The 227,044-nt window shown below is 70.1% G+C and carries 203 protein-coding genes, 5 tRNA genes, 3 pseudogenes and 1 riboswitch (2 of these 212 only partly in view); of the genes and pseudogenes, 105 read left to right on the forward strand and 106 right to left on the reverse strand.

Annotated features, from left to right (window positions below; translation table 11 throughout):
• The 24 genes from PQS31_RS06170 to PQS31_RS06285 all read left to right on the forward strand — a co-directional run.
• On the forward strand, positions 1-104 hold the 3' portion of the coding sequence (locus PQS31_RS06170; RefSeq protein WP_272761790.1) for a hypothetical protein. The gene continues 199 nt to the left of window position 1, outside the view; 104 of the gene's 303 nt are visible here — the last part of the coding sequence; the start codon falls outside the window, past its left edge; its stop codon occupies positions 102-104.
• A 122-nt stretch (positions 105-226) separates the two neighbouring features.
• Positions 227-439, forward strand: a complete 213-nt coding sequence (locus tag PQS31_RS06175; protein WP_272761791.1) for a primosomal replication protein PriB/PriC domain protein — start codon at positions 227-229, stop codon at positions 437-439.
• Positions 436-1,983, forward strand: a complete 1,548-nt coding sequence (locus PQS31_RS06180; RefSeq protein ID WP_272761792.1) for a phage portal protein — start codon at positions 436-438, stop codon at positions 1,981-1,983. Before PQS31_RS06175 ends, PQS31_RS06180 begins: the two co-directional genes overlap by 4 nt.
• 3 nt (positions 1,984-1,986) lie before the next feature.
• Positions 1,987-4,230: a ClpP-like prohead protease/major capsid protein fusion protein gene (locus PQS31_RS06185; RefSeq protein ID WP_272761793.1), complete on the forward strand. Its 2,244-nt coding sequence runs from the start codon at positions 1,987-1,989 to the stop codon at positions 4,228-4,230.
• 89 nt (positions 4,231-4,319) lie between these two features.
• Positions 4,320-4,676 carry a DUF2190 family protein gene (locus tag PQS31_RS06190; RefSeq protein WP_272761794.1) on the forward strand — a complete coding sequence of 119 codons (357 nt, stop codon included), beginning with the start codon at positions 4,320-4,322 and terminating at the stop codon, positions 4,674-4,676.
• A gap of 91 nt (positions 4,677-4,767) precedes the next feature.
• Positions 4,768-5,055, forward strand: coding sequence for a hypothetical protein (locus PQS31_RS06195; RefSeq protein ID WP_272761795.1), 288 nt, complete (start codon positions 4,768-4,770; stop codon positions 5,053-5,055).
• Complete coding sequence (locus PQS31_RS06200) at positions 5,052-5,441, forward strand: hypothetical protein (RefSeq protein ID WP_272761796.1); 390 nt, start codon at positions 5,052-5,054, stop codon at positions 5,439-5,441. Before PQS31_RS06195 ends, PQS31_RS06200 begins: the two co-directional genes overlap by 4 nt.
• A gap of 34 nt (positions 5,442-5,475) precedes the next feature.
• On the forward strand, positions 5,476-5,841 hold the full coding sequence (locus tag PQS31_RS06205) for a Gp49 family protein (RefSeq protein WP_272761797.1): 366 nt from the start codon (positions 5,476-5,478) through the stop codon (positions 5,839-5,841).
• Positions 5,841-6,677, forward strand: coding sequence for a hypothetical protein (locus tag PQS31_RS06210; RefSeq protein WP_272761798.1), 837 nt, complete (start codon positions 5,841-5,843; stop codon positions 6,675-6,677). The genes PQS31_RS06205 and PQS31_RS06210 overlap by 1 nt, the downstream gene beginning before the upstream one ends.
• Positions 6,674-7,120, forward strand: a complete 447-nt coding sequence (locus PQS31_RS06215; protein WP_272761799.1) for a hypothetical protein — start codon at positions 6,674-6,676, stop codon at positions 7,118-7,120. The genes PQS31_RS06210 and PQS31_RS06215 overlap by 4 nt, the downstream gene beginning before the upstream one ends.
• Positions 7,120-7,419, forward strand: a complete 300-nt coding sequence (locus PQS31_RS06220) for a hypothetical protein (protein ID WP_272761800.1) — start codon at positions 7,120-7,122, stop codon at positions 7,417-7,419. Before PQS31_RS06215 ends, PQS31_RS06220 begins: the two co-directional genes overlap by 1 nt.
• Positions 7,416-7,754 (forward strand): hypothetical protein, encoded by a 339-nt coding sequence (locus tag PQS31_RS06225; protein WP_272761801.1) that lies wholly within the window; start codon positions 7,416-7,418, stop codon positions 7,752-7,754. The genes PQS31_RS06220 and PQS31_RS06225 overlap by 4 nt, the downstream gene beginning before the upstream one ends.
• Positions 7,741-8,232 (forward strand): hypothetical protein, encoded by a 492-nt coding sequence (locus PQS31_RS06230; RefSeq protein ID WP_272761802.1) that lies wholly within the window; start codon positions 7,741-7,743, stop codon positions 8,230-8,232. The genes PQS31_RS06225 and PQS31_RS06230 overlap by 14 nt, the downstream gene beginning before the upstream one ends.
• A 19-nt stretch (positions 8,233-8,251) precedes the next feature.
• Positions 8,252-9,040 carry a hypothetical protein gene (locus PQS31_RS06235; protein WP_272761803.1) on the forward strand — a complete coding sequence of 263 codons (789 nt, stop codon included), beginning with the start codon at positions 8,252-8,254 and terminating at the stop codon, positions 9,038-9,040.
• 1 nt (position 9,041) lies between these two features.
• Positions 9,042-9,242, forward strand: coding sequence for a hypothetical protein (locus PQS31_RS06240; RefSeq protein WP_272761804.1), 201 nt, complete (start codon positions 9,042-9,044; stop codon positions 9,240-9,242).
• 1 nt (position 9,243) lies between these two features.
• Positions 9,244-9,903, forward strand: a complete 660-nt coding sequence (locus PQS31_RS06245; RefSeq protein ID WP_272761805.1) for a hypothetical protein — start codon at positions 9,244-9,246, stop codon at positions 9,901-9,903.
• Positions 9,904-9,906: 3 nt separating this feature from the next.
• Positions 9,907-13,647, forward strand: a complete 3,741-nt coding sequence (locus tag PQS31_RS06250; protein WP_272761807.1) for a phage tail length tape measure family protein — start codon at positions 9,907-9,909, stop codon at positions 13,645-13,647.
• Entirely contained in the window at positions 13,647-14,048 is a 402-nt protein-coding gene (locus tag PQS31_RS06255) for a hypothetical protein (protein WP_272761808.1), read from the forward strand. The genes PQS31_RS06250 and PQS31_RS06255 overlap by 1 nt, the downstream gene beginning before the upstream one ends.
• A gap of 3 nt (positions 14,049-14,051) precedes the next feature.
• Positions 14,052-17,633: a hypothetical protein gene (locus tag PQS31_RS06260; RefSeq protein WP_272761809.1), complete on the forward strand. Its 3,582-nt coding sequence runs from the start codon at positions 14,052-14,054 to the stop codon at positions 17,631-17,633.
• Positions 17,634-17,636: 3 nt separating this feature from the next.
• Positions 17,637-18,200, forward strand: coding sequence for a hypothetical protein (locus PQS31_RS06265; RefSeq protein WP_272761810.1), 564 nt, complete (start codon positions 17,637-17,639; stop codon positions 18,198-18,200).
• On the forward strand, positions 18,200-18,832 hold the full coding sequence (locus PQS31_RS06270) for a hypothetical protein (RefSeq protein ID WP_272761811.1): 633 nt from the start codon (positions 18,200-18,202) through the stop codon (positions 18,830-18,832). Before PQS31_RS06265 ends, PQS31_RS06270 begins: the two co-directional genes overlap by 1 nt.
• 611 nt (positions 18,833-19,443) lie before the next feature.
• Positions 19,444-20,553 (forward strand): hypothetical protein, encoded by a 1,110-nt coding sequence (locus tag PQS31_RS06275; RefSeq protein WP_272761812.1) that lies wholly within the window; start codon positions 19,444-19,446, stop codon positions 20,551-20,553.
• Positions 20,550-20,771, forward strand: coding sequence for a hypothetical protein (locus tag PQS31_RS06280; RefSeq protein ID WP_272761813.1), 222 nt, complete (start codon positions 20,550-20,552; stop codon positions 20,769-20,771). Before PQS31_RS06275 ends, PQS31_RS06280 begins: the two co-directional genes overlap by 4 nt.
• A 148-nt stretch (positions 20,772-20,919) precedes the next feature.
• The gene (locus PQS31_RS06285; protein ID WP_272761814.1) at positions 20,920-21,711 is read left to right on the forward strand and encodes a DNA adenine methylase; all 792 of its coding nucleotides are present in this window, start codon (positions 20,920-20,922) and stop codon (positions 21,709-21,711) included.
• Between the two features lie 201 nt (positions 21,712-21,912).
• On the opposite strand, the gene PQS31_RS06290 is transcribed toward PQS31_RS06285, so the two are convergent.
• From PQS31_RS06290 to PQS31_RS06315, 6 genes are all read right to left on the reverse strand, one after another.
• The gene (locus PQS31_RS06290; protein WP_272761815.1) at positions 21,913-22,164 is read right to left on the reverse strand and encodes a hypothetical protein; all 252 of its coding nucleotides are present in this window, start codon (positions 22,162-22,164) and stop codon (positions 21,913-21,915) included.
• Positions 22,165-22,298: 134 nt separating this feature from the next.
• A complete protein-coding gene (locus PQS31_RS06295; protein ID WP_272761816.1) occupies positions 22,299-22,463 on the reverse strand; it encodes a hypothetical protein in 165 nt (54 codons plus the stop codon).
• A 38-nt stretch (positions 22,464-22,501) separates the two neighbouring features.
• A complete protein-coding gene (locus tag PQS31_RS06300; protein ID WP_272761817.1) occupies positions 22,502-22,801 on the reverse strand; it encodes a hypothetical protein in 300 nt (99 codons plus the stop codon).
• A gap of 50 nt (positions 22,802-22,851) precedes the next feature.
• On the reverse strand, positions 22,852-23,781 hold the full coding sequence (locus PQS31_RS06305) for an SOS response-associated peptidase family protein (protein WP_272761818.1): 930 nt from the start codon (positions 23,779-23,781) through the stop codon (positions 22,852-22,854).
• Between the two features lie 512 nt (positions 23,782-24,293).
• Positions 24,294-24,370 (reverse strand) — tRNA-Asn (locus PQS31_RS06310).
• Positions 24,371-24,518: 148 nt separating this feature from the next.
• Positions 24,519-25,043 (reverse strand): Tfp pilus assembly protein FimT/FimU, encoded by a 525-nt coding sequence (locus tag PQS31_RS06315; protein WP_272761819.1) that lies wholly within the window; start codon positions 25,041-25,043, stop codon positions 24,519-24,521.
• 182 nt (positions 25,044-25,225) lie between these two features.
• Between PQS31_RS06315 and uvrB the strand changes: the two genes are divergently transcribed.
• Positions 25,226-27,259, forward strand: coding sequence for an excinuclease ABC subunit UvrB (gene uvrB, locus PQS31_RS06320; RefSeq protein WP_272761820.1), 2,034 nt, complete (start codon positions 25,226-25,228; stop codon positions 27,257-27,259).
• 58 nt (positions 27,260-27,317) lie between these two features.
• Positions 27,318-27,392 (forward strand) — tRNA-Val (locus tag PQS31_RS06325).
• A gap of 889 nt (positions 27,393-28,281) precedes the next feature.
• Here PQS31_RS06325 and PQS31_RS06330 read toward each other — a convergent pair.
• Entirely contained in the window at positions 28,282-31,032 is a 2,751-nt protein-coding gene (locus PQS31_RS06330) for a TonB-dependent receptor (RefSeq protein WP_272761821.1), read from the reverse strand.
• A 236-nt stretch (positions 31,033-31,268) separates the two neighbouring features.
• On the opposite strand from PQS31_RS06330, the gene PQS31_RS06335 reads away from it, so the two are divergent.
• Positions 31,269-32,207, forward strand: a complete 939-nt coding sequence (locus tag PQS31_RS06335) for an oxygenase MpaB family protein (RefSeq protein WP_272761822.1) — start codon at positions 31,269-31,271, stop codon at positions 32,205-32,207.
• Here PQS31_RS06335 and PQS31_RS06340 read toward each other — a convergent pair whose 3' ends face one another.
• Both PQS31_RS06340 and PQS31_RS06345 read right to left on the reverse strand, forming a co-directional pair.
• Positions 32,208-34,805: an alpha-1,6-glucosidase domain-containing protein gene (locus PQS31_RS06340; RefSeq protein WP_272761823.1), complete on the reverse strand. Its 2,598-nt coding sequence runs from the start codon at positions 34,803-34,805 to the stop codon at positions 32,208-32,210. It abuts the gene before it with no gap.
• A 157-nt stretch (positions 34,806-34,962) separates the two neighbouring features.
• Positions 34,963-36,582, reverse strand: coding sequence for an alpha-glucosidase (locus PQS31_RS06345; RefSeq protein ID WP_272761824.1), 1,620 nt, complete (start codon positions 36,580-36,582; stop codon positions 34,963-34,965).
• A 200-nt stretch (positions 36,583-36,782) separates the two neighbouring features.
• Here PQS31_RS06345 and PQS31_RS06350 point away from each other — a divergent pair, with 200 nt between their 5' ends.
• Positions 36,783-38,279: an MFS transporter gene (locus tag PQS31_RS06350; RefSeq protein WP_272761825.1), complete on the forward strand. Its 1,497-nt coding sequence runs from the start codon at positions 36,783-36,785 to the stop codon at positions 38,277-38,279.
• A gap of 23 nt (positions 38,280-38,302) precedes the next feature.
• On the forward strand, positions 38,303-40,036 hold the full coding sequence (locus tag PQS31_RS06355) for an alpha-amylase family glycosyl hydrolase (RefSeq protein WP_272761826.1): 1,734 nt from the start codon (positions 38,303-38,305) through the stop codon (positions 40,034-40,036).
• A gap of 315 nt (positions 40,037-40,351) precedes the next feature.
• Here the strand turns inward: PQS31_RS06355 and PQS31_RS06360 are convergent, their stop codons facing one another.
• Complete coding sequence (locus tag PQS31_RS06360) at positions 40,352-41,389, reverse strand: LacI family DNA-binding transcriptional regulator (protein WP_272761827.1); 1,038 nt, start codon at positions 41,387-41,389, stop codon at positions 40,352-40,354.
• 404 nt (positions 41,390-41,793) lie between these two features.
• On the opposite strand from PQS31_RS06360, the gene thrS reads away from it, so the two are divergent.
• From thrS to PQS31_RS06410, 10 genes are all read left to right on the forward strand, one after another.
• A complete protein-coding gene (gene thrS, locus PQS31_RS06365; RefSeq protein WP_272761828.1) occupies positions 41,794-43,701 on the forward strand; it encodes a threonine--tRNA ligase in 1,908 nt (635 codons plus the stop codon).
• Between the two features lie 85 nt (positions 43,702-43,786).
• The gene (gene infC / locus PQS31_RS06370) at positions 43,787-44,317 is read left to right on the forward strand and encodes a translation initiation factor IF-3 (protein ID WP_336314341.1); all 531 of its coding nucleotides are present in this window, start codon (positions 43,787-43,789) and stop codon (positions 44,315-44,317) included.
• 371 nt (positions 44,318-44,688) lie between these two features.
• Positions 44,689-44,886 carry a 50S ribosomal protein L35 gene (gene rpmI / locus PQS31_RS06375; protein ID WP_055249161.1) on the forward strand — a complete coding sequence of 66 codons (198 nt, stop codon included), beginning with the start codon at positions 44,689-44,691 and terminating at the stop codon, positions 44,884-44,886.
• Positions 44,887-44,899: 13 nt separating this feature from the next.
• On the forward strand, positions 44,900-45,259 hold the full coding sequence (gene rplT, locus PQS31_RS06380; protein ID WP_272761829.1) for a 50S ribosomal protein L20: 360 nt from the start codon (positions 44,900-44,902) through the stop codon (positions 45,257-45,259).
• Positions 45,260-45,432: 173 nt separating this feature from the next.
• Positions 45,433-46,443, forward strand: coding sequence for a phenylalanine--tRNA ligase subunit alpha (pheS, locus tag PQS31_RS06385; protein ID WP_272761830.1), 1,011 nt, complete (start codon positions 45,433-45,435; stop codon positions 46,441-46,443).
• A 123-nt stretch (positions 46,444-46,566) separates the two neighbouring features.
• The gene (gene pheT, locus PQS31_RS06390; RefSeq protein ID WP_272761831.1) at positions 46,567-48,942 is read left to right on the forward strand and encodes a phenylalanine--tRNA ligase subunit beta; all 2,376 of its coding nucleotides are present in this window, start codon (positions 46,567-46,569) and stop codon (positions 48,940-48,942) included.
• Between the two features lie 21 nt (positions 48,943-48,963).
• Complete coding sequence (locus tag PQS31_RS06395) at positions 48,964-49,275, forward strand: integration host factor subunit alpha (RefSeq protein ID WP_272761832.1); 312 nt, start codon at positions 48,964-48,966, stop codon at positions 49,273-49,275.
• Positions 49,268-49,624 carry a MerR family transcriptional regulator gene (locus PQS31_RS06400; RefSeq protein WP_096209477.1) on the forward strand — a complete coding sequence of 119 codons (357 nt, stop codon included), beginning with the start codon at positions 49,268-49,270 and terminating at the stop codon, positions 49,622-49,624. The genes PQS31_RS06395 and PQS31_RS06400 overlap by 8 nt, the downstream gene beginning before the upstream one ends.
• Positions 49,625-49,674: 50 nt before the next feature.
• Positions 49,675-49,751 (forward strand) — tRNA-Pro (locus PQS31_RS06405).
• 222 nt (positions 49,752-49,973) lie between these two features.
• Positions 49,974-51,032: a TraB/GumN family protein gene (locus tag PQS31_RS06410; protein WP_272761833.1), complete on the forward strand. Its 1,059-nt coding sequence runs from the start codon at positions 49,974-49,976 to the stop codon at positions 51,030-51,032.
• Between the two features lie 15 nt (positions 51,033-51,047).
• Here PQS31_RS06410 and dxs read toward each other — a convergent pair whose 3' ends face one another.
• From dxs to PQS31_RS06435, 5 genes and pseudogenes are all read right to left on the reverse strand, one after another.
• Positions 51,048-52,964 carry a 1-deoxy-D-xylulose-5-phosphate synthase gene (gene dxs, locus PQS31_RS06415; protein ID WP_272761834.1) on the reverse strand — a complete coding sequence of 639 codons (1,917 nt, stop codon included), beginning with the start codon at positions 52,962-52,964 and terminating at the stop codon, positions 51,048-51,050.
• Positions 52,965-53,024: 60 nt separating this feature from the next.
• Positions 53,025-54,146 carry a hypothetical protein gene (locus PQS31_RS06420; protein WP_272761835.1) on the reverse strand — a complete coding sequence of 374 codons (1,122 nt, stop codon included), beginning with the start codon at positions 54,144-54,146 and terminating at the stop codon, positions 53,025-53,027.
• Between the two features lie 195 nt (positions 54,147-54,341).
• Positions 54,342-54,902 (reverse strand): annotated as a pseudogene (locus PQS31_RS06425) (HNH endonuclease); the annotation flags it as partial.
• A 247-nt stretch (positions 54,903-55,149) separates the two neighbouring features.
• Positions 55,150-56,940 (reverse strand): acyl-CoA dehydrogenase C-terminal domain-containing protein, encoded by a 1,791-nt coding sequence (locus tag PQS31_RS06430; protein ID WP_272761836.1) that lies wholly within the window; start codon positions 56,938-56,940, stop codon positions 55,150-55,152.
• A gap of 74 nt (positions 56,941-57,014) precedes the next feature.
• The gene (locus PQS31_RS06435) at positions 57,015-57,488 is read right to left on the reverse strand and encodes an LEA type 2 family protein (protein WP_272761837.1); all 474 of its coding nucleotides are present in this window, start codon (positions 57,486-57,488) and stop codon (positions 57,015-57,017) included.
• 144 nt (positions 57,489-57,632) lie between these two features.
• Between PQS31_RS06435 and PQS31_RS06440 the strand changes: the two genes are divergently transcribed.
• From PQS31_RS06440 to PQS31_RS06450, 3 genes are all read left to right on the forward strand, one after another.
• Positions 57,633-57,708 (forward strand) — tRNA-Phe (locus tag PQS31_RS06440).
• A gap of 123 nt (positions 57,709-57,831) precedes the next feature.
• A complete protein-coding gene (locus tag PQS31_RS06445) occupies positions 57,832-59,097 on the forward strand; it encodes a cation:proton antiporter (RefSeq protein ID WP_272761838.1) in 1,266 nt (421 codons plus the stop codon).
• An 87-nt stretch (positions 59,098-59,184) separates the two neighbouring features.
• A complete protein-coding gene (locus PQS31_RS06450; protein ID WP_272761839.1) occupies positions 59,185-59,685 on the forward strand; it encodes a DUF6491 family protein in 501 nt (166 codons plus the stop codon).
• On the opposite strand, the gene PQS31_RS06455 is transcribed toward PQS31_RS06450, so the two are convergent.
• Genes PQS31_RS06455 through ftsY form a run of 4 tightly spaced genes read right to left on the reverse strand, consistent with a single transcriptional unit; the run spans position 59,661 to position 63,502 of the window.
• Positions 59,661-59,936 (reverse strand): oxidative damage protection protein, encoded by a 276-nt coding sequence (locus tag PQS31_RS06455; RefSeq protein WP_272761840.1) that lies wholly within the window; start codon positions 59,934-59,936, stop codon positions 59,661-59,663. The two genes, PQS31_RS06450 and PQS31_RS06455, sit on opposite strands and share 25 nt — an antisense overlap.
• A gap of 1 nt (position 59,937) precedes the next feature.
• Complete coding sequence (gene mutY, locus PQS31_RS06460; protein ID WP_272761841.1) at positions 59,938-61,008, reverse strand: A/G-specific adenine glycosylase; 1,071 nt, start codon at positions 61,006-61,008, stop codon at positions 59,938-59,940.
• Positions 61,005-62,282 (reverse strand): hypothetical protein, encoded by a 1,278-nt coding sequence (locus PQS31_RS06465; protein WP_272761842.1) that lies wholly within the window; start codon positions 62,280-62,282, stop codon positions 61,005-61,007. Before PQS31_RS06465 ends, mutY begins: the two co-directional genes overlap by 4 nt.
• On the reverse strand, positions 62,279-63,502 hold the full coding sequence (gene ftsY / locus PQS31_RS06470) for a signal recognition particle-docking protein FtsY (RefSeq protein WP_272762128.1): 1,224 nt from the start codon (positions 63,500-63,502) through the stop codon (positions 62,279-62,281). Before ftsY ends, PQS31_RS06465 begins: the two co-directional genes overlap by 4 nt.
• 81 nt (positions 63,503-63,583) lie before the next feature.
• On the opposite strand from ftsY, the gene rsmD reads away from it, so the two are divergent.
• From rsmD to PQS31_RS06505, 7 genes are all read left to right on the forward strand, one after another.
• The gene (gene rsmD, locus PQS31_RS06475; protein ID WP_272761843.1) at positions 63,584-64,180 is read left to right on the forward strand and encodes a 16S rRNA (guanine(966)-N(2))-methyltransferase RsmD; all 597 of its coding nucleotides are present in this window, start codon (positions 63,584-63,586) and stop codon (positions 64,178-64,180) included.
• A 63-nt stretch (positions 64,181-64,243) separates the two neighbouring features.
• Positions 64,244-64,738, forward strand: a complete 495-nt coding sequence (gene coaD / locus PQS31_RS06480) for a pantetheine-phosphate adenylyltransferase (RefSeq protein WP_096209465.1) — start codon at positions 64,244-64,246, stop codon at positions 64,736-64,738.
• A gap of 46 nt (positions 64,739-64,784) precedes the next feature.
• Entirely contained in the window at positions 64,785-65,357 is a 573-nt protein-coding gene (locus tag PQS31_RS06485) for a hypothetical protein (protein WP_272761845.1), read from the forward strand.
• Between the two features lie 151 nt (positions 65,358-65,508).
• Positions 65,509-65,763, forward strand: coding sequence for a YfhL family 4Fe-4S dicluster ferredoxin (locus PQS31_RS06490; protein WP_272761846.1), 255 nt, complete (start codon positions 65,509-65,511; stop codon positions 65,761-65,763).
• Positions 65,760-67,538 (forward strand): gamma-glutamyltransferase, encoded by a 1,779-nt coding sequence (ggt, locus tag PQS31_RS06495; protein WP_272761847.1) that lies wholly within the window; start codon positions 65,760-65,762, stop codon positions 67,536-67,538. The genes PQS31_RS06490 and ggt overlap by 4 nt, the downstream gene beginning before the upstream one ends.
• Positions 67,539-67,603: 65 nt before the next feature.
• Positions 67,604-68,506: an MBL fold metallo-hydrolase gene (locus PQS31_RS06500; RefSeq protein ID WP_272761848.1), complete on the forward strand. Its 903-nt coding sequence runs from the start codon at positions 67,604-67,606 to the stop codon at positions 68,504-68,506.
• The gene (locus tag PQS31_RS06505; protein WP_272761849.1) at positions 68,503-68,910 is read left to right on the forward strand and encodes an MAPEG family protein; all 408 of its coding nucleotides are present in this window, start codon (positions 68,503-68,505) and stop codon (positions 68,908-68,910) included. The genes PQS31_RS06500 and PQS31_RS06505 overlap by 4 nt, the downstream gene beginning before the upstream one ends.
• 100 nt (positions 68,911-69,010) lie before the next feature.
• Here the strand turns inward: PQS31_RS06505 and upp are convergent, their stop codons facing one another.
• Entirely contained in the window at positions 69,011-69,643 is a 633-nt protein-coding gene (gene upp / locus PQS31_RS06510; RefSeq protein WP_272761850.1) for a uracil phosphoribosyltransferase, read from the reverse strand.
• Between the two features lie 139 nt (positions 69,644-69,782).
• The gene (locus PQS31_RS06515) at positions 69,783-72,593 is read right to left on the reverse strand and encodes a TonB-dependent receptor (protein WP_272761851.1); all 2,811 of its coding nucleotides are present in this window, start codon (positions 72,591-72,593) and stop codon (positions 69,783-69,785) included.
• A gap of 325 nt (positions 72,594-72,918) precedes the next feature.
• On the opposite strand from PQS31_RS06515, the gene PQS31_RS06520 reads away from it, so the two are divergent.
• Positions 72,919-74,316, forward strand: coding sequence for a metallophosphoesterase family protein (locus PQS31_RS06520; RefSeq protein ID WP_336314329.1), 1,398 nt, complete (start codon positions 72,919-72,921; stop codon positions 74,314-74,316).
• A 138-nt stretch (positions 74,317-74,454) separates the two neighbouring features.
• Here PQS31_RS06520 and PQS31_RS06525 read toward each other — a convergent pair whose 3' ends face one another.
• The 3 genes from PQS31_RS06525 to PQS31_RS06535 form a co-directional block, all read right to left on the reverse strand.
• Positions 74,455-75,129, reverse strand: coding sequence for a hypothetical protein (locus tag PQS31_RS06525; RefSeq protein ID WP_272761852.1), 675 nt, complete (start codon positions 75,127-75,129; stop codon positions 74,455-74,457).
• 148 nt (positions 75,130-75,277) lie between these two features.
• Positions 75,278-76,735 carry an amidohydrolase family protein gene (locus PQS31_RS06530; protein WP_272761854.1) on the reverse strand — a complete coding sequence of 486 codons (1,458 nt, stop codon included), beginning with the start codon at positions 76,733-76,735 and terminating at the stop codon, positions 75,278-75,280.
• Positions 76,736-76,871: 136 nt separating this feature from the next.
• On the reverse strand, positions 76,872-78,371 hold the full coding sequence (locus tag PQS31_RS06535) for an aminotransferase class III-fold pyridoxal phosphate-dependent enzyme (RefSeq protein WP_272761855.1): 1,500 nt from the start codon (positions 78,369-78,371) through the stop codon (positions 76,872-76,874).
• A 179-nt stretch (positions 78,372-78,550) separates the two neighbouring features.
• Between PQS31_RS06535 and PQS31_RS06540 the strand changes: the two genes are divergently transcribed.
• The 6 genes from PQS31_RS06540 to secF all read left to right on the forward strand — a co-directional run bounded on the left by PQS31_RS06540 (position 78,551) and on the right by secF (position 84,795).
• The gene (locus PQS31_RS06540; protein ID WP_272761856.1) at positions 78,551-78,982 is read left to right on the forward strand and encodes an Lrp/AsnC family transcriptional regulator; all 432 of its coding nucleotides are present in this window, start codon (positions 78,551-78,553) and stop codon (positions 78,980-78,982) included.
• A 166-nt stretch (positions 78,983-79,148) separates the two neighbouring features.
• Positions 79,149-80,180 (forward strand): tRNA preQ1(34) S-adenosylmethionine ribosyltransferase-isomerase QueA, encoded by a 1,032-nt coding sequence (gene queA / locus PQS31_RS06545; protein ID WP_272761857.1) that lies wholly within the window; start codon positions 79,149-79,151, stop codon positions 80,178-80,180.
• Between the two features lie 87 nt (positions 80,181-80,267).
• On the forward strand, positions 80,268-81,404 hold the full coding sequence (tgt, locus tag PQS31_RS06550; protein ID WP_272761858.1) for a tRNA guanosine(34) transglycosylase Tgt: 1,137 nt from the start codon (positions 80,268-80,270) through the stop codon (positions 81,402-81,404).
• A gap of 119 nt (positions 81,405-81,523) precedes the next feature.
• Entirely contained in the window at positions 81,524-81,865 is a 342-nt protein-coding gene (yajC, locus tag PQS31_RS06555) for a preprotein translocase subunit YajC (protein ID WP_096209499.1), read from the forward strand.
• Between the two features lie 67 nt (positions 81,866-81,932).
• The gene (gene secD / locus PQS31_RS06560; protein WP_272761859.1) at positions 81,933-83,816 is read left to right on the forward strand and encodes a protein translocase subunit SecD; all 1,884 of its coding nucleotides are present in this window, start codon (positions 81,933-81,935) and stop codon (positions 83,814-83,816) included.
• 13 nt (positions 83,817-83,829) lie between these two features.
• Positions 83,830-84,795 (forward strand): protein translocase subunit SecF, encoded by a 966-nt coding sequence (gene secF, locus PQS31_RS06565; RefSeq protein ID WP_272761860.1) that lies wholly within the window; start codon positions 83,830-83,832, stop codon positions 84,793-84,795.
• Positions 84,796-85,055: 260 nt separating this feature from the next.
• Here secF and PQS31_RS06570 read toward each other — a convergent pair whose 3' ends face one another.
• Positions 85,056-85,886, reverse strand: a complete 831-nt coding sequence (locus PQS31_RS06570; protein WP_272761861.1) for an inositol monophosphatase family protein — start codon at positions 85,884-85,886, stop codon at positions 85,056-85,058.
• 86 nt (positions 85,887-85,972) lie between these two features.
• Between PQS31_RS06570 and PQS31_RS06575 the strand changes: the two genes are divergently transcribed.
• From PQS31_RS06575 to PQS31_RS06585, 3 genes are all read left to right on the forward strand, one after another.
• Positions 85,973-86,773, forward strand: coding sequence for an RNA methyltransferase (locus PQS31_RS06575; protein ID WP_272761862.1), 801 nt, complete (start codon positions 85,973-85,975; stop codon positions 86,771-86,773).
• A 122-nt stretch (positions 86,774-86,895) separates the two neighbouring features.
• On the forward strand, positions 86,896-87,777 hold the full coding sequence (locus PQS31_RS06580) for a phosphate/phosphite/phosphonate ABC transporter substrate-binding protein (RefSeq protein ID WP_272762129.1): 882 nt from the start codon (positions 86,896-86,898) through the stop codon (positions 87,775-87,777).
• A 35-nt stretch (positions 87,778-87,812) separates the two neighbouring features.
• Entirely contained in the window at positions 87,813-89,936 is a 2,124-nt protein-coding gene (locus tag PQS31_RS06585) for an EAL domain-containing protein (protein ID WP_272762130.1), read from the forward strand.
• A gap of 15 nt (positions 89,937-89,951) precedes the next feature.
• Here PQS31_RS06585 and PQS31_RS06590 read toward each other — a convergent pair whose 3' ends face one another.
• Together PQS31_RS06590 and PQS31_RS06595 are read right to left on the reverse strand one after the other, a co-directional pair.
• Positions 89,952-90,590 carry an exopolysaccharide biosynthesis protein gene (locus tag PQS31_RS06590; protein ID WP_272761863.1) on the reverse strand — a complete coding sequence of 213 codons (639 nt, stop codon included), beginning with the start codon at positions 90,588-90,590 and terminating at the stop codon, positions 89,952-89,954.
• Positions 90,580-91,917 (reverse strand): hemolysin family protein, encoded by a 1,338-nt coding sequence (locus PQS31_RS06595; RefSeq protein ID WP_272761864.1) that lies wholly within the window; start codon positions 91,915-91,917, stop codon positions 90,580-90,582. The genes PQS31_RS06590 and PQS31_RS06595 overlap by 11 nt, the downstream gene beginning before the upstream one ends.
• A gap of 298 nt (positions 91,918-92,215) precedes the next feature.
• On the opposite strand from PQS31_RS06595, the gene PQS31_RS06600 reads away from it, so the two are divergent.
• The 4 genes from PQS31_RS06600 to PQS31_RS06615 all read left to right on the forward strand — a co-directional run bounded on the left by PQS31_RS06600 (position 92,216) and on the right by PQS31_RS06615 (position 95,106).
• Positions 92,216-92,842: a DUF47 family protein gene (locus PQS31_RS06600; RefSeq protein WP_272761865.1), complete on the forward strand. Its 627-nt coding sequence runs from the start codon at positions 92,216-92,218 to the stop codon at positions 92,840-92,842.
• A 13-nt stretch (positions 92,843-92,855) separates the two neighbouring features.
• Positions 92,856-93,983: an inorganic phosphate transporter gene (locus tag PQS31_RS06605; RefSeq protein WP_272761866.1), complete on the forward strand. Its 1,128-nt coding sequence runs from the start codon at positions 92,856-92,858 to the stop codon at positions 93,981-93,983.
• Between the two features lie 48 nt (positions 93,984-94,031).
• Complete coding sequence (locus PQS31_RS06610) at positions 94,032-94,391, forward strand: MGMT family protein (RefSeq protein ID WP_272761867.1); 360 nt, start codon at positions 94,032-94,034, stop codon at positions 94,389-94,391.
• A gap of 64 nt (positions 94,392-94,455) precedes the next feature.
• On the forward strand, positions 94,456-95,106 hold the full coding sequence (locus tag PQS31_RS06615; RefSeq protein ID WP_272761868.1) for a rhomboid family intramembrane serine protease: 651 nt from the start codon (positions 94,456-94,458) through the stop codon (positions 95,104-95,106).
• 187 nt (positions 95,107-95,293) lie between these two features.
• Here PQS31_RS06615 and PQS31_RS06620 read toward each other — a convergent pair whose 3' ends face one another.
• The 4 genes from PQS31_RS06620 to PQS31_RS06635 all read right to left on the reverse strand — a co-directional run bounded on the left by PQS31_RS06620 (position 95,294) and on the right by PQS31_RS06635 (position 102,119).
• Positions 95,294-97,312, reverse strand: coding sequence for a M13 family metallopeptidase (locus PQS31_RS06620; protein ID WP_272761869.1), 2,019 nt, complete (start codon positions 97,310-97,312; stop codon positions 95,294-95,296).
• A 308-nt stretch (positions 97,313-97,620) separates the two neighbouring features.
• Positions 97,621-99,675, reverse strand: a complete 2,055-nt coding sequence (locus tag PQS31_RS06625) for a M13-type metalloendopeptidase (protein WP_272762131.1) — start codon at positions 99,673-99,675, stop codon at positions 97,621-97,623.
• Between the two features lie 208 nt (positions 99,676-99,883).
• On the reverse strand, positions 99,884-101,752 hold the full coding sequence (locus PQS31_RS06630; RefSeq protein ID WP_272761870.1) for a monovalent cation:proton antiporter-2 (CPA2) family protein: 1,869 nt from the start codon (positions 101,750-101,752) through the stop codon (positions 99,884-99,886).
• Positions 101,753-101,756: 4 nt separating this feature from the next.
• Positions 101,757-102,119, reverse strand: a complete 363-nt coding sequence (locus tag PQS31_RS06635) for a hypothetical protein (RefSeq protein WP_272761871.1) — start codon at positions 102,117-102,119, stop codon at positions 101,757-101,759.
• Between the two features lie 424 nt (positions 102,120-102,543).
• On the opposite strand from PQS31_RS06635, the gene PQS31_RS06640 reads away from it, so the two are divergent.
• Positions 102,544-103,929 (forward strand): DEAD/DEAH box helicase, encoded by a 1,386-nt coding sequence (locus PQS31_RS06640; protein WP_272761872.1) that lies wholly within the window; start codon positions 102,544-102,546, stop codon positions 103,927-103,929.
• A gap of 112 nt (positions 103,930-104,041) precedes the next feature.
• On the opposite strand, the gene phaZ is transcribed toward PQS31_RS06640, so the two are convergent.
• Both phaZ and PQS31_RS06650 read right to left on the reverse strand, forming a co-directional pair.
• Positions 104,042-105,385: a polyhydroxyalkanoate depolymerase gene (phaZ, locus tag PQS31_RS06645; RefSeq protein WP_272762132.1), complete on the reverse strand. Its 1,344-nt coding sequence runs from the start codon at positions 105,383-105,385 to the stop codon at positions 104,042-104,044.
• A 102-nt stretch (positions 105,386-105,487) separates the two neighbouring features.
• Positions 105,488-106,078 (reverse strand): class I SAM-dependent methyltransferase, encoded by a 591-nt coding sequence (locus tag PQS31_RS06650; protein WP_272761873.1) that lies wholly within the window; start codon positions 106,076-106,078, stop codon positions 105,488-105,490.
• A gap of 144 nt (positions 106,079-106,222) precedes the next feature.
• On the opposite strand from PQS31_RS06650, the gene PQS31_RS06655 reads away from it, so the two are divergent.
• The gene (locus tag PQS31_RS06655; protein WP_272761874.1) at positions 106,223-106,681 is read left to right on the forward strand and encodes a CopD family protein; all 459 of its coding nucleotides are present in this window, start codon (positions 106,223-106,225) and stop codon (positions 106,679-106,681) included.
• A 24-nt stretch (positions 106,682-106,705) separates the two neighbouring features.
• Here PQS31_RS06655 and PQS31_RS06660 read toward each other — a convergent pair whose 3' ends face one another.
• The 6 genes from PQS31_RS06660 to PQS31_RS06685 all read right to left on the reverse strand — a co-directional run bounded on the left by PQS31_RS06660 (position 106,706) and on the right by PQS31_RS06685 (position 114,452).
• Positions 106,706-106,852: a hypothetical protein gene (locus PQS31_RS06660; RefSeq protein ID WP_272761875.1), complete on the reverse strand. Its 147-nt coding sequence runs from the start codon at positions 106,850-106,852 to the stop codon at positions 106,706-106,708.
• A gap of 178 nt (positions 106,853-107,030) precedes the next feature.
• The gene (locus tag PQS31_RS06665; protein ID WP_272761876.1) at positions 107,031-108,710 is read right to left on the reverse strand and encodes a LysM peptidoglycan-binding domain-containing protein; all 1,680 of its coding nucleotides are present in this window, start codon (positions 108,708-108,710) and stop codon (positions 107,031-107,033) included.
• A 93-nt stretch (positions 108,711-108,803) separates the two neighbouring features.
• Positions 108,804-110,474 (reverse strand): diguanylate cyclase, encoded by a 1,671-nt coding sequence (locus PQS31_RS06670; protein ID WP_272761877.1) that lies wholly within the window; start codon positions 110,472-110,474, stop codon positions 108,804-108,806.
• Positions 110,475-110,613: 139 nt separating this feature from the next.
• Positions 110,614-111,819, reverse strand: a complete 1,206-nt coding sequence (locus tag PQS31_RS06675; RefSeq protein WP_272761878.1) for a patatin-like phospholipase family protein — start codon at positions 111,817-111,819, stop codon at positions 110,614-110,616.
• On the reverse strand, positions 111,816-112,601 hold the full coding sequence (locus PQS31_RS06680) for a 3-hydroxybutyrate dehydrogenase (protein WP_272761879.1): 786 nt from the start codon (positions 112,599-112,601) through the stop codon (positions 111,816-111,818). The genes PQS31_RS06675 and PQS31_RS06680 overlap by 4 nt, the downstream gene beginning before the upstream one ends.
• A gap of 150 nt (positions 112,602-112,751) precedes the next feature.
• Positions 112,752-114,452: an alkaline phosphatase gene (locus tag PQS31_RS06685; protein WP_272761880.1), complete on the reverse strand. Its 1,701-nt coding sequence runs from the start codon at positions 114,450-114,452 to the stop codon at positions 112,752-112,754.
• A gap of 363 nt (positions 114,453-114,815) precedes the next feature.
• On the opposite strand from PQS31_RS06685, the gene PQS31_RS06690 reads away from it, so the two are divergent.
• From PQS31_RS06690 to PQS31_RS06700, 3 genes are all read left to right on the forward strand, one after another.
• The gene (locus tag PQS31_RS06690; protein ID WP_272761881.1) at positions 114,816-116,108 is read left to right on the forward strand and encodes a dicarboxylate/amino acid:cation symporter; all 1,293 of its coding nucleotides are present in this window, start codon (positions 114,816-114,818) and stop codon (positions 116,106-116,108) included.
• Positions 116,109-116,228: 120 nt separating this feature from the next.
• The gene (locus PQS31_RS06695; protein WP_272761883.1) at positions 116,229-117,638 is read left to right on the forward strand and encodes a pitrilysin family protein; all 1,410 of its coding nucleotides are present in this window, start codon (positions 116,229-116,231) and stop codon (positions 117,636-117,638) included.
• A gap of 10 nt (positions 117,639-117,648) precedes the next feature.
• Positions 117,649-119,115, forward strand: coding sequence for a pitrilysin family protein (locus PQS31_RS06700; protein WP_272761884.1), 1,467 nt, complete (start codon positions 117,649-117,651; stop codon positions 119,113-119,115).
• 294 nt (positions 119,116-119,409) lie between these two features.
• Here the strand turns inward: PQS31_RS06700 and PQS31_RS06705 are convergent, their stop codons facing one another.
• The 7 genes and pseudogenes from PQS31_RS06705 to trxA all read right to left on the reverse strand — a co-directional run bounded on the left by PQS31_RS06705 (position 119,410) and on the right by trxA (position 127,855).
• A complete protein-coding gene (locus PQS31_RS06705) occupies positions 119,410-120,279 on the reverse strand; it encodes a bile acid:sodium symporter family protein (RefSeq protein ID WP_272761885.1) in 870 nt (289 codons plus the stop codon).
• 21 nt (positions 120,280-120,300) lie between these two features.
• Positions 120,301-120,864, reverse strand: a complete 564-nt coding sequence (locus PQS31_RS06710; protein ID WP_272761886.1) for a hypothetical protein — start codon at positions 120,862-120,864, stop codon at positions 120,301-120,303.
• A 292-nt stretch (positions 120,865-121,156) separates the two neighbouring features.
• Positions 121,157-123,025, reverse strand: coding sequence for a DUF885 family protein (locus PQS31_RS06715; RefSeq protein WP_272761887.1), 1,869 nt, complete (start codon positions 123,023-123,025; stop codon positions 121,157-121,159).
• 58 nt (positions 123,026-123,083) lie between these two features.
• Positions 123,084-123,758, reverse strand: coding sequence for a DUF502 domain-containing protein (locus PQS31_RS06720; protein WP_272761888.1), 675 nt, complete (start codon positions 123,756-123,758; stop codon positions 123,084-123,086).
• A gap of 111 nt (positions 123,759-123,869) precedes the next feature.
• Entirely contained in the window at positions 123,870-125,924 is a 2,055-nt protein-coding gene (locus PQS31_RS06725; protein WP_272761889.1) for a bifunctional serine/threonine-protein kinase/formylglycine-generating enzyme family protein, read from the reverse strand.
• Between the two features lie 467 nt (positions 125,925-126,391).
• Positions 126,392-126,874 carry a DUF4442 domain-containing protein gene (locus PQS31_RS06730; RefSeq protein WP_272761890.1) on the reverse strand — a complete coding sequence of 161 codons (483 nt, stop codon included), beginning with the start codon at positions 126,872-126,874 and terminating at the stop codon, positions 126,392-126,394.
• A 94-nt stretch (positions 126,875-126,968) separates the two neighbouring features.
• Positions 126,969-127,855, reverse strand: a pseudogene (trxA, locus tag PQS31_RS06735) (thioredoxin).
• Between the two features lie 309 nt (positions 127,856-128,164).
• Between trxA and PQS31_RS06740 the strand changes: the two are divergent.
• Genes PQS31_RS06740 through PQS31_RS06750 form a run of 3 tightly spaced genes read left to right on the forward strand, consistent with a single transcriptional unit; the run spans position 128,165 to position 129,446 of the window.
• Positions 128,165-128,668, forward strand: coding sequence for a hypothetical protein (locus PQS31_RS06740; RefSeq protein WP_272761891.1), 504 nt, complete (start codon positions 128,165-128,167; stop codon positions 128,666-128,668).
• A gap of 11 nt (positions 128,669-128,679) precedes the next feature.
• A complete protein-coding gene (locus PQS31_RS06745) occupies positions 128,680-128,877 on the forward strand; it encodes a helix-turn-helix transcriptional regulator (RefSeq protein ID WP_272762133.1) in 198 nt (65 codons plus the stop codon).
• On the forward strand, positions 128,874-129,446 hold the full coding sequence (locus PQS31_RS06750; RefSeq protein ID WP_272761892.1) for a DUF998 domain-containing protein: 573 nt from the start codon (positions 128,874-128,876) through the stop codon (positions 129,444-129,446). Before PQS31_RS06745 ends, PQS31_RS06750 begins: the two co-directional genes overlap by 4 nt.
• 6 nt (positions 129,447-129,452) lie before the next feature.
• Here PQS31_RS06750 and PQS31_RS06755 read toward each other — a convergent pair whose 3' ends face one another.
• Both PQS31_RS06755 and PQS31_RS06760 read right to left on the reverse strand, forming a co-directional pair.
• Entirely contained in the window at positions 129,453-130,766 is a 1,314-nt protein-coding gene (locus tag PQS31_RS06755) for an amidohydrolase family protein (RefSeq protein WP_272761893.1), read from the reverse strand.
• A 110-nt stretch (positions 130,767-130,876) separates the two neighbouring features.
• A complete protein-coding gene (locus PQS31_RS06760) occupies positions 130,877-132,595 on the reverse strand; it encodes a diguanylate cyclase (RefSeq protein ID WP_272761894.1) in 1,719 nt (572 codons plus the stop codon).
• 136 nt (positions 132,596-132,731) lie between these two features.
• Between PQS31_RS06760 and leuS the strand changes: the two genes are divergently transcribed.
• The 6 genes from leuS to rlmH all read left to right on the forward strand — a co-directional run bounded on the left by leuS (position 132,732) and on the right by rlmH (position 138,808).
• A complete protein-coding gene (gene leuS, locus PQS31_RS06765) occupies positions 132,732-135,494 on the forward strand; it encodes a leucine--tRNA ligase (RefSeq protein ID WP_272761895.1) in 2,763 nt (920 codons plus the stop codon).
• A 78-nt stretch (positions 135,495-135,572) separates the two neighbouring features.
• On the forward strand, positions 135,573-136,109 hold the full coding sequence (lptE, locus tag PQS31_RS06770) for an LPS assembly lipoprotein LptE (protein ID WP_272761896.1): 537 nt from the start codon (positions 135,573-135,575) through the stop codon (positions 136,107-136,109).
• A gap of 31 nt (positions 136,110-136,140) precedes the next feature.
• Positions 136,141-137,187 (forward strand): DNA polymerase III subunit delta, encoded by a 1,047-nt coding sequence (gene holA / locus PQS31_RS06775; protein ID WP_272761897.1) that lies wholly within the window; start codon positions 136,141-136,143, stop codon positions 137,185-137,187.
• Complete coding sequence (nadD, locus tag PQS31_RS06780; RefSeq protein ID WP_272762134.1) at positions 137,184-137,855, forward strand: nicotinate-nucleotide adenylyltransferase; 672 nt, start codon at positions 137,184-137,186, stop codon at positions 137,853-137,855. Before holA ends, nadD begins: the two co-directional genes overlap by 4 nt.
• A 29-nt stretch (positions 137,856-137,884) precedes the next feature.
• Positions 137,885-138,298: a ribosome silencing factor gene (gene rsfS, locus PQS31_RS06785; RefSeq protein WP_272761898.1), complete on the forward strand. Its 414-nt coding sequence runs from the start codon at positions 137,885-137,887 to the stop codon at positions 138,296-138,298.
• A 39-nt stretch (positions 138,299-138,337) separates the two neighbouring features.
• Complete coding sequence (rlmH, locus tag PQS31_RS06790; RefSeq protein ID WP_272761899.1) at positions 138,338-138,808, forward strand: 23S rRNA (pseudouridine(1915)-N(3))-methyltransferase RlmH; 471 nt, start codon at positions 138,338-138,340, stop codon at positions 138,806-138,808.
• Between the two features lie 569 nt (positions 138,809-139,377).
• On the opposite strand, the gene PQS31_RS06795 is transcribed toward rlmH, so the two are convergent.
• From PQS31_RS06795 to PQS31_RS06805, 3 genes are all read right to left on the reverse strand, one after another.
• Entirely contained in the window at positions 139,378-140,070 is a 693-nt protein-coding gene (locus PQS31_RS06795) for a TonB family protein (RefSeq protein ID WP_272761900.1), read from the reverse strand.
• 367 nt (positions 140,071-140,437) lie between these two features.
• On the reverse strand, positions 140,438-140,611 hold the full coding sequence (locus PQS31_RS06800) for a hypothetical protein (protein WP_272761901.1): 174 nt from the start codon (positions 140,609-140,611) through the stop codon (positions 140,438-140,440).
• A 1-nt stretch (position 140,612) separates the two neighbouring features.
• Positions 140,613-141,347, reverse strand: a complete 735-nt coding sequence (locus PQS31_RS06805) for an SIMPL domain-containing protein (protein ID WP_272761902.1) — start codon at positions 141,345-141,347, stop codon at positions 140,613-140,615.
• A 119-nt stretch (positions 141,348-141,466) separates the two neighbouring features.
• Here PQS31_RS06805 and PQS31_RS06810 point away from each other — a divergent pair, with 119 nt between their 5' ends.
• The 4 genes from PQS31_RS06810 (at position 141,467) to tldD (ending at position 149,273) form a co-directional block, all read left to right on the forward strand.
• Positions 141,467-142,063 (forward strand): Maf family protein, encoded by a 597-nt coding sequence (locus tag PQS31_RS06810; protein WP_272761903.1) that lies wholly within the window; start codon positions 141,467-141,469, stop codon positions 142,061-142,063.
• Positions 142,064-142,069: 6 nt separating this feature from the next.
• On the forward strand, positions 142,070-143,584 hold the full coding sequence (gene rng / locus PQS31_RS06815) for a ribonuclease G (protein WP_272761904.1): 1,515 nt from the start codon (positions 142,070-142,072) through the stop codon (positions 143,582-143,584).
• 21 nt (positions 143,585-143,605) lie between these two features.
• Positions 143,606-147,469 (forward strand): YhdP family protein, encoded by a 3,864-nt coding sequence (locus tag PQS31_RS06820; RefSeq protein WP_272761905.1) that lies wholly within the window; start codon positions 143,606-143,608, stop codon positions 147,467-147,469.
• A gap of 340 nt (positions 147,470-147,809) precedes the next feature.
• A complete protein-coding gene (gene tldD / locus PQS31_RS06825; RefSeq protein WP_272761906.1) occupies positions 147,810-149,273 on the forward strand; it encodes a metalloprotease TldD in 1,464 nt (487 codons plus the stop codon).
• Between the two features lie 106 nt (positions 149,274-149,379).
• On the opposite strand, the gene yjgA is transcribed toward tldD, so the two are convergent.
• The gene (yjgA, locus tag PQS31_RS06830; RefSeq protein ID WP_272762135.1) at positions 149,380-149,979 is read right to left on the reverse strand and encodes a ribosome biogenesis factor YjgA; all 600 of its coding nucleotides are present in this window, start codon (positions 149,977-149,979) and stop codon (positions 149,380-149,382) included.
• A gap of 23 nt (positions 149,980-150,002) precedes the next feature.
• On the opposite strand from yjgA, the gene pmbA reads away from it, so the two are divergent.
• The 3 genes from pmbA to PQS31_RS06845 all read left to right on the forward strand — a co-directional run bounded on the left by pmbA (position 150,003) and on the right by PQS31_RS06845 (position 152,413).
• Positions 150,003-151,385 (forward strand): metalloprotease PmbA, encoded by a 1,383-nt coding sequence (gene pmbA, locus PQS31_RS06835; RefSeq protein WP_272761907.1) that lies wholly within the window; start codon positions 150,003-150,005, stop codon positions 151,383-151,385.
• Between the two features lie 66 nt (positions 151,386-151,451).
• Positions 151,452-151,811, forward strand: coding sequence for a DUF4870 domain-containing protein (locus tag PQS31_RS06840; protein ID WP_272761908.1), 360 nt, complete (start codon positions 151,452-151,454; stop codon positions 151,809-151,811).
• Positions 151,812-151,972: 161 nt separating this feature from the next.
• Positions 151,973-152,413, forward strand: coding sequence for a DUF4870 domain-containing protein (locus tag PQS31_RS06845; protein ID WP_272761909.1), 441 nt, complete (start codon positions 151,973-151,975; stop codon positions 152,411-152,413).
• 191 nt (positions 152,414-152,604) lie between these two features.
• Here PQS31_RS06845 and PQS31_RS06850 read toward each other — a convergent pair whose 3' ends face one another.
• The 3 genes from PQS31_RS06850 to tilS are packed head-to-tail and all read right to left on the reverse strand — an operon-like array spanning position 152,605 to position 155,104.
• Positions 152,605-153,507, reverse strand: a complete 903-nt coding sequence (locus tag PQS31_RS06850; protein ID WP_336314330.1) for a farnesyl diphosphate synthase — start codon at positions 153,505-153,507, stop codon at positions 152,605-152,607.
• Entirely contained in the window at positions 153,500-153,769 is a 270-nt protein-coding gene (locus tag PQS31_RS06855) for an exodeoxyribonuclease VII small subunit (protein WP_272761910.1), read from the reverse strand. The genes PQS31_RS06850 and PQS31_RS06855 overlap by 8 nt, the downstream gene beginning before the upstream one ends.
• A 9-nt stretch (positions 153,770-153,778) precedes the next feature.
• Positions 153,779-155,104, reverse strand: a complete 1,326-nt coding sequence (gene tilS / locus PQS31_RS06860; protein WP_272761911.1) for a tRNA lysidine(34) synthetase TilS — start codon at positions 155,102-155,104, stop codon at positions 153,779-153,781.
• 105 nt (positions 155,105-155,209) lie between these two features.
• On the opposite strand from tilS, the gene PQS31_RS06865 reads away from it, so the two are divergent.
• Positions 155,210-156,271, forward strand: coding sequence for an NADH:flavin oxidoreductase/NADH oxidase (locus tag PQS31_RS06865; protein WP_272761912.1), 1,062 nt, complete (start codon positions 155,210-155,212; stop codon positions 156,269-156,271).
• Between the two features lie 3 nt (positions 156,272-156,274).
• On the opposite strand, the gene PQS31_RS06870 is transcribed toward PQS31_RS06865, so the two are convergent.
• The 18 genes from PQS31_RS06870 to PQS31_RS06955 all read right to left on the reverse strand — a co-directional run bounded on the left by PQS31_RS06870 (position 156,275) and on the right by PQS31_RS06955 (position 178,058).
• Complete coding sequence (locus tag PQS31_RS06870; RefSeq protein WP_272761913.1) at positions 156,275-156,940, reverse strand: hypothetical protein; 666 nt, start codon at positions 156,938-156,940, stop codon at positions 156,275-156,277.
• Positions 156,941-157,067: 127 nt separating this feature from the next.
• A complete protein-coding gene (locus tag PQS31_RS06875; RefSeq protein ID WP_272761914.1) occupies positions 157,068-157,808 on the reverse strand; it encodes a tetratricopeptide repeat protein in 741 nt (246 codons plus the stop codon).
• A gap of 11 nt (positions 157,809-157,819) precedes the next feature.
• Positions 157,820-158,779, reverse strand: coding sequence for an acetyl-CoA carboxylase carboxyltransferase subunit alpha (locus tag PQS31_RS06880; protein WP_272761915.1), 960 nt, complete (start codon positions 158,777-158,779; stop codon positions 157,820-157,822).
• A 182-nt stretch (positions 158,780-158,961) separates the two neighbouring features.
• On the reverse strand, positions 158,962-162,492 hold the full coding sequence (gene dnaE, locus PQS31_RS06885; RefSeq protein ID WP_272761916.1) for a DNA polymerase III subunit alpha: 3,531 nt from the start codon (positions 162,490-162,492) through the stop codon (positions 158,962-158,964).
• A 118-nt stretch (positions 162,493-162,610) separates the two neighbouring features.
• Positions 162,611-163,249: a ribonuclease HII gene (gene rnhB / locus PQS31_RS06890; RefSeq protein ID WP_272761917.1), complete on the reverse strand. Its 639-nt coding sequence runs from the start codon at positions 163,247-163,249 to the stop codon at positions 162,611-162,613.
• Complete coding sequence (gene lpxB / locus PQS31_RS06895; protein ID WP_272761918.1) at positions 163,246-164,505, reverse strand: lipid-A-disaccharide synthase; 1,260 nt, start codon at positions 164,503-164,505, stop codon at positions 163,246-163,248. Before lpxB ends, rnhB begins: the two co-directional genes overlap by 4 nt.
• Positions 164,506-164,548: 43 nt before the next feature.
• Positions 164,549-165,334, reverse strand: coding sequence for an acyl-ACP--UDP-N-acetylglucosamine O-acyltransferase (gene lpxA / locus PQS31_RS06900; RefSeq protein ID WP_272761919.1), 786 nt, complete (start codon positions 165,332-165,334; stop codon positions 164,549-164,551).
• 1 nt (position 165,335) lies between these two features.
• Positions 165,336-165,791: a 3-hydroxyacyl-ACP dehydratase FabZ gene (fabZ, locus tag PQS31_RS06905; protein ID WP_272761920.1), complete on the reverse strand. Its 456-nt coding sequence runs from the start codon at positions 165,789-165,791 to the stop codon at positions 165,336-165,338.
• The gene (gene lpxD / locus PQS31_RS06910) at positions 165,788-166,816 is read right to left on the reverse strand and encodes a UDP-3-O-(3-hydroxymyristoyl)glucosamine N-acyltransferase (protein ID WP_272761921.1); all 1,029 of its coding nucleotides are present in this window, start codon (positions 166,814-166,816) and stop codon (positions 165,788-165,790) included. Before lpxD ends, fabZ begins: the two co-directional genes overlap by 4 nt.
• Before the next feature lie 20 nt (positions 166,817-166,836).
• Positions 166,837-169,386, reverse strand: a complete 2,550-nt coding sequence (gene bamA, locus PQS31_RS06915; protein WP_272761922.1) for an outer membrane protein assembly factor BamA — start codon at positions 169,384-169,386, stop codon at positions 166,837-166,839.
• A gap of 67 nt (positions 169,387-169,453) precedes the next feature.
• Complete coding sequence (gene rseP / locus PQS31_RS06920; RefSeq protein ID WP_272761923.1) at positions 169,454-170,818, reverse strand: RIP metalloprotease RseP; 1,365 nt, start codon at positions 170,816-170,818, stop codon at positions 169,454-169,456.
• Positions 170,819-170,827: 9 nt separating this feature from the next.
• Positions 170,828-172,003, reverse strand: a complete 1,176-nt coding sequence (dxr, locus tag PQS31_RS06925) for a 1-deoxy-D-xylulose-5-phosphate reductoisomerase (RefSeq protein ID WP_272761924.1) — start codon at positions 172,001-172,003, stop codon at positions 170,828-170,830.
• A gap of 40 nt (positions 172,004-172,043) precedes the next feature.
• Entirely contained in the window at positions 172,044-172,883 is an 840-nt protein-coding gene (locus PQS31_RS06930) for a phosphatidate cytidylyltransferase (RefSeq protein WP_272761925.1), read from the reverse strand.
• Entirely contained in the window at positions 172,880-173,620 is a 741-nt protein-coding gene (gene uppS / locus PQS31_RS06935) for a polyprenyl diphosphate synthase (RefSeq protein WP_272761926.1), read from the reverse strand. Before uppS ends, PQS31_RS06930 begins: the two co-directional genes overlap by 4 nt.
• A gap of 138 nt (positions 173,621-173,758) precedes the next feature.
• Complete coding sequence (frr, locus tag PQS31_RS06940; protein ID WP_096209386.1) at positions 173,759-174,316, reverse strand: ribosome recycling factor; 558 nt, start codon at positions 174,314-174,316, stop codon at positions 173,759-173,761.
• 104 nt (positions 174,317-174,420) lie between these two features.
• Entirely contained in the window at positions 174,421-175,146 is a 726-nt protein-coding gene (gene pyrH / locus PQS31_RS06945; protein ID WP_272761927.1) for a UMP kinase, read from the reverse strand.
• A gap of 320 nt (positions 175,147-175,466) precedes the next feature.
• Complete coding sequence (locus PQS31_RS06950; protein WP_336314342.1) at positions 175,467-177,458, reverse strand: catalase; 1,992 nt, start codon at positions 177,456-177,458, stop codon at positions 175,467-175,469.
• A 309-nt stretch (positions 177,459-177,767) separates the two neighbouring features.
• Positions 177,768-178,058: a hypothetical protein gene (locus tag PQS31_RS06955; RefSeq protein ID WP_272761930.1), complete on the reverse strand. Its 291-nt coding sequence runs from the start codon at positions 178,056-178,058 to the stop codon at positions 177,768-177,770.
• A gap of 249 nt (positions 178,059-178,307) precedes the next feature.
• On the opposite strand from PQS31_RS06955, the gene PQS31_RS06960 reads away from it, so the two are divergent.
• Both PQS31_RS06960 and PQS31_RS06965 read left to right on the forward strand, forming a co-directional pair.
• On the forward strand, positions 178,308-181,223 hold the full coding sequence (locus PQS31_RS06960) for an EAL domain-containing protein (protein WP_272761931.1): 2,916 nt from the start codon (positions 178,308-178,310) through the stop codon (positions 181,221-181,223).
• A 249-nt stretch (positions 181,224-181,472) separates the two neighbouring features.
• On the forward strand, positions 181,473-181,736 hold the full coding sequence (locus PQS31_RS06965) for a hypothetical protein (RefSeq protein ID WP_272761932.1): 264 nt from the start codon (positions 181,473-181,475) through the stop codon (positions 181,734-181,736).
• A 13-nt stretch (positions 181,737-181,749) separates the two neighbouring features.
• On the opposite strand, the gene PQS31_RS06970 is transcribed toward PQS31_RS06965, so the two are convergent.
• Positions 181,750-183,816 (reverse strand): EAL domain-containing protein, encoded by a 2,067-nt coding sequence (locus PQS31_RS06970; RefSeq protein ID WP_272761933.1) that lies wholly within the window; start codon positions 183,814-183,816, stop codon positions 181,750-181,752.
• Between the two features lie 207 nt (positions 183,817-184,023).
• Positions 184,024-186,912 carry an aminomethyl-transferring glycine dehydrogenase gene (gene gcvP / locus PQS31_RS06975; protein ID WP_272761934.1) on the reverse strand — a complete coding sequence of 963 codons (2,889 nt, stop codon included), beginning with the start codon at positions 186,910-186,912 and terminating at the stop codon, positions 184,024-184,026.
• Between the two features lie 84 nt (positions 186,913-186,996).
• A riboswitch (glycine riboswitch) is annotated at positions 186,997-187,109 on the reverse strand.
• A gap of 354 nt (positions 187,110-187,463) precedes the next feature.
• On the opposite strand from gcvP, the gene PQS31_RS06980 reads away from it, so the two are divergent.
• On the forward strand, positions 187,464-188,696 hold the full coding sequence (locus tag PQS31_RS06980) for a multidrug effflux MFS transporter (protein WP_336314331.1): 1,233 nt from the start codon (positions 187,464-187,466) through the stop codon (positions 188,694-188,696).
• Between the two features lie 75 nt (positions 188,697-188,771).
• Here the strand turns inward: PQS31_RS06980 and PQS31_RS06985 are convergent, their stop codons facing one another.
• The 7 genes from PQS31_RS06985 to PQS31_RS07015 form a co-directional block, all read right to left on the reverse strand.
• Positions 188,772-190,769 (reverse strand): M2 family metallopeptidase, encoded by a 1,998-nt coding sequence (locus tag PQS31_RS06985; RefSeq protein WP_272761936.1) that lies wholly within the window; start codon positions 190,767-190,769, stop codon positions 188,772-188,774.
• 191 nt (positions 190,770-190,960) lie between these two features.
• A complete protein-coding gene (locus tag PQS31_RS06990) occupies positions 190,961-191,536 on the reverse strand; it encodes a DUF1629 domain-containing protein (RefSeq protein ID WP_272761937.1) in 576 nt (191 codons plus the stop codon).
• Between the two features lie 135 nt (positions 191,537-191,671).
• The gene (locus PQS31_RS06995) at positions 191,672-192,172 is read right to left on the reverse strand and encodes a hypothetical protein (protein ID WP_272761938.1); all 501 of its coding nucleotides are present in this window, start codon (positions 192,170-192,172) and stop codon (positions 191,672-191,674) included.
• A gap of 9 nt (positions 192,173-192,181) precedes the next feature.
• Entirely contained in the window at positions 192,182-192,445 is a 264-nt protein-coding gene (minE, locus tag PQS31_RS07000) for a cell division topological specificity factor MinE (RefSeq protein ID WP_272761939.1), read from the reverse strand.
• Between the two features lie 2 nt (positions 192,446-192,447).
• Positions 192,448-193,257, reverse strand: coding sequence for a septum site-determining protein MinD (gene minD, locus PQS31_RS07005; RefSeq protein WP_272761940.1), 810 nt, complete (start codon positions 193,255-193,257; stop codon positions 192,448-192,450).
• A 24-nt stretch (positions 193,258-193,281) separates the two neighbouring features.
• A complete protein-coding gene (gene minC / locus PQS31_RS07010) occupies positions 193,282-194,058 on the reverse strand; it encodes a septum site-determining protein MinC (RefSeq protein WP_272761941.1) in 777 nt (258 codons plus the stop codon).
• Entirely contained in the window at positions 194,058-194,648 is a 591-nt protein-coding gene (locus PQS31_RS07015; RefSeq protein ID WP_272761942.1) for a GNAT family N-acetyltransferase, read from the reverse strand. The genes minC and PQS31_RS07015 overlap by 1 nt, the downstream gene beginning before the upstream one ends.
• 155 nt (positions 194,649-194,803) lie before the next feature.
• Here PQS31_RS07015 and PQS31_RS07020 point away from each other — a divergent pair, with 155 nt between their 5' ends.
• The 6 genes and pseudogenes from PQS31_RS07020 to PQS31_RS07045 all read left to right on the forward strand — a co-directional run bounded on the left by PQS31_RS07020 (position 194,804) and on the right by PQS31_RS07045 (position 199,461).
• Positions 194,804-196,033 carry a sensor histidine kinase gene (locus PQS31_RS07020; RefSeq protein WP_272761943.1) on the forward strand — a complete coding sequence of 410 codons (1,230 nt, stop codon included), beginning with the start codon at positions 194,804-194,806 and terminating at the stop codon, positions 196,031-196,033.
• A gap of 26 nt (positions 196,034-196,059) precedes the next feature.
• Positions 196,060-196,701, forward strand: a complete 642-nt coding sequence (locus tag PQS31_RS07025; protein WP_096209367.1) for a response regulator transcription factor — start codon at positions 196,060-196,062, stop codon at positions 196,699-196,701.
• A gap of 83 nt (positions 196,702-196,784) precedes the next feature.
• Positions 196,785-196,853, forward strand: a pseudogene (locus PQS31_RS07030) (DNA-binding response regulator); the annotation flags it as partial.
• A gap of 314 nt (positions 196,854-197,167) precedes the next feature.
• Positions 197,168-198,319 (forward strand): polyketide cyclase, encoded by a 1,152-nt coding sequence (locus tag PQS31_RS07035; RefSeq protein ID WP_272761944.1) that lies wholly within the window; start codon positions 197,168-197,170, stop codon positions 198,317-198,319.
• A gap of 107 nt (positions 198,320-198,426) precedes the next feature.
• Positions 198,427-198,786 carry a DUF423 domain-containing protein gene (locus PQS31_RS07040; RefSeq protein WP_272761945.1) on the forward strand — a complete coding sequence of 120 codons (360 nt, stop codon included), beginning with the start codon at positions 198,427-198,429 and terminating at the stop codon, positions 198,784-198,786.
• A gap of 3 nt (positions 198,787-198,789) precedes the next feature.
• The gene (locus PQS31_RS07045; protein WP_272761946.1) at positions 198,790-199,461 is read left to right on the forward strand and encodes a DNA-3-methyladenine glycosylase 2 family protein; all 672 of its coding nucleotides are present in this window, start codon (positions 198,790-198,792) and stop codon (positions 199,459-199,461) included.
• A 49-nt stretch (positions 199,462-199,510) separates the two neighbouring features.
• Here PQS31_RS07045 and PQS31_RS07050 read toward each other — a convergent pair whose 3' ends face one another.
• From PQS31_RS07050 to PQS31_RS07080, 7 genes are read right to left on the reverse strand one after another with little or no spacing between them, the layout of a single operon-like run.
• On the reverse strand, positions 199,511-200,311 hold the full coding sequence (locus tag PQS31_RS07050) for a M15 family metallopeptidase (RefSeq protein ID WP_272761948.1): 801 nt from the start codon (positions 200,309-200,311) through the stop codon (positions 199,511-199,513).
• A gap of 28 nt (positions 200,312-200,339) precedes the next feature.
• Positions 200,340-201,167, reverse strand: coding sequence for a CPBP family intramembrane glutamic endopeptidase (locus PQS31_RS07055; protein WP_272761949.1), 828 nt, complete (start codon positions 201,165-201,167; stop codon positions 200,340-200,342).
• Positions 201,164-201,343 (reverse strand): DUF4177 domain-containing protein, encoded by a 180-nt coding sequence (locus PQS31_RS07060; RefSeq protein WP_272761950.1) that lies wholly within the window; start codon positions 201,341-201,343, stop codon positions 201,164-201,166. The genes PQS31_RS07055 and PQS31_RS07060 overlap by 4 nt, the downstream gene beginning before the upstream one ends.
• Positions 201,340-202,128 carry an alpha/beta fold hydrolase gene (locus PQS31_RS07065; RefSeq protein ID WP_272761951.1) on the reverse strand — a complete coding sequence of 263 codons (789 nt, stop codon included), beginning with the start codon at positions 202,126-202,128 and terminating at the stop codon, positions 201,340-201,342. The genes PQS31_RS07060 and PQS31_RS07065 overlap by 4 nt, the downstream gene beginning before the upstream one ends.
• Entirely contained in the window at positions 202,125-202,310 is a 186-nt protein-coding gene (locus PQS31_RS07070) for an Arc family DNA binding domain-containing protein (RefSeq protein ID WP_272761952.1), read from the reverse strand. The genes PQS31_RS07065 and PQS31_RS07070 overlap by 4 nt, the downstream gene beginning before the upstream one ends.
• Entirely contained in the window at positions 202,307-202,645 is a 339-nt protein-coding gene (locus PQS31_RS07075) for a hypothetical protein (protein WP_272761954.1), read from the reverse strand. Before PQS31_RS07075 ends, PQS31_RS07070 begins: the two co-directional genes overlap by 4 nt.
• Positions 202,645-203,496: an SPFH domain-containing protein gene (locus PQS31_RS07080; RefSeq protein WP_272761955.1), complete on the reverse strand. Its 852-nt coding sequence runs from the start codon at positions 203,494-203,496 to the stop codon at positions 202,645-202,647. Before PQS31_RS07080 ends, PQS31_RS07075 begins: the two co-directional genes overlap by 1 nt.
• Positions 203,497-203,616: 120 nt before the next feature.
• Here PQS31_RS07080 and PQS31_RS07085 point away from each other — a divergent pair, with 120 nt between their 5' ends.
• The 6 genes from PQS31_RS07085 (at position 203,617) to PQS31_RS07110 (ending at position 208,439) form a co-directional block, all read left to right on the forward strand.
• The gene (locus PQS31_RS07085; protein ID WP_272761956.1) at positions 203,617-204,237 is read left to right on the forward strand and encodes a CDP-alcohol phosphatidyltransferase family protein; all 621 of its coding nucleotides are present in this window, start codon (positions 203,617-203,619) and stop codon (positions 204,235-204,237) included.
• A 58-nt stretch (positions 204,238-204,295) separates the two neighbouring features.
• Positions 204,296-206,044, forward strand: coding sequence for a poly(R)-hydroxyalkanoic acid synthase subunit PhaE (locus tag PQS31_RS07090; protein ID WP_272761957.1), 1,749 nt, complete (start codon positions 204,296-204,298; stop codon positions 206,042-206,044).
• A gap of 1 nt (position 206,045) precedes the next feature.
• Entirely contained in the window at positions 206,046-207,110 is a 1,065-nt protein-coding gene (gene phaC / locus PQS31_RS07095; RefSeq protein ID WP_272761958.1) for a class III poly(R)-hydroxyalkanoic acid synthase subunit PhaC, read from the forward strand.
• Between the two features lie 18 nt (positions 207,111-207,128).
• Positions 207,129-207,332 carry a PspC domain-containing protein gene (locus tag PQS31_RS07100; RefSeq protein ID WP_272761959.1) on the forward strand — a complete coding sequence of 68 codons (204 nt, stop codon included), beginning with the start codon at positions 207,129-207,131 and terminating at the stop codon, positions 207,330-207,332.
• 7 nt (positions 207,333-207,339) lie between these two features.
• Complete coding sequence (locus PQS31_RS07105) at positions 207,340-207,777, forward strand: hypothetical protein (protein ID WP_272761960.1); 438 nt, start codon at positions 207,340-207,342, stop codon at positions 207,775-207,777.
• 149 nt (positions 207,778-207,926) lie between these two features.
• The gene (locus PQS31_RS07110) at positions 207,927-208,439 is read left to right on the forward strand and encodes a hypothetical protein (RefSeq protein WP_272761961.1); all 513 of its coding nucleotides are present in this window, start codon (positions 207,927-207,929) and stop codon (positions 208,437-208,439) included.
• Between the two features lie 6 nt (positions 208,440-208,445).
• On the opposite strand, the gene PQS31_RS07115 is transcribed toward PQS31_RS07110, so the two are convergent.
• Both PQS31_RS07115 and PQS31_RS07120 read right to left on the reverse strand, forming a co-directional pair.
• A complete protein-coding gene (locus PQS31_RS07115) occupies positions 208,446-209,261 on the reverse strand; it encodes an NRDE family protein (RefSeq protein WP_272761962.1) in 816 nt (271 codons plus the stop codon).
• Between the two features lie 85 nt (positions 209,262-209,346).
• Positions 209,347-209,432, reverse strand: a tRNA-Leu gene (locus PQS31_RS07120).
• A 115-nt stretch (positions 209,433-209,547) separates the two neighbouring features.
• On the opposite strand from PQS31_RS07120, the gene PQS31_RS07125 reads away from it, so the two are divergent.
• Positions 209,548-210,045, forward strand: coding sequence for a hypothetical protein (locus tag PQS31_RS07125; protein ID WP_272761963.1), 498 nt, complete (start codon positions 209,548-209,550; stop codon positions 210,043-210,045).
• A gap of 43 nt (positions 210,046-210,088) precedes the next feature.
• Here the strand turns inward: PQS31_RS07125 and PQS31_RS07130 are convergent, their stop codons facing one another.
• From PQS31_RS07130 to PQS31_RS07185, 12 genes are all read right to left on the reverse strand, one after another.
• Complete coding sequence (locus PQS31_RS07130) at positions 210,089-210,691, reverse strand: cysteine dioxygenase family protein (RefSeq protein ID WP_272761964.1); 603 nt, start codon at positions 210,689-210,691, stop codon at positions 210,089-210,091.
• Positions 210,692-210,735: 44 nt separating this feature from the next.
• Entirely contained in the window at positions 210,736-211,851 is a 1,116-nt protein-coding gene (locus PQS31_RS07135) for a homoserine O-acetyltransferase (RefSeq protein WP_272761965.1), read from the reverse strand.
• 49 nt (positions 211,852-211,900) lie between these two features.
• Complete coding sequence (locus PQS31_RS07140) at positions 211,901-212,911, reverse strand: tetratricopeptide repeat protein (RefSeq protein ID WP_272761966.1); 1,011 nt, start codon at positions 212,909-212,911, stop codon at positions 211,901-211,903.
• The gene (locus PQS31_RS07145) at positions 212,911-213,351 is read right to left on the reverse strand and encodes a cytochrome c-type biogenesis protein (protein WP_272761967.1); all 441 of its coding nucleotides are present in this window, start codon (positions 213,349-213,351) and stop codon (positions 212,911-212,913) included. Before PQS31_RS07145 ends, PQS31_RS07140 begins: the two co-directional genes overlap by 1 nt.
• Positions 213,351-213,908, reverse strand: a complete 558-nt coding sequence (locus tag PQS31_RS07150) for a DsbE family thiol:disulfide interchange protein (protein WP_272761968.1) — start codon at positions 213,906-213,908, stop codon at positions 213,351-213,353. Before PQS31_RS07150 ends, PQS31_RS07145 begins: the two co-directional genes overlap by 1 nt.
• Positions 213,909-213,910: 2 nt before the next feature.
• Positions 213,911-215,851 (reverse strand): heme lyase CcmF/NrfE family subunit, encoded by a 1,941-nt coding sequence (locus tag PQS31_RS07155; protein ID WP_272761969.1) that lies wholly within the window; start codon positions 215,849-215,851, stop codon positions 213,911-213,913.
• A 46-nt stretch (positions 215,852-215,897) separates the two neighbouring features.
• Positions 215,898-216,380, reverse strand: coding sequence for a cytochrome c maturation protein CcmE (gene ccmE / locus PQS31_RS07160; RefSeq protein ID WP_272761970.1), 483 nt, complete (start codon positions 216,378-216,380; stop codon positions 215,898-215,900).
• Positions 216,377-216,550, reverse strand: coding sequence for a heme exporter protein CcmD (ccmD, locus tag PQS31_RS07165; RefSeq protein WP_272761971.1), 174 nt, complete (start codon positions 216,548-216,550; stop codon positions 216,377-216,379). Before ccmD ends, ccmE begins: the two co-directional genes overlap by 4 nt.
• Positions 216,547-217,308: a heme ABC transporter permease CcmC gene (gene ccmC / locus PQS31_RS07170; protein WP_272761973.1), complete on the reverse strand. Its 762-nt coding sequence runs from the start codon at positions 217,306-217,308 to the stop codon at positions 216,547-216,549. Before ccmC ends, ccmD begins: the two co-directional genes overlap by 4 nt.
• A gap of 117 nt (positions 217,309-217,425) precedes the next feature.
• Complete coding sequence (ccmB, locus tag PQS31_RS07175) at positions 217,426-218,115, reverse strand: heme exporter protein CcmB (RefSeq protein ID WP_272761974.1); 690 nt, start codon at positions 218,113-218,115, stop codon at positions 217,426-217,428.
• The gene (ccmA, locus tag PQS31_RS07180; protein ID WP_272761975.1) at positions 218,112-218,750 is read right to left on the reverse strand and encodes a heme ABC exporter ATP-binding protein CcmA; all 639 of its coding nucleotides are present in this window, start codon (positions 218,748-218,750) and stop codon (positions 218,112-218,114) included. Before ccmA ends, ccmB begins: the two co-directional genes overlap by 4 nt.
• Positions 218,751-218,822: 72 nt before the next feature.
• Positions 218,823-219,305: a DUF3293 domain-containing protein gene (locus tag PQS31_RS07185; RefSeq protein ID WP_272761977.1), complete on the reverse strand. Its 483-nt coding sequence runs from the start codon at positions 219,303-219,305 to the stop codon at positions 218,823-218,825.
• 62 nt (positions 219,306-219,367) lie between these two features.
• Between PQS31_RS07185 and PQS31_RS07190 the strand changes: the two genes are divergently transcribed.
• The 3 genes from PQS31_RS07190 (at position 219,368) to PQS31_RS07200 (ending at position 221,948) form a co-directional block, all read left to right on the forward strand.
• Entirely contained in the window at positions 219,368-220,522 is a 1,155-nt protein-coding gene (locus PQS31_RS07190) for a pyridoxal phosphate-dependent aminotransferase (protein WP_272761978.1), read from the forward strand.
• Between the two features lie 98 nt (positions 220,523-220,620).
• Positions 220,621-221,205, forward strand: a complete 585-nt coding sequence (locus PQS31_RS07195; RefSeq protein WP_272761979.1) for an SCO family protein — start codon at positions 220,621-220,623, stop codon at positions 221,203-221,205.
• Positions 221,206-221,300: 95 nt separating this feature from the next.
• Positions 221,301-221,948, forward strand: a complete 648-nt coding sequence (locus PQS31_RS07200) for a response regulator (RefSeq protein ID WP_272761980.1) — start codon at positions 221,301-221,303, stop codon at positions 221,946-221,948.
• A gap of 133 nt (positions 221,949-222,081) precedes the next feature.
• Here the strand turns inward: PQS31_RS07200 and PQS31_RS07205 are convergent, their stop codons facing one another.
• Positions 222,082-225,276, reverse strand: a complete 3,195-nt coding sequence (locus PQS31_RS07205; protein ID WP_272761981.1) for an Rne/Rng family ribonuclease — start codon at positions 225,274-225,276, stop codon at positions 222,082-222,084.
• A gap of 401 nt (positions 225,277-225,677) precedes the next feature.
• Here PQS31_RS07205 and PQS31_RS07210 point away from each other — a divergent pair, with 401 nt between their 5' ends.
• The gene (locus PQS31_RS07210; protein ID WP_272761982.1) at positions 225,678-226,637 is read left to right on the forward strand and encodes an RluA family pseudouridine synthase; all 960 of its coding nucleotides are present in this window, start codon (positions 225,678-225,680) and stop codon (positions 226,635-226,637) included.
• A gap of 9 nt (positions 226,638-226,646) precedes the next feature.
• Here the strand turns inward: PQS31_RS07210 and PQS31_RS07215 are convergent, their stop codons facing one another.
• Both PQS31_RS07215 and PQS31_RS07220 read right to left on the reverse strand, forming a co-directional pair.
• Entirely contained in the window at positions 226,647-227,024 is a 378-nt protein-coding gene (locus PQS31_RS07215) for an energy transducer TonB (RefSeq protein WP_272761983.1), read from the reverse strand.
• Positions 227,021-227,044, reverse strand: partial view of a 4a-hydroxytetrahydrobiopterin dehydratase gene (locus PQS31_RS07220; protein ID WP_272761984.1) — the final stretch only. 318 nt of this gene lie beyond the right edge of the window; the window shows 24 of its 342 coding nt (coding positions 319-342); its start codon lies beyond the right edge, outside the window; its stop codon occupies positions 227,021-227,023. Before PQS31_RS07220 ends, PQS31_RS07215 begins: the two co-directional genes overlap by 4 nt.

Raw genomic sequence — 227,044 nt, forward strand, 5'->3', positions numbered from 1 at the left:
GGGTTCCCGTCAAACAGGTCATGCAGGAGTTCGACGTCTCGCGCTCCAAGCTGCATGAGCTTTTCCCCGGCGGACTGCCCCGAAAGGTGCTGAAAACGGCCTGATTCCACGATTTTTTGTAAACGTGGACAAATTAGTTTTTCGGGTCTTACGGATCAATCACTTGCAAGCGCGTTGTCCACGTTTTTTTTAGATCGTGGACAAACAAGTCCGGACCATATGCATCATGGCAACCGCGCAGCAGATGCTGGATCTCTACACCGACGCGGAAGCGAAGGTGCTGGCTGGCCAGCGCATCCGCTTCGGCGATCGTGAGCTGACGCGCGCCAACCTCGAAGAGATCCGGGCCGGTCGCCGCGAATGGCAAGCGCGCGCGGATGCCGAAGCCCGCCGGGGCCGGCCCGGGTGGGCAGTCGCCGACTTCGGTGGCACCACGTGAGCGCATCGCTCGCCAAGTCGCGTCTGACCTCGGCGATCGCCATCGATCGCGCAGCGCGTGAAGCGCAGGCCGTCATCGACCGCGCCAAGGTGCAGGCCCGCGCGCACGAAGTCACGCGCCCGTCGCGCCACCGCAAGCTGGCCCGCGACTGGGGCAGCGCCAACAGCATCGTCGGCATGGACGCGCGTCAGCTGCGCGACCAGGCGCGCCACCTCGAGCGCGATCTCGACATCGCCGACAATGCGCTCAACGTGCTGGTGCAGAACACCGTCGGCAGCGGCATCGATGTGCTGGCGGCGCCGCGTCTGCCCGGCCAGCCGATCAATCGCGGCCTGGCCGAACAGATCGACGACCTGTGGGACAGCTGGTGGGACGCGCCTGAAGTCACCGCCATGCACGACTACGGCGCCTGCCAGCAGCTGCTTGCGCGCACCTGGTTCCGTGATGGCGAGAGCTACTACCAGGACCTGATCGGCACGGTGCCCGGTCTCGTGCACGGCACGCCGGTGCCTTACAGCATCGAGATGATCGAGCCGGACCTGATCCCGCTCGACATGACCGACCCCGCACGCAACATCCTGCAGGGCGTCGAGAAAAACGCATGGGGGCGAGCGGTCGCGTACCACGTGTACAAGACGCACCCCGGCGACGTCTACGGCGCCATGCTGGAAACCAAGCGCGTCAGCGCGGACATCCTGCACGGCATTCGCAACACGAAGCGCCTGCACCAGGTGCGGGGCCTGAGTGTGTTCGCCAGCGCCATGTCGCGCTTCGAGGACGTCAAGGACTACGAAGAATCCGAGCGCATCGCGGCGAAGGTCGCGGCGTCGATGTGCGCCTACATCAAGAAGGGCAACCCGGACCGCTACGGCGAGAACGCCAGCACCGTCGCCGGCCAGATGGTCACGCCCGAAGCGGGCGATCGCGAACTGCGCTTCGTGCCCGGTGTCGTCTTCGACGACCTGCTGCAGGGCGAAGACATCGGCATGATCGACAGCAACCGGCCGAACCCGAACGCCGGCAGCTGGCGCATGGACCAGCTGCGCGCGGCAGCCGGCGGTATCGGCGTCAGCTACAGCAGCCTGACGCGCAACTACGACGGCACGTACTCGGCGCAGCGTCAGGAACTGGTCGAGCAGTGGGGCGGTTATCTGATGCTGGCCGAGCGCTTCATCGCGCTCGCCGTGCGCAAGCATCGCCTGCGTTTCATCGAGGCCGCCGTACTCGCCGGCAAGCTGCGCCTGCCGCGCGGCTGGGAACTGCGCCACTTGGCGGCCAGCACCTACGTGCGTCCGGTCATGCCGTGGATCGACCCGCTGAAGGAAGCCTACGGGCGTGGCGAGGCCGAGGACCGCGGCTGGACCAGCCCGCAGCAGAACACGCTGCTCTACGGCAACAACCCCAACGACGTCGAGCGCGAGCGCGCCGACTGGGCCGCGCGTCGCGCCGAACTGGGCGATGCGCCGCCGCCCGCGCCTGCCACCGCGCAGGCAGATCGCAGCGCCATCCGCGCCGCGTCCATCACCGCCGCACTGAGGGACTGACCGATGCGCACCCGCACGCTCACCACTGCCATCCACCATTTCATTCGCGCCGACGGCGGCGAAGGCACGCAGCGCCGCAGCTTCCTGCGCGTAAACGCCCGGGCCGATGGCGCTGCCGAGGTCATGGTCTACGGCGCCATCGGCGAATCGCTGTGGCCCGGCACCGTGTCCGCGCGTGACCTGGTCGAGCAGATCGGCGAGATCACCGCCGAGACCATCCACGTGCGCATCAACAGCGAGGGCGGCGTGGTGCCGGACGGCATCGCCATCTACAACGCCCTGCGCGCGCACGGGGCGCGCAAGGTCGGATTCGTCGACGGGCAGGCCGCCTCCATCGCCGGCGTCGTGCTGATGGCCTGCGACGAAGTCGTGGTCTATCCGACCTCGCTCTTCATGCTGCATGCGCCGAGCACCATCGCGGCCGGTAATGCCTCTGACTTCCGCGAGTTCGCCGACACGCTCGACGTGCATTCGCGCGCGATGGCCGAGGCCTACGCCGCGAAGACCGGCAAGGCCGACGAAGTCGCCCAGCTGCTCGCAAGTGGACGCGACCACTGGTACACGGGCCGCGAAGCCGTCGAGTTCGGCTTCGCCGATCGCGTCGAGGAAACCGCCGCGGCGACCACGGCCAGCAACGACGGCGCCCGCATCGTCGCCGTCCACTCCTGTCTCGCGGCCACGCGCAACGCGCCCGCACCCATCACCGCCTGCCTCGGCAGGCACATCACCGCGGCCTTGTCGCCGACCGTCTTCGCCTCGCTGTCCGAGGCGTCACAGCAGGCCGCCATCGGCCATATCGAGGATCCCTCCATGCGCGATCAGTACCTCCGAATCGTCGCCGAGGCCGGTGCCAACAACGCCGCGCCGGCCGCAACGACCGCTACCACCACCCAGACGCCGCCGGCCGCCGCGCCCGTCACCGCCGTTGCCCCGGCACCGGTCGACCCGACGGCAGCCGCTACCGCCGCCATCACCGCGCTGCGCACCCGCAATACGGAAATCCGTGCGATCGCCGCGCCGCACATGGCGAACCCGCAGGTGGCCGAGTACATCAATGGCGTCATCGACAACGCCGACCCGGCCGTCACCGCAGACATCGCCGGCCGCCACGTGCTGGCGCTTCTGGGCCAGTCGGGTGCGCCGCTGGCGGGCAACATCACCGCCGTCGCCGGCGGCGACCAGCGCGACCTGACCCGCGCCGCGATGCTCAACGCGATCGAGGCCCGCGCCATGCGCGCGGAGGCGCAGGGCGACAACCCGTACCGCGGTCACACGCTGGCGGACCTCGCGCGAGAGTGCGTGACCGCCACCGGTACCAACACGCGCGGCATGGACCGCATGCAGATCGTCGGCCTGGCGTTCACCCATTCCACCAGCGATTTCCCGTCGCTGCTGGGCGACGCCGCCAACCGTGCCGTGCTGCGCGGCTACGAAGAGGCCGAAGAGCAGATCGCCCAGTTCACCCGCGCGGTCAGCGTGCCGGACTTCAAGCCGACCAACCTCGTCGGCCTGGGCGCGTTCTCCGACCTGCTCAAGGTGCCGGAGGGTGGCGAGTTCAAGTACGGCACCTTCAGCGACCAGTCGCAGTCCATGCAGATCGTCACCTACGGCCGCCTGTTCTCGATCACGCGCCAGGCCATCATCAATGACGACCTCGGCCTGTTCGACGACGTGCCGCGCAAGATGGGCCAGGCCGCGCGCCGCACGATCGCCAAGGCGGTGTTCGACCTGCTCAACAGCAACCCGGTTCTCGCCGATGGCGAACAGCTGTTCTCTGCCGCGCACGGCAACCTGCTGACCGGCGCCGCGATCAGCACCGCCAGTGTGGACGCCATGCGCGTGGCGATGGCGCGCCAGAAGGACAACGACGGCAACACCATCCGTGTGCCGATGCGTTCTCTGCTCACGCCGATCGCGCTGGGTGGCCTGGCGCGCACCGTGCGTGCCAGCCAGTACGAGGTGGGCGCGGCCGGTCAGCGCAACAACACCACGCCGAACATCGTGCAAAACACGTTCGAGGTGATCGACGACGGTCGCCTGGACGATGCCGATCCGGCGGCGTGGTACGGCATCGCCAACCCGACCTACGTGGACGGCATCGTCATCGGCTACCTCAACGGCAACCAGACGCCCTACCTCGAGCAGCAGCAGGGCTTCACCGTCGACGGCGTGGCCTGGAAGGTCCGCCTGGATGCGGCACCGGCCATCGCCGACTACCGCGGTCTCTACAAGAACCCCGGCGCGTGACGGGAAGGGGGTGACAGCGCGCACCCGCGCGTCGTCACCTCGCTCTCGCAGCACTTGCCCCCAACCCCTCGCACTCCCGGAGAACCATCATGAAAAACGGATACCAGGACGCCCGCGTGCTGGATGTCACCCTCGGCGCCGCCGTGACCAGCGGCAGCGTCGTCTCGCAGGGGCGCCTGCTGGGCATTGCGGTGACCAACGGCGCCGTCGGCGACACCATTGCTGTCCACGTGGAAGGCGTGTTCCGGCTGCCCAAGCTGGGCACCGCCGTCATCGCCACCGGCGATCCCGTGCATTGGGACGTCAGCCCGGGCCGCGTGATCGTGGCCAGCACCACCACCGGCGACGTCGAGAACTTCGGCTATGCCGTCGAGTCGGCCGGCAACGGCACCACCGAAGTGCTGGTGCGTCTGTGCCCCGGCCAGGGCGTGCCCAAGCCCGCGTAACGCCACCTCCCACCCGCACGCGTGCGCCCTCGTCAGTGGCGCGTGCGGGCTGGGCCCTGCACCGAATCCCGGACGAAGCATGCCGAAGACCATGGATCTGGAAACCGCAACCGAAAGCACGTTCGCGAAGGCCGTCACGCGCTTCGTCGTGCCCGTGCTGCTGGTTGTCATCGGCTCGCTGATCACCTGGCTGATCACCGACGTCCGCGGCAACCAGGTGCAGCAACAGCAGGAAATGCAGGCGCTCACGCTGAAGGTCGAGCGCGTCGACAGCAAGGTCGAGCTGATGAACAGCAAGGTCGACAACGGCCTGATCTGGCGCATCAGCGAACTCGAGCGTCGCCTGCAAACCGTGGAATCCGCAGCGAGGACGCCATGAGCGAGCCGTCGAAGTTGAATCTGATGCAGCGCCTGCGCGGGTGGGTGTCCCAGTGGCAGGAGTTCGTCGTGTGGCTGCCGGTGCTGTTCGTGATTGCCATCGTCGCCTACGTGCTGCTGGGCGCCGTGGTGCGCATCGGCGCCGATCCGCTGGCGTGGCTGGCGGAGATCCCGGTGATGTGCGCCTGGGCCGCCGTGGCCTGTGCCACCGCGTGGCTGATCAAGCGCACCTACTGGATGGACCTGGACGACGTCATGGAGCGCGAGCTCTACGAGCGTGTGCTCAACGAGGCCGATCCGGAGGCGTGGCGTCTGCTCATCAAGGACCGGGTGGAGTGGCTGGCGCTGCTGCTGCTCGCGTTCGCCTTCTTCTGGCCTGCCCGCTGACGCGGGGGGTCTCCTGACCAAAAGGAACACTGTCGTGACTTCTGAATGCATCGAGCAGGAAATCCAAGCGAAGGGCCTGACCGCGCCGCGCGTGACGCCGGCAGATATCGAAGCCGCGATCGCCGGCGAGCACTACTTCACCGCAGGCGATGGATTCGCCGGTGCGGCCGCGCTGACCGTTGAAGAGGGCGGGACGATCGCGCCGCCTGCGCCGCTCGACCTGCTGACCTTCTGCGTGCTGGTGCTGGACAACGGCTTCACCGTCACGGGTGAGTCTGCCTGCGCCAGCCCCGAGAACTTCGACGCCGAGCTGGGCCGGAAGATCGCGCGCCAGAACGCCGTCGCGAAGATCTGGCCGCTGCTCGGCTTTCGTCTGCGCGATTCACTCGCGGGCATCTGATGCGCGCGTGCCTGCTCCCGCTGCTGTGTCTGCTGGCCGCGTGCACCGGCGCGCCGGCGCCCGCGCCCGTCATCGTTGCCGTGGAGGCAGCGCAGAATGAGGCGGCCGTCGCCGCCGCGCCTGCCGTCGCAACGGTGGAAACCGCCGTCGCCGAAACCGTGGTGCCGGCCATCGTCGCCGTGCAGGACGCGGTGCAGGCTGTGCTGCCGGCGCCGTCTGCTACGCCGGCCGTGCCGGTGGTGTCGCCCGCGGCCGCAGCGCTGATCGTCCGGTGGGAGGTCAGCAGCCCGGCGCACTACAGCCGGGTGCTCGACCGGCCCATCTGGCCGCAGGGCGCCAGCGGCATCACCTGGGGCATCGGCTACGACGGCGGGCACGCGACCGCGCGCGACATCCGCACGGCGTGGCACGCGCACGCCGAGGTGGAGCGGCTGGCCACCACCGCCGGCATCGTGGGCACCCGCGCGCGTGATGCGCTTCCCGCGTACCGCGACATCGTCACGCCCTATGGTTACGCCGCGCAGGTGTTCGCGGACGTGTCGCTGCCGGTGTATCACGCCAGCACGCGCCGGTCCTTCGGTGGCGGGCTGGATGCGCTGCCGCCCGATGCGGCCGGTGCGCTGGTGTCGATGGTCTACAACCGCGGCGGCAGCATGGCGGGCGATCGCAACCGCGAGAAGCGGGTGATCCGCGATACCTGCATCCCGGCCGGTGATCTCGCGTGCATCGCGCAGCAGCTGCGCGGCATGTGCCGGCTGTGGGTGGGCACCGTGAACGAGCGCGGCCTGTGCAACCGGCGCGACGACGAAGCGCGCCTCGCGGAGCGTGCGGCATGAACGCCCTCACCGTGAAGCCGCTGCTGTATCTGATCGGGCTGCTGCTCGTGGCCCTGGTGGCGCTCGGCACGCGCGGCTGCGTGCAGTCCGCGAACGCGCGCACCGCCGCCGCGAAGCTGGAGACCGCCGACGAGCTGGTGGGGCGGGTGCGCACCGAGCGCGATGCCTGGAAGCGCCAGGCCGAAACCAATGCGGCCAACGCCAACACCTGCGCCACGTCGCTGGAGACGATGACCAGCGAATACGAGCGGCAGCAGCGCGACCACGCCACGCTCGACGCACAGCGACAGGCCGCCATCACCGCCGCCCAAGCGGCCGAGCAGGACGCCAGCCGCACGCTCGCGCGTTTCACCGCGCAGTTCCAGGCCGAGTCCCGCAAGCCGGACTGCGGCGCCGCGCTGGCGGCCGTGGGCCGCTCCTGTCCCGCCCTGGAGGGCTACTGATGCGCTGCCTGTTGATCCTCGCCATCGCCACGCTGCTGGCGGCCTGTGGCCGCGACCGCGGTGATCTCAAGGCGGACCTTCCGCCCTCGTGCCCGGCCGGCGCGGCGGCCGAGGTGCGCATTGTCGAGCGGAAGATCTACGTGCCCATCGACAGCGTGCTCACCCGGCGCGAGCCGATCGCCGAGGGCCCGCTGGCCGAGTGTCCGCAGGTGGCCCGCGAGCGCCGCGCCGCGCTCGAGCGGGCGAACAGCCGCCTGCAGCAGATCGAATCGGTGCAGGGCACCGAGGTGAAGCCGTGAGCCAGCGTGCCGCGCTCGCGGAGATGGACGCGGACCTGCACGCGGCGTTCGCCGATGCCGGCATGGCCGACAGCGGCCTGTACTGGTCTCCGAATGCAGCGCCGGATGCCATGCCGGTGCCGGTGGACGTCTACGTGGACCGCGACATCCAGACGCTGGGCGACGTGCGCCAGACGGTCGCCGGCCGCGTCGAGGTGGCCTATGTGCTGAGCGCGCTGTACCGCCCGGAGCAGGGCGGCGTGCTCGACGTCGACGGCGACCGCTACGAGAACGCCAGCGCGATCTCGGACGACGGATCGATCAGCCGCTGGATGGTGCGCCGTGCCCGCGCCTGAGCTGGAGCCCATCACCTGGCGCGCGCTCGTGGCGTTGGCCGACGTGGTGCGCGGCATCACGACCGCCGCCGGTTATCGCACGGATCTCGGTGCGGGCAAGGTCGTGCTGGACGACGAGGAGGTGGACGGCGACGAAACCGACGACGCCTGCACCTTCATCGACGCCGGCGACATCGATCCGGCCGCTGGAGGAAAGCGATTCGACAGCCCCAGCGTCGACATCACCATCGAGTTCGTCGTGCCGCGCCGCACCGGCGTCCAGGCCAAGTTGCTCGCGCACCGCGGCTGCGCCGACCTGATCCGCGCGCTCAACTTCAAGACCACCGGCCGCGATACCAACCTGCCGCAGGGATTCACCTCGTTCGAGCTCACCGGCGCGCGTCTGCGCGGCTACACCGATGAGGAACAGGCCGCCTCGTTCGTCATCGCTCAGGTCACCGCGCGGGCGGGCCTGACGGAACTGCATTCGCCCGCTTAACCGCCCACGGAGAACACCCATGGCACAACCCAAAGTCCGACAGTTCGCCGGCGACTTCCGCATGTGGCGGTTGGCACCGGATCGCAGCCTGATCCCGGTGATTCCGGAACCCACCGACCCCTACGGCAATCAGCCGATCGAAACCAACCTGTTCCAGTTCGGCTATGAGCCGGGCGACGAGGTGACGATCAACTCCAAGCGCCGCGGCGGGCGTTACAACCAGCCGATCCACAGCGACCAGCTGCCTGGCGCCACCAGCCTGTCGATCCAGCTGCAGGAGCTGCCCACGGCCATCTTGGCGCGCATTCTGCGTGGCCAGGCGGCAGATGCCGCGGTGTCGGCCGGTACCGTCACCGACGAAGCGTTCACCGTGGCCAGCGCCAGCCATCCGATCCAGCTGGAGCACGTGTACGTCAGCAGCGTGGTGGTGACCAAGGGCGGCACGCCGCTCGTGGCCGGCACCGACTACACCGCGGACCTGCGTCGCGGGCAGGTGTTGCCGAAGGCCGGCGGCAGTATCGAGGCCGGTGATGCGTTGAGTATCAGCTACAGCTACGCCGCGGTAAACGGCACGCTGATCCAGGGCGGTGCAACGCCGCTCGAATCGTTCTACATCAGCGGCGACCTCGAGGACCGCATCAGCGGTGAGGACGGTGAGCTGACGGTGTACGAAGCCCGCCTCGGCGTCGAGGACGACATCGACTGGCTGGCCACCGAGCCGCTGTCGCCCACGCTGACCGGCAATCTGCTGGTGCCGGCCGGTGCGCCCGCGCCGTACACCTTCCGCGTGTACGAGCAGGCCGCCTGACGTGGCCCGTCGCCCCCGCAACGGCGGCGACTCCGACCTGCCGGCTGCCGATGTGCAGCCGGCAGTTCCGGTGGTCGAGCTCGTGGTCATCCGCGGCGGTCATCGCCACAAGGGCGTGACCTACGCCGCCGACACCCCATACTCCGCCACGCCTGCCGAGGCCGAGCTGCTGCGCCGCTACGGCGCGCTGGTGACTGGCTGATATGGCACCCCGCATCCGCAACCGCAACAGCGCGCTGAAGTTCTTCGTGAACGGCCGGCGCGCGCGCGATCTGCACGGCCTCACCGATGTGGCAGGCGGCCTGCTGGATGCTTACGACGTCTCCGTGGTGCGCGCCACCACGGGCCTGGTGCGCCGCGCAGAGCCGGCCGCCAAGCGCAACATCCGCGCCGTCTACAACGTGCGCGCCGGCACCCTGGCCGGCAAGTTCCGCATCGACGAGGGCGCCAAGGGCCGCCGCGGCGATCGCGATGATCTGATCTCCATCTGGGCCAGCACGCGCGATCTGCCGCTGATGGAGTTCGGCGGCCGCTGGCGCGGGCCGGCGCGTCGCAAGAGCGGTGCGCTGGCGCCGGGCGCTTCGGCCGAGATCGTGCGCGGCCAGCGCAAGGTCTACGACTCCGCCTTCGTGGCCACCATCCAGGGGCGTCGCGCCATCCGCGTGCGCAGCTACGACAGCGGCCGCGGCAGGCGGCACGGTCGCGGGCCGGTGCGCATGCTGCGCGGCCCCAGCCCGTTCGGGATGCTCTCGGGCGTTGATTACGAGCCCGCGCGGCAGGTGCGCGACGCCACGCTGTCCGAACTCACCACCTTCTACTTCGCCGAGCTGAAGCGTCAGTTCCGCATGAACCGGAGTGCCTGATCCATGGCGACACGCGGCCGCCCGACGATGGAAGAAGCGATCCGGCTGGTGCTGGAGACCGAAGGGCGCGAGGGCATCGACGGGCTGCGCGATGCGCTGTCGCAGATGGGCGACGTCTCGGCGGAGACGCAGGCCGAAACCTCGGGCTTGATCGATAACCTGGTGCAGCTCAACGAGACCGCGGCCAAGGCCGCGCGCTACGGCGAGCTGACCAGGGAGCTGGAGCGCAGCCAGACGGCGCTGGACCAGGCCAGCCAGTCGGCCTACCAGCTGACGCTGGAGCTGGGCAACACCGAGAAGCCCAGCCGCGAGCTGGTGCGCGCGCAGAAGGCGGCGCGCGATGAAGTGGAGCGGCTCGAAGGGGCCGTGACCAAGCAGTGGCAGGCGCTCGAGCGCGCCGACGCCGAGCTTGGCAGCCTGGGTGTCAACACCGCGGACTACCAGCAGGCGCAGAGCGCGCTGCGCACCAGCATCGGCCGTACCACCACTGCCGTGGCCGAGCAGGTGGCTGTGGTGCAAAAGCAGGCCACCGCGCAGCGTCAGCTGCGGGAGCGCCTGGCGGAGGGCGACGACAAGTTCCGCCGATTCGCGCAATCGGGTACGGCCGCGGCCGAATCGCTGGAGGCGTACCGCGGCCGCGCCGCGGCGGCGCGCGACGAAACGGCTCGTGTCGCCAAGGAAGCCGAGGGCGCCGGCGGCGTATTCGGGCGCCTGCGCGGCGTGGTGGCCGGCGTGTTCGGGTTCTTCTCGGCGCGCTCGCTGATCGGTGGCCTGCGCAGCATCGTGACCGAGGGCAGCAACGCCGAGCAGGAGCTGGGACAGCTGAACTCCGTGCTGGCGTCCACGGGTCGCGAGTCGGAGTTCGCAGCGGGCGAACTGCAGAAGCTGGCAGACCGTCTGGCCAGCACCAGCAACTTCGCGTCGGGCGACATCATCAACGCCCAGACCCGGCTGCTCTCGTACACCAACATCCTGCGCAGCGAGTTCCCCGATGCGATGCAGATCGTCATCGACCAGTCCGCGCGCCTCGGCATCTCGCTCGAGCAGAGTGCCGAGATCGTGGGTCGCTCGCTGCAGGAGCCCACCAAGGCCATGCAGGCGCTGGGCCGGCAGGGCTTCGTCCTCGAGGAAAGCCAGAAGACGCTGCTGGCGCAGCTGGAAGCCACGGGCCGCACGGCCGAGGCCCAGCGCATCATCATGGACCTGCTGGTGGAGTCCTACGGCGGCGCCGCGACGGCGCAGAAGGTGGGCACCATCGCCGGCCTGTGGAAATCGGTGGCCGAGAGCTTCCGCGACTTCCAGCAGGACATCGCCAACCGCGGCGTGCTCGACTACTTCAAGGGGCAGCTGAGCGAACTGCTCAACACGACCGCGCGCCTGCAGCGCGACGGCACGCTGGGGCGCTGGGCGCAGCAGATTGCGGACGGCATCGTGCGCATGGCGGCGTCGGCACGAAACGCCGCGCTGCAGCTGGCGCCGCTGGTCAAGATCGTAGGGGATGCCGCAGCCGTCTTCGCGAGGAACGCCGAGGCGGTCTTCCTGCTGGGCAAGGCATACGTCGGCCTGAAGCTCGTCCAGCTGGCCACGCAGTACGCGGCCCTGACCAGCGCGAAGCTGGCGAATCTCGCTGCGACGCGGGCGCTGACGGGCGCCACGGTGGCGCAGGGCGCCGCAACCTTGACGCTCGGGGAGCGCCTGCGGGCACTGCCCACCCAGCTTCGCATCGGCGTGGCCGTATTGGGTGTGGATTGGGCCATCCGTCAGATGGGGGAGCTCAAGGCAACCATCGCGGACATGGATAACGCAGAGCGTCAGGTCGAAGCCTGGGGGCGCTCGCAACGATCGCTGCAGGCCGAGAATCTCAGGCTGGGCCGGCAGCTGCAGGAGCTCTACAAGGCCAATGCGGATATCGCGATACAGAGCGCGGAAGAGATCAACGCACTGGGTCGCGAAGATGCGGAGAACTACCGCTATCGGCTGAACGAAGCGGCCAAGTACTACGAAGGTGTGGTGCGTGAGGCGCGTGGCGCGGGTGACGCCATGCGTGCCGCCGCGGCACAGGACCAGTGGCGTCTCGTTCTGTCAACGCTCGATCAGGTCGAAACGAAGCTGCGGAACAACGGCATTTCCACCGGCGCGCGTGCGATCGCCACCGAGCTTCGAGGAATCGACAAGTCTGCTCGCACTGCCGGCACCGAACTGGGCAAGCTGTTCGACAATCTCGATTTCAACGACACGGTGGCCCTTCGTGACGTGGCAGTCGCTGTATCGGACATCGGGGGCCGTAGTGCCAGCGCGGCGAAGAACGTCACCGAGGGCCTCGAGGCCGCCCTTGCGCGCCTGAGTGGTGAAGAGCTGCTGAAACTGCAGACCAACGCGACAGCCGCCTTCGCGACGTTTGAGGAAGCGCCCCGCGGCGCGGCGGTGGTTCTGGATACCGTGCTCCTTACCGCAATGCGCCGTCTGGGCGTCGCGTCGTCGCAGTGGGGCGTTGAAGTGACGACGGCCGGCGCCGATGCGATCGCCAGCTTCACCACAGTTGCCGAGGCTGCCAACTCCAGCAGTGCGCAGATCGAAGCGGCCTTCAAGGCCGCATTGAACCTCGCGCAGACTGAGGCCGAGGCTAAAGCGCTGGGCGCGGCACTTCTGGCCGCAGGCGAGCAGGGCAAGATCGGATTTGACGCGAGCGAGCGTGCCGCAAGCGCCCTGCGCGCGCGCGTCGGTGAGATCCAGAACGCCGTCGACCCGCTCAACGACTCGTTCCGCCGCTTGGGCATCACCAGCAAGGCCGAGCTCGACCGCGCCGCCGCGGCCGCCAAGGACGCATTCCACGACATCCGCCAGGCCGCCGGTCGCGGCGAGGCCGCAATCGAGGACGTGCGTGCCGCCGCGCAGCGCTACGGCGAGGCCATGCGCGCCGCCGCGGCCAACAGCGATGCCTCATCTAGAGCGCGGGTAGAGGCCGAAATACGAGTGATGGAAGCGGTCTTTGGCGTCAAGGAAAGCCTGGACACCATGGGCGTCTCTGGCGCCGAAGCCGGTCGCAATACCGCCGATGGCGCCAATCTCGCAGCAGATGCATTGCGGCGGCTGCGCGAAGAGGCGGGTGGCGCTGGCGACAACGTAGAGCAGGTCGGAGGCGAGGCGGGTAAGGCTGGAGAACAGGTCAAGAATCTCGAGAAGTCCACCGACGCTGCAGCAATTGCATTTGGAAACATGTCCAAGGAAGCAATTAACGCCCTGTCCGCGGCCAACCGCCTCGTCGCGAGTCCGCGCCTGTGGATCATGGAGATGAATCGCACGCTCAGCCAGATCTCGGAGGAGCGAAAGGCAGTGGACAGCCTGACGCGCAGCTACGAGGCCCAGACCGAAGCGCTGACGCCGCAGATTGCCCAGCTTGCGGAGCTGCGGCAGAGCTACAAGTTCGCGACCGACGAGCAGCTGCGCGGCCTCGCCGCCGCGAAGGCCGCATTCCAGGAGCGGCGTGCCCAGATCCGGGCGGAGGCGGAGTCGCGACGTGAGGCGCGGAGGCAAGCCGCGATCGAAGCCGCTGGCGGTGAGGGCGCCGCAGGTCGATCGGGCGCCGCGGCCGGCACCCGATCGCTGGGCCGGCTGGAGATCGTCATGCCGGAGGGGGAAACCCGGGCCCTGCTCACCGACCAGGACGGCGCGGAGCTCGTCGCGGAGATGCTGCAGCAGCTGGCGCGCAGCCGGAGCACCTCGCAGCTGCGGAGGCGCAGCTGATGCCCTGCCGCCTGGGAACGATCGATCTGCCGGACGACGTCGAGTGGATCGACGAGTTCAAGTGGACGCCGGTGGCGCAGCAGGTCGAGGTGACCTGCGGCGGCGCGCTGATCGTCGAAGAGTCCGCGCAGCTGAAGGGCCGGCCGATCACGCTGCGCGGCGTGTTCGACGGACGTGCCGGGTACGCGCTGCCCACGCGCGCGGTCATCAAGCAACTGCATGCCCTCGCATCGCTGCCGCGCTCAGCGACTCTTCCGCTGCTGCTCGAGGACGGCCGCACCTTCAACGTGCGCTTCCGCCACGACGACGGCATGCCGCTCGACGCCGAACCCATCCGCCACATCGCGCCGCACATCGACAGCGATTGGTACGCCTTCACCCTACGACTCATGGAAGCCTGATCGATGTCCGACATCAAGCTGTTCCGCCCCGAGCGACTGACCGACAACCCGGACGGCGGCGGACTGGCCACGCACACCGAGATCGTCGACGGCGAGGTGAACAACCTCTTCGACGACATCAGCCGCATCGATCGCGTCAACGGCGACCTGTCGCTGCGTGCCGTCTTCGCTGTGGCCGACACGCTGGACACCGAGCTTTTCTCGGGCCTCCACATGATCATTGCCGCGCCACCGCTGGATCCGCGCGTGGACTCCGTGCTGTTCCGCACGCGTCGTGGGCAGCAGTACGCCTGGGGCGATGAGAGGGCCGACGCGCAGGCGGCGGTGGAGCGCTATCTGGACGAATCGGTGATCACGCGCATGGTGCCGTACGACCGCCAGCTCGAAGGTCAGCGCACCGTCCTGGTCTACCAGCGTCCGGAGCTCACGCTGCCGGAGATCGGCGAGGTCTACGTGCTCCGCAACGAGACCGCCAACATCACGGAGTTCATCCGCGTCGAGGACATCGAGCACCAGGTCGAAACCTTCACCGACATCAATGGCGACTACCGGGCCCGCGTGATCACGCTGACCATCTCTCAGCCGCTCTCGCAGGAGTTCACGGGCAGCCAGCCCAATCGCTTCTTCACCGTGGACGCCACGCGCACGGTATTGCGACGCACCGTGGCCAGCGACGCGGCGCGCTACAAGGGCACCGTGCGCTTGGCTCAGGACGCCAGCCCGGGAGACCTCACCATCAAGGTCGAAAGCATCTTCAGCCAGCTCGTGCCGGCGGCGACCAGCGAGGTCGGCGTGACGGATGCCGGCCCTGGGGGCACGGAAATCATCGTGGCCGCGGGCAACGCGACGGTCGCGACGCCGCCGGTGGTGATGGAGCCAGCTCCCACGCAGCTCGTTTTCGAGACGGCGGCGCAGATCGGCGTGAGAGTGCAGGAAAGTACCGGCACCGTGTGGGAAGAACAGCGCGACGGCAGCTTTCTCCGGGTCGCAGGCACCAACCCTGGCGTGCTTAACATGTCGCCAGATCGCACCCGGGTGTTGATGTCAGGCCTCAACAGCGGTATCCGCACGATCAGTGCGACGTATCGGCCGGCCGCTGTCCTCGGGCGCCCGGCGTTCTTCTGGCAGGCGCCGGTGGAGATCCAGAACCGCGGCTACGTCTACAGCGGTGTTCTGCGGCCCATCCCCGCGCCAGGCGCCACCAGCCTGTCCTTTCGGGCGCTGGGGCAGTGGTACACGCTGCAGGACGACGGCACCGGCGCGTTGCGCGGTGACGCTGGCGTCGGTACTGGCCTGGTCAACTTCCAGACCGGGTCGTTCACCGCGTCGCTCGGCGCACTTCCCGACATCGGCAGCAGTGTGATCGTCAGTTCCGCCGGCACGAGCGAGTACGAGATTCTCGTCGGGGACCTCGACATCGAGGTGCCCTCGGTCCGGCTCACGCTCGATGCCGCGAACGCCGAGCCCGGCACGCTCAGCCTGAGCTGGCTGGCGGGCGGCACTGTGCGCACGGCCACCGACAACGGCTCCGGGCAGCTGACAGGCGATGGAGCGGGACGCGTCCTGTACAGCACCGGCGAAGTCGAACTGGTGCCCGGCCTTCTGCCGGACGCGAACGCGACGCTGACCGCCACGTATCAGGCAGGCGCGACCAGCCAAGAGCTGTTCGCCCCCGTGAGGTCCGGCGCGAACATCATCCTGACTGTCGCGGTGCCACCGCGCCCGGGCTCCATCCGAATCGAATACATGGGGTATGCCAAGGACGAGCAGGACGCCTCGTACGAGGCTCGCCGCGTGCTGCGCGACAATGGCTCTGGCGCCTTGCTCGACGATCGCGGCGCGACGGTCGCCGGCAGCTCGGTCAACTACGGGACCGGTCAGATCGCGTTCCCGGCGGACTTCATGGCATCCGCCCGCCAGGCGGTGCGCTCGTCGTTCGATCAGATCATTCCCGCACAGCCGGCGACTCGGGCAACCACCCGCGCCAGCAGCTGGGTGACGGGCATGAAGAACAGCCAGATGCCCGCACAGTTCGAAGACGGCAGCGCGGTCAACGTCACCTACAAGTCCGCGGCTGCGAGCGATACGCCGCGCACCGAAGAGTACGATCTGCCCCCGCTGCGCGTGGACCTGACCCCTCGCGTCCGCAACGCCATCGTGCCGCGATCGCTCAAGTTCCGTTTGGGGGGACGCTCCTACTACGAGCGCGGCGGCTCCCTGTATTACGGCATGAGCCCGACCACCGGCGCGGGCACCCCCGCGGGCACACTCGACTTCCAGACGGGCATCGCCACCATTACCTCCTGGGCAGGCGGCATCGCGCCGCAGTTCGCGATCGACTCGCTGCTCAGCGAAGTGTCGCCCCTGCCGATTGCGGTCGTGCACGGCCGCACCCCCGGGAGCCCGCTCCGTCCGTCCACCTTCTACATCCAGGCCAACCTGTGGCGAGGCGGCGCGCTGGTCAGTGCCACCGCCGACAACAACGGCGTTCTGCAGGCGCCCGGCATTCGCGGGTGGGTCGACAGCACCAACGGGGTGTACAGCGTGGCGTTCGGCGAAGACGTACCCGATGCCTCCCTCAGTCCGGCGGACAAGGCGGAGGGCTGGTACAACCCGGCGAACGTCAGCCCCGAAGGCCTGATCTGGCGGCCGCAGGAAGTGATGCCGGGCACCATCAGCTTCAACTGCGTGATCCAGGTGGCGGCGACGCTCGATCCCGAGATCATCGGCGTCAATCCCGTCCGCCTGCCGATGGACGGTCGCGTCGCGGTGATCCGCCGCGGTGACACGCTGGTGGTGCACGATCCACTGCCGCACGTCCTGCCGGCGGGCCTGGTGGCAGGGCAGGTCACTGCGCTTCCGCGCGCCGCGGTTGACACCGTCGCGGTGTACGACCAGCGCGGCCTCGGCGTGCCGCCCACGCTCTACCAGCTCGACAAGGCGGCTGGCGAACTGACGTGGGCAACGCCGCTCGATCTCTCCCCATACCAGCAGCCGCTGGTGGCGATTCACAGCATCGACGAGATGGCCCTGTGCCTCGATGCGCAGATCACCGGGGAGGTGTCGCTCGGTCAACCGCTCACGCGCCACTACAGCGCGGGCAACTCGCTCTGCAGCAGCGCCCAGGTGATCGGCGACGTGCAGGCTCGCTACCAGGGCCTGTTCGCCCAGAACACGTGGACGGGCGTGTGGTCTGACACGCTGATCGGCAGCCCGCCCACCGGCGGCGCCCAGTACAACGACGCGGCGTTCCCCCTCGTCGTAGTGAATCGGCACACCATCACCCAGCGGTGGCGCCTGCAGTTCACCAGCGCGACGGCCTTCAATGTCATCGGCGAAGAGCTGGGTGTTATTGGCACCGGCACCACGTCCGCGGGCGCCAGCCCACTCAACCCCGCGACCGGGGAGCCGTATTTCCGGATCCTGCCCGGTGGCTTCGGCGCGGGCTGGGCCACGGGCAACAACATCCGGTTCAACACGGTGGCCGCGGGCGGAAAGATCTGGGTGGCGCGTACGACCCGCAGCGGACCGGCGACCAACACCGACGACCGCATTCGCCTGCAGGCGCGCTGGGACAAGGACTGAGCCATGGCTGACCCCGCAAGCGACACCACATATCCCGGGAGCGTCGATCTGCTCCCGACCATCGCCGCGAACGACCCGATGAACGCGTCCGGCCTCGAGCACGACGTCATGCACGAGCGCGCGCACGCCATTCTCAATATCCTGCAAGCCCTTGTCGGCACCACTGCCGACGTCGCGGGCGGAGATTCGCTGCTGGGCAGGATCCTCGCCCTTGAGGCGACGGCTGGCGGCAGCTCGGCGCGCAACGCGGTGACCAGCGTGTCGATCGCCGCTGGTGTGGCCACCGTCGATGTCAGCGCATCGGATTACTTCACCCTGGTCGGCAGCGCGAACGCAACGCTTGCGTTCTCCGGTCTTCCGGGAGCGGGCAGGGGCGCTTCGGTGCGCATCCGCTATACCCAGGACACGACGGGTGGTCGCACATTGACGTTGCCGGCGAGCTGTCGCCTGACGGAGGGCAGCGACTCCGCGGTGAAAGCGGGTGCGAATGCGGTGAGCCTGATTCATGCCACTACGGACAGCAACGGCAGCGTTTGGGACGTCACGATCAAAGGGCGGGGCGTCTAGTGCTAGCGGCGCACGCAGCACTGCTGGCCAGTAGCGGTCGGCAATACGCAACGCTCAACCCGCTCGACGCCGGCGCGCCAGCGGGTATCGCGCTGACAGAAGGGAATCGAAGGGCGGCGCCTGGGCCGAACCCCGTTGCGGGCCGCTACTACCTCGCGCGATCGACCGTCGGCGTCGCCGGCACGGCGCGCGTGTACTGGGAGGTGCAGTGCAACCGCGCCGGGCCTGGCTCGACTAACTACAGCTACGGCACGGCGGTGTTATGCCCAGCTTCGTATGAGATGGAGCAAACGGCGAGCTATCCCGGAGCATCCGGTCAAGTTGTCGGCGGTCCCTATTTTGGCTCAGGCACGTTTTTCCAAGGTGTCGAGCGCAAGACGTTGGGAACGGTGGTCGGTACCGTTGTGGTGCGCAATCTGCTCGACATGGCCGCTGGCACACTGTCGCAGGCGTTCGACGGAGGCGCCTTCTCCGTCGTGGCAGAAGGTCTCACGGGGACTCAATATCCGGCTGTCATGACTCGCCAAGGCGCGGACGCCACGATCCGCGGTTTCGCGCTGGTGAACTTCGGGAGCGTGCCCTTTCTGTACGCGGTCCCGACTGGCGCGAGCCCAGGAATCATCGTGCCGTGACCGCGTACAGGAACAGCCGACCTTGGCGAACTCAGCTGCGATACAGGGCTGGCTGGCGCCCCGCGGCGCCCTATCGACCAGGTATGCCCTACCAAAACCCCGCACTCTATGGCGGTGGAAACACGGTCACGGGCGCGCCGTCTCCGAGTGAAGGTGCAGGCGGCGGCCTCGCTTGGATAAAGCCATCCCCCAGCGCACGCGGCGTGGCCATGCAGTACCGAGACGCCGAAGGCCATGCCCACGCTTGCGAGGCGCGGTACGGCGATATCGACATTGCGCAGAGTACCGAAGCTACCCAGGCTTGGCGGCAGATGACGCCTTTAGACCAGAGTGGCGCATCGCGATGGGGCGACATCAACAATCACCTGGCCGCATGTGCTGCCCTGGCGTGGATGCACCCCGCACCCCGCACCGCAGCTACCGGGGCCGCATGGACAGAGATTGCCGGACGGCATGATCTGATTGCGGCTGCGCCCTGGTCGCAGGCCGCGGCCCGAGGGCGCGACCTGCTGGCTAGCTGGGGCGATCTCTCTGGGCACGCCTTGACTACCTCCTCGGTCTGGCGGGCGGTCGTCGCCCGCGGAGGGTTCATCTCCCTCCCGTGGAGCCCCATGCAGGCGCGCACGCGCGGCGTGGATATCGCGTGGCCCAACGAGCCCGGAGTGCCGGGCGACACCATCACTGTCCCCATCCTGCCGGTCTACGTCATGCTGCCGACCCTCGCCGCTGTTCGCCTGCCGGACCGCACCCCCCTTCCTCTTCTGAGCGCATCGATCACCGGCGAGCTGGGCAACTGGGCCTGGTCGTTCTCGGCGCCGATGTCACGCGAAGGGCTGAGCCTCATCGACGACGGCACCGGCGCGCCGACGGAAGTGGAGATCACCGTCAACGGCCATGTCTGGACGTTCCTGATCGACGGCTACGACGACATGCGCAAGTTCGGGAGCAACACGTGCCAGCTGCGCGGCCGATCGCGCAGCGCGGCGCTGGCCGAGCCCTATGCCGCCACGCGCACGTACACCGAGCCGGCCGCGCGCACGGCCGCACAGCTGGCCGCGGCCGAGGTCGACGGCAGCGGCTGGACGCTGGTGTGGGACGCGGTGGACTGGCTGGTGCCGGGGGAGGTCTTCAGTTACGCCGACCTCGCGCCGATCGACGCGATCGCGCAGCTGGCGAACAGCATCGGCGCCTCCGTGATCTCGGATCCTGCGGCGCGTGAAATCCGGGTGGCGCCCACGCACGCAGAGAGCCCATGGGCCTGGCCTGTCGCTGAGCCGTACGCGGTCATCCCTGCCGCCGTTCTCACGGAGGGCAGCAGCAGCTGGGTCGGCGGCGTCAACGCCAATGGGATCTACGTCTATGGCGAGACGAGCGGCAGTGGGGCCCTCGTGAAGATCGCCGGCACGGATGGCGCCGCACAGCTGCCGATGGTGGTGGACAAGCTCGCGGTGACCGCCGACGCGCAGCGGGAACGCGGGCGCGCCGCGCTGGCTGCCAACGGCATAAAGCGCACCATGCAGCGCACGTTGCCCCTGTTTCCGCCGCCGGCCGACAGTGACGACCCGGCACTGGGGGTCGTTCCTCTGGGCGCTCTGCTCGAAATCCAGGACACGGACGAAACCTGGCGCGGCCAGGCCATGGCCGTGCGCATTGACGCGCAGCGCGCCGGCCGTGCCATGACCGTGCGCCAGCACGTCACCATCGAGCGGCAGTACCGATGAGCTGGCGCGACTTCGACCAGCTGCTGCCTCACGATCCGCTGCTGGTGGCAGTGGTCGTCGAGCACAACGCCGACGGCACCAGCACGGTGCAGTTTCCCAACGGCAGCCTGTTGCGCGTGCGCGGGCAGGGCGTACCGATTGGCGGGCACGCCTTTCTTCGAGGGGGCGAGATCCGCGGGCCCGCACCGGCGGTGACGCCGGTGGTGCTGGAGGTGTAACGACAGAACAGGGCGTCGTGCCAGCGCTGCAACGCCGGCACGACACCGCAACACACGCGATCAGCCGCGTGCAATTGGCCGAGGCCCTGCCACCCCGCGCGGGAGTGGCGTGAGTCTCGGCGAACCACATCGCAAAGGCTGAGAAAACGTGTCCCAACCGATCATCCCCTGGCCCGGCGGCAAGCGCCGACTGCTGAAGCACCTGTATCCCCATTTCCCTGCGCACGAGACCTATGTCGAGGCGTTCGCCGGTGGGGCGGCCGCCCTGATGATGCGCCCGCACCCGGCGCCGCTCGAGGTGCTCAACGACATCGACGGCGACCTGGTGCGGCTGTATCGCTGCGTGCGGCATCACCTCGACGAGTTCGTGCGCAGCTTTCGTTGGTCGCTGGTCTCGCGACAGATGTTCGAGTGGGCCAAGCTGGAGAATCCCGAGACCCTGACCGACATCCAGCGCGCCGCGCGGTTCTACTACCTGCAGAAGCTGTCATTCGGCGGCAAGGTCGAGGGCCGGTCGTTCGGCGTGGTGACCTCGGGCACGCCGCGCCTCAACCTCCTGCGCATCGAGGAAGAACTGAGCGCCGCGCACCTGCGCCTAGCCAATGTCGTCATCGAGCACCTGCCGTGGCATGAGTGCTTTGCGCGGTACGACCGGCCGGGCACGCTGTTCTACCTCGACCCGCCGTACTGGCAGACCGAAGGCTACGGGGTCGAGTTCCCCTTCAGCGAGTACGAGCGCATGGCGCAGCTGCTGCGGGGCATGAAGGGGCGGGCCGTGGTGTCGATCAACGATCACCCGGCCATTCGTGAGGTGTTCGCGGGCTTCGAGATGATTCCGCTGCAGATCCGTTACACGATCGGCAGCGCCGAGAACCGCGGCGCCCCTGCAGGCGAGTTGATCATCAAGTCCTGGGACGACGAGCAGTGCAAGCTGCTGTAGGTGCGACCTGACAGGTGTCGCCGGCGATCACCGATAGCAGAGGCGCCATCGGGCGCCCATGCTCTGCCTACAGCACGTGCGCGCGTCCCTCGAGCCGGGTCCTTTCTTGGTGATGGGTGGCCGGATCGACGGTCGCAGGCTACGGCCAGCGCACGTGGCTGTCCTGCCTTGGCGGCTTCAGGCCGGCACTCGGCTCAGCCCTTAGGTCGGAGCGCGCGCCCTGCGCAGTGAGGCCGGAGGACGCGGATAGCCGTTCGACTCCGCGATGGTGAAGAGGCTGGCCAGGCGCGACTCGAGCTCCGCGCGCAGCAGCGGCGTCACAAGCGCATCGACAGCGACCTCGCGTTCAACCCAGTAGGCCCAGAATTCTTCGTGACTGGGCCCGGTCTCGAGGAGCAGCGCGAGTTCGCGTTCCCAGCAGGCGAACAGAGTCGGCAAGTCGCGATGGGGCATGCTCTTCCAATGACGCGCCCGGTGCCCGCGAGGGCATTTTTGGCGAAGCATGCGAACCTAACAGCGGCCATGCAGCCGCGTCTGTTCAAATCCGACATTGGCGGGCCGCGTTCACGGCAAAAGTTGCAGCCACCTCAACGCAGGTCGAAATGCGCGCCGAGCCGCTCGAGGTGGACATCGGCCCACAGCCGGTCCTCGGGCGACAGGTGAAGCTCAGCGATCGCCCGGCATCCCTCGTCGAATGGTGCCTGCACCTCGTCCTCGATCGCGCCCAGGCACGCGTGAAGCAGCTCGTCCACGAGAGCCTCAAGCTCAATGCGTGACGTCGCGTGCGTGCTCACGATGCGGCGCCTTGCGAGCGCTGCTTGCCGACGATCAGTTCGTCGATCGATGGCGCGCCGGCGATCGCGGCCGGCTCGAAGCCGCAGAGGATCGGAAACTCGCGGACCGAGCACACCAGATCGTGCAGGTCATCCGGCAGGTCCTCCCGCCTCGTGAGCGCGTCGAAGGCGCCGCTGGCGATGCTGTGGTCTGCCCAGAATTGTCGGTAGGTCCGGCCGTTGCCGTCGTAATTGGCGATCCAGGCCACCAGCTCGTCGCCGGCGTTGCGGATCTGATCGTGTGTGTTCGTGTCCATGGGGGCGAAGTCTCCCGTGGTCCGATCTCTGATCCTGCGACGGGCTCAGCCTAGGCCGCCTCGCGATGCTCGTAGTAGGGGTGCCGTTTGTCGTCGAATATGGCGAATAGCGCGGCGAGGTTGCCCGGGTCGGGGTTGAGCCAGGCGTCCAGGTGGTCAGGCTTGATGTTGATGATCGTGCGATCGTGGCCCGCCGCGGCCACCTCGGGCTCAGGCTCGTCCGTGATGGCCGCGAACGACAGCAGGTCCGGCGCCTCGCCCTTCGGGTCCTTCCAGTGCGACCACAGGCAGGCAATCAGCATGGGCTCGCCGGTGCGCGGCACGAACTCGAGCACGCGGTTGCGCCTGTCGGGGCCTTCCACGTTCTCGTAGAAGCGGTCGGCGATCATCACGCCGTGCGTGTAGCCGAACTGGCGCCGCCAGAACCCCTCCAGGCTGTCGCGGCGGGCGTTGTACGTGCCCGGCTTCTCAATGTCGAACCTCGCCGGCAGGCCCGCGGGCCGGCACTGGTAGCGCATGGGCTTCACCACGCGCTGGCCGTTCTCCACGACCATGACCGGGCAGTAGATGCCCGGGAAGATGCGCGAGTCCGAGGGCTTGGCCTCCGTGCGCTTGAGCATGGCCAAGCGCGCCTTCGCCGCCTCCACCTTGTTGGTGCCGATGCGCACGTCGTCCCGCGCCTTCTTCGTCTCCTTGGTCTGCAGCTTCCGTTCGGCATCGGCAACGCGCTTGCGCTGCGCGAAGATCTCCTGCTCAAGCTGCGCGATCGCCTCGGCGTCGGCCGCGCGCAGGCTGGCCTGCAGCTCGGGCGGGCCGATCTCCATCAGCTCCCGGATCATCGCCCGCGGGGCCTTGGCGATCGGGTTCATGCCCCGTTCCCACCAGAACGTCTTCACGTAGGCGTCGAGGTCCATCACGACGTCGGGGAACTGACGTTTGAAGGCCTTGAACTCGGCATGGACCTGGGCGGAATAGCACATGAGCGGGACTCCCAGCGGGCGACGCCATGGATGCTAAGCCCAGGCGCGCTGCGTCGCAGTGAGTGAGATGGGCGGGCGTAGGATGCCCGGCATGCTCCCTGACGGCTTCACCTGGTACATCGATGGTCTGACCCTCCAGCTGGAGGGGCGTTCGATCGCGCACATGACACTGCTCGGTCGGGACGCACACGTGCGGGTGACGGTCGGTCATTGGGGCAGCCGGGCCGGGCGGCACGCGTTCCTGTCGACGGAGGCTGGCGCTCGGCGGTACATCGAAGCATGGGCCCGACGGTGGGAGGCGCAGATCCGCCAGGCGATGGCGTGGTCAGACTCCGCGCGTGCTGTGGACTACGGGGTGCCTGGCTCGTCGCGCCCGGACGTCATCGCTCCTGATCCGCGGCGACGTCGACGCCGGCGCGCTGGTCTGTAGCGAAAGTGGACCATTTTTACGTGCAATTTTACGGGCGCAAGAAAAAAGGCCTGCGCATCGCTGCACAAGCCTTTGATCTATTTGGCGCCCGAAGTTGGACTCGAACCAACGACCCCCTGATTAACAGTCAAGTGCTCTAACCGGCTGAGCTATTCGGGCGGGGACGCACATTCTAGTCGGTTGTCGGCCATGGTCAAGCCTTCTGAGTCAGCATCCGCTGCGATGTCGTTGCCGGACGCCGAAATGCGCGATTCGTGGCGCCTGCGGTGCGCGCGAGGACCGCATCTTCGACGCGGCGGCGAGGGCACTAGAGCGGACACGGGCGCGGGGTCAGTGGGCGGGCGCTGCGCACACGTCCCAGGTTGTTCACGACAACCTCGCCGTTCAGCGCATCACCACTGCACACCCGCACCGTGAGATTGGTGCCTGCGCTGCGGCCGTCGCGCTGGTAGCGGACGAAGTTGCGGGTGGCGCCCAGACGCAGCGTGCGCCCGGCGCCGGAGGGCGGATCCGACACCCGCAGCAGGTCGCTGCCGGCGTCGGGCTTGCGGTTGCCGTCCGGATCGGCGAAGACGATCCAGCCATGGCTCCAGTCGGCGTCGCCGCGGCAGCCGCTCATGCCGGTGCCGGGGCAGGCGACGACCGGCGATCTGCGCATGATCGCGCTGCTGCGGGCCATGGCGAGGTCGGTGCTGACGCGGTGCATCGCGGTCTGCACGCGCAGCCGGGCGAGGGCCTCGCCGAAGCCGGGAACGCCGACGGCCAGCAGGACGGCGACGATCGCGAGGGTGGTGACCAGTTCGATCAGGGTGAAGCCCGTGAAGCGGGACATGGCGGCATCCGTGCGGCCAGGGAGCGCCAGACTGCACCCGCGGCGCGGGCAGGGGGATTCGGCCGGGCCCCTTTCGCGGAGTGGGAATGCACCGGCTGCTATGGTCGGAATCCGATCCGGCGCGGCGTTGCCCCCGGCGCGGTCCGTCCCCATCTCAGCGGTTCCCCCGCATCGCCGATTCCATGAACGACGTCATCCATCCCGCCGCGTTCCAGCTCGTCTCGCCGTACAAGCCGGCGGGCGATCAGCCGCAGGCGATCGAGAAGCTGGTCGACGGCTTCGAGGCCGGCCTGGCGCATCAGACCCTGCTCGGCGTCACCGGCTCGGGCAAGACCTACACCATCGCCAACGTGATCCAGCGGGTACAGAAGCCCACGCTGGTGATGGCGCCGAACAAGACCCTCGCCGCGCAGCTCTACGGCGAGTTCAAATCGTTTTTCCCGCACAACGCGGTCGAGTATTTCGTCAGCTACTACGACTACTACCAGCCCGAAGCCTACGTGCCGTCGTCGGACACCTACATCGAGAAGGACAGCTCGGTGAACGAGCACATCGAGCAGATGCGCCTGTCGGCGACGAAGGCACTGCTGGAGCGACGCGATGCGATCGTGGTGTGTTCGGTGTCGGCGATCTACGGCCTCGGCGATCCGAACGAATACTTCCGCATGGTGCTGCACATGGTGCGCGGCGAGCGCATCGACCAGCGCGAGCTGATCCGACGCCTCACCGAGATGCAGTACAGCCGCAACGACACCGAGCTGCGCCGCGGTACCTATCGCGTGCGGGGCGAGACGATCGACATCCATCCGGCGGAATCGGAGATGGAGGCCCTGCGCATCGAGCTGTTCGACGGCGAGATCGAGCGCATCACCCAGTTCGATCCGTTGACCGGCGAGACCAAGCGCACGCTGCCGCGCTACACCATCTATCCCAAATCGCACTACGTCACCACGCGACGCACCACGCTCGAGGCGATCGAGGCGATCAAGGCCGAACTGCCGCCCCGGCTGGAGCAGTTCTACGCCGAGAACAAGCTGGTCGAAGCGCAGCGGCTGCAGCAGCGCACGCAGTTCGATCTCGAGATGATGGCCGAGGTGGGCTACTGCAACGGCGTGGAGAACTATTCGCGGCATCTGACCGGGCGCATGCCCGGCGAGGCGCCGCCGTGCCTGTTCGACTACCTGCCGCCGGATGCGCTGCTGGTGCTCGACGAATCGCACGTGACCGTTCCGCAGATCGGCGCGATGTACAAGGGGGACCGCGCGCGCAAGGAAACCCTGGTCAACTTCGGCTTCCGGCTGCCGTCGGCGCTCGACAACCGGCCGCTGAAGTTCGAGGAATGGGAAGGCCGCTCGCCGCGCGCGATCTTCGTGTCGGCCACGCCCGGCAAGTACGAGCTGGAAAAATCCGAGGGGCAGGTGGTCGAACTGGTGGTGCGCCCGACGGGTCTGATCGATCCCGAGGTCGAGATCCGCCCGGTGGCGACCCAGGTCGACGACGTGCTCGGCGAGATCAACGAACGCGTGGCGATGGGCGACCGGGTGCTGATCACCGTGCTGACCAAACGCATGGCCGAGAACCTGACCGAATATCTCGGCGAGCACGACATCAAGGTGCGCTACCTGCACTCCGACATCGACACCGTCGAGCGGGTGGAGATCATCCGTGACCTGCGCCTGGGCAAGTTCGACGTGCTGGTGGGCATCAACCTGCTGCGCGAGGGCCTGGACATGCCCGAGGTGTCGCTGGTGGCGATCCTCGATGCCGACAAGGAGGGCTTCCTGCGTTCGGGCGGCTCGCTGATCCAGACCATCGGCCGCGCGGCGCGCAACCTGCGCGGCAAGGCGATCCTGTACGCCGATCGCATCACCCAGTCGATGCAGATGGCGCTCGACGAAACCGGCCGACGGCGGCAGAAGCAGGTGGAGTACAACGCCGAGCACGGCATCACGCCCACCTCGGTGGCGCGCGCGATCGTCGACATCATGGAAGGCGCCCGCGCCGAACCGGAGCTCGAGAAGAAGGGGCGGGGCAAGACGCGGAAGGTGGCCGAGCCGACCGAGGACTACACGGCACTCCCGCCCGAGAAGCTGGCCGCGCGGCTCAAGGCGCTGGAGCAGCAGATGTACCAGCACGCCCGCGACCTGGAGTTCGAGGAGGCCGGCCGGCTGCGCGACCAGATCCAGCAGATCAAGGCCTTGAGCCTGGCCCGCTAGAAATTTGCGCCGGGGGTATTCGACAACGCGCCAATCCGGTGTATGATTCGCCCCCTTCGGGCGGTTAGCTCAGCGGTAGAGCACTACCTTGACATGGTAGGGGTCACAGGTTCGAACCCTGTACCGCCCACCACCCAGCACCCCGCAATGCGGGACTGAGTGGACGAAGCACGGAACCCGGCCCTCGCGCCGGGTTTTTCGTGTGTGGCGCATGCGGAACGGCCCTAGCGGCACGCAGGTGCCTGGCGATCTGCCGCGAGACGGAGCGTCCAGCCGTCCGATGTCTCGGTCGCGGAGACCTCCGCGTGCGCGCGTCGTGCACCCCGGGGCGGCGCTCCGAGCGGATCGATTGCGTAGCGCGCGGGAGCGGCGCAGCAGCGAACGCAGCTCCACCTGGCCGGCGCTGGAACTCGCGGCGCGGCCGGGGCACTGCGGTGTGCGTGCGTGCGCATGCGCGTGCTCGAGGGCGGTGGAGCACGCCGGCCCTGTCCGGCGGCCGATTGGACGCCCGCGCCGTTTTGATGACGGGCGAACCGTGTGTCGGCACTCGTCCAGGCAACGCGTTCCTGAACGTGCCGCGCGTCGCGTTCATGCCGGTGAGCAGCGCACGTGCCCCCCCAATTTGCGGTACGTCGCGGCCTGCTTCCGATGCGTCGGTGGGGATGCGTGTCCTGCAGCGATGTTCCGGTCCGCGCCATCGGGTCGGCAGGCATCGGCACGCGGACGCGCGCGATCGTCTCGGGCGCGCCTGCATCGCGGCGCCGGCACTCGCGCGGCAACCGGCAATCACGTCCCGGTTCCCTCGTCCTTGGCCGGGGGCGCACCTCCACAGAGACGTACATGCAGCGCGGCGGCACGCGCGGCCGCCGAGACATGCCGCGAGGCCGGACTCCGGCGCATGCCCGGTGCCCGAAGGGAGCGCCGCGTGGGCCCGGCCGCCGGGGCTGGAACACCGCCGCGGACATAACAAAAACGGGGCGGTCGCAATGACCGCCCCGTCCGGGTGTCGCCGTCGCTGCGCGTCAGAACCGGTAGTTCAGGCCGAGCAGGTAGGTGCGGCCCCACTGGATGTACTCCAGCGGCCGGTCGCGGGTGCCGGCATAGGTCTGGTACGCCGCATTCGTCAGGTTGTTGGCCTGCAGCAGCAGGGTCAGACCGTCCAGCGACGAGCCGTCTCCGAAGCTGTAGCTGAGCTGGGCGTCGGTGATGTTTTCGCCGACGACGTAACGCAGCGTGCGCGCGCCGTCGAAGTTGCCGATCTCGCCGATGAAGTCCGAGCGGCGGCGCTGGCTCACGCGTGCTTCGAACCCGTTGCGCTCGTAATAGGCGGTCAGGTTGTAGACCCGCTTGGACAGGCCCGGCAGATCGATGGGACCGCTGCCCACGCTGTTCGCGCTTTCCGGATCGAAGATCTGGATGCTGCTGTCGTTGAAGCTCGCACTGGCGACGATGCCGAAGCCGCGCAGCGACTCGCTCCACAGGTCGAACGGCAGCGAGGCCGTCAGCTCCAGGCCGCGCAGCGTGCCGCCTTCTGCATTCTGGGGTGCGGTGAAATTGCCCGTCGTCTGCGTAATCGGCGATGCGCCGGGTCGAGGCACGTAATTCGCGAGGAGCCCCGAGAAGTCGTAACCGTCGCGGGTTTCCGTGTAGATGTACGTGCGCAGGTCCTTGTAGAAGAACGCGGCCGCCACGTAGGCGCGGTTGCCGAAGTACTTCTCCCATGAAATGTCGAACGCGTACGCGCGCCAGGGGTCGAGCAGCGGGTTACCACCACTGCCGCCCGGACGGCCCTGATCGTCCACGCCGAATTCCAGCGACGAGCGCAACTGGTCCACACGCGGCCGTGCGACCTGCTCGGCCAGGCCGATGCGCACGGTGTGCTCGTTCGGCAACGCGAACGCGAGGTTCATGCTCGGCAGCACGTCGGTGTAGGTCTTGCCGTCCTCGAACGGACGCACGTTGCTGCCGGCCGGCTGGGTGGCGTCCCAGTAGTTCGAGGCCGACGACTGGTCGACGCGCTGGATCTGCACGCCGATGTTGCCGGTCACCGCGGTATCGCCCCAGTCGCTGCTGATGTTGGCGCGGGCGAAGGCGGTGGTGATCTTCTCGCTGACCGTCCACGCCTTGGGGATCAGATAGTCCAGATCCTCGGTCGGCTCGAACGTCATGTAACGGCCCACGGCGCCGGGCACGTTCCATGCCGGGATGTAGCCGATGCCGGCGAAGCCCAGATCGACCAGGCCGTACTGCAGGTCGCCCGCGATCGCGGTATCACCCTGCGCGCCGAGGTTGATGTTGCCTTCGGGCTGGCGCTTGGCCTTTTCGCGGTCGGCGTAGTTCACACCGAAGTCGAAGTCGGCCAGCCAGGTCAGGCCGGACGGCGCCGGCAACGTGAGGCCCACGCGCGCACCCTTGAGTTCATCCTCCACGCGCGGTGTCTTGCCGTAGCCCGACCCGTAGATGGTGTTGGTGAGAAACAGCTGGCCCGGATCGGAGTAGTCCAGGCCCGGCGCCATCTGCGTGAAGCCGTTGCGGCGGATATCCAGCTCGATCGTGTCGAGCGAGGGATTGGGCAGGCGCTGCGCGTTGTTCTCGAGACTGATCTCGTTGCGCTTGGCCTTCGACCAGCTGATGTCGGTGGTCAGACGGGCGCGCTCGAAGTTGAACTCGTTGCCCCAGCCGAACGCCGAGATGCGGTCCTCGCGCCGGTTGTACATACCGCGCACCAGCGGGTACACGCCGGTCAGCGTGCCGCCGGCGAAGCTGCCGTTCTCGCTGGTGCGCACGTTGCTGTAGACGCAGGCCGGATCGCAGGGGAACGAGCCGTTGTACTGCGTGTTGACCTCGAACTGGTTCGCCGTGTCTTCCTGCTCGGCACGCGAATGGAACATGTCCAGTGTGCTGGTCCACAGGTTGGACGGGCGGAACTGCAGCGTCGCCATGATGCCGTCGCGCTTGGTGTAACCGGTGCGGCGCAGGGCCTTCATGCCGTCGGTGGACCAGGTGCCTTCGGCGAGACCGGGACGTTCGTCCGTCTTCCACGGCTCGTAGAGGCCGACCTGGTTTTCCTGGATCGGCGTGTCGCTGTGCGAGACCCCGATCGAGAAGCCGATGCGGCGATCGGCCGACTGGCCGATCCAGCTCGCGCTCAGGCGGTTGCCGTAGGGATCGGTATCGGCGGCTTCGCCCAGCGAGTTGCGCTGGAAGCGGCCGCTGAGCGTGATCACCGGCTCGGCGAAGTTCAGAGGACGCACCGTCTGCATGTCCAGCGTGCCCGAGAGCCCCTGGCCGACGAGGGCGGCATCGGGCGTCTTGTACACCGTCACGCCGCTGACCAGCTCCGACGGATACTGGTCGAATTCGACGCTGCGGTTGTCGCCGGTGCTGACCATCTCGCGGCCGTTGAGCAGGGTGGTGGCGAAGTCGGGCGACAGGCCGCGCACGCTGATCACCTGCGCGCGGCCGGCAACGCGCTGCGCGGACAGGCCGGGCAGGCGCGCGATGGACTCGGCGATGCTGACATCGGGCAGCTTGCCGATGTCTTCGGCCGACACCGATTCGACGATCGAGGTGGCGTCACGCTTGACCGCGATCGCACTCTCGATGCCGCGGCGGATACCGGTGACGGTGACCCGGTCGAGCTCGGTGGCATCGCCCGCAGCCGGCGTCGCGCCGGTGGTCGTGGTGGTGGTCTGTGCGTGCGCGCCGGCGGCGAGCATCAGCAGTGCCGACGACAGTGCGGCACTGAGCAGGTTGCGATCGAGCTTCGACATCTCCCCTCCCAAGGGTGTCCAGCGGACAGCTGTATTTTCGAGTTGTGCCGTCGATGCGCGTCGCTGCAACAGCGGGGCCGGACGGGTCGCGGCCATGGTAGTCGCGGGTTTCGCGCACCGGCGCGGCCTGCATACGTATTCATGGCCCGGCATGCATCGGCATGCAGCAAAGCGCGTTCGAACGCGCACGCACGGGCTTCGCGGCCGCTCCCGATGACGCCGGCTAGCATTGCGGCATGAACGCATCACGACTTCATCCGGCCGCCGCCCTGCAGGCCGCTATCCGGCGCTGGGTGCTGGGAGTGTTCCCGCGTGGCCAGAGCGGCATCGACTACGAAACGCCCGTCGGTGACCCGGGCCTGTTCGGCCCGGACACCGTGACCTGGCGCGTGCATGCGGATTTTCCGGGCATGCTCGCCGGCGGCCTGTGTGCACTGCTGCTGCAGGCGCTGCATCCGCGGGCGCTGGCCGGCGTCTGGGACCATTCGGATTTCCGCACCGATCTGGTCGGGCGTCTGCGTCGCACCACGGCCTTCGTCGCCGGCACCACGTATGCCGGCACCGAGCAGGCGCACCGGCTGATCCACCGTGTCGCGGCGATCCACACCCACGTGCGCGGCACGACCGCGGACGGCACGGCATATTCGGCCGACGATCCCGAGCTGCTCACCTGGGTGCACGTCTCGGAGGCCTACGCGTTCCTGCAGGGGTTTCGCGCCTACGCCGGCATGCCCGGCCCTGCGGGATTCGACGATCGCTACTACGACGAATCGCGACGCGTCGCCGAGGCGCTGGGCGCGCGCGCGGTGCCGGCGTCGACGGCGTCGGTCGCGGCCTACTTCGAGCACGTGCGGCCGGAGCTGCGTTTCGATGCACGCTCGCGCGAGGTGCTCGCGGTGCTGCGCCGCGTCCGCCTGCCGGTGCCCGGCGCCGCCCTGTCGCGCGACGTGTTTCTCGGCGCGGGCGCGGCGCTGTTGCCGCCCTGGGCCGAGGCGTTACTCGGCATCACACGCCTGCAGCGTGCGCGACATCACGCCTGTGCGCGCCTGTTGCGGATGACGGCCCCGTTGTTCCGTGCGGCGCTGCCCGACGGCATCGCGCCGCGTGCGTGCCGGCGTGTCGGTGTCGCGCCCGAGTGCCTGCGGCACTGGGACGGCGTGACGCTCCGTTCCTGATCAGCGCGTTCCGGCCGCGCGCTCGGGCACCACGAACACCAGCGCCGTTCGCGGCGGCACGGTGAACCGACCGCGCCGGTCGTCGATGCGTGCGAGGTCGCGTGGTCGCGGATCGGCGGCGTCGGCCGCGAGGTGCACCGGATGCAGACGCCAGCCGCGCCCGGCGAGCGCGGGCGCATCGAGCGTGCGCGCGTCGTCGCCGACGTTGATCGCATAGAGCACCTCGCTGAAGCCCGCGTCGTCGAGATCGCGCCCGTCGAGATGCCCGGCCACCAGCTGCGGATCGCCGCCCGTGCCACTGCCGGGAAACGTCAGGCGCGCCTGGATGTCGTCCGCGCGTTCGAGACGGAACAGCCGCGTGCTCGCGCGGATCCGCAGCAGGTCCAGGCTCATGTCGCGCGCCTGCAGCACCGCGTCGCGCGGCGGACGGATGCGCGCGGCGTCGGCCAGCAGCGGTTGCAGTTGCGGCCAGTCGGCGGCGTTGTCGGGCGCGGGCGGCAGGCCGTGGCCGAAGCCGTGGGTGGCGCCGCTCCAGTCGATGCGGTTGAACCAGTCACCCGAATCGAAGCTGTTGCGGTCGAGCGATTTGGAGCGCATCAGCTCCACGCCGGCGTGCAGATACGCGATGCCCTGGCTGAAGGCCGTCGTCGCCAGCGCCAGTACCTGCGCATGCGCGCGCGCCGTGGGATCGGCATCGTCCGGCAGGCGCAGCACACCGATGTCGAACAGCGTGTGGTTGTCGTGGTTCTCGACGTAGTTGACCACCTCGCCGGGGGCGGCGGCGTAGCCCGCCGGCATGCCGGCGTAGTCGATTTCGGACAGCGCGCGCTCGACGCCGTCGTGCGTGACCAGACGGTAATCGCGCAGCGTGCCGGCCAGGCCCACGCGCACGAGATCCGCCTGGCGGCGGAGCAGGGCCGCGTCGTCGTGGCCGTGAATCCAGCCGCGCTCGCCGCGCAGGGCATCGCCGCGGTCGGACGGGCCGCCACCGCGCACGGCATCGCGCGCGCGGTCGCTGAAGGTGGCGATGCCGGTGCCGCCGAGACGCGCCTGCGTGGCCTGGACGAAGCGTGCGTCGTCGGCCACCTCGCCGAAGTTCCAGCCTTCGCCCATCAGGTGCACCGGGCGACCGGCTTCGGCATCCACACGCGCCTGCAGTGCGCGCATCGCGTCGCGCGGCTGATGGCCCATCAGGTCGAAGCGGAAGGAATCGATGCGGTAGTGGCGCACCCACAGCGCGGCCGAATCGATCATCAGCCGCGCCATCATCGCGTGCTCGGTCGCGGTGTTGTCGCAGCAGGTGGAGGTTTCCACGCGCCCGTCGGCATCGAGGCGGTGGTAATAGCCGGGCACGATGCGGTCGAGCACCGACTGGGGATGCTGGCCCGACGCGCTGGTGTGGTTGTAGACCACGTCCATGCCCACGCGCAGCCCGAGGCCGTGCAGCGCCTGGACCATGCGCCGGAACTCGAGAATCCGCGCTGCCGGGTCCGCGGCGTCGCTGGCGTAGCTGCCTTCGGGCACGTTGAAGTGCAGCGGGTCGTAGCCCCAGTTGAAGCAGTCGCGCGCGGCGACCGCCATCACGGCCGCCTGTTGCGCGGCGCTGTCGGGCGCGGCGTCGGGCACGTCCGGCGTGACGCAGCCGGTCTCGGGGACGGTCGCGATGTCGAACACCGGCAGCAGATGCACGTCGGTCACGCCGGCCGCGCGCAGCCGGCGCAGGTGGCGGATGCCGTGCGAGTCCTGCGCCTCGAACGCCGTGTAGCGACCGCGTTGCGCCTCCGGCACGCGGGCGTCGTCGCGCGAGAAATCGCGCACGTGCAACTCGTAGGCGACCATGTCGGTCGAGGCCGCCAAGGCCGGCGTGGTGTGTGCATCCCAGCCGTCGGGCTTGAGTGTGGGCGCGTCGAGGTCGAACACCACGCTGCGCCGCGAGTCGGCATCCAGCGCCACCGAGTAGGGGTCGGTCACGCGGTTGCGCACGATGCCGGTGCCCGGCACGAACACGTCGACCAGGTAGAGATAGCGCGCGCCGCTGCGATCGCCCGGCAGTCGGCCGTGCCAGATGCCGGTGTCGGCATCACGCTGCAGCGTCTCGGGCGCGGCCGCGCCGGCGTCGGCATCGGGATACAGGCACAGGGCCAGCGACTGCGCCGAAGGCGCCCAGACCGCGAACCGCGTATCGGCGGCGGTCGGCATGGCGCCGAGCACGGGTGCATCGACGGCGGCGGCATAGAGATCGTCGAGCGCACCGGCCACCTGCAGCGCGGTCGCGTCGAGCACGTCACCGCGCGTGTCTTCGTGCACCAGCAGCAGCTGGCCGCGGTGCAGGGCGGCCAGTTCGGCATCGTCGGCGGCGACTGCCAGCGTGGCGCCGGCGCCGATGAAGGCGAAACGCGTCGCCAGCGGTGCCGGCAACGGGGCGTCGTGCTGCAGCGCATCGAGCCGGCGATCGAAGCCCGCCACCGGGCGACCCGGCCGTGCATCCAGCGTGGCGTTCGCCGCGTGGTAGAGCCGGAAGCGCGTGCCCTCCGTCGACATCCGGCCCGGCCAAAGGACGAGACGGCGATCGAGCCAGTGCGCGCGTGCCGCGTGCACCGGCGCCTCAACCGGTACCGGGTGGAGCGTGCGCGCGAATGCGGGGGCATCGCAGTCGTCGCGTGTCGGCGAAGCGATCGCGCCGCCGCAGGCAAGTGCGGCCAGGGCCAGCGTCAGAGCGCGCAGGCCGCCGCCGGCCGCGTGCGGGGCGCGCGCCTCAATCAACGTCGGCGAACAGCACGCCGTGGGGCGGCAGGCGCACGACGCCCGCTTCGATCACCGCGCCGGCCAGGCCGTGCCCGTCGAGCGGACGCGCGCCGGCCATTACCTCGGGCAGCGGCCAGTCGACCGGCGTGGACGCCAGATTGAACACCGCCAGCACGCGCGCGCCGTCCTGGCTGCGCACGCTGGCCAGCACCGGCTCGGGCGCGTCGAGGAACTGCTGGTCGCCGACGACCAGCGCCGGCCGCGCACGACGCCAGTGCAGGAAGCGGCGCGCGGCGGCGAGCACCGAGCCGTCGTCCGCTTCTTGCGCGGCGACGCTGCGCGCGCGATGCGCATCGGGAATCGGCAGCCACGGCGTGCCGGTGCTGAAACCGGCGCCGGCATCGCCGGTCCACGGCATCGGCGTGCGGCAGCCGTCGCGGCCCTTGAAGTTCGGCCAGAACGTAATGCCGTAGGGGTCGCGCAACTGCTCGAACGGCACGTCGGCCTCGGGCAGGCCGAGCTCCTCGCCCTGGTACAGGCACACCGAGCCGCGCAACGTGCAGACCAGTCCGATCATCTGCCGCGCGAAATCGTCGCTGGCGTCGGCACCGCCCCAGCGCGTGACCGCGCGCTGCACGTCGTGGTTGGAAATGGCCCAGCACGGCCAGCCTTCGGTCATCGCCGCCTCGAGGCGCTCGACCGTGCCGCGGATGTAGCCGGCGCTGAAATCGTCGACCAGCAGCTCGAAGCTGTAGCCCATGTGCAGGCGGCCGGCGCTAGTGTATTCGGCGGTGGTGGCCAGCGAATCCTCGGACGAGATCTCGCCGAGCGCGGCGACGTCCGCGTATCCGTCCATCAGCCTGCGCAGCTGCTCGATGAAGCCGATGTTCTCCGGCTGCGTGTTGTTGTACCAGTGGTACTGGAACGCGTACGGATTGTCCGGCGAAAACCCGCGGCCCAGACGCAGCGCCTCGGGCTTGGCCGGGTTGTCGCGCAGCGCGCGGTCGTGGAAACAGAAGTTGATCGAGTCGAGGCGGAAGCCGTCGACACCGCGATCCAGCCAGAAGCGCACGTAGTCCAGCGTGGCCTGCTGCACCTCGAGGTTGTGGAAGTTCAGGTCCGGCTGGCTCGACAGGAAATTGTGCAGGTAGTACTGCCGGCGCCGCGGCTCCCACTTCCACGCCGGGCCACCGAAGATCGACAGCCAGTTGTTCGGCGGCGTGCCGTCGGGCTTCGCATCGGCCCAGACGTACCAGTCGGCCTTGGGGTTGTCGCGCGAGGCGCGGCTTTCCTGGAACCACGCGTGCTCGTTCGAGGTGTGGCTGAACACCTGGTCGATCATCACCTTCAGCCCGAGGCCGTGCGCCTTGGCGAGCAGGGCGTCGAAATCGGCGAGCGTGCCGAACATCGGATCGACGTCGCACTGGTCGGCGATGTCGTAGCCGTAGTCGTGCATCGGCGAGCGGAAGAACGGCGACACCCAGATCGCGTCCACGCCCAGCTGCGCCACATGGTCGAGCCGGTCGATGATGCCCGGCAGGTCGCCGATGCCGTCGCCGTCGCTGTCCATGAAGCTGCGCGGGTAGATCTGGTAGATCACCGCGCCGCGCCACCACGGGTTGTTCGCCATCACTCGTCTCGCCTCCCCGCCGCGATGCGCGACGCGATGCGACGTTAGTGCATGGTGCGGCGCGTGCGGAAGCGTGCGGTGATCGCGCATGCGATGAATACGTATGCAGGTCGTGGCCGTCGAACGGCTGCTCGCTACCATGGGTCCGCCGTCGCACTGCCGCGATGGCGCAGCGGTCCTTGGGAGGGGAGTCGCAGCACATGCGCAATACGAAACCGCCCCTGTCGTTCTGGCAGATCTGGAACATGTGCTTCGGCTTTCTGGGCATCCAGTTCGGATTCGCCCTGCAGAACGCCAACGTCAGCCGCATCTTCCAGACGCTCGGCGCCGACATGGAACAGGTGCCTGGGCTGTGGATCGCCGCGCCGCTGACCGGACTGCTGGTGCAGCCGGTGATCGGCTACTTCTCAGACCGCACCTGGACACGCCTCGGCCGCCGGCGTCCGTACTTCCTGTGGGGCGCGATCTTCTCGACCGCCGCGCTGCTGGTGATGCCCAACTCGCCCGAGCTGTGGATCGCCGCCGGCACGCTGTGGGTGCTCGATGCCTCGCTCAACGTGTCGATGGAGCCGTTCCGCGCCTTCGTCGGCGACCAGCTGGCGCCGCCGCAGCGGCCCACCGGCTACGCGATGCAGGGCTTCTTCATCGGCGTGGGCTCGGTGATCGCCAGCGCGCTGCCGTTCGTGCTCGCGAAGTTCGGCGTGGCCAACACCGCCGGGCCGGGCGAGGTGCCCGACACGGTGCGCTACGCGTTCTACTTCGGCGGCGCCGTGCTGCTGCTCTCGGTGCTGTGGACGGTGCTGCGCACGCGCGAGTACCCACCGGACGTGCTGCATGCGTTCGACGACGCCGAACCGCTGGGCGCACTGCCTGCGGCCGATGCGCCGCCGCCCCGTGCGTCCGGCGGACTGCCCTGGCTGATCGCGGGCGTGGCCGGCATGGCGCTGGTGTACGTGCTCGGCTGGGACCGCATGCTCTACGTGCTGGCGGGGCTGCCGCTGGCCTACGGCGCGCTGCGTCTGATCGCCGCGCGCATGGCGCCGCAGCGGATGCTGCCGACGATCGCCGCCGACCTGCACGCCATGCCGCCGGCGATGCGCCAGCTGGCCGTGGTGCAGTTCTTCTCGTGGTTCGGCCTGTTCGCGATGTGGATCTACACCACGGCCGCCGTGGCGCAGACGCATTACGGCAGCAGCGATCCGCAATCGGCCGCCTACAACGAAGGCGCGAACTGGGTGGGCGTGCTGTTCGCGGCCTACAACGGCTTCGCGGCGCTGGCGGCGATCGTGATCCCGTGGATGGCGCGGCGCCTCGGCCTGCGTCTGACCCACCTGGTCAACCTGTTGCTCGGCGGCGCCGGGCTGGTGTCGATCGCGTTCATCCGCGATCCGCAGTGGCTGCTGCTGTCGATGGTCGGCGTGGGCTTCGCCTGGGCCTCGATCCTGTCGCTGCCGTATGCGCTGCTCTCCGACAGCCTGCCCGCACACAAGATGGGCGTGTACATGGGCATCTTCAATTTCTTCATCGTCATTCCGCAGCTGGTGGCGGTGAGCACGCTGGGCGTGCTGCTCGGCCGTGTCTTCGACGGTGACCCGGTGCGGGTGCTGATGCTCGGCGGCGCCAGTCTCGCGATCGGCGGGCTGTTCGCGCTGCGGGTCGCGCGGCCGCGCGCCGAGCGCGCGACCGCCGCGCCCTGAATTCCGTCTGCTGGAGACCGCGCATGTTCCGACCCCTGACCGCTGTTCTCGCCGCCGCACTGTGCGCGGCCTGCTCGCACGCGGGGCAGCCGCTGCGCGCCGACGCGCCGGACGCCGACGCGCTCTACGGCACGCGCGCGCCCTTCGCCGCGCATTCGGTGTACTTCGTCGTCACCGACCGCTTCGTCAACGGCGATCCCGGCAACGACCAGCGCGACCAGGGCGGCGCGCATCGCACCTTCGACATCCCGGTGCGCTGCGAGGACGGCATCGACGGCAACATCGGCTACCTCGGCGGCGACTTCCGCGGCGTGCTGGACAACGCCGGCTACATCCGCGACATGGGCTTCGGGGCGGTGTGGATCACCCCGATCGTCGCCAATCCGGACGAGGCGTTCACCGGCGGCGATGCGATCAGCTGTGGCAGCACGCTCACCGACCGCGGCAAGACCGGCTACCACGGCTACTGGGGCACGAATTTCTACCAGGTGGACGAGCATCTGCCGAGCGCCGGTCTCGATTTCCGCGCCTTCACCGACGGCATGCGCGCGGCGGGTCTGAAGACCGTGCTCGACATCGTCGGCAATCACGGCTCACCGGCGTGGACGATGCCGGTCGCCCAGCCCGGCTTCGGCCAGATCTTCGACGCGGACGGGCGGCTGATCGCCGACCACCAGAACCTGCCCCCGCAGCAGCTCGATCCCGCACGCAACCCGCTGCACGCGTTCTACAACACCACCGGGCCGGTGGACGCCGAGGCCGGCTCGATCTTCGACGGCAACCTGGCGCAGCTGGCCGATTTCGACGCGGACAACCCGGCGGTGTTCGAGTACCTGGCCGGTGCCTACGAGCACTGGATCGGGCAGGGCGCCGATGCGTTCCGCATCGACACCATCGCGTGGATGCCGCACGCGTTCTGGGCGCGCTTTGCCGAGCGCATCCGCCGCGAGCGGCCGGATTTCTTCATGTTCGGCGAGGCCTTCGACTACGACGCGGCGAATATCGCCGAGCACACCTGGGCCGTGAACGGCGGCATCAGCGTGCTCGACTTCCCGATGAAGCAGGCGATGGACGAGGTGTTCGCCGGCGGCGCCGGCTTCGAGCGCCTCGCGCCGAGCCTGCACCTCGAACGCGGGCCCTACGCCAATCCGTATGAACTGGCGACGTTCTACGACAACCACGACATGCCGCGCATGGCGGCGACCGACGCCGGCTTTATCGACGCGCACAACTGGCTGTTCACCGCGCGCGGGATTCCGGTCGTCTACTACGGCTCGGAGACCGGCTTCATGCGCGGGCGCGCGGAACATGCGGGCAACCGGGCGTACTACGGGCAGGCCCGCATCGACGCGGGCGTCGGCACGCCGATCCATGCGGCGCTGACCCGCATCGCCACGCTGCGCCGCGACACGCCGGCGCTGCAGCGTGGCCTGCAGCTGCCGCTCCTGCTCGAGGGTGATCACGCCGCGTTCTATCGCGTGCTCGGCGACGAGGGCGTGCGCCAGACCGCGCTGGTGCTGCTCAACAAGGGCGATGCACCCTGGTCGGCGACGCTGGACGCCGCGCAGATCGCCGCCGGCAGCTGGCGCGATGTGCTGGCCGACGGCGCAGTGGCGGTGGAGGACGGCGCATCGCTCGTCGTACCCGCACACGGCGTGCGCGTGCTGGTGCGCGACGACGTCGCCGTGCCGGCCGCGCTGCGCGATCGCCTGCAGACGCTGATGGTCAGGCGCCTCGGCGGTCCGGGCTCGGAGTGAACCACGCGCAGGAGCGCCTGCGCGCGAACGCGTGTCCGGACAGCCGCCTCGTACGCGTCCCTGCAGGGTGGCCGGTGTGCGCGACGGGCGTTACACGGAGTTCGGGCATTCGCGCACGTGCGCCTGCAGGCGCTGGCCTGCGCCGCGCCGGTTCGGAAGACCCGACGCCGCCGTGGGCGCGCGCTCGGGTGCGAACGTGTTCCCGGGAGTCCGTTCGCGCAAGTGCGCCTGTAGAGGCGGACGAGGCTCAACGCCTCGCAGGCGAACACGTCCGCGCGAACCCAGCCCAAGGCCCGGCCCGTCGCGTGATCGCGGCTACAGCGGCCGTGCGCCGGTGGAATCGCGCACCACGAGCGCGGTCGGCAAGCGCCGGCTTTCCGCCGGTTCGCCGGTGATCAGGCGCATCAGCGTGTCGACCAGCAGCTCGCCAGCGGTCAGCGTGTCTTGGACTACGGTGGTCAAAGCCGGCGTCGTCATGCGTGCGCCGGGAATGTCGTCGAAGCCGGCGAGGGCGATGTCGTCGGGAATGCGCAGGCCGTGTTCGGCGAACGCGCGCATCGCGCCGATCGCGATCAGGTCGCTGGCCGCGAACACGGCATCGAACGGCAGGCCCCGCGCCAGCAGCGTCTGCGCGGCGGCATAACCGGAATCCTCCGCGCTTTCGGCATCGGCCTGCAGCGCGGGGTCCATCGCCAGGCCGTGCCGTGCGAGTGCGGCATCGCAGCCGCGATAACGGTCGAGGAATTCCGGATAGCGGCTCGAGGCATCGCCGAGGAAGGCGATGCGCCGGTGGCCCAGGCCGGCCAGGTGTTCGCCGATCAGCGCGCCGCCGCCGATGTTGTCGCAGCCGATCGAAATGCCGGGCTGGTCGGGCAGTACCGCGCCCCAGCGGACGAACTGCGTGCCCTGCTCGACGAGGGTGCGCAGCTTGCCCTGGTAGGCGAGATAGTCGCCGTAGCCGAGCAGGATCAGGCCGTCGGCCTTGTGGCTGTCGTCGTAGTCGGCGTGCCAGTCGTCGGAGAGCTGCTGGAACGAGATCAGCAGGTCCTGGCCGTGACGGGCGCAGGCCCGGGTGATCGAGCCCAGCATCGGCAGGAAGAACGGGTTGATGTGCGACTGGTCGCTGGTCGGGTCCTCGAACAGCAGCAGCGCCAGCGTGCCCGACTGCTGCCGGCGCAGGTTCGATGCGTTCTTGTCGACCTTGTAGTTGAGCTCGCGCGCGATCGCCAGGATGCGCTCGCGGGTTTCACGGTTGACCGAAGGGCTGCCGCGCAGCGCGCGCGACACGGTCGGCTGTGACACGCCGGCCAGGTGCGCGATGTCCAGCGAAGTCGGCTTGCCCTTGATCGTCATCGCGGCCGTGCGGAGGGAAACGCGCCGATCATGCCACGCGCCGCCGCCGGGGCGTCCGGCGGCGGCGTCGGCGCTGTCCCCGTCCGGGCCGGAGGGCGGGCCTGTTCCGCCCCGGTCGGCGTCCCGTTCCTCCCGCGATCTGCGTTACCATCCGCATCCGTCCTTTCAGACACAGGTGGCCCGCGGCAACGCCGGCCGAGCGTGCGACATGCGCACTACCACCGCCCAGCGCTGACCGTCCCGAGGCCTCCTGTCGCCAGGCGCCCTCGTGGCGCTTTTTTCTTGGCCGCGAAGCGGCCACGCGATTCGGAATTGGGGATTCGGGATTCGGCCGCGCCGGCTCCCGCCGAACTCCCGCTCTGCCGAATCCCCAATCCCGAATCCCCAATTCCGGCTTTTCACCCATGATCACCATCACGCTCCCCGACGGCAGCCGCCGCGAGTTCGACCACCCCGTCTCCGTCATGGAGGTTGCCCAGTCCATCGGCGCGGGCCTCGCCAAGGCCACCGTGGCCGGCAAGGTCGACGGCCGCCAGGTCGACGCCTCCGACCTCATCGACCACGACGCGACCCTGCAGATCCTCACCCCGAAGGACCCGGAAGGCGTGGAGATCATCCGCCACTCCTGTGCCCACCTCGTGGGGCACGCGGTCAAGCAGCTGTACCCGGACGCGAAGATGGTCATCGGGCCGGTGATCGAGGACGGCTTCTACTACGACATCTACTCCGAGCGGCCGTTCACGCCCGAGGACATGGCCGCGATCGAGACGCGCATGGCCGAGCTGATCGACACCGAATACGACGTCATCAAAAAGATGACGCCGCGCGCGGAGGTCATCGAGACGTTCAAGGCCCGCGGCGAGGACTACAAGCTGCGCCTGATCGAGGACATGGGGCCCGAGATCACCGAGATGGGCCTGTACCACCATCAGGAATACGTGGACATGTGCCGCGGCCCGCACGTGCCGAACACGCGCTTCCTCAAGGCGTTCAAGCTCACCCGGATCTCGGGCGCCTACTGGCGCGGCGATTCCAAGAACGAGCAGCTCCAGCGCATCTACGGCACCGCCTGGGCCGATGCCAAGCAGCTCAAGGCCTTCATCCAGCGCATCGAGGAAGCCGAGAAACGCGACCATCGCCGCATCGGCAAGGCCCAGGGCCTGTTCCACCTGCAGGAAGAGGGGCCGGGCCTGGTGTTCTGGCACCCGAAGGGCTGGGCGATCTGGCAGGTCGTCGAGCAGTACATGCGCCGGGTCTACCGCGACAGCGGCTACGGCGAGGTGCGCTGCCCGCAGATCCTCGACGTCGCCCTGTGGAAGCAGTCCGGCCACTGGGACAACTACAAGGAGAACATGTTCTTCACCGAGTCCGAGAAGCGGACCTACGCGGTGAAGCCCATGAACTGCCCCGGCCACGTGCAGGTCTTCAACCAGGGTCTGCACAGCTACCGCGACCTGCCGATCCGCTACGGCGAGTTCGGCAGCTGCCACCGCAACGAGCCGTCCGGGGCGCTGCACGGCATCCTGCGCGTGCGCGGCTTCACCCAGGACGACGGCCACATCTTCTGTACGCCCGAGCAGGTGGAAGCCGAGGTGCGCGACTTCCATGCCCAGGCGCTGAAGGTCTACGCCGACTTCGGTTTCGACGAGATCCAGATCAAGATCGCGCTGCGTCCCGAATCGCGCCTCGGCGACGACGCCACCTGGGACCGCGCCGAGGACGCACTGCGCAGCGCGCTGCGCTCGGCCGGGGTGGACTGGCAGGAACTGCCGGGCGAGGGCGCGTTCTACGGCCCGAAGATCGAGTACCACCTCAAGGACGCCATCGGCCGCACCTGGCAGCTGGGCACGATGCAGGTCGACTTCATGATGCCCGGCCGCCTGGGGGCTGAATACGTCGACGAGCACAGCCAGAAGCAGCATCCGGTGATGCTGCACCGGGCGATCGTCGGCTCAATGGAGCGCTTCATCGGCATCCTGATCGAGCATCACGCCGGTCAGTTCCCGAGCTGGCTGGCGCCGGTGCAGGCGGTGGTGATGAATATCACCGACGCCCAGGCCGATTTCGTCGAGGAGGTTCGGAAAACCCTTGCAAATCAAGGGGTCCGGGTGGAGGCCGATTTGCGGAACGAGAAGATCGGCTATAAGATCCGCGAGCATACGCTGCAGCGGGTGCCGTATCTGCTCGTGGCAGGGGACCGCGAGAAGGAGAACGGCGCGGTCGCCGTTCGGACACGGACCGGGGAAGATCTGGGCACCATGCCGATCGCGGACTTCATTTCGCGCCTTCGCGCGGAGCACGTTTCAGCATGAAACCTTCACCGGTGCGGGGCCACCATGGTCCGCGCCGGACGGCCCGCAGGACGGCACGTCCGCGGCATGTTCCACACTGGAGAAACTGAGCATTAGCACCCTGGACAAACAGAACCGCCGCAACAGTGATATCCGCGTTCCGCGGGTTCGCGTCATCGGCTCCGACGGCGAGATGATCGGCGTGCTGTCGCGCGACGACGCGCTGCGCGCCGCCGAGGAGGAAGGTCTCGACCTGGTCGAGATCCAGCCGAACGCGGATCCGCCGGTCTGCAAGATCATGGACTTCGGCAAGTTCAAGTTCGAGATGCAGAAGAAGGCCAACGAGGCCAAAAAGAAGACCAAGCAGCAGGAGATCAAGGAACTCAAGTTCCGGCCGGTCACCGACGAGGGCGACTACCAGATCAAGCTGCGCAAGATGCGCGGGTTCCTCGAGGACGGCGACAAGATCAAGGTCAACATCCGCTTCCGTGGCCGCGAGATGAGCCACCAGGAGCTGGGCCGCGAGATGGCCGCCCGCATCGAGGCCGATCTCGGCGAGGACATCGTCATCGAATCCCGTCCGCGCCTCGAAGGCCGGCAGATGGTGATGATGATCGCGCCGAAGAAGAAGACCTGATCCCGCGGCCTTCGGGCCGGGATCGACGGAAGAGGCGCGGCGCGAGCTGCGCCTTTTTCGTGGCCGACGCGCCTGCTGCGCCTGAACCGTGCGGTCGCGCCAGGCCGGACGGCCGGGCCGTTCGCCGCCCTGCCGGCCGGCGTGCAGGCCCCCGGACCCCGCAGGCGGGGGCGCCAAACCGATGATTTGCAAGCCGAAGCCGCCCCCGGCATAATGCGCGGCTCCCGGTTCGCCGGGTGGCATCACCTACATTCCAGGACCGGCTTGGATCCCTCCGGGATCAGAGGCTTGAACATTGGCATGGGCAGGATGGAAAGCGTGGCGCAAGCCACCGCCCGGTCAGTACACGTATCCTCAAAAGGACTCTCGCAATGCCCAAGATCAAGACGCACCGGGGCGCCGCCAAGCGGTTCCGGAAGACCGCGTCCGGCAAGTACAAGGCCGGCCACGCCAACCGCAGCCACATCCTCACCAAGAAGGCCACCAAGCGGAAGCGCAACCTTCGTCAGACGAACCACATCCCGGCGTGCGACTCCGGTCGTCTCGACCGCATGCTGCCGTATCTCTGAGGAGGACTGAACCATGGCACGAGTCAAGCGTGGCGTTCAGGCGCGCCGCCGTCACAAGAAGGTTCTCGGCCGCGCGAAGGGCTATTACAACGCCCGTCGCAAGGTCTTCCGCGTCGCCAAGCAGGCCGTCATCAAGGCCGAGCAGTACGCGTACATCGGTCGCAAGCGCAAGAAGCGCGATTACCGTTCGCTGTGGATCACGCGTATCAACGCGGCCGCACGTCTGAACGGCATCAGCTACAGCCGCTTCATGAACGGTCTGCTGAAGGCCGGCATCACGCTGGACCGCAAGGTCCTGGCCGACATCGCCGTGCACGATGCTGCCGCCTTTACCGCGCTCGCCGACAAGGCGAAGGACGCGCTGGCAGCCTGAGGCTGCTGTCTCCACCGTAAAGCGGCACCGGCCGCCGGATGAACCCGGCGGTCGAACGTGGGGAAGGGCGCAAGTCCTTCCCCATTGTTGTTTGTGGGACCGGGCCGTCCGCGCACGCGAGTGCCGCCGCGGCCGCGCTTCCTCGACCTCCTCAGTGACGGGCACGCAGTGCGATGAGCGAAATCGATTCCCTTTCGAACCAGGCGCTGGCCGATATCGAGGCCGCGGCGACGCCCGAGGCGCTGGATGCGTTGCGTGTCGCGCTGCTCGGCAAGAGCGGCCGCATCACCGCCCAGCTCAAGGCGCTCGGCACGCTGCCGGGTGACGAGCGCAAGGCGGCGGGCGAAGCGATCAACCGTGCGCGCGATGCGATCGGCGCTGCGCTCGCGGCGCGCAAGACCGCGCTCGATGACGCCGCACTGGACGCGAAGCTCGCCTCGCAGACGCTGGACGTCACTCTCCCGGGGCGCAACGGCGCGCGCGGCGGCGTGCATCCGATCAGCCGCACCCTCGAGCGCATCGCGGACATCTTCGGGCGGCTCGGCTACGAACTCGCCGACGGCCCCGAGATCGAGGACGACTGGCACAACTTCGAGGCGCTGAACTTTCCGCCGCACCACCCTGCGCGTGCGATGCATGACACGTTCTATTTTCCGCCCGACGGCGCCGGTGTCGCGCGTCTGCTGCGCACGCACACCTCAGGCGTGCAGGTGCGCTACATGGGCGCGCATGCGCCGCCGCTGCGGATGATCGCGGCCGGCAAGGTCTATCGTTCCGACAGCGACCAGACCCATTCACCGATGTTCCATCAGGTCGAGGGCCTGCTGGTCGACGAGCACGCGACCTTCGCCGACCTCAAGGGCACGTTGAGCGAATTCGTCCGCGCGTTCTTCGAGCGCGATTTCGAGATGCGCTTCCGCCCCAGTTACTTCCCGTTCGTCGAGCCCGGTGCCGAAGTCGACATCGCCTGGCAGCAGGCCGACGGCAGCACGCGCTGGCTCGAGGTGCTGGGCTGCGGCATGGTCCATCCGAACGTGCTCAAGGCGGCCGGCATCGACCCCGAGCGCTACACCGGCTTCGCCTTCGGCCTCGGCGTCGAGCGCTTCGCGATGCTGCGCTACGGCGTCGACGATCTGCGTGCGTTCTTCGACAACGATGTGCGGTTCCTCAGGCAGTTCGCCTGAGGGCGGTGATTGGTGATTCGTGATTGGTGATTCGAAACAGAGGATCACGCACACGGTCACCGATCGCGGGAGCGCCGCTCCGTCGAATCACCAATCACGAATTACGAATCACGGAATTTCAGCATGAAATTCAGCGAAAACTGGCTGCGCCAGCACGTCGAGACCGACGCCACCCGCGAGCAGCTGGCGGCGACGCTGACGGCGATCGGTCTGGAGGTCGAAGAGATCACGCCGCTGGGCGAGCGGCTGGACGGCGTCGTCGTCGCGCGCATCGTCTCGGCCGAGAAACACCCCGAAGCCGATCGGCTGCAGGTGTGTCAGGTCGACGCGGGCGGGCAAACGCTGCAGATCGTCTGCGGTGCACCCAACGCGCGTCCGGGGCTGGTCGCGCCGCTGGCGACGATCGGCACGACGGTGGGCGAGCTGACGATCAGGGCCGCGAAACTGCGCGGCGTCGACTCCAACGGCATGCTGTGTTCGGCCAAGGAACTCGGCATCGACGCGGATGCATCCGGGCTGCTGGAACTGCCCGACGATGCGCCGGTCGGCGCGCCGCTGGCGGACTATCTCGGCCTGCCCGACGCCGCGTTCGAGCTGAAGCTCACGCCGAACCGTGCCGACTGTTTCGGCGTGCGCGGAATCGCGTTCGATGTCGCCGCCGCATTCGGCAGCCAGGTGGTGCCGCTCGACGCGGCCCCGGTGGCCGCGCAGTCCGATGCGCAGCTGGCGGTGACGCTCGACGCCGGCGCGGATGCGCCGCGTTACCTCGGCCGCGTGATCGACGGGGTCGACGCGACGCGTCCGACGCCGGTATGGATGGCCGAGCGCTTGCGGCGCAGCGGCATCCGCCCGGTCAGCTTTCTCGTCGACGTCACCCAGTACGTGATGCTGGAACTCGGCCAGCCGATGCACGCCTTCGACCGCGATCTGCTCACTGGTCCGGTCGGCGTGCGCCGCGCGCGCGCGGGCGAAACCCTGACCCTGCTCGACGGCCGCGACGTGACCCTGGACGAGCAGTTCCTCGCGATCACCGACGCCGACCGCGTCGTCGCACTGGCGGGCGTGATGGGCGGTTTCGACACGCGCGTGACAGACGCCACCCGCACCGTGTTTCTCGAATCCGCACATTTCGCGCCGGACGCGATCATCGGCCGCAGCCGCCGTCTCGGCCTGCACACCGATGCCGCGCACCGTTTCGAGCGCGGCGTGGATCCCGAGCTGCCGCGCACGGCGATCGAGTACGCCACGCGGCTGATACTCGACGTTGCCGGCGGCGTACCCGGCCCGGTCATCGCCGCGGAACTGGATGCGCATCTGGCACGGCCGCGCGTGATCGCGCTGCGCCGTGCGCGTCTGGCGCGCGTGCTCGGCCTGGCCGTCGACGATGCCGAGGTCGAGCGCATCCTGCGCGCGCTGGGGCTGGGCGTCGAGGGCGATGCCGAGGGCTGGCAGGTCACGGCACCCACCCGGCGCTTCGACCTGGCGATCGAGGAGGACCTGATCGAGGAGATCGTGCGCATCCACGGCTACGACCGCGTGCCGACCACCTTGCCCGGCGGCGCGACGCGTATCGCCGCGCCCAGCGAGACCCGGGTTGCCGAGGCCGAGCTGCGCCGGCAGATGGTCGCCCGCGACTGCCTGGAGACCGTCAACTTCGCGTTCGTCGACGCGCGCCTGCTCGCGGCGTGGAACGCCGATGCCGACAGCGTGCCGCTGGCCAACCCGCTGAGCGGCGAGCTCGGTGTCATGCGCACCGCGTTGCTGCCCGGTCTGGTCGCCACGCTGGGCCGCAACCTCGCGCGCCAGCAATCGCGCGTGCGTCTGTTCGAGCTGGGCAAGGTGTTCAATAGGGCGCCCGAGGGCGACCGCGCGCCGATCGAAACCCTGCGCGTGGCGGCTGCGATCGTCGGCGACGCCGCCGCCGAGCAGTGGGGCGAGGCCGCGCGCCCGGCCGACTACTTCGATCTCAAGGGGGATCTCGAAGCGCTGGCCGCCGTCGCCGGCGCGCGTCTTGCGTTCACGCGCTCGAGCGCGCCGCACGGGCATCCCGGGCGTTCGGCCGACGTGCTGCGCGACGGTGTGCGCGTGGGCTGGATCGGCGAGCTGCATCCGCGCCTGTTGCGTGCACTGGACATCGAGCAGCCGGTGGTCGCGTTCGAACTCGACGCCGAGGCGCTGCAGGCACGCCCCCTGCCGCGGCTTTCGCCCCTGTCGAAGTTCCCGTCGGTCCGTCGTGACCTCGCGATCGTCGCGCCCGAGGCCGTGGACTGGGCGGCGCTCGAGGCCACCGTGCGCGCGGCAGCCGGTCCGCTGTTGACCGGAATCCGGCTGTTCGACCGTTATGCCGGCAAGGGGGTCGAATCCGGTTTCAGGAGCCTCGCCATGGGCTTGATTCTGCAGGAAAATTCCCGCACTCTGACCGACCGCGACGTGGATGCCGTCGTGGCGGATGTGGTCGCCGCGCTGGGTCGCGAACACGGCGCGGCGCTGCGGAGTTGAGGTCTCACAGGGGATAGCGGCGTGGCGTTGACGAAGGCGGACATGGCCGAAAAGCTCTACGAGGAAGTCGGGCTGAACAAGCGCGAGGCGAAGGAGTTCGTCGACGCCTTCTTCGACGTGCTGCGCGAGGCGCTGCAGCAGGGCCGCCAGGTCAAGCTGTCGGGCTTCGGCAATTTCGACCTGCGCCGCAAGAACGAGCGCCCGGGCCGCAACCCCAAGACCGGCGAGGAGATCCCGATCTCCGCGCGCACGGTGGTGACCTTCCGCCCGGGCCAGAAGCTCAAGGAGCGCGTCGAGGCCTACACCGGCACGGTGGGAACGGCCCATGCTTGATCCGGGCAGCAATCGCGAACTTCCGCCGATTCCGGCCAAACGCTACTTCACCATCGGCGAGGTCAGTGAGCTGTGCGACGTCAAGCCGCACGTGCTGCGCTACTGGGAAACCGAGTTTCCCAGCCTCGAGCCGGTGAAGCGTCGCGGCAACCGCCGTTACTACCAGCGTCACGACGTGCTGATGGTCCGCCAGATCCGCGGGCTGCTCTACGAGCAGGGCTACACGATCGGCGGCGCGCGTCTGCGCCTGGAGGGCGAGGGCGCCAAGCAGGAGTCGGCATTGAGCAACCAGATCGTGCGCCAGGTGCGCATGGAACTCGAGGACGTGCTGCAGCTGCTGAAGCGCTGAGCACGCAGGCATGGGCGAAACGCCCGCATGCCGGTATAATTTCCGGATTCCGGGGTATAGCGCAGCCTGGTAGCGCACTTGTCTGGGGGACAAGTGGTCGTCGGTTCAAATCCGGCTACCCCGACCATACTTCGAAGGCCCGCCATGTGCGGGCCTTCGTCGTTGTGCGACGTCGTGTCCGAGGCCGGTCATCCGGGAAGCGCAGTGACGGTGGCCCCCGCGCCGCCCGCATGACGAAGCGCCCTTGCGCGGGCTCGAACGCCATCGTATTAGTCGCGCTCCAACCCGGAGGCGCGTACAGATGATGCGGATGACACGGAAGGCCTGGCATGTCGCGGTTCTCCTTTGCATGGCGACCGCGGCATCGGCGCAGGCGCCGGTGGCGGACCAAGCCCCGGCCGGACCGCCGGGTGATGGCGGTGCCATCGTCGACATGAACGTGGTCGTGGTGTCCGGCTTCCAGCCCGGCCCCGGGCTGTGGCGCGTGCGTCGCGGGGAGAACACCCTTTACATCCTCGGCACGCAGTCGCCGCTGCCGAAGGCGATGACCTGGCGGTCGGACGAGGCGCGCGAGGTGCTGGCCGAAGCCGGGGCCGTCCTCGGACCGCCGGGCGTCGTGGTCGGCCGGGATATCGGTGTATTCCGGGGGCTGACGATGCTGCCGGCGGCGATGCGCGCGGTGCGGAATCCCGACGGCGCCACGCTCGACGAACTGCTGCCGGCGGATGTCTACCAGCGCTGGTCGGTGCTCAAGGCGCGCTACATCGGGCGCGACCGCGGCATCGAGCGCAAGCGCCCGGCGATCGCGGTGCACCAGCTCTATCGCGCCGCGCTCGATGCCAACGGCCTGCGCGAGGGCGGCGTGGTCGCGCCGGTGATCAACGAGGTGCTCAAAGCGCGCGGCATGGAGCTCACGTCGACGACGCTCGAGATCAAGCTCGACGATCCGCGCGCGGCCCTCGCCGATTTCCGCAAGGAAGGCATGAAGCCCGAGGACGTGGCCTGCGTGCGCGACACGCTCGACCTCATCGAACGCGGCCTGCCCCAGGTGGCTGCACGCGCGAACGCCTGGGCGGTCGGCGATCTCGACGTGCTACGGGCGACGGCCGGCTACGGCAGTCAGGTGCAGGCCTGCCTGTCGTCCTTCCTGCAGACCGAAACCGCCCGAAAACGCGGACTCGACGGACTCGAAGCGCAGGTGCGTGCGCACTGGGTGGCGGCGGCGGATGCCGCGCTCGCCACGCACCGCGTCTCGTTCGCGACCCTCTCGGTCAACGACCTGCTCGGCGCGTCGGGCTTTCTGGCGGCGCTGCGCCCGCGGGTGGACGCAGTACTGGCACCGGATGAGGCCGATGCCGTCGAAGACGACAGCGAGAGCGAGGGGACGCCCGGCGCCGCGGCGCCTTGATCCGGCCCGGCCCGGTCAGCCGGCCGCGGCCTGGTCGCCGAGGGCCGGGCGCGCCGACAGATCCGGCCAGCGTGCGAGCACCGCGCGTCGAATGCCGGCCGGATCCAGCCCGGCTTCGGCGAGCAGATCCTCGCGGCTGGCGTGATGCTGGAACGCGTCGGGCAGGCCGAGATGCAGCACCGGCATCACGAGGCCTTCGGCATTCAACAGCTCGGCGACGCCCGAGCCGGCGCCCCCGGCCACGACGTTGTCTTCCAGCGTCACGAAGGCGTCGTGGTCCCGGGCCAATTCGAGCAGCAGCGCGCGGTCGAGCGGGCGGATGAAGCGCATGTTGACCACGGTGAGATCGAGTTCGGCGCCCACCTGCTCGGCCGCCGGCACGATCGCGCCGAAGGCGAGCAGGGCCACGCGACGGCCACGGCGGCGCAGATCCGCCTTGCCGATCGGCAGCGTCTCCAGCCGGCTCTGCAGCGCGACACCCGGACCCGTGCCGCGCGGATAGCGCACTGCAGCCGGCCCCTCGTGACGGAACCCGGTCGTGAGCATCATCCGGCATTCGGCTTCGTCGGCCGGCGCCATGACGACCATGTTCGGCACGCAGCGCAGGAAGCTCAGATCCAGATTGCCGGCGTGGGTGGCGCCGTCGGGACCGACGACGCCGCCGCGGTCGATCGCGAACAGCACGTCGAGCTTCTGCAAGGCGACGTCGTGGACCAGCTGGTCGTAGGCGCGCTGGAGGAATGTGGAATAGATCGCCACCACCGGTTTGGCGCCCTCGCAGGCCATGCCGGCCGCCAGGGTGACCGCATGCTGTTCGGCGATCGCGGTGTCGAAATACCGCTGCGGGTATTCCTTCGAAAAGCGGACCAGGCCCGAGCCCTCGCGCATCGCCGGCGTGATGCCGAGCAGGCGGTCGTCGGCCGCGGCCATGTCGCACAGCCATTCGCCGAACACATCGGTGTAGGTGGGCTTCTTGACCCCGCCGGCCTTGGCCACGACGCCCAGGCTGGGATCGAACGGCGAGACCGCGTGATAGCCGATCTGGTCACCTTCGGCGAGCTCGTAGCCCTTGCCCTTGGTGGTGATCACGTGCAGCAGCTGCGGCCCCTTGAGGCCCTTGAGCGTCTTCAGCGTCTCGACGAGCGCCTTGACGTCGTGACCGTCGATCGGGCCCGTGTAGTGGAAGCCCATCTCCTCGAACAACGTGGAGGGCACGAACATGCCCTTCCAGTGCTCCTCCCAGCGGCGCACGAACTTCGCGGTCGGGGTGTTCTTGTCGCCGAGCAGCTTCTTGCCGCTCTCGCGCAGCGCGTTGAGCGTGCGGTTGCCGGTGGCGCGGCCGAGCATCTTGGTCAGGCCGCCGACGGCTTCGCTGATCGACATGCGGTTGTCGTTGAGGATCACCAGCACGTCGGGTTCGGGCTCCATGCCGCCGGCGTGGTTCAGGGCCTCGTAGGCCATGCCGGCGGTCATCGCGCCGTCGCCGATCACGGCGATCACCCGGCGGCTGTTGCCGGCGTGTGCGTTCGCCACCGCCATGCCGAGTGCGGCCGAGATCGACGTCGACGAGTGCCCGACGCCGAAAGTGTCGTATTCGGATTCCTCACGCTTGGGAAACGGCGCGACGCCGTCCTTCTGCTTGACCGTGTGGATCTGGTCGCGCCGGCCGGTGAGGATCTTGTGCGGATAGGTCTGATGGCCGACGTCCCAGACGATCCGGTCATCCGGCGTTTCGTACAGGTAATGAAGCACGGTCGTCAGTTCGATCACGCCGAGGCCGGCGCCGAAATGGCCACCGCTCTTGCCGACGGACTCAATGAGATAGGCGCGCAGCTCGTCGACGATCGCGGGGAGTTCGGATTCTTCGAACTGGCGCAGGTCGGACGGCGCGTCGATGCGCGAAAGGCGCGGATAGCGCGTGGAATCGATCATCCCGCCATTGTACGGCCTGCCCTCATGCGGGCGTCATCGCGCCGTCATACGGACGCTGTCTCAGCGCCCGCGAAGACGCGAAAAAAAGCCGCTCTTGCCCGAATCGGCCGGTTCCGGCGGCGTCTCGACGAAGGGTTCGGCATACCCGGTGGCGAGGTTCGCATTCACGAACCGGTGGATCTCCTCGGCCGGCAACCCGCTGGCACTCGCGATTTCCGACAGCGTGGCCGGGCCCTTCATCATCGCGGTCGCGATACGGAAATGGCGCGGGTATTCGCGTTCGGTCTGTGGCCACTTGTTCAGTGTGTAGCGCGCATCGGGGTCGTAGCCCGGTGCCAGCCCGCCGTCACCGGCCAGCAGGGCGCCCAGCCAGTGCAGGCGCGACAGCGGCTGCGCCGGGCCCGTGGCCGGGGCGTCGAGCACCCAGGCGTCGTCGGCGACCGCTTCGAACGCGGCGCGGGGGACGGGCGCCTCGAAGTACTGGGTCAACGGTTTCAGGGTGGACGGGCCGTGATACTGGCGGGCGTCGAAATCGATGAGAAGCGTCGGCCCGGTGGCGTTCCGGTAGCGGAAGCGGCCACGCATCGCGGGATCGGCGATCCAGTCGACCATCGGGCGTTCGCCGTCCGGCGCAGCGGGCGCGGCACCGGCGCTGACCGGAGGGGCTGCGCCGACCGGCGACACGCTCGGGGCCTGCGTGGGCGTGGCGGTCGCGGTTGGCCGTGGCGCCTCGGCCGTGACGGCGACGGGGCTGTCGTCTTCCGACCGGGTGCCCGGAGCGGGCGCCGGCGCGGACGGTTCGGGAGCCGCAGTCACCGGCGGCACCTGCGCCGGAGGCGACGGCGCGGACGGCGATGCACCGGCCAGCGTGATCCCGCTGCTCTCGGCGATCTCGCGCAACAGGCCGACGATGGCCTGCTCGTCGAACGGCCGACCGAGCCTGAAATGGGTTTGCACCCGCGGCGCCGAGGTCAGGCCGATGACCTGCTTGCCGGCCGCATGCAGGCGCAGCCAGCTCATCGGGCCATACATGCTGTCCATGTCGACGATGACGTGTTGCGATTCGGACTCGGCCACCAGTGCGCAGGCGCCGTCCAACTGGGCGTTCGCGCCCGCGAACGCGGCGCGGAGCGCGGTCTCGGTGGCGCTGTCCATGCCGCTGAGGGCAATCGTCAATCGCATGCGGCTGTACCGTCGGAACAATGCGGCGAGTGTAACGAGCCGCGCCGCGCCCGTGGGTGATGCGGGCGCGGATTCGCGTGCCGGCCGGGTCCTCGCGCCTGCGCGCGGGGAAGTGCTGCATCGGAATACAAGGGGATCGCGTCTCTGCACCGCACGCGTCCGGGGCGTCGCGCCGCCGGGTGCGGTGCCGCGGCGTCAGGCGATCGCGGTGCGCCGCCGCTTGGGCAGGTGCGAGCGCAGGAAACTCATCTGGTCGGCCAGGATGCTGCGGTTGCTGAGGATCAGGTGTTCGATCCAGCTCGGCCGGAACGGTACCGCGAGCAAGGGCATCGAGGCCTGCTGCGGGGTGCGACCGCCCTTGCGCGAGTTGCAGTGCACGCAGGCCGAGACCACGTTTTCCCAGATGTCGAGACCGCCCTGCGACAGCGGGTCGACGTGATCCCGGGTCAGCAGCTGGCGGCTGAAATGCCGGCCGCAATAGAGGCACAGCGACTGGTCGCGCGCGAACAGCGCGGTGTTGGTCAACGCGGGCGTGGGGTCGATCGCCGAGGCGCGCACGTGGCTGCGGCCGGCGATGATCGGATGCAGGTCCATGCGGCTTTGCCGGCCGGTCTCGCGGGACAGGCCGCCGTAGAGCGTGATGCAGGGTTCGCCGAGCGTCCAGGCGACCGCGCCGCGCGCGTAGAGACAGGCCGCGTCCTGCCAGCTGATCCAGTTCAGGGCGCGCCCGTGCGCGTCGAGTGCGAGCAGGCGGACGCCGTCGCGTCGCGTGCGTGGGCGGGTGTCGGAGGAGAGGTCGGGAACCGGCGCCGTTGCGGAACCGGTGGGGACGTGGCGGTGAGGCGCGCGATCGGTCTCCATCGGGGATCGAGCATATACCCGATCCATGACGGTTTGTGCAATCGGTCTCGTGCCAGCCGGCGCGCGCATGCGGCGAGCGCACCACGTGCCTCCCGCCGCCTGGTGAGGGTCGGCGGGAGACGCCGTGCCGGCGCGCGGCGCGTCAGCTGTCGAAGGCCTCGTCGGCGACCGACAGCAAGGTGGCCGGCCCGCTCTCGATCGCGGCCGCATGCCCGAGCGTGCGCGGCAGGATGCGCGCGAAATAGAAGCGCGCGGTCTCGCGCTTGCCGGCCTTGAACGTTTCCGAACGCGACGACGCGTCGGCGACCGCCACGCTGCGCGCCCACCAGTAGGCGAGGGCGACGTAGCCGGAGAAGAACAGGTAGTCGTGCGCCGCGGCGCCGATTTCTTCCGGATCCGCCGCCGCGCGCTCGGCGATGGCTGCGGTCAGCTGCTGCCACTGCGCCGCATGCGCGCGCAGCGGGGCGATGAATTCGGCGAGACCCGGCGCGCCGTCGTGCTCGCGGCAGAAGGCCTCGATCATGCCGAGGAACACGCGCAGCCCGGCGCCCTGCAGCTGCATGGTCTTGCGGCCCATCAGGTCGAGCGCCTGGATGCCGGTGGTGCCTTCGTACAGCGTGGTGATGCGCGCATCGCGCGCGAGCTGTTCCATGCCGTGCTCGGCGATGTACCCGTGGCCGCCGTAGCACTGCAGCGCGTGATAGGTGCATTCGTTGCCCCACTCGGTGAGGCAGCCCTTGACGATCGGCGTGAGGAAGCCGAGCAGGTCATCGGCCTGCTTGCGCGCGGCGGGGTCCTGCGCGCGCTCGGCGCTGTCGACCAGCGAGCCCGCGTGGTAGGCCAGCAGCCGGCCGCCTTCGGTCAGCGCCTTGCAGGTCAGCAGCATGCGCCGCACGTCGGGCTGGACGATGATCGGATCGGCCGGCTTCGACGGCAGCTTGGCGCCCGACAGCGCGCGCGACTGCAACCGCTCGCGCGCGTAGCGCAGTGCGTTCTCGTAGGCGCGGGTGGCGAGGCCGAGGCCCTGCACGCCGACGCCGAGCCGCGCGGTGTTCATCATCGTAAACATCGCCATCAGGCCCTTGTGCGGCTGGCCCACGAGATAGCCCTCGGCGCCGTCGAAGTTCATCACGCAGGTCGCCGAGCCGTGGATGCCCATCTTGTGTTCGACCGCGCCGCAGCGCACCGCGTTGCGCTCCCCGAGCGTGCCGTCGCGGGCCACGCGCACTTTGGGCACGACGAACAGCGAGATGCCGCGGCTGCCCTCCGGTGCGTCCGGCAGGCGGGCGAGGACGAGGTGCACGATGTTGTCGGTGAGATCGTGCTCGCCGGCGGTGATGAAGATCTTGGTGCCGGTGATCGCGTAGCGGTCGTCACCGAGCGGTTCGGCGCGGGTCTTGAGCAGGCCGAGATCGGTGCCGCACTGCGGCTCGGTGAGGCACATGGTGCCGGTCCAGGTGCCGGCGATCAGCGGCTTGAGGAAGACCTCCTTCTGCCAGGCCTCGCCGTGATGATGCAGCGCGTTGACCGCGCCGTGCGACAGCAGCGGAAAGTTGCTCCAGGCGAGGTTCGCCGCGTCGATCATCTCTTCCAGGCAGATGCCCACCGCATGCGGCATGTTCATGCCGCCGAATTCGGCGGGCGCGCTCATGCCGGTCCAGCCGCCGTCGGCGAACTGGTCGTAGGCGGCCTTGAAGCCGTCGGGCGTGGTGACCGCGCCGGTGGCCTTGTCGAAACGCACGCCCTGTTCGTCGCCGATGCGATTGAGCGGGGCGAGCACGGTTTCGCACATGCGTGCGCATTCGTCGAGCACGGCATCGACGGTCTCGCGGTTGGCGTCTTCGAAGCCGAGCGATGCGAACAGCGGCGTGACCTGCAGCACGTCGTGCAGGGCGAAGCGGATGTCGTTCAACGGGGCGGTGTAGGTGCTCATGGGGTCGGCTCGTGGTCGGTGCGCGCGGCGATGTGCGCGGCGCGGAATGAATCGGAAACGATGGCGTCAGGGAATCAGCGCATCACGCCGGGCAGGCCCGGCACCGGGCTCAATACGCTCGCGCGCCGGATGCGGTAGTCGCGTGCGCTGCCGCGGTCTTCGGGTGCGGCGCGCAGGGTGCCCTCGATGCGGTAGGCGAGCGTGCGGCCACCCGCCAGGGCGTCGGCCGCATGCAGGCGGGCCTGCGCGGAGGGCGTCAGCGTCAGCGTCAGCACGTCGGCCGATTCCGAGCCGATGGTCATCGGCGCGGTCGAACTCAGCGTGCCGGCGGATTCGTCGGCGATCTGCAAGTCGAGTTGCACCGAATCGAAGCGCATCGGAATGCTGCTGTAGTTCTGCACACGCAGATCGACGGACCAGCTGCCGTCGGCGGCGACCGTGAGCTGCTGCAGGCTGGCCGCCGGTTCGGAGACGCGTCGCTGGCCGGTCGCGCAGGCGGCGAGCGCGCAGGTCACCAGCAGGATCGTCAGCAGCTTCCACGGCTTCATCGCAGGCTCCGTCGTCGTTGGGCGGACGCCGATGTTAGCGCGTCGCCGGCGGCGCCCGCGGTGTCGACGGGCGGTCTCCGCACGCGTGCGGTCGACAATGGTTGCCGTCTGCTCATTCGCCCCGTATCATGCGCCTCCCGCAGTGGCCGGGTAGCTCAGTTGGTAGAGCAGGGGATTGAAAATCCCCGTGTCGGGGGTTCGATTCCCTCCCCGGCCACCATTGCGACAAGGTTCGACGAGGCCCGCAGCGATGCGGGCCTCTTTTTTTTGATCCACGTGCCGCGCGGTGGCCGGAGGTGCGGGCTATCATCGCGCCGCGCCATCCGGGCGCCGGAGCTCCGCCGTGCCGACCGCCCAACTGTCCGTCTATTTCTTTCTCCAAGTCGCGGTGATCCTGCTGGTCTGCCGACTCGTCGGGCGGCTGGCGCAGCGGCTGGGGCAGCCCCAGGTGGTGGGCGAGATGATCGCCGGCGTCACGCTCGGCCCGTCGCTGTTCGGCTGGCTGCTGCCGGACCTGCAGGCGGCGCTGTTTCCGGCGCAGACGCTGGACACGCTGTACGTGTTCGCGCAGTTCGGCGTCGGCTTCTACATGTTCCTGGTGGGCACCGAGTTCCGCGGCGACCATTTCCGCAGCCGTGCACGGGGCGCCTTCATGGTGTCGGTGGCGGGCATCGCGGTGCCCTTCGCGCTGGCGTTTCTGATCACGCCGTGGCTGATCGGGATGCCGAACCTGTTCTCGGACACGATCAAGATGTCCGATGCGGCCCTGTTTCTCGGCGCGGCGATCGCGATCACGGCGTTTCCGATGCTCGCGCGCATCATCCACGAGCGCGGCCTGTCGGGCACGCCGATGGGCACGCTGGCGCTGACCGCGGGCGCGGTCGATGATGCGGCGGCCTGGTGCATTCTCGCCGTGGTGCTGGCGAGCTTCGGCGGCAGCTGGGACAGCGCCTGGCTCGCGATCGGCGGCGGCGTCGCCTATGCGGTGTTCATGCTGACCATCGGGCGCCGGATGCTGCGGCGCCTCGCCGACACCGTGCGTCCGGACGCGCCGCTCGGTTCGACGACGCTGGCCGTGGTGCTGATCCTGTTCTGCCTGAGCGCCTGGACGATGGACGCGGTCGGCATTCACGCGGTGTTCGGCGGCTTCCTGCTCGGTGCCTGCATGCCCAAGGGCGCGCTGGTGGAGAAGCTGCGCGCGATGCTGCAGCCCTTCGTCGTGGTGTTCTTCCTGCCGATGTTCTTCACGTTCTCCGGCTTGAAGACCAATCTCGGCATGGTGTTCGAACCGCAGATGCTGCTCGCCGCCGGTGCGATCCTGCTGGCGTCGTTCGCCGGGAAGGGGCTGGCCTGCTGGGGCGCGGCACGGCTCGCGGGTGAGAGCCCACGCGACGCCCAGGCGATCGGCGCGCTGATGAACGCACGCGGGTTGATGGAGCTGATCCTGATCAACATCGGTCTGCAGGCCGGCGTGATCAAGCCGGGCCTGTTCTCGATCCTGGTGCTGATGGCGATCGTGACCACGCTGATGGCGACGCCGCTGTTCAACTGGATCATGCGACGGCGCGCCGGGCCTGCGGGCGTCGGCACGCCGTCCAGCGCGAGTTAGCGCGCCGGGCGTCCGGCTCGCCCGGCCTTCATCGGGGGGCGCGCATCATCGCGCTCGACCCGCATGCGCGCTGCGCAGGAGTGCACGATGTCCGCTTCCACTGGAGTGCCGACCCGACCCTTGCTCGTTCGTCGTGTCGCCGCGATTCTCGCGGCCGCGGCTGTGCTCGCCGGCTGCGCCAGCCAGCGGCTGTCGGATGCCGACCGCTACGCGCTGTATGCGCAGCACGCCGGTGCCGAAGTCGACCACTTCCGTTATCTCGGCCGGATCAACGGCTGGACGCCGCTGGGCGACAGCGCGCTCGCGGTGTGGACACGGCCGGGCGAGGCCTGGTTGCTGGACCTCAGCGGCCCCTGTCAGGACCTGGAGTACACGCCCGCGATCGGGTTGACCAGCACGATGAGCCGGGTCAGCGCGCGCTTCGACCGGGTGCTGGTGCGCAGTCGCAGTTCGATCAACATCCCATGCCACATCCGCCGGATCCGTCCGCTGGATGTCGCGGCGATCCGCGAGGCGCAGCGCCGCAATCCCGAGGATGCGCCGTCGATGGACGAGCCTTCAGATCAGCTTCCGGATTCGGGCACGTAACCGGCGACGGTGCCGGTCTGGCGTTCGAACAGGTACTTGCGCATCTCCTCTTCGAGAAACGCGCGGTGCTTGGGGTCGAGCGGCGAGAGCCGGTTCTCGTTGATCAGCATGGTCTGGTGCGCCAGCCACCTCGCCCAGGCCGGCTTGCCGATCTCGGCGAAGACCTGCTTGCCGAGCGCGCCCGGCCAGGGCACGAAATCCAGGCCGTCGGTTTCGATCTGGTCGTGAACGCAGTACACGCGTCGGCTCATCTCAGTCCTCCAGGGCGACGCGCGGCGCGAGCAGCAGCGTGCGGATCGGGGCGGGAATGCCGAGGGTCGCGAGATCGTCGCGGGCCACCCAGCGCAGCGTGTCATTGTCGCGCACGCCGCGACCCGGGGCGAGACCGGGCCAGTGCAGCGGATGCAGACGCAGGCGGTAATGGCTGAAACCATGCTGCACCGGCGCGAGCCGCGCGGGCGTATCGAACTCCACCGGGTCGATCAGGCCGGCCGCATGGCCCCGCAGCCAGTGCGCGGGATCGTCGCCGACATCGAGCTGCGGCAGGGACCACAGCTGGGCCCAGACACCGGTCGGCGGGCGGCGCTGCAGCAGTACGCGGCCATCGCGGCTCTCGAGCAGCAGCAGCACGGCCTCGCGCTCGGGCAGCACCTTGCTCGGCCGCGGCGTGGGCAGCTCCTCGACGCGGCCCTGCACGAAGGCCGCGCAGTCGGCGCGCACCGGGCACAGCAGGCAGGCGGGGCTGTGACGCGTGCACAAGGTGGCGCCGAAATCCATCTGCGCCTGGGTGTAGTCGGCCATGCGCGTGTGTGGCAGCAGCGCGTCGGCGATCGACCACAAGGTCTTCTCGACCTTCGGCAGCCCGGGCCAGCCGTCGACGGCATGGCGCCGGGCGAGCACACGCTTGACGTTGCCGTCGAGGATCGGCGCGCGGTCACCCCAGGCCTGCGACAGGATCGCGCCGGCGGTGCTGCGACCGATGCCGGGCAGGGCGACCAGCGCATCAAGGTCGCGCGGCAGATCGCCGCCGTGTACCGCCACGCAGCGCTGCGCCGCCGCTTGCAGGTTGCGCGCGCGGGCGTAGTAGCCCAGTCCCGACCACAGCGCGAGCACGTCGTCGGGCGGGGCAGCGGCGAGCGCGCGCACATCGGGCAGCGCGGCGACGAAGCGCTCGAAATAGGGAATCACCACGCGCACCTGGGTCTGCTGCAGCATGATTTCCGACAGCCACACCCGGTAGGGCGTGCGCGGATGCTGCCAAGGCAGGTCGTGGCGGCCGTGGACATCGAACCAGGCCAGCAGGCGTTCGGCGTAATCGTTCATTCGTCGCTGCCGTCGTCGAACTCGATCTGCAGGTCTTCGAGCATCGTGCCGGGGAGTGCGACGCGCGGCGCGGTCAGGCGGCCCTGCAGTGGCGGCACCGGGCTGCCGGTGTCGATCGCGTCGAGCCACTGCAGCACCGCGGGCACGCGCGCGTGGCCGTCGAAGCGTGCGCCGGCGTGTTCGACGCGCAGGGCCAGCGGCGCATCGAGTGCGCGCGGGCCGGCGTAACGCAGCGCGAAGGGCATCGGGGATCCGCTGTCGCCGAGCGGGGCCGGCAGCGCGGGCCAGGCCTCGGGCCAGCGCGCGATGCGGCCGTCGAGCGCGAGCTGCAGCGCGTCGTCGACGACCAGGCGGCCGCCTGCCGCCAGCGTCGGCACCGGCCCCTCGGCCCGCGTCGCGATGCCGACCGGTGCGAGTTCGAACCGACCCGCATCGACGGCCAACCGGCCTTGCAGGCCGAACGCGAACGGAAGGCTGGTCGCGCGTGCGCGCCAGTGTGCATCGGCGGCGAGGCGCACCGGTGCGAGGTGCAGGCCCGGCGCTGCGGGCTCGATGCGCGTGGCGTCGAACTGCAGCCGGGTGTCGAGCCGGCCCGACGGCAGGCGCAGGGTCACGCTGCCGTTCGCGTCCAGCGTGCGCAGCTCGACCAGGCGATCGGCCCGCACGCGCAACTGGAACGGTGCGCTCACGGCGGCGCTGACCGCCGTCCCGGCCACGCGCGCATCGACGGCGCGGTCCGGGTGCAAGGCGGGCAGTTCGAGCATCAGCGCCTCGATCCGCCAGCCGTCGGCGTCGACGACGCCGTTACGGATGCGCAGGCCGTCGGTGAACGGCGGCACGCGGCCATCGCCGGGCGGCCGCGCATCGAGCCAGCGCAACAGGGCGGGCAGGTGCACGCTGGGGGCGTCGAGTTCGATCCGCGCGATCTCGAGCTCGGCGCCGCGGCTTCGGATCGTCGACCACGGCAGCGAGACCAGTACGCGATCTGCGCGCAACAGCGGCGTGGTCTCGCCGGGCATGCGGGCGACGACGTTGCGGACTTCGAGCTGCGGCGTGCCGCGCAGGCGGTAGTCGACGGTGCCGTCGAACGTGAGCTCGAGGCCGAGCGCCGGTCCTAGGCGCTCGAGCACCAGATGCAGTGCGCGTTCGGGCGGCAACAGCACGCGGACCGACAGCGCCAGCCCGAGGCCGGCGGCGACGAGCACCGCCAGCAGGAACAGCCAGCGCCGACGGCGCGGCGCCGGCGCCCCGGGCGCCGGTGCCGGCGTGCTCACGCGCCGAGCGTCTCCGGCAGGATCGCGTCCACGAAGGCTTCGGCATCGAACACGCGCAGGTCCTCGGGACGTTCGCCGATCCCCGCGAAACGGATGGGGATGCTGAATTCGCGCGCGAGTGCGAACACCACGCCGCCCTTGGCGGTGCCGTCGAGCTTGGTGACCACCAGGCCCGTGACCTGCACCGCGGCATTGAACTGGCGCAGCTGCGACAGCGCGTTCTGGCCGGTGGTGCCGTCGATGACCATCAGCACTTCGTGCGGCGCCGCGGCGTCGATCTTGCCGAGCACGCGGCGGATCTTGCCCAGCTCCGCCATCAGGCCCTGCTGGGTGTGCAGACGCCCGGCGGTGTCTGCGATCAGCACGCCGGTGCCGCGCGATTTCGCGGCCTGCAAGGCATCGAACGCCACGGCGGCCGGGTCCGCATCCTGGCCCTGGGCGACGACGGCGACGTCGTTGCGCTCGCCCCAGGCCTTGAGCTGGGCGACGGCGGCCGCACGGAAGGTGTCGCCCGCGGCCAGCATCAGCGGATGGCCTTCGTCCTTGAAGCGCTTGGCGAGCTTGCCGATCGTCGTGGTCTTGCCGACGCCGTTGACGCCGACGGTGAGGATCACGAAGGGCCTGGCGGCGGTGTCGATCACCAGCGGCTTGGCCACCGGGGCGAGCATCGCGATCAACTCCGTGCGCAGTGCCTGGAGCAGCGCATTGGCATCGGCGAACTCGCGCTGCTTCATGCGCTTGCGCAGGCCGCCGACGAGGTCGGTACTCGCGGCGACGCCCACGTCGGCGGTCAGCAGGGCGGTTTCGATCTCGTCGAGCAGGTCCTCGTCGAGCTTGGGATTGCGCGAGAACAGGCCGCCGAAGCTGCGCGCGAAGGTGTTGCCGCCGAGGCGCTCGCGCCAGCCCGACTTGCCGGGTGCGGCTGCGGGCATGGTGCTCGCGAACACGTAATCGGCCAGCGCGGCAGCCGGGTCGACGATCGCCGGCGGCGCGGGGCGCGCTGCGGGCACGGCCGGCGTGGTCGCCACGGGCGCATCGGCGTCGCCGGCGCCCGTGCCGTCCGTACCGGGCGTCGGCGGCGTCGGGCTCGCCGGCGGCGCAGGCGCTGGCGCGACAGGCGGCGCGAACGCAGCCGCGATCTCCTCGGCGCTGAGGCGGCGTCGGCCGCTGTCGGCCTCGGTCGTATCGGGGGATTTGTCGCGCTTGAACCAGCTGACCATGCGGCGGTCGGAACGGGGATGGGGGAGAATGGCGCGCATGGTATCACCCGCCTTTCAGCCGCCCTGTGGGGGCGCACGCGCTTGAATACGTCACGCAATCGGCCGCCGCGGACCGACCGCAACGCCGGTCCCGGGCGGGTGCGCATCGTCGGTGGCCGCTGGCGCGGCACGCGTCTGGACGTGCCCGATGTGCCGGGTCTGCGGCCGACGTCGGACCGCGTGCGCGAGACCCTGTTCAACTGGCTGCAGCCGGCGCTGCCGGGCGCGCGCGTGCTCGATCTGTTCGCCGGCACCGGTGCGCTGGGGCTGGAGGCGGTCTCGCGCGGCGCGGCCCACGCGCTGCTGGTCGAGCGCGATGCGGGGCTCGCGGCCGCGCTGACGGCGACGGTGTCGCGGCTGTCCGCCGGCGACGCGGTGCAGGTCCGGCGCGGCGAGGCGGTCGCGACGGCCTCGGCCTTGCCGGCCGGCAGCGTCGACATCGCGTTCGTCGATCCCCCGTTCGCGCTCGATCTGTGGACGCCGGCGCTGGCCGCGCTCGAACCCGCGTTCGCGGCCGACGCCTGGCTGTATCTGGAATCGCCCTCCGCGCGCCCCGCGCAGCTGGGCGCCCGGTGGCGGTTGCACCGCGAACTGGCCACCCGCGATGCGCACTGCGCACTGTTCCGCCGCGCCGGCTGACGCGGGCCGCGGCGCTGCTACACTTGGCGCCCGCGCCTCACACCCGATACAGCCGACGCCAGCATGAGTGCGAGTCGCAAACGCATCGCCGTCTACCCGGGCACCTTCGACCCCATCACCAACGGGCACGTCGACCTGGTGGACCGCGCGGCGCCGCTGTTCGAGCGGCTGATCGTGGGCGTGGCGGAAAGTCCGGCCAAGCGCCCGGCGATGTCCCTCGACGAGCGCGTCGGCCTGGTGCGCGAGGCGTTGTCCCACGTGCCCAACGTCGAGGTCATCGGCTTCCACTCGCTGCTCGCACACTTCGTCGCGGAAGTTGGCGCCGGCGTGCTGCTGCGCGGCCTGCGCGCGGTGTCGGATTTCGAATACGAGTTCCAGCTCGCCAGCATGAACCGGCATCTGATTCCCGAGGTCGAGACGCTGTTTCTCACCCCGGCCGAACAGTACGGCTTCATCTCCTCCACGCTGGTGCGCGAGATCTCGCGCCTCGGCGGCGACGTGGCGGGCTTCGTGCCCGCCGCGGTCGATCGCGCACTGCGCAAACACACGCAACGCTGACGTTGTCCATCCACGCCACACGACAGAAAACACGAGAGGGAATCCCATGAAGTCCATCAACCGCGCGCTGCTCATCGCCTGCCTGGTCCTGCCGGTCCTGGCTTGCAGCAAGGACGAGCCCGCGCCGCAAGCCCAGGCCGCGCCGGTCACCGCGCCGCAGAACGACGACCGCGCCGCCTGGAACGCGTATCTCAACGATGTCGCCAACCGGAACATGGACGGCATCAACAATTCGCCCTACGTCTACCTGGTGCCGCCGGCCCCGGCCGGTGCCCCGGCCAGCGAACCCGCGCCGGCCGAAGCCGGTGCGGACGCGGCTGCGAATGCCGACGCCGCCCCCGAGCTGTCGGCGCCGGTCGATGGCGACTACGAGCGTCTGCTCGAGAAGGCCAAGACCGACGTCTCGCGCGGCATCGTCCGCGGCAACCTGCTGATGTTCGCCGGCCTGGATTCGGCGCGCACCGCCAATCTCACCGTCGCCGCGTTCGAAGGCGTGGAGCCGAACACCATGCGCGGCGTGCGCGTCGTGTTCATCGGCGCTGCCGCCGATGCCGAGCGCGTCAAGGCGGCCGTGGAGCCGGCCGGCGTCGAATACGTGTTCGTCGACACCGCGCAGTAATCCGCCGTACCGGCCGGCCCTGCCGGCCGTGCATTCCGCCGCCGCCGTGCCTGCGCACGGCGGCGGTCTGCGTTCAGGCCCGGCGCGGCGTTGCGGCACGCGGTTCCATCCATGGAACGCCGCGCCCGCGGCCAGTCACTACAATGGCCGCATGTCCCTGAAGATCAATGCGCTCTGCGTCAATTGCGACGTCTGCGAGCCGGCGTGCCCGAACCAGGCGATTTCGCAGGGCGAGGAGATCTACGTCATCGATCCCGCGCGCTGCACCGAGTGCGTCGGGCATTTCGATGAGCCGCAATGCGTGGTGGTCTGCCCGGTCGAGTGCATCGATCCCGATCCCGATCTCCCCGAAACCCAGGAACAGCTGCTGGCCAAGCTGGCGCGGCTGCAACAGGAGGCGTCATGACCCGTGTCCGCCCCACGGCCGGCATCCCGGCGCTGCTGTTGTCGGTACTGCTGCTGGCGGTCGCGCCGTCGTGCGCGCGCGAGGTGCGGACTCCGGACGTCGCGCCGGCCGTTCCGCAGTCCGCCGCCACGCCGCCCGGCAACGCGGTCGCCTCGGCCCACGCGCTGGCCACCGAAGCCGGCCTCGCGGTCATGCGCGAAGGCGGCAATGCCTTCGATGCGGCCATCGCGACCTCGGCGGTGCTGTCGGTGGTCGAGCCGATCTCGTCCGGTCTGGGCGGCGGCGGCTTCTTCCTGCTGCACGATGCGGCGAGCGGGCGTGACATCTTCGTCGACGCGCGCGAGACCGCGCCGTCCAGCGCGCACCCGGACCGCTACCGCACCGCGGAGGGCGGCTTCGATCGCGACCGCGCCGAGAACGGTCCGTGGTCGGCCGGCATTCCGGGCCTGCCGGCCGCCTTCGTCCACATCGCCGAACGCTACGGCGCGCTGCCGCTGTCGCGATCGCTGGCGCCGGCGATCCGCATCGCCGAAGACGGCTTTCCGGTCTATGCGCGGTTCGCGCGCGGCTACCAGTCGCGGCGCGCGGTGATGGAGCGTTACCCCGGTACGCGCGCGGTGTTCCTCGCCGACGGCCGCGCACCGGAAGAGGGCGACATCTTCCGGCAGCCCGATCTCGCGCGCACCCTGCGCCTGCTGGCCGAGCGCGGCTTCGATGGCTTCTATGGCGGCGAAACGGGCGCGAAACTCGTCGCCGGGGTCAATGCCGAGGGCGGCGAGTGGACCGCGGCGGACCTGTCCGCCTACCGCGTGGTCGAGCGCACGCCGATCCGGTTCCGCTACCACGACTGGGAGGTGGTCACCGCGCCGCCGCCGTCGTCGGGCGGCATCGCGATGGCGCAGATGCTGCAGATCCTCGGGCCCTACGACCTCACGGCCCTCGACGACGCGGCGCGTACGCACCTGGTCGTCGAATCGATGCGTCGCGCGTTCCGCGACCGCACGTTCTATCTGGGCGATCCGGATTTCGTGCGCATTCCCCAGCGCACGCTGACCAGCCGCGAGTATGCCGCCGGCCTGCGCGCGACGATCAATCCGGAGAAGGCGACGCCGAGCGATCTGCTTTCGGGCGTGGCGACGCCGCTCGAGGACGAGGAGACCACCCACTTCTCGATCATCGACGCCGCCGGCAACCGCGCCGCGGTCACCCAGACGGTGAACCTGCTGTTCGGCAGCGGTCTGGTCGCTTCCGGCACCGGTGTGCTGCTCAACAACGAGATGGACGACTTCGCGCTGCAGCCCGGGGTGCCGAACGCGTTCGGCGTGATGGGCTTCGATGCGAACGCGCCGGCGCCGGGCAAGCGGCCGCTGAGTTCGATGACGCCGACCTTCCTCGTCTCCGACGATCGCGTGGCCGTGCTCGGCACGCCGGGCGGCAGCCGCATCATCACGATGGTGCTCCTGGGCATTCTGGGCTACGACGCCGGTCTCGATGCGCAGGCCGTCGCCGCGCTGCCGCGGTATCACCACCAGTGGATGCCGGATGCGATCTCGGCCGAGCGCGATGCGTTCTCCGCCGACACCGCGGCCAGGCTGCGCGCGCTGGGCCACACGGTGAACCTGCCCGGCGACCGCGCCGCGGGCGGGCGCGGGTCGAGCCATGTCTGGGGCAACCTGCAGACGGTGGAGTGGAACCGCGCGACGGGCGCGCTCAGCGGCGGCAGCGACCCGCGCAACGACGTGGGCGAAGCGAAGGTCGAGCCGGCCGCGCGCTGATTCGCGCCGCGCCGCCGCACGCGCTGCGCCTACAATCGGCCACCGGTGCGACGCGGGAGGGCGTCATGAAACTGTGGTCGATTGCGGGCAACTCGCAGAAGCTCGATGGCGGCTCGATGTTCGGCAATGCGCCGCGCGCGATGTGGACGAAGTGGGCCACGCCCGACGCGCTCAACCGCATTCCACTGGCGACGCGCGGTCTGCTCGCGACGCCGCTGAACGGCAAGACCGTGCTGTTCGAGACCGGCATCGGTGCTTTCTTCGAGCCGAAGCTGCGCGCGCGTTTCGGCGTACAGGAAGAGCGCCACGTGCTGCTCGATTCGTTGCGCGAGGCGGGCTTCGACCACACCGACATCGACGTCGTGGTGCTGAGCCATCTGCATTTCGACCACGCCGGCGGTCTGCTCGCGCCGTGGGCCGAGGGGCGCGCGCCCGAGCTGCTGTTTCCCAATGCCACGTTCGTCGTCGGCCGCGCGCACTGGGACCGCGCCACACGCCCGCATGCGCGCGATCGCGCGAGCTTCATTCCCGAGTTGCCCGGCCTGCTCGAGGCCAGCGGTCGGCTGCAGTTCCTCGACGGCGCGCATTGCGAGGCGCTCGGCGCCGCGGTGCGTTTCCATCGCAGTGACGGCCACACGCCCGGCATGATGCTGGCCGAGATCCTCGGACCCGACGTGCAGCGCGGCGCGCATCACGGCGGCGTGGTGTTCTGCGCCGATCTCGTGCCCGGGCTGCCGTGGGTGCACGTGCCGATCACCATGGGCTACGACCGGTACCCGGAGCTGATCATCGACGAGAAGCAGGTCTTCCTCGCCGACATGGCCGGGCGCGACGTGCGCCTGTTCCTCACCCACGATCCCGACGTCGCGCTGGCCCAGGTGGTGCGCGACGACAACGGCCGGTTCGCGGCCGGCCACACGGCCAGCTCGCTCGCGGCCCACTCCCTTCACGAAGGACATCCCGGATGACCCCGCGTATTTCCCTGCTGGTCGCGTCGCTGCACGTCGCGCTCTATCTCGTGCTGGCGATGCGCGTGGTGCTGCACCGCAAGGCCCGCAACATCGGCGTCGGCACCCGTGGCGACCCCGCGCTGACGCGCAAGGTGCGGGTCCACGCCAATTTCGGCGAATACGTGCCGCTGGCGCTGCTGATGCTCGCACTGCTCGAACTGGCGGCCGTGTCGACGACGTGGCTGTGGACGTTCGGCATCGCGCTTCTGGTCGCGCGCGTGCTGCATGCCGTGGGGCTGGGCGGATCGCCCGGCTACTCGTTCGGACGCTTCGCCGGCACGCTGCTGACGTTCATCACCCTGCTGGCGATGGCGGCGCTGGGCATCTGGCGCTTCGTCGCCGGCGCCGTACTCGTTTCCTGATCGTCCCGCATCCCGGGGGGGCGCGCTCGCGCGCGATCGGGCTTCAGCGGGCCGGCTCCGCCGCGCGCCGCAGACCAGGCGCGAACGGACGCGGCAGGACTCAATCCACCCGGGTGCCGAAGATCTTGTCGCCCGCGTCGCCGAGGCCGGGCAGGATGTAGCCCTTCTCGTTAAGGCGCTCGTCGATCGAGGCGGTGTAGACCTCGACATCGGGATGCACGGCGTCCAGCGCTGCGAGGCCCTCGGGCGCAGCGACCAGGAACAGGCCCTTGATGCGGCTTGCGCCGGCGGCCTTGAGCATGGCGACGGTCGCGATCAGGGTGCCGCCGGTCGCCAGCATGGGGTCGAGAATCAGGGCGGTACGGTCGGCCATGTCGCCGACCAGATTTTCGTAATAGGGCACGGCTTCCAGCGAATCCTCGTCGCGCTTGATGCCGACCACGCTGACTTTCGCCGCCGGAATCAGTTCGAGCACGCCCGGCAGCATGCCGATGCCCGCGCGCAGGATCGGCACCAGGGTGATCTTGCGGCCCTTGATCCGGCGCACCTGCACCGGCCCGGCCCAGCCGGGGACCTCGGCGTCCTCGGTCTCCAGATCCGCCGTCGCCTCGTAGGTCAGCAGCGTCGCCACTTCCGCCGAGAGTTCGCGGAACGTCTTGGTGCTGTTGTCGGCGCGGCGCATCAGGCCGAGCTTGTGCTGGACCAGCGGATGGCGGACTTCGACGATCTTCATGCAAGGACCCGGGCACGGACGGACGCACAGGATAGGACAGCGCGGCGGATGCGTCCTCCCGGCGTGTGGGCGTGCAGGCGGGGACGCAACGAAGAAAGCCGGCACGGTGGCCGGCTTCTTCGCCCGGAACCTGGAGAGCTTAGAACTGGTAGCGCACGCCCGCCAGCCACGAGCGACCGAAGCCCTCCATCTCCAGCACGCGGTTGCGCTGGCCCTGGAAGCGGATCTGCCGGGTGTCCCGGATGTTGTTGACCTCGCCGAACAGGCTCCAGCCCAGGCCCAGTGCATAGCTCGCCGAGAAATCCAGGCTCGCGCGTTCGTCCCAGTACACGTTGAGTTCGGGCTCGCTGATATCGAAGGTCTGGATGAATTTCGAGCGGTAGTTGTAGGCCAGACGCGCGTTGAGCCCGTACTTCTCGTAGGTGAGCGCCAGGTTGTAGTTGGTGCGCGAGGTGCCGGGCAGTTCGGTCCGGCCGAGGCCGAACGGCAGCTCGGCGCGGGACTTGGCGTAGGTGTAGTTGGCGTAGACGCCGAGGCCGTCGAGCGCGCCGGGCAGCATGTCGAAGGTCTGCTGCCAGGTCAGCTCGGCGCCGTGAATGCGCCCGCGCTCGCCGTTCTCGGCACGCGTGATGCGCAGCGTCTGCGCGCCGATGGCCTCGTCGCGCGAGGCGACGAACAACGGGTCGTCGATGCGCTTGTAGAACACCGCGGCCGAGAGCAGACCCAGCGGACGCAGGTAGTGTTCGAACGAGAGGTCGGCATTCCACGCGTAGGCTTCGCGCACCAGCGGATTGCCCTCGCTGACGGGAATGATGTTGCCATCAGATTCGTTGATCACGCGATACGGCGCCACGTGCATGAAGTCCGGCCGGTTGAGCGCCGTGGACACCGAGCCGCGCAGGATGCTGTCGGGCGTGAATTCGTAACGCAGATGCACGCTCGGAAGCAGGTTGTCGTAGCGCCGGCCTGCGGTCTGCGGCATCACCTCGCCGGTGTCCGCATCGAACTGGATCGCGCTGCCCTCGAGTTCGGTGCGCTCGTAGCGCAGGCCGGTGATCATGGTCAGACGGTTCCAGTGGGCGTCAAGCCGCACGTAACCGGCCTGCACGTCTTCGGACGCGCGGTAGTCGCCGGTCAGCGAGTCGGGAATCAGGCGCACGTGGTTGGGGCTGTTGATCAACTGGCCCGCATACCGGTCGAAGATGTCCCGGCAGAACCGGCGGCCGGTGAGGAAGTAATCGAAGTTGTTGCTCACGCTGTCGCAGAGCATGTCCGACATGGTGATGCCCAGCGCGGCGAAATCGGCGGCGTTGCCGTTGCGGTAGCGCTCGTCGTCGAACATCTTGTCGCGCTGGCGCAGGCGCACGCCGAAGCGGACATCGCCGCTGTCGCCGAGGAAAGCCTGCGGGCGCCCCAGATCCACGCGCAGGGCGTTCTCGTCTTCCTCGCCGTACTCGTACCGGTCGTTGAGGCGGCGGAACGCGTACCAGCTCTCCGGCACGTCCACGCCGGTTGCCGGGGCGTCCGCGCGGCCGAGGATTGTCCAGGTGGGGAAGTCGGGATTGGTGTAGTCGTAGCGCATCTGCGGGCGCACGGTCGAGCGGAAGATGTACTGCATGCGCGGGCTGGTGGTCTTGGTCGCTTCGCTGCGCGAGGCCTGCCAGTCGAGCTTCCAGGTATCGCCGAGGAAGTGTTCGCCGCTGAAGTTGTAGGTGCGGATGCTCTTGTCGTAGGTGCGCTCGCGCAGTTCCTTGTCGAAGGTCGCGCGCGCCTGGCCGGTGGTCTCGCCGGAGCCGGGTGCGAAGTTGTCGAGCGCGATGACCAGGTTGTCGCGGAACTCGCGGTCTTCGAAGTTCGAGTCCGAGGCCACGAACGTCAGCAGATGATCGGGATTGATGCGGTAGTCGAAGCGACCGGTCAGGCCCTTGCGCGTACGCAGTCCCTCGTAGTCCTTGATCTGCACTTCGCTCGGGCGGAAGCCGCCACCTCCGGCTTGATACAGCGTCTCGACGTTGTCGGTGAAGCGACCCTGCCGGCTGATCGAGCCCGAAAGCAGCACGCCGATGTTCTGTTCGGCACCGAAGCGGTTGCCGACGGTCGCGTTGTAGCGCTGGTTCTCGCCGTCGCCGAGCTGGTACTTGCCGCCGGCCAGCGAGGCGCGCAGGGTCAGGCCCTCGCGGTCGAGCGCGCTCTGGGTGCGGATGTTGATGTTGCCGGCGATCGCATCGCCGTCCATGTCCGGCGTGAGTGCCTTGGTGACTTCGAGTGCGGCGATGACGTCCGAGGGAATGGTGTCGAGTTCGACGCCGCGGCTGGCGGCGTCGGGATTGGCCAGCGGCACCCCGTCGATGGACACGGTGGTGTATTCCTTGGGCGCGCCGCGCACGGTGACGTAACGGCCTTCGCCCTGGTCGCGTTCGATCGACACGCCCGGAATGCGCTGGGTCGATTCGGCGATGTTGTTGTCGGGAAACTGGCCCAGCAGATCCGCCGACACGACATTGACGTAGTTCGTGGTGGCGCGCTGCTGGTTGAGCGCCATCGCCTGGGCGTCACGGCTGGCGCGCACCTCGACCACGCCCACGTCGGTGGCGGCCACGGTGCTGCGCAGGGTGATGTCGACCTGGGCACCGCGGCTCTCGCCCAGTTCCACTTCCGATTCGTGACGCGCGTAGCCGAGGTAATCCACCTGCACCGCATACCGGCCCGGTGCCAGTCCGGTGACGCGGAAGAAGCCTTCGCGATCCGTGCTGACCTGACGGCCGCCGATCGTGACGATCGCGCCTTCGAGCGACACGCCGCGAGACGCCTCGCTGACCTTGCCGACGATCGTGTTGGCCATCGCGGCCATGCCCGTGCCGGACGTGGCCTGGGCCGCGGCCGGAGCATTCCAGGCCAGGACGAGGGTGGCGGCGATCGCGGTCGCGATGGCGGTACGCTTGGGTGACATGTCGGCTCCGATGAAGGGGGTAGGCGGATACGGAACTGCCGCGGTCGCCTCGGCGCGCGTGGCGTGTCGCCGGATGGATGGCCGCGCGTGCGGCGCAGCGACGCTGTCCGTTCCCCGCGGCGGCGGAGTCTGCGTCGGCTCGATGACAGTTGTGTTGACCGCAGGCGTCGGCGCGGTGTCAGCGCGACGCGGTGCAATGCCGATGTCATCTCGGAACGCCAACATGACGGCTTCGCATCGCGTGCATGACGCTTCCGCGTCAGTGCACCGCGATCCCGGTCCGCCGCCGCCCGTCGCGCGGTGCACACATCAGAAGAGGAACCCCATGCCCCACGCCGTCCGTCCGCGTCTGCCGCGCCTGCTGCTTCTCGGTGTCTGCCTGCTGGCCACGCCGGCCTTCGCCGAGCGCGTGGTCGAGACCACGGTCGAGCCGAACACGCTGGTGCCCGCCGGGGTGATGCGCTATGCGCCGAGCGTCTTTCCCGATCGCGTGATCGCCACCCCGGCCGAGGACGCGGCGCGCGGGTTCGGTGTGTCCTGGCGCACGGTGGCATCGGTGGATGCGCCGGTGCTGGAGATCGTCGTCGCCGGCGATTCGCCGGACATGGGCGAACGCCGCCGCGTCGCATCCACGGCCATCGCGCTCGACGGTGAAAACGGCGCCGCGCGGTTCCATCACGCGCGTGTCGACGGACTGGAGCCGGACACGCTCTACGCCTGGCGCGTGCAGGGCGGTGGCACCTGGAGCCCGTGGATGCACACGCGCACGGCCGCGGCGGCTGCGGCGCCGCTGACGCTGCTGTATTTCGGCGACACCCAGAACAAGAACGCCAGCCTGAGCACGCGCGTGCTGCGCGAGGCGCAGCGCCACGCACCGGATGCGAAACTCGCGCTGTTCGCCGGTGATCTCGTCAGCGGCGGCGAAGGCGAGGACGACAACGAGTGGGGCGAGTGGTTCGACGCGGTCGGCCCGCTGGCGACGATGGTCGTCAATGCACCGGCGCCGGGCAACCACGAGTACCGGGAAGAATTCGAAGACACGCCGCAGGAGCGCCGTGTGCTGGGTGATCACTGGACGCGCACCTTCGCGCTGCCGGCCAATGGTGCGGACGGCGCCGAGGCGACGAGCTACTGGTTCGATTACCAGGGTGTCCGCGTGGTGGTGCTCGACGGCACATCGGCGCTGGATCTCGGCACGGCGGAAGCCCAGGCCGCCTGGCTCGACCGCACCCTCGCGAGCAATCCGCATCGCTGGTCGATCGCGCTGGTGCACCAGCCGATGTACTCGCCGCGCCAAGACCGCGAGAACCGCCTGCTGCGCGAACACGTACTCCCGGTGCTCGAGCGCCGTCGTGTGGACCTGGTGCTGCAGGGGCACGACCACGTCTACGGACGCCGCGGCGGCGAGGATGCGCGCCGCGCCACCCCGCAGTATCTGGTGTCGGTAGTAGGCGCCAAGCAGTACCGCCTCGGCGAGCGCGCGCGGCAGGACATGGATCCCACCGCCGAGGACACCCAGCTGTTCCAGGTGATCCGCATCGACGGCGACACGCTGCGCTACGAATCGCGCACCGCGACCGGTCGCCTCTACGACGCGTTCGAACTGCGTGGGGCCCGGCCGGGCCAGCGCCGCCTGCGCGAGATCACCGAAGGGCGGATCGCACCGCGCGACTGCACCCGTGCGGCCACGCTCAAGGGACGTGCGGACCGCTGCTGGGAATGAGTGGCGGGGTGGTCGCGGCCACCATGCCGGGAACGCGGCGCGCGGTACGGCCGGCGACCCGCCGCCGGCGCGCGAACGGGCGGCGCATCGCGGGCACGAGCGTGACGCGTCGTCCGCAACGGGCGCAGGGCCGAGGGCTCAGCAATAGCGCGAGCGTGCTTCGACCGCGTCGCGCAGCAGCGCCTGTTCGCCGGCGCGCAGTGCGGTCGCGGCGGCGAGATCGTCGATGGTCCGATTCAGCGTGGGACACGGGCTGTCGCTGTAGCCGGGCGGCCACAAGCCGACCAGTTGCGCGAAACCGCGCACCACGTCGTCCGGGGTGACCTGCCGACGCATGCGGAAACGCGCCGGCCTGGCCTCCCGGCCCGCATCCGGGCGCGCCCAGGGCAGGGCCTCGCCGACCGCGATGGGCGTGGACACGGCCCCCAGCAGGTTGCCGTAGTCGAGCGGAGCGGACGGAGGCGTCGACGGGGGCGCGGTATCGGGCGGCGGCCGCGGCGCGACCGCGGTCGGTCTGCGGGCTGCACGGACCTCGGACGGCCGCGGCGCGGAGAGCGGCGCGTCGAACGTCGGTTCGACTGCCGTCACGGGAGGCGGCCGCGGCGTGATGAACACGATACGCGTCGCGATCGACGATGGCCGCGGCGTCACGGGGCCGGCCGCCACCCGCCACCCGAGCGTGCACAATGCGACGAGCGCCGGAAGTACCAGCACGGTCAGCAGCGCCGCCGGTACATGCGGGTCGCGATCGCGGCCGCAGCGCACACGGGCCGACAGCGAAGCGAACCAGGAGGCGACGCGCGGGTTCGACATCGTCGAGGCATCCATGCCGTGCGGGCCTGCAGCATACCCGGCGGTCGACGGGTCGTCTGCTCACGTGCCATCCGCGCGGCTGCCGGTGCTGCCGCCCGCCGTGCGCGCGACGATCGTTGCCGGTGGATCGCGTGCCGGCGACGGCTCCTCAGCCGCCGCGCGCCTCCGCCTCGGCCTCGGCCTCGGCTTCGGCTTCGGCTTCGGCACGCGCGGTCCGCAACGCGACTTCGACCGCGGCCCATGCGGCCGGCAGATCCACGTGGGCCCCGTTCGACCAGACCGCCTCCACCCGACGCGTCGCGCGGATGTCGGCCAGCGGATCGCCGGCGACCACGAGCACGTCGGCGCGTGCGCCGGGTTCGAGCCGGCCGAGATCGGCCTGACCGAGGATGTCGGCGGCCACATGGGTCGCCGCCTGCAGCGCCTGCACCGGTGTCAGGCCGTTCGCGACCAGCGCGTCGAGTTCCTGGTGCAGGGCGGGGCCGGCCAGCATGTAGGGTGCGGCGGGCAGATCCGAGCCGGCGCCGATGCGCACGCCGGCGGCCAGCAGGCGCGGCAGCATTGCACGGAGCAGGCGCTGATCGCTGCATGCCAGCGCATGCACCTCGGGCTCGCCGAGCACGCGGGACAGATGGGACCAGTAGCCGCTGAAGTCGGCGGCCACCAGCGCGGCCCCCGGCAGATCGTCGCGCGGCAGGCTGTCGGGCGCGGCGAACTGTGCACCGTTACCGGTCGTCGGCACCACGGCGACACCGGACTGTGCCAGGTCGGCGACGATCCGGTCGAGCAGTGCGGGGTCCAGCGTCTCCGCATTCGAATCACCGCCCAGGCGTTCGTACGCGAGTGCAGTGCCGCCGAGATGTTCCAGCGTGGTCACGCCGGAGGCCGCGGCCTGGCGCGCATCGACCTGCGCGCCGGTCAGGCCGCGAGTCAGCACGGTGCCGAGATCGGCCATCACCGGCAGGCCGTGGCGCGCAGCGGCCTGGAGCGCTGCATCGAAGACCTCGGGCGAGAGCTGTTCGTAGAGCTTGATCCAGTCGACGCCTGCCTCGGCGAGCGCATCGATCACCGTGTCCGCGTCGGCCGGCGACGTCAGCGTGACCGCCGGCTGGCCGCCGAGCGTCTCGGCATCGAACGGGGCCGGCCCCTGGGGCGTCAGCACGCTCACCGGGCCGTCGAGCAGCGGTCCGGTCGCGAACAGGCGCGGCGCGCCGGACGTCGCGCGCAGGCGCGCCAGCGTTTCGAGGGTGTTGCCGGCATCGCGGATCGTGGTGACGCCGGAGGGCACGAACGCGCCGATGTAATGCGGCCGTGCATGCACGTGCAGGTCGATCAGGCCCGGCAGCAGCAAGGCGTCGCCGTAGTCGTGCTGCGGGGTGGTGGCGTCCCAGCTGCAGGCCGCGCGCTCACCGGCGCAGTGCACGCGCTCGCCGGCGATCACCACCACACCCTGATCGATCACCACCCCCGCGCGGGCGTCGAACAGGCGGCCGAGCAGGACGGCATCGGCCGGAGACGCCGCGGCCTGTGCGGGCGGCAGGCTGCTGCAGGCAGACAGAAGGAATGCCGCACACGGAAGTGCGAGCAGGGCGGAACGTCGAATCATGGTCACCACGCTGTCGGGAAAAAACGCGGGCCGATCGCCCCGGTGCACGTCCTCCGGACGCCCGCGGCGGCATCGACACCGCGGCTGCGCCCGGGCGGACGCAGACCGGTGCCGGCCGCGCGGGGCCGCGACCTTATCAGGCGGCGGCCGCAGCCGTCTGTCGCGGGCCGTCGCGCAAGGCCTTGCCGACCATCGCCACCATCAGCGCGATCTCGTCGTCGCGGATGTTGAAGTGCGGGGTAAACCGCAGCGAATTGGCGCCGCCGTGGATCACACCCAGGCCGTGCTCGCGCAGCCATTCCTCGGTGGAACCGGCGCCGTAGCACTTGAACTGCGGCGCGAGTTCGCAGGAAACCAGCAGGCCGGTGCCCTGGACCTTGGTGATCAGTCCGCCGAGTTCGGCCTTCAATGCCTCGAGCGCTTCGACCGATTTGCGTCCCGCATCGCGGATGTTGGCGCGCACATCGGGCGTGAGCTGGGCCAGCACCGCGCAGGCGACATCGAGCGCCCGCGGATTGGCGGTCATCGTGTTGCCGTAGACGCCGCTCTTGTAGAGCTGCGCGGCGCGCTCGGTCACCGCCAGGACCGACAGCGGATACTGGCCGGCGTTGAGCGCCTTGGAATAGGTCTCCATGTCCGGCGCATCCAGGCCTTCGAAGCCCGGGTAGTCGACGACCGACAGCACGCCGTGCGCGCGCAGGCCGGCCTGGATCGAATCGACCAGCAGCAGGCTGCCGTGGGCGCGGGTGAGTTCACGCGCGGCCGCATAGAACGCCGGCGGCAGAGCGCGGCCCGGGTCGCCTTCGCCCATCACCGGCTCGAGGAACACGGCTTCGACGAACCAGCCGTTCGCATCCGCGTCCGCGAACACCTGGCGCAGTGCGTCGGCATCGTAGGGCGGTACGGTGATCAGCGAATCCTCGTCGCGGAAACTCGCCAGATACTTCTTGTAGGCCGCGCGCGAGGAATCGGAATACAGCGCCGGGCGTTCGGTGCGGCCGTGGAAGCTGCCCTTGACCACCACGCGCTTGATCGTGCGCCCGGCGTGGCGGCCGCCCGGATCGGTCTGGGTGCGGGTGTTGATGTCGGCGATGCGTGCGGCCAGGCCCACCGATTCCGAGCCGGAGTTCAGGCACAGGAAATGGCTGAAGGGACAACCGCCGTCGCGGGTGTGGCCGATCTCGCGGCGCAGCGCACGGTCGAGCTTCAGCTGCGACAGGCTGGGCGTCATGATGTTGGCCATCGGCACCGGCTGCGCCATCGCCTCGATCACGGCCCTGGGCGTGTGGCCGAAGCCGAGCATCCCGTAGCCGCCCGAATCGTGCAGCACCGCGCCCTTGAGCGTGACGATCCACGGTCCGCGCGCGGCCAGCGCGACGTAGGGGTTCACGGCGTCGCTCTGATAGAAGTTGACGTAGCCCGCCTGCACGGCGCGTGCCTGCGCGTCTTCGTCGAGATCGAGCAGGTCGGCGAATTCGGTCGTCAGTGCGGCATGGGCCGCGGCGGCGGCGCGGGCGGCGTCCAGCAGATCGGGATGCGTCGCCGCGAAGCGTTCGAGCACATCGTCCGGCAGGCCGGTGGTGCGGCGCTGGCCGCCGTGGGCACGCAGGGGGGCGAGGATTTCGATCACGGACATGGAACGCTCCTTGGGACGTCGGGAGGGCCTGGCAGGTGTCCGGACGGCGTCCGGCGGGGCCGGACGCCGCGGCAGCGTGCCGGCGGTCGGTCCATTATGTGGACGCCCCTGTCGGCCGGAAGCGACGGAACGCCGATCGCCACGTAGAATTTCGGCGGATCGCCGAAGCCACCGCCCGCATGCCCATCGAGTCGCCCGACGCCCGCCTGCTGACCCTGCTGCGCGAGAACGCCCGCCTGTCCACGGCCGAGATCGCGCGCCGGCTGGGGCTGTCGCGCACCACGGTGCAGAGCCGGATCGAACGCCTCGAGCGCGACGGCGTGATCACCGGCTACACGGTGCGCGTGCACGACGACTTCGAACAGGGCCATATCCGCGCCCAGATCATGATCACCGTGCGTCCGCGCCAGCTCACCCCGGTGGTGACCGCGCTGCGCGCGATCGACGCGGTGCGCGCGCTGCATTCGGTCAGCGGGCCCTACGACCTGATCGCACTGGGCGTGGTGCCGACGGTCGCCGACATGGACGCGTTGACCGACCGCATCGGCTGCATCGAAGGTGTGGAGCGCACGACCTCGGCGATCGTGCTGTCGACCAAGTTCGAGCGGTAAGCCGCAAGCGGGAGGCGCTCGTGCCATGCGGCGGGGCCGGCTGACGGGATCCGTGGCGCCGGCCCTCGCGCGCGAGGGGGCACTCGGGAAAGGCGCTGCACGGGGGGCGATCGGGGGCAGGCGGCTTCTTCATTACAATGGCGCCCCGCATTCCCCCGCCTGTCCCTTGAAGAAGTCCGACTTCCATTTCGACCTGCCCGAAGCGCTGATCGCGCAGGCGCCGCTGGCCGAGCGCTCGGCCAGCCGACTGCTGCTGGTGCCCCCGGGCGAGGGGGCGTTCGATGACCGCCACGTGCGCGATCTGCCGGACCTGCTGCAGCCGGGCGATCTGCTGGTGTTCAACGACACGCGGGTGATTCCGGCGCGGCTGTTCGGCCAGAAGGCCAGCGGCGGACGGGTCGAGATCCTGATCGAGCGTCTGCTGCCCGGCAACGAGGCGCGGGCGCAGATCGGCGCGAGCAAGGCGCCGAAGCCGGGCGGGCGCATCGTGCTCGACGGCGGAGGTGAAGCCGAGGTGCTGTCGCGTGACGACGGCTTCTATCACCTGCGCTTCGACGTCGACGACGCGCTGGAATCCTGGCTGCTGACCGCCGGCCGCATGCCGCTGCCGCCCTACATCCGCCGCGAGCCGGGGCAGGACGACGCCGAGCGTTACCAGACGGTGTTCGCCCGCGAGATCGGCGCCGTGGCCGCGCCGACCGCCGGCCTGCACTTCGACGATGCGCTGCTGACGCGGCTGCGCGATCGCGGCGTGCAGTTCGGCCACGTCACCCTGCACGTGGGCGCGGGGACGTTCCAGCCGATGCGCGTCGACGACGTCCGCGAGCACCGCATGCACAGCGAGTGGCTCAACGTCGGTGCCGAACTCGTCGCCCAGATCCGCCGCACGCGCGAGGCCGGCGGGCGGGTGATCGCGGTCGGCACCACGGTCGTGCGCGCGCTGGAAAGCGCCAGCGTCGACGGCGAGCTGCATCCGTTCGCCGGCGAGACGCGGATCTTCATCTTCCCCGGTTACCGCATCCGCAGCGTCGATGCGATGGTGACCAACTTCCATCTGCCCGAATCGACCCTGCTGATGCTGGTCTCGGCCTTCGCCGGCCGGGAACGCATCCTCGCCGCGTACAACCACGCGGTGCGCGCGCGCTACCGGTTCTTTTCCTACGGTGATGCGATGTTGCTGTGGGGCGGTCATTCGTAATTGGTGATTGGTGATTCGGCACAGCAACAGCCGGCGCCATCCGCCTTTTCGAATCACCAATCACCAATCACCAATCACGGCTCCATGATGTCCCGACTGCACTTCGACCTGCTGACCACCGACGGCGCCGCGCGCCGCGGGCGCCTGACGTTCCAGCGCGGCACCATCGAAACCCCGGCCTTCATGCCGGTCGGCACCTACGGCACGGTCAAGGGCGTGCTGCCGCAGCAGATCCGCGCGCTGGGCGCCGAGATCATCCTCGGCAACACCTTCCATCTGTATCTGCGGCCGGGCCTGGACGTCATCGAAGCGCACGGCGGCCTGCACGGCTTCGCACGCTGGGACAAGCCGATCCTCACCGATTCCGGCGGGTTCCAGGTCTTCTCGCTGGCGCACAAGCGCAAGATCACCGAGGAGGGCGTGACCTTCGCCGCGCCCACCGATGGTGCCAAGGTGTTTCTCGGGCCCGAGGAGAGCATGCGCATCCAGAAGGTGCTCGATTCGGACATCGTGATGATCTTCGACGAGTGCCCCCCGGTGCAGATCGACGGCAAGCCGGTGCATCCGCGCGTGGTCGAGAACTCGATGGAGTTGTCGCTGCGCTGGGCCGCGCGCTCCAAGCGCGCGCACGAGGGCAACGACGCCGCGCTGTTCGGCATCGTCCAGGGCGGCGTGCACCACGAGCTGCGCACGCGCTCGGCCGAGGGCCTGAAGGACATCGGCTTCGACGGCTACGCGATCGGCGGCCTCGCGGTCGGCGAGACGGAGGACGAGCGCAACGCGATGCTCGACCACACCGCGCCGCAGCTGCCCGAAGACCGCCCGCGCTATCTGATGGGCGTGGGGCGGCCGGAAGATCTGGTCGAGGCGGTCGCGCGCGGCGTCGACATGTTCGACTGCGTGATGCCCACCCGCAACGCACGCAACGGCCATTTCTTCACCTCGACCGGGGTGATCCGCATCCGCAACGCGAAGTTCGAGAAGGACCTGCGCCCGATCGAGGAGGGCTGCGGCTGCGAGGCCTGCAGCGGTGGCTTCACCCGCGCCTACCTGCGGCACCTGGACCGCTGCGGCGAGATGCTCGGGCCGATGCTCGGTACGCTGCACAACCTCTGGTACTACCAGTCCCTCATGGCCGACATGCGTGCCGCGATCGCGTCGGGAACCTTCGCCGCCTTCCGCGACTCCTTCTATCGGGCCCGGATGGCGACAGCGGACGCCTGAGCCGCCCCCGGGGCGCCTCCCGGACCCCGTCACCGCCCATTCACCGGCGGCCCGGGCTGCGCCCGTGCCCGGCCGTGCCATAATTGCCCGCTGTCCGTTTTCGACCCATGGATGCTCCGATGAATCTGCTGGACCTTGTGATCGCCCCCGCCCACGCCGCGGCCCCGGCTGCTGCAGCCGCGCCGAGCCTGCTGTCGACGCTGGCCTTCCCGATCATCCTGATCGCGATCATGTACTTCCTGATGATCCGTCCGCAGATGAAGCGCACCAAGGAGCACCGCGCGATGCTCGAGAAGCTGGCGGTGGGCGACGAGGTCATCACCAACGGCGGCATCGCCGGCGTGGTGCGCAACATCGGCGACAGCTTCATCTCCGTCGAAGTGGCCAACGGCGTCGAAATCCGCGTGCAGAAGGGCGCGGTCGGCAACGTCCTGCCCAAGGGCACGCTGAAGTCGGCCTGAGGCCGGACTCCGCTTCTTCCGTCATCTCTCCCGGCGCCGGCTCACGCACGGCGCCCGAGGCAAGGCAATGCTTGAATTTCCCCGCTGGAAATACGCCCTGATCCTGGTGGTGCTGGTGCTGGCCGCGCTGTACGCGTTGCCCAATGCCTACCAGAAGAATCCCTCGGTGCAGATCACGCCGAGCACCAGCGAGGCACGCATCGACGATGCCCTGCGGCGCCAGGTCGACGGTCTGCTGGCCGAGGCCGGCGTGACCCCGGTCGGCACGGAGATCGATGACGACCATCTGCTCGTGCGCCTTTCGGATTCCGAGACCCAGACCCGCGCCTCGGACGCACTGCGCGGCGCGCTGGGCGAGAACTATTCGGTGGCGCTCAATCTCGCGTCCACCGTGCCGGACTGGCTCGCCAATCTCGGCGCCAAGCCGATGTCGCTGGGTCTGGACCTGCAGGGCGGCGTGCATTTCGTCATGCAGGTGGACCAGGCCGCGGCGCTGCAGACGCGCGTGGAAGGCTACGCCGACGGCATCCGCACCGTGCTGCGCGAAGCCCGCATCGGCTATTCCAGCGTCGAACGCCGCGCCGACAACACCATCGGTGTGGTGCTGGTGGAAGGCGCCGACGTCAACCGCGCCCGCACCGAGATCGCCAACAGCCTCGCCGGTGCGTCCGGCCAGGCCCTGGGCGGCAGCGCGCCGCAGATTCTGGTGGACGGCAACCGCATCACCGTGCGCCTGTCGCAGGGCGAGATCGCGCGCATCGCCACCGACGCGGTGGAACAGAACCGCACGGTGATCTCCAACCGCATCAACTCGATCGGTGTCGCCGAGCCGGTGTTGCAGCGTCAGGGCGAGGATCGCCTCGTGATCCAGCTGCCGGGCCTGCAGGACACCGCCGAGGCCAAGCGCCTGATCGGCGCGACCGCCACGCTCGAGTTCCGCGCCGTCACCGGCGACGAGAACCAGGCGCGCGCCGCGGTGGCGTCGGGGAACATCCCGGCCGATTCGCGCATCTACTACAACGACGCGGGCCAGCCGCTGCTGCTGTCGCGCCGCATCCTGGTCTCGGGCGACCAGCTGATCAACGCCAATCCGCAGACCGATTCCCAGACCGGCACGCCGGCCGTGGGCATCACGCTCAACAGCGCCGGCGGCAAGCGCATGCTCGACCACACGCTGGAGAACGTGGGCCAGCGCCTCGGCATCGTCTATGTCGAGCGCATCCCGACGGTGCGCATCGTCGACGGTCAGGAAGTGCGCTCGGCGCGCACCGTCGAACGCGTGATCAGCTCGTCGACGATCCGCGGCGTGTTCGGCCGCGAGTTCCAGACCACCGGTCTGAGCCGCGACGAGGCCAACGATCTGGCCCGCCAGCTCAAGGCCGGTGCACTGGCCGCGCCGATGGATTTCGTCGAGGAACGCGTCGTCGGCCCGAGCCTGGGCGCAGAAAACGTCGAGCGCGGCATCACCGCCGTGCTCTACGCCTTCATGTTCACGCTCGTGTTCTTCATGTTCTATTACCGCATGTTCGGCATCGTCACCTGCCTGGCGCTGATCCTGAACCTGCTGATCGTGGTGGCGGTGATGTCGCTGTTCGGCGCCACGATGTCCTTGCCCGGTTTCGCCGGCCTGGCGCTGTCGATCGGCCTGTCGGTCGACGCCAACGTGCTGATCAACGAACGTATCCGTGAGGAGCTGCGCGCCGGCATGCCGCCCAAGGCGGCGATCGTCACCGGTTACGAGAAAGCGTCCGACACGATCTTCGACTCCAACCTCACCGGCATCATCGCGGGCACCGCGCTCTACGCCTTCGGTACCGGTCCGCTGCAGGGCTTCGCGGTCACGCTGGTGATCGGCATCATCGCGTCAATGTTCACGGCGATCGTGGTCTCGCGTGCGCTGGTGACGTTGATCTACGCGCCGCGCAAGAAGCTCAAGTCCCTGGCGATCTGACGGGAGAACCGACATGAAAATTTTCCCGTTGACCCTCGTTCCGGCGAACACCCGCATCGATTTCATGCGGTTCCGCCACATCTTCATCGTCATCGCCGCCCTCGCGTTCTTCGGCGCGCTGGCCGTGATCGGCGTGAAAGGCTTCAATTTCGCGCTCGACTTCACCGGCGGCACCGCGGTCAACGTGCGCTTCGCGCAGCCGGTCAGCGTCGACGAGGTGCGTGAGCGCCTGCGGGAGGCGGAGATCCAGAACGCCCAGGTGCAGACCTTCGGCAGCGGCAACGACCTGCTGATCCGCGTGCGTGCGGCCGACGACATCGCCCACGTCAACGACAACGACGAGCTGTCGCGCCACGTGCTGGAGGCGGCGTCCACGCCCGACAACCCGGCGCAGGTGTTGAGCACCGAGTCGATCGGGTCCCAGGTCAGTGGCGATCTGCGCCAGAACGCGATCTACGCGGCGATCTTCGTGCTGGTGGGCTTCCTGCTGTACATCAGCTTCCGCTTCGAGTGGAAGTTCGCGGTGGTCGCCAGCATCACGACGATGTTCGACGTGCTGGTGGTGGCCGGCCTGTTCGCGATGACCGGGCGCGAGTTCGATCTCACGGTGCTCGCCGGCCTGCTGTCGGTGATGGGCTTCTCGATCAACGACACCATCGTGGTGTTCGACCGCGTGCGCGAGAACTTCCGCGGCATGCGGGCCGATCCGCTGGAGGTCTTCAACCGCTCGATCAACCAGACCCTGTCGCGCACGATCATCACCTCGCTGGTGTTCTTCCTGTCGGTGTTCGCGCTGTTCCTCTACGGCGGTGGCTCGCTGGAAGGCCTGGCGCTGACCCAGATGCTGGGCGCGGTGGTCGCCACGCTGTCGTCGATCCTGATCGCCTGCCCGCTGCTGACCTACGGCGTGCTGCGCGTGACCAAGCAGGACCTGCTGCCCAAGGCGCGCGATGAAGAGGCGCTGGCACGGCGGCCGTGAGGCAGGTGATCGGTGATTCGTGAACAGCAAGAGGCCGCGCATTGCGCGGCCTCTTGCTGTGCGGGTCGGGCGACCGTCGGCCTGACGGGTCGGACGCGCCCGCGCTCGCGCCATCATTGCCGCGAAGGCAGCACGGTCGGCGTGCCGCATCTCTCACCCGCCGGGCGACGCAACCCGAAACGCAGAAGGCCGCGCAATGCGCGGCCTTCTGCGTTTTCCGGATCCCGTTTTCCGGATCCCGGATCCCGAATCCCCGACCCTTACACGAACTCTTTCGTATAGCCCGCGTCGAACAACGTCTTCTGCAGCGGATCGAGCAGGCGCACGTTGGAGGCCAACACCTGACGGCCGCCCGCGAAGGCGACGTTCATCGGGCCCAGGGTGGCGCCCTTGAAGTCGCTGACGCGGCCGCCGGCTTCGCGCACCAGCAACACGCCGGCAGCGATGTCCCAGGGGTGCACGCCGGCTTCGAAGTAACCGTCGTAGCGTCCGGCCGCGACATAGGCCAGATCGAGCGCGGCCGAGCCGCTGCGGCGGATGTCCTCGGCCGATTCGAGCAATGCGCCGATCGCACGCAGCTGCGCGTCCGCACGCTTGCGCTCGCGCGGCGCGAAGCCGGTCGCGAGCAGTGCGCCGCCCGGCTCCTTGCGGTCGGCGACGCGGATCCTGCGCTCGTTGAGCTGGGCGCCCGCGCCGCGCGAGGCGGTGAACAGCTCGTTGCGCAGTGGGTCGAAGATCACCGCGTGCAGCGGTTCGCCGCCCTCGACCAGGGCGATCGACACGCACCAGTGCGGGATGCCACGCAGGTAGTTGCTGGTGCCGTCGAGCGGGTCGATGACCCAGGTGTAGCGGCTCGGGCCGCCGCGGCCGGGCTTGGCACCGCCTTCCTCGCCGAGGACCGCGTACTCGGGGTAGGCGCGACGCAGCTCCTTCACGATCGCTTCTTCCGCCAGGCCGTCGACTTCGCTGGCGTAGTCGTGGCGGGCCTTCTCGACCACGTTCAGCGCATCGAGCTTGTGCATGTTGCGCAGCAGGACGCCACCGCCGGCACGCGCCGCCTTGACCATGATGTTGACAGCAGGTTGAAGCATCGCGGACGGCTCCGGGCGCAGAAGGATTCGTGGGAAGAAAGAGCGGTGCCGGCGCTGGGCCGGTCGCGCAGTTTACCATTCGCGCCATGCAAGCGCCCCTGAACCCATCGTCCGACACCCCGTCGCCCGCCGATCCGGCCACCGCGTCCCGCATCCGGATCGTGCTCGTGGGCACCCAGCACCCGGGCAACATCGGCTCCGCCGCACGCGCGATCAAGACCATGGGCCTGAGCCGGCTCGTGCTCGTGGCGCCGCAGAAATTCCCGCACAACGAGGCCGACATGATGGCCGCCGGCGCCGACGACGTGCTCGCCGCCGCGGTCGAGGTGGACGCCCTCGCCGACGCGGTGGCCGACTGCCGGCTGGTGCTCGGCTGCACCGCGCGCAGCCGGCGCGTGCAGCTGCGCGAGCTCGATCCACGGACGGCGGCCGCGTCGGCGCGGGTGGAGGCCGAGGCCGGCGGCGAGGTCGCCCTGGTGTTCGGACGCGAGCGCACCGGCCTGGAGAACGCCGAGCTGCAGCTGTGCCACGCCGCGGTGCACATTCCGGCCAATCCCGACTACAGCTCGCTGAACCTGGCCGCGGCGGTCCAGGTGCTGGCCTACGAGGTGCGGATGGCGCTGCTCGGTGCCGCGACCGTCGCCGCGACGACCGCGCCGATGGCCGACGCGGCGCCGCATGCGGAGCTCGAGGGCTTCTTCGCGCAACTGGCGGACACGCTGGACGCGATCGATTTCCACAAAGGTCGCACGCCCGATTCGGCGATGCGCAAGCTGCGCCGGCTGTTCGTGCGCACCGGGCTCGACAGCCAGGAAATCCGCCTGTTGCGCGGCGTTCTGGCCGATGCCCAGCGCATGGCGCGGCTCGCCGGGCGCGACGCCGGCTGACGCGTCGCGGTCCTGTTGCCTTGGCGGAAATTTGGGCTAGGCTCTTGCCGAACCTGGTCAGCGGATCCGCCTTGATTCTCCGCACGTTCCGCCGCTGGCTCGTCGTTGCCGTGCTTGGGCTCGTGCTGGTGTCGCCGTCGGCGGTGGTGCAGGCGGAATCGCCGGCCAACGTGCTGGTGCTGGGCCGCATCAGCGACGATCCCAAGGCCCACTACGAACAACTCAAGCCGCTGCTCGACTACGTGGTCGCGCGGATGGGCGATGTCGGCATCACCGAGGGCCGGGTGCTGATGGCCCGCGACACCCAGCAGATGCAGAGCTACCTGCGCCGCGGCCGGGTCGACTGGGTCACCGAAACCGCCAGCAGCGCGATGCTGCTCGAAGCGCGCGGCGGTGCACGGCCGCTGCTGCTGACCGAGCGCAACGGCGTGAGTCGCTACCACACCCTGTATTTCGCCCGTCGCGACAGCGGCATCACCTCGCTCGACGACCTGCGCGGGCGCAGCATCGCGTTCCAGAACCGGCAATCGGCCAGCGCGTACTTCGTGCCGGCGTCGGAACTGCTCGCGCGCGGCCTGTCGCTCGACATCCTGCTGTCGCCGCAGGACGAGGCCGAGCCCGGCGCGGTGGGCTATTTGTTCGCGCGCTCGGAGCTGAACACCTCGTCCTGGGTGCACAAACGCCTGGTGGACGTGGGGGCGTTGAGCAACCTCGACTGGGAGGATCCGCGGCGTGTGCCCGATTCCTTCCGGCGCGATTTCGTCGTCTTCGCCCGCAGCCCCGAGTTTCCGCGTGCGCTCGAGCTCGTGCGCGGCAACCTGTCGCCGCGGGTGGCCGAGCGCCTGCGCGAGGTGCTGCTCGAGGCCAGCCGCGATCCCGCAGCGACCGAAGCGCTGGCGAAGTTCTTCCGCACCACGGCCTTTCTGCCGGTCGATCCGCGCACACGCGACGAACTCGATGTGCTGCGAAGCGGCGCCCTGCGCGTGACCACGGAGGTCGAGTGAAACTGCGCGGCAGCCTGCAGGCGGGGTTCGTCGCGATGGCGCTGGGTGCACTGGTCGTGGCCCTGGCGGCGATCGGCGTCATGCTGCACCAGCAGCAACGCACGCGGGCCGATGTGCTCGCGCTCAGCCAGCGTTCGATGCATGCGCTGGCCGCGCAACGCGTGGTGGCTCGCGGCGAAGCGATCTCCGTGCAGCTCGCCGACGCTCTGGTGAATCCGCTGTACTACTTCGACCTCGACGCGATGGGCAGCGTGGTGCGCAATGTCCTGCAGCAGCCGGACGTGGTCTACGTGCTGGTCTTCGACCCCTCGGGCAACGTGATCCACGACGGCAGCAACGACATCGACGCCTACGGCCGGCGCATGGACGATGCATTCGCGGCCCAGGCGATCGCCGCGCGCGGCCGGCACATGCAGAACGACGGACGCCTGCTCGACGTCGCCATGCCGATCCGCATGGGCGAGCAGCGCCTCGGCGGCGTGCGCATCGGGTATTCACTGGATTCGGCGATCGCCGACGAGTCCGCGATGACCGTCGCGATGGCCGCCCATCTGGATCGCATCGCGCGGCGCGACCTGTGGACGATCGGCGCGGTGCTGATGGTGTTGATCGCGATGGGCGCCGCGATCGCGCTGACCCTGCAGCGCCGGCTCGTGCGCCCGGTGCGCGAACTCGCCGACGCGGCGCAGCAGATCGAAGCGGGCAACTACGCCGTCGTGGTGCCGGTCGACGGGCGCCAGGACGAGATCGGCGAGCTGGTGCGGGCCTTCGATCGCATGCGCGACAGCATCGCCCGGCACGACCGCGACATCCGCCGGATCGCCTACACCGATCCGCTGACCGGGCTCGCCAACCGGCTGGCCCTGCGTGAGGCATTGGACCTGCGCCTGCTCGAGATGCAGGGCGCCTCCGGACGACTGGCGCTGCTGTTCGCCGACGTCGACGATTTCAAGCGGGTCAACGACACGCTGGGGCACGACGTCGGTGACGAGGTGCTGATCCGGTTCACTGCGCGCATCGCGGCCGCGGTGAACGCCCAGGGCATCGCCGATGCGTTGCTGGCGCGTTTCGGCGGCGACGAATTCGTCGTTCTGCTGCAGTTGCCCGAGGGCAGTGCGCAGGACCTGCGTCGGATGGCGCAGACCCTCGCCGCGCGGCTGGTCGAGGACGTCTCGCAGCCGATCGACGTGCAGGGCCGCGATGTCTTTCTGGGGATTTCGATCGGCATCACCCTGTTCCCCGACGATGCCGCGACGGCGGGCATGCTGCTGAAGAACGGCGACATCGCGATGTACCACGCCAAGCTCGCCGGCAAGAACCGCTTCAGCGTCTACAGTCTGGCGATGGATCAGGCGCTGGAACGGCGCGTCCACCTCGAGCACGAGCTGCGCGGCGCCTGGGAGCGGGGTGAACTGAGCCTGGTCTACCAGCCGGTGATCCGGATGGACGATGGCGGGCTGGCCGGCGTGGAGGCCTTGCTGCGCTGGGAGCATCCCGAGCTCGGTGCGATCGCACCGTCGGTGTTCATCGACATCGCCGAGCAGAGCGGTCTGATCGACGTGATCGGGCCGCTGGTGCTCGAGGCCGCGTGCCGCGAGGCGCGTCACTGGCAGCAGACCTATCCCGCCGCGCGTTCGCTGTTCGTGTCGGTCAACGTGTCGCCGCGGCAGCTGCGCAGCGGCCAGTTCGCCGCCGAGGTGGAGGCCGCGCTGGCGGTCTCCGGACTCGACGCGCGGCACCTGCATCTCGAACTCACCGAAACCGCGGTGATCGGCGACGAGACCCGGATCGGTGACCTGCTGGCCGCGCTGCGCGCGCTGGGCGTCAAGGTGTGGCTGGACGATTTCGGCACCGGGTTCTCCGGGCTGAGTCATCTGCGCCGGGTGCCGGTGGACGGCGTGAAGATCGACCGCAGCTTCGTGGCCGACGTGCTGCGCGATCCCGACGATCTGGCGCTGACCACCGCGATCATCTCGATGGCGCACTCGATCGGCATCACCGTGGTGGCCGAGGGCGTGGAGAAGGACGGGCAGTACGAGGTCCTGCGTGACCGCGGATGCGACCTGGGCCAGGGTTTCTGGTTCGGCCATCCGGTGCCGGCGCGGACCTTCGACGGCCAGCTGGGGGCCGCCGGGTCGCCGCGGACCCACGGCGCCTGACCCCGCACCGCGGCCTCAGAACAGGCGGCCGATCCACTCGGTGACCGCAGTGGCCAGCGCGCCGCTGAGCACGCCGAACACCGCGATGGCGATCACACCGGCCACCCAGGCGCCGATCAGCAGGGCGCCGTCGCGTTCGAGCAGGCCCAGCGCGAACGCCAGCAGCAACAGCCCGAAGACGTAGTTGGTGAACGGAATCGGCAGCGCGAGCAGCACGCCGAGCAGCACCAGCAGCAGGCCGGTGAACATGCCCGCGGCGCGATGGTCGAGCACGCCCGACAGGCGCGGACGACTCACCCGTTCCAGGCGCCGGAACCAGGGTTCGAGCACCTGTTCGAAGCGCTGCACCGAGCGGCGGTGCGGGCCGCGCTCGGCGAGGAACCGGGGCAACCAGGGCTTGCGCAGGCCCAGCAGCAGCTGCACGCCCACCAGCACCACCAGCGGCCCGCCGATGGCGCCGCCCACGCCCGGTACCGGAATGAAGGCCGGCAGCGTGGCCACGAACAGCATCATGCCGAACACCCGCTTGCCCAGGCCGGTGAGCAGGTCGCGCAGGCGCAGCTGGTCGCCCGGATCGCCGAAGGACATCGCCGCCAGCAGTTCGCGGGTGCTGGCTTCCTCGCGGCCGCGGCCGTGCCGCGGCTCAGCCGTCATCGCCGGGCGTCTCGTCGTCGGGCAGGCGTTGCAGCAGCAGCTTGTCGACGCGGGGCCCGTCGAGATCGACGATCTCGACCCGCCAGCCGTGCCAGTCGAACCATTCGCCCACGTTCGGGATGCGGCCGAACTGGGCGATCGTCATGCCTGCGGCGGTGTGGAAGATGTGCTCGTCCTCACCCGGCAACACGCTCACGCCCAGCACTTCGCGCAGCGGCTCGCTGCCCAGGCTGCCGTCGATCAGCAGCGAGCCGTCGTCACGCGTCACCACCAGCGGCGAGGCATCCACGCCGCTGCTCTGGGTGCGGCCGATGACCGCCTCCATCACGTCGTTGACCGTGACCATGCCGGCGATGTCGCCGTATTCGTCGACCACCAGGGCCAGCGACTGCTGGTTCTCGCGCAGGATTTCCAGCAGCTTCATCGCCGGCGTGGATTCGGAGACGAACAGCGGCTCGCGCAGGTACTTGAACAGGTCGAACTCGCGCTCTTCCAGCCGGTCGATCAGCGACTTGATCTCCAGCACGCCGACCACGTCCGAGTCGTCGCCGCGGTAGACCGGGTAGCGGGAGTAGGGTGTGGCGCGCATGCGCTCGAGGTTGTCCTCGAAGCCCGCCGCCGCGTCGAGCCAGGCGATGCGCGTGCGCGGCGTCATCAGGCTCTCCGCCTCGCGGTCGCCGAGCGTCAGCACCCGGTTGACCATGTTGCGCTCGTCGGCGTCGATCACGCCCTGCTCGTGGCTCTCCGATACGAGCAGACGGATTTCTTCTTCGGTCACCTGCGCGGCCTGGGTGTTGTCCAGGCGCAGCAGCCGCAGCAGCGCACGGACCGAGGCGCTGAGCAGCCAGACCACCGGGGTCGCCAGCTTCGACAGGCCGTGCATCGGCAGCGCGACCACCGACGCCACGCGCTCGGGCGCCAGCAGCGCGAGCCGCTTGGGCAGCAGCTCGCCGAGCACGATGGTCAGGTAGGTGATCAGGCCGATCGCCAGCACCTTGCCCATCGCTTCGCCCCAGCTGACCGGCAGCACCGGCATCGAGGCCTGCATGGGCGGCAGCGTCTGGTTGAACCACGCGCCCAGCGACGCGGCGATGGCTTCGCCGCCGTACATGCCGGTGAGAATGCCGATCAGGGTGATGCCCACCTGGACCGTCGACAGGAAGCGCTCCGGGTGTTCGGCCAGATCCAGCGCGGTGCGCGCGCTGCGGTGGCGCCCGGCCAGCTGCTTGAGCCGGGGTTTGCGCGAGGTGACCACCGACATCTCCGACAGCGCGAAGAACGCGTTGCAGGCGATCAGGGCCAGCACGATCAGGATCAGCTCGAGCATCGGGTGTCCCCCGGCAGGTGGGAGCGCCCGGCGTGACCCTCGGTGACAGGAGCGGATTGGCGCGTCGCCGGGCGTGGAAACACCGAGGTACGGGCCGGAACGGGGGGCGGTCTAGAGTCGTCGTCCATGTGAAGATGAACAGCGCAGGGATGCGCGGCGGGACTATAGCAGGTGGCTCCGTGACGGCCGGGGCAGGGTCACGGCGCCGCCGAAGTGTCACGAAACCGTCATAACCGTCATAATCCGCGCCCAGCGCACGCGCCCGATTCCACGGGCGGGCGGATGACGAGGCGGCACCATGTTTTCCCTGCAGACGATGTTCGGCCAAGGCAACCAGTTCTACACGCTGCTCGAGGAGGCGGCGGTCGCGGCGCACGACAGCGCGAAGGCCCTGCACACGATGCTGCGCGAGGCCGACCGCCAGCCCGCGCTCGACGCGTTCAAGCTGGCGCGCATGCGCGAGCGCGAGACCTCGGACAAGATCAGCCAGGCCCTGGTCGACAGCTTCATCACCCCGATCGAGCGCGAGGACATCGAGGCGCTGGGCTCGGCGCTGTACAAGATCCCGAAGCAGATCGAGAAGTTCGCCGACCGCTATTCGCTGGCCACCCAGCACCTGGAACACATCGACTTCGCGCCGCGCGCGGCGATGCTCGAACAGGCCTCGGCCGTGGTGGTGACGATGGTGCGCACGCTGCGCAGCATGAAGCTCGAGCCGATGAAGGCACTCAACGACGAGCTGCGCGCGCTGGAGAACGAGGCCGACCGGCTGATGCTCGAGCTCTACCGCGACATCTATTCGGGCAAGCTCGATCCGCTGCAGATGTTCCTGCTCAAGGAGTTCTTCGAGATCCTCGAAAAGGCGATCGACCGCTGCCGCGAGGCCGGGGTGGTCGCCTACGAGATCGTGCTCAAGAACTCCTGACGGGCCCTCGATCATGCTGACCCTCGTGCTGATCGTGGTCGCGACCGCGCTGGTGTTCGAATACATCAACGGTTTCCACGACACCGCCAACTCGATCGCGACCGTCGTCGCCACCAAGGTGCTGTCACCGATGCAGGCGGTGGGCCTGGCGGCCTCGATGAACCTGATCGGTGCGCTGATGGGCACGGCGGTCGCCAAGACGATCTCTTCGGGCCTCATCGACGCCGGCGTCATCGACGTGGGCTCGCAGCTGATTCTCTGCGCACTGCTCGGCGGCATCATCTGGAACCTGATCACCTGGTGGTTCGGCCTGCCGTCGTCGTCGTCGCACGCGCTGATCGGCGGCCTGATCGGCGCGGCATTGGCCGCGGCGTCGAACAACTTCGACGTGGTGATCTGGTCCGAACCGACGACGCCGTTCTGGCAGAGCGCCGGCGTGCTGTGGAAGGTGATCGTGCCGATGGTCACGTCGCCGGTGCTGGGCTTCACCGCCGGTTTCCTGATGATGGGCGTGCTGTTCTTCGGCATCTCGATGATGGCGCGCAGCGGCGGTGTCCTCGCACGCATCGCACGGCCGCGCTGGGTCAACGCGTTCTTCGGCAAGAGCCAGATCGTCTCGGCGGCCGGCATGGGCTTCGCGCACGGCATGAACGATGCGCAGAAGACGATGGGCATCGTCGCGCTCACGCTGGTCAGCGCGCAGAGCGTGGGCACGCTGGACAATCTGCCGGGCTGGCTGGCCTTCCTGCACCCGTCCGAGGCCGCGCTGGCCGAGGGCGACATCGATCTGTGGATCAAGATCACCTGCGCGGTGGTCATGGCGGCCGGTACCGCGGCCGGCGGCTGGCGCATCATCAAGACGCTGGGCCACAAGCTGGTCAAGCTGCATCCGATCCACGGCTTCGCCGCCGAAACCAGCGCCGCCTCGGTGATCCTGGCCGCGTCGTCGCTGGGCATTCCGGTCTCGACCACGCACAACATCTCGACCGCGATCATGGGCGTGGGCACGGCCAAGCGTCTCAACGCGATCAAGTGGACCGTGGTCAACAAGATGATCTGGGCGTGGATCCTGACGATCCCGATGTCGGGCGGCATCGCCTATCTGCTGTTCCGGGCCTTCCACCAGGCCGGCTGGGTCTGAGCTTCGGGCGTTCGCGACAGGCCGCGGTGGCGGGCGTACGCTTCCGGCATGACCACGTCCCCGACACCGCCGGATGCCGTCACGCGCATTCTCGCCGCGATCCGCGCCGTGCCCGCCGGGCAGGTGGCGGGCTACGGACACATCGCCGCGCGGGCCGGCCTGCCCGGGCGCGCGCGTCTGGTCGCACGCGTGCTGCGTGAGCACCACGCGCCGTCGCTGCCCTGGCACCGCATCGTGCGCAGCGACGGCGCGATCGCGATTCCACGGACCTCGCCCGGCTTCGACGAGCAGGTGCGCCGACTGCGGCGCGAGGGTGTCGTGGTGACCAACGGCCGGGTGCGCATGCCCGCCGCGGAAACGCCGGACACGCTGGACGCCGTGCTGTGGGGCCCCGCCGCCAGACGATGACGCGACCGCGACATCCCCGATGCGGGTGCCCGGTATCATGGGCGCGCACGAACGAGGAGTCCGGATGTTTCCGAGGTTGCCCCAGGCCGTCAAAATCATTCTGGCCATCAATGTCGTCGTCTTCCTGCTGCAACTCGCGATCGGTGGCCTGCTGGCACCGATGATGCTGTGGCCGATCGGCGGCGCCGACGCGGGTGGCCTCGGCTTCCAGCTCTGGCAGCTGGTGACCTACGGCTTCATGCACGATCCGCGCAATCTGGCGCACCTGATCTTCAACATGCTGGCGCTGGTGATGTTCGGCTCGCAGCTCGAATACACCTGGGGCACGAAGCGGTTCGTCACCTATTACCTGGTGTGCGTGGTCGGCGCCGGCCTGTGCCAGCTCACTGTGGTGACCTGGTCGCTCGCGCAAGGGGCGTTCCCCTATCCCACGCTCGGTGCGTCCGGCGGCGTGTTCGGCCTGCTGCTGGCCTACGGCCTGCTGTTCCCGAACCAGCGCATCATGCTGCTGTTTCCGCCGATCCCAATGCGTGCACGCACCCTGGTGATCGTCTACGGCCTGGTCGAGCTGGTGCTGGGCATCACCGGCACGCGCTCGGGCGTGGCCCATTTCGCGCATCTGGGCGGCATGCTGTTCGGCTGGCTGTTGATCCAGCACTGGCGCGGCCGACCGCCGTTCAACCGGCGGCGCGGGGGGCACGTGCGCAGGTTGTGAGCGCACGGCGACGCCGGCCGGGAATTAGCGTCCCGATGCCGGCGTCGCGTGGTTCCGGCCGGCATCGCGATCGGCGCACCAAGAAAAAAGGCCGCACGGTGTGCGGCCTTTTTCGTTCAGCGGATGCGGGACCAGGTCGGCGGGTGTTCGTTCGAAGTCCCGTGCCGGGCCCTGATCCCGGCGTCGATCATCGCCAGATCGACACCTGGTCCTCGGCCTTGCGCACCATCGGATCGGCCGCCTTGCACGCGAAGATCTCGCTGTAGGCCGGCAGGTTGACCACCGGCCCGTTGGCGCGCCACTGGCCCGGCGCCTGGATCGAGGTCGCCGCGGCGCGGGTCGCCGCATCCACCGACAACTGCTGACGCCACATCTGTGCCCAGCCGCGGAAGAACGCCTCGCGGCCCTCCTTGGTCACCTCCGGGTTGGCGCGCAGCAGCGCGTCCCACGCCAGTTCGATGCCGGCGAGGTCGGCGGCGTTCTCGTCGCGGGTCAGGGCGCCGTTGACGTTGACGGCCGTCAGGCCCGGATACGGATAGGCGTTGTACTGGGTGACCAGGCGGTCGGTCGCCTGCAGCCACGCGGCGTCGTCGGCGGGCGTCCACCAGGTGCGCACGGTCTCGTTGCTGTCGACGAACTTGCCGCGCACGTCCACCGCGCGGCTGAGCTCGTGGCCCACCAGGGCGCCGAAGGTGCCGTAATGGCTGGCGCCGTCGGTGGCCATGTCGAGCACCGGGGCCTGCAGCACGGCGGCGGTCACGATCAGGCGGTTCTGCGCCGCGTCGTAGGCCAGCGCCGGATTCTGCGGCAGCAGATCCCAGCGACGCGCGACATCGGGCCGGCCGATGCGGCGCATCTCCTGGGCGTGGCGCCAGGTCGAGGCGATCAGCATGTTGCTGCCGAAGCTGGCACGCCCCATCGGCTGCACGGTGTAGTCGATGTCTTCGACCGGCGCGCCGATCTGGATGCGCAGCTTGGCGAGCTTGGCGGCGGCCTCGGTCTTGGCGGCGTCGCTCATCCAGGCGCTGCGTTCGATGCTGCGCGCCAGCGCGTCGCGGACCTGGCCGGAGACGAGCTCGGCACGCGCGCGCGTCGGCTCGGGCAGGTGACGGGCGACGTATTCGCGCGCGAGCATCGGGCCTGCGGCGCGATTGATCGCGCCCAGCACCAGCTGCTGGCGGCTGGGCTGCGCGCTCTCGCCGCGAAGAATGCGACCGTGGAAGTCGAACTCGGCGTCGCGGAAGCTCTTCGACAGGTACGGCGCCATCGCATCGCCGATGTGGAAACGCAGATACGCCTTCCACTGTTCGGGCTTGAGCGCACCGACCAGGGTGTCGAGTTGCGCGAACAGCGCCGGGTTGGCCAGCGAGACCTGCTCGGACTGCACGCCCTGGGCGGTGAGGAATTCGCCCAGCTGCAGGCGGCGGTACTGCTTGGCGAGATCGGCGGTGTTGACCAGCGCGTACTGCGTGCGCGGATCACGCACGTCGGCCAGCGGACGCGACGCGGCGGCGATGCGGCGCTCGAGCTCGAGCACCAGTTCGGTCTCGGCGTCGAGACGGTCCTCGGCGGTGCCGGTCAGCGCGAGGATGTTGCGCACGTACTGGGTGTACTGCGACACGATCTGCTGGGTCTCGGCATCGCCGCGGCTGTAGTACGCCGGGTCCGGCAGGCCCAGGCCGCCCTGGACGAAGTAGCCCAGATGCCGGTTGAGGTCGGCCAGATCGGCCTCGGCGCCGAAGTTGAACAGCACCGGGATACCGACCTGGTGCAGCGCGGCGATCGCCGGCGCGATGTCGCGCGCGCGGCGGATGCCGTCGATGCGCGCGATCAGCGGCGCGATCGGGGTGGCGCCGTCGGCTTCGACCGCGGCCTCGTCCAGGCCGCTGGCCCAGAAGTCGCCGAGCAGGCGCTGCACATCGTTCTGCGGCGACTGCATCGCGGCATTGAGCAGCTCGTGCTGCTGCTGCAGCGCGGTGGCCTGCAGCTCGCCGAAGGCCGAGCGCGTGCCCTGGCCGGCCACGAGCGTGTTGGCAGCCAGCCAGTCCTTGTTGACGAAGGTGTAGAGGTCGGTGCAGGCCGTCAGCGCCGGGGCGCGAGGCGCGGCGGCACGGCGCTGGGCATCGGCGTCGGTGCTCAGGCCGACCAGCAGGGCGATGGAAGCGGCGAGCAGGGCGGGGCGGGCGAACGAGTGCTGGATCGGCATTGCGGAGTCCGTGGCGTGAATCGCGCAAGTCTAGCAAGCCGTCGCGGGGCGGCGTGGCGCGCCGTGGCCGTCGTCGGCACGAGGCGGGCGCCTGCCGCGGGGGCGAAACGCTGGCGGGCGCGCGATCCGCCTGACGACGGTGCGGAGCGGTGCCGTGCGCCCGCCGGTCCGCGTTCGTGCCGCTCGCAGAGACCGCAACCGCAGGCCGCCGCGCGGCTGCAGACGCTGCGCGCGACACGGCCGCGGCCGCGCGCCAAAAAAAGCCCGGCATCGTGGCCGGGCCTTTCGTCGTCAACCGCGTGTCGCGTTCACCAGATCACGACCTGCTGGTCGCCGCTGCGGACCATCGGATCGCCGGCCTTGCATTCGAACGCGGCCGCGAACGCCGGCAGGTTCGACGGCGCAGCGATCGCGCGGAACGACGACAGCGCGTGCTCGTCGGTCGCCAGACGCTTGGTCAGCTCCTCGGGCGTGAAGTTGCGGCGCCACACCGTGGCCCAGCTCAGGAAGAAGCGCTGGTCGCGGGTCAGGCCGTCGGTCATCGGGTCGGGCGTATCGCCGGCGGCCTTGCGCATGGCGTCGTAGGCGGTCGCCAGGCCGCCGAGGTCGGCGATGTTCTCGCCCAGCGTGTGGTTGCCGTTGAGCGCGCGGCCGTCGGGCAGCGTGTAGTCGTTGAACTGCTGCACCAGCTTGCCGGTGCGCGCCTTGAAGCCGGTCATGTCGGCCTCGGTCCACCAGTTCTCCATGTTGCCGGTCGGCCCGAAGCGCGCGCCCTGGTCGTCGTAGCCGTGGGTCATCTCGTGGCCGATCACCGCGCCGATGCCGCCGTAGTTCATCTCGTCGGTGGCGTCGGGATCGAAGAACGGCGGTTGCAGGATCGCGGCCGGGAACGTCAGCTGGTTGGCCAGCGGGTTGTAGGACGCGTTGACGGTCTGCGGACGCATGCCCCATTCGCTCTTGTCCACCGGCTTGCCGATCTTGCCGATGTCCCACTTGTAGTTGAACTCGGTGGCGGCCATGACGTTGCCGATGTAGCTGTCGCGGCTGGTGGTCAGGCCGGCCCAGTCGCGCCACTTGTCCGGGTAACCGACGCGCGGCTCGAAGGTGTTCCACTTCTCGAGCGCTTTCTGCTTCGTCTCGGCGCTCATCCATTCGAGGTTCTCGATGCGGATCTTCAGCGCGTCGCTGAGGTTGCTGATCAGCGCCTCCATCTTCGCCTTGGACTCGGCCGGGAACGCGACCTGCACGTACAGCTGCCCCATCGCCTCGCCCACCTGGCTGTCGACGGTGCCGAGCACACGCTTCCAGCGCGGTTCGATCTCCTGCTGGCCGCTCAGGGTCCGGTTGTAGAAGTCGTAGTTCTGCTGCGCGAACGCGTCCGACAGATACGGCGACGCGCCGTCGACGACGTGGAAGCGCAGGTAGCTCTTCCACTGCTCCACCGGCACGTCGACCAGCATCCTGTCGACTTCCTGGTGGAAGGACGGCACCGACATCGAGAAGGTCGCCGGCACCGCGATGCCCTGCGACTGGAAGAACGTGGTCCACGGGAAGTTCGGCGTCAGCCGGTCGGCCTCGGCCACGGGCATCGGGTTGTAGTACAGCTCGACGTTGCGCGAGAACTCCTCGCGCGACTTCGACGCCTTGGCGATGCGGGTCTCGAACGCCAGCACATTGGCGGCCTGGGCCTGCGCGTCGGCCGCCGGCGTGCCCGACAGCTCCAGCACCTTGGCGATGTGGGCGACGTAGGCCTCACGGATGCCGGCCTTGTCGGCGGCGGTGTAGTAGGTGGTGTCGGGCAGGCCGAGACCGCCCTGGCCGGTGGCGGCGATGTTGACCGACGAATCCTTGAAATCCGGCATCGCGCCGATGCCCCACAGGAAACCCTGGCCCTTGGCGGCGGTGGTGCGCAGCCACTCCGCGATCGATGCGGTGTCGGTGAGCGCGTCGATCGCGGCCAGATCGGCCTGCAGCGGCGCGATGCCCTGCGCGTTGATCGTCGCCTCGTCCATGCCGGTGGCCCAGAAGTCGCCGACCAGTTTCTCGACGCCCTGCGCGTTCGCATCGGCCGCAGCCTGCTGCGCGAGCTGGTGCTGCACGGCGGTCGAACGTTCGTCGAGCATTTCGAACGCGCCCCACGAGGTGCGGTCTCCGGGAATCGCGTTGGCCGCCAGCCACTTGCCGTTGACGTAACCGCCGAAATCGACGCAGGCGTTCTTGCTGGTATCGAGATCGCCGATCAGGAAGCGGTTGTACGGCGGCAGGGTGCTTTCGTCGAGGGTGAGTGCAGGCGCATCGGCGGACGGCGCCGCGCTCGCGGCCGGGGCGGACGCGGAGTCGGGCGCGCGGTTGCAGGCCGACAGCGCGAGCACGATGGCGCAGCTCAGAAACAGGCGATTGGGGGAAGCGGACACGGCGGGAACTCCGGAAGAAGGAAAGAACGCCGGACGCCAGGGGCCCGGGTTGCGCGCACTCTACGCCCGGTCCGCGGCAGCAGAGGGTGTCGAAGGTCATGGCCGAAACCGCCACATCCGGCACAGTCGTGGCGCGGCGCGCGCCGCCCGTGCGGGGTCAGGCGTCGCGCGTGCCGGGGGCGTCGGGCGTACGCGGCGGCACTTCGGCAGCGGCATTGAGCACGCGGCTTTCGCGCCGCGGACGGGTCAGCGGCGTCGGCTTCGGGCCGGGTGCGTCAGTGTTCTTGATGATCAACGGAATGCCGGCGCGGGTGTCGTTGCTGGCGACCTCGAGCTCGAACCGTTCGGCATCGAGGCGGCGCACCTGGGCGGCGATCGCGTCCGCTTCGTCTTCCGGCACGTCGAGCGCGCGCAAGGCGGCGGCGCCGAAGAGCACAGCGGATTCGAAGGTCTCCCGCACCTGCACGTCGACGCCGGCATTGACCAGCTTCAGCGCATGCGCCCGGTCGTAGGCGCGCACCAGCAGACGCGCCTGCGGGAAGGATTCCCCGGCGAGTTCGACGATGTGGTCGGCGGCGACGGGATCGTCGATGCAGATCGCGATCGCGCGGGCGCGGTCCGCGCCCGAGGCGTGCAGCACGTCGAGACGGGTGCCGTCGCCGTAGTAGACCTTGAACCCGAACTCGGCCGCGCTCTGGATCATCTCGATGTCGGTGTCGATGATGGTGACGTCGACATCGCGTGCGAGCAGTGACTGGCTCATCACCTGGCCGAAGCGGCCGAAACCGATGATCAGCACACGCCCGCTCTGGTTCTCGACGACGTCGACGCCGTCGAGTGCGGGATCGTCGCGGCGCGCGGTGAGCGGGCCGGTCGCGAGTACGAACAGCGGCGTGAGCGCCATCGACAGCACGACGATCGCGGTCAGGCTGGCGTTGACCTCGGCATCGATCAGGCCGCTGGCCGCGGCCGCCGAATACAGCACGAAGGCGAATTCGCCGCCCTGGGCCATCAGCACGGCACGTTCGAGCGCCTCGCGGTGGGCACTGCGGGTCAGGCGCGCGACGACGTAGATGCAGGCCGCCTTGGCGAACATCAGGGCGAACACGCCGACGCCGATCAACGCCCAGTTGGCCGCCACCACCGCCAGGTCCAGCGCCATGCCGACGCCGAGGAAGAACAGGCCCAGCAGGATGCCGCGGAAGGGCTCGATGTCGGCTTCGATCTGGTGGCGGAACGAGGATTCCGACAGCAGCACGCCGGCCAGGAACGCGCCCATCGCCATCGACAGCCCGCCGAGCTGCATCAGCAGCGCCGCGCCCAGCACTACCAGCAGCGCGGCCGCGGTCATCACCTCGCGCGCCTTGGCGGCGGCCAGCACGCGGAACATCGGATTGAGCAGGTAGATGCCGGCGACGATCAGCGCGGCCAGCGAACCGATGCCGATCGCGATCGAGGTCCAGCGCGACGGCGCATCGGCCGCAGCTTCGGGCGTCGGCGCGAGGAAGGCGATCAGCGCCAGCAACGGCACGATCAGCAGGTCCTCGAACAGCAGCACCGAGACGATCTTCTGGCCGTGCGGCAGCGCGATCTCGCCGCGCTCCGACAGCAACTGCATCACCACCGCGGTCGAGGTCATCACGAAGCCCGCCGCTCCGACGAACGCCACCGGCGCGCTGAAGCCGAGTGCACGCAGCACGAGTGTCAGCGCCGCGATCGCGAGCAGGATCTGCAGCGTGCCGAGGCCGAAGATCTGCCGGCGCAGGCTCCACAGGTGCGAGGGCCGCATTTCCAGACCGATCACGAACAGGAACATCACCACGCCGAGTTCGGCGACGTGCAGGATCGACTGCGGATCGGAGAACCAGCCGAAGCCGAACGGCCCGATCGCCAGGCCCGCGGCCAGGTAGCCGAGCACCGAGCCGAGCTTGAGGCGCCGGAACAGCGGCACCGCCACCACGGCCGCGCCGAGCAGCGCGACGACCTGGATCAGCTGGCTGGTGGTCTCGTGCGCGGCGTCGGCCATGGGCTCATCTCCTCGGTGCGATCGCCGAGAGCAGCAGGAAGCCGCCGGCGATGGCGATGTTCTTCATGAAGTGCAGCAGCTGGACATCCCGCGCGCCCGCGCGCACGGCCCAGAACGGGTGCGACAGCACGGCGTCGATCACCAGCAGCGCCACCGCGGCCAGCGCCGTCCAGCGCAGGCGCCAGCCTGCGAGGATCAGCACGCCGAGCAGCAGCTCGCAGACGCTGAGCAGCAGTGCGACATTGGACAGGTGCGCACCGTTGAGCGCCCCCCAGATGCGCCAGCCGCCGAGCACGACGAACAGGCTGGCGAGTGCCCAGCGGGCGACAGTGAGTGCGGCGCCGTGCGCGCCGGAACCGGAAGCCATGCAGGAATTTCCATCGATCGGAGGCGCGAGCGTGCCACAGCCGCTGCGGGCCGCACAGCGCCGCGGCAGGAATGCCGCATCCCGAAACTGAGCGCCGGCGCAGCGCCGCGCATGCCGAGGGCGGCACGCGCCGCCGCATTGGCGTAGACTGCGCGGGTTCTGCACGCGGTCGCCCACCGAACGTCCTTCCGGACCGAGGTCACGATCCTGGTATCCCGCCGACGCCCCGCGTCGCCACGGTGTTTACCCCCGCACGTCTATCGTCGCGCAGACACGGCCCGGGTCGTTTCCCGTCGCCGTCACATCGGTACTCGCAGCGCGGTTCGCAGGATAGCTCCGGGTCCATCGCCATCACACGGCCTGTCGGCTGTCGTCCGCGAAAGCGCGGACCGCCGCGGCCTGTACTGGCACACAGGAGCACCACATGACCACGTTCGAAACCCTCGGGCTGTCGCCCGCGTTGCTGCGCGCGCTCGCCGAAACCGACTACACCACCCCCACGCCGATCCAGGAACAGGCGATTCCGCTGATCCTCGGCGGCCACGATGTCCTGGGCGGCGCCCAGACCGGCACCGGCAAGACCGCCGCGTTCGGCCTGCCGCTGCTGCAGCGCCTGGCCAAGGAGACGCCGCCGAAGGGCCCGCGCAAGCCGCGCGCGCTGATCCTGGTGCCGACCCGCGAACTCGCGGTGCAGGTGGCCGACAACCTCAAGACCTACGGTCGCCACCTGCGCATGAACGTCACCACGATCTTCGGCGGCGCCGGCATGCAGCCGCAGATCGACAACCTGCGCCGCGGCGTGGACGTGCTGATCGCCTGCCCGGGCCGTCTGCTCGACCACATGGACAGCGGCCATGCCAAGCTCGACGCGGTCGAGCTGCTGGTGCTGGACGAAGCCGACCGCATGCTCGACATGGGCTTCCTGCCGCAGATGAAGCGCATCATGGGCCGTGTGCCGAAGCAGCGTCAGACCCTGCTGTTCTCGGCCACGTTCGAGCCGCGCATCAAGGCGATGGCGCTGGAGTTCATGCGCGATCCCAAGCAGGTGCAGGTGGCGGCCAACAGCACCATCGCCGAGACCATCGCGCATCGCGCGCATCCGGTCGACAACAACCGCAAGCGCGATCTGCTGGTCGAACTGCTGTCCAAGCGCCACACCGACCAGGTGCTGGTGTTCGGCAAGACCAAGCACGGCTGCAACCGTCTGGCCGAGCAGCTGGCCGAATCCGGCCTGCCGTCGGTCGCGATCCACGGCAACAAGAGCCAGGCGCAGCGGCAGAAGGCGCTGGACGCGTTCAAGTCCGGCCGCGCCCGCATCCTGGTCGCCACCGACGTGGCCGCGCGCGGTCTCGACATTCCGAACCTGCCGCTGGTCATCAACCACGACCTGCCGATGGTGGCCGAGGACTACGTGCACCGCATCGGCCGCACCGGCCGCAACGGCGCGTCGGGCGAAGCGCTGTCGCTGGTGTCGCCGGAAGAGGGCGGCCTGCTGCGCCAGATCCAGCGCATGCTCAACGCCGAGATCACGATGGACGTGGTCGAAGGCTTCGCGCCGAGCCAGCCGGTGCGTCTGGACGCGCCGATCCCGAAGAACGGCGGCGGCCAGCGTCGTCAGCCGTCGGGCGGGCGCCCGGGGGCACGCATGGGCGAGCAGAAGCCCGGCGGCGAGCGCGCCCCGCGCAAGGCGGCAGGCCACCGCGGTCACGGCAAGCCGGCCGACCGCAGTGCGCATGCGCATGCCGGACCGAAGCAGCACCGGTCCGGCGCGGGACGCGCACCGGGCGCACGCCCCGCCACGCGCGCCTGATCGCACCGGCGCCTGACGACGGTCGAAACAAAACCCGCCCCGGTCACCCGGGGCGGGTTTTTTATTGCCCGATGCCGGTGCGGCCGGCTTCGACGCTGCCGGGCGCGGGCCGTCAGTCCCGCGGAGCGGTGCGCCGGCGCGTGCGGGCGGGCGCCTTCGGTGTCTGCGCGGGGCGCGTCGCAGCGTCGGCGCGCGCGGATGCTTCCGGCGCCGCATGCGCGGCGATGAAGTCACGCACCTGCGGATAGACCAGGTTGCGCCAGCGGCGGCCGCTGAAGATGCCGTAATGGCCCGCGCCCTCGACGGTGATGTGCGCGCGGTGGGCGTCGGCCACGCCGGTGCACAAGGTGTGCGCGGCGCGGGTCTGGCCTTCGCCGGAAATGTCGTCGAGCTCGCCTTCGATCGTCAGCAGCGCAGTGCCGGTGATCTTCGACGGATCGACACGCTCGCCGGCCACGACCCACTTGCCGCGCGGCAGCAGGTGCTGCTGGAACACGACGCGGATCGTGTCGAGGTAGTAGTCGGCCGGCATGTCGAGCACGGCGTTGTACTCGTCGTAGAAGCGGCGATGCGACTGCGCATCGTCGTCGTCGCCCTTGAGCAGGTTCTGGTAGAAATCCCAGTGCGATTCCAGATGACGCTCCGGATTCATCGCCACGAACCCCATGTGCTGCAGGAAGCCCGGATACACCAGGCGGCCCCGGCCGGGATAGTTCATCGGCACCGGATGGATCACGTTTTGTTCGAACCAGGCGTAGGGCTTTTCCGTGGCGAGGTTGTTCACCGCCGTCGGCGACTGCCGGGTGTCGATCGGCCCGCCCATCATCACCAGCGAGCGCGGCGTGGCTTCGCCGCGCGCGGCCATCAGCGACACCGCCGCGAGCACCGGCACCGTGGGCTGGCACACGCTGACGACGTGCAGTTTCTCGGCGCCGATGTGGCGGATGAACGTTTCGATGTAGGCGATGTAGTCGTCGAGCGAGAAGCCGCCCGCCTCGGCCGGCACCATGCGTGCGTCGATCCAGTCGGTCACGTAGACCTTGTGGTCGCGGAGCAGGGTGCGCACCGTGTCGCGCAGCAGCGTGGCGTGGTGGCCCGACAGCGGCGCGACCACGAGCACGGTCGGCTGGGCCTTGATCACCTCGAGGTGCGCCGGATCGTCGGTGTAGCGCTTGAAGCGCAGCAGCTTGCAGAACGGCATGACCAGCGCGTCGAGCTGCACCACCGGATAGGTGCGGTCGTTGTCGTCGTTGGCGACCTCGTGGATGCCGAATGCCGGCTTCTCGTAGTCCTTGCCGATGCGATAGAGCAGCTCGTTCGCCGCGGAGAGCTGTTCGGAGCCGGGCAGCTGCGACAGCCAGGTGCCACCGGCGGCGAAGGCGCGCGCATTGGCGTCGGCCAGCAGCGTCCAGGGCTTCATCCAGGCGCGGCCCATCTCGTGCAGTTGGTAGAACAGCATCGGCTTTCCGGTCTGTGGTTGCTGCGGCGCAGCATAACGTATCGGCCGTGTCGGGCCGAACTGAACCCATCTGCGGTTCAGCCCCGCAGCGGCGGCGGATCAGGCGGTCTCGAGTGCCGTGGCCGCTGCGGCCAGTTGCGGCGACAGCCAGCAATGCGAACCGAGCGCGCGGAAGCCGGCATCGGTAAAGCGCGTGCGATAGAACCGGGCCGGACGCGACCTGAAGCTGTCGTCGTCGCCCTCGATCCCGTCCTCGCGGGTGAAGCATTCGAGGAACGCCACGCCGCCGGTGAGTTCGGCCAGGCCGGGCAGGCCGCGATCGAGTTCGCGGGTGTCGAGGTAATGCAGCACGTCGCTGCAGACCAGCAGATCGACCGGCGGGCAGGGGCGCAGCATGCCGAAGTCGGCGAACCGCGCGTGATGCAGGTTGCGCGCCCGGCCGAAGCGGGCCACCGCGTAGTGGCTGGCGTCGAAACCGAGGTACTGCGCCTTCGGACGCAGCTTGAGCAGCGGGGCGCGCCAGGCGCCTTCGCCGGCGCCGATGTCGAGCACGGTGCGCAGGGGGCGTTCGAGGTGGTACTCCGCCGTCGCCACCGCCAGCGCGACCTTGCGTGCCAGACGTGCGGGGCCGCCGATGTCGCCCGAGCGGTACCAGCGATCGAAATAGGCGCGGTCGTACTGCTTGGTCATGGGGCGGCCGGCGCGTGGGATGGACGCGCATTCTAGTCGGGGCGCACGGCGCCGCGGTCCGCGCGACGTCCGGTCGCACCGGCTCGGGCGTTCCACGCCGCGCGGGCGTGCGATCCTGTCGCCCTCGGAACCGGAGCCGGCGCGATGCAAAGCTACCTGTGGGTCAAGACCTTCCACCTCGTGTTCGTGATGGCGTGGATCGCCGCGGCGTTCTACCTGCCGCGCATCCTGATCAACCTCGTCGAGGCGGGCGAGACGGCCGACGTGCGCACGCGTCTGGTGCTGATGGGACGTCGTCTGTACCGGTTCGGCCACGTGATGCTCGGCCTGGCGCTGCTGCTGGGCCTGGTGCTGTGGATGGGTTACACGGTGATCACCGATTTCCCGACGATGGCGCCGATGGGCAGCGGCGCCGGCTGGCTGCACGCCAAGCTCGGCCTGGTGGTGCTGCTGGTGGTGCACTACGTGGTCGCCGGGCGCTGGCTCAAGGGCGCGGACCGCGGCCGGGCCCTGCCGTCGGGCCGCGCACTGCGCTGGTTCAACGAGATTCCCGTGCTGCTGCTGGTCGGCGTGGTCTGGCTGGTGCTGGCCAAGCCGTTCTGAGCGCGGTGCCGGTGGCGCCGGCCCTCAGCGGCCGGTGACGAACCCGGAGATCGCACCACGTGCCAGCAGCACGAGTGCGGCGGTCCGCAGAAGATTGCGGTTGTTGCGGCGGTAGCCGACGACCCGCACGGTCATGCCGACGACGAACAGTCCGATCTGCAGTGCATCCATGCGTGTCTTCCCCGAGACGTGGCGACCGGGCGGACGCGGCGCGCCCGGGTCGAAGTCGCGCACGTGTCGGGGACGCGCATCGGCGGATCAAGCGCTCCGCGCGTGGACGCGAGCATGCGCCCGGGACGGCCGCGGCGTGCCGGGCCGGCCCGGCAGAGACGGGCCCGGTCCGCGTCGCTCACTCGTGCGGCGTCACCGATGCATCGATGCGGGCGTAGCTGCGATCGCCGAAGCCGCCGGGCGTGCTGCCGTCCGCGATCGAGAACAGCCGCTCCGACAGCCCGTAGTCGCTGTTGCCGAGATTGCGCCCCAGTGACAGCGCGAAGTCCCATGCATCCGGCGTCGGGTAGCGGCCGTCGGTGCCCATGTAGCCGAGCAGGTGCCCCAGGCTCATGTGCGCGCCGTTGCCGACCGCGGCCGAGGTCTGCCCGGCCAGCGCCGACATCTGTGCTTCGCTGAAGCCCAGCGTCACCGTCTGGCCTTCGGCGACCGGCGTCGCGTCCACCCCACCGCTCAGCGCGGTGTTGAGCAGATGCACATTGTGGCCGTCGACCTGGATGTCGTAGCTGTAGACGCGCGCATCGGCGATCTCGTTGCCGGCGGCGTCCCAGCGCTGGCTGATGTTCATCGGCACGTTGCCCGAGTACTGCAGGTCGACCGTGCGCCCGATGCTGCCGTCGGGGTAGGTGGTGACCACCATTGCGCCAGTGTTCCTGGCGCCGTCGAGCGACAGGTTCACCGGACCCAGCTTGGCGCTGAGATTGCTCTGCGAGCTGTAGTCGAGACGCTCGACGGTGGCCACGTTGGCGATGCCGTCGCCGTTGGCCTCGGGCAGGGTGCCGGTGGCGAGGAAATCGTTGTAGCCCGCCTGACCGGCCGGGGTCGACAGGTCGAACTCGGCCGTGCGCAGCGTCGCGCCCGACAGGCTGTCGTTGCGCCCGAGCATGATGTTGCCGACGCCGAAGTCCACGCCCACGCCGTTGTAGGCCTTCACCGCTTCGGTCGGGCCGGCGGTCACGCGCACGGTGTCCTCGCCGGTGCGCGCGATGACGGTGCTCACGCCGGTCTCGTCGGTCACCTTGGTCTGGGTGGCGATATTGCGGAAGGTCGCCTTGAACTCGTTGGTGGTGTAGTCCGCGCCGTTCATCGTGACCGTGGTGCCGACCGGCATCGAGTGCGGCTCGAACGGATTGACCGACAGCGGCGCCACGCCGGCGTCGGCCGGCATCGCCACCTGGTAGGAGGCGCGGATGCCCTCGGTGCGGCCCAGTTCGAGCCCGGCCTGTGGCGTGCTCGCGCCACCCTTGAGGAACACCGACACGTCGCTGGACGCCTTGTACGTGGTCACGCCGTTGGCGGTGTTGACGCCGCCGCTGATCGACGCGTTCGCGCCGCCGCCGAAGCTGACGCCGTAGCCGCCGGCGCTCTTGACCGATTCGTTGAACGACACGCCCCCCGAGGCGGTGACCGAGCCGGCATCTGGATTGACGCTGACGTTGCCGGTGGTCGATGTCGTCGACTGGTACGCGGTGCCGGCATCGGTCGTGTAGGTGGTGCGGGTGTCGCTGCGTGTGCTCTGGCTGGCGCTGATGCCACCGGTGTTGGAGATCGACACGCCCTGACTGCTGCTCTCGCTCGTGCGCGAGGGAATCACCAGCGCGTCATCGGGATAGATCATCTCCGGGTTGGTGACCTGCGGGTTCGCCTTGAGGATGTCCTGCGGCGTCACGCCGTACTGGTTGGCGATCTGCGCCAGGCTCTCGGCCGGTTGCACGGTGTGGCGCTGCGGCTCGGCGGCGGCCGGAAGCGTGTTGGACGGGGACGGGGCGGCGTGGGCGAAGGTCGGTTGAATGCTCATGCGGGCTCTGTCGGAAAAAACTGATCGACGTAGCCTATCGGCAGTGCATGGGCCGGACAGCTGGGGTCGTCCCTAGGGCATGCGCCGGCGCGATCAGCCGGCGAACCCCTCCGCGGCCGTCGCCGCGTGAGCTGCATCATCCCGCGTCACCCGATCGCGGCCGGCCTGTTTGGCGCGGTACATGGCATCGTCCGCCCGGCGGAGCAGGGCGACGGCGTCCTCGTCGTCGGTGCGCAAAGCGGCCAGCCCGATGCTGGCGCTGATCTGCAGACCGGCCACGCCGAGCGCGGAAGCGGTGTCCGCGATCCGGCGCCGCATCAGCTCCAGTCGTGCATGCGCGCGTGCGGCGTCGACGCCCGGCAGCAGCACCAGGAATTCCTCGCCGCCCATACGCACCACGTCTGCGTGCGAGCGCACGTCGGAGACCAGTGCGTCCGCCACCGCCACCAGCACCTGGTCGCCCACTGCGTGGCCATGGGTGTCGTTGATGCGCTTGAACAGGTCGACATCGACGAAGCCCAGCGACAGCGCGGTTCCGGTCCGGCGGGCATCGACGAAGCACTGCTCCAGCCGCGCCAGGCCCGCGCGGCGGTTCGGCAGACCGGTCAGAGCGTCGGTGTCGGCGAGCTGGCGCATGGCGTCGCGCTGCGCGCGCAACTGTCCGTAGCGATTGGTCAGGGTGTAGGCCATGACGATGAGGAACCACGTCAGCACGGCCTGGATGAGCTCCACCCGGTACTCGACGCCGAACCGTCCGCCGACCATCGGCGGCGCGAGCAGGGCGAGCACCGGCACGCCGGCGGCGATCGTCGCGAAGGCGCGGCGGTTGCCGCGGCGCAGCGACAGCACGGCCACGCAGGTCAGTCCGACCACCGAGACCAGAAACACGTGATCCACCAGCCACCACGCCGGGCGCAGGGCCGAATACGGCAGCAGCGGCACGAGAACACCGGCGGCGATGAAGCCGCGCACGTTGTAGCGCGCCGCACGACGCAGGCGCGGCCACCGGTCGACCCCCGACTGGCTCCACAGTCCGTACAGCAGTGCGGCGAAGCCGAATGCCGTGAAGGCCACCTGCCACCAGGCCTCCCGGTCGCCGACCGGGAGCCAGGGCACCGGATAGCCGCTGAGGCCGTTCAACGTCGCCTGCCACAGCAGGACGGTCAGACACATCGCCACGTGCGTGAGGAAGGTGCGATCGCGCGCGCCGATGAAGCCCATCAATGCCGAGAACGCGAGCGCCAGCGCGATCGCCAGGCACGCGGTCCGCATGACCAGGCGCAGGGTGTCCTCCTGTTGCACCGGGCTGGGCCCGCCGATGCGGATCGTCGGAATCCAGTGCGATTTGACCGGCGGCATCCAGGCCACCCGGACCGGGTCGTGGCTGCCGGCCGGCGGCACCACCACCAGGCCCACGCCGGCGCGAAAGCGGGAATCGCGGGTGCGCGCGTCGTGCATGCGCCCGCAGACCACACGGTCGCCGAGCCCCACCATCACTTCGCCCGCGAAGACGTTGAAGACGTTCACCGCCTGGGGCGTGCCGGGCCAGCCCTCGGCCGGCGCGGGAATCTCGACTTCCTCGAGCCGGTCGAGCGCGCCGGGCGGGCAGGCGCGCATCGGCGTGCCGGCCTCGGTCGGCGCGCCGCCGACGAGGAATGCCGGCGTGCGGCGGGCCTCGTCCGCCAGCACCGGTGCGACCAGCGACAGCAGCACCAGTGCCAGCAGGCATCGCCATGCCGGGGACCCCCTCCCGTGTCGAACCATCGTGCGCCCCGTATCGTCCGGGCAGCGGCCGCCCGCGGTCATGCCGTTTGCAAATTGCGTGCCGGCGCTCGCCGCTGCGCGGCGGCGACCCCGTTCCGGCGTCTTCGGGCGGGGATGGTGCCCGATCCCGCCCGCGCCGTCAGCCCGTCGGCACCCGGTGCACGTCGTGCGTGGCCACGCCGATATCGCGATCGGGCAGGTCGAACCAGGCCGGGTGCTGCAGCGTGCGGTCCATGTCATGCACCCCGCTGTCCCAGTGTTCGCGCAGCGGGATGCGCCCGAAGGCGTAATCCTTGTTCTGCTGCTCGTGGACCTTGGTCTGGTAGATCAGATGGATGATGTTGAACACGCGGTCGTCGAGATAGGGCGCCAGCGTGGCATCCAGATGCGCCGGCAGCCGGCCCTCGGGCAGGCGGGCGATCAGTTCCTTGAGCGAGGTGCGCAGCTTCTGCGCCATCTCCACCATCTGCGTGCCGTGCCGGGTGCGGCTGGAGAAGCGGATGTCCTTCATCCGCTCCAGCACGTCGAGCATCGAACGGGGGGCGGGCCCGCGCGCGCTCCACAGGTCGACCTGCAGCACCAGGGTGTCCTCGTGCGGACGGCAGTCGAGGATGTACTCCAGCGGGGTATTGGACACGATGCCACCGTCCCAGTACGGCTCGCCGTCGATCTCGATGGCCGCGAATGCCGGCGGCAGGGCCCCGGAGGCGAGGATGTGTTCGACCCGGATCGGCTCGAGCGCGCTGTCGAAATAACGGACGTTGCCGCGGGTCACGCGGGTGGCGCCCACGGTCAGACGCACCGTGTGGTCGCGGTTGATGCGGTCGAAATCGACGAAGCGCAGCAGCGTCTCGCGCAGCGGCGCGGTGTCGTAGAAGCTCGTCGCCGCGGCGCTGCCGTCGGCCGGCATGACGAACGGCGACAGTGGCCGCGCCTCGAAGAAACCGCGTTGGCCCTGGAGCAGGGCTCCCATCGCGCTCAGGCCGCGGGCCCAGGAGAGCAGTGCCGGATCCTGGGGCAGGCTGGCCACCGCCGTGCGGATCGCCAGTGCCGGCAGCGACAACGGGCCGGCGGGCTCGGTCACCGTCTCCCAGAACGCGTGCAGCTGCGCGACCCGGTCCTCGGGCGGATTGCCCGCCAGGATGGCGGCATTGATCGCCCCGATCGAGATGCCGGCGAACCAGTTCGGGCGGATGCCGGACTGGTGCAGGCGTTCGTACACCCCGCACTGGTAGGCGCCGAGCGCGCCGCCGCCCTGCAGCACCAGCGCGATCGTGGGGTAGCGTGCGACCCGCGCGCAGATCGCCGCATCGGGCGTCGGCGCGTCGGCAGCGACGCGGCTCACTGCATGTACCAGCCGTGGCTGACCACCAGGCTCTGGCCGGTCAGCGCATTGGTTTCGAACGCGGCCAGCATCAGGGCCACGTCGGCGACGTCGTCGACGGTGGTGAACTCGCCGTCCACGGTGTCCTTGAGCATCACGTTGCGGACGACCTCGTCCTCGCTGATGCCCAGCTCCTTCGCCTGCTCCGGAATCTGCTTGTCGACCAGCGGCGTGCGCACGAAACCCGGGCAGATCACGTTCGCGCGCACGCCGTAGGCCGCGGCCTCCTTGGCGACCGTGCGGGCCAGGCCGAGCAGGCCGTGCTTGGCGGTGACGTAGGGCGCCTTGAGCTTGGACGCGGTGTGCGAGTGCACCGAGCCCATGTAGATGATCGCGCCGCCGCTCCTGCGGGTTTCCATGTCACGCAGGCACTCGCGGGTGGTCAGGAACGCGCCGTCGAGATGGATCGCCAGCATCTTCTTCCAGTCCGCGTAGCTGAAGTCGGTGACCTTGTTGACGATCTGGATGCCGGCATTGGACACCAGCACGTCGATGCGGCCGTAATGCGCGACGGCCTTCGCGATGCCGTCGACGACCTGGGCTTCGTCGGTCACGTCCATCGCCACCGCCAGCGCGTCACCGCCGGCGTCGCGGATCCCGTTGGCGGTCGCTTCGGCCGCGTCGAGTTTGAGATCGGCGATGACGACCTTGCCACCCGCCCCGGCGTAGACCTCGGCGATGCGCTTGCCGATACCGCTGGCCGCGCCGGTGACCACGCAGACCTTGCCGTCGAGTCGATTCATGGGTGCCGCTCCGCATCGGATTGGGGGAGGCGGCCAGCTTAGCGAATGGATGCGGTGGGGCGCGTCGTACCTTCGGGCGAGGCCGAGGCGGTCGTGCCCGGCGCGCGCGCGCTTGCAGCGCCAGGCGCGCGGGTTCGATCTCCGCCGGTCTCAGTCCGCCGCGCGCGCCGGTGCGTCGACCGGCGTCATGACCGGCAGCTCGACCGGCACGCCGTCGGCGTTGCAGTGGCCGGTCCTGCACAGCTGCGTGCGCAAGGCCGGTGTGGCCTGCACGATCAGGTGGTAGATCACGTTCTGCTCGACGGTGCCGCGCACCGCGTCGCTGCCCGGGCCACGGGCCCAGATGCCGACATCGTCACCGCCGTGGGATTCGCTCTTCATCGGCACCAGCGCTTCCTGCATGAAGTCGGGGTGCTCGGTGTCGACCCCGCGCAGGTCCGGGCGACCGGTGGCGGGCTCGAAGCTGCCCGGCTGGTGGAGATGGGTCTTGGGCCCGGCCGGCTGCCGGTTGCTGGCGCCGGTGTAGCCCGGGCCGTTGGCGTAGGACAGCGTGGTGTAGGGCAGGCCGGTCGCGTCGAGGGCGTAGGCGTTCGGGTCGTCGTCCTCGCTGACGCGGCCGCGCACCTTGCCGAGGATGGGATTGCCGCGGGTCGGGTAGCCGACGAAGTTCAGCGTGTGGGAATGATCGGCGGTGACCAGGATCAACGTGTCGTCGGCCGACGTCGCCTCGACCGCGGCCTGCACCGCACGCGACATCGCCACCGTTTCGTCGAGGGCGCGGAAGGCGTTGCCCTCGTGGTTGGCGTGGTCGATGCGGCCGCCTTCCACCAGCAGCACGTAGCCCGCGTCGCTCCGGGCCAGGTGCGCGATCGCGAACCGGGTCATCTCGGCGAGATCCGGCTCGCCGGTGTCGCTCGTGTCGCGGTCGTGGTCGTACTGCATGTGGTCGTATTCGAACAGGCCGAGCACCGCGTCGGCGCCCGCGGCCGCGCGCAGCTGGGCGGTGTTCCAGACGTAGGCGCCGCCCGGATTCGCGGCACGCCATTCGGCCGGCAGGTTGCGGCCGTCGAGCCGCTTGCCCACCTTGTCGGCGTGTTCGGGATCGCGCTCGGTGACCGGCAGGAATTCGCCCCGGCCACCGCCCATCAGAATGCGCGGCCCCTTGCCGGCCGGGAAATCGAGAATCTGCTGGGCGATGTCGCGACAGCCCGCCGCGCGCGCGGCCTCGGGCAGGTCGGCGTCGTTTTCCCAGTTGCGGTCGGGCACGTGGGCGTAGGTCGCGGCCGGTGTGGCGTGGGTCAGACGCGTCGTGGTGACCACCCCGGTCGCCAGGCCCGCGTCATCGGCCAGGCGCAGCCAGGACTGGACATGCCGCTGCAGGCTGCCGGCGCAGTCGCCGCGCAGCCCGGACGCGACACCGATCGCGCCCATGTGCGATTTCACGCCGGTCGCGACCGCGGTCATCGTGCCGGCCGAGTCGGGCGTCTGCGAATCGGTGTTGTAGGTCTTGCTCAGGCCGGTGTGCGGAAAGCGCTCCCAGCTCAGCTGGTGTTCCTCGCCGCTGCGGCCGAGGCGCTGGCCTTCGAGGATGCGCGCCGCGGCGACCGTGGTCAGGCTCATGCCGTCACCGAGGAACACGATGACGTTCTTCGCCCGGCCCGCCATCGCCCCGTTGGCGGCTGCGCGCGCGGCGCCGCTGCGATACCACCAGTCTGCGGTCTCGTCGGCGCGGGTGGCGGCGGGCGGCACGTCGATCGGGCGGACAGGACCGGCGGACGGGGTGTGCGTGGAGGCGCAGGCGGCGCAGAGCAGGGTCAGCGAGCAGGCCAGGCCTGCGGTCGGCAATCGCATGGAAACACGGCATCCGGTGGGAGAAGCCGCGCAATTATGCCCGCCCGGCATGACGGCTCGGCGGCAGCGCGCGGCGGTGCGGACGCGTCGCCGCGATGCGGTCGTCGATGCGGGGCCTGCCGAGCGGACGAACGCGGCGCTGATCCGCGTCGGAATCCGGCATCGGCGGCCGACCCGACGGCGCACCCGGGCCGCGCTCGCCGTGCACGCCGTTGCGTGCAGGCGTGGGCGCATGCGGATGCGGCGGGCTGGGCAGCATCCGCGCCGGCGTTGCAGATATGGGACGCTGGCGTCTCGGCGAGGGCGTCGCCAACATGGATGCGCTCACGTATGGTCGCGTGTTGACCCTTTGGGCAGGCCCCGATGAGCGCTCTGGCGTGGTGGTTCCGCATTCCGTTCTGGCAGCGCGTGCTCGGCGCCTTCGTGCTGGGCGCGCTGGTGGGCTGGCTTCTGGGGCCGGCGGCGGGCACCTGGCTGCAACCGCTGGGCACGCTGTACGTCAACCTGATCCGCATGATCGCGGTGCCGCTGGTGTTCTTCGCGGTGATGAACGCCGTCGCCGCGCTGCACGGTCAGCAGTCGATCGCGGCGCTCGGCGGTCGCACCTTCGGCTGGTTCGCCGCCACCGCGGTGCTCGCGGTCGGCATCGGCTTCGCGGTGGCCTACACCTTCAATCCCGGGCTGAGTGTCGAGGCGGGATCGCTGACCGTGGCCGCCGACTACACGCCGCGCGAGGTGCCGACGCCGATCGAGGTGCTGCTGGGCGTGGTGCCGACCAACCCGTTCGCGGCGCTGTCGGAAGGCAGGATCCTGCAGGTGATCTTCTTCGCCGGACTGGTGGGCTTCGCGCTGGTGAAGCTGGGGGACCGCGTCGCGGCCCTGCGCACGCTGGTCGGCCAGGCCAGCGACGCCATGATCCAGGTCACCCGGTTCGTGCTCGAGCTCACGCCGATCGGCACCTTCGGCCTGATCGCCGCGCTGGTCGGCACCTACGGCTTCGAACGGCTGCTGCCCCTGGGCAACTTCGTCATCGCGCTGTACGTGGCCTGCGCGGCGCACATCCTCGTCGTCTACAGCGGCCTGCTGCTGGCGCACGGGCTCAACCCGCTGAAGTTCTTCCGCGGCGCCGCGCCCGGCATGCAGGTGGCGTTCGTCAGTTCGTCGAGTCTGGCATCGATGCCGGTCGCGCTGCGCAGCGTGACCCACAACCTCGGCGTCAATCGCGATTACGCCGCGTTCGCCGTGCCGCTGGGCGCGACGATCAAAATGGACGGCTGCGGTGCGATCTATCCCACGCTCGCGGCGGTCTTCATCGCCCAGTATTTCGGCATCGAACTCAGCTTCGCCCAGTACGCGGCGATCCTGCTGGCCTCGGTGCTCGGCAGCTTCGGCACCGCCGGCGTGCCGGGCACGGCGGTGGTCATGGCGACGGTGGTGCTGTCGGCGGCCGGGCTGCCGCTCGAGGGCCTGGGTCTGCTGCTGGCGATCGACCGCATCCTCGACATGATGCGCACGATGACCAACGTCACCGGCCAGATGCTGGTGCCGGTGCTGGTGGCGCGCGAGACCGGCCTGCTGGACCGCGAGGTCTACGACGCGGCGCGCAGCAACGTCGGCCTCGACGACGAGACACCGGCGGATCCGCCGCAGCGCTGAGCGCGCCGCCGCGTGCGCGCGGCACGGTGCGGGCGTCTTCACGGCGGCATGCACCCGCGGCGGCGCCGGGGCTATAGTCGGGATTCGTGCCCCGGGGAGCGGGCGGACAGGGAACCGACGATGAAACGATTCGCAGGACTGGGCGGCGCGCTCGCGCTGTTCGCGCTGCTGGCTGCGCCGGCGGCCGCGCAACAGGTGGAGTGGCGTCTGCCGATCGAAACCCGGCGCCTCGACAACGGGCTGACGGTCGTGGTGTCCGAGGACCGCAGTTCGCCCACCGTCGGCGTCAGCGTGGTCTACCACGTCGGCATGCGCCTGGAACCCGAAAACCGCACCGGCTTCGCGCACCTGTTCGAGCATCTGATGTTCCAGGGCACGCCGACCGCGCCCAAGGGTGTCTTCGACCGCGTGATCCAGGGCGGCGGCGGCCGGCTCAACGGCTCCACGCGTCCGGACTACACCAACTACATCGAGACCGCGCCGGTCTCGGCGCTGCGGCCGATCCTGTGGCTCGAGGCGGACCGGATGAAGACGCTCGACTTCTCCGAGACCAATCTGAAGAACCAGCAGGACGTGGTCAAGGAAGAGATCCGGGTCAACGTGCAGAACCAGCCCTACGGGCTGTTCTTCGTGTTCGACATGAACCGCCTGGCCTTCGACAAATGGGCGAACGCCCACGACGGTTACGGCAGCTTCAAGGACCTCGAAGGCGCCACCCTGGCCGACGTGGAGGCCTTCCACCGCGACTATTACGGGCCGAACAACGCGGTCATCGGCATCGTCGGCGACATCGCGCCGGCCGAGGCCTTCGCCATGGTCGAGGAATACTTCGGCGCCATCCCGGCGCGCCCGACGCCGCCGCGCCCGGACGTGTCCGAACCGCTGAACACCGAAGGCCGGCGCGAGGCGCAGGCCGACGCGCTGGCCCAGGTGCCCGCACTCGCGGTGGGCTGGAAGATGCCGGCGCGCGGCACGCCCGATCACGCGCCGATGGCGGTGCTGTCGCAGCTGCTGGCCGGCGGTGATGCGTCGCGGCTCTACCAAGGCCTGGTCAAGGGGCGCGAACAACTGCTCAACATCGACGGCGGCCTGGGCTGGCCCCTGGGCCACGCCTGGGATTACGACGGCCCGACGTTGATGACGCTGTTCGCGCTGTACAAACCCAACGTCGAACCGGACGCGGTGCTGGCGGCCATCGACGAGGAAATCGCACGCATCGTCGCCGAAGGCGTGGCCGCGGACACGCTCGCCGCGGCCAAGACCAAGCTGCTGGCGGACTACGTCAACAGCCTCGAGCCCTTCATCTCGCGCGCCGACGAACTCGCCAAGGCGCAGTTGCTGTGGGGCGATGCGGACACCCTCAACCGCGTGCCCGGCTGGGTGAACGCGGTCACCGCCGCCGACGTGCAGCGCGTGGCGCGGACCTATCTGACCGCGGCCAACCGCACCGTCATCGACCGCGTGCCGGCGGCGATGGCGCCCGCCCGTGGGATCGCCGTGCCGGCGTCCGCCCCCGCGAATCCGAACTGAGGAGAGCGACATGGAGATCCGTCCCGTTGTCCGCCGCGCGCGTCCGCTCGCGCTGGCACTCATCGCCTGCCTGTTCGCGGCCACCGTGCATGCGCAGCCGGCCCCAGGTCCCGGCGCGCCGCCCGCCGCGGCCCCGCCGACCGAACTGCCGGCCGATCTGCCGGCCTACGGCCCCGACCGGCCGCTGCCCGAACTCGGCCTGGTCGAACACCGGCTCGACAATGGCCTGACCGTCTGGGTCGTGCCACGTGCCGGCGGCCTGCCGAAGGTCGACTACGTGCTCGCCGTGCGCGGCGGACTCGCCAGCGACCCCGCCGCACTGCCGGGCATGTCGAACCTGCTCGCCGGCCTGCTCCAGGAGGGAACGACGACGCGCAGCTCGGTGCAGATCGCCGAGGAACTGCAACGTCTCGGCGCGTCCATCGGCGCCAGTGCCGGCAGCGACGGCGTGTTCGTCACCGCGTCGGGCCTGGCCACGTCGGCCGCGCCGCTGGCGGCCGTGTTCGCCGACGTCGTGCGCCACCCGGCCTTCCCGGCCAACGAGGTGCAACTGGCCAAGACCAATGCGCTGCAGGGCCTCAAGGCCATGCAGGCGCAGCCGGCCTACCAGGCCAACCGTGCGATGGGCCGGGTGCTGTTCGGCGACCATCCCTACGGCAACACCTTGCCGACCGAGGCCGGTATCGAGGGCACGGATGCGGCGGGGCTGGCCGCCGCGCATGCGGCGCGCTTCCATCCCGAGCGCGCGCTGCTGGTGATCGCCGGCCCGCTGACCGGCGACGCGGCGCTGGCGCTGGCGCAGTCCGCCTTCGGCGACTGGCGCGGCGCGGACGCGACGATGGACGAGGTGGCGACACCGGTGCCGCCGCGTGGGCCGCAGTACGTGCTGGTGCCGCGCAGCGGCAGCGTGCAGTCGGCGGTGCGGATCGGGCGGCCCGCTTTCGATGCCGACGACGAGCGCGCGATTCCCGCCGCTCTGGCCAACACGATTCTCGGCGGCGGTTTCGACAGCCGGTTGATGCGCAACCTGCGCGAGGACAAGGGCTACACCTACGGCGCCGGCAGCAGTTTCGGCCTGCGCGCGAAGGGCGGCGCCTTCCAGGCCCAGGCCGACGTGCGCAACGAGGTCACCGGCGCGGCGATCGGCGAGTTCTTCAAGGAGTTCGAGCAGATGCGGCGTGTGGCCGTCGATGCCGACGAACTGCAGCGGGCCAAGCGCTTCACCGCCGGCACGTACCTGTTCCAGAACCAGCTGCAGGGTGCCGTGGCATCGGCCCTGGCCACGAACTGGGTGCTCGGCCGCCCGGCGGATTACCTCAGCCGCTACGTCGACCGCGCCAATGCAGTGACCGCCGCGCAGGTGCAGTCGGTGGCTCGCGAATTCTTCGATCCCAGGCAGCAGAGCATCGTCGTCGTCGGCGACGCGGCCGTGGCCGAGCAGCTGAAGCCCTACGGGACCTTCGGCAACGCCGAGTGAGTCCGCGGGGGGACTAACGGTCCGAATGCCCCGCGCGAACACGCGGGGCGTTCGCCGACCGGATGCGGGGAGCGCCGCCGCAGGCGCGGTCTCACGTCACGTCCGACGGTGCCTGCAGCGGGCGACCGTGTTCGAAGCGCGTGTTGTCGCGCCGCCCGTTCGATCCGGGACGCCCGCGTCGCCTCGTCCGGCGGCGGCTCCGTCGCGCGCGAGTGTGCGCCTGCGGAGTGCCGGGATCTTCGACCAGTCCCGGATCGCGCTTCCCGTGCATCGCAGCGCCGGCACCCGGCGCCGTCAGGCGGTGGCGTGCCTGGCGCGCCGGTTGAGCCCGTACGCGAACACGGCGGCGGTGAAGAACATCAGCAGGCTGTAGACCGCCGCCGGCACCGAGGTCAGCGGCCGCTCCAGCACGTTGAGGGCGATGAAGATCGCCAGCGTGCCGTTGTGGATGCCGATCTCCATCGCGATCGCGATCGCCTGCCGGCGCGGCAGCTTCAGCGCACGGGGTGCCGCGTAGCCGACGCCCATGCTGACCAGGTTGAACAGCAGGCAGGCGAGGCCGACCGCCGCGAAGAACCCCAGCAAGGTGCTCCAGGTCTGGGCGACGGCGGCGACGATCAACAGTGCCAGCACCAGCACCGACAACAGACGGATCGGTTGTTCCATCCGTGCCGCGAATGCAGGCGCCAGCGCGCGCGTCGCCATGCCGAGGCTGACCGGCAGCACGATGATCACCGCGACCTCGACGATCTTGCCTACCGGCGGCGGCACGTACTGGCCGGCGCCGAGAAAGAAATCCAGCGCCAGGTTGAGGATCAGCGGCAGGGTCAACAGGCACAGCAGACTGTTGACCGCGGTCAGGGTGATATTGAGCGCCACGTCGCCGCGGGCGAGATGACTGTAGATGTTCGCGGTAGCGCCGCCGGGCGAAGCGGCCAGCAGCATCAGGCCGACCGCGAGCTCGGGCGGCAGGCGGAAGAGCAGGGCGAGCCCGAAGGCGGCCCACGGCAGGACACCGATCTGGAGCACGAGGCCGATGACCACCGCGCGTGGATAGCGCGCGATGCGCCGGAAATCATCGAGCCCGAGGCCCAGCCCGAGACCGAACATGATCACGCCCAGCGCGAGCGGCAGCAGCAGTGTGGTCAGCAGTGAAGCCTGCATTCGGGCGGTGTCCGTGTGGGATCAGGGCGTCGGGGCGGATCCGCGGCAGGCCAGCTGGCCGCCGCACCAGGCCAACGGAAGCGGTGCGACGACGCCCAGCAGCAGCATCCAAAGCGGCTGCGGCAGCATCCACGCATCCAGCGCGCAACTCAGCAGCACCAGGGCGCCGACCGTCATCGCCGCGGTCATCGAATGACGGCGTGCAAGCCTCGCTGCCACCCAGGCGCCGCACAACGCGCCGCACAGGCGCCCGGCGACGACGAACAGCAACATGCCGATCGGCGCGGCGGCGATCAGGTCGGCTGGTGAGGCATCGGCGGCGAGCGAGCCAGCCGGCAGCGGGAACACGCGTTTGCCGACGAACTCCAGGCCGAGCGCGACCATTGTCGCGACCAGCATGCCGAGCATCGTTGAGAACATCGTGCGAATCAGAGCGCTTCCCCGACGTGAATCGGTCCGCAGCATCGCCGCTCGCATCCGGCCGGGCAAGCGGCAGCGCCGCATTGCGCTTTGCGGAAGGCCGTCTGCCTGCGGTGGATGGCCATCCGTGAAGCGGACGCGCGCAGCCATCGGCGACGCCGACATCGTCCTGTCGTGCGCCGACGCGCGGGCGGCTTAGGCGCAGGTACGGGCAGTGCGGGCGAGCGGGGTGCGCGGCGCGAAATCGCACGCGCATGGCGCGCGCCACATGCGGCGATGGAGCGTGTGGCGGTCGTCCGCAAGCGCGCCCGCGGCCTGCGAGCCAGTGAACGCGCGAACCCGTCGGGCGCCGCACGGCCCTGCCGAGTTGCATGACGCCGCGACGCCTTGTGTCGGCGTGCTGGCATGAAATCACCGGCTCTCGACTGACCCCGGCCCGCGCACTGGTTGCGAGGCGTCAGCCGGTGGCGTCCGCGTTGTCGGCGTCGGGCGACACCGGGCGCGCACGCTCCGCGGCAATCCACGCATCGATCTTCGCCTCCAGCAGCGGTAGCGGCAGGGCGCCGTCCTTCAGCACCTCGGCATGGAACGCGCGGATGTCGAAGGCGTCGCCGAGTGCGGCCTCACTGCGCGTGCGCAGCTCCTGGATCTTGAGTTCGCCGATCTTGTAGGCCAGTGCCTGCCCGGGCCAGGCGATGTAGCGCTCGGCCTCGGCGATCGCGTCGGGCTCGCTGACCGAGGAATTCTCGAACATGTAGTCGAGCACCTGTTGGCGTGACCAGCCCTTGCTGTGCAGGCCGGTGTCGACGACGAGGCGCACCGCGCGCCACAGTTCCGCCTGCAGCCGGCCGAAGTCGTCGTAGGGATCGGTGTAGAGGCCGAGCGCCCGGCCGAGGCTTTCGGCGTACAGGCCCCAGCCTTCGATGTAGGCGGTCTCGCCCCCGAAGCGCCGGAACGCGGGCACGCCTTCGAGTTCCTGCTGCAGCGCGAGCTGGAAGTGGTGGCCGGGAATGGCCTCGTGCAGAAACAGGCTCTCGGCCTCCCAGCGTTTGCGCGTCGGCAGGTCGAAGGTATTGACGTAGAAGATGCCGGGCCGGCTGCCGTCCTCGCTCGGCGACTGGTAGGACCCACCGGCCGCCGACTTCGCACGGAAGGCCTCGACCGGACGGATCTCGAAGCCGGCCCTCGGGGTCAGCGAGAACAGCTCGGGCACCCGCGACGCGATCCTCTGCTCGATACCGCGATAGTGCGCGAGCAGCTGGTCCTCGGAGCGGAACTCGAACCGGCGGTCGGTCTGCATGTAACGGAAGAAATCCTGCAGCGTGCCGTCGAACCCGGTCTGCGCCATGATGCCGCGCATCTCGCCGTGGATGCGCGCGACCTCGTCCAGTCCGATCTGGTGGATCGCCTCGGGCATGAGCTCCGATGTGGTCTGCTGCTTCACTGCGAACGCGTACCAGGCCATGCCGTCGGGCAGGGCGTCCAGGCCCACGCTGTCGCGCGTGTGCGGGAGGTACTCGTCGGCGATGAAGTCGCGCTGGCGCCGGATCGCGGGCTGCAGCTGCTCGCCGATCAGCGTGCGGAACGCGGCCGCGAGCCGGTCGCGATCGGCGTCGGAAACACCGTCGGGCATGCGCGTCATCGGCCCCCAGAACGGGCTTTGCTCCACGTCGTCGACGAGGACGGCATCGAACTGCGGCAGCACTTTCTCCATCACCACGCGCGGCTGCACCACGTTGGCCTCGATGCCCGCGCGCATGTTGGCGATCTCGGTGTCGATCAGCACCGGAATGCGCGCCGCGCGGCGCAGCCAGGCCTCGTAGTCGGCGACGGTCGCGAACGGCTGGGCGTTGGTGCCCGAACCCAGCAGCACCGCATAACTGACCAGACTGCCCATCTGGTTGACCGGCAGCATCCACGACGGAAACCGCTCCGCATCGAGCGCGTTGCGCCGTTCCTGGACGAAGATCCGGTAGCTCAGCAGAGCCTGGCCGTCCAGGCCCTCACTGCCGACCGCTTCGACGGTCTTGAGCCAGCGCTCGTTGAAGGCGCGCACCTGCTCGCGGTATTCGGCGCTGCCGAAATCGGGAAGCTGGTCGTTGTAGCGCGTGTCGCCCTGGAAGGTGGCCTGCACCGGGTTGAGCTGCAGCAGTTCGTCCCAGTACTCGGCATACAGTGCGTCGAGCCGCTCCGCGCGTGCCTCCGCGTTCTCGGGGGCCACCCCTGCCGATGCGGCCGCAGGCGGCGCGGACTCGCGCTGGCACCCGGCCAGCCCTCCGCCGGTGGACACGACCATCGCGAGGGCGAAAACGAGCGGGTGCTTCATGGCGGACTCCACACGGCGGAGTCCCGATGCTGGCGCCTGCGTTGCCTGGCGGCAAGGGTCAGAGGCGCGCGGCGTCCGCGGGGGCGCCAAAGGGAATGGTGTCAGGCGCCACGGCGCCGCCGGAGATGATGAAACTCATCGCCTGGTCGACGGTCCAGTCGGTCGGCGTCATCGCATCCAAGGGCACGATTTCCAGATATCCGGAGGTCGGGTTCGGCGTCGTCGGCACATACACCGCGGCGAGCTCGCGCCCGGTGCCCTGCTCGCGGATCACCCGGGTGACGAAGCCGACCGACTTCATGCCCGGATGCGGAAACTCGATCAGCACCACGCGCTGGGTGCCGTCGGGCTTGGTCTGCAGGATGTCGAGCAGCTTGCGTGCGCTGGAATAGATCACGTTCGCCAGCGGAATGCGCTGCACCAGCGCCTCCACCCACGCCAGCATGCGCTGGCCGACCACGCGGCGTGCGAGCCAGCCGACGACCAGGATGAGACCGATCGTCGCCGCCAGGGCGATCGTCGCCTGCACCGACACCGCATTGATCCAGCCCAGCGAGTTGGGAAACCACGCGGCGATCTGCATCGACAGCGGAGCCACCCATGGCGTGCTGATCTCCGACAACAGCACGAACACGAATTTGACGACGATCCAGGTCAGCCAGATCGGCAGCAGTGTGAGCAGACCGGTGAGGAACAGGCGCTGCAGGCGAACGCCCAGCGAAGGGGGGCTCATGGGGATCCGGGACGACGGGGGAACGCGCATTCTGCGCGCGGCCGTCGCGGCAGAGAAGTCGCGCGCCTTTCGCCCCCGCGCGCGGCGGCCGCCACTGCGCGGGCCGGCGGCTTAGGGCAGATGCACCACGCGGAATCCGACGTCCTCGTAGCCGCGCCGCGGATCGAGCGCGCGGCTGTCGAGCGCATCGCGCTTGATCCGTCCCGCAGCGATGCGCTCCTTGCACGCCGCCGCGCAATCGCTCCGCCATTCGGCCGGGCCGTCGCCGCGCGTCGGCGCACTCGCGCCCTGGGCCACCGAGGCCACCACGATGGACAGCCCGTCGCGCTCGCTGCGCCAGCGGGCGTAGTCGACCGCGTCGTGCCAGGACACGCAGACCACGGGATCGGACGGCGCCTGCTCGAAACCGGGGTTGTCCCAGGTCCGCGGTGCCACCGCACGCAGCACCGAGCCGCGCGCGCGACAGGCCGCCGAGGTGTGACCGGTGGCGGCGACGAAGGCGGCGTAGTCGGCCCGGCTGACCGGTGCGTTCGCGATCGCGAACACGCCGTCGGCGGTACGGACCACGCGGGCGCCGCCGGGCACCCGCTTCGCCAGCGCCGCCAGATCGGGGATCGCGCGGGCCTGGCGGGTGAGCCGCGTCGTCATCGGCGCGTCCAGGCCGATGACATCGGCGATCGCCAGGCTGGCCAGCGCCGCGTCCCGGTCGACGTTGCCGGCGGCATCGGTGATGCGGGTTTCGACCGCCTCGGCGACCGCTGCGCGGAGGCGGCGCAGTGCGTCGCTGTCGCTGCGGCCGGCCGTGTCCGCATAGCGCCGCGCGGCCTGCAGCAGGGCGGTCGCGCTGCGGTCGTCGCCCGCGACGATCAGGGGGCGTGCACGGGTCGCAACCGCGTCGAACGCCCGGTCGGCCACCGCGGGCGCGCGCAGGTGCTCCGGATCCGCCTCCCACGCGGCCTGCAGGGACGCGAAGGCGTTCCGGCCGGCCGGCGTCACCAGCTGGCCCGCGCGGACCAGCCGTTCGGCGTCGGCGAGATGACGGTCCGCGTCCGACACCGGCGCCGCGCGCGGTTCGCCGGCGCTGCCGGACACCGGCGCCGCCGCCGGTTCGCTGCTCGCTCCGCCGGGACCGGGCGCCGCGGTCTGCCCGGCGCCGGCCAGTGATGCGGCCGCCGAATCGTCCACCGCCCCGGTGTCCCGGGAGACGTTCAGTGCGAGGCCGGCGCCGGCCGCCAGGACCAGCACGATCGGTGCCCAGACGACCGGCGGCAGCCGCCGCGACCCTGCGCGCAGCGTGTGCAGCGCGTTCGCGACCACGCGCTCACCGGTGCCTTCACGCTGCGGCACCTCGTCGAGGGCGCGCAGCATCGCGGCGGCATCGCTGAAGCGGCGGGTGAACGATTTCGCGAGGGCGCGGTCGATGAAGCGCTGCCAGTGGCGAAGCGCCGGTGGCAGGCGGGGAATCGGGTTCTGGGTGTGGGCCAGCGCCATCGACAGCGCGTCGTCGCCCTTGTAGGGCAGCTCGCCGGTCAGCATTTCCCACGCGAGCACACCCACGCTGTAGAGGTCGGCGCGGAAATCGACCTGCTGGCCGCGCGCCTGCTCGGGGGCCATGTAGGCGGTGCTGCCGACGGCCAGGCCGACCATCGTCACCCGGGTGCCGTAGCCACGGCGCAGGGCGATGCCGAAGTCCGCCAGCAGAGGGCGATCGGCTTCGTCGAACAGGACGTTCTCGGCCTTGACGTCGCGATGGATCACGCCGCGCGCGTGCGCGTAGGCCAGGGCGGACAGCAGGGCGCGCAGCACCTCGCGGATCCGCCGCTGATCACCGGTGAGGTTGCGCTGCCCGAGGTGACCATGCGGGAGATGCGGCATCGAGTACCAGGGCAGCCCCTGGGCCGTGCGTCCCACCTCGTGGATGCCCACGATGTTCGGATGCTCGAGCCGGGCGATCGTACGCGCCTCGTTCTCGAAGCGGCGACGGCTGACCTCGTCGGCCAGCGCCTCGGGCAGCATGACCTTGATCGCGACGTCGCGCCCCAGCGAGACCTGGGTGCCGAGATAGACGGTCGCCATGCCGCCGTGGCCGATCACGCGGGTGATGCGATAGCCCGGGATCTCCGGCAATGGCGCCTTGGCGTCCTGCGCGACGAACGGTTCCGACATGCATCCCCCTGTGCGGCAGACAGCATACCTAGCGGCCGCACGAAAACGGTGTGATGCCGTTTGCGCTGTGAGGCCGTGCGCCGCGCATCGTGTACCCGTGTCGACGACGGACAGGACGGGAGCGCGTCACGACGCATGCGCCGATGCGCCCGGCTGCCCGGGGCTCGGCAGCATCGGCGCGGTCGACGACCCTGTGCCTATGCGGGCTGCACGACCGGCATGCCGCTCCCGGCGTCGCATGCCGGTGCAGCACGGATCGCGCGCATCGCCCATCGGGGGCGCGGCGTCGTGACCGAGGTCGCCGGACACGCCGTCCATCGCGGCGGACACCGGCACAGCGTCCCGCGCGCGTCGCGACGCCCGCGCAGGTCGACGCGTGCTGGCGGCGCGTTCGCACGGGGCAGGTGTGTCGCCGAACGTAGCGGCTGCGCCCGCGCGCATGTGGGAAAGCGGGGCGCTCGCGTGTCCTATCGGGGCGAGCCGGTCGCCGTTTCCGATTGTGCTGCCCGCCGCTTGCGGCGCACGTAGATCTGCTTGCGCACGCGGGCCACCGGCTCGCCTGCGGCGTCCAGGACGTCGGTGGTGAACCAGTGCAGGTACTTCGCGCCGTCGGCGGTCGCGTCGCGGATGGTCTGCAGCGTGGCCTCGTCGAGCGCGAACTCCGCGTGCACGGTGCCACGGCCGGGGCGGATGAACTCGATCTCGGCGGCCTTGTCCCAGACGACGTGATCGTTTCCGAGCGCGCGCAGGGTCATGATCATCCAGAACGGATCGGTCATCGCGAACAGGTTGCCGCCGAAATGCGTGCCGACGTAATTGCGGTTGTACCAGCGCTGGCGCAGTTCGACCCGTGCGTGGCGGAAGCCCTCGCCCATCGCGGTGACGCGGATGCCGGCGAACAGGAACGGCGGCCACAGGTTCATCAACAGGCGGAGGCGTGGCGGCGTCATGGCAGGCCGGTACGGTGGCGGGGCGCGGATGGTAGCGTGCCCCGCGGTCCGGACGCGCCCGTGGACGGGCACGTCCGCCGCGATGCGCGGTCGATCAGAACAGCAGCGAGGCCATCCGCCGCGGTAGCGCCCCACCAGCTCGGCGTCGTCGACGATGCGGAAGGCATCGATCAATGTCCTGCGCGGAAGGCCGTCGTCGAAATCGCGCTCGCGGCGCAGCAACTCGATAAAGGCCTCGAGTGCGGCCTCGGAATCGCCGGCCCCCAGCCGGTGCACACCGAGCAGGTGGCGGGCGCGCAGGTCGTCGGGGTCGGCATCGAGACGCGCCTGCAGCGCGTCCACAGGCGGTGCATCCGCCAGCAGCGCGGCGAAGCCGAGGCGCGCGCGCGCCTTGACCGCACGCTCGTCGGTGGACAGGTTGGCGGGCAGGCCGTCGAGCAGGCCTTCGGCTTCCTTCGCGGCGCCGGTCTGGAGCAGGGCGAGGGCGAGATCGAGCTTGAGTTCGGCCTTGTCGGGCTCGGCCACGATCGCCTCGCGCAGGCGCGTGACTTCGGCCGCCGGATCCAGCGGCGCGGGCGCCGCGTCCGGAGCCGCGCCTTCGGCCGGTACGATGCCGTGACGCTTCAGGAACTCGCGGACCTCGCCCTCGGGCAGCGCGCCCGGAAAGCCGTCGACCGGCTGTCCGCCGACCAGCAGGAACACCGTCGGCACCGAGCGGATCTGGAACGCGGCGGCGATCTGCTGCTCCTTGTCGACATCGACTTTGGCCAGCACGAAGGCCCCGTTGTACTCGGCCGCCAGCTTCTCCAGCACCGGCCCCAACGACTTGCAGGGGCCGCACCACTCGGCCCAGAAGTCGATCAGGACCGGGGTGTCCAGCGACTTCTGCAGGACTTCGGTTTCGAATGTCGCCGTGGTCGCGTCGAACACGTGGACGGACGCGGCGGGCGCGGGAGAGGAGGCTGTAGCGTTGAGGAGCATGCGGGATTCCGGATTGCGGTCGGGAGCGCCGGAGCGCGATCACCGAAGGATGGCGGCGGTTGCGCAGGATACAACCATGTCAAAAACAGTTGACATCGCGATGCGACGATGTAAATTCCACATGACCTTTAGTCTGATGGAGCAGACATCATGCCCCAATGGGAATCAGTGCCATCGACCGGCGGCCACGACCTCCGGAGGGAGTCGCCGACGGCGTGGTCGCTGCTCTGGCCGACCGCGGTCTTCACCGGTTTCGGTCTGCTGTTCGTGGCCCGGGATCCGCTCGTGCGTGGCATCTCGCTCGGGCCGGTGCTGGTGCTGCTGATCAGCGTTGCCGTGCTGGCATGGCGCAGCACGCGGGTGTTCCCTGGCGGCGAGCGGCCATCGCCCGCTGAAACCGACGCGTGGAACGGCGCCCAGATGTTTCTGGCGGCCGTGATCTTTCTGCAGATGATTGCCGCGGGGCGCGTGGGCGAGGGCTGGATCACCTGGTGCCTGTTGTTCGCCTACGCCGGCTTAGTGTTGTTTGCACCGGAGATCCGTGCGCGTCGGCTGGCCGCTCAGGCGCGGCATCGTGGTGTGGTGGTGGACGAGCGTGACGCGGCGATCCAGGCCGTGGCGACGCGTTGGGCCAAACGCACCCTGGAGACGCTGGTCGTTGCAGGCGCGGCGGCGTACGCGCTGTACGCAGGCCGTTCCGGCACGCTGCCCGATGCGCGCACCGCCATCGCTGCGGTGTTCACCCTGATGTTCGTCGCGAACGGCGTCGGGCAATGGCGCGCGGCGCTGCTGTACCGGCAGGATCGACGTTGACCGGCACGCCCATCACCAACGAGATCCGGCGTTTGCGCTTCGAGCACGGCGAAATGACCCAGCAGGCGCTGGCGGATGCCTGCGGCGTCACGCGGCAGACGATCATCGCGTTGGAGGCGGGGCGCTATGCGCCGTCGCTGGAGCTGGCGTTCCGCATCGCGCGCACGTTCGGTGTCGGCGTCGAGAACGTGTTCCGGTGGGCGGCATGACGCGCGCGCGCCTGCTGCCGTGGGTGCTCGGCGCCCACGCCTGCACACTGTTCGCGGTGCTGGTGTTCGCCGCGATGACCGGTCTGCCGGCACGCGCGCCGCTGGCGCTGCCTGGCGCCGGTGGCATGCCGCTGGCCTGGCTGTTCAACCTGCTGGCCTGGACAGGGCCCGGGCTGATCGTTGCGGGGGTCGCTTGGCGGCTGCGCGGCGGACTGGGGGCCGAGGCGGGGCGCGTGGCGGGTATCGCGCTGCAGCTGTGGTGGCTCGCGTCGCTGGCCTTCGCGGCCCAAGGGCTGCTGCCACTGGATATCGACGAGCTCGATGCCGGTGCCAGCCGCTGGCATGCGCTGGTGTGGATGGTGTGGAACCTCGCCTTCGTCGCCGCGGCGCTGCTGGCCGGCTTGGCACTGCCGGCGGTGCGCCTGCCGAGTCTGGGGCTGTGCGCGCTCGTCGCGCTGGGCCTGCTGGTGCCCGGCGCGTTCGGCGCGGGTATCGGCGAACGCGTGGTCCTCGCCTGCTGGTGGCTGTGGACCGCGCTGCTGGCGTGGCGGCTGCCACGCCGGCGCTGACGGCGATCAGCCGCCGGGCGAGGCTTCCGGCGCGCGGTGCACGCGGCCTTCCTTCATCACGAAATCCACGCCCATCACCGCCGTGATGTCGGCCACCGGGTCACCCGGCATCGCGATGATGTCGGCGCGCTTGCCGGCCTCGATCACGCCCTGGTCGTCGACCCCGAGTACGGTCGCCGCGTGCAGCGTGGCCGACTGCAGCGCGTACGCCGCCGGAATGCCGGCTTCGACCATGTAGAGGAACTCGCGCGCGTTGTCGCCGTGCGGGCCCACGCCCTGGTCGGTGCCGAACGCGATCGGCACGCCGGCGCGGTAGGCGCGCGCGGCGGTGTCCTGGATCTGCGCGCCGATCGTCGCGGCCTTCGGGCGCACGACCTCGGGGAAATAGCCCGGTTCGCGCGCCTTGTCGGCGACGAAGCGGCCGGCGTAGATCGTCGGCACGTACCAGGTGCCGCGCTGGCGCATCAGGCGCATGACCTCCTCGTCCATGTGCGTGCCGTGCTCGATGCTGGTCACGCCGGCGAGCACCGCGCGCTTCATGCCCTCGGTGCCGTGGGCGTGGGCGGCGACGGTGTAGCCGTAGTCCCGCGCGGTGTCGACGACGGCCTGCACCTCGTCGAGCGTGAACTGCGGCGCATCGCCGCTGCGCGCATAGCTCAGCACGCCGCCGGTGGCGGTGATCTTGATGACGTCGCTGCCGTCCTTGTAGCGCTGGCGCACGGCCTGGCGGGCATCGTCGACGGAGTTGATCACGCCCTCGGTCGGGCCGGGCGGCCCCATCAGGTGCGAGAGCATCGAGTTGTAGCCGTTGCTCGGATCGGCATGGCCGCCGGTGGTGGCGATCGACTTGCCGGCCGCGAAGATCCGCGGCCCCGGCACCAGGCCCTGGTTGATCGCGTCGCGCAGGTGGGGCGTGACCTCGCCGCCGAGATCGCGGACCGTCGTGAAGCCGGCGCGCAGCGTCTTGTCGGCATAGCCGACGGCGCGGAACGCGTAGTCGACCGGATCCAGACGGAAGCCTTCCGAATAGCTCGCCGGGCTGGACTGCGAGCCCAGGTGCACGTGCAGGTCGGTCCAGCCGGGCGAGCAGGTGCGGCCCGCGAGCGCGATCACGGTATAGCCGGCCGGCGCGTCCTGGCCGCCGACCACACGCTCGATGCGGCCGTCGGCCACGAGAACCGTGTGTGCGCCGAGCACGGTGCCGGTGCGGGCATCGAACAGGCGCTCGCACTGCAGCGCGCTCCGGGTGTCGGCCAGGGCGGCCGGGCAGGCGAGAACCGTGGCCACGAGGGCGAGGGCGGGCGAGATGCGATGGCGCATGCGGACGTTCCTGCGGACAGGAGCCGCATTGAAGCATGCCGCTGCGTGCGCCGGACACGCGGACAATCGAGGTCGGCGCATGCCGGCGCGCCGGCCGTCCGTGGACGGCGTCAGTCGCGGTAGGAGGCGTGCAGCACCCGGTTGCGGCCCTCGGCCTTGGCCCGGTAGAGGGTCGCGTCAGCCAGCTGCTGCAGCACTTCGGGGGTCATGCCGTCGCCGGGATAGGTGGCGATGCCGATCGACACGGTCACCGGGCCCAGCGTCTGGCGCAGGTGCAGCACCGTCGCCACCTCGATGGCCGCGCGGATCTGGTCGGCCCGCTCGCAGGCGCCGCGCGCATCCAGTTCGGGCATGACCACGGTGAACTCCTCGCCGCCGTAGCGACAGGCGATGTCCTCGCTGCGCACCTTGGCCTGGATCAGCCGGCCCACCTGGGCGAGCAGCGCGTCACCGGCCGCATGGCCGTGGGTGTCGTTGAAGCGCTTGAAATGGTCCACGTCGAGCATCAGCACCGACAGCGGCAGCCGGCGGCGCTCGCAGCGCTGCAGTTCGCGGGCGAGGTTCTCCTCGAGATACCGGCGATTGAACAGGCCCGTCAGCGGATCGCGCAGTGATTGCGTGCGCAGGGTTTCGCGCAGCTGCAGATTGACGATGGCCAGGCCGAGCTGCTCGGCGATCTGGCCGACGATGTCGAGGTCGTCCTCGTCGCTGACCTGGGCGGCGGGGACGCTGATGTGCAGCAGGCCGATCGCGGTGCCCTGGGCGGCCAGCGGCAGGCAGAGACTGGACACGGTGTCCAGCGGCGCGCCGGGGTCGAGATGATCGCAACGCATGCCGTCCGAGCCCGCCGGCAGGTGATGCGGCTGGCCGCGCCGCAGCGCCCAGCACTGGTTGGGCAGCAGCAGGTCCGCACTGCTGATGGCCGCATCGCCGAACGTGGCGATGGTCTCGTAGAAATTCTGCGAGGCGCGCAGCAGGTAGCACTGGCCGCTGACGCCCGGGATCAGGCCGGTCAGCGTGGTGGCGGTGAGCTGCATGATCTCGTCGCGGGTTTCACAGCTCTGCAGCAGGCCGGAATAGCGGCTGAGCCGGTGGCGTTGCTGCGAGAGCCGATCCGCCCGCGCCATGCTCAGGGCCATTTCGTGAAACGCATCGCGTGCCTCGCGCTCGAGGCCCTGGGCGCGGCGGTTCTCGCGCGTCAAGCTCCACATCAGCCAGATCATCAGCGCGGACGACAGCAGCGTGCCCAGCACCACCAGCACCGTCAGGCCCGCCGCCGCCCGCCGGACCCGCACCTCGCGTTCGGCCAGCAGCCGGTTCTCCTCGTCGCGCATCTGCGCACTGACCGATTCGATGCGCCGCCACTGGGCGAGGGAGCGCGGGGCGTCGGTGGCGGCCCGCGCCGCTTCCATGTCGAACATTTCCTGGATGTCGTGCAGGCGCTGCAGTTCCGCCATGTGCGTGCGCACCAGCGTCGCCAATGCCTGCGCGCGGGGCGCCTGGACCGGATTGTCCTCGGTGAGCGCGCGCAGCGCGGCCAGCTCGCGTTCGACTTCGGGCACCACCAGCAGGTACTGCCGACGGAAGTCGGGATGGCCGGTCAGGCGGTAGGCGCGGCCGCTGGCTTCGCTGCTGCGCACCAGCTGGTCGACGACCTCGATCCGGTTGAGCACCTGGTAGGTGTGCTCGATCAGCGCATTGCTCGCGCGCAGGTTGCCGACACCCGCGATGCTCGCCGCGCCCGTGCCGGCGAGCAGCAGCAGCGCCAGCGCGAATGCGGGAAGCCGGTAGGACTTGAAGCGGGAAGAGGAAGCGGCCAGAACCAGCACTCGGCGGAACAGGGCGGAATTGTAGCGGCGACGCGGCGGCCCCGGCAGCGTCGAACGTCCGGGACGCGGCCCGCGCGGGTGCATGGCGGTGGTTCGACCCCTGCGGTAGGCTTGCCGGCCGTTCCGCTCCTCGCTCATGACCGTGTCCACCGAACCCGCCGTCGTCGATCCCAACGCCTATCAGCCCACCCCGGTGGAAGCCGACGCCCAGCGGTTCTGGAACGACACCCGCGCCTTCGAGGTCACCGAACGCGCCGACAAGCCCAAGTACTACTGCCTGTCGATGCTGCCGTACCCGTCGGGCGCGCTGCACATGGGCCACGTGCGCAACTACACGCTCAGCGACGTCATCAGCCGCTACCAGCGCATGACCGGCAAGAACGTGCTGCAGCCGATGGGCTGGGACGCCTTCGGCCTGCCGGCCGAGAACGCGGCGATCAAGAACGCCACCGCGCCGGCCAAGTGGACCTACGCCAACATCGCGCACATGCGCGGCCAGCTGCAGTCGCTGGGCTATGCGATCGACTGGAGCCGCGAATTCGCGACCTGCGCGCCGGACTACTACGTCCACGAGCAGCGCATGTTCGTGCGGCTGATGAAGAAGGGCCTGGCCTACCGCCGCAATGCGGTCGTCAACTGGGATCCGGTCGACCAGACCGTGCTCGCCAACGAGCAGGTCATCGACGGTCGCGGCTGGCGCTCGGGCGCGCTGGTCGAGAAGCGCGAGATTCCGCAGTGGTTCCTCAAGATCACTGCCTACGCGCAGGAACTGCTCGACGGCCTGGACACGCTCGACGGCTGGCCGGACTCGGTCAAGACCATGCAGCGCAACTGGATCGGTCGCAGCGAGGGTCTGGAGTTCGCCTTCGACGTCGTCGGCAGCGACGACACGCTGGCGGTCTACACCACGCGCCCGGACACGCTGATGGGCGTGACTTTCGTGTCGGTCGCCGCCGAGCACCCGCTCGCCGTTCGCGCCGCCGAACAGGATCCGGATCTGGCGGCGTTCGTCGCCGACCTGCGCCGGGGCGGCGTCTCCGAGGCCGAGCTGGAAACCCAGGTCAAGCGCGGCATGGACACCGGCCTGCGCGCGCTCCATCCGGTCACCGGCGAAGAGATCCCGGTCTGGGTCGCCAACTTCGTGCTGATGGGCTACGGCACCGGCGCGGTCATGGCGGTGCCCGGGCACGACCAGCGCGACTGGGAGTTCGCCAAAGCCTACGGCCTGCCGATAAAGATGGTGGTCGTGCCCGACGAAGTGCGCGACGCGCTGCAGGAAATCGGCCGCGACCGCGCGACGCATGCCGATCCGATGGCGTCCGCGCTCGGCAGCGCGGCGTCGCTGGATGTCTACGACACCGGTGCGGCGGTGCAGGTGGTCGAGTCCTTCGAACGCCGCATCGCGGAAGAAGGCGCGTACACCGAGCGCGGCTGGCTGGTGAATTCGGGCGAGTTCGACGGTCTCGATTTCCAGCAGGCGCTCGATGCGCTGGCCGCCCGTTTCGAGGCCGAAGGCCGCGGCCACCGCAAGGTCAATTTCCGCCTGCGCGACTGGGGCGTCAGCCGCCAGCGCTACTGGGGCTGTCCGATTCCGGTGATCTACTGCCAGGACTGCGGCGCGGTGCCGGTGCCCGAGGACCAGCTGCCCGTGCTGCTGCCCGAGGACGTCGAGGACGCGTTCGCCAATCCGGGCGTCGTGCAGTCGCCGATCAAGTCCGACCCCGACTGGCGCAAGACCACGTGCCCGAGCTGCGGCGGCGCGGCCGAGCGCGAGACCGACACCTTCGACACTTTCATGGAGTCGAGCTGGTACACCGCGCGTTACACCTCGCCGGGCGCGGCCGACATGGTCGACGACCGCGCGGACTACTGGACGCCGGTCGACCAGTACATCGGCGGCATCGAGCACGCGATCCTGCACCTGCTGTATTTCCGCTTCTACCACCGCCTGATGCGCGACGAGGGCCTGGTGCGCAGCGACGAGCCGGTGATCAACCTGCTGACCCAGGGCATGGTCATCGCCGAGACCTTCTATCGGGACCTCGAGAACGGCGGCAAGGACTGGATCAACCCGGCCGATGTCGAGATCACGCGCGACGACAAGGGCCGGATCACCGGCGCCACATCCAAGCTCGACGGCCAGCCGGTGCAGATCGGCGGCACCGAGAAGATGTCCAAGTCCAAGAACAACGGTGTCGATCCGCAGTCGATGATCGCCAAGTACGGCGCCGACACCGTGCGTCTGTTCTCGATGTTCGCCGCGCCGCCCGAGCAGTCGCTGGAGTGGAACGAGGCCGGCGTCGAGGGCATGTCGCGCTTCCTGCGCCGGCTGTGGAACCAGGTGCACAAGCACGCACAGGGCGGGGCGGTGGCCGCGTACGACATCGCGGCCGCGACACCGGCGCAGAAGACGCTGCGCCGCCAGCTGCACGAGGCGATCCAGAAGGTCGGCGACGACTACGGCCGCCGCCACAGCTTCAACACCGCGATCGCCGCGGTGATGGAACTGCTCAACCACGTCGGCAAGTTCGACGAGGCCGATGCCAATGCGCGCGCGCTGCGCCAGGAAGCCTTCGAGGCCATCGTGCTGCTGCTCAACCCGATCACGCCACACGTCAGTCACGCCTTGTGGCAGCAGCTGGGCCATGCCGAGACCCTGCTCGAGGACGTGCCGTTCCCGCAGGCCGATCCGGCCGCACTGGTCCGCGATGCGCTCACGCTGGCGGTCCAGGTCAACGGCAAACTGCGCGGCACGATCGAGGTCGCGGTCGACCTGCCGAAGGATGCCGTCGAGGCGATGGCGCTCGCCGAGCCCAACGTCGCGAAGTTCCTGAGCGAGCTGACGGTGCGCAAGGTCATCGTGGTGCCGGGCAAGATCGTCAACATCGTCGCGGCCTGAGCCGGGCGTCTGAACCGGGCACGCCCGGGTCGACGCACGTCGCTTGCCGCGCTCCACCCCCTCGTCCAGACTGCGCCCATGAGCCTTTTCCGACCGCGTTCGATCCGCCTGGCAGCCGTCGCGCTGGCCCTGTCCCTGCTGCTTCCGGCCTGCGGCTTCCACCTGCGCAACGCGCTGATGCTGCCGCCGGATCTGGGGCCCGTGGACATCGTCTCCAGCGATCCCTACAGCCGCCTCGCGCGTTCTGTCGAGCGTGCACTGGCCGCGGCCGGCGCCGAAATCGCCGAGCCACGCGCCGAAGAGGTCGCGGTGCTCAACATCCAGTCCGAACGCTGGGCCGCGCTGCCGGCGAGCCTCGACGCCCAGGGGCGCGCGCAGGAGTACACGCTGCGCTACGCGGTGGTGTTCTCGATGCGCGATGCCGACGGTCGCGACGTCGTGCCGCAGCAGGCGATCGAGCTGGCGCGCGACTACCTGGCGCCGCCGACCGATGCGATCGGCGCCGATTCCGAGCGCGAACTGCTGTCGCGCGAACTCGAGCGCGAGATGACCGCCTCGATCATCCGGCGCATCGACGCGGTGTTCCGCAACCCGCAGGAACGCACGCGCCGGTGAACCCGGTGCTTCGTCCACACCCAGTGCGCCGATGGAGCTGACGCCCGAACGCCTGCCCGCGCAGCTGGCGCGCGAGCCGCTGCGACCGGCCTATCTGATCGCCGGCCCCGAGCCGCTGCGCGTGCTCGAAGCCGCCGACGCCGTGCGCGCCGCCGCACGCGAACAGGGGGTCGCCGAACGCGAGGTGTTCGAACCCGAAGGCCGCGACATCGACTGGAACGGACTCGAGGCCACGTTCCGCGCGCCCAGCCTGTTCGCCGCGAAGCGTCTGGTCGAACTGCGCCTGCCGACCACCAAGCCGGGCAAGGAGGGCGCCCAGGTCATCGCCGGCTTCTGTGCCGATCCGCCGGCCGACGTGACCCTGCTGGTGACGGGTGGCGAATGGAGCCGCCAGCACGGCGGCAAATGGAGCGAGGCGATCGCGGCCGTGGGGCACGTCGTCGTCGCCTGGCAGGTCAAGCCGCACGAACTCGCCGGCTGGATCGAAGCGCGCCTGCGCAGCCGCAAGGTGCTCGCCGACGCCGGCGCGGTGGAGCAGCTCGCCGAGCGCGTCGACGGCAACCTGCTGGCCGCGGCCCAGGAGGTCGACAAGCTGGCGCTGCTGGCCGAAGGGCAGACGCTGGACGCCGAACGCATGCAGGCACTGGTGGCCGACGCCGCGCGCTTCGACGTGTTCCGTCTGCTCGATGCCACGCTCAACGGCCAGCCGGCCCAGGTAGTGCGGATGCTCGCGGGCCTGCGTGCCGAGGGCGAGGCGATCCCGGCGCTGATGGGCATGATCGTCATGGAGCTCACGCGCGCCGCGAGCCTGGCCCAGGTGCAGGCGCGCGGCGGCCACATGGCCGCCGAATTCAAGGCCCAGCGCATCTGGGATGCCCGTCAGGCCGGTTATCGCCGCGCCCTGCAGCGGCATCCTGTCGCGCGCTGGGAGCGGTTCGTCGCCGAGGCGGGACGCGTCGACCGCATCGCCAAGGGACGCGGCCGCTGGAGTGTCGATCCGAGCGATGCGTGGCTGGCGCTGGAGCGCCTGCTCGTCGCCGTGGCCGATGCCCGGGCGGGCGCGTTGCTCGCGGCCTGAGCCGGCGGGTGGATCCGTTTCTCGTCTACGGCGGCACCTTCGATCCGGTGCACTGCGGTCATCTCGCCATCGCGTGCGCGGCCCGCGACGCGTTGCGGTGCACCGTCCACCTGATGCCGGCCGGCGATCCGCCGCACCGCGCCGCGCCGGGTGCCACCGCGGCCGAACGCGCGACCATGGTCGGGCTCGCGATCGCAGGTGTGCCGGGCCTCGTGCTGGACCGCCGCGAACTCGAACGCGAAGGCCGCAGCTATACCGTCGACACGCTCGAGACGCTGCGCGCCGAGTTCGGTCCGTCGCGCCCGCTGGCGTGGCTCGTCGGCGCCGACAGTCTGCTGGGCCTGCCGGGCTGGCATCGCTGGGAAGCGCTGTTCGATCTGGCCCATCTGGTCGTCGCCGACCGGCCCGGCAGTGCCTTCGACGACGCGCGGTCACCGGCGCTCGCCGCCGCGCTGCGCGGGCGCTGGACCGACTGCGCGGACACGCTGCGCCGGGCGCCGTCGGGGCGGGTGTTGCGACTCGGTCAACCCCTGCATGCCGTGTCGGCCACCGAGGTGCGCGCGCGGATCGCCCGGAAGGACACGCTGCAGGGCTGGGTGCCCGCGCCGGTCGCCGCATTCATCGATGAGACGGGCCTGTACCGGCCGCCCGGGAACGCTTCGCTATAATCCGCTTCGCACTTCACGAGCCTGCTCCCTTGTCCAATCCCGCACACGTCATCAAGACCCGCCTCCCCGAGCCGCCCCCGGCGCCGGACGTCCTGCTCCAGCTGGCCCGTGATGCGGTCGATCACCTCAAGGCGGTGGATGCCGTCGACATCGACGTGCGCGGCCGCAGCAGCGTGTGCGACTACATGGTGATCGCGTCCGGCACCTCGAGCCGGCACGTGAAGTCGATCGCCGACGAGGTGGTCAAGCGCGCCAAGCAGCTCGGCTGTCAGCCGCTGGGCGTCGAAGGCGAGCGCGAGGCCGAATGGGTGCTCGTCGATCTGGGCGACGTCGTCGTCCACGTGATGCTGCCGCGCGTACGCGAGTTCTACGCGCTCGAACGCCTGTGGACGGTCGGCGACCAGCCGCCCGAGGACGAGCGCGGCCCGCGTCGCGATGCCTGATCGCAGCGTCCCGGCCCGTCCGCCGGGGCGCCCGACCCGATGAAGGCCAGGCTCGTCGCCGTCGGTGAGCGTGCACCCGCCTGGGTGGCGGACGGCTTTTCGGAGTACCGCAAGCGGCTTTCGCACTGGCTGCCGCTGGAACTGGTGGAAGTCGAGCCCGGCCTGCGTGGCAAGGGCCGGGATACCGTGCGCGCGATGACCGACGAAGGCGCGCGCGTGCTGGCCGCGGTGCCGGCGGGCGCACTGGTGGTCGCGCTGGACGGCCGCGGCCGGCCGCATTCGTCCGAGGATCTCGCGCAGCGGCTCGAGCACTGGCGCATGCAGGGGCGTGATCTCGCGTTCCTGATCGGCGGACCGGAAGGCCATGCGCCGGAGGTACTGGCGCGCGCGGACGAGCGCTGGTCGCTCGGGCCGCTGACGCTGCCGCATATGCTGGTGCGGCTGGTCCTGGCCGAGCAGCTCTACCGCGCCGCGGCGATGCTGGCCAACCATCCCTACCATCGCGCCTGAGCGGCGCCGCCCGACGCCCGTGCAATGCCGGGTCGCGGGCGCGGCGCAGGCCTGTGTGGGCGGTTGCAGCGCGGTGCTCTCCGGATGCACCGGGCCGACGCGCCGGATCACTCCGGTGCGTTCGCGGGGCACGCGCACCGCATACGCCGCGGCAGCGCGATGCCGTCGCCGGATGCGTGCGGCCGTCTGACGAAGTCCCGGCTTTCCGCCTGTGTGCCGTGCCGCACGTGCAACACGAAGGCACTGGTGCGGATGGATGGCGTGCGATGGTTTTGGCCGCCGTCTCCGCGGGGGGGGGGGCGGCGATCGTGGCCTGGACCCGGGGCATCGGACCCGCGCCCGCGTGTAACCGCGGTCGGTGAAGCACCGACGACGTGCCGGTGGACATCGCGGACGCGGAGGTGTGCCTGCGCGCGTTCGAGCAGGGGAGCGGTGCAGGGGATGCCGGCGCCCGCCACGGGGTGTTCCGGCTGCGGACGGCACGTGTGCGCTGCACCGGCGAACGGCGTTTCAGGCGCCTCGGCCCGGCGGTGCGCATGCGCCGCCGGGCAGATGACACGATCGCCCGGTCAGCCGCTCGAAAGGTTGAACGCGATCGGCACCAGTCCGACCGCCTCGACCGCGACGCCATCGCGCACGGCCGGCTGGAAGTGCCAGCTGCGCTGGACGTGCCGCACTGCGGCGCGATCGAGATCGCGATGGCCGCTGCTGCGGTGCAGGCGCACATCCAGGGGCCGTCCGTCGCGACCGACATGGACCTCGAGCACCACCACGCCCTCCGCCCCGGCCAGCAGTGCAGCGCGCGGGTAAACGGGCGCCGGCGCATGGGCGTAGGCCAGCGTGGCACCGGCCAGCGGCGCCGGCTCCGCGGTCGTTCCGATGCCGGTCATCTCCATCGTGCCCGGGGCCATGGGAGGCGTCACGTCATCGGCGCGCGCGGCGACCGGCGTCTCGGCGGGCGCGGCGATCTGCGTGGCCACAGGGACCGGCACGCGCGCCGGTGCCGGCGTCGGCGCCGTGATCTCCACCGGTTCGGGTGGACGCGGAGGCGTGGGCGGAGGCGGCGTGAGCCAGCGCAGGGCCAGCACGTCGTCGGGCCGGGCGTCGATGACCGGGGGGCGGGTGCCGGGCAACAGCAGCACCGTCAGCAGCGCGGCGTTGAATGCGAGCGTGCCGGTGATGCCGACGATACGGACCGGATCCGGATGCCGGAGGTCGGGATTGCCTTCGGGAACGCGCGGGACGACCTGTTGCAGGACCATGCACCACCTCCTGTCATGCGGGCCGGACGGCCCGTCGGAAGTCGTCAACGCGGCATCGCGGGCATCGGGGTGGACGGGTCACGTCCAGGCCGGTCGCGTTGCTGCCGCCTGGCTCGACGCTGCGCCGGCCCTGCGGCTGGGACAAGCGCGGACCGACGGACGGCCGTGCCCGCGGGCCGGACGGCGCATCGAGGCCAGGCGCACGGCGCGTCGCCGTGTCGCCATGCGGCCGCGCGGATGGCGGCCTCGGCGGCGCCCGTCGAGGCTGGCCGAACGCCTTCGGGATCGCCGGACGTCGGGGCCCGGATGCCGGATGCGCGAAGGCCCGCACAGGGCGGGCCTTCGGCGCTTGCGATGGCGGACGCGCTCAATCGCCGGGCGTGGTCTCGGGCTCGCGATCGAGGCCACCGTCGTCCGGATCCTGCCTGGGTTCGGGCGAGGGCTGCTGGGCGTCGCCCTTGTCGCGCGGATGCTTCTCCGCGTAGCCCGGCGCCTCGTCCTTCGACGGCGTGTGCGGGGGCGTGGTCTTGGTGTCGGTCATGTCAGCGTCCCAGTTCGAATACGACGTCGAGGTTGGCAGTCAACGTGGTTTCGCCGGGTGAAACCGGCGGCGCACTGTCCTGGGCCATCGCGCGCATCGCCATCATCGGGCGCACGGGCTGGAAGCCGCCGCCCTCGCTGATGCTGACGATCCGGCGCACGCGCATGCCCAGCGAGGCCGCGTAGACCTCGGCGCGCGCCTGCGCCTTCTTCAACGCGGCGGCACGGGCTTCGTCCTGCACGCCGTCGGCATCGTCGATCTCGAAGGTCGGGCCGTTGATCTGGTTCGCGCCACTGGCGACGAGGGCATCGAGCACCGCGCCGAGCCGGCGCAGGTCGCGCACGCGCAGGTTGACGGTGTTGCTGGCCTGGTAGCCGGTGATCACCGGCGGCTGGTTCTCGGCATAGCGGTACTGCGGATTGAGGTTGATGCCGGAGGTCTGGACGTCCCGGTCGGCGATGCCGGCGGCCTTGATCGCGGCGACCAGGCGGTTCATCGCTTCGCTGTTGGCGCGCATCGCGCCGTTCGCATCCGCGGCCTGGGTGACCACGCCGGTGGACAGGGTGGCGATGTCGGGGGTGCGGCTGGCTTCCGCGCTGGCCGAGATCGACAACAGCGTGCCGTCGGTGGGGGCGGCCTGCGTGGGAACGGACTGGGCGGACGCGGTGGTCATCGACAGGCTCCCGAGGGCGAGGCTGCAGGCGAGCATCAGGGGGCGGAACGAGGGTGTGCGCATAGGGGGCTCCATGGACGAGCGACAGGGTCGTCACGAAGGGGTGAACGGGTCGTGAGCCGGAACGGGGTTGACGCATGTGCGTCTCCGGACCGCCGGGCAGCGCACGGTATCCTGTGGCCATGCTCCATCTGGCTTCGCAATCCCCCCGCCGTCGTGCACTGCTGGCCCGCCTCGGACTGCCGTTCGAGGTGGTGGACGTGATCGTGCCGGAACAGCGCGCGGCCGGCGAAGCCGCCGCCGACTATGTCGCCCGCGTCGCGCGCGAGAAGGCGGGGGCCGGTCTGCACGTGGTCGCCCCGACGGCGGAGGCGCTGGTGCTGGGCGCCGACACCGAGGTGGTGCTGGACGACGAGGTGTTCGGCAAGCCGCGCGACGCGGACGATGCGGCGCGCATGCTCGGCCGGCTGTCGGGACGCACCCACCAGGTGATCTCGTCGGTGGCCCTGGTCGCGGACGGACGCGAGGCGCAGGCGACCGTGGTCACCGAAGTGACGTTCGAACGACTGGATGCGGCGACCATCGCGGCGTACGTCGCCAGCGGCGAGCCGCAGGGCAAGGCCGGGGCATATGCGATCCAGGGCGGCGCGGAGCTGTTCGTCAGCCGGATCGCGGGCAGCCATTCGGGCGTGGTGGGACTGCCGTTGCAACACACGGCCGCGCTGCTGCGCGGCTTCGGACTGGAACCGCGGCCCTTCGCTGCGCACGAGGGGGCCTGACACCGGATGTCCGAAGAGATCCTGATCAACGTGACGCCCCGCGAGACGCGCGTGGCGGTGGTCGAAAACGGCATGCTCCAGGAGCTGCACATCGAGCGCGGCTGGCGTCGCGGGGTGGTCGGCAACATCTACAAGGGCAAGGTGCAGCGGGTGATGCCCGGCATGCAGGCCGCCTTCGTCGACATCGGTCTGGAGCGCGCGGCGTTCCTGCACGCCAACGACGTCGTGCGGCCGCCGGTCGGCACCGGCAACGGCGATGGCGACAGCCTGTTTCCGGCAGCCGGACCGACGCTGCCGGTCAACGAGCTGCTGCGTGACGGCCAGGACATCGTGGTGCAGGTGGTCAAGGACCCGATCGGCAGCAAGGGCGCGCGGCTCACCACGCAGATCAGCATTCCGTCGCGCTATCTCGTGCTGTTGCCGCAGTCGCGCGTGGTCGGCGTGTCGGCGCGAATCGAGGACGACGTCGAGCGCACCCGGCTCAAGACACTGGTCTCGGAGCTCGCGGCCGCCACCGGCGGCCACGGCTACATCGTGCGCACGAACGCCGAAGGCCAGAGCGCCGAGGCGCTGGCCGAGGACGTCGCCTATCTGCAGCGCGCGTGGGCGCTGATCGAGCACACCACCGCCGACGCGCGCGTGGGTGCGCGCGTGTACGAGGATCTGACCCTGCCGATGCGCGCGGTGCGCGACCTGATGCGCCGCGATGTGGACAAGGTCAAGGTCGACTCGCGCGACACCTACGAGAAGCTGTGCATCTTCGCCGCGCAGTATCTGCCCACGCCGGGGCCGGCGGAGCAGGCGCGGCTGGTCGACCGCATCGAGTGCTACACCGGCAACCGGCCGATCTTCGACATGTACGGCGTCGAGGACGAGATCCAGCGCGCGTTGAACAAGGACGTGCCGCTGAAGTCCGGCGGCTACCTGGTGATCGACCAGACCGAGGCGATGACCACGGTCGACGTCAACACCGGTTCGTTCCTCGGTCAGCGCAATCTCGAGGAGACGGTGTTCCGCACCAACCTCGAAGCCGCGCAGGCGGTGGCGCGCCAGCTGCGGCTGCGCAATCTGGGCGGCATCATCATCATCGACTTCATCGACATGGTGGACCCGGAGCACCGGCGTCAGGTGCTGCGCACGCTGGAGAAGTCGCTGGCCAAGGACCACGCCAAGACGACGGTCTACGATTTCTCGCCGCTGGGTCTGGTCGAGATGACGCGCAAGCGCACCGTCGAGAGCCTGCAGCGCCAGCTGGGTGAATCCTGCACCGCCTGCGGCGGGCGGGGCATCGTCAAGACGGTGGAGACGGTCACGTACGAGATCTTCCGCGAGATCGTGCGGGCGGTGCGCCAGTTCGAGGCCGAGCGCCTGCTGGTGATCGCCTCGCCGCGGGTGGTGTCGATGATCACCGACGAGGAATCTGCGGCGGTGGTCGAGCTGGAGGAGTTTCTCGGCAAGTCGATCCGCTTCCAGTCCGACGACCAGTATTTGCAGGAGCAGTTCGACGTTGTGCTGCTCTGAGCGCCGCCGGCGGGCGTCGCGATGACCGCGGCCTGGGCCAAGCGCCTGCGCGGCGCGCACCTCGGTGCGTGGTACGTGCTGGCGACGGCGCTGGTGCTGGTGGCGATCGGCGCGGTGGTGCTCGCGCAACTCGCGCTGCCCTGGGTGGAGCGCAATCCGCGCGCGGTGGCCGTGTGGCTGAGCGAACGCGCGGGCCGGCCGGTGGCGTTCGACACGCTCGATACCGAATGGACACGCCGCGGCCCGCTGCTGCGGGTGACCGGCCTGCGCATCGGCGCGCCCGACGTGGCGGTGCCGGTCGAGCGGGCCGAAATCCAGGTGGCGCCTTATGCCGGCCTGCTGCCCGGCCGCTCCCTGACCGAACTGCGCCTGCACGGCCTGGCGTTGACCCTGGAGCGCGAGGACGACGGCCGCTGGCACGTGCGTGGCCTGCCGGGCGCCGCCCGGCCCGACGACGATCCGCTGGACGCGCTGCAGGGCCTGGGCGAGCTGCAGGTCGTCGACGCGCAGTTGTCGATCGACGCACCGTCGCTGGCGCTGCGCCATGTGTTGCCCCGGGTGGATCTGCGCATGCGGGTGGACCGCCGGCGCGTGCGCGCCGCGGCCCGCGCCTGGATCGAGGCCGACGGTGCTCCGCTCGATCTGCGGCTCGACCTGCAGCGCGCCGACGGCGACGGCCGTGCCTACGTCGCCATGCCGCGCAACGAATTGCAGGTGTGGTCGCCCCTGCTGGCGCCGAGCGGAATCGCGATCCGCGAAGGCCACGGCGGCGTGGCGGTGTGGCTCGATCTCGACGAGCGGCGCGTGGTCGCCGCCACCGCCGACGTCGCGCTGGACAGGCTCGCGCTGCAGCGCGCGAGCGATGTCGCGCAGCAGCAGGCGGAGGCCCCCACGGTCACGTTCGACGGCATGCAGGCCCGGCTGCACTGGCACCACGCCGACGGTGACTGGCGGCTCGACGCGCCCCGCCTGCGGATCGTGCAGCACGGGCGCGCGCAGACGCTCGACGGCCTGGCCGTCGCGGGTGGCGCGCACTGGGCACTCCGCGCTGCGCGCGTGGAGGTCGCCCCGCTGCTCGCATTGGCGGCCCTCGCCGATGGTGCGTCGCCCGCATTGCGCGCGTGGCTGCAGGCCGCGGCGCCGCACGCGGTGGTCAGCGATCTCGCGGTGGCGGTGCAGCGGAACGGCCGCGCACGTCTGTCGGCGCGCATCGACGACCTCGGCTTCGCCCCCGTATCCGACCGTCCCGGACTCGAGGGGCTGTCCGGCACGCTGACCGGCGACGCGGCTGCCGTGGTGTTCCGTCCCGATCCCACCGCGGCGCCGGTCTTCGACTGGCCGGTCGGCTTCGGCGTGCCCCATCCGCTGCAGCTCACCGGCGACGTGGTCGGCTGGCGTGATGCGGACGGCTGGCATGTCGACACGCCCGGTCTGCGGATCGAGGGTGACGGCTACGCGGCCGACGCGCGCGGCGGTCTGGCGATCGATCACGACGGATCGCGGCCGCGCCTCGATCTCGCGGTGCGGGTCGACACGGCGCAGATTCCGGTGGCGAAGAAATTCTGGGTGCGGCACGAAATGCCGGAAGCCGCGCGGAATTGGCTCGACATGGCCCTGGTGGCGGGCGAGGTGCAGGGCGGGCGGGCGATCGTCTCCGGCGATCTCGACGACTGGCCCTTCGGCGCGAACGAGGGCCGCGATCGAAAGGGCGTGTTCGCGGCCGAGGCCCGGCTCGTCGATGCGACCATCCGCTTCGATGATGAGTGGCCCGCGATGGACGCGCTGTCCGGCCGGCTGCGCTTCCGCAACGACGGCTTCACGCTCGACGAGGCCACCGGCGCACTCGCCGGGGTACCGGTGCGCGACATCGCCGCGGGCATGACCCGCTACGCGAGCAGCCCGGTCCAGGTTCAGGCCGGCGCGGCGACCGACGCGGCGCGGCTGTTGACGCTGTTGCGTGCGTCGCCGCTCCACGCCGAACACGCCGAAACCCTGGATGCGCTCGACGTCGCCGGCCCCGCACGGGTGCGCATGGCACTCGCGGTGCCGCCGGGCGCACCGGTCCGGCTGGACGGCACGGTGGCCCTCGACGGCGTGAGGATGCGCGAGACGCGCTTCGATCTGGCCTTCGACGACGTCCGCGGCGAGGCGCGGTTCGATCAGGCGGGATTCCGCGCCGAAGACCTGTCGGTGCACCAGGACGGACAGGCGGGACGCCTGGCCCTGCGTGCCGGTGACGGCCACGTGCGCGACCGCGCGCAGGCCTTCGAGGGCGAGCTCGACATCGCGCTGGCGGCCTCGGCGCTGCTGGCGCGCGCGCCGGACCTCGCCTGGCTGCGGCCGCATGTCGACGGGATCGCGCCGTGGCGGGTGCAGGTGACGATTCCCAACGGCGCGCCCGCAGGTGGACCGGCCGCGCGGTTGCTGCTGCGCTCGGATCTCGTGGGCACCGCCCTGCGACTGCCGGCACCGCTCGACAAGCCCGCCGCGGTGCCGTTGCGCACGACGATCGAGGCGCCGATTCCGTTCGAAGGCGGCGACATCGCGGTCGGCTTCGGCAACCGGCTGGCGGTGCGCGCACGCAGCCGCGACGACCGCACCGGCGTGCGGGTCGAATTCGGCAGTGCCCGCGTGCAGGCCGCGCCGCCGGCGACGGGCCTGGCGATCGCAGGACGCACGCCGGTCGTGGATCTGGTCGACTGGCTCGGCCTGATGGGCGGTGACGGCGAGGGCCTCGCGCTGCAAGCGCTCGATCTCACCACCGCGGACATGCGCCTGCCCGGCGCGCGCCTCGGACAGACCCGGCTCACCGCGGCCCGGGTCGGCGGCGCGACCGCCCTGCGCCTGGACGGCAGCCGGCTCGCCGGCGACGTGCGCCTGCCCGATGCCGACGGCGCACCGGTCGTGGTGGCACTGCAGCGTCTGCACTGGCCCGCGCTCGCCCAGGTCGCGCCGGCGGCCGCGACGCCGTCAGCGCCACCGCCGGCGCGCGCGCCGGCGGACGACGGGCTCGATCCCGGCGCGGTGCCGCCGGTCCAGCTCACGGTCGACGACCTGCGCATCGGCGAGCTGGCACTGGGTCGGGTCGAAGCGCGCAGCCGTCCCGGTGCAGGCGGCCTGGTGCTCGATCACCTGCGCATCCGCGCGCCGCAGCACCGCATCGACGCGAGCGGACGCTGGACCGGCCGCGGCACGGCGGCACGCACCGCGGTCGAGGTCGATGTCGAAAGCGAGGATTTCGGTCGTCTGCTCTCGGGCCTGGGATTCGCCGGCAGCATCGTCGGCGGCCAGGGGCGGGTCGATTTCGACACCGCCTGGCCCGGCCCGCCGGCCGCGTTCGATATCGCCGCGTTGCAGGGCTCGCTGCAGTTGACGGTCAAGGACGGCCAACTGGTGGAAGTGGACCCGGGCGCGGGACGCGTGCTGGGCCTGCTGAGCCTCACCGAATTGCCGCGCCGGCTCACCCTGGATTTCCGCGATTTCTTCAACCGCGGCTTCGGCTTCAACCGCATCGCCGGCGACATCCGCTTCGGTAGCGGTCAGGCACGCAGCGACGGCGTGACCATCGATGGGCCGGCCGCGGAGATCCGCATCCGCGGCAGCGCGGATCTGCAGGCGCGTACGCACGACCAGACCATCGAAGTGCTGCCCAAGACCGGCAACCTGTTGCCCGCCGTCGGTGCGCTGACCGCAGGGCCGGTGGGCGCGGCCGTGGGCGCGGTCGCGAACGCGGTGCTGCGTCGCCCGCTGGCCGAAATGGGGGCGCGCAACTATCACGTCAGCGGTCCGTGGCAGGACCCCAAGGTGGAGGTCGTCGAGCGACGCGACAGCGCGCAGACGCCCCCGGCCCGGCCCCCGGCGTCACGACCGCAGGCGGCGGACTAGACGCGCGTCGGCCGGGCGCGCCGCATGCGTGACGTGCAGCGCGCCGCCATGCGGATCCATCACGCGCCTGCGTGCGGTGCCGGCGGTGCGTCTGGCTGCGTTCGATGCGCCGGGTGACATCCGGTCTCGCGGATGCGGTGATTCACGGCGTATGCCGCGCGCACCCGCGCTTCGACCGCACCTCGGGACCGCCGCCCGTCCACATGCCTCGAGTCGATCGCATGGCCCGCTGCGCCGACACGAGCGATGCGGCCGGCTCGTTCGGCCGGACTGTCCGATCACCGGCGCGCGCGTGCCCCGATCGGCTTGCCATTCCGGCCGGTGCCCCCACACTTAAGCGATGACCGACTCCCAGACCGCCACCGGCGACGCGCTGACGCTCGCGCAAAGCCGCCTGCTGCTGCCCGCCGGCCTCGACGCCGTGAACCTCGATCGCACGTTCTCGGCACTGCTCGGTCCGGGGATCGATTTCGGCGACCTGTATTTCCAGCATTCGCGGCGCGAGAGCTGGTCGGTCGAGGACGGCATCGTCAAGAGCGGTTCGCACGCGATCGAGCAGGGGGTCGGCGTGCGCGCGATCAGCGGCGAAAAGACCGGTTTCGCCTACTCCGACGACATCGACGCGGTGGCGCTGCTGGGCGCGGCGCAGTCCGCGCGCGCGATCGCCCGTGACGGTCGCGCGCATGCCCCACAGGCGCTCACACGCGGCCACGCGCACGACCTGTATCCCGCGAGCGACCCGATCGACGCGCTGGGCAGCGCCGACAAGGTCGAGGCCCTGCGCCGCATCGACCGGCTGCTGCGCGCCGCCGATCCGCGCGTGCAGCAGGTGATGGTCAGCCTGTCGGGTGGCGTGGACACGGTGCTGATCGCGCGCAGCGACGGGGTGCTGGCCGGTGACGTCCGACCGCTGGTGCGGCTCAACATCCAGGTGCTGGTGGAGCAGAACGGTCGGCGCGAATCCGGTTATGCCGGCTACGGCGGCCGCTATTCCTACGCCGAGCTGCTCGGCGACGGGCGCCCCGAGCATTTCGCCCGCGAAGCGCTGCGCCAGGCGCTGGTGAATCTCGATGCGATCGATGCGCCGGCCGGCGTGATGCCGGTGGTGCTCGGCGCCGGCTGGCCCGGCGTGCTGCTGCACGAAGCGGTCGGCCACGGCCTGGAAGGCGACTTCAACCGCAAGGGCACCAGCACCTATGCCGGGCGTCTCGGGCAGCGCGTGGCGTCTCCGGGCGTGACCATCGTCGACGACGGCACGCTCGACGGCCGCCGCGGTTCGCTCAACGTCGACGACGAGGGCACGCCCACGCAGTGCACCACGCTGATCGAGGACGGTGTGCTCACCGGCTACATGCAGGACACGCTCAACGCGCGCCTCACCGGTGTCGCGCCCACCGGCAACGGTCGCCGCGAATCCTTCGCGCATCTGGTGATGCCGCGCATGACCAACACCTACATGCTGGCCGGCCAGGACGATCCGCAGGACATGATCCGCTCGGTCAAGAAGGGCCTGTACGCGGTGAACTTCGGCGGCGGGCAGGTCGACATCACCAGCGGCAAGTACGTGTTCTCGGCCACCGAGGCTTACCTGATCGAGGACGGGAAGATCACCGCGCCGGTCAAGGGCGCCACGCTGATCGGCAACGGCCCGGAGACGATGCAGCGCGTGCGCATGATCGGCCACGACATGGCGCTCGACGACGGCGTCGGTGTCTGCGGCAAGGACGGACAGAGCGTGCCGGTCGGCGTCGGCCAGCCATCGCTGCTGATTGATCAGCTCACCGTCGGCGGCACGCAGGCTTGACAACGGGGTCGCGGGATTCGGGCGTCGCGTCTCGGCGCACCGTGCGCGGCGTGCGATCGCGCCCGGTGAGGTCCAACGGTTCCGCCTCTACGGGCGAAACGGGGCATCACGCCTGGTGCGAGCCGTCTCCGTCGTCGTCGGCGCCGTCGTATGCCGCGTCGTCGCGGGCGTCGGCCGCCGCGGCACCGGCACCGGCGAACACGTCACGCAATTCGCGGAACAGTTCGCGGAAGGCGGCCGGCGGCTTGTTCTTCGCACGTTCGGCCAGCGCGTTGCGCACCAGCTGGCGCAGACGCTGGCGATCGGCGTGGGGATACTCGTCCAGCAGCGCCGCCAGCGCGGTGTCGCCGTCGTCGAGCAGACGCAGACGCCACTGCTCGGCACGGTGCAGACGCGCAGTGTCGATGCGCGCCGCTTCGCCGCCGGCGTCGAGCGCGTCGCGCAATGCCTGCAGGGTGTCGTCGTCCTCGCGGCGCATCTGCTTGGCCAGGAACGCCATCTGCCGCTTGCGCGCGATGTGCGAGGTGATGCGCCGGGTCTCGGCGATGTGCGGCATCAGGCTGTCGGGCACCGGCAGCTTGGCCAGCCGGCCGTCGGGCAGCCCGACCAGGGCCTCGGCCAGCGCCAGCACTTCCAGGGCTTCGCGCCGGTTCTGCTTGCGGCTGGGACCGAGGTACTCGCCGCTTTCTTCGTCTACGCCTCTCATCGCAACAGGATAAGCCATTGACCATGTCCGTACTCCACGCCGCGGTTCCGCACGAGGACGACTCCCCGGCCCGCCTCGAGGCCCTGACGGGTCTGTCGCAGCGTCTGCTCGCGCGCTGCCGCGCGGCCGGTGCCAGCCAGGCCGAGGTCTCGTGCTCCGAGGACGCCGGCCTCAACGTCAATGTGCGCATGGGCGAGGTGGAGACCGTCGAATCCACCCGCGACCGCGGCATCGCGGTCACGGTCTATTTCGGCACGCGCAAGGGCAGCGCCAGTACCGCCGATCTGCGCGACGCCAGCCTGGACGCGACCGTCGACCAGGCCTGCGCGATTGCGCGCTTCACCGAGGACGACCCGGCATCCGGCCTGGCCGACGCGGACCTGATGGCGCGTCCCGGCGCCGACGGCCGGTTTCCCGAGTTCGACAGCTGGCACCCGTGGGCGTTGGAAGCCGACGCCGCGGTCGATCTCGCGCTGGCGTGCGAGGCTGCGGGCCGCGACGGCGACGCGCGCATCCGCAATTCGGACGGCGCCTCGGTGTCGACCTCGCGCTCGCTCGGCGTCTATGCCAACAGCCACGGGTTCGTCGGCGCCGAACGCAGCAGCCATCACAGCGTCGGCTGCGCGTTGATCGCGGGCGAAGGCGACGCCATGCAGCGCGACGGCTGGTACAGCATCGCGCTCGCGCCCGGCGACCTCGAGCCGGCCCAGGCGATTGGCCGCCGGGCCGCGCAGCGCGCGCTGGCGCGGCTGGAGCCGCGGCCGATCCCCACCGGGCGCTATCCGGTGCTGTTCCAGGCCGAGATCGCCCGATCGCTGGTCGGCCACCTGCTCGGCGCGATTTCCGGCAGCGCCCTGTACCGGCGCGCGAGCTTCCTGCTCGACAGCGTCGGCCATCCACTGTTTCCCGACTGGTTCTCCATCCGCGAGCGTCCGTTCCTGATGCGCGGCTTCCAGTCGTCGGCCTTCGATGCCGAGGGCGTGGCCACGCGCGAGTCGTCCATCGTCGAGGCCGGCGTGCTGCAGCGCTACGTGCTCGGCAGCTATTCGGCCCGCAAGCTCGGCCTGCAGACCACCGGCAATGCCGGCGGCGTGCACAATCTCGAGATCGCACCGAACACCGGCGATCTGGAGGCGATGGTGCGGGGCATGGGCCGCGGCCTGCTGGTCACCGAACTGATGGGCCAGGGCGTCAACGCGGTGACCGGTGACTACTCGCGTGGCGCGGCGGGCTTCTGGGTGGAGAACGGCGAGATCCAGCACCCGGTCGACGGTATCACCATCGCCGGCAATCTCCGGCAGATGTTCGCCGGCATCGAGGCCGTGGGCACCGACGTCGATACGCGTTCGCACGTGCGCACAGGGTCGATCCTGGTCGGCGCGATGACCGTTGCCGGAACCGATTGACGGTATTCTTGACGGGCGCCGCGACGCGGCGAGCCGGTTGCCACCTTCAACGCTCAGGGGAATGCCATGGATCCGTACACCGACACACCTGTCGCCGGCGCCAGCCAGGACGACCGCACCATCGCGATGCTGACCCACCTGTCGGGCATCATCTTCAGCTTCATCGTTCCGCTGGTGGTCTGGCTGATCAACAAGGACAAGGCCGACAAGGGGTTTCTCGTCGACCAGTCCAAGGAAGCGCTGAATTTCCAGATCACCCTCCTGATCGGCTACCTCATCGGCATGGTGCTGGCGATCATCCTGATCGGCGCGCTGATCAATTTCGCGCTGTGGGTGCTGTGCATCGTCTTCAGCATCATCGCCGGGCTCAAGGCCAACGCGGGCGAGGCCTACCGCTATCCGGTGGCGCTGCGTCTGGTCAAGTAAACGCGACCGATCGTGCGTTCCCGAAGCCCCGGCGCATGCCGGGGTTTTTTCTTGCCCGGACGGCGGCGCCGGCACGGGCGCCGACCCTGTCATCGGTTGGGTTGCGCGCCGCGGCGGCGGTGCCATAGTGGCGTCAAGACCCCCGTTCCAAGGAGCGCGCGATGTACGCACAGATGACCCAGGCGGCCCCTGCGGCCAGCGAACGTCAGTGGGCGGCCGGCGTCCACGTCGGCGCGCTGGTGCTCGCGCTGATGACCAGCTGGATCTCCGGTGCCGCCGGGGCGGCCGTGGCCGGCGGCGTCTATCTGCTCAAGCGCGACGACAGTCCCTTCGTCGCCGCGCACGCGCGCGAGGCGCTGAACTTCAACATCAGCATGTTTCTCTACACGTGTGCGCTCGTCGTGCTGGGCATGGTCCTGCTCGGCGCGACCGTGCTGACCCTCGGACTCGGTGCGATCGTCACCCTGCCGCTGGGCCTGGTGCTGATGGCGGCCGCCGCTGCGCTGGCGCTGGCGTGGCTGGTGTGCAGCATCGTGGCCGCGATCCGCGCCTGGAGCGGCGAGACCTACCGGTATCCGCTGACGATCCGGCTGGTGCGCTGAGCGTCGACTCCGCGGCCGGGCAGGCGCCGGGCGCGAGCCGGCGTCGATGGATGGCGGTGTGTCGAGGCCGGGCGACGGCGGGGTCGTTCGAGCAGGTGCTCGCATCCGCACACGCGGTGCCGCCGAGCGCTGCCCGGGCCGGGCGTGGGGCGCGTGCCGCGGCCCGCCTGCGCCGGGGTCGCAGGGCCGGATCAGTGATCGCGCTCGATCGCGCGGCGACCGAGTTCGGCCAATGCTGCGGCGTTCGGCCCGAACGGGGCCAGGGCGTCGTGCATGCGCGTTGCGAGGTCGGCCAGACGCGCGCGCGAGGCCGCCACGCCGATCAGGGCGGGGAAGGTCGCCTTGTCCTGGGCCACGTCCTTGCCGGCGGTCTTGCCCAGCGTGGCGCTGTCGCCCTCGATGTCGAGCAGGTCGTCGCGGATCTGGAACGCGAGGCCCAGCGCGTCGGCGAAGTCGTCCAGGCGCGCACGCGCGTCTGCATCGACGCCCGCGGCCAGTGCGCCGAGCGCGACCGCGGCGCGCAGCAGGGCGCCGGTCTTCATCGCGTGCAGTCGCTCGAGTGCGGCCACGCCGATCGAACCCCCGTCACCGGTTGCCGCCAGATCGAGCGCCTGGCCGCCGCACATGCCGTCGGCGCCGGAGGCGCGCGCCAGCGCGGCGACCATCGCCAGACGTGTCGCCCCGGGCAGCGCGGCGGCCTCGGCCAGCGTGGTGAACGCGAGCGTCTGCAGCGCGTCGCCGGCCAGGATCGCAGTCGCCTCGTCGAAGGCCACGTGCACCGTCGGCTGGCCACGCCGCAGGGCGTCGTCGTCCATCGCCGGCAGATCGTCGTGCACCAGCGAATAGGCGTGGATCAGCTCCACCGCCACCGCAGGCGCATCGGCGAGGCCCGGCGCGGCGCCGAAGGCTTCGGCGGTGGCGTGCACCAGCAGCGGCCGCATGCGCTTGCCGCCCAGCAGCACCGCATGGCGCATCGCGGCATGCAGGCGCGGTGCGCTGTCGCAGGTGCCGTCGAGCGCGCGCTGCAGCGCGGCGTCGGTGCGTTCGCGCCAGGCGGCGATGCGGGGATCGACCGCGTGCGACGCGTCAGGCATCGGAGGTGTCGGTGTCGAGGGCGCCGAACGGCTGCGCGCGTTCGGGCGCGGCCGGATCGCTGAGCAGTCTGACGCGCAGTTCCGCGTCTTCGAGCGCCTGCTGGCAACGCCGGTACAGGCCGACGCCGCGCTCGTAGGCGCCGAGCGAGTCTTCGAGCGTCATCTCGCCCCCCTCCATCGACTCGACCAGGGCTTCGAGCTGGGAGAGCGCGGTTTCGAAAGCGGCGACCGCGGAGGGCGCCTTGGCAGGGGTCTTGGGCATGGTGCGATTCTAAGCGATCGGCCCGGGCCCGGTCCGGGCCGCGGTGTGCCAGATCAGGCGGCGTCCGCCGTCGCGCAGCCAGGTGTCGAAGTCGCGGTCGAAGGCCAGGTCACCGACCGCCAGCACGCGGCCCGCGCCGTCGCACAGCAGCGGCAGGCGGGCACGCACCCACGGCGGCACACCGAGAGCCTGCAGCACGTGACGCAGCGCGTGCGAGTGCATGCGTCCCGGCAGGGCGATGCGCTCGCCGCCGCGTCGGGCCCGGACCTGCCAGGGCATGGCGTCGGCCGGCGGACCGTCGAGGCGCAGGGTGTCACCGTCGGGCAAGGCCAGGGGGGCGGCCCCGGTCCAGGCCACGTCGATGTCCGCGGGCAGGGGCGGGCGGATCGGCGCGGCGTGCAGCAGGTCGCGCCAGCGCTGCAGGCGGGTGCCGGCCCAGTCGAAGATCGGCGTGCGGTCGTCCGCGTCGCGGTCGAGCGTGGCATCGCACCAGGCGGCCCCCTGGCGCGGCAGGGGCGTGAGTCCGCGTTCGAGGATCCAGCGCCGCAGCACGCGGCCGCGTCGCGCCGACGGCAGCGGCTGCAGGCGATCGATCCGCAGCACCGCCGGGTCCAGCGTGCGGGCATCGGCCAGTGCACATGCATCGTCTACGTCGAGCAGGGCGACGCTTTCGGCTTGAAGCGCGGCGACGTCGGCCAGTGCGGCGCCGGCCTGGGGCCAGCGCGTGCGCAGCAGCGGCAGGATGCGGTTGCGCACGAAGTTGCGGTCGGCGCCGTCGGTGTCGTTGCTGGGATCGTCGATCCAGCGCAGACCGTGCGCTTCGGCATAGGCCAGCAGCGCACTGCGCGGCAGCGCCAGCAACGGCCGCCACAGCCAGCCGCCGCCGAAGCGGCGCGCGCCGGCCATGCCGGCCAGGCCGTCGGGGCCGGAGGCGCGCAGCGCCCGCAACAGCACGGTCTCGGCCTGGTCGTCGCGATGATGGGCCAAGGCGATGACACCGCCCGGCGGCAGATGCGCGGCGAACGCGGCATGGCGCGCCTCGCGTGCGGCCGCTTCGAGTCCGCGGCCGGCGTCGCGCGCGACGGTGACGCGCGTGCTGTCGAGTTCCACGTGCCAGTCGGCGCAAAGGCGCGCGCAATGGTCGGCCCAGGCGTCGGCGCCCGGCTGCAGGCCGTGATGCACGTGGATCGCGCGCACGCCCCTCGCGCGAAACGCGGGATCGTGGGTCAGCCGGTGCAGCAGCACGGTGGAGTCGAGCCCGCCGCTGAAGCCCACGCAGATCGGGCCGGGCGCGGGCGGGCGGGGCAGGGGAAGAACGGCGTGCGGCAACGACATCGGCGCATGGTGCCACGCGGCGCAATGCTGCGATCCGGCGGCGGCCTCGCGCGACCGTGCGCGTCGCCCTACAGTCCGCGGCTTCCCCGTTCCGGTTCGACGCCCATGCCCGCTCTGTTCTCACCGTTCCAGCAGCGCGGTCTCGTGCTGCGCAACCGCATCGCGGTGTCGCCGATGTGCCAGTACAGCGCCGTCGACGGGGTGCCCGGAACCTGGCATCTGGTGCATCTGGGCAGTCGCGCCGTGGGCGGCGCAGGCCTGGTGATGACCGAGGCGGCCGCGGTGTCGCCGGAGGGCCGGATTTCGCCGGACGACGCCGGGCTGTGGAACGACGCGCAGCGCGACGCCTGGGCGCCCATCGCCGCATTCCTGCGCGCGCAGGGCGCCGCGCCCGCGATCCAGCTCGCGCATGCCGGGCGCAAGGCCAGCACGCACGCGCCGTGGCGCGGACGCGGCGCGGTGCCGGTGGACGCGGGCGGCTGGCAGGTCGTCGCGCCGTCGGCCCAGGCCTACGACGCGACCTATCCGTCGCCGGTGGCGCTGGACGCCGACGGCATCGCGCAGGTGATCGAAGACTTCCGCGCGGCCGCGGTGCGCGCGCGCGAGGCCGGCTTCGAGGTCGTCGAAGTCCACGCCGCGCACGGCTATCTGCTGCACCAGTTCCTCTCGCCGCTGTCGAATACACGCGACGATGCCTGGGGCGGTGGATTCGAAGGTCGCACCCGGCTGCTGCTCGACGTCATCGATGCCGTGCGCGGGGTCTGGCCGGAGCGCCTGCCGGTGTGGGTGCGGATCTCGGCGACCGACTGGGTGGACGGCGGTTGGGAGCTCGACCAGAGCGTCGCGCTGTCGCGTCTGCTGGCGGAGCGCGGTGTGGATCTGGTCGACGTGTCGTCCGGCGGCCTGTCGCCCGCCCAGCGCATCGACGCGGGGCCGGATTACCAGGTGCCCTTCGCTGCGCGCATCCGCCGCGAGGCCGGCATCGCCACCGGCGCCGTGGGCCTGATCACGACACCCGCGCAGGCCGAGCGGATCGTCGCAGGCGGCGATGCGGACCTCGTGCTGCTGGCGCGCGAGCTGCTGCGCGACCCGTATTTCCCGCGCCGCGCCGCGCAGGAACTCGGCGTGAAGATCGACCCGCCGGACCAGTATCTGCGCGCATGGTGAGGTTCAGCGCAACAGGGCCTCGGCGTTGCGGCGATAGAGGTCGGTGACGTCGAAGTAGACCTCGCGGGCGCTGCCGTCCGGCATCGCGAGCGTCAGCCGGTCGTAATGCCGCTCGCCCTCGTGCACCAGCGTCTGTTCGGTGATGCCGTGCGCGCCCAGGACCTGGCGGACGAATGCGTACTCGTTGCCGATCAGGCAGGGGTGCCACGCGGTCGCCGGCGTGCGCCCGTCGCCGCTGCGGTCGATGTGCTGCAGCAGCGCGAGCACGAAGGCGCGGCCTTCGATCACGCGCGCCGTGTCCCCGCCGCTGGCGGCCAGTGCATTGCGCAGCTGGTGAAGCGACAGCGACGGCACGGTGTCGAAGTCGCCGACGCGCATGGCGAGCCCGGCCAGCAACGGCTCGGCGGCGGAGACGGTGGCATCGGACGTGACCGCCCGGCTCACGGCATCCCCCGCCTCGTGGATCGCCCGCTCGATCTCGACCGGCGCGGGCCGTTCCGGATCGACCACGGCGCGGCACGCGCTCTGCGCCCGCTCGGCCAGCGCGGGCACACGCTCGGCGATCTGCCGGCTGAGCGCCCCGTCACCGGCGTCGGCCAGTGCCGGGAAGGCGGCCAGCGCGGCCGCCAGCAGCAGCGCGCGATGCCGTGCGCGACATCCGGTCTCCATGATGTTCACCTCCCGGTGTCGAAGTGGTCAACGTGCAGCCCATCGGTGGAGGCCGTGGGTCGTCGCGCCCGACGCGACCGGTCCGCGCGATGCCGGTGGTGATCGGCGCCCGTGCCGGACGTCGCGCTCACCCCCGCGCCTCGCGTTTCGCGATCTCCACCCACGCACGCTGCTCGCGGCGGTAGTACGCCGGGGCGAGATCGACTCGGCGCAGGGTTTCGGCGTACAGCGCCTGCGCTTTCTCGTGCTGACCGTGACGCTGCAGCAATCCGGCATACCGCACCCGGGGCTCTTCATCGGGGTAGTCCTGCACCAGCGCCTCGTACTCCTCGGCGGCCGCATCGAAGCCGTCGCAGGCCTCCACGGCGCGTGCGTAGAGCAGGTGCCCGTCGTGCGAGCGGAATTCGGGGTTGGCGGCGATCAGCGCATCGAGCGTGTCGCGGGCCGCGGCCGGCTCGCCGCGATGGAACTGCGCCTGGGCCAGGCCGAGCATCAGCGTGGGATCGGTCGCGTAAAGCCCGCGCAATGCCTCGCGGTACAGCGCCTCCGCGCCGGCGTAGTCGCCGTCGGCCAGCCGGCGCTCGGCGAGCCGACGGCGGTTGTCGAGAGTATCGGCGATCTCGAGATCGCGGCTGGCCGCGCGGGTGCGGCGACCCGGATCGATGCGGTCGCGCACGCGTCCCAGGGCTCGGTTCGCGCCGCGGCTGCGCTGCAGATCCGGCAGCACTTCGGCCAGCAGGTACACCAGCACGCCGATGTAGGAGCCGATCAGCAGGATGAAGATCCAGTACAGCGGCCGGCCGGTGCGCACGACGTGCACGCCGCAGGCGATCTGCAGCAGGATCGACAGCAGCAGGATCGGGCCCACCGGCGCTGCCCTTACGCCGCTTCGTAGGCCCCGTAGCTGCGCAGGCGCTCGTACCGGCGCTGCAGCAGCGTCTCGACCGGCAACTGCTCCAGTTCGTCGACCGCGTTCATCAGCACCGCCTTCAGGCGCGTCGCGGTCTGGCGTGGATTGCGGTGGGCGCCACCGATCGGCTCGCGCACCACCTTGTCGACCAGGCCGAGCGACTTGAGGCGCTTGGCGGTGAGGCCCAGCTGCTCGGCCGCGTCGCGTGCCTTGGCCGCGTCCTTCCACAGGATGGACGCGCAGCCTTCCGGCGAGATCACCGAATAGGTGCTGTATTCGAGCATCACCGTGCGGTCGCCGACGCCGATCGCCAGCGCACCGCCCGAGCCGCCTTCACCGATGACGGTGCAGACGATCGGGATGCGCAGTTCGGCCATCTCCAGCAGATTGCGCGCGATGGCCTCGGACTGGCCGCGCTCCTCGGCGCCGATGCCGGGGTAGGCGCCGGGCGTATCGATGAAGGTCAGCAGCGGCAGCTTGAACCGCTCGGCCATCTTCATCAGGCGCAGCGCCTTGCGGTAGCCCTCGGGGCGCGGCATGCCGAAGTTGCGGCGCACCTTGGTCTTGGTGTCGCGGCCCTTCTGGTGGCCGATGATCATCACGCTGCGACCGTCGACGCGGCCGAGTCCGCCGACGATGGCCGCATCGTCCGCGTAGGCGCGGTCGCCGGCCAGCTCCTCGAACTCGTCGCAGAAGGCCTTGATGTAGTCCAGGGTGTAGGGCCGCTGCGGGTGACGGGCCAGCTGCGAAACCTGCCACGGCGTGAGGTCGCGGAAGATGTGCGCGGTGCGCTTGCGCAGCTTCTCGCGCAGCGTGGCCAGCTCGGCATCGATGTTCACTGCGGGGCCGTCGCTGGCCTTGCGCAGTTCCTGGATCTTGGCTTCCAGGTCGGCGATGGGCTGCTCGAAATCGAGGTAGTTCGGATTCATTCGGTCACGCGTCCGGTAGGGAGCGGCGCGGCGCAGGCCCGGGCGCGATGCGCCACGCGGGCCGGCCCCGGGGCCGGAAAGGGCGACAGTCTAGCCGACCGCGCCCGGCAGGGCCGTACGCGGGCGTCTGGGCCGCAGATCGCCGCACGTTGGCGGATGTTGGGCGAAACCGCGAGGCGGGTTCAGCCGGCCCACGGCTTGGCCATGTCGAGCCGGGCGATGCGCACGCCCGGTTGCGCGCGCAGGGTGCCGGGAAGCTCGGCGTCGGCGCGGATCGACTGGCTGCCGTTGACCTCCAGCGTGCCGGCCGCGCCGGTGGGCAGCAGCAGATCCAGCCGCAGCGTGGTCTTGCCGGGGCGGTGCTGGGCCAGTACCTGCTCGACCCGCGCCATCGTGCCGGGCACGCGCAGATCCAGGCGCAGCGACAGCCGGCGCGCGTGTTCGGGACAGACGGCGTGGAAATCCCAGCAGCGCTTCACCCGCAATGCGAAGCCGCCGCTGAACTCGTCCTCGCGCAGGCCGCCCTCGACGATCAGGATGCGGTCGCGCGTGAGCAGGTGGGCGTACTCGCTGGACGCGTCGGCGAAGAAGCCGCACTCCAGCCGGCCGCGACCGTCCTCCAGCAGCACGAAGGCCTGCGAGTCGCCGCGCTTGCGGATCGAGGTGACCTGACCCGCGATGATGACCTGGGTTTCGGGCCGCCAGCTGTTGCCGCCGGCCTTCTGGTCGCGCGCGGCCCAGAGGCTGTCGAGCTGGCCCAGATCGGTGCCGACCAGGGCCTGCAGTTCCTCGCGATAGGGGTCGAGCGGGTGGCCGCTGAGGTAATGCCCCAGCGTCTCGCGCTCGCCTTCGAGCTTCTGCTTGAGCGGCCATTCCTCGCATTCGGGCAGGTCGATGTGCAGTGCCTCGCCGTCGCCGGCGGTGCTGCCGAACATGTCGACGATGCCGGCATTGCGGTTGCGCGTGAGCTGGTCGGTGGCCTTCAGCGCCTCGGGCAGCTGCAGCATCAGCGAGGCGCGGTTCCTGCCCAGGGCGTCCAGCGCGCCGGCGTTGATCAAGGCCTCGAGCGTGCGCTTGTTGAGGCGCTGGGAATCGACGCGTCGGCAGAAATCCAGCAGGTCGGTATACACGCCGGCCTGCACACGCGCCTCGACGATGTTCTCGCAGGCGCCGCGTCCGACGCCCTTCACCGCGCCCAGGCCGTAGCGGATGGTCTTGGGATCGATGGCCTCGAACATGAAGGCCGAGGCGTTGACGTCCGGTGGCAGCACCTCGAGGCCCATGGTGCGCGCTTCGGTGAGAAAGCCGGTGACCTTGTCGGTGTTGTCCATGTCCGACGACAGCACCGCGGCCATGAACTCGGCCGGGTAGTGCACCTTCAGCCACGCGGTCTGGTAGGCCACCAGCGCGTAGGCGGCCGAGTGCGACTTGTTGAAGCCGTACTCGGCGAACTTCTCCATCAGGTCGAAGATCTGCGTGGCCTGCACCGGATCGACGCCGTTCGCGGCCGCGCCGGCCTCGAACTTGGCGCGCTCCTTGGCCATCTCCTCGGGCTTCTTCTTGCCCATCGCGCGACGCAGCATGTCCGCGCCGCCCAGCGTGTAGCCGGCCAGGACCTGGGCGATCTGCATCACCTGTTCCTGGTAGACGATGACGCCGTAGGTCGGCGAGAGCACCGGCTCGAGCGAGGGATGCGGATACGTCACGTCCGTGCGGCCGTGCTTGCGGTCCACCCATTCCTTGTCCATCCCCGAACCCAGCGGGCCGGGACGGAACAGCGCGGCGAGCGCGATGATGTCCTCGAAGGTATCGGGCTGGGCGCGCTTGAGCAGCTCGCGCATGCCGCGCGATTCGAACTGGAACACCGCCACCGTGTCGCCGCGCGCGAACAGCTCGTAGCTGGCGCGGTCGTCGAGCGGCAGCGCGGCGATGTCGAGCAGGTCTTCGCCCGCCGCGCTGCGGCGCGCGTTGATCGCCTTGACCGCCCAGTCGATGATCGTCAGCGTGCGCAGGCCGAGGAAGTCGAACTTCACCAGGCCGATCGATTCGACGTCGTCCTTGTCGAGCTGGGTGACCGGATTGCGGCCGCGGCCGCCTTCGTCGTGTTCGGCGTAGAGCGGGCAGAAGTCGCTCAGCGGCGACGGCGCGATCACCACGCCACCGGCGTGCTTGCCGGCGTTGCGGGTCAGGTCCTCGAGCTGCAGGGCGAGATCGAGCAGGTCGTGGACGTCGTCCTCGTCGTTGTAGCGCGCGATCAGTTCGTCCGAGCGCCAGGCATCGTCGCTGCGCGACTTCTCGGTGCGGCCCAGCGCGTCCTCGAGCCCGATGCCCAGCGTCGGCGGCACCAGCTTGGAGATGCCGTCGACCATGCCGTAGGGATAGCCGAGCACGCGGCCGGTATCGCGCACCACCGCCTTCGCGGCCATCGTGCCGTAGGTGATGATCTGGCTGACCCGGTCGCGGCCGTACTTCGCGGCGACGTAGTCGATGACCTCGTCGCGGCGGTCCATGCAGAAGTCGATGTCGAAGTCGGGCATCGACACGCGTTCGGGGTTGAGGAAGCGCTCGAACAGCAGGTCGTAGGGCAAGGGGTCGAGATCGGTGATCTTCAGCGCCCAGGCCACCAGCGAGCCGGCACCCGAGCCGCGTCCGGGCCCGACCGGGATGTCGTGCTCCTTGGCCCACTTGATGAAGTCCGAGACGATCAGAAAGTAGCCCGGGAACCCCATCTTGCAGATGACGTCGAGTTCGACGTTCAGGCGCTCGACGTAGCTCTCGCGCGTGTGTCCGGGCGCGAGCGGGTACTTCGCCAGCCGCTCGTCGAGGCCCTCGTGGGACTGCGCGCGGATCCAGGTGTCGAGCGTGTGCTCGCTGGGCACCGGATAGGCGGGCAGATAGTAGGTGCCCAGGCGCAGTTCGAGATTGCAGCGCTGCGCGAGTGCGAGCGTGTTGTCGATCGCGTCGGGGACATCGTCGAACAGCGCGGCCATCGCATCGGCCGTCTTGAAGTACTGCTCGCGCGTGTAGAGCTTCGGGCGACGCGGGTCGTCGAGTACCCGTCCGGTCGAGATGCACACGCGCGCCTCGTGCGCGTCGAAGCCGTCGGCGTCGAGAAAGCGCACGTCGTTGCCGGCGATCACCGGCAGCGACAGGTCCGACGACACCTGCAGGGCGAGCCCGTTGTGCACGGCCTCGTCGTCGAAGCCGCAGCGCGTCAGCTGCAGGAACAGGCGCTCGTCGAACACCTCGCGCCACTGGGTGTACCACTGCCGCGCCAGATCGTCGCGTCCCCCGGCCAGAAGCTTCGCGGCCGGGCCATGACGGCCGGCGATCGCGAACAGGCCGCCATTGCACCCGCGCAGCCAGTCCGGACGCACGACGACGCCGTCGGTGCGGTGGCCTTCCATCCACGCGCGCGTGAGCAGACGCGACAGCGACAGATAGCCGTCGTGATCCCGGCACAGCAGGGTCAGCGTGGAGGCCGGCTCGTCGCCCTCGGCGATCGAGATGTCGGCGCCCATCACCGGCTTGATGCCGGCGCCTTCGGCGGCGCGGTAGAACTTCACCAGCGCGAACAGGTTGTTGCGGTCGGTCAGCGCGACCGACGGCTGATCGAGCTGCGCGCAGCGTTTGACCAGCCCCTTGATCCGGATCGTCGAATCGGAGAGCGAGTATTCGCTGTGGACGTGGAGATGGACGAAGCGCGCGGGCATTGCGGTGGCGAGGCGGCCGGAGGGTCAGGGTAGGGCCCGGCCCGGGGGCGGACAAGGCTTGACAGAACCCCGGTGGCGGCGCGCCGGGACGGGGCCGCGCGTGCGACCCGGACGGCGTTCAGGCGGTGGCGTCGGCGGCGAACAGATCGGCCATCGGCGGCGGTGCCTCCGACCCGGCCGCAGGTGTCAGCAGCCGGGTGACCGGCGCGAAACTGCGCCGGTGATGCAGGCACGGGCCGTGGGTCGCCAGCGCGGCCAGATGTGCCGGCGCGCAATAGCCCTTGTGCTGGTCGAAGCCGTAATCGGGGAACTGCGCGTGCAGCGCGACCATCGCGCGGTCGCGCGCGACCTTGGCGAGGATCGACGCGGCCATGATCGCCGGCTCGAGGGCATCACCGCCGACGATCGCCCGGGCCGGGCAGGGCAGGCCTGGCGGCAGGCGGTTGCCGTCGACCAGAACGCGCTCGGCGGCCGGCGCCAGTGCGGCGACCGCGCGACGCATGCCGGTCAGCGTCGCCTGGTAGATGTTGATGCGGTCGATCTCCTCGACGCCGACGAATTCGATCCGCCAGGCCAGCGCCTGTTCGACGATCTGCGGGTACAGCGCTTCGCGACGCTTTTCGGTGAGCTTCTTGGAATCGTCCAGGCCGTCGATCGGGCGTCGTGGATGCAGGATCACCGCGGCCACCACCACCGGACCGGCCAGGGGGCCGCGGCCGGCTTCGTCCACACCGGCAGTGCGCAGGCGCCGGGTCACGGACGCGGCTCCGCGGCCTCGAGCGCCGGCAAGGCGGGCGCTGCGAGGCGTCCGACGGCCTCGGCCGCCGTGGCCGAAGCGCCCTGGCGCAGTTGCAGATGCAGTTCACGATAGACGGGCTGCACCGCCTCGGCCGCCTGCGGATCGCGGAACCAGTGCAGCACCGCGTCGGCGAGATTCTCCGGCGTGCAGGCTTCCTGCATGAACTCCGGCGCGATCGTGCGACCGGCGAGCACGTTCGGCAGCGAGAAGCGATCCACCCGCATCAGCTTGAACAGGCGCACGAGGAAGGCGGTACTCGGCGCGATGCGGTAGCCGACCACCATCGGCCGCTTGGCCAGCAGCGCTTCCAGCGTCGCCGTGCCCGATGCGAGCAACACGACATCGCTGGCGACCATCGCGGTGCGCGCCTGGCCGTCGAGCACTTGCAGGTCGAGCGCGGCGAACTTCGGCTGTGCGCGCAACGCGTCGATCGCGGCGCGGCAGCCGGCGTTCGCCGCCGGCACGACGATGCGCAGGCCGGGCATCGCGGCGGCCACGCGCGCCGCGGCATCGAGAAACGCCTCGCCCAGCCGCGCGATTTCGCCGAGGCGTGAGCCGGGCAGAACCGCGAGCACCGGCGCATCGTGCGGCAGCCCGAGTGCCGTGCGCGCCGCGCTGCGATCGGGCTCGAGCGCGAGCATTTCGGCCAGCGGATGGCCGACGAAGCGTGCATCGACGCCATGCGCGGCATAGATCGGCGGCTCCATCGGGAACAGGCACAGCACCAGGTCCGCGCTGCGCCCGATCTTCGCCGCACGGCCCTGGCGCCAGGCCCAGATCGACGGGCTGACGTAGTGCACGGTGCGGATGCCGCGCGCTTTCAGGCGGCGCTCGAGGCCGAGGTTGAAGTCGGGCGCATCGATGCCGATGAACACGTCCGGGCGCCAGTCGAGCAGGCGGGCGCGCAGGTGCTTGCGCAGCGTCAGCAGGCGCGGCAGATGCCGCAACACCTCCGACAGCCCCATCACCGCGAGTTCGGACGCGTCGTGCCAGGTGTCCATGCCCGCTGCGCGCATCGCATCACCGCCCACGCCCGCGAAGACCGCATCCGGATAGCGTGTGCGCAACTGCTCGATCAGCCCGGCGCCGAGCAGATCGCCCGAGGCTTCACCCGCCACCAGTGCCACGCGCAGCGGGGCGCTGGTGGCGTGATTGGTGATTGGTGATTGGTGATTCGACACAGCAGTTCCGTGCAATCGGTCAGATGGCAGCATTCTGCTCTTTCGAATCACGAATCACGAATGACCAATCACGGCTTCACCGCAGCAACGGCCGCTCGCCCGCATCGATGAAGTCGAGAAACGCGCGCACATCCTCGCTGTCCTGCGCCATCTCGGCCAGGCGTACGCGCGCATCGGCCAGCGAATCGCCGGACACGTACAGGGCGCGGTAGGCGCGCTTGATCGCCGAGGTGCGCGATGCGTCGAAGCCGCGACGCTTGAGGCCCTCGGCGTTGATGCCGCGCGGGCGGCCGTAGCCGTCCTGCGCCACCATCACGAACGGCGGCACGTCGCCGTTGACGAACGCGCCCATGCCGATGAACGCATGCGCGCCGATCCGGCAGAACTGGTGGATGCCGGTGAAGCCGCTGAGGATCACGTGGTCGCCGACGGTGACATGGCCGGCCAGCGTGGCGTTGTTCGAGAACACGCAGTGGTTGCCGACGCTGCAGTCGTGGGCGACGTGGGTGTAGGCGAGCAACCAGTTGTCGTCGCCGATACGGGTGATGCCGCCGCCGTCGCCGGTGCCGCGGTTGACGGTGACGAATTCGCGGATGGTGTTGCGGTCGCCGATCACCAGTTCCACGCGCTCGCCGCGGAACTTCTTGTCCTGGGGCTCACCGCCGATCGCGGCGTGTCCATGGATGTGATTGTCCCGGCCGATGCGGGTAGGCCCCTGGATGCTGCAATGCGGGCCGATCGTGGTGCGGTCACCGATCTCGACCTCGGCACCGATCAGCGTGAACGCGCCGATGCGCACATCCGCGCCGAGCCGCGCACCGGGGTCGACGACCGCCGTGGGATGGATCGACGCCGCGCCCATGTCAGCGCTTGACCTCGGCGCAGAGGATCTCCGCGCAGGCCGCCTGCTCGCCGTCGACGCGAGCGATGCCCGAGTACATGGTCATGTTGCGGATCTCGCGTTTGATCGACACGTCCAGTTCCAGCCGGTCGCCGGGCACCACCATGCGCGAGAACTTGGCCGCGTCCACCTTGACCAGATAGGAGAGGTTGTCTTCGCAGCTCTTGCCGCGGGTGAGATGGCTCAGGATGCCGCCGGCCTGCGCCAGCGCTTCGATGACCAGCACGCCGGGCATCACCGGATGGGCCGGGAAGTGGCCCTGGAAGAACTGCTCGTTGGCCGAGACGTTCTTCCAGCACAGCACGCGCTTGCCGGGTTCGAACTCGACCACGCGATCGACCAGCAGAAACGGATAGCGATGCGGCAGAAGCTCGCGAACGCCGTCGACGAGGATCGGCAGCTCGATGTGATGCGTCATTCTTCCCCCTTCCCGAGCGCCGTGACGCGGCGCGCGAGCGAATCGAGCTGGCGGATCCGCACGGCATTCTTCCGCCACTCGCGTGTGGGCTGGGCGGGAATGCCGGCCGAATATTCGCCGGGCTCGGTGATGGATGCCGACACCATCGTCATCGCATGGACGACGACGTGGTCGCAGATGTCGAGATGGCCGGCCACACCGACCTTGCCGGCGAGCAGGCAGTAGCGACCGATGCGCGTGCTGCCGGCGATGCCGACACAGCCCGCGGCCGCGGTGTGCGCGCCGATGCGCACGTTGTGGCCGACCTGGATCAGGTTGTCGAGGCGGACGTCGTCCTCGATCACCGTATCGTCCAGCGCGCCGCGGTCGATCGTGGTGTTGGCCCCGATGTCGCAGTCGTCACCGACCACCACGCCGCCGAGCTGGGGCACGTTGATCCAGTGGCCGTCGTCCATCGCCAGGCCGAAGCCTTCGGCGCCGAGGACCGCACCCGGATGCAGGGTGACCCGCTTGCCCAGACGCACGCGGGCGACCAGGGTGACGCGGGCGACCAGACGGCTGCCGTCGCCGACGACGCAGTCTTCGCCGATCACGCAGCCGGCGCCGATCGTCGCGCCGGCGCCGATGACGCTGCGGGCGCCGATGCTCACGTGCGGGCCGATCGACGCCGTCGGGTCGATCTGCGCGCTGGCGTCGACGACCGCCGAGGGATGAATACCGGCTGGCGCCGCCGCACGCACCTCGAACAACGCCGCGATGCGCGCGTAGGCCACGTAGGGGTCGCGCGCGATCAGCGCAGTGCCGTCGCGCGCCGCGGCATCGCCTTCCCGCAGCACCACGATGCCGGCCCGCGTGTCGGCCAGCTGCGGGCGATAACGCGGATTGGACAGGAATGTCAGCTGGTCGGCAGTCGCGGCGGCCAGCGTGCCGACGCCGCCGACTTCGGTGTCGGCGGGCCCGTGGACGGTCAGACCGAAGCGGTCGGCCAGTGCGGCTGCGCTGTAACGGAGGGGCGGTCGTGCCATCGGGTCACCTGCGACGGCGATCAGAACGCGCCGCCGAAGGTGAACTGCAGGCGCTCGACCTCGTCGGCCTGCTTGATCAGCTCACCCGAACCGCCACGCACCTCGTTCTGCTGACGCAGCGGGTAGGCGTAGCTGATCGAGATCGGGCCCACCGGTGCGCGCCACATCAGCGCCACGCCGGCCGAGGCGCGCAGTTCCTTGGCGTCCCAGCTGTCGACGTCCTTGTAGACGTTGCCGAAGTCGACGAAGGCCGAAATGCGCGCGGCCGGCGACTTGATCAGCTGCGGGAAGAACATCTCCACCGAGCCGATGGTCTTCACCGCGCCGCCAATCGGCTGCAGGAAGCTGCTGCCGAACGCGGTTTCGCGCGGGCCCAGTGTGTTGTCGCGGAAGCCGCGCACCGAACGCGGACCACCGGCGTAGAAGTTCTCGAAGAACGGCAGGCCGGTCGCGGTGACCGTGCGGATGTAGTCGGGCGACGCCGTCTCGCACGGATCGCTCGGTGCCGCACCCGGAATCGAGGTGTCGATGATGCCGTCGCCATTGCTGTCGACGAGGGTGGGCGCGGTGTAGCAGAGGTTGCGCACGACGTCGCTGCCGTAGCTGTCGCCGTAACCGAGCTCGGCGCGCGTGTTGAGCACCAGGTGCCGGTTGATCGGCCAGTACTTGGAGATCTCGTAGTTGAGCTTGTAGTACTCGGCGGTCGAACCCGGCAGCGTGGCCTCGAGCGAGACGCGCTGCATCATGCCGCGGGTGGGCTGCAGGAAGTCGTTGCGCGTGTCGCGGGCCCAGGCCAGCTCGCTGCGCCAGGCGTGGAAGGTGCGCGAACCGAAGGCGTCGATGTAGTCGACGATCGATTCCGGAGACGAGCCCTGGAACGCGAAGATCTGGTTGCGGTCGACGCCGAACAGCAGCGAGATCGAGTCGTTCTCGGTCAGCGGAATGCCGAGGATCGCCTGGCCGGCCGCGCTGGTGGACGAGTACTGGGCCGTGTTGAACTCGGAGTTGTCGAACTCGCGCCACCACAGGTTGTAGCCCAGCGACATGCCGCCGTCGGTGAAGTACGGGTTCATGAAGGAGAACGAGTAGCGCTGCAGGTAGACGTTGCGCTGCGCTTCGACCGAGACCCGGTTGCCGCTGCCGAGGAAGTTGTTCTGCGACAGCTGCACCGACGTGGTCACACCCGCCAGCTGCGAGTAGCCGAGGCCGAAGGTGAAGCTGCCCGAGGTCGTCTCGGTGACGCTGAACACCACGTCCACTTCGTCATTGCTGCCCGGCACCGGCTGGGTTTCCACGTTGACGCTGCCCGATTCGAAATAGCCCAGGCGCTGCAGGCGGACCTTGGAGCGGTCGACCGCGGCCTGCGAATACCAGCTGCCCTCGAACTGGCGCATCTCGCGGCGCATCACCTCGTCCGAGGTGCGGTTGTTGCCTTTGAACTGCACACGGCGCACCTGCACGCGCGGCCCGGGAACGACCTGCAGGTTGATGGCGACGGTGCGGTTCTCGCGGTCGATCTCCGGAATCGGATTGACCTGGGCGAAGGCGTAGCCGATGTTGCCCAGCGTCGCGACGATGGCATCCGAGCTCAGCTCGAGCAGGGCGCGCGAGAACACCTGGTCCTTCTGCACGAAGACGCGCGTGCGGATCTCCTCCTCGGGCAGCACCGTATTGCCGGTGATCTGCACGTCCGACACCTTGTAGATCTCGCCTTCGGTGATGCCGGCGGTGATGTACATGTCGGCCTTGTCGGGGCTGATCGCGACCTGGATGCTGTCTTCGCTGAAATCGATGTAGCCGCGGTCGAGGTAGAAGTTGTGCAGCTTCTCGCGGTCGCCTTCCAGCTTCTCGCGCGAATACTGGTCGTCACGGCGGTACCAGCTGAGCCAGTTGGACTCGCCCGATTCCCAGTTGTCGGTCAGCGTGTCGAGGTCGTAGACCTCGTTGCCGATGATGTTGATGTGGCGGATCTTGGCCGCCCTGCCTTCCTCGATGTTGATCGCGATGTCGACCCGGTTGCGGTCCAGGCGCGACACCGTCGGCGTGATGCGCACGTTGTACTTGCCGCGGTTGTTGTACTGGCGCACCAGCTCCTGGGTCACGCGGTCGAGATCGAGGCGGTCGAAGGTTTCGCCTTCGGACAGGCCGATGTCGTTGAGGCCGCGGGTCAGGTCCTCGGTCTTGATGTCCTTGTTGCCGGTCAGGGTCAGGCGATTGATCGCCGGACGCTCGGTGACCGTGAACACCAGGATGTCGCCCTGGCGTGCGACCTGGATGTCTTCGAAGAACCCGGTGCGGTAGAGCGCGCGCACCGATTCGGAAATGCGCGTCGGGTTGACGGTGTCGCCGCGTTCCACCGGCAGGTAGGTGAACACCGTACCGGCGCCGATACGCTGCAGGCCGTCGACGCGGATGTCGCTGACGGTGAACGTACTCGCGGCGGGAGGCGCCAGCGGCGCCAGCGCGGGCGCATCCATGGGCGCGTTGGCCGCCGTCTGGGCCCAGGCCGGAGCGGCAATCGCCGTGGCGAGGGCAAGGGCAAGCAGTCGGCGGTCGGGAAGTCGCGTCATTCTTTGGATCCGTCAGGGAAGGGGGTTCCGGCGCGGTGCAGCGCGGGAATCCGGGTCGGTAGCAGGCCTAGCGCACCAGTTGCAGGATGTCGTTGTAGAACGCCAGGCCCATCAGGCTGGCCAGCAGGGCCAGTCCCACGTATTGCCCGGCTGCCATCGCGCGCTCACTCACGGGGCTGCCTTTGACCAACTCGATAAGGTAATACAACAGGTGTCCCCCATCCAGCAGCGGGATGGGCAGGAGGTTCAGAATCGCCAGGCTCAGCGACAGCAGGGCGAGGATGGTCAGGTACCAGGCGGCGCCCTGCTGGGCGTAGGTATTGGCGGCGCGCGCGATGGTGATCGGCCCGGCCACGGTGTTCTCGATGGCCACGCGTCCGGAGAACGCCCGCCCGATCATGCCGACCAGCTGGCCGGTGAGGTGTCCCACCTCGCGCACCGCGACCGGCACCGCTTCGAGCGGGCCGTGCTGCTGCATCGCATCCTTGGGCGGAAGCGGAAGGTTGCGCGGCGGCGCGATGCCCAGCGCCCAGTAGCGGCCCCCGCCGTCGGGCCGTTCGACCGAGCGCGGGGTCATCTCCAGCGCCAGCCGTTCGCCTCCGCGCTCCACCTCGATCATCGCCGGACCGCCCTGTTCGCCGAGGGTCTGGACCAGCGGACCGATATCGTCGAACGCGCGTACCGGCTGGCCGTCGACAGCGGTGACCCGGTCGCCCTCGGCCAGTACGCCCCAGGCCGCGGTGTCGGGTTCGACGCGTCCGATCAGGGGCGGCAGCAGGAAATGGCGCGGCAGCAGGCCGATCGCCTGGGCGATGCGACGCTGGTCGAAATCGTCGGGCAACTGCGACAGCCGCAGTTCGCGGACCGCCGCCCGCGACTGCGCGTCGACCACCTCGAGCCGCACGTCGCGATGATCGAGCGCGGCCGGCAACAGCGCGAGCTGGACCTCCTGCCAGGTCGGCGTCGGCCGATCGCCGACCGCGACCACCTCGTCGCCGGCCCGCAGGCCGGACTGCTCGGCGATGCCGGTCGCCTGGCCGATCACCGGGGCATAGTCGGGCCGCCCGATCACGAACATCAGCCACAGCAGCGCCACGCACAGCAGCAGGTTGGCGATCGGCCCGGCGGCGACGATCGCGATCCGCTTCCACACCGACGCCCGGTTGAACGCGTGGGCGACCTCGGCGGCCGGAACGGCGGCTTCGCGCTCGTCGAGCATCTTGACGTAGCCGCCGAGCGGAATCATCGCGATCTGGTAGACCGTGCCGTCCTTGCCCCGCCGTGCCCACAGTGGGCGGCCGAACCCGACCGAGAAGCGCAGCACCCGGACGCCGCAGCGTCGTGCGACCCAGTAGTGGCCGAATTCGTGGAACGTCACCAGCACGCCCAGACTGACGATCAGCCACCAGACAGAGCCGAGGAAATCAGACATCGCGCACCCTCAGGCCACCACTCCGGAGTCGATCGCCTCGCCGGCCAGACGCCGCGCCCGCGCATCGGCATCGCGCAGGGCGTCCAGCGAATCGGCGGGGGCGGCGGGCAGCGCGGCGAGCACGTGCTCGACCAGCGCCGGGATGGCTAGAAAACGGATTCGTCCCTGAAGAAAGGCTGAAACGGCCACCTCGTTGGTCGCGTTGAGGATCGCCGGTGCGCCGCCGCCGGCGACCAGCGCAGCCCGGGCCAGCGCCAGGCACGGAAACGCGTCGGTGTCGGGGGCTTCGAAATCGAGCCGGCCGTGCTGCAGCAGATCCAGTCCGGCGACACCCGAGGCGATGCGCTCCGGGCTGCCGAGGCCCACGGCCAGCGCCGTGCGCATATCCGGCAATCCCAGCTGGGCGAGGGTGGAACCGTCGATGAATTCCACCAGCGAATGCACCAGGCTCTGCGGATGCACCAGCACGTCCAGGCGCTCGGAGGGCGTGGCGAACAGATGGTGCGCCTCGATCAGTTCCAGCCCCTTGTTCATCAGCGTGGCCGAATCGACCGAGATCTTCGGTCCCATCGACCATTTGGGGTGGGCGACCGCCTGGGCCGGCGTGACGTCCGCGAGCTGGGCGCGGTGGCGGCCGCGGAACGGGCCGCCGGACGCGGTCAGCACGATGCGCGCGACGCCCGTGCAGTCGCCGCCGGGCGGCAGGCACTGGTGGATCGCGTTGTGCTCGCTGTCGATCGGCACGATGACCGCGCCGGCCTGACGGGCGGCCTCCATCATCAGCACGCCGGCCAGGACCAGCGATTCCTTGTTGGCGAGCAGCACACGCTTGCCCGCACGCAGCGCCGCGAGCGTGGAATCCAGTCCGGCTGCGCCGACGATCGCGGCGACGACGGTGTCGCAGGCGGCCGTATCCGCCGCCAGCGCATCCAGCGCGTCCATGCCCGCGTGCGCCGCGGTCGCGAGACCGGCGGCCTGCAGGCCCGCGCGCAGGCGGGGCAGGGCGTCGGGTTCGGCGATGACCGCGTGGTCCGGACGATGGGCGATGCACAGGGCGACCAGCGCCTCGACGTTGCGTCCGGCCGCCAGCACGCTGGCGCGCAGCCGCTCGGGATGGCGGGCGATGACGTCGAGCGCGGATGTGCCGATCGAACCGGTGGCGCCGAAGACGGCGACGCTGCGCATCACGTGCGGCCGTCCGGAGCGGTCACGAGGCGCGTACGCATCAGAAGCCGAACCAGATCTGGCCGAACGCGAACACCGGCAACGCGGCCAGCACGCTGTCGATCCGGTCGAGCACGCCGCCGTGGCCCGGAATCAGGGTGCCCGAGTCCTTGGCCCCGGCGTGGCGCTTGAGCAGGCTCTCGAACAGATCGCCGACCACCGAGGCGAGCACCGTCAGCAGGGCCACCAGGGCCACGAGCGGCAACTGCCCGGCTGTGGCACCGGCCAGCGGCGCGAAGGCCACTGCGACCACGACGCCTGCGATCACGCCGCCGATCAGGCCTTCGACGGTCTTGTTCGGGCTGATCCGCGGCGCGAGCTTGCGCTTGCCGAAGCGGCGACCGGCGAAATACGCGCCGGTGTCGGTGGCCCAGACGATCGCCAGCGCCAGCAGCAGCCAGCGGTTGCCGAAGGCGCCGTCCTCGTTGGCGTGGATCACGCACAGCGCCGCCCAGGCCGGAATCACCGCCAGCGTGCCGGCCGACAGTTTGACGATCCGCGCGCGCGCGTCGTGCGCAGCGGCGAAGGTGTAGCGGCGCAGCCACAGCGTGGCCGCGAGCCACCAGACCACGCCGATCATCGCCAGCATCTTCAGCAGCACCAGCGAGCCGCCCCCGGTGGCCGAGGCCCAGACGATCGCCACCATCAGCAGCAGGTTCAGCAGCAGCAGCGCGGTCCGCGCCAGCGTGTCCTCGATGCCGGCCAGTCGCAGCCATTCCCACAGCGCCGCGAGGAAGACGATCGCGGACACGGCCGCCATCCACGGGGTATTGAGCAGCAGCACCGCCGCGATCGCGGTCGGTGCCATCAGCAGGGCGGCAAGAATGCGGGTGCGCGTCATGCGGTGGTCTCCAGGGGTGGACCGTCGCCGGCCGCGATCTGCGCACTGGTCAGGCCGAAACGCCGCTCGCGCGACGCATAGACCGCCAGGGCGCGTTCCAGTTCCGCCACGCCCAGCTCGGGCCAGAGCGTCTCGGTGAACCACAGTTCGGTGTAGGCCAGCTGCCACAGCAGGAAGTTGCTGATGCGCAGGTCGCCGCCGGTGCGGATGAACAGATCCGGCGCCGGCAGGTCGGCCAGGGCGACGCGGGCGCCTATGGCCGCTTCGTCGATGTCCTCGACGCGCAATCGGCCGGCCGCGACATCGGCCGCGAGTGCCCGCGCCGCGGTCGCGATGTCCTGGCGACCGCCGTAACTGGCGGCGACGTTGAGGGTGAGTGCGGTGTTGCCGGCCGTGAGCGCTTCGGCGGCGGCCATGCGCTGGCGCAGCTTCTCGCCGAAGCGTTCGCGCTCGCCGATGAAGCGCAGGCGCACGCCGCGGCGGTGCAGTTCGCCGACCTCGCGATCGAGCGCGCCCATGAACAGCTTCATCAGCGCACCGACCTCGTCCTCCGGTCGCCCCCAGTTCTCGCTCGAGAACGCGAACAGGGTCAGCGCGGAGATGCCGCGCTCGAGGCAGAAATCGATGCACAGATTGACCGTGCGCGCGCCGGCACGATGGCCGATCACCCGCGGGCGTCGGCGCCGCGCGGCCCAGCGGCCGTTGCCGTCCATGATGATCGCCACGTGCCGCGGCACGGGGCGGGCACCCGGGATTCGGGACGCGGAGTCCGTCTGAGCGGAATCCTGCGGGTCGGCGGCCTCAGTCAATGGCGTGGCTCTCTTGCTCCGGCTCGCGCCCGATCCCGAATGTCCGATCGCGAATTCCGGCGCCCATCAAACCGCCATCAGTTCCTGTTCCTTGCCCTTGACCACCTCGTCGACGTCCTTGATCGCGGCATCGGTGATCTTCTGGATCTCGTCCTCGGTGCGGCGCTCGTCGTCCTCGGAGATCTGCTTCTCCTTGAGAAGTTCCTTGACCTGCTGGTTGGCGTCGCGGCGGATGTTGCGGATGGCGACCTTCGTGTCCTCGCCTTCGCTGTGGACCACCTTCGACAGCTCGCGGCGGCGCTCTTCGGTGAGGGCGGGCAGGTTGAGGCGGATCGTGGTGCCGGCGGTGTTCGGGGTCAGGCCGAGATCCGAAGCCAGGATCGCCTTCTCCACCGCACCGACCATCTGCTTCTCCCACGGCGTGATGGTGAGCGAACGCGCGTCGCTGACGGCCACGCTCGCGACCTGGCTCAGCGGCATGTCGGAGCCGTAGTAGTTGACCTTGAGATGGTCGACGAGCGCGGTCGACGCGCGACCGGTACGCACCTTGATCAGCGTGTGCTTGAGCGCCTCGACGCTCTTGGCCATGCGCGTCTGCGCGTCTTTCTTGATGTCGTTGAGCATGATCGGGCCGGGTCCGTGTGCGGAATCGGCCGATTATAAGCGGCCGCGGCCGACGACGGGCGGCGCGGCTGCGCTGCAGCGCGGCATCCCGGCCGCGCGGGTGCTCAGTGGCGGCCCTGCACCAGGGTGCCGATGGCTTCGCCGCGCAGGATGCGCAGCAGCACGCCCGGCTGGCTCATGTCGAAAATGCGCAGCGGCAGGTCCGAGTCGCGTGCGAGCGCGAACGCCGCCGTGTCCATGACTTCGAGGCCCTGGCTCAGCACCTCGTCGTAGGTCAGGCGCTCGTAGCGCGTGGCCCCGGGCACCTTCTTCGGGTCGGCGTCGTACACGCCGTCGACCTTGGTCGCCTTGAGCAGCAGATCGGCGCCGATTTCGATGCCGCGCAGCGCGGCGCCGGAATCGGTGGTGAAGAAGGGGCTGCCGACGCCGGCGGCGAAGATCGCGATGCGGCCCTTCTCCAGGTGCCGGATCGCGCGCCGGCGGATGTAGTCCTCGCAGACGTCGTTGATCTTGATCGCGCTCATCACCCGCGCACGCGCGCCCCGCTTCTCCAGCGCATCCTGCATCGCCAGTGCATTGATCACGGTGGCCAGCATGCCCATCTGGTCGCCGGTCACCCGGTCCATGCCCGCCGCGGCGAGGCCGGCGCCGCGGAAGATGTTGCCGCCGCCGATGACCAGGCCGACCTCGGCGCCGGCCTTCTGCGCCTCGATCACCTCGTCGGCGAGACGCCCGATCACCTTGGGATCGATGCCGTAGTCCTCGTCCCCCATCAACGCTTCGCCGGACAGTTTGAGCAGGACGCGGCGGTAGGCGAGGGGTGCGGTCATGGCGGAACTCCGAGTGCGGGGGCGCGTGGATTCTAGAAGATCGGAACGCATGGCGCTCGACGCGACATGCGCCGGCACTGTGCGTCGTGCGGCGTGTCTGCAGAGCGCGGGATCGCGCGCACTGGCGGACGACGACCGGTCTGCGCCGGGGACGGTGAGGTCCTGGCGGCGCGTGGGCGGAAGGTCGGGGCGGGACCGCGGCACCGCCCGCAAGCAGATCGACCGGCCGGACGACATCCGCACCGGGTGTCGCCGGCGACGGTCCGGATGCCGCGAGAGCCGCGACGCATGCGGCCCTCGAAGTGGCTGACCGGCCGCGCTCAGGCGAGCATGCGCAGCCCGGGCTCGCGCTGCCACTGACGCGTTTTCGCGGCCTCGATGAAGGCGCCGGTGTCGCCCGCATCGACGACGCCGGCGTCCTCGCCGACGGCGCCGGCCTGCAACAGCGCCTGGCCGCCGGCGTCGGCGGCGATCGCCTTGAGATGCCCCCAGGCGTCGCGCGCGAAATCGACCGCCGCGGCCTCCTTCGCGAGCTGCGCGCCGGCCTCGGCCGAGAGCACGATCGCCACCGCGTCGAACACCAGCGACGGTGTGCCCGCCAGCTGGCCGTCCGCCGGCTGCTTGTTTCCGTCCGACAGCGTGGCGCCCCCGACCTTGGGAGCGACCAGCTTGACCATCGCGCCGGCCGCTTCGGCCGCCTCGCGCAGCGCCTGCAGCGTTCCGGCATCGGAGCCGTCGTGGAACAGGATGCCGATCGCACGGCCCTGCAGGGTGGGCTTCATCCGGTCGATGATGCGCAGCGCCGGCGACAGCGGCAGGTCCTGGGGCGGCACGCGGGTCTCGGGGGCCTCGGGCAGGGCGTCGAGGCCGAGGCCGTCGGCCACGCGCCGGGCCAGCGATTCGTCGACATGACGCAGCTGGCCCACCACGGCCTCGCGGATGTAGACCGTTTCGACCTTCGACAGCTCGAACACCAGCGCCGAGGCGATATGCGCCTGCTCGGGCCCGGACTGGCTGCGGAAGAACATCCGGGCTTGGGAATAATGATCGGCGAAGCTCTCGGCACGCACGCGCCCCTTGGCGCCATCGTCGGGTGCCGTGGCGTGGCTGCGAAACCCGCGCTCGCGATGCGCACGCGGGCTGTCGTCCTGCAGCGAGCTCGGCTCGTAGGCCACACGGCCCTTGGGCACGCTCATCTGCATGTGGCCGTCGCGCTGGTGATTGGCGAACGGACACTTCGGCGCGTTGATCGGGAGCTGATGGAAATTGGGCCCGCCGAGACGCGAGAGCTGCGTGTCGAGGTACGAGAACAGCCGGCCCTGCAGCAGCGGATCGTTGCTGAAGTCGATGCCGGGCACGATGTTCGCCGGGCAATAGGCCACCTGCTCGGTCTCGGCGAAGAAATTGTCCGGCCAGCGGTCGAGCACCATGCGCCCGACGATGCGCAGCGGCACCAGCTCCTCGGGGATCAGCTTGGTCGCGTCAAGATGGTCGAACGGAAACGCCGCCGCCTCGTCTTCGGTGAACAGCTGCACGCCGAGTTCCCATTCGGGAAAGTCACCGGCCTGGATCGCCTCGAACAGGTCCCGGCGGTGAAAATCATTGTCGGCGTGCTGCAGCTTCAGCGCTTCGTCCCAGACGGTGGATTGAATGCCGAGCTTCGGACGCCAGTGGAATTTCACGAACGTGCTGCGGCCCTCGGCATCGAGCAGACGGAAGCTGTGCACGCCGAAGCCCTCCATCGTGCGCAGCGAACGCGGAATCGTGCGGTCGCTCATCGCCCACATGATCATGTGCATGCTTTCGGGCATCAGCGACACGAAATCCCAGAAGGTGTCGTGCGCGCTGGCCGCCTGCGGATAACCGCGGTCGGGCTCCATCTTCACCGCGTGGATCAGGTCGGGAAACTTCAGCGCGTCCTGGATGAAGAACACCGGGATGTTGTTGCCCACCAGGTCCCAGTTGCCTTCCTTGGTATAGAACTTCACCGAGAAGCCGCGCACGTCGCGCGGGGTGTCGACCGAGCCCGCGCCTCCGGCCACGGTGGAAAAGCGCGTGAACACCGGCGTCTTCTCGCCGACCTCGGTGAGGATCTTCGCGGTGGTGAAGTCGGCCAGCGAGTCGGTCAATTCGAAATAGCCGTGCGCGGCCGAACCGCGTGCGTGCACGATGCGTTCCGGAATGCGCTCGTGATCGAAGTGGGTGATCTTCTCGCGCAGGATGAAATCTTCCAGCAGCGTCGGCCCGCGTGGCGTGGCGCGCAGCGAATTCTGGTTGTCGGCGACCGGGATGCCCTGGGCGGTCGTCAGCAGCGGATGGCCCGCACCGGCCTGTTGCTGGACCTCGTCGCCCTGGCCGCGCGGCCTGTCGCACGAGCGGCCCGTAGATGATCGATCGGACGCGGCGGTGTCGGACGGCGCGGGGCCGGGAGGTGTGGACATGGGCGTGCTCCTGACGGGAAGGGGGACCGGGTGACCGGCGACCCCCGATGCTGGTGCGCCAGGCGTGAACGCCTCGTCCCGAACCGCAGGAGGCCCGGGCGGCGGAGACGACGCCGGGCGTCCATGAACCGGAGGCGCGGACGGCAGGATCACGCTGCCGATCCTCCGTCGCCGCGCCGATCAACGCGTGCCGGTGTCCTGGCCCGCTGTCGCGTCGGGAGCGTCGGCAGAGGCGTGGTCGTCGTCCGTCTTCGGCGTCGCCGGCACGGCTTCGACCGTGCCGTCGGCATTGACGCGGCGCACGAACGCCGGTCCTGCGGTCAGGGACGCATCGTTGCCTTCGGCCGAGGCGTTGTTGTCGTGGGCGAACTCCGCACCGCGGGATGCGCCCCGGTCGTGTTCCGCCACGTGGTTGCTCTGGTGGCGCTGGTCCGGATCGGTGGCCGAGCGGGTTTCATTCTTCGGGGGCATGGGCCTATCCTCGCGGGTGGGCCGTCCACCCTGGACCGGGCGGCGGCCAGACGGCGTGAACCGTCTCGGGTTCACGCCTCGCCGTTGGACGTCGGCGCTGGGGAGGTGCCGGCAGGATCGGGCAATCGCGCGACGCCCCCGGTCCGCGTCTTCACGGCGCACGTTCGAGCGCTGCGCGAGGTTGATCGGGAGTTCGCAGGGGGCCACGGAATGGGCAGACGGTTGACACGCCAGTGGAGGCAGCGACGCATGGCGTCGGCGCGCGCGATGCGCAGCGTCGGCATCTGCCTCGGTCTGGTGATCATGGCCGGACTGGCGGTGCTGGTCGGGCTGGACCGGCAGGCGCGTCTGGCGGCCGCGGAGCGCCAGAGCCGGGCGCTGGCCACCGGCGTCGATCGCCTGCTCCAGTACGAGCTGCGCAACATCGAGCGCGCCCTCAACGGCATCCTGGCCGACGCGGCCGGGGATGCGGAGTTGCCCGCCGACGTGGCGGCGCGCCGACGTGCGCAGTCGATCGCGGGCGTCGTGTCGCGCCATGGCGAACTGGCCCGCATCGATTACTTCCCCGCGCAGCCGGCCGCCGCGGCGGCGCAGGTGCCCGCGTGGCTGGACGCCGCGGAAGCGTCCAGCGCGCTGCGGATCGGCCCGCTGGCGGGCAGCGAGGCTGACGGCTGGCTGCTGCCGCTCGGCATCGCGCCCGCGGGCGAGGGCGCGGTCGTGGCCCAGTTCCGCGTCGAGGAGTTCGCCAGGATCATCGACGGGCTGGACACCGGCGTCGACGGCAGCGTCGCGATCTACGGAGACGACGGCACGGTGATCACGCGCTACGGCCGCACCGGTGCGCATTCCGGCCGGCAGATCGCGTTCCCAGCCGGGCTGGAGATGCGCAACCGGGTCAGCGACACCATCGTCAGTCCGCTGGACCAGATCGAGCGCGCGGCCACCTTCAGCGCGACCAGCGGCTATCCGCTCGTCGTCAGCAGCGGCATCGGCGTGCGCGAGGCGCTGCGCCCGTGGTGGGTGTTCGTCATCTGCGCCGCCCTGCTGTCGACGATCTACTGGGCGGTGTTCGCCTTCATCGTGCGCCGGCTCCGGGCCGACGAGCGCGCGCGCGACGCGCTGCTGGAGGAGATCGCGCACCAGGCCGACTGGCTGCAGCAGGCGCAGCTGGCGTCGGGGACCGGCGTGTGGCGCATCGAAGCCGGAAGCACGTCGGTACGCGCGTCGCCCGAACTGGCCGCGCTGTACGGGCTGGCGGGAAGCGAAGACGAAATCGCGCTCGACACCTTCCTCGAGCGCATCCACCCCGAGGACGTGGAGGTGGTGCACGCGGCCCTCGTCGCCGCGCAGGACCGCAGCGGACTGCTGCTGCAGGAGTATCGCGTGGTCCTGCCGGACGGGCAGGTGCGATGGCTCAAGGCCCAGGGGGCCGCGGTGGGCGAGGGCGCACGGAGGGCGATGACCGGCACCGTCAGCGACATCACCGACGAGCGCGCGGCCCAGGTGCGCATCGAGCGCGCCGAGTCGCAGTTCCGTCAATTGTTCGAGCGCAACCCGTTGCCGTCCTGGGTGTACGACACCGGCACGCTGCGCATGCTCGCGGTCAACGAAGCGGCGCTCGACGCCTACGGTTATTCCCGCGAGGCGTTTCTGGCGTTGACGGTCACCGAGCTGATTCCGTCGCCGGCCCGCGACGGCGCACCGGACGTGAGCGGGGACGGCCGACGCGAGCGGCTGTGGACCGTGGTGGCACAGGATGGCCGGCGTATCGACGTCCGGGTCCACGCGCGCGACATCGAGCTGCAGCAGCGGCCGGCCCGCCTGATGCTGGCCGAGGACGTCGGAGCCCGCCTGGCCTACGAGCGCGATCTGGCCTGGCGCGCCAGCCACGACCCGGCGACGGGCATGCTCACCCTGCCGGCGCTGGCCGAACTGCTCGACGGCGGCGCCGACGGCCCGGAGGGTGCGGGGTTCGGCGTGGCCTATGTCCAGTTGCGCGATCTCGAACTGATCGCGCCCACGCTGGGCCGGCAGACCAGCGACGTGGTCCTGCGCGAGGCCGCCGCGCGCATTGCGCGCGTCGCCGAGACCTTCGGTCACGCGGCCTACGCGCCGGCGGAGACCTTCATCGTGGTCGCGCTCGACCCGCGCCGGCTCGACGCGCTGGTGCAGGCCTTGACCGAGGTCATCGACACGCCCGTCCAGGGCGACAGCGCCACGTTCACGCTCGAGGCCTGGATCGGGGTGGCGCGAAGCCGGGACGGCGCCGAGCCGGCGGAGACGGTGATCGCCCACGCGGCGCTGGCGGCGCTGCGCGCCCGACGCGAGCACGCCCGTGTGCTGCCCTACGACCCCGCGCTGTCGGCGCAGGCCGCCGAGCGCCTGGCCCTGGCGCGTCGCCTGCGCAAGGCCGTGGAGTCCGGGGGCTTCGAGCTGGTCTACCAGCCGATCCACCGGCTCGCGGACGGACGTATCGTCGCGGTGGAAGCCCTGATCCGCTGGCCCCAGCGCGACGGCTCGGTGGTGTCGCCGGCCGAGTTCATTCCACTGGCGGAGGAGTCCGGCCTGATCGTGCCCATCGGCGCCTGGGTGCTGGAGGAAGCCGCCCGTGCCTGGCGGCGTCTCGCCGACGCAGGCCGTCCCGACATCGCGGTGGCGGTAAACGTTTCGGCGCTGCAGTTCGACGCCGGAATCACCCAGGATGCGATGCGCGCGCTGCGCGCCGCCCACGGTCTGCCGCGCAGCGCCTTGCATCTCGAACTCACCGAGAGCGTGCTCCTGCGCACCCCGGAAACCGCCCGCACGCTGATGATGGAACTGCGCGAGGACGGGCTGTGCCTGTCCATCGACGACTTCGGAACCGGCTTCTCGAGCATGGCCTATCTGCGTGACCTGCCGCTCGACCACCTCAAGATCGACCGGGCCTTCGTGCGCGACGTGGAGTGCAATCCGCGCAGTGCCGCCATCTGCAGCACGATGATCGCGCTGGGCCACGGGCTGGGCCTGAAGGTCATCGCCGAAGGCGTGGAGACCGCGGGCCAGCTGGAATGGTTGCGCGCGCAGGGCTGCGACCAGGCCCAGGGCTATCACCTCGGACGCCCGGCGGCGCTCGACGTGCTGCTGCGTCGCGCGCCGCCGGCGACCGCGGACATCGGCAACGGCTGAAGCTTCTGCCCGCGGCCGGGCCGCGGCCGTCGCGCGGGCTCGCGCGGTCGTCATGCTGCGGTTTCCATACTCCGCGCATGCCGCATCCCGACTCTCCGCTGCCACCCGCGGCGCCGACGGCGCCGATCCGCGCGCGGCGTGACGCCCGCGCACCGCGTGTGTCTGCCGATCATCCGCTGTCGCCAGGGGCCAGGCCGCGCGCCGTGGCCGCGGCGCCGGGCGGCACCGAGCCTGAGCCGGGCGTCCCACATGGGGCCTGATGCGGTGGGCTGGGGCGCCTCGGCCATCCTGCTGGCGACCCTGGTCCGGCAGATCGTCACCCAGGTGCGCGACGACAGTGCACGCGGCGTGTCCTCGTGGCTGTTTCTCGGGCAGATCGCCGCGTCGGTCGGCTTCGTGATCTACAGCGCGCTGGTCGACAACTGGGTCTTCATCGTCACCAACGTCTGCATCCTGGCGACCGCCGTCGTCGGCCAGGTCGTCACCTGGCGCAAGCGCCGCGCCGCGCACTGAGCGGCGCCGCGGCTCAGAAACGGGTCGCGGCTTCGTCGGCGGCGACCGGGCGGCCCAGGTGATACCCCTGCAGCGAGGTGCAGCCAAGCTCGGTCAGCAGGCGCTGCTGCGATTCGGTCTCCACGCCCTCGGCGATCACCGAGAGGTTGAGGGTACGGCCCAGCGCGATGATCGCCGACACGATCGCCGCATCCTCGCCGTCGGGCACCAGATCACGCACGAAGGCCCGGTCGATCTTCAGCTCGCTCGCCGGCAGGCGCTTGAGGTACAGCAGGCTGGAATAGCCCGTGCCGAAGTCGTCGATGGAGATGCGCACGCCCAGCGACGACAGGCGCTGCAGGATCGCCAGACTGGTATCGGGATCGTGCATCGCGGTGGATTCGGTGATCTCCAGCACCAGCGACGACGCCGGCACGCCGTGACGCGCCAAGGCATCCTCGATCTTCGCCGGCAGCCCCGGCGAGCGGAACTGGGCCGGCGACAGGTTGACCGAGACCGAGGGCACGTTGTGGCCGGCTTCGCGCCAGGCCATCAGCTGCCGACAGGCCTCGTTGATCACCCAGCGTCCGATCTCGATGATCAGTCCGGTCTTCTCGGCCAGCGGGATGAACCGGTCCGGCATCACCATGCCGTGCTCGGGATGGTGCCAGCGCAGCAGGGCCTCGACGCCTTCCAGCGGACCGGCCGGTGCGATCATCTTCGGCTGGTAATGCAGCGAGAACTGGTCCAGCGACAGCGCCCGGCGCAGGTCCTGGATCATCGCCAGCTGCTGGTGCGCGCCCTGGTTCATCGACGGCTCGAAGAAGCAGTACGCGTTGCGGCCCTGGTCCTTGGCCGAGTACATCGCCGCGTCGGCGTTGGCCAGCAGCTCGCGCTCGCTGGTGCCGTCGGGCCCGAAGATCGCGATGCCGATGCTCGTGGTGACGTGCAGTTCGACGCGGTCGAGCGCGACCGGCTGCGCCACCGCTTCCATCAGGCGTTCGGCCAGCGAGGCCGCGTCGTCGGGCGCGGCGATTTCCATCAGCACCACGAACTCGTCGCCGCCGAGCCGCGCCAGGGTGTCGTCGGCATCGCCGTCCAGCACCTCGGACAGCCGCCGTGCGATCTGCAGCAGCAGGCGGTCGCCGGTGGCGTGGCCGTAGACGTCGTTGATGGCCTTGAAGCCGTCGAGGTCGATGAACAGCACCGCGAACCGGCGTCCGTGGCGCACCGCGCGTCGGATCGCGTTCTCCATCCGGTCGCGCAGCAGCAGGCGGTTCGGCAGTTTGGTCAGGGTGTCGTGCAGGGCGAGATAGGTCAGCTCCTGGTTCGCCTTCTGCAGCGATTCGCCGAGCTGCGCGGTGCGCTCCTGCAGGCGTCGATCGAGGATCGACGTCACCAGGGCGAGGCCGAGGATGGCGAAGGTGGTCGCGCCGACGAGACTCGCCAGCCAGGTCGGCGAGATCCCGCTGCCGCCCAGCGCCGCGCCGCAGATGCTGCCTTCGGGAAAGCGCGCGGCCGCCATGCCGGTGTAGTGCATGCCGACCACGGCGACGCCCATCACCGCCGCGGCCAGCAGACGCGCATACGGCACGCCGCGTCCCTCGCTGCGCAGAGCGAACGCGATCCACAGCGCGGCGCCGGCGGCGGCCACGGCGATCACCACCGACAGCAGCAGCCAGCCGGCGTGATAGTCGATGCCGGGCTGCATCTGCATCGCGGCCATGCCGACGTAGTGCATTGCGGCGATGCCGCTGCCGAGAATCAGTGCGCCGACCGCCAGCCGCGACGGCGGCAGATGCGCGCCGGACGCGAGATTCAGCGCATAGGCCGAGCTGCAGATCGCGATCAGCAGCGAGTAGAGCGTGATCGCGAGGTCGTAGCCCTGCGGGATCGGCAACTTGAAGGCCAGCATGCCCACGAAGTGCATCGACCAGATGCCGAAGCCCATCGCGATGGCGCCGCCCGCCAGCCAGCCGTGAGCGACGGCGCCGCGGGTCGCGTTGATGCGGCCGGCCATGTCGAGCGCCACATAGGAGGCGAACGCCGCGATGAGATACGACACCGCGACCAGGACGAAGTTGTAGCTGCCGACGAGCATGGGGGCGGTGCGTGCAGTGGGAGACCCCGATCCAGCAAGCCACGTGCCACCCCGCGCGCGGGCGCGCGGGCCGCGTGACGGGCGGCCCGCGCCTGAACGGACGTATGTGGATCACGACCTGCCACGCACGCACGGGCTGCAGCGCGTCCAAAGCTGACGCGCCGGAATTCCGTCGCCCCGGCGCGGCGGCCGCGCCGGGACTGGGGGTCAGACCACGTCCGGCTCGCTGAAGGCCTCGGGCGCGTCCTCGGCCGAGCCGACCGGAATGCAGCTGCAGAACACGTTCTTGTCGCCGTGCACGTTGTCGACGCGGGCGACCGGCGGCCAGTACTTGGTGTGGCGCAGCGTCGCCAGCGGGAACGCGGCCAGCTCGCGCGGATAGGCGTGGGTCCACTCGCTGGCGGTGACCTGCATCGCGGTATGCGGTGCGTGCTTGAGCGGGTTGTCCTCGCGGTCGAGGCGGCCGTCCTCCACTGCGCGGATCTCGTCACGGATCTGGATCATCGCGTCGATGAAGCGGTCGAGTTCGTGCAGCGACTCGCTCTCGGTCGGCTCGACCATCAGCGTGCCGCTGACCGGGAAGCTCAGCGTCGGCGCGTGGAAGCCGAAGTCGATCAGGCGCTTGGCCACGTCCTCGGCGCTGATGCCGGTGGCGTCCTTGATCGGGCGCAGGTCGAGGATGCACTCGTGCGCGACGAGATCGTTGCGGCCGGTGTACAGGGTGGGGTAGTGCGGTGCCAGACGCTTGGCGACGTAATTGGCGTTGAGCAGCGCGACCTGGGTGGCGCGGCGCAGGCCCTCGGCGCCCATCATCGCGATGTACATCCAGCTGATCGGCAGGATCGACGCCGAGCCGAACGTGGCTGCCGAGACCATGCCGACCGCGCCGTCGCCGCCGAGCGCGCGCGGCAGATAGGGCGCCAGATGCGACTTGACCGCGCACGGGCCCACGCCCGGGCCGCCGCCGCCGTGCGGAATGCAGAAGGTCTTGTGCAGGTTCAGATGGCTCACGTCCGAGCCCCACTTGCCGGGCTTGGCCACGCCGACGAGGGCGTTCATGTTGGCGCCGTCGGTATACACCTGGCCGCCGTGCTGATGGACGATGTCGCAGATCGCGACCACGTCTTCCTCGAACACGCCATGCGTGGACGGGTAGGTGATCATGATCGCGGCCAGGCGATCGGAATACTTCTCGGCCTTGGCGCGGATGTCGTCGACGTCGACGTTGCCGTCCTTGTCGCAGCGGGTCACGACGACGGTCATGCCGACCATCTGCGCCGACGCCGGATTGGTGCCGTGCGCGGATTCGGGAATCAGGCAGATGTCGCGATGGCCCTGGCCCTGCGCCTGCTGGTAGGCGCGGATGGCGAGCAGGCCGGCGAACTCGCCCTGCGCGCCGGAATTCGGCTGGAAGCTCACCGCGTCGTAGCCGGTGATCTCGACCAGCATCTGCTCCAGCCCGTCGATCAGCTCGGTGTAACCCACGGTCTGATCGGTCGGCGCCAGCGGGTGGATGTTGGCGAACTCGGGCCACGTCACCGGGATCATCTCGGCGGTGGCGTTGAGCTTCATCGTGCACGAGCCCAGCGGGATCATCGTGCGGTCCATCGCCAGATCGCGATCGGCCAGCATGCGCATGTAACGCAGCAGTTCGTGCTCGCTGTGGTGGGTGTTGAACACCGGGTGGGTCAGGAACGGCGTGTCGCGCGCGAGCGCGGTCGGCAGCGCATCGGCCGTCGCGCCATCGAGCGCGTCGATGTCGGCCTCTGCGCCGAACAGCTTGGCCAGCGCGACGACCTCGTCGCGGGTCGTGGTCTCGTCGAGGCTGATGCCGACCGACGATGCATCGATCGCGCGCAGGTTGAAGCCGGCATCGCGTGCCTTGCCGTGCAATGCGTCCGCATCGACGCCGGTGATGTGCAGCGTGTCGAAGAACGCATCGCCGACCGCCACACCGGCCTTGCCCAGCGCGCCAGCGAGGATCGACGCGAAGCGGTGCGTGCGGCGGGCGATGCGGGTCAAGCCCTCGGGGCCGTGGTAGACGGCGTACATCGACGCCATCACCGCCAGCAACACCTGCGCGGTGCAGATGTTCGACGTCGCCTTCTCGCGACGGATGTGCTGCTCGCGGGTCTGCAGGGTCAGGCGGTAGGCCTGGTTGCCGGCCGCATCGACCGACACCCCGATCAGGCGGCCCGGCATCGAGCGCTTGTAGGCATCGCGGCAGGCCATGAAGCCGGCGTGCGGACCACCGAAACCGAACGGCACGCCGAAGCGCTGCGAGTTGCCGACGACGATGTCGGCGCCCCAGCGGCCCGGCGCCTGGATCAGGGTCAGCGCCAGCAGATCGGTGGCCACCGCGACGATGCCGCCGCGCGCATGCACGGCCTCGGCCACGGCGGCGTGGTCGCCGATGCGGCCGAAGGTGTCGGGGTACTGCAGCAGCACGCCGTAGGTGTCGGCGGCGACCGCGTCCTCGGCCGGGCCGACCTGCAGTTCGATGCCGAGGCCGTCGGCGCGCGTGCGCAGCACGTCGAGCGTCTGCGGGTGCACGTCGTCGGCGACGAAGAACACGTTCGACTTCGACTTCGCCGAACGCTTGGCCAGCGTCATCGCCTCGGCCGCGGCCGTCGCCTCGTCGAGCAGCGAGGCGTTGGCGATGTCCATGCCGGTCAGGTCGGTGACCATGGTCTGGAAGTTGATCAGCGCTTCCATACGGCCCTGCGAGATCTCCGCCTGGTAAGGCGTGTAGGCCGTGTACCAGGCCGGGTTCTCGAGGATGTTGCGCAGGATGACGTTCGGCGTGTGGGTGCCGTAATAGCCCTGGCCGATGACGCTGCGCAGCACGGTGTTCTTCTTCGCGACCGCCCGAATCTTCGCCAGCGCGTCCACTTCGGTCATCGCATCGGGCAGGGCCAGCGGGCTGCGCGAGGCGATGCTGCCGGGCACGATCGCGTCGGTCAGCGCGTCGAGCGAGTCGTGGCCGACGACGCCCAGCATGTGGGCGATTTCGGCGTCGTTCGGGCCGATGTGGCGCTCGACGAAGGCCGAGGGGTGTTCGAGGTCGCGCAGGGTCGAAGCGGTCATGGCGGGCATCCGGACAAGAGGACTCAAGGAATGCCGGCGCATGCCCATGTCCGTCCGTGCAGGACGACGATGGCCGAAGACTGCCGGTCTTCCGCGTGCCCCTCTGTCCTTTTGCCTGAGAGTTTGGAAGCGCGGCGAGCCGCCTTCGTGCCCCTTCGGCGCCGGCGCGATCCTGCAGGACGGCCGGTCTCTCCAGAGTGTTGCTGCTGCAGCGGTGCTGGGCCTGAGCGATTCCGGGCGGTTGCGCCTACGGCAGCGGGCCTCCCGAGGAGCGCCCGCTTCTCCCACTGCATACGCGGCGCAGTATACCGGCCACGCCGCGCGCCCGCGCGGGCCGCAGCGGCCAGGCGGAACGCGCCGTTGCCGGGGCGTACGCATCGGGCGGCCTATGATGTCGCGCTTCGACGCGGCGCCTGCGCCGTCCCCGGTCCGTGAATACGGACGTCTGCCGGTGTCCCGATGTCCGAATCCTGTTGTCCTGCCGTCGCTCGCGCGCCGGCCTTGTGCAGTGCAGCTGTCGCCGCAGGCGCGTTGCGGGTGCGCGCATGAGACAGCCGCGCATGCCCTCGATCCGCACGCTGGCGCTGCTGCTCGCCGGCCTGGCGATGTTCGGTCCGTTCTCGATCGACACGATCTTTCCGGCATTTCCGGCCATGGGGCGCGATCTCGGCGCGGACCCGGCGGCGATGCAGCAGACGATCGCGGTGTACCTGATCGCCTATGCGCTGATGAGCGTCGTGCATGGGCCGCTGTCGGATGCGATCGGGCGGCGCGCGGTGATCCTCGGCGGGCTCGCCGTGTTCGTGCTCGCCTCGGTGGGCTGCGCGCTGTCGACCGATCTCGGCACGTTGCTGGTCTTCCGCGCACTGCAGGGACTGTCGGCCGGCGTGGGCCTGATCGTCGGCCGCGCGGTGATCCGCGACGTGCTGCAGGGTGACGACGCCCAGCGGCTGATGAGCCAGGTCATGATGATCTTCAGCGTCGCGCCGGCGATCGCGCCGATCATCGGCGGCTGGTTGCTCGGCTTCGGTCGCTGGCCGCTGATCTTCTGGTTTCTGGTGGCGTTTTCGCTGGCGCTGCTGGTCGTGACCTGGCGCTGGCTGCCGGAAACGCATCCGCGCGAAGCGCGCAGTTCGCTGGCGCCGCGGCGCCTGCTCGGCGACTACCTGTCGATCTTCACCAATCCGCGCTTCCAGCGCATCGCCGCGGCCGGCGCGTTCAACTTCTCGGCGCTGTTCCTGTACATCGCGTCGACGCCGGTGTTCGTGGTCGACGTGCTGGGCCTCAACGAGCGCCAGTTCGCCTGGTTCTTCGTGCCGATGATCAGCGGCATGATGCTCGGCTCGTGGGTGTCCGGGCGCGCGGCGGGCCGGATCACCGGCACGCGGCTGGCGAACGTCGGCTTCGCCTGCAGCGGCGCGGCCATGGTGCTGAACGTCGGTTACAACCTGGTGGTCGACCAGCCCGCGGTTCCGTGGGCGGTGATGCCCGCGATGCTCAATTCGTTCGGCATCGCCCTGACCTTCCCGATCCTGACGCTCGCGATTCTCGACATGTACCCGCGCCAGCGCGGCTCGGCCTCGTCGTTGCAGGCCTTCACCGGCCTGGTGCTCAACGCCGCCGTTGCCGGCCTGCTGTCGCCGCTGGTGAGCCACCAGCCGTTGCTGCTGGCCGTGACCGCCGCCGCGTTCATGCTGGTGGGCTGGCTGTTCTGGCGCTGGGAGCTGTCGCGCGGCGCGCGGCCGCAGTGTCCGAAGGACGCGGCGGCGCTGGAGCCGACCGACCAGATGTAGTCCGGTCGGCGCCGGCGACCGGCGGGACGGGCCGGCATCGCGCCGGCCCGGTCAGTTGGCCGGATCGACCGTGCGTCAGCCCGGGGGCGCAGCGGCGGCCGCTTGCGGCGCCGGCGACTGCGTCGCGACCGGCGCCGTCCAGCCGCAGCTGCGGCCTTCGTTCTGTTCGGTCAGCCAGGCCTGCAGCGGTGCGAAGTACTCGAGCACGGGCGCGGCGTCCATCTGCTCGCCGCCGGTGAGTTCGCGCATCGTCTGCTGCCACGGCTGGCTGTTGCCCTTTTCCAGCATCGCCCAGAACTTCTCGCCGGCTGCCTTGTTGCCGTAGAAGCTGCATTCGTACAGCGGGCCGGTGTGGCCGGACGCATCGCACAGCGCCTTGTAGAACTGGAACTGCAGCACGTGCGAGAGGAAATAGCGGGTGTAGGGCGTGTTGCCGGGCACGTGGTATTTGGCACCGGCGTCGAAGAATTCCTCGCCGCGCGCGCTGGCCGGAGCCACGCCCTGGTACTGCGCCTTCAGCGACCACCACGCGCTGTTGTAGGTCTCGGGCGTGATCGAGCCGTCGAACACGCCCCAGCGCCAGCGGTCGATCATCAGGCCGAACGGCATGAACGCCACCTTGGCCAGCGCCATGCGCATCTGCGAATTGACCAGCGATTCCTGCGACTGCTGCTGCTCGCCGACCAGGCCGATCGACTGCAGATACTGCGGCGTCATCGCCAGCACGATGGTGTCGCCGATCGCCTCGTGGAAACCGTCGTGTGCGCCGTTCTGGAACAGCGGCGGACGTCCGTTGTAGGCCAGGTAGTAATAGACGTGGCCGAGCTCGTGGTAGATCGTCGTGAAGTCTTCCTCGTTCGGCTTGGTGCACATCTTGGTGCGCACGTCGCCGGCCATGTTCATGTCCCAGGCGCTGGCGTGGCAGACCACGTCACGATCGCGCGGTTTGATGAATTGCGTCTTCGTCCAGAAGCTGTCCGGCAGCCGCGGCATGCCCAGTGACACGTAGAAGTCCTCGGCGCGCCGGTTCATGCGCTTGGCGTTCTCCAGCAGCGCCGCCTGGGCGACGTCGGCGCGGCGGTCGGAGTCGATCAGCGCGTTCTCCTTGACCATCTGCTCGTTGAGCAGGGTCTGGTAGTTCCGCTCCAGCGCGCCGGTGACGTCGAGACTGCCGGCGTTGGGATAAGGCTGCAGCACATCCCACAGGTTGCCCCAGTCCTGCTGCCACATGTTGCCCATCAGATGGGCCGGCAGCAGACCGCCGTCCACGGTGCCGCGGCCCGGATACCGGGCGTCCAGGCGCGCGCGGGTGTAGCAGTGCAGTTGCTCGTACAGCGGCTTGACCTGGCCCCAGAGACGATCGGTCTCGGCCGCGAGCTGGGCCGGCGGCATGTCGTAGCCCGAACGCCAGGCCTCGCCGGCATCGGCGAAACCGAGGTCGCGCGCGCCCTCGTTCACGAGTTCGACGAAGCGCGTGTAATCGGCGCGCATCGGCTGGGCGATGCTGTGCCAGCCCTGCCAGGCGTCGAGCTGCGCGTCGTAGTCGCGGCTGGTGCGCAGCACGTCCTCGAGCTGGCCGAGCTGGCGGCAGCGGCGCGCCTCGCCCTCGCCGGTGCAGTACTGGCCCGCGCCGTACGTGCCTTCCATCTTCGATGCGATGCGCGTGAGTTCGGCGAGGTGCTCGGGATTGCGCGGCGGCGGCATCGACGCGCCCAGCTTCAGTAGATTGATCGCACGCGCGGTGTCGGGCGACATGGTCTGGCCTTCGAACCGGCGGGCCTGTTCGATCCAGCGGTTGAGCTGGGCGAGGTAGCGCTCGTTGTACTTGGCCGCGAGCAGTTGGCTGTCGTCGTTGATGTAGGTCGAGGACAGCCATTGCGACGCCGTGAGTTCCGGCATCATCGCCTCGAGCTCGGCGTTGACGCGCGCGATGAACTGGTCGGCGGTCTCGCCCTCGGGCGCAGCGGCCGCGTCGGACCGCGCGTCGGCGTCGGGGGTCGGCGCGCGGTTGCAGGCGACGAGGGTCAGGCTCGCGGCGACGGCAAGGGCGAGCAGGGCGTGGCGAGGATTCACGACGGCATCCGGTCTGGCTTGGGAACCCGGAGGCTAGTGCGCGCCGGATGCGCGCCGCAAGTGTCGCGGTCGGCGCCGGGCTGGGCAGGGCGGGAGCGTCGACCGTGCGCGCGGCATTCTCTGCGCTCTCGACCGGATGTGGGCCGCGGCCGTCGCGGGCGAGCCCGGTGCAGGGCCGGCGGCGAGGCCGGCTACAGCGAGAACGCCTCGGGATGCGAGAACGTGAAACCCGTGATGCCCGCCGATTCGAGCGCGCGCTTGAGCGTATCGCTCGCCAGCAGGAGCGGCGGGTATTCGTCGAGCCGCACCAGATGGCCCCAGCCTCCGGCCGGCGGAGCGCGCAGCACCAGGCTGTCGATGAACTGGATCGCGCCGTCCCGGTACCAGGTCACATCGGAGCGCTGCCGATCCACCGCGCGCACGCGGCCCAGCACGTTGGCGATCCACAGCGGCGCCACGACGTGTCCGCTGCGCGCATCGACCAGGCGCGCGTCGACGTACTGCACGTTGTCCAGCTCCACGCCCTCGAACACCGCCCGCACCCGGCTGTTGACCAGCAGGCCGCGACACCCGTACGCCGGAATATTGTCGGGAATCCGCGCATCCGGGAACGGTTCGAAGTCCACATCGATCGCGGCGCCGGGCGTGGCCTGGTGCACGCCGACGTCGAAGCGCAGATCGAGCGCCTCGACAACCGTCGGCGTGCCGTCGATCGACAGTTCGAGGTCGTGCGAGCGCTCGCTCAGCATGATCCAGTAGGAACTCATCGGTGCGGACACCGCTGCGGGCGGCTCACGGAGACCATCGCAACGACGTCCCCGCGCGACGTCGGCGCCGGGCGTTGCTGCGCGCGATCGCCGGCGCGTGCGCCACGTCCTGCCGATGCGCGCCGGAGCGTTCCATCACGCGGCCAGTTCCGGCAGCAGGCCGCGGGCGATCAGCCAGTCGCGTGCATCGGCGGCATCGTGCTCGAACCACGCGCGCGCCGAGCCCAGGCGGAAGGTGTAGCCCCAGGCGTCCATGTCGGCCATCAGCCGGTCGCGCCCCACGCCGGGCAGGGCATCGGCGAGCACGATCTGCAGATAGCAGGTCGCGTCCTCTTCCTCCACCGAGTCGGTGGCGTCGGTGTGCACCGAGGCGCGCCGCTCGGCCGGCAGCACGATCAGATGTCCGGCCTCGTGCAGCAGCGAATGCACCGGCGTGTCGGCACGGGCGTAGACGTCGTGACCGATGATGCCGGCCTCGTCGTCGCCCCAGAAACTGCCGGGAATCGGCATGGCATCGGCGACGGCGTGCAGCGTGAGTCCATAGCCGGCGAGCAGGGCCCGCGGGGCGTCGAAGCCGATGTCGCGCAGCCGCATCACGGCCGCCGCGCCCGGCGCTGCAGGTGCGTGCGGCTCCATCAGGGCGGCTCAGGCGTTCGCGGCGCGCTCTTCGGGCAGGGCGACCGAGATGTCGAGCACGTCGTGATCGCCGTCCTTGACCAGGTCCACCTTCACCGCGTCGACGTCGATGCTGACGTACTTGCGGATCACCTCGAGCAGTTCGCGCTGCAACAGCGGCAGATAATCCGGCGCACCCCGGTTGGTGCGCTCCTGGGCCACGATGATGCGCAGGCGATCCTTGGCGATCGTGGCGGTGTTCTTCTTCGGTTTGAGGAAATCGAACATGCCCATCATCAGCCTCCGAACAGCTTGCTGAAGAAGCCCTTCTTGTCGTGGGTGGTGAAGCGCATCGGGCGCTCCTGGCCGAGCAGGCGGGCGACGGCATCGTCGTAGGCCTGGCCGGCATTCGACTCGGCGGCCAGGATCACCGGCTCGCCCTTGTTGGAGGCGTTGAGCACGTCGCCGGATTCGGGAATCACGCCGAGCGTCTTCAGGCCCAGCACTTCCTCGACGTCGGCGATCGACAGCATCTCGCCGGTCTCCACGCGCGCCGGGCTGTAGCGCGTGAGCAGGAGATGCTCCTGCACGCGTTCGCCGTTCTCGGCGCGGCGGGTCTTGGACTGCAGCAGGCCGATGACGCGGTCGGAGTCGCGCACCGACGAGACTTCCGGATTGACGACCACGATCGCGCGATCGGCGAAGTACATCGCCAGGAACGCACCTTTTTCGATGCCGGCCGGCGAGTCGCAGACGATGTAGTCGAAGCCGTCGTCGGCCAGCTCCTTGAGCACGCGCTCCACGCCCTCGGTGGTCAGCGCGTCCTTGTCGCGGGTCTGCGACGCGGCCAGCACGTAGAGGTTGTCGAAGCGCTTGTCCTTGATGAGGGCCTGCTTCAGCGAGGCCTCGCCCTGGACCACGTTGACCAGGTCGTACACCACGCGCCGCTCGCAGCCCATGATCAGGTCGAGGTTGCGCAGGCCCACGTCGAAATCGACGACCGCCGTGCGCTTGCCCTGCCGGGCGAGGCCGATCGCGATGCTGGCGCTGCTGGTGGTCTTGCCCACGCCGCCCTTGCCCGAGGTGACCACAATGATCTCAGCCAAAACACATCTCCTGGTATGTCGCCGTCACTCGAGTGCGGCGATCTTCAATTCGTCATGCTCCAGCCAGACCTGGACGGCCTTGCCATGGAGTTCGCGTGGAATGTCGTCGAGCACCTTGTACTGGCCCGCCACGGCCACGAGCTCGGCCTGGAAGCTGCGGCAGAAGATGCGGGCGCTGGTATTGCCTTTCGCACCGGCCAGCGCGCGTCCGCGCAGCGGGCCGTAGATATGGATCGAGCCGTCGGCGATGACCTCGGCGCCGGCGCCGACCTGGGACAGCACGGTCAGGTCGCGATTCTGTGCGTAGAGCTGCTGCCCCGAGCGCACCGCGGTGGTCTGCATCAGGCCGGGTTCGACCGCTGCGGCCGGCGGCGGCGCCGGTGCGGGTGCGGCGGCCTGGGGCGCGGGCGCCGCGCGAACGGGGGCGGCGGCGCCGGTGTCGGCGCTTTCGTACTGGGCGCGGAACTTCGACAGCAGCGGCAGGCCCAGGGCCTCGGCAAGCGCCGCGTTGTCGGCATTGCCCCAGGCCAGGGCGACCGGCAACGCGCCGGCGTCGCGCAACGCGTCGATCAGCGCGGTGGCGGTGGCGACATCGGGCGTGGCGGCGAGCCCGCCGAAATCGAGGATCACGGCGGCGCGTTCGAACAGTTTCGGCGCGCGCTTCACGCGGTCGCGCATTTCCGCGCCCAGGCGCTCGACGTCGAGCGTGCGGATGCGCAGGTTGGCGATGCCCACCTGGCCGATCTTCAGCTCGCCGGCCTGCTCGAACGTCGCGGTACTGCCCGCGGGCTGCCCGGCCATCAGCGGTGTGCTCCGTCGGCGGTGCCGGCGACCTGACGGCGGCGCAGCCAGTCCACGTCGGGCAGGGTGCCGCCGTAGGTTTCGCGCACCCAGGGATAGCTGCAGAGATCCTTGACCAGCATCGAGGCGCGGATGTCGGTGCCCGGCATGACGTGCTGGCCGACCTCGCGGAAGCCGAAGCTGCCGTGGAACAGACGCACCGGGTCGTTCTCGTGTTCGATGAAGACCTCGCAGGTCAGCAGCGGATAGCGGACCTCGGCAAAACTCTGCACGTCGGCGTAGAACGCACGCCCGACACCACCGCCGCGGCGACGGCTCGCGACCACGATGCGGTCGATGTAGAAGAAATCGGGGTAATGGCTGCCGAACCACGCGTAGTTGCTGCTGTCGTGGGTGCTGCCCGAGCCGAAGCCGATCAGGAATCCGACCATCCCACCGTCACGCTCGGCGACGCGGAAGTACTCGGCGCCCTCGTAGAGGCGGCGCAGGCGGGCGGCATCCAGGGGCAGGATCGTGGGGCCGGCGGCGTTGTTGAGTTCGAGGATGGAATCCAGCTCGTGCTCGCGCACGTCGCGGACGACGATCGACATTCCAGACTCCATGAAGCGGACCTTGGGACGCGGGCACCGGTCGGTCGGCCGGGGTGCGTCGCAGGGCGTGATTATTGCATGCCGGCCACCGGCGTCGACGGCTGGCATGACTTCAGGCCCTCCGCCGCCGGCGAGCCTGCGCCTAACATGCCGCCATGATCCGGCATCTGAACCACAACCGCCTGCTGCGCATCGCCGGCCTCTTCACCTGGGCGGTCATCGGCCTGCCGCTGCTGATGGTGACGATGGCGCCTGTCGAGCAGTTGGGGGAGGGCGGGCAGCGCGCCGTCCTCGACAGTTGGCCCACGTGGACGGCCTGGGCAGTGTTCGGACTCAGCTACGGCTGGCTGACCCGTGGCCTGGGCGAGCGCCGGATCGGCAGGTTCGACCAACTGCTGCTCCTGCTGCTGGTGGGCAGTGCGATCGGGATCAGCTACTACAGCCAGACCGGCCTCGGCAGCATCCTGCTGATGGTGGTCGCCTGCGTGCTGCCCTGGCTGCTGCCGGTCTGGATAGGGGTGGCGCTGCTCGTGGCCTGCGAGTTCGTGATCGTGCCGGTGTACGTACGCGGCCTGGATTTCACGCTCGCCGAGGCGGTGCTGCAGGCCGCGCTGTACGTGGGCTTCACCGGCTTCGTCTTCGTCACCGGTCTCGTGGCGCGCCAGCAGGCCCAGGCGCGCGAGGACCAGCGCCGGCTCAATGCCGAGCTGCGCGCCACCCGTGCGCTGCTGGCGGAAAGCGTGCGGGTCAACGAGCGCACCCGCATCTCGCGCGAACTGCACGATCTGCTCGGCCACCACCTCACCGCGTTGAGCCTGAACCTCGAGATCGCGAGCCATCTGGCCTCGGGGCCGGCGCAGGAGCACGTGGGCCAGGCCCAGACGCTGGCCAAGCTGCTGCTCAGCGACGTGCGCGAGGCTGTGAGCCAACTGCGCGACGACGATGCCATCGACATGCGCGCCACGCTGCTGCCGCTGGCCGAGAACGTGCCCAGTCTCCGGGTGGACATGGAAATGCCGCTTCAGTTCCTCGTCGACGACCCCGAGCGCGCCCACGTGCTGCTGCGCTGCACCCAGGAGATCATCACCAACGCGGTCCGCCACTCCGGGGCGAGCCTGTTGCGCCTGCGCTACACCCGCAACAACGCGTCGGTCCTGCTCGATGCCCGTGACGACGGCCGCGGCGCCGAGAGTGCGCGTGCCGGCAACGGACTCAACGGCATGCGCGAGCGGCTGGCGGCCTACGGTGGAAGCCTGGAGGTCGATACGGCGCCGGACCGCGGTTTCATCCTGCGCCTGGAATTGCCGCTGGCGGAGGACGGCCGCGTGCGCGATGCTGCGCCGGGGATCGTGGCCGGGGACACCACCGCGACCGATCCGCCGTGAACGCGCGCGAGCCAACGGGAGGCACCATGATCCGAGTCTGCCTGGTCGACGACCAGACCCTAGTCCGCCAGGGCATCCGCTCGCTGCTCGCGCTCGACGGCGGCATCGAGGTCGTCGGCGAAGCGGCCGACGGACGCCAGGCCGTCGATCTGATTCCCGGTCTTCAGCCCGACGTGGTGCTGATGGACATGCGCATGCCGGCGATGTCGGGCCTCGAGGCGGTGCAGGCGCTGGCCCGCGCCGGGGCCTTGCCGCCGACCATCATTCTCACCACCTTCGACGACGACCAGCTCGTGCTGGCCGGCATCAAGGCCGGGGCGAAAGGCTATCTGCTCAAGGACGTCTCGCTCGACCAGCTGGTGGGCGCGATCCGCACCGTGGCCGCCGGCGGATCACTGGTGCAGCCCGCCGTCACCCAGCGCCTGCTGACCGGGCTGGAGCAGATGCGCAACGACTTCGTCAGCCTCGACCGGCCGGACCCGCTGACCGACCGCGAAACCGAGATCCTGCGCCTGATGGCCGGCGGCTTCTCCAATAAAGAGATCGCGAACTCGCTCGGCGTCGCCGAGGGCACGATCAAGAACCACGTGTCGAACATCCTGTCCAAGCTCGGCGTGCGCGACCGCACCCGGGCCGTGCTCAAGGCCTTCGAGCTGCAACTGGTCTGACGGCAGGACGGCCGGCCCACCGCCGCGCGGTGGGCGGTCCCACGGCCCGCGAGGCGGTGCCTCGCACGCGGGCCGTGCTCACCCTGTCCAAGCTCGGCGTGCGCGATCGCACCCGGGCGGTTCTGAAGGCGTTCGAGCTGCAACTGGTCTGATCGCAGGATGTCCCGCCCACCGCAGCGCAGTGCCGCGAAGAAGCGGCCGTGAGCGGGCCTGTCCGCCGTCCGAGCCGGCGGCGCGCGCGCGTGGTCCGTCCCGCCGCGGGCACGCCGGACCGTCATCGCCGCGCCGCGATGGCGGACACGGTGCGGCCGACAGTGCGGCCGGATGCCCGCCGGCTGCCCACCGATGGACATCCGGCGTCGCGGCCCATCCATGCGAGTATTTCCAGACTCGCTCGTCATCGCGCAACTTGCTACGATTGCGGGTCTGCGCCCGTGGGGCCGGAATTGGTCCTGGAGAACCCTGAATGACCCGTCTGCTTGAGCTGCTGATCTCTTGTGTCATCGTTGCCGTGCTGTTCCTGGTGGTCGCCGTACTGCTTCCCTCCAGCCGCACGCTGACCGAATCGGTCGAGACCAACCGTCGGCAGTCGATCGTCTTCGATACGATCAACAGCGTCCGCCGCTTCAAGGACTGGTCGGCGATCCCGCGCTACGACCCCGCCGTGCAGCTCCGCGTGTCCGGTCCGGATGCCGGCGTCGGCGCCCGTATCGAGTACAGCTCCGAAGACAGCCGTATCGGCGAGGGCAGCTGGGAGATCACCGAGTCGGTGCCCGACACCCGCGTGGTCTACGCGCTCGAGAACCAGCAGCGCGGCAACAACAAGACGATGGCCTTCGTGCTGCGTCCGACGGGTCGCAACAACCGCAACATCGAGATCACCCAGACCTACAACGTCGACTACGGCTGGGATCTGCTCGGTCGTTTCGCGGGTCTGTACGTCAGCCGCAACGTCGGTGACGACATGAAGCTCGGCCTGGGCCAGATGGGCAACATGCTGGCGTCGGTGCCGAACGTCGACTACCGCGTCGAGGGCAGCACGCTCACCGATCTGGCGGCCGTCGACCGCCCGGTGGAGAACCTGCTGCTGGTCAGCGCCGGCGGTGTCGAGCGCAACAACCAGATCATCCAGGATTCGATGAAGTCGAATCTGGAGTGGATCAACCGCACGATGGCGGCCAACAATCTCGAAGCGGCCGGTCCGCTGCGGGTGATCACCACCGAACTGGGTCGTGAGACCTACACCTTCGACATCGCGCTGCCGGTGCGCACGCGTGGCACCGGTGGCGCTGCGCCGGCCGCGCCCGCTGCCGAAGGTGAGGAGGTCGCGGCCGCCCCGGTCGAGTCGGCCACCACCGACGCCCCCGAGCTGACCGGTCTGGAACTGCTGGGTCCGGTGACCTACGTGCGCACCCAGGCGGGCCGCGCGGCGAAGGCCAACTACCGTGGCTTCATGGCGGAACTCGACAACGTCCGCAACGCGGTCCGCGCCTGGGCGCTGACCCAGGGCTACGAGGTCACCGACCGTCCGTACGAGTTCTATCGCAACGGCATCGATGCGGCCTTCACCGAGAACGGCGAGTTCGAGGTGTTCTGGACGCTGCGCGCGCAGCCGTAACGCCGGCCGCCCGTGACGATGTAGACCACACGCCGCATCCATCTGGATGCGGCGTGTTTCGTTTGGAGGGACGGGCGCCGCGTGCGTCCGTCATGCGAGGGAACGGGATGCGCAGGTCGGAAGGGGGAGCGGCGGCGCTGGCCGCGTGCGGTGCCTTGCTCGCCGGCATGGCGGTCGCGCTGGCCGCCTACGCGGGGCACGGCGTGGACGGTGATGCGCGTGCGGCGTTGCAGACCGCGGCGGTCTATGCATTCGGCCATGGGCTGGCACTGGCCGCGCTGGCGCGGGGAGAACGGGACGGACTCGCGAAGCTGGGACTGTTCGCGCTCCTGCTCGGGACGCTGCTGTTCGCGGGCGCGCTGGTGTCGCGCCACCTGCTGGACGGCCCGTCGATGTTCGCGCCCTGGGGCGGCGGGCTGACGATGCTCGGCTGGCTGCTGTACGCCCTCGCGGCGCTGCGACGCTGAGCGATGCCGCATCATGTGCGCGGCTTCGATCTGGCCGGCGCGCACGCGCATCTGGCGCGCGACCGCGCACTCGCGGTCTGGATGCGGCGGCTGGGACCGCAGCTGGCGCCCGCGGGTTGGCGACGACCGTTCGATCCGGTCGATGCGCTGGCGCGCGCGATCCTCTACCAGCAACTCAGCGGCAAAGCGGCCGCGACGATCGTCGGCCGGGTGGAGGCCGCGACCGGTTGTCCGCGTCTGCACGCCGACAGCCTCGACCGCATCGACGACCGCGCGCTGCGCGCATGCGGTGTCTCGGGCAACAAGGCGATGGCGCTGCGCGATCTCGCGCGGCGCGAGCGGGCCGGGGAGATTCCGTCGTTGCGGCGCATGGCGTGGATGGACGACGACGCCATCGTCGATGCGCTGACGCCGGTGCGGGGCATCGGACGCTGGACGGTGGAGATGATGCTGATCTTCCGGCTCGGGCGGCCCGACGTGCTGCCGGTGGACGATCTGGGCGTGCGCAAGGGCCTGCAGCGTGTGGACGGGCTGGAGGAACTCCCGACGGCGAAGGCCTTGGCGACGCGCGGTGCCGTCTGGCGCCCCTGGCGCTCGCTGGCGGCGCTGACGCTGTGGCGGGTGGCCGATGCCGGGGGCGCGGTCCCGGTCTCGACGCCGCGCTCGCAGGAGTGAGCGACGCCGCGGTGCGTGGTGCGTGCCGGGCCGGAAACACCCGTGCCGCTCAGGCGTCGCGGTGGTTCCAGTGCCAGGGTTCGTAGACGATGCCGTGCGGGTTGTCGCGCGGATAGCTCATCCCGAACCCGTGACGCCCGGCATTGCGCTGCAGCCAGGCGAAGGCCGGCGTCGTCTCGAACGAGGGCTCGGCAGCGGGCTCGCCCGGCGTGCTGATGTCGAGCGCGGTGCCGGCATGATGCTCGCTGAAGCCGGGGGCCGCGTTGACCGCGAGGATCGCGTCGAGCGCAATCCCGCGTGCCCGTTTCCGCTCGACGATGCCGAGCTGGTAATCGTGGCTGCGATAGCCGGACACCGCATCGAGCGCGATGCCGTCGCGTCGCGCCGCCTCACGCAGATGCGCCCACGCCCGCGCCGCGGCCGGCGTGAGCCAGAGCGGCCGCCGGTAGCGATCGAAGCCGGCGAACGCCAGCCACGCCGGCTCGGGGACGAGCGCGAGGCCGGTGCGCGCCGCATAGGCATCGGCGTCGAGTCCGAGCGTATCGAGCCGCGCCTGCAGGTCGTCGACCGGCAGCAGGCCGGCGGCGGGTGCGTTTCCGCGCGGCCCATGGGCATCGAGCAGATCCAATGCGGCGTCGGCACACGTGTCGTGTTGCCAGCCGGGCAGCAGGGTCGCCAGGCCCTCGGGAAGGGCCGCGGCCAGGAAGCGGCCATCGCGCTTGCGGCGCAGCACCCAGCGCGCGCGCGCGAGCACGCGGGCATCGTGATTGCCGCGGGCGCGCAGCAGATCGGCCGGCCAGAGTTCGATCTGTCGCGTGTTGAGCAGAATGCGGGGATGCGAACGACCCATGCCGTCAGCTTAGCCTGGGCGACGCCGCTTACAGGATGGTCCGCGGCATCAGCAGCGGCACCAGCACGTGCAGCACGATGTCCGCGGCGAAGTGCGCCAGCACCGCCATCTCCAGGCCGCGTTTCCAGTACAGCCAGCCGAAGACCACGCCGCCGATCGCATTGAGCAGCACCGTGCGCACGACCACGCCCGCATCCAGGCCCCAGATGCCGGCGGCCGCGGGCAGATGGCCGGCGCCGAACAGCAGGGCCGCGACGCCGATCGCGACCCATGCGACCGCCGGCGACACGCGGCCGTCGAAGCCGCGCCCGCGGCGCATCAGCCAGGTCAGGCTCCAGGCGACGAGGGTCATCAGGAACAGCCGCAGCTGCAGCTCTTCGACGATGCCGCCGTAGAGCGACGCCAGCAGGCCGTACAGCGCGCTGCGGGCGCCCGCGATGTCCTGCATGTCCACGCTGGCCGGCGGCAGCAGCCACGGATCCAGGACCGAGGACAGCAGCAGGATCGCCGCCGCCGCGCCCGCGCCGAGCATCGCGCTGTGCCCGGGACGCAGCGCCCGCATCGGCGGCGCCGCGTGGTCGTTGATCCAGCGCTGCAGCAAGGGGCTGCCGAACCCGATGCGATGGCCCATGCGCAGCCCGGCCCAGGCCAGCAAGGCGATCACGATGAACATCTGCAGAGCCTGGATCGCCATCAGCGCCCACAGTGGAACCGGTACGGCGTCGAAGCGTCCCGGCGCGACCTGCAGCAGATACGGAAACACCGCGACCGTCGCCAGGGCCGCGACCGCGGCCAGAAGGACCGCGATGCGCAGATCCTGGCGGAGCCGAGGTCGCGCCGCTTCGAGCGCACTCATGCCGGCCGCTTCATGAAGAGCAGGGTGGGGCCCCACTGCGTGGCGTGCACGGCGTTGACCAGCTCCCAGCCCTGGAGTCCCAGCGCCTGCAGCTTCTCCTCGATCCGCTCGGGCTTGAGGCTGCCCAGGGAGCCGAGCTTCACCGTCTCGACCTTGTACTGCCAGCGTGTCGTCATCGTCGTGCGTCCATCGGGGAAAGAGAGGGGGCGCCGCCTGCGAGCGCCGTGTGCAAGGCCGCCGCCGTGGCCGCGCGCTGCGCATTCCGCGGCATGTGTGCGAAACGGTCTCCGGGCTGGAAGCCGTAGTCGCCGAACTGCGAATGATTGGCGCCGTGGAGCACGCGGCGCGTCGTGTGCCCGGGCAGGCGATGGCGGTTGCGGTCGGCGCGCGCCAGGCTGGCGATCGGGTCGCGGTCGCCCAGCACCTGCATCACCGCGAACGGCGCATCGCGCAGACTGATGTCACGCGGATGCGAGGTGCCCACCAGCACCAGCGCATCGACGTCGCCCGGATACCGCTGTGCATAGGCGGCCGCCGCCTTGCCGCCACGCGAGTGCCCGCCGACGACCCACGGGCCGCCCAGCGTCCGCGTGATCGCATGCGCCGCGACGAGCGTCGCCGGCGCTTCGGCCTGCCCGAACGCCCCGCGCCACGGCGTGCGGACCAGGACCGCGCGATGTCCGCCCTGCGCGACGGCCTGCATCAAGGGCGCATAGGCACGCGCGTCCACCAGCCCGCCGGGGAAGAACAGCAGCGAGCGGGCGTTCGCGGCGCGCGTCACCGGCTCGAACACCCACGCATCGGCCGTCGCGCGAACGCGCACCTGCGCCGAGTCGGCCAGGGCCGCGCGCGCGAGCGCGGACGGCTGGAACGCGATCGCGCACCACGCGACCCAGACCGCCAGCGCCAGGCTGCCGCCGATCGCCCAGACCTTGCGCAGTCGCGGCCACCAGGTGCTCATTCGGACGCGGTGCCTTCGGCCGGCGGGTCGTCCGCGGGCAGCCGCCCGGCCTTGCGCAGCGCGTCGCGCAGCACGTATTCGATCTGCGCGTTGACGCTGCGCAGCTCGTCGTCCGACCAGCGCTGCACGGCCGCGAGAATGCTCGCGTTGATGCGCAGCGGATAGGCCTTCTTCTCGCTCAACCCCGGCCTCCGCGCGCCTGCCGACGCGCGCTGGCGACCACCCAGATGCACGCCGCCGCCAGGCCGTTCACCGCCAGCACCATGACCACGACGACCATCGCGAGCCGGCGTTCGTCGTCGCCCCACAGGCCCACGCCGAGCGCGGTGGCGAGCATCGCCAGACCGATCATGCGCATCAGGCGGGCGAGCCGGCTGTCGAGCAGGGCCTTGTCGCGAACGGTCATCCCGCTGTCGCCGGCCAGCGGCAGGCGGCCGCCGGCGAGCCAACGGGCGAACACGAACGAGGGCAGGGCCATCAGCGCGAAGACCAGCGCGGCCACGTGGTGCGTGTCCATCAGTACAGCGATCCCGTGTTGACCACCGGCTGGGTGCCGCGATCGGAGCACAGCACGACCAGCAGATTGCTGACCATCGTCGCGCGCCGTTCTTCGTCGAGCTGTACGAGGCCGCTCTTCTGCAGTTCGGCGAGCGCCATCTCCACCATGCCCACGGCGCCGGCGACGATCCGCGTGCGCGCCGCGATGACCGCATTGGCCTGCTGGCGCTGCAGCATGGCGTGGGCGATCTCGGGGGCGTAGGCGAGATGGCTGATGCGCGCCTCGAGCACGTCGACGCCGGCCGCGGTCAGGCGCTCGTCCAGATGCTCCTTGAGGCGGTCGGAAATCTCCATCGGGTGGCTGCGCAGCGCGATCTGGCCCTCTTCGTGCTGGTCGTAGGGGTAGCTCGTCGCCATCGCGCGCAGCGCCGCCTCCGACTGGATGTGCACGAAGCTCTCGTAGCTGTCGACGTTGAACACCGCCTCGGCCGAGTCGACGACCCGCCACACGATCACCGCGGCGATCTCGATCGGGCTGCCGTCGAGCTCGTTGACCTTGAGCCGGCCGCTTTCGAAATTGCGCACTCGCAGGCTGACCTTCTTCTTGGTGAAGAAGGGGTTGTTCCAGCGCAGGCCGTTGTCCTTCACGGTGCCGACGTACTTGCCGAACAGGCTGATCACCGCGGCCTGGTTGGGTTCCACCATGTACAGCCCGATCGCCGAAAACGCGGTGAGCAGGCCGACGATCACCGCGACCGCGGGCCCGGGTCCGGCGCCGGTGGCGATCAGCCAGCCGCAGCCCGCCAGGATCAGCAGCTGGGCCAGCAGCACCGGAATGCCCGGCAAGGAGCGAAGCGAATGTTCTTTCATGGCGCATCCCCTGGAAGTCGGCTAATTGATATCTAAATGATATCTACCTGTCAAGCTCACACACGGGCGCCGTCGCACGCGTCACCATTCCGATCAAGGCCCATCGCCCTCGGAGATCCGATGCCCCGTTCACGCCACTTCTCGATGCTGCGCGACTTCCATCTCGCCGACTGGTTCACCCTGGCCAACGCGTTCTGCGGCACCGGCGCGGTGTTCGCGGCGATGCGCTTCCTGCAGGACGGCGACCGGCGCGACCTCCTCGCCGGCATGGCCCTGATTCCGCTGGCATTCGCGTTCGACGCGCTCGACGGGCGCATCGCGCGCTGGCGCAAGGTCGCCTCCACGCTCGGCCGGGAGCTGGATTCGCTGGCCGACGTGATCTCGTTCGGCATCGCGCCCGCAGCGCTCGCCTACGCCTGTGGCATGCAGGGCGGCTGGGACTGGATCGTGCTGAGCTATTTCGTGTGCTGCGGCGTCAGCCGCCTGGCGCGTTACAACGTCACTGCCGAAACCCTCTCCGATGGCGGCGACAAGGTGAAGCATTTCGAAGGCACGCCGATTCCTTCGAGTCTGCTGCTGGTGGGGCTGCTCGCGATCGCGGCGTGGCAGGGCCGCATCGGCGAGGCGCTGTGGCTGGGCGCGGTGCAGATCGGTCCGTGGATGCTGCACCCGCTGGTGCTGGTGTTCGCGTTGTCGGGCTCGTTGATGATCAGCAAGACGCTCCGTATTCCCAAGTTCTGAGCATGCGGCGCGGTCGCGGGCTGTTGTTATGATCGGGCGACTGCGGCAGGAGCGGATGATGGCTAACGGTGGGCACGGCCCGGCAGCGCCGGGCGCGGAACTCGAACGTCTGGCGCGGCAGTACTGGAACGCGTGGCAGGACGCCTTGCAACGCACGATGCCCGGGGCGACGACGCCGGGCATGTCGGGATTCGGCATGCCGGGTGCGTTCGCCGCGCCGGCCGATCCGTGGCAGGGCGTGCGCGACTGGTGGATGCAGCAGTCGGGCGCGCCGCGTGGAGGCCTCGACGACCTGCTCGCGCGTGTCAACGGGCAGGCGGGCGCGTGGTTCGAACAGATGCAGCAGCTCGCCGGTCGCCTGGCCGGTCAGAACGCGACACCCGAGGCCGTGACGGCGGCCTGGCGGGACATGCTCGGCGGTGCCGGCGCCAACCCCTTCGCGCAGATGCTGTCGGGTCTCGATGGTCCGGGCCTCCAGGGCTGGGACACCTGGATGCAGCGGCTGGCACCGCTGCTGGGTGCGTCCGTTGACGGCGGCCGGCCATGGCACGCGTTGCCGACGTTCGGCCTCGCACGCGAGCACCAGGAGCGCTGGCAGGGGTTCGCGCATGCACTCGCCGATTACCAGCACAGCCAGCAGGCGTTCCAGGGCTTGTTGCAGCAGGCGTCGCAGGATGCGTTCGCACACTTCGAACGGCGCCTGCGCGAGCGGGACCCGGCCCAGCCGATCGAGTCACCCCGTGCGCTCTTCGATCTGTGGATCGACGCCGCCGAGGATGCGTACGCGGACGTCGCGCTCTCGCCGCCGTTCCGCAGTGCCTATGCCGAGATGGTGGCGGGCCAGATGCGTCTGCGTCAGGCGGTACAGGCCGAGATCGAGCAGCTGTGCCGCCAGTTCGACCTGCCCACCCGCACCGAACTCGATGGCGCGCATCGCAAGCTGGCCGATCTCGAGCGCGTGGTACGGCGCCTGCGCGACCGCATCGAAACGCTCGATGCCGGCGCGAGCGCAGACCGTTCGCCTGCCGCGACCGCATCGACGCCGCCGCGTCGGCCCGCGGGCCCCACACGCGTGGGAACAACGCCGGCCGAGGTCGAGGCGGGCACGGATTCCTCGCCGGCAGCGGGTGCGTCGCGAACGGTGGCCGCGCACGTCACCGGCACCACGCGGTCGAAGACGGCGGCGAAGAAGACGGGACCGAGGAAGACGGGCGCCAGAAAGATTGCCAGGACGAACGCGGGCTCGGACGACACTCCGGCGAGATCGGCAGCCGGGGCGAAGACAGCGGCGAAGAGGGCACCCGCAAAAAAAGCGGCGGCAAAGAAAGCAGCGGCAAAGAAGGTAGCGGCGAAGAAGGCGCCAGCCGGGAAAGCGCCTGCGAAGAAAGCGCCGGCCCGAAAGACGGCAGCAAAGAAGGCCGCGGCAAAGACGCCGGGGTCTGCGAACAGGACCGTCGCGAAGCCCCGCAAGACCGCTGGCCGTTCCGGCACCGGTCGCCGCGCCGCAGCCGCGTCGGGCGCAGTGCCGACGGGCACGGCTGTCGCCGCCGCGACCACGGCGCGCGATGCGGTGGCCGGAACCGCCCGCCCGCAGCGCCGCGTGCCCGCACGGGCCTCGCGCACCGGCAGTGGCTCACGACGCGGATCCGCCCGTGGCGCGTCCGCGTCGCCGGCCAAGCGGGCGACGCGCGCAGCCGCGCCGGCGCCATCGCGCGCGGGGCGGCTGCCCAATCACGGGTTCGTCTCGCCGATTCCCGAGGCGCCCGCCCCGATGACGTCCGGCAAGTCCGGCCGACGGAAGCGCTGACATGAGCACACTCCAGATCACTCCCCAGCGCATCGCCGAAGACACGATGCACATGCAGCACAAGCTCGGCGCCGCGCTGCGGACGATGCGCGACGTCGGTGATTTCGACTACGGCGCCACGACGAAGCAGGAAGTCTGGCGCGACGGCAAGGTCGTGCTGTACCGGTTCATCGGCGACAAGGCGCCGACGGCCACGGTGCCGCTGCTGATCGCCTATGCACTGGTCAACCGGCCGTACATGGTCGACCTGCAGGCCAACCGGTCCATCGTCAAAGGGCTGCTCGAACGCGGCGAGGATGTCTACATCCTCGACTGGGGGTATCCCGACCGCTCCGACCGGTTTCTCACGCTCGAGGACTACATCGAACGCTTCCTCGGCGGCGCCGTCGATCATCTGCGCCGCGGCAGTGGGCTGGACGCGATCAACCTGCTCGGCATCTGCCAGGGCGGGACCTTCGCGCTGAGCTATGCCGCGCTGCACCCGGAACGCGTACGCAACCTGATCACGATGGTCACGCCGGTGGATTTCCACACGGCCGACAACATGCTCGCGCACTGGACGCGCGACCTCGATGTCGACCTGTTCGTCGACACCCTGGGCAACGTGCCCGCCGACATGATGAACGCCTGCTACCTCACGCTGAAGCCGTGGCGGCTGCTGGTGCAGAAGTACGTCGGCATGGTCGACATTCTCGACGACGCGGCGGCGCTGGAGGATTTCCTGCGCATGGAGAAGTGGATCTTCGACTCGCCGGATCAGGCGGGTGAGACCTTCCGCCAGTACATCAAGCAGTTCTACCAGGGCAACGGCTTCGTCAACGGCGGCATCGTCATCGGCGAGCGGGACGTGCACCTGGGCCTGGTCGAAATGCCGGTGCTCAACATCTTCGCCGAGCAGGACCATCTGGTGCCGCCGGATGCCTCACGCGCGTTGCGCGATCTGGTGGGGACGCAGGACTATTCGGAACTCTCGTTCCGCGGCGGCCATATCGGCATCTACGTCTCGGGCCGCGCCCAGACCCAGGTGCCGGCGGCCATCCACGACTGGCTCGCGCAACGCAGCTGACGCCCGGGAACCCTCCGTATGTCCACGTCCATGCCGACACTGAGCCGCACCCGCCGAGATCGCGTCGTCGCCGGAGTGCTCGGCGGTGTCGCGCGCCGGTTCGGCTGGAATCCGACGGTCGTGCGGGCGCTGTTCGTGGTGATTTCGGTGGTATCGGCCGCGTTTCCAGGCGTGTTCGTCTATCTGCTGCTGTGGCTGCTGATGCCCGAAGGCGAGGGCTGATCCGTCCGTGCGCCGTGCGTTCGGCCTGTCGCTGGGCGCGCTGTGGACGCTGCCCAATACGCTGATCGGTCTCGTCGCCGGTCTCGCCGGCATGGTCCGGGGCGCGCGGCCGCACTGGCGCGCAGTCGATCATGCGCTGGTGTTCCAGCGCTGGCCGTGGGGCCCCGGCGGCGCGATCACGTTCGGCAACGTGATCCTGCATACCGGCGAATCCCTCGATACGGCCTGCACCACGTATTCGCACCGCGCGGGCCTGTGCGTGGATGCGGCGATCCGTCTCTCGGACCACGAGCGCGCCCATGTCTACCAGTACATGGTGCTCGGTCCCCTGTTCCTGCCGCTGTACCTGCTGTGCGGCGGGGTGAGCGTGCGCAACCGCTTCGAACGCGCGGCCGACCGCTACGCGCTGACGGGGCGGGGCTGGTGGCCGTGGCCGAGGCCGTGAGTCGGGCAGCGCCCGCGCGGCGGGGGGCGCGCAGGCGTTGGCGGGATCCCGGTGCGCAGACGTCACCGCGCGCCGGTCCGGACCCTGGTATCCAGGCGCTGCCGGGCGCACCCTGCGTCCATTCCCGATACCGAAGGAGCGCCATCGTCATGCGTGATTCCCGTGAGTTCGAGACGCCGCGTTCGCCGTGGGCGTTCTTCCTGCCGGTCCTGCTGGCGGTGCTGATCGGCCAGCTCGCGGCGAACTGGATCAGCGCCCGGCTGTGGCCGGCGGCGCCGGTCGAGACCGCTGCGCCCGTGGTCTCGGAGGCGCCGGCCCAAGCGCCGGTCGTCGAACCCGCGCCGTTGCCCACGCCGGTGGCCGCCGTGCCGCCTGCCGATCCGGTCGCGGTCCTGCCGGCGCCGACATCGGTCGAGCCGGAGGTGACACCGGCACCCGCAGCGAGCGCGCCATCGGCCGAGCCGGTACCGGCGTGGACAGGCGCCACGCCGGCCGGCGCCGGCGCCGAGCCCGGCCGCGAACTTCCCGGCCCGGTGACCGCGCGCCAGGCGGGCGCGTCCGAGAGCTGCATCAACAACACCGTGGCCACGCGCAGCGCCAACGGCTGGGAACAGAGTCTCGAGAACGACGCTCCGGTGCGCTGCACCGCGATCTCGCCGTAACGGCCGTCAGGCGGTCGGAATGCGCGCCAGCGAGGCGCCCACCGCGCCGCCCGCCGCCGCGAACCGGCGCTCGGCGAACACGAGTCCGCCTGCGCCGGCCAGCACCACGCTGCTGCAACGCGTGCCGTACACCGGGTCTTCGATGAAGGGTGGCGACAGACGCCGCTCGAGCGCCAGGCCGACGCCGGTGTCGGGCAGGGCGGCATCCGGCGCGGTACGCGTATCGCGCAACCCCGCGAACAGCGGCGCGAGCTGCGCGTCGACGGTCTCGCCGGTGGCGGCCGCGTCGCGGTCGATGCCGGCTCCCGGCGGCTGCCTCTCGATCCACTGCTGCAATGTGCGCGCGGCCGAAGTGCTCTTGGGCCACGGCGCATCGAAGGCGCCGTTCGACATCGCATGCAGGCCCGGGGTGACCGCGCGCGCGTCGAAGCCGGGATGGTTGCCTGCGAACCACAGCGCGTCGCCGTCCCAGAGCAACAGGTTGAAGCGTCCGTAGTCGGCGGCATCGGCCTCGAGCGCACGCGCGAAGTCGCCCGCCGAGCGGTCGCCGCGAACGAAATCACGCACCAGCCAGCCCCGCGAGCGCGCCGCCGTGTCCACGTCCCGTCCGGCACGCACATTGGTGACAGCCGCAAGCCGTCGCCGCGCCGTGACCTGCAACCAGCTGCCGCCGCGGCCGAGATCGCGCCCGCCGTACACATCGGGCGCTTCGGGGTCGGGGCCTGCTGCGGCCGTCGGGCGGGCATGCAGCTCGTCGCGGTTGGCGATCAGCACCAGCGGCAGGTCGGGGCGCGTCTTCCACGCGATGGCGATCAGGCACATGACGCCGATGCTAGCCGATGGCGTCGACGGCGCCGTCGTGTCCGAACGCACAGCGTCGTGCGTCGCGCATGGCCGGCGTGCGGCCTGGTACCGGAGGCGGGACTCGAACCCGCACGCTTTTAAGGGCGGCGGATTTTGAGTCCGCTGCGTCTACCATTCCGCCACTCCGGCGCGGACGCGGAGTATAGCGGATCGCGGCGAAGGGCCAGGCTCGTCTTTGCGCAATCCGAACATCGGGACAGGCATGATCCGCGGGCCGGTGCCCGCCGGTGTGTCCGGAGTTCCCATGCCCAAGGCCAACCGCCCATCGACGTCCACCCGGCCGAGCCGGCCCGGTCTGCGCTCGGGACTCGCCGCGGTGATCGCCATGACCGCCGCGGCCTGCGCCACGGCGCCGGGACCGCGGCTGGCGGATGCCGAACCGGTCGCCGAGCGCGAGCTGCAGAGCGTGCCGGCACCGCCCGCGGGCCAGATCCACCTGGCGCGTGGCGTGTTCCGCGTGCATCTGAGCAACATCCGCTGCGTGCGTGCGCCGTGTCCGAACGGCTACCTCGTCTCGAATGTCGAGGGGCAGCCGCCCGCGGTACGCCCCGAGGCGGTCCAGCCGGTCTCGAACATCCCGCAGCAGGTGCGGTTCGACGCCGCATCGGGGGGCGCGATCGAGGACGGCCTGGTGGACAAGGCCCACGTCGGCGACGGCATCGTCGTCGAAGGCCAGGCGTGGCTGATCGAGGGAGGCCGCACGCTGCGCGTCGAAGTCGCCCGCCTGCTCGCCGACGAGTGATTCCCGCGGCGCGACGCGATCGCGCGCGCGCAGGGCCGAGCGGTCAACCGGTGGCGTCGGCCGGCAACGCGCTGTCGACGCGTCGATACCAGCCGTCACCGATCGGATCGAAACGCGCGCAGCGCCGGATCGGCGCTTCATAGACGTGCAGCGACACCGCCACCGTCGCCGCGCTGGCATTGCGGATCGTGTGGTACTCGTGCGGCGGGATCAGACTGCCCGCGCTGCCTGCGCCGGCCTGCATGCCGGTCGCCGCCAGAAAGCGGAAGCGTTCCTCGTCGCGTTCCAGCAGGGCGTACTGGGCGATCTCGAGCGTGCCGCGCCAGATGCCCTCGACGCACCACAGCCCGTCATGGTCGTGAATCGGCGTGCCCTGGCCGGGCCCCCAGGTCATCGCGACGAGGCTGTAGCCGTGCACCGGGCTGCGATACAGCTCGCGGCGCGCGTAGTGGCCGTCGACCGGCGTGTGCACGCACGCGGGCAGTTGCACGACCGGATCGCGGATCGCCTCGCACATGGCATCGCGCAGCGCGGCCGTGACCGCATGCTCGTCACCGCGCAGCACGGCGGCGTCGAAGGCCGCGATCAGGCGATCGCGACCGGGAAACGCGACGTCGGGCAGGGTCGCGGTGTGAGGCTGGATCATGGGCCCAGTCTAGCCCGCGCGCTCCGCGCCTGCAGGCCGCGGCGCTACAGCGATGCCAGAAAGCCGCCGACGGCCGGGCCGAAGCGTTCGATGTCGACCAGGAACGCATCGTGGCCCTGCGGCGATTCGAGCGGCAGGAAGGCCGCGTCGACACCGCCCGCGCGCAGGCCCTCGGCGATCTGTTGCTGCTGCTGCAGCGGGAACAGGATGTCGGTCTGCACACCGATCGCGAGCGCACGTTCGATGGGCAGCGCCGCGAGTCCGGCTTCGGTGGAGCCGCCGATGCTGTCGCCGATGTCGAACCAGTCCATCGACCGGCTCAGATACAGATAACAGTTGGGATCGAAGCGACGGACGAAGCGCCGCGCATGGCCCTCGAGATAGCTTTCGACCTCGAACTCGAGGCCGAACGGATCCTCGTCGTCGCGCCGGTCCGATTCGAGACGCACGCGCCCGAAGCGCCCGTCCCATTCCAGGGCGGAGCGGTAGGTGATCACACCGAGCTTGCGCGCCATGCGCATGCCGCTTTCGGGATAGCGGCTGTCGTCGTAGTCGCCCCCGTTCCAGTGCGGATCGAGGCGGATGGCCTCGCGCTGCAGCGAGCGGATCGCGATCGAGAACGGCAGCGCGCGCGCAGCGCCGCAGATGTTGATGTGCGTGCGGGCGAGACCCGGATGCCGGGCCAGCAGCGACAGCGCGGTCATCCCGCCCATCGAGTTGCCGATCACGCAGGCCAGTCGCGTGATCCCGAGTGCACGCACCACGTGCGCGGCGGCATCGGCGCCGTCCTCGATCGACAGCTCCGGGAACGACAGGCGATACGGCGCGCCGGTCGCCGGATCGATCGATGCCGGCCCGGTCGAGCCCTTGCAACTGCCGAGCGAATTGACGCAGACCACGAACCAGCGATCGGTGTCGATCGGCTTGCCCGGCCCGAGCATCGGCTCCCACCAGCCCGGCGAGGGATCGTCTCCGGTAGACGCGGCATGGGCATCGGGCGACAGGCCGGTGACGATCAGGATCGCGTTGCCACGCGATGCCTCCAGCGTGCCCCAGGTTTCGAACGCGACGCGTGCGCCGTGCAGCGCGCCGCCGCGCTTCATCGGAAACGGCGAGGGCAGATCGACAAAGCGCGTGCCCGGTGGAATGAATTCGGTCATCGGCCAAGTGTAGCGACTGCGCCCGTCATGCCCGGGCGCATGGCGGGTGTCAGTCGCCGCGGATCAGCAGGTCGATCGTGTCCCGCGCCGGCAGCGCGACGCGGACAGACGTCGATTCGAGATCGCCGTCGGCGCGATCCGCACTGCCCGTGGCCGAGAGGCGCGCACTCACCTCGACCGCATCGAGCGTGGACAGGCGCTGCGTGGGCATCGGCGCATCGCCGTCGTCGAGCACGATCTCCAGCGGCCACGCACCCGGCGCATGGCGCTGCACCGCGACCGGCATCGGCGTGCCGTCGGTCGCGCGTGCGATCACGAACACCTGCGCGGTCGGGGGCATGCGCGCGAGCTGCGTGCGCGCCGCATCGTCGAGCTGCACGCGCACCCGCACTGCGTGGGACGCCGGAGGCGTCGCCGCGGCGTCGTCCGCCGACACCGGCAGGCCGGCCGCGGCGCGCGCCACGTCGATCTGCGCACGCAGCGTGGCCGCGGTGCCCGCATCGAGCTGGGCCAGCAGCGGAGTCCAGGTGTCGACCGCGCCGGCATCGTCACCGGCCTGGCGTTGCGCGATGCCCAGAAACCAGCGGGCGTGCTGGTGATCGGGCGTGCGTGCCAGCACTTCGCGCAGGATGCGCACGGCCTCGGCGTCGAAACGACGGTCGGGATCGGCGTGCGCACGCGCCTGGGCGTATTCGACCTGCAGGCCGTCGTCGTCCGGCAGCAAGCGCGCGGCGCGGCCGATGGCGTCGCGGGCGGCGTCCGGCCGCTCCAGACCGGCGTAGGCGCGGCCCAGCAGCAGCCAGCCTTCGGGCTGACGCGGGTCCCGTCGCAGGTCGTCTTCGAGACGGGTCACCGCCTCGGCGAGCGAATCGGGCGCACGGACTTCATCGGGATCCAGCGCCGCCGGCGTGCCGACGATCAGATACATCGCACCGACCAGCACCGGCACCAGCGCGCCCACGGCGAGTGCGACACGTGGCGCGCCACGGCGCAGGGCCGTGGTCAGCAGGGCGAGGGTCGCCAGGGTCATGCCGATCGCGACGAGGACGAACAGGGTCATCACCAGGCCTGGGTGTCGTCGGGAGGAAGCGCGGGCCCGCGCCGGCGCGCCGCGACGATGCGCGCGATCACCACGCCGCCCGCGCCCAGCACCAGCAGCGGCCCGAACCACAGCAGCCAGGTCGCGGGTTGCATGCGCGGCCGGTAGAGCACGAACTCGCCGTAGCGCGCGACCAGGTGGTCCTTGACCTCGGCATCGTCGAGCCCGCGGCGCATCAGGGTCAGTACTTCGCGGCGCAGGTCGTGGGCGATCTGCGCGTTCGAATCGGCCAGCGACTGGTTCTGGCACATCACGCAGCGCAGTTCCGAGACCAGGCGGTGGAAGCGGCGCTCCTCGGCGGCGCTGTCGAACTGCAACGGCGCCGCGTCCACCGCGACCTGGGCGCGCACGGCCTGCGGCCAGGCCAGGCACAGCAGCAGCGCGAGCAGCCACAGGCGCATCAGCGGGCCTCCAGCGCATCGATGCGCGGCATCAGCTGCGTGTGCAGGGTCTCGGGGCGCATCGGGCCGACGTGCTTCCAGACGACGACGCCGTCGGCATCGACGAGGAAGGTCTCCGGTGCGCCGTAGATGCCCCAGTCGATCGCGGCGTGGCCGTCGTAGTCCACCAGCACCAGCCAGTAGGGATTGCCGAACTGTTCCAGCCAGCGCAGCGCATCGGCGTGCTCGTCCTTCCAGTTGTAGCCGACCACGCGCACGCGGCGGGTCTTGGCGAACTCGCTGATCACCGCGTGTTCCTCGCGGCAGCCCGGGCACCAGCTGCCCCAGACGTTGAGCAGGTAGGGCTCGCCAAGGAGGTCGTCGGACGTGACCAGGCGTCCGGGCTCGTGCAGCACCGGCAGCCGGAACGCCGGTGCCGGCTTGCCGATCAAGGGCGAGGGCAGGGCGTCGCGGTCCGGATCGCGGCTCAGCCACACGCCGGCGGCGAGCAGCGCGACGATGCCGGCGAAGGCCACCAGCGGCAGCCAGCGGGCGCGCGAGGGGCGGGGCGCGGGCATGCTCACGTCTGCCCCCCGGTCGGCATGGCGCGCGGACGCCGGAAGCGGCGATCGGCCGCCGCGACGAACGCGCCCAGCGCCATCAGCAGCGCGCCGGCCCAGACCCAGCGCACGAACGGTTTGACGTGCACGCGCACCGCCCAGGCGCCGCCGCCCAGGGGTTCGCCGAGGGCGACGTAGACATCGCGGGTGACGCCCGGACGGATCGCGGTTTCGGTCATCACCTGGCCGCCACTGGCATAGGTGCGTTTCTCCGGATGCAGCGTCGTCAGCAGGCGGTCGTCGCGCAGCATGCGCACGGTGCCGCGGTCGGAGGTGTAGTTGGGGCCGTCATGGTGCGCGACGCCGTCGAGCACGAAGGCATCGCGCCCGAGCGTCAACGTCTGGCCCGGCTGCAGCGCCACCTCGCGCTGCACGTTCAGCGCCTCCACCAGCAGCGCGCCGGCCACGAACACCGCGATGCCGAAGTGCGCCAGCGCCATGCCGGCCATCTCCGCGGTGAAGCGTGCGCCGCCCGCGCGTGCCTGCACGCGGGTCCAGACGAAGCGCAACGTGCCCGCGCCCACCCACACCGCGCCGGCCACGCCCATGGCCACCTTCCACGGTCCCTGCGGCGCGACCACGAAGGCGAGCGCCGCGGCCGCCACGGCCAGCACCGCCCACGGCAGCAGCATGCGCAGCGGACGCGCGGCGTCCTCGTTCTGCCAGCGGGTCAGCGGGCCGAACGGGAGCAGCAGCACCAGCGGCGCCATCAGCAGCAGGAAGAGGACGCCGAAGTAGGGCGGGCCGACCGAGATCTTGCCCAGATCCAGCGCATCGGCCAGCAGCGGATACAGCGTGCCCAGCAGCACCATCGCGCAGGCCGCGACCAGCAGCAGGTTGTTGGCCAGCAGCAGCGTCTCGCGCGAGGTGGCGGTGAATGGCTTGCCGTCGCGGCCGTCGGGCGCACGCAGTGCGTACAGCAGCAGCGAACCGCCGACGACGATGCCGAGAAACACCAGGATGAACAGCCCGCGCGTCGGATCGGCGGCGAAGCTGTGCACGCTGGTCAGCACGCCCGAACGCACGAGGAACGCGCCGAGCAGCGACAGCGAAAAGGTCGCGATCGCGAGCAGCAGCGTCCAGCCGTGGAAACTGCCGCGCTTCTCGGTGACGGCCTGGGAATGGATCAGCGCCGCGCCGGCGAGCCACGGCATGAAGCTCGCGTTCTCGACCGGATCCCAGAACCACCAGCCGCCCCAGCCGAGTTCGTAGTAGGCCCACCATGAGCCCAGCGCGATGCCGATGGTCAGAAACGCCCAGGCGACGTTCGTCCACGGCCGCGTCCAGCGCAGCCAGTGCGCGTCGACCTTGCCGTCGAGCAAGGCCGCGATCGCGAACGCGAACGGCACGATGAAGCCCGAATAGCCAATGTAGAGCATCGGCGGATGGATGATCATCCCCGGGTCCTGCAGCAGGGGATTGAGATCCCTGCCTTCGATCGGCATCGGCAGGATGCGTTCGAACGGATTGCTGGTGAAGATCAGGAACGCGAGAAAGCCGAAGCTGACCGCGCCGAGGATGCCGAGCACACGCGCCAGCACCGCGTCGGGCAGCGAGCGCGACCGCCAGGCCACGGCCGCGTTCCAGCACGCGAGCACGAACACCCACAGCAGCAGCGAACCCTCGTGGCCCCCCCACACCGCGGTGAACCGGTAGACCATCGGCAACAGGGAATTCGAGTTCTCGGCGACGTAGCGCACCGAGAAGTCCTGCAGCACGAACGCCGCGGTCAGCAGGCCCCAGGCCGCGAACATCAGCAGCCACTGTGCGTAGGCCGCCGGACGCGCGCTGGCCATCCACGGCGCCAGGCCGCGCTGCGCGCCGAGCAGCGGCAGCAGGGTCTGCAGCAGCGACGCCACCAGCGCCAGCAGCAGCGCGATCTGGCCGAGTTCGGGCAGCATCAGCGGCCCAACGTTCCGGCCGGGCGGCGCAACACCTGCGTGCCCGTCACTGCGCTGCGCCCGTGTCGGCGGGTGTGCTCACGCCGTGGCGATCGTGGGCCAGGCCCATTTTGTCGGCGACTTCCTTGGGCACGTAGGTTTCGTCGTGGCGTGCCAGCACCTGGTCGGCGACGAACTCGCCGCCCTGCATGCGCCCGGTGGCCACGACGGCCTGGTGTTCACGGAACAGGTCCGGCAGCAGCCCGCTGTAGCGCACCGGCAGTTCGGCATCGCCGTCGGTGACCCGGAAGCGCGCTTCCATCGAGCCTTCGGCCCGGCTGAACGAGTCCCCGGCCACCATGCCGCCCAGCCGGAAGCGCGCCTGCCCCGAGGCCACGGCCTCGCCCGCGGCGCCACCCAGCACTTCAGCCGGGGTGTAGAGATAGGAGATGTTGCGCTGCAGGGCGAAGGCGATCAGGGTCATCGACAGCGCACTGGCCGCGACCAGGGCGACCACGAACCAGAGCCGGCGGCGGCGCACGGGGTTCATCGGCTGAGCTCCGCGTCGGCGGGTGCGAGCGCGGCGGCACGTCGGCGCGCCGCCAGCAACCGCGCCGCGCGCAGCGTCTGGGCGATGCGCACGCGCGGCGCGACGAAATCCCAGGCCAGCACGGCGACGAACACCGCGTAGGCGGCGACCACGTATTCGACGTAACTCATGCGGCTTCTCCCGTCGCCGGCTCGACCAGGCGCCGGACCCAGTCCTTGCCGGCCTCGCGGCGCAGATTGTCGGCACGTGCGCGCGCCAGCAGCGAGCCCACGAACCAGAACTTCGTCGCCACCACCATCCACAGCAGGGGCCAGGCCATGCTCGCATCGATCGTCGACTCGCCGAATACGCGGATCGTCTGGCCCTGGTGCAGCGAGTCCCACCACACCACCGAATAGCGGATCACCGGCAGCAGGGCGACGCCGACGATCGCCAGCAGCGAGGCAGCGCGCGCCGCCGCGCGTCGGTCCTCGATCGCGCCGTAGAGCCCGATCACGCCCAGATACAGAAACAGCAGGATCAGCTCGGTGGTCAGTCGCGGATCCCAGCTCCACCACGCGCCCCACATCGGCCGGCCCCAGATCGCGCCGGTCGCCAGCGTGATCACGGTGAACGCCGCCCCGATCGGCGCGCAGGCCATCGCCAGGATCTCGCACAGCTTGATCCGCCAGACCAGGGCGACGGCGGCATAGAGCGCCATGGCTGCGAACACGGCCAGACTCATCCACGCGCTCGGCACGTGGATGTAGAGGATGCGGAAGCTGTCGCCCTGCTGGTAGTCGGCCGGCACCACGAACAGCGCGCCGTAGAGGCCGACGGCCATCGTCAGCAGCGCCAGGCCATAGCCCCAGGGGGCCCATCGCCGTGCGAAGCGGTCGAAGACGGGGGGCGAACCGAGTTGGTGGAACCAGCGGACGATCGGATTCATTCGGCAATGCAGACAGGCGTGGCGGGCTGGCGGTTGCACGCACCTGCACGGGCAGGCGATTGCGGGGCGCGCTGTGTCACGTCGCGACGGGGCCCTCCAGACCCGTCGCGGGGCCGATCAATCGAGTGCGATGCGGATCGCGGCAGCGGCAGTCACCGGCGCCAGCACCAGCGCGGCGACCAGGCCTCCGGCCAGCAGCAGCAGGCCGCCGGACGGGTCGTGGCCCTGCGCCGCGATCGCGACGCTGCCGGCACCGAACACCAGCACCGGAACGTACAGGGGCAGGGCCAACAGCGCCAGCAGGATACCGGAACGCCGCATGCCGATGGTCAGCGCCGCGACCACCGCGCCGAGCAGGCTGAGCAGCGGCGTGCCCAGCGCCAGGCCGGCCAGCAGGACCGGCAGCTGCGCCGGCGGCAGACCGAGCAGGGTGGCCAGCAGCGGTGTCACCAGCAGCAGCGGCAGCGCGGTCGTCGCCCAGTGCGAGACGGTCCGTACCAGCACCAGCCAAGCCAGCGGCACCGGGGCGAGCATCCACTGCTCCAGCGAGCCGTCCTCGGCGTCGCCGCGGAACAGCGTATCCAGCGCGAGCAGGCCCGACAGCACCACCGCGACCCACAGCACACCGGGCGCGACCCGCGCCAGCGTCGCGGCCTCGTTGCCCAGCGCCAGTGCGAACAGCACGACCACCAGCAGAGCGAACAACGCCGGCTGCGCGGCATCGCCGCGGCGTCGCCAGAGCAGGTGCAGATCGCGCGCGAGCAGCGCCCGGGCGCTGCCGGCGAGTGTCGGCGCGACCGGGCTCATGCGGCCGCCCGCAGCCGCAGCTCGCGCGTGCGCACCGGCGGCGCGGCATACGCGCCGTGCGTGGTGACCAGCGCGGCCCCGCCGTCGTCGAGCTGGGCGCGGACCATGCGATTGACGAGGTTGATGCCCTGCAGGTCGAGATTCGCGTAGGGCTCGTCGAGCAGCCACAGCGGCGCCGGCGACATCCACAGCCGCGCCAGCGACAGGCGCTTGCGCTGGCCCGCCGACATCTGCCGCACGGGCAGATGCGCATGCGCCGACAGCCCGACGACCGCGAGTGCGCGCGCGCTGTCCTGATGCGCGCGACGCCCCTGCAGGCCGGCGAGGCACGCGAGATTCTGCTCGGCGTCGAGATCGGCCTTGAGGCCGGGCAGGTGGCCGAGATACGCCATGCTGCCGGCGCGCATCGCACGCGCGACCGGTGCGCCCTCCACCTCGACGCGTCCGGCACCGGCCTCGAGCAGACCGGCGAGCACACGCAGCAGGGTGGTTTTACCGGCGCCGTTGTCGCCGCTCACCAGCAGGGCCTCACCGGCCGCGACCTCGAAGTCGAGCGGGCCGAACACGGGACGCGTGTCGCGCTGGAAGCACAGGCCGCGGGCAGCGAGCAGCGGCGGGGTGGCGGTGGCGGACATGCGGCGGTGACGGCCCCGGAAACGGCGACCCGGTCGGCCGCGCCTGCATCTTAGGCGCTGACGGGAGCCGCGTCAGCGCAGCCAGTCGACGTCGCGGTCGCCTTCGAGTCCATCGGGTCGGCGCGCATCCATGCGTAGACGCACCGGACATTCGCGGCGCCACCACAGCGTGCCCAGCTGGCCGAAGCGCCGGGCCAGCGCGTCGAACGCCTCGACCGGCATGCCGAACACGATCCAGCTCGGCTCCCGCCAGCTGCGGTCGGCCGCGCTCGCGAACGCGGGAATGCAGGGCAGTCCGGTCGCGCCCAGTTCGGCTTCGAGTGCCTTGTCGGCGCGCCGGTTCTCGGTGGCGCTGCGCGGCACCGACAGCGGGTTCCATGCCGACAGCAGCCCGTAACTCGGGACGTCGGGATAGCGCAGGTCGAGCCCCGGCGTCGGCAGCCCGATGATCACGTCGTGCCAGTCCGACCGCGACTGCCAGCGATAGCGCGCGGCCAGATACGCGTGCAGCAGCGTGATCAGGCGGGCGTCGTCGATGGAATGCTGGTCGTTCATGCCTGCGGTTTATCCCCTGCGTCCACGTCCGTACACTCGTGGCCCCGTCTGTATCCCACGGAATGACACTCATGATCCGGACCAAGCTGCCCAAGGTCGGCACCACGATCTTCAGCGTGATGTCGCAGCTGGCAGCCGAGCACGGCGCCGTCAATCTCGGCCAGGGATTTCCCGACTTCGACGTGCCCCGTCGGCTGGTGGACGGACTGGCCGAGGCGATGCGCGCCGGCCACAACCAGTATGCGCCGATGACCGGCATTCCGGCGCTGCGCGAGGCGATCGCGGAAAAGACCATGCGGGTCTACGGTCACCTGCCCGACGCCGACGCCGAGGTCACGGTCACCAGCGGTGCCACCGAGGCGCTGTTCAACGCGATCCACGCAGTCGTGCGCGCCGGCGAGGAAGTCATCGTCTTCGACCCGGCCTACGACAGCTACGAGCCGGCGATCGAGCTCGCCGGCGCGGTCGCCGTGCACGTGCCACTCGATCCGCGCAGCTTCGCGGTGGACTGGGACCGCGTGCGCGATGCCGTCACGCCCAGAACCCGGATGCTGATCGTCAACAGCCCGCACAACCCGTCGGGTGCGATGTTCGGCGCCGACGACATCGCCGCGCTGGCCGAGCTGCTGCGCGGCACCGATATCGTGCTGCTGTCGGACGAAGTCTATGAACACATCGTGTTCGACGGCGCGCGGCACGAATCGATCCTGCGCCACCCCGAACTGCGCGAGCGTGCCTTCGTCGTGTCCAGCTTCGGCAAGACCTACCACTGCACCGGCTGGAAGCTCGGTTACTGCATCGCGCCGCCGGCACTGAGCGCCGAGTTCCGCAAGGTGCACCAGTACAACGTGTTCTGCACCTTCGCGCCGGCGCAGCATGCGTTCGCGGCGATGCTGCGCGAGGCGCCCGAGCACTACGAACAACTCGGTGCGTTCTACCAGGCCAAGCGCGATGCGTTCGCCGCGCAGCTGGCGACCACGCGGCTGGACCCGCTGCCGGTGCCCGGCGGCTATTTCCAGCTCGTGGACTACGCCGCGGTCAGCGATCTCGACGACGCCGCGTTCTGCCGCTGGCTGACCATCGAGAAGGGCGTGGCGGCGATTCCGCTGTCACCGTTCTATGCGCAACCGCCGGCCGGCCAGCGACTGGCCCGGCTGTGTTTCGCCAAGAACACGGCCACGCTCGACGCGGCCATCGCGCGTCTGCAGGCCCTGTAGCGGTACGCCTGCGACGATCGGTCGCAACCACCGCTTCAGGGGCGCGGTTCTACAATCGGAGGCGGCCGCGACGTGCGGTCGCTGCATCGGATCGTGCCGTGCGTCTGCTGTCCGCCTGCTGCCTCGTCCTGCTGCTCGTCGCGTGCGGCGCGCCGCCGCCGGGCCCGTATCACGGCACCGATCTCGGCGGCGTGTCCTATGGCCGCACGCTGGATCTCGAGGACGTGCAGGGACGGCCGGTCACGCTCGGCGATTTCCGCGGCGAGTACGTCCTGTTGTCCTTCGGGTACACGCACTGTCCCGAGGTGTGTCCGACCAGTCTGTTGAAGGCGACCCAGGTGCGGCGCGCGCTGGCCGATGACGTGCCGCTGCGCATCGTGTTCGTCACCGTCGATCCACGACGCGACACCGGCGAGATCCTCGCGGGCTACGTCGGTGCCTTCGGCCCGGACATCGTCGCGCTGCGTGGCGACGACATGCAGACGCGTCTGGTGGCGCAGGCCTTCCGGGTCACGTATCGCGAGGTGCCCACGAGCTCGTCGTATGCGATGGACCACACGATGGTGAACTACCTGATCGGTCCGGACGGCCGCCTCCGGCTCGCGTTCCAGTACGACCAGCCGGTGACGGAGATGGTCGAGGACATCCGCCATCTCGTCGGCGCGTCGCATGCGGACGGATGACCGCGGTCTCGGGGTTTCCCCGACTTGCGGCCGCGACGGATCGCAGCGTAGCCTCGCGAGCCGGGGGGATGGAACCGAAGGGAGTCAGGGACGGGATGAAGATTCGAGTGTTCATGGTCGACGACCATGCGCTGGTGCGCGCGGGGCTGCGCATGATTCTCGCCAACGAGGACGACATCGAAATCGTCGGTGAAGCCGACAGCGGCGAAATGGCGTTGCCGCAGATCCGCCGGCTCAAGCCCGATATCGTGCTCTGCGACCTGCATCTGCCGGGCATCAGCGGACTCGAGGTCACCGAACGCGTGGTGCGCGGTCAGGCCGAGACGCGGGTGATCGTCGTGTCCATCCTCGAAGACGGCCCGATGCCGCGGCGCATGATCGAAGCCGGCGCTTCGGGCTATGTCGGCAAGGGCGGTGATGCTCAGGAACTGGTGCGCGCGGTGCGCGATGTCGCGCGCGGCAAGCGCTATCTCGCCAGCACCATCGCGCAGAACCTGGCGCTGTCGGGCATCGGCGGCGACGGCACCCCCTTCGATGCGCTGTCGCCGCGCGAGCTCGAGGTCGCGATGCTGCTGGTCCAAGGCCTGCGTCAGGAAGACATCGCGCGGCGCCTGAGTCTCAGCGCCAAAACGGTCAATACCCACAAGTCGCGCTTGTTCACCAAATTGCAGATCCAGGACAGCATCGCGCTGGCCCGCATGGCCAGCCAGTACGGGGTGATGGCCCCCGACCAGACGGTCTGAGCACGGGCGGTCGACGGCGTTGAGGGCGGCAGTGGACCGGCGCATTCCGGCCCGGCCGGCGACTCCAGGGAATCGACGGTGAGCCAAAAAAAAACGCCCCGGCAGGACCGGGGCGTTTTCGCGAGCGTGTGCGTCAGGCGTCGCGTGCCGGCGGACGCGCGTCCGGTGCGGCATCGTCGGGCGTGTCGTCACCGGGTTCGGCACCGGCCTCACTGTCGGCGGTCGCGGGCGATGCGGACGCGTCGTCATCCGCGGTCATCGCCTCGGCCGCTGACGGCGCCGGGTGCGCGGGGGCGGACGAGGCGTCTGGCGCATCGAACAGACCCGGGGCGACCGGCGACGTACGCGGGGCCGCGGTGTCGGCCTCGGCGGGCTGCGCCTCGGTCACGGGCGCCTGCGTCACTGCAGCCTGCGTCGGTGCCGTCACCTCGGTTGCGGCGTCATCCGCAGGGCGGATGTCGGGCTGTGCCGGTGCGGTAGAAGGCGTGGACGGTTCGTCCGCTGCATTCGACGCGGCCGGCTCGACCCGCGACGCCGGGACGGCGTCGTGCCCCGGCTCCGCATTAGCCTGCGGCGCCGCTGCAGACGTGGCCGCGGAACGATCTGCCGCAGCCGCAGCCGCCACCATCGCGGGCGCCACGACGTCGGCGGCCTCGCGTGCCGGCGTGATCGCCTGGGGCTCGGTCGTGGTCGTCGTCGTGGTCGCGGTCGGCGACGCTGCCTGCTCGATGGCAGCCGGTTCGGACGCCGTGTCCCGGGCGTCGCCGCCTTCGGACACCGCTGCCGCTCCACCGGCCGCAGCGACCGATGCGGCGGGCACGGCACGCGCCGGCGTGGGCGCCGCCGTCACCGCAGGCGACGTGGCCGGCAGGTCGTCGAAATCGAACTCGGGCTGCGCCCGGCTCGACGGCATGATCCCGGACGGCTCGTCATCGCCATCGGCGTCGAGATCGGTCTGCGCGTCCTCGCCGGCTGCGCCGGTGTCGCCCTTGCCGCGACGGCGACGGCGGCCACCGCGACGTCCGCGACGGCGACGGCCGTTGCCGCCGGCCTCGTCGTCCCCGGCCTGCTCCTCGTCCAGGTCCGTGGACGCCACGGCCGGATTCGTTTCCGGCACCTCGGCGTGCACGTCATCGGCGACCGGCGACGGCGCTGCGATCGTCGGCGCAGCGACATCCGCACGCGGCGCGGGCGCGGCTGCAACGATGTCGGGCTGTTCGGCCGGCGCAGCCGCAGCCACGCCGACGGCGGCAGCTGCCGTCACGCTGGCGTCCGTCTCGCCCTCGGGCCGCGGCGCGCGCGGCGGTCGCGGCGCCTTCTGCTTCTGGCGACGCTCCTGCTGACGTTCGGGGGTGCGCTCCTTGCGCGCGTCCGGCGCGGCCTGCTCGCGGCGCGGGTCGCGCGGCGCGGCGGCCTGGTCCTCGCGCGGCGCGCCGGCCTTCGGCGCGCCGTCCTGGCGGTTGCCACGGCGGTCGCGGCGCTGACCGTTGCGGCCGCGGTCACCACGACCTTCGCTGCGCGCCTGACCGTCACGCGGCGCGTCCTGGCGCGTGCCGCCCTGCGAGGGACGCGGCGCCGGGGCGGCGGGGGCCTGCGGTGCGAACCACGCCTTCAGCCAGCCCATGAACCCCCCCGTCGGCGGGGCGGCCGCAGGTGCCTGCACGGGCGCGGGCGCGGCCGGCGCCGGGGCGGCCGCCACCGGCTCCGGACGCGGCTCGCGCACCGGGGCGGGCTGCGACGGCCGCACATTGGTGACCGCCGGCGGCGGCACGTTGAGGTTGTTCTTGCTCAGCGCGATCGTGGCCACGCGACGCGGCGTGCCGCGCTGGTAGCTCGGCCGGCTGGTCTCCTCGCCGAGTTCGTTCTCGCGCAGGCGCGACACCTCGTAGTGCGGGGTGTGCAGCTGCTCGTCGGCGACGATGATGATCGGCGCGTCGTGGCGCTTCTCGATCTCCGCCAGCGCACTGCGCTTCTCGTTGAGCAGGAAGTTGGCGATCTCGACCGGCGCCTGCACCAGCACCTGGCCGGTGTTGTCCTTCATCGCGTGCTCTTCGGCGACGCGGATGATCGACAGCGACAGCGACTCGATGCTGCGCATGCGGCCATGGCCGTCGCAGCGCGGGCAGACGATCTGGCTCGACTCGCCCAGGCTCGCGCGCAGGCGCTGGCGGCTCATCTCCAGCAGACCGAACTTCGAGATCCGGTTCTGCTGCACGCGCGCGCGGTCGTACTTGAGCGCGTTCTGCAGGCGGTTCTCGACGTCGCGCTGATGCTTGTTCGACGACATGTCGATGAAGTCGATCACCACCAGGCCACCGAGATCGCGCAGGCGCAGCTGGCGCGCCACTTCGTCGGCCGCCTCGAGGTTGGTGTTGAACGCGGTTTCCTCGATGTCGCCGCCCTTGGTCGCGCGCGCCGAGTTCACGTCGATCGCGGTCAGGGCCTCGGTCTGGTCGATGACCAGCGCGCCGCCGGAGGGCAGGCGCACGGTGCGCTCGTAGGCGCTCTCGATCTGCGACTCGATCTGGTAGCGGTTGAACAGCGGCACATCATCGGTGTAGTGCTTGAGCTTGCGCAGGTTGTGCGGCATCACCTGCTCGACGAAGTCACGCGCCTCGGCGTACATCTCCGGCGTGTCGATCAGGATCTCGCTGATGTCGGCGCGCATGTAGTCGCGCAGCGCCCGGGTGATCAGGCGTGATTCCTGGTAGATCAGGAACGGCGAGGGCTTGCTCAGCGCGGCCTCGGCGATCGCGCGCCAGATGGAGAGCAGGTAGTCGAGGTCCCACTGCAGTTCTTCGGCATCGCGACCGACACCGGCGGTGCGGATGATCACGCCCATCTCGTCGGGGATGGTCAACGCGTCCATCGCCTTCTTCAGCTCGGCGCGGTCCTCGCCCTCGATCCGGCGCGACACGCCGCCGGCGGTCGGCGAGTTCGGCATCAGCACCATGTAGCGGCCGGCCAGCGAGATGAACGTGGTCAGGGCGGCGCCCTTGTTGCCGCGCTCTTCCTTGTCGACCTGGACGACGACCTCCTGGCCCTCGCGCAGGAGTTCCTTGATCGAGCCCTTGTTCGGGTCGACGCCGGCCTGGAAATAGTCGCGGGAGACTTCCTTCAGCGGCAGGAAGCCGTGACGGGCGGCGCCGTACTCGACGAACGCGGCCTCGAGGGAGGGCTCGATGCGGGTGATGCGGCCCTTGTAGATGTTGGACTTCTTCTGTTCCCTCGACGGCTGCTCGATGTCGATGTCGTACAGGGTCTGGCCATCAACGATGGCGACGCGCAGTTCTTCTGCCTGCGTCGCGTTGATCAGCATGCGCTTCATGGTGGACGTTCCTTAACGCGCTCTCGCGCGCGGAACGCCGGGGCGTTTCGCCTGGATGCGGCCCGAGGCCGCCGCGCACGCGCAGCGGTCTTCCGGATTGTCCAGCGCTACGACACCACGGCGGGCCGCGGGAGCGCTCGTTGTTCTTAGGGTGGAGCGGGACCGCGGGCCGTGTCCGGCCGGTCGTTCGGACGGTCGGGCACGCCTCGCGGGACGTGTTCAGCGCCGATGCCAGGCATCGGGCGATAACCGGTACCGCCGTGCAGCCGCTAACATGGCCGCCCCTGGGGCGGTGGCCGCGCACTGTCCGGAGACCTTTGGAAGGCGGGCTTTTGGCCCGGGTTCTTCCAGAGAAATCAGCACCTTATATCGCGGCGCGAGTGTAGCAGATAAACCCCCAGATGACTGACAGCGGTTCCAATTCGACCGGCGGCGTGCGTCTGGTGCGCGTTCCCGATGACCGGGACGGCCAGCGCCTCGACAATTTCCTGCTCGGCCAGCTCAAGGGCGCGCCGCGCTCGATCGTCTACAAGATCGTGCGCAGCGGGCAGGTCCGGGTGAACGGGGGACGCGCCAAGGCCGAGCGCAAGCTCGAGGCCGGCGACGAGGTGCGGATTCCGCCGGTCCGGCTCGAGGCGCCGGGCGAGGGCGGCGTTCCGCCGAAGGGCCTGCTGGCGGCGATGGACGCGAGCATCGTGTTCGAGGATGCCCGCCTGCTGGCGATCAGCAAGCCGTCGGGCATCGCCAGCCACGGCGGCAGCGGCGTCAGTTTCGGGGTCATCGAAACCCTGCGCGCGCTGCGGCCGAACCAGTCGCTGGAACTGATTCACCGGCTCGACCGCGACACCTCGGGCCTGATGGTGCTGGCCAAGAAGCGCTCGGCGCTGACCCAGCTGCAGGCCCTGCTGCGCGAAGATCACGGCGCCGGCATCCGCAAGCGCTATCTCACGCTGCTGGCCGGACGCATGCCCGACGGGACCATGAGCGTGGACGCGCCGCTGCACGTCGGCCTGCGTCAGGGCGGGGAGCGCCACGTCCAGGTCAATCCGCAGGGCAAGGTCTCGCTGAGCCACTTCGGCGTGCTGGAGCGGCGGGGCGGCCAGTCCTACTGCGAGGTCCGGATCGAGACCGGCCGCACCCACCAGATCCGCGTCCATGCCCAGCACATCGGGCATCCGGTGGCCGGCGACGACAAGTACGGCGATGCCGAGACCAACCGGCGCCTGCGCGAACAGATCGGGCTCAAGCGCCTGTTCCTGCACGCCGCGTCGCTGGAATTCACCCTCGACGACGGCGAGGCCTACGTGCTCAACGCGCCGCTGGCCGAGGATCTGCGCGAGGCGCTCGACCGCCTGCGCTGAGCGGCGCGCTCAGGGACCGAGGCTGTAGTCCACCGGAATCCGCAAGGTGCCGGCCACGGGCGCGCCGTCGCGCCGGCCGGGGGCATAGGTCCACTGGCGCGCGGCGTCGATCGCGGCCGTGTCGAGGTCGTCGCGTCCACTGGAGGACTCGACCTGCACGTCCTGCAGCCGCCCGTCGGCATCCACACTGACGCGCAGTTGCACGGTGCCACCCGCGCCGGCGCGGAACGCGGCGAGCGGATAGACCGGCGTATGCAGGCGTTTGGAGCGGATGTCGACCGACGGGCCGAACGTCCCGGACGCGGGCTGGGCCGGCGCCTGCAGCGACACGATGCCCAGACACAGCGCCAGACCGGCGCGGGCATACGCCGGGCGCCGTCGGGTCATGCGACCAGCCGATCGGCCTT

This window comes from Luteimonas sp. BLCC-B24 (genome assembly GCF_028550595.1).
Lineage (GTDB): Bacteria > Pseudomonadota > Gammaproteobacteria > Xanthomonadales > Xanthomonadaceae > Luteimonas.

Bases quoted from the DNA above. Each gene is read 5' to 3' on its own strand.
- PQS31_RS07155 (WP_272761969.1), bottom strand. From the start codon at position 215,851: ATGCTGCCCGAACTCGGCCAGATCGCGCTGCTGCTGGCGCTGGTGGCG.
- PQS31_RS06870 (WP_272761913.1), bottom strand. From the start codon at position 156,940: ATGGAGACCGGATGTCGCGCACGGCATCGCGCGCTGCTGCTGGCGGCC.
- PQS31_RS06330 (WP_272761821.1), bottom strand. From the start codon at position 31,032: ATGTCGAAGCTCGATCGCAACCTGCTCAGTGCCGCACTGTCGTCGGCA.
- PQS31_RS06455 (WP_272761840.1), bottom strand. From the start codon at position 59,936: ATGAGCCGACGCGTGTACTGCGTTCACGACCAGATCGAAACCGACGGC.
- PQS31_RS06315 (WP_272761819.1), bottom strand. From the start codon at position 25,043: ATGTCCCGCTTCACGGGCTTCACCCTGATCGAACTGGTCACCACCCTC.
- PQS31_RS06400 (WP_096209477.1), top strand. From the start codon at position 49,268: ATGCTTGATCCGGGCAGCAATCGCGAACTTCCGCCGATTCCGGCCAAA.
- PQS31_RS06620 (WP_272761869.1), bottom strand. From the start codon at position 97,312: ATGCCGATCCAGCACTCGTTCGCCCGCCCCGCCCTGCTCGCCGCTTCC.
- PQS31_RS06695 (WP_272761883.1), top strand. From the start codon at position 116,229: ATGAAACGATTCGCAGGACTGGGCGGCGCGCTCGCGCTGTTCGCGCTG.
- PQS31_RS06590 (WP_272761863.1), bottom strand. From the start codon at position 90,590: ATGACGGCTGAGCCGCGGCACGGCCGCGGCCGCGAGGAAGCCAGCACC.
- uvrB (WP_272761820.1), top strand. From the start codon at position 25,226: ATGAACGACGTCATCCATCCCGCCGCGTTCCAGCTCGTCTCGCCGTAC.
- PQS31_RS06640 (WP_272761872.1), top strand. From the start codon at position 102,544: ATGACCACGTTCGAAACCCTCGGGCTGTCGCCCGCGTTGCTGCGCGCG.
- PQS31_RS06355 (WP_272761826.1), top strand. From the start codon at position 38,303: ATGTTCCGACCCCTGACCGCTGTTCTCGCCGCCGCACTGTGCGCGGCC.
- leuS (WP_272761895.1), top strand. From the start codon at position 132,732: ATGACCGTGTCCACCGAACCCGCCGTCGTCGATCCCAACGCCTATCAG.
- PQS31_RS06535 (WP_272761855.1), bottom strand. From the start codon at position 78,371: ATGTCCGTGATCGAAATCCTCGCCCCCCTGCGTGCCCACGGCGGCCAG.
- rng (WP_272761904.1), top strand. From the start codon at position 142,070: ATGTCCGAAGAGATCCTGATCAACGTGACGCCCCGCGAGACGCGCGTG.
- yjgA (WP_272762135.1), bottom strand. From the start codon at position 149,979: ATGAGAGGCGTAGACGAAGAAAGCGGCGAGTACCTCGGTCCCAGCCGC.
- PQS31_RS06540 (WP_272761856.1), top strand. From the start codon at position 78,551: ATGCCCATCGAGTCGCCCGACGCCCGCCTGCTGACCCTGCTGCGCGAG.
- frr (WP_096209386.1), bottom strand. From the start codon at position 174,316: ATGCTCAACGACATCAAGAAAGACGCGCAGACGCGCATGGCCAAGAGC.
- PQS31_RS07150 (WP_272761968.1), bottom strand. From the start codon at position 213,908: ATGCCCGCGCCCCGCCCCTCGCGCGCCCGCTGGCTGCCGCTGGTGGCC.
- PQS31_RS06655 (WP_272761874.1), top strand. From the start codon at position 106,223: ATGCAAAGCTACCTGTGGGTCAAGACCTTCCACCTCGTGTTCGTGATG.
- PQS31_RS06345 (WP_272761824.1), bottom strand. From the start codon at position 36,582: ATGGCGAACAACCCGTGGTGGCGCGGCGCGGTGATCTACCAGATCTAC.
- PQS31_RS06805 (WP_272761902.1), bottom strand. From the start codon at position 141,347: ATGCGCACACCCTCGTTCCGCCCCCTGATGCTCGCCTGCAGCCTCGCC.
- phaC (WP_272761958.1), top strand. From the start codon at position 206,046: ATGAGCACACTCCAGATCACTCCCCAGCGCATCGCCGAAGACACGATG.
- PQS31_RS06995 (WP_272761938.1), bottom strand. From the start codon at position 192,172: ATGGAGCCGCACGCACCTGCAGCGCCGGGCGCGGCGGCCGTGATGCGG.
- ccmD (WP_272761971.1), bottom strand. From the start codon at position 216,550: ATGAGTTACGTCGAATACGTGGTCGCCGCCTACGCGGTGTTCGTCGCC.
- mutY (WP_272761841.1), bottom strand. From the start codon at position 61,008: ATGAACGATTACGCCGAACGCCTGCTGGCCTGGTTCGATGTCCACGGC.
- PQS31_RS06260 (WP_272761809.1), top strand. From the start codon at position 14,052: ATGTCCGACATCAAGCTGTTCCGCCCCGAGCGACTGACCGACAACCCG.
- PQS31_RS06210 (WP_272761798.1), top strand. From the start codon at position 5,841: ATGCGCGCGTGCCTGCTCCCGCTGCTGTGTCTGCTGGCCGCGTGCACC.
- PQS31_RS06485 (WP_272761845.1), top strand. From the start codon at position 64,785: ATGAAGTCCATCAACCGCGCGCTGCTCATCGCCTGCCTGGTCCTGCCG.
- PQS31_RS06570 (WP_272761861.1), bottom strand. From the start codon at position 85,886: ATGCTTCAACCTGCTGTCAACATCATGGTCAAGGCGGCGCGTGCCGGC.
- PQS31_RS06820 (WP_272761905.1), top strand. From the start codon at position 143,606: ATGACCGCGGCCTGGGCCAAGCGCCTGCGCGGCGCGCACCTCGGTGCG.
- thrS (WP_272761828.1), top strand. From the start codon at position 41,794: ATGATCACCATCACGCTCCCCGACGGCAGCCGCCGCGAGTTCGACCAC.
- ccmA (WP_272761975.1), bottom strand. From the start codon at position 218,750: ATGTCCGCCACCGCCACCCCGCCGCTGCTCGCTGCCCGCGGCCTGTGC.
- ggt (WP_272761847.1), top strand. From the start codon at position 65,760: ATGACCCGTGTCCGCCCCACGGCCGGCATCCCGGCGCTGCTGTTGTCG.
- pheS (WP_272761830.1), top strand. From the start codon at position 45,433: ATGAGCGAAATCGATTCCCTTTCGAACCAGGCGCTGGCCGATATCGAG.
- PQS31_RS06960 (WP_272761931.1), top strand. From the start codon at position 178,308: ATGGCGTCGGCGCGCGCGATGCGCAGCGTCGGCATCTGCCTCGGTCTG.
- PQS31_RS06680 (WP_272761879.1), bottom strand. From the start codon at position 112,601: ATGAATCGACTCGACGGCAAGGTCTGCGTGGTCACCGGCGCGGCCAGC.
- PQS31_RS06705 (WP_272761885.1), bottom strand. From the start codon at position 120,279: ATGCAGGCTTCACTGCTGACCACACTGCTGCTGCCGCTCGCGCTGGGC.
- PQS31_RS07185 (WP_272761977.1), bottom strand. From the start codon at position 219,305: ATGAACGACCAGCATTCCATCGACGACGCCCGCCTGATCACGCTGCTG.
- PQS31_RS07050 (WP_272761948.1), bottom strand. From the start codon at position 200,311: ATGGGTCGTTCGCATCCCCGCATTCTGCTCAACACGCGACAGATCGAA.
- tilS (WP_272761911.1), bottom strand. From the start codon at position 155,104: ATGTCGTTGCCGCACGCCGTTCTTCCCCTGCCCCGCCCGCCCGCGCCC.
- PQS31_RS06670 (WP_272761877.1), bottom strand. From the start codon at position 110,474: ATGGTTCGACACGGGAGGGGGTCCCCGGCATGGCGATGCCTGCTGGCA.
- PQS31_RS06795 (WP_272761900.1), bottom strand. From the start codon at position 140,070: ATGGTCCTGCAACAGGTCGTCCCGCGCGTTCCCGAAGGCAATCCCGAC.
- PQS31_RS06190 (WP_272761794.1), top strand. From the start codon at position 4,320: ATGAAAAACGGATACCAGGACGCCCGCGTGCTGGATGTCACCCTCGGC.
- PQS31_RS07205 (WP_272761981.1), bottom strand. From the start codon at position 225,276: ATGAAGCGCATGCTGATCAACGCGACGCAGGCAGAAGAACTGCGCGTC.
- PQS31_RS06715 (WP_272761887.1), bottom strand. From the start codon at position 123,025: ATGAAGCACCCGCTCGTTTTCGCCCTCGCGATGGTCGTGTCCACCGGC.
- PQS31_RS06585 (WP_272762130.1), top strand. From the start codon at position 87,813: ATGGCGCTGGGTGCACTGGTCGTGGCCCTGGCGGCGATCGGCGTCATG.
- PQS31_RS06255 (WP_272761808.1), top strand. From the start codon at position 13,647: ATGCCCTGCCGCCTGGGAACGATCGATCTGCCGGACGACGTCGAGTGG.
- rlmH (WP_272761899.1), top strand. From the start codon at position 138,338: ATGAAGGCCAGGCTCGTCGCCGTCGGTGAGCGTGCACCCGCCTGGGTG.
- ccmC (WP_272761973.1), bottom strand. From the start codon at position 217,308: ATGAATCCGATCGTCCGCTGGTTCCACCAACTCGGTTCGCCCCCCGTC.
- PQS31_RS06990 (WP_272761937.1), bottom strand. From the start codon at position 191,536: ATGAGTTCCTACTGGATCATGCTGAGCGAGCGCTCGCACGACCTCGAA.
- PQS31_RS06880 (WP_272761915.1), bottom strand. From the start codon at position 158,779: ATGAATCCGAACTACCTCGATTTCGAGCAGCCCATCGCCGACCTGGAA.
- PQS31_RS06520 (WP_336314329.1), top strand. From the start codon at position 72,919: ATGCCCCACGCCGTCCGTCCGCGTCTGCCGCGCCTGCTGCTTCTCGGT.
- PQS31_RS06305 (WP_272761818.1), bottom strand. From the start codon at position 23,781: ATGTGCTATTCCGCCCAGGTCCATGCCGAGTTCAAGGCCTTCAAACGT.
- PQS31_RS06335 (WP_272761822.1), top strand. From the start codon at position 31,269: ATGAACGCATCACGACTTCATCCGGCCGCCGCCCTGCAGGCCGCTATC.
- PQS31_RS06195 (WP_272761795.1), top strand. From the start codon at position 4,768: ATGGATCTGGAAACCGCAACCGAAAGCACGTTCGCGAAGGCCGTCACG.
- PQS31_RS06220 (WP_272761800.1), top strand. From the start codon at position 7,120: ATGCGCTGCCTGTTGATCCTCGCCATCGCCACGCTGCTGGCGGCCTGT.
- PQS31_RS06730 (WP_272761890.1), bottom strand. From the start codon at position 126,874: ATGACGCCGCCACGCCTCCGCCTGTTGATGAACCTGTGGCCGCCGTTC.
- fabZ (WP_272761920.1), bottom strand. From the start codon at position 165,791: ATGACGCATCACATCGAGCTGCCGATCCTCGTCGACGGCGTTCGCGAG.
- PQS31_RS06235 (WP_272761803.1), top strand. From the start codon at position 8,252: ATGGCACAACCCAAAGTCCGACAGTTCGCCGGCGACTTCCGCATGTGG.
- PQS31_RS06525 (WP_272761852.1), bottom strand. From the start codon at position 75,129: ATGTCGAACCCGCGCGTCGCCTCCTGGTTCGCTTCGCTGTCGGCCCGT.
- PQS31_RS07015 (WP_272761942.1), bottom strand. From the start codon at position 194,648: ATGTCGATCGTCGTCCGCGACGTGCGCGAGCACGAGCTGGATTCCATC.
- PQS31_RS06575 (WP_272761862.1), top strand. From the start codon at position 85,973: ATGCAAGCGCCCCTGAACCCATCGTCCGACACCCCGTCGCCCGCCGAT.
- PQS31_RS06410 (WP_272761833.1), top strand. From the start codon at position 49,974: ATGGCGACCGCGGCATCGGCGCAGGCGCCGGTGGCGGACCAAGCCCCG.
- PQS31_RS07085 (WP_272761956.1), top strand. From the start codon at position 203,617: ATGCCCCGTTCACGCCACTTCTCGATGCTGCGCGACTTCCATCTCGCC.
- PQS31_RS06660 (WP_272761875.1), bottom strand. From the start codon at position 106,852: ATGGATGCACTGCAGATCGGACTGTTCGTCGTCGGCATGACCGTGCGG.
- PQS31_RS06350 (WP_272761825.1), top strand. From the start codon at position 36,783: ATGCGCAATACGAAACCGCCCCTGTCGTTCTGGCAGATCTGGAACATG.
- PQS31_RS06755 (WP_272761893.1), bottom strand. From the start codon at position 130,766: ATGCGCCATCGCATCTCGCCCGCCCTCGCCCTCGTGGCCACGGTTCTC.
- PQS31_RS07035 (WP_272761944.1), top strand. From the start codon at position 197,168: ATGACCCGTCTGCTTGAGCTGCTGATCTCTTGTGTCATCGTTGCCGTG.
- PQS31_RS06600 (WP_272761865.1), top strand. From the start codon at position 92,216: ATGTTTTCCCTGCAGACGATGTTCGGCCAAGGCAACCAGTTCTACACG.
- lpxA (WP_272761919.1), bottom strand. From the start codon at position 165,334: ATGGGCGCGGCGTCGATCCATCCCACGGCGGTCGTCGACCCCGGTGCG.
- PQS31_RS07210 (WP_272761982.1), top strand. From the start codon at position 225,678: ATGACTGACAGCGGTTCCAATTCGACCGGCGGCGTGCGTCTGGTGCGC.
- dxr (WP_272761924.1), bottom strand. From the start codon at position 172,003: ATGCGCAGCGTCGCCGTCTTCGGCGCCACCGGTTCGATCGGCACATCC.
- PQS31_RS06280 (WP_272761813.1), top strand. From the start codon at position 20,550: ATGAGCTGGCGCGACTTCGACCAGCTGCTGCCTCACGATCCGCTGCTG.
- PQS31_RS06300 (WP_272761817.1), bottom strand. From the start codon at position 22,801: ATGGACACGAACACACACGATCAGATCCGCAACGCCGGCGACGAGCTG.
- ccmE (WP_272761970.1), bottom strand. From the start codon at position 216,380: ATGAACCCCGTGCGCCGCCGCCGGCTCTGGTTCGTGGTCGCCCTGGTC.
- PQS31_RS06615 (WP_272761868.1), top strand. From the start codon at position 94,456: ATGTTTCCGAGGTTGCCCCAGGCCGTCAAAATCATTCTGGCCATCAAT.
- PQS31_RS07200 (WP_272761980.1), top strand. From the start codon at position 221,301: ATGAAGATTCGAGTGTTCATGGTCGACGACCATGCGCTGGTGCGCGCG.
- PQS31_RS06250 (WP_272761807.1), top strand. From the start codon at position 9,907: ATGGCGACACGCGGCCGCCCGACGATGGAAGAAGCGATCCGGCTGGTG.
- PQS31_RS06605 (WP_272761866.1), top strand. From the start codon at position 92,856: ATGCTGACCCTCGTGCTGATCGTGGTCGCGACCGCGCTGGTGTTCGAA.
- lptE (WP_272761896.1), top strand. From the start codon at position 135,573: ATGAGCCTTTTCCGACCGCGTTCGATCCGCCTGGCAGCCGTCGCGCTG.
- PQS31_RS07065 (WP_272761951.1), bottom strand. From the start codon at position 202,128: ATGAGCACCTGGTGGCCGCGACTGCGCAAGGTCTGGGCGATCGGCGGC.
- PQS31_RS06630 (WP_272761870.1), bottom strand. From the start codon at position 101,752: ATGGCCGACGCCGCGCACGAGACCACCAGCCAGCTGATCCAGGTCGTC.
- tldD (WP_272761906.1), top strand. From the start codon at position 147,810: ATGACCGACTCCCAGACCGCCACCGGCGACGCGCTGACGCTCGCGCAA.
- PQS31_RS07080 (WP_272761955.1), bottom strand. From the start codon at position 203,496: ATGAAAGAACATTCGCTTCGCTCCTTGCCGGGCATTCCGGTGCTGCTG.
- PQS31_RS07130 (WP_272761964.1), bottom strand. From the start codon at position 210,691: ATGATCCAGCCTCACACCGCGACCCTGCCCGACGTCGCGTTTCCCGGT.
- secD (WP_272761859.1), top strand. From the start codon at position 81,933: ATGCTTGAATTTCCCCGCTGGAAATACGCCCTGATCCTGGTGGTGCTG.
- PQS31_RS06970 (WP_272761933.1), bottom strand. From the start codon at position 183,816: ATGCTCGTCGGCAGCTACAACTTCGTCCTGGTCGCGGTGTCGTATCTC.
- PQS31_RS06420 (WP_272761835.1), bottom strand. From the start codon at position 54,146: ATGCGATTGACGATTGCCCTCAGCGGCATGGACAGCGCCACCGAGACC.
- rplT (WP_272761829.1), top strand. From the start codon at position 44,900: ATGGCACGAGTCAAGCGTGGCGTTCAGGCGCGCCGCCGTCACAAGAAG.
- PQS31_RS06980 (WP_336314331.1), top strand. From the start codon at position 187,464: ATGCCCTCGATCCGCACGCTGGCGCTGCTGCTCGCCGGCCTGGCGATG.
- PQS31_RS06200 (WP_272761796.1), top strand. From the start codon at position 5,052: ATGAGCGAGCCGTCGAAGTTGAATCTGATGCAGCGCCTGCGCGGGTGG.
- tgt (WP_272761858.1), top strand. From the start codon at position 80,268: ATGTCCCGACTGCACTTCGACCTGCTGACCACCGACGGCGCCGCGCGC.
- PQS31_RS06800 (WP_272761901.1), bottom strand. From the start codon at position 140,611: ATGACCGACACCAAGACCACGCCCCCGCACACGCCGTCGAAGGACGAG.
- PQS31_RS07075 (WP_272761954.1), bottom strand. From the start codon at position 202,645: ATGGACACGCACCACGTGGCCGCGCTGGTCTTCGCGCTGATGGCCCTG.
- secF (WP_272761860.1), top strand. From the start codon at position 83,830: ATGAAAATTTTCCCGTTGACCCTCGTTCCGGCGAACACCCGCATCGAT.
- PQS31_RS06505 (WP_272761849.1), top strand. From the start codon at position 68,503: ATGACCCCGCGTATTTCCCTGCTGGTCGCGTCGCTGCACGTCGCGCTC.
- PQS31_RS06490 (WP_272761846.1), top strand. From the start codon at position 65,509: ATGTCCCTGAAGATCAATGCGCTCTGCGTCAATTGCGACGTCTGCGAG.
- PQS31_RS06850 (WP_336314330.1), bottom strand. From the start codon at position 153,507: ATGCCTGACGCGTCGCACGCGGTCGATCCCCGCATCGCCGCCTGGCGC.
- PQS31_RS06965 (WP_272761932.1), top strand. From the start codon at position 181,473: ATGGGGCCTGATGCGGTGGGCTGGGGCGCCTCGGCCATCCTGCTGGCG.
- PQS31_RS06845 (WP_272761909.1), top strand. From the start codon at position 151,973: ATGTACGCACAGATGACCCAGGCGGCCCCTGCGGCCAGCGAACGTCAG.
- PQS31_RS06955 (WP_272761930.1), bottom strand. From the start codon at position 178,058: ATGCCCCCGAAGAATGAAACCCGCTCGGCCACCGATCCGGACCAGCGC.
- PQS31_RS06690 (WP_272761881.1), top strand. From the start codon at position 114,816: ATGAGCGCTCTGGCGTGGTGGTTCCGCATTCCGTTCTGGCAGCGCGTG.
- PQS31_RS06650 (WP_272761873.1), bottom strand. From the start codon at position 106,078: ATGACCAAGCAGTACGACCGCGCCTATTTCGATCGCTGGTACCGCTCG.
- PQS31_RS06530 (WP_272761854.1), bottom strand. From the start codon at position 76,735: ATGATTCGACGTTCCGCCCTGCTCGCACTTCCGTGTGCGGCATTCCTT.
- PQS31_RS06725 (WP_272761889.1), bottom strand. From the start codon at position 125,924: ATGTCGGAACCGTTCGTCGCGCAGGACGCCAAGGCGCCATTGCCGGAG.
- PQS31_RS07100 (WP_272761959.1), top strand. From the start codon at position 207,129: ATGTCCACGTCCATGCCGACACTGAGCCGCACCCGCCGAGATCGCGTC.
- PQS31_RS06515 (WP_272761851.1), bottom strand. From the start codon at position 72,593: ATGTCACCCAAGCGTACCGCCATCGCGACCGCGATCGCCGCCACCCTC.
- minC (WP_272761941.1), bottom strand. From the start codon at position 194,058: ATGGCCGGGCAGCCCGCGGGCAGTACCGCGACGTTCGAGCAGGCCGGC.
- PQS31_RS07145 (WP_272761967.1), bottom strand. From the start codon at position 213,351: ATGCGCCTGTGGCTGCTCGCGCTGCTGCTGTGCCTGGCCTGGCCGCAG.
- PQS31_RS07135 (WP_272761965.1), bottom strand. From the start codon at position 211,851: ATGACCGAATTCATTCCACCGGGCACGCGCTTTGTCGATCTGCCCTCG.
- PQS31_RS07040 (WP_272761945.1), top strand. From the start codon at position 198,427: ATGCGCAGGTCGGAAGGGGGAGCGGCGGCGCTGGCCGCGTGCGGTGCC.
- PQS31_RS07110 (WP_272761961.1), top strand. From the start codon at position 207,927: ATGCGTGATTCCCGTGAGTTCGAGACGCCGCGTTCGCCGTGGGCGTTC.
- ccmB (WP_272761974.1), bottom strand. From the start codon at position 218,115: ATGAGCCCGGTCGCGCCGACACTCGCCGGCAGCGCCCGGGCGCTGCTC.
- PQS31_RS06595 (WP_272761864.1), bottom strand. From the start codon at position 91,917: ATGCTCGAGCTGATCCTGATCGTGCTGGCCCTGATCGCCTGCAACGCG.
- pheT (WP_272761831.1), top strand. From the start codon at position 46,567: ATGAAATTCAGCGAAAACTGGCTGCGCCAGCACGTCGAGACCGACGCC.
- PQS31_RS06665 (WP_272761876.1), bottom strand. From the start codon at position 108,710: ATGAGCATTCAACCGACCTTCGCCCACGCCGCCCCGTCCCCGTCCAAC.
- PQS31_RS06750 (WP_272761892.1), top strand. From the start codon at position 128,874: ATGACGCGCGCGCGCCTGCTGCCGTGGGTGCTCGGCGCCCACGCCTGC.
- lpxB (WP_272761918.1), bottom strand. From the start codon at position 164,505: ATGCTGCCATCTGACCGATTGCACGGAACTGCTGTGTCGAATCACCAA.
- PQS31_RS06710 (WP_272761886.1), bottom strand. From the start codon at position 120,864: ATGTCGGCGTCGCCGATGGCTGCGCGCGTCCGCTTCACGGATGGCCAT.
- pyrH (WP_272761927.1), bottom strand. From the start codon at position 175,146: ATGACCGCACCCCTCGCCTACCGCCGCGTCCTGCTCAAACTGTCCGGC.
- PQS31_RS06430 (WP_272761836.1), bottom strand. From the start codon at position 56,940: ATGAGCACCTACACCGCCCCGTTGAACGACATCCGCTTCGCCCTGCAC.
- PQS31_RS07190 (WP_272761978.1), top strand. From the start codon at position 219,368: ATGACACTCATGATCCGGACCAAGCTGCCCAAGGTCGGCACCACGATC.
- holA (WP_272761897.1), top strand. From the start codon at position 136,141: ATGGAGCTGACGCCCGAACGCCTGCCCGCGCAGCTGGCGCGCGAGCCG.
- PQS31_RS06215 (WP_272761799.1), top strand. From the start codon at position 6,674: ATGAACGCCCTCACCGTGAAGCCGCTGCTGTATCTGATCGGGCTGCTG.
- PQS31_RS07140 (WP_272761966.1), bottom strand. From the start codon at position 212,911: ATGACCCTGTTCGTCCTCGTCGCGATCGGCATGACCCTGGCGACCCTC.
- PQS31_RS07045 (WP_272761946.1), top strand. From the start codon at position 198,790: ATGCCGCATCATGTGCGCGGCTTCGATCTGGCCGGCGCGCACGCGCAT.
- PQS31_RS06855 (WP_272761910.1), bottom strand. From the start codon at position 153,769: ATGCCCAAGACCCCTGCCAAGGCGCCCTCCGCGGTCGCCGCTTTCGAA.
- PQS31_RS06360 (WP_272761827.1), bottom strand. From the start codon at position 41,389: ATGACGATCAAGGGCAAGCCGACTTCGCTGGACATCGCGCACCTGGCC.
- PQS31_RS06810 (WP_272761903.1), top strand. From the start codon at position 141,467: ATGCTCCATCTGGCTTCGCAATCCCCCCGCCGTCGTGCACTGCTGGCC.
- minE (WP_272761939.1), bottom strand. From the start codon at position 192,445: ATGGGCATGTTCGATTTCCTCAAACCGAAGAAGAACACCGCCACGATC.
- PQS31_RS06435 (WP_272761837.1), bottom strand. From the start codon at position 57,488: ATGAAGCCGTGGAAGCTGCTGACGATCCTGCTGGTGACCTGCGCGCTC.
- PQS31_RS07125 (WP_272761963.1), top strand. From the start codon at position 209,548: ATGCCCAAGGCCAACCGCCCATCGACGTCCACCCGGCCGAGCCGGCCC.
- PQS31_RS07090 (WP_272761957.1), top strand. From the start codon at position 204,296: ATGGCTAACGGTGGGCACGGCCCGGCAGCGCCGGGCGCGGAACTCGAA.
- PQS31_RS06930 (WP_272761925.1), bottom strand. From the start codon at position 172,883: ATGACGCGCACCCGCATTCTTGCCGCCCTGCTGATGGCACCGACCGCG.
- ftsY (WP_272762128.1), bottom strand. From the start codon at position 63,502: ATGGTCAGCTGGTTCAAGCGCGACAAATCCCCCGATACGACCGAGGCC.
- PQS31_RS07055 (WP_272761949.1), bottom strand. From the start codon at position 201,167: ATGAGTGCGCTCGAAGCGGCGCGACCTCGGCTCCGCCAGGATCTGCGC.
- PQS31_RS06275 (WP_272761812.1), top strand. From the start codon at position 19,444: ATGCAGGCGCGCACGCGCGGCGTGGATATCGCGTGGCCCAACGAGCCC.
- upp (WP_272761850.1), bottom strand. From the start codon at position 69,643: ATGAAGATCGTCGAAGTCCGCCATCCGCTGGTCCAGCACAAGCTCGGC.
- rseP (WP_272761923.1), bottom strand. From the start codon at position 170,818: ATGTCTGATTTCCTCGGCTCTGTCTGGTGGCTGATCGTCAGTCTGGGC.
- PQS31_RS06500 (WP_272761848.1), top strand. From the start codon at position 67,604: ATGAAACTGTGGTCGATTGCGGGCAACTCGCAGAAGCTCGATGGCGGC.
- PQS31_RS06290 (WP_272761815.1), bottom strand. From the start codon at position 22,164: ATGCCCCATCGCGACTTGCCGACTCTGTTCGCCTGCTGGGAACGCGAA.
- PQS31_RS07215 (WP_272761983.1), bottom strand. From the start codon at position 227,024: ATGACCCGACGGCGCCCGGCGTATGCCCGCGCCGGTCTGGCGCTGTGT.
- PQS31_RS06175 (WP_272761791.1), top strand. From the start codon at position 227: ATGGCAACCGCGCAGCAGATGCTGGATCTCTACACCGACGCGGAAGCG.
- dnaE (WP_272761916.1), bottom strand. From the start codon at position 162,492: ATGCCCGCGCGCTTCGTCCATCTCCACGTCCACAGCGAATACTCGCTC.
- bamA (WP_272761922.1), bottom strand. From the start codon at position 169,386: ATGACGCGACTTCCCGACCGCCGACTGCTTGCCCTTGCCCTCGCCACG.
- PQS31_RS07020 (WP_272761943.1), top strand. From the start codon at position 194,804: ATGATCCGGCATCTGAACCACAACCGCCTGCTGCGCATCGCCGGCCTC.
- PQS31_RS06720 (WP_272761888.1), bottom strand. From the start codon at position 123,758: ATGAGCCCCCCTTCGCTGGGCGTTCGCCTGCAGCGCCTGTTCCTCACC.
- PQS31_RS06635 (WP_272761871.1), bottom strand. From the start codon at position 102,119: ATGGCTTCCGGTTCCGGCGCGCACGGCGCCGCACTCACTGTCGCCCGC.
- PQS31_RS06245 (WP_272761805.1), top strand. From the start codon at position 9,244: ATGGCACCCCGCATCCGCAACCGCAACAGCGCGCTGAAGTTCTTCGTG.
- rpmI (WP_055249161.1), top strand. From the start codon at position 44,689: ATGCCCAAGATCAAGACGCACCGGGGCGCCGCCAAGCGGTTCCGGAAG.
- PQS31_RS07025 (WP_096209367.1), top strand. From the start codon at position 196,060: ATGATCCGAGTCTGCCTGGTCGACGACCAGACCCTAGTCCGCCAGGGC.
- lpxD (WP_272761921.1), bottom strand. From the start codon at position 166,816: ATGGCACGACCGCCCCTCCGTTACAGCGCAGCCGCACTGGCCGACCGC.
- PQS31_RS06450 (WP_272761839.1), top strand. From the start codon at position 59,185: ATGTCCGCTTCCACTGGAGTGCCGACCCGACCCTTGCTCGTTCGTCGT.
- PQS31_RS07060 (WP_272761950.1), bottom strand. From the start codon at position 201,343: ATGACGACACGCTGGCAGTACAAGGTCGAGACGGTGAAGCTCGGCTCC.
- gcvP (WP_272761934.1), bottom strand. From the start codon at position 186,912: ATGCCCGCCATGACCGCTTCGACCCTGCGCGACCTCGAACACCCCTCG.
- pmbA (WP_272761907.1), top strand. From the start codon at position 150,003: ATGTCCGTACTCCACGCCGCGGTTCCGCACGAGGACGACTCCCCGGCC.
- dxs (WP_272761834.1), bottom strand. From the start codon at position 52,964: ATGATCGATTCCACGCGCTATCCGCGCCTTTCGCGCATCGACGCGCCG.
- PQS31_RS06610 (WP_272761867.1), top strand. From the start codon at position 94,032: ATGACCACGTCCCCGACACCGCCGGATGCCGTCACGCGCATTCTCGCC.
- PQS31_RS06265 (WP_272761810.1), top strand. From the start codon at position 17,637: ATGGCTGACCCCGCAAGCGACACCACATATCCCGGGAGCGTCGATCTG.
- yajC (WP_096209499.1), top strand. From the start codon at position 81,524: ATGAATCTGCTGGACCTTGTGATCGCCCCCGCCCACGCCGCGGCCCCG.
- PQS31_RS06700 (WP_272761884.1), top strand. From the start codon at position 117,649: ATGGAGATCCGTCCCGTTGTCCGCCGCGCGCGTCCGCTCGCGCTGGCA.
- PQS31_RS06185 (WP_272761793.1), top strand. From the start codon at position 1,987: ATGCGCACCCGCACGCTCACCACTGCCATCCACCATTTCATTCGCGCC.
- PQS31_RS06865 (WP_272761912.1), top strand. From the start codon at position 155,210: ATGCCCGCTCTGTTCTCACCGTTCCAGCAGCGCGGTCTCGTGCTGCGC.
- PQS31_RS06685 (WP_272761880.1), bottom strand. From the start codon at position 114,452: ATGCGATTGCCGACCGCAGGCCTGGCCTGCTCGCTGACCCTGCTCTGC.
- PQS31_RS06840 (WP_272761908.1), top strand. From the start codon at position 151,452: ATGGATCCGTACACCGACACACCTGTCGCCGGCGCCAGCCAGGACGAC.
- PQS31_RS07115 (WP_272761962.1), bottom strand. From the start codon at position 209,261: ATGTGCCTGATCGCCATCGCGTGGAAGACGCGCCCCGACCTGCCGCTG.
- coaD (WP_096209465.1), top strand. From the start codon at position 64,244: ATGAGTGCGAGTCGCAAACGCATCGCCGTCTACCCGGGCACCTTCGAC.